Origin of the sequence: Nicoletella semolina (genome assembly GCF_004345745.1) — a bacterium.
Taxonomy (GTDB): Bacteria; Pseudomonadota; Gammaproteobacteria; order Enterobacterales; family Pasteurellaceae; genus Nicoletella; species Nicoletella semolina.
Map to the genome: position 1 here is coordinate 57,672 of NZ_SLXJ01000001.1, position 226,564 is coordinate 284,235.

Annotated in this window: 208 protein-coding genes, 1 tRNA gene and 1 pseudogene (1 of these 210 running past the window's edge); 113 read left to right on the forward strand and 97 right to left on the reverse strand. The window is 38.7% G+C overall.

All coding sequences use genetic code 11. The annotated features are described in order from the left end of the window. Positions 1 to 464 carry the end of a cysteine synthase A gene (cysK, locus tag EV693_RS00255; RefSeq protein ID WP_132500401.1) on the forward strand. It extends 487 nt beyond the left edge of the window, so only the last 464 of its 951 coding nucleotides appear in the window; its start codon lies beyond the left edge, outside the window; it ends in the stop codon at positions 462 to 464. A gap of 47 nt (positions 465 to 511) precedes the next feature. On the opposite strand, the gene EV693_RS00260 is transcribed toward cysK, so the two are convergent. From EV693_RS00260 to proQ, 6 genes are all read right to left on the reverse strand, one after another. Further along, positions 512 to 1,252, reverse strand: a complete 741-nt coding sequence (locus EV693_RS00260; RefSeq protein ID WP_132500591.1) for an MlaA family lipoprotein — start codon at positions 1,250 to 1,252, stop codon at positions 512 to 514. A gap of 13 nt (positions 1,253 to 1,265) precedes the next feature. Then, positions 1,266 to 1,895, reverse strand: a complete 630-nt coding sequence (locus EV693_RS00265) for an MBL fold metallo-hydrolase (RefSeq protein WP_132500402.1) — start codon at positions 1,893 to 1,895, stop codon at positions 1,266 to 1,268. A gap of 19 nt (positions 1,896 to 1,914) precedes the next feature. Further along, positions 1,915 to 2,469 carry a peptidoglycan L,D-endopeptidase MepK gene (mepK, locus tag EV693_RS00270; RefSeq protein WP_132500403.1) on the reverse strand — a complete coding sequence of 185 codons (555 nt, stop codon included), beginning with the start codon at positions 2,467 to 2,469 and terminating at the stop codon, positions 1,915 to 1,917. Between the two features lie 109 nt (positions 2,470 to 2,578). Beyond that, entirely contained in the window at positions 2,579 to 4,084 is a 1,506-nt protein-coding gene (locus EV693_RS00275) for a L,D-transpeptidase family protein (protein ID WP_132500592.1), read from the reverse strand. Positions 4,085 to 4,202: 118 nt separating this feature from the next. Continuing rightward, entirely contained in the window at positions 4,203 to 6,203 is a 2,001-nt protein-coding gene (gene prc / locus EV693_RS00280; RefSeq protein WP_132500404.1) for a carboxy terminal-processing peptidase, read from the reverse strand. A gap of 61 nt (positions 6,204 to 6,264) precedes the next feature. Then, positions 6,265 to 6,807 (reverse strand): RNA chaperone ProQ, encoded by a 543-nt coding sequence (gene proQ, locus EV693_RS00285; RefSeq protein WP_132500405.1) that lies wholly within the window; start codon positions 6,805 to 6,807, stop codon positions 6,265 to 6,267. A gap of 228 nt (positions 6,808 to 7,035) precedes the next feature. On the opposite strand from proQ, the gene EV693_RS00290 reads away from it, so the two are divergent. The 12 genes from EV693_RS00290 to pyrE all read left to right on the forward strand — a co-directional run bounded on the left by EV693_RS00290 (position 7,036) and on the right by pyrE (position 18,874). Next, positions 7,036 to 7,248 (forward strand): cold-shock protein, encoded by a 213-nt coding sequence (locus tag EV693_RS00290; protein ID WP_132500406.1) that lies wholly within the window; start codon positions 7,036 to 7,038, stop codon positions 7,246 to 7,248. A gap of 514 nt (positions 7,249 to 7,762) precedes the next feature. After that, positions 7,763 to 8,431, forward strand: coding sequence for a bifunctional tRNA pseudouridine(32) synthase/23S rRNA pseudouridine(746) synthase RluA (rluA, locus tag EV693_RS00295; protein WP_132500407.1), 669 nt, complete (start codon positions 7,763 to 7,765; stop codon positions 8,429 to 8,431). 204 nt (positions 8,432 to 8,635) lie between these two features. Beyond that, positions 8,636 to 10,567, forward strand: coding sequence for a threonine--tRNA ligase (gene thrS, locus EV693_RS00300; protein ID WP_132500408.1), 1,932 nt, complete (start codon positions 8,636 to 8,638; stop codon positions 10,565 to 10,567). A gap of 142 nt (positions 10,568 to 10,709) precedes the next feature. Further along, the gene (locus EV693_RS00305; RefSeq protein ID WP_132500409.1) at positions 10,710 to 11,276 is read left to right on the forward strand and encodes a biotin transporter BioY; all 567 of its coding nucleotides are present in this window, start codon (positions 10,710 to 10,712) and stop codon (positions 11,274 to 11,276) included. A 169-nt stretch (positions 11,277 to 11,445) separates the two neighbouring features. After that, the gene (infC, locus tag EV693_RS00310) at positions 11,446 to 11,985 is read left to right on the forward strand and encodes a translation initiation factor IF-3 (RefSeq protein ID WP_132500410.1); all 540 of its coding nucleotides are present in this window, start codon (positions 11,446 to 11,448) and stop codon (positions 11,983 to 11,985) included. A gap of 223 nt (positions 11,986 to 12,208) precedes the next feature. Continuing rightward, complete coding sequence (gene rpmI, locus EV693_RS00315) at positions 12,209 to 12,406, forward strand: 50S ribosomal protein L35 (RefSeq protein WP_005596065.1); 198 nt, start codon at positions 12,209 to 12,211, stop codon at positions 12,404 to 12,406. A 65-nt stretch (positions 12,407 to 12,471) separates the two neighbouring features. Next, complete coding sequence (gene rplT, locus EV693_RS00320; RefSeq protein WP_132500411.1) at positions 12,472 to 12,825, forward strand: 50S ribosomal protein L20; 354 nt, start codon at positions 12,472 to 12,474, stop codon at positions 12,823 to 12,825. Between the two features lie 278 nt (positions 12,826 to 13,103). Then, positions 13,104 to 14,081, forward strand: a complete 978-nt coding sequence (locus tag EV693_RS00325) for a ribonucleotide-diphosphate reductase subunit beta (RefSeq protein WP_132500412.1) — start codon at positions 13,104 to 13,106, stop codon at positions 14,079 to 14,081. Continuing rightward, on the forward strand, positions 14,068 to 15,735 hold the full coding sequence (locus EV693_RS00330) for a ribonucleoside-diphosphate reductase subunit alpha (RefSeq protein WP_132500413.1): 1,668 nt from the start codon (positions 14,068 to 14,070) through the stop codon (positions 15,733 to 15,735). The genes EV693_RS00325 and EV693_RS00330 overlap by 14 nt, the downstream gene beginning before the upstream one ends. Before the next feature lie 216 nt (positions 15,736 to 15,951). Then, positions 15,952 to 17,250 carry a phosphoribosylamine--glycine ligase gene (purD, locus tag EV693_RS00335; protein ID WP_132500414.1) on the forward strand — a complete coding sequence of 433 codons (1,299 nt, stop codon included), beginning with the start codon at positions 15,952 to 15,954 and terminating at the stop codon, positions 17,248 to 17,250. Between the two features lie 91 nt (positions 17,251 to 17,341). After that, positions 17,342 to 18,181 carry a 23S rRNA (adenine(2030)-N(6))-methyltransferase RlmJ gene (locus EV693_RS00340; RefSeq protein ID WP_132500415.1) on the forward strand — a complete coding sequence of 280 codons (840 nt, stop codon included), beginning with the start codon at positions 17,342 to 17,344 and terminating at the stop codon, positions 18,179 to 18,181. A 51-nt stretch (positions 18,182 to 18,232) separates the two neighbouring features. Further along, the gene (gene pyrE, locus EV693_RS00345) at positions 18,233 to 18,874 is read left to right on the forward strand and encodes an orotate phosphoribosyltransferase (protein WP_132500416.1); all 642 of its coding nucleotides are present in this window, start codon (positions 18,233 to 18,235) and stop codon (positions 18,872 to 18,874) included. A 32-nt stretch (positions 18,875 to 18,906) separates the two neighbouring features. Here pyrE and msrB read toward each other — a convergent pair whose 3' ends face one another. Continuing rightward, a complete protein-coding gene (msrB, locus tag EV693_RS00350) occupies positions 18,907 to 19,302 on the reverse strand; it encodes a peptide-methionine (R)-S-oxide reductase MsrB (RefSeq protein ID WP_132500417.1) in 396 nt (131 codons plus the stop codon). A 217-nt stretch (positions 19,303 to 19,519) separates the two neighbouring features. On the opposite strand from msrB, the gene EV693_RS00355 reads away from it, so the two are divergent. Together EV693_RS00355 and greB are read left to right on the forward strand one after the other, a co-directional pair. Then, a complete protein-coding gene (locus EV693_RS00355) occupies positions 19,520 to 20,455 on the forward strand; it encodes a KpsF/GutQ family sugar-phosphate isomerase (RefSeq protein WP_132500418.1) in 936 nt (311 codons plus the stop codon). Continuing rightward, entirely contained in the window at positions 20,455 to 20,934 is a 480-nt protein-coding gene (greB, locus tag EV693_RS00360) for a transcription elongation factor GreB (protein ID WP_132500419.1), read from the forward strand. The genes EV693_RS00355 and greB overlap by 1 nt, the downstream gene beginning before the upstream one ends. A 53-nt stretch (positions 20,935 to 20,987) precedes the next feature. On the opposite strand, the gene EV693_RS00365 is transcribed toward greB, so the two are convergent. After that, complete coding sequence (locus EV693_RS00365) at positions 20,988 to 22,283, reverse strand: NCS2 family permease (RefSeq protein WP_132500420.1); 1,296 nt, start codon at positions 22,281 to 22,283, stop codon at positions 20,988 to 20,990. A gap of 32 nt (positions 22,284 to 22,315) precedes the next feature. Next, complete coding sequence (locus EV693_RS00370) at positions 22,316 to 23,299, reverse strand: oxidoreductase (RefSeq protein WP_132500421.1); 984 nt, start codon at positions 23,297 to 23,299, stop codon at positions 22,316 to 22,318. Positions 23,300 to 23,601: 302 nt separating this feature from the next. Here EV693_RS00370 and ybfE point away from each other — a divergent pair, with 302 nt between their 5' ends. From ybfE to luxS, 5 genes are all read left to right on the forward strand, one after another. Beyond that, a complete protein-coding gene (gene ybfE / locus EV693_RS00375) occupies positions 23,602 to 23,874 on the forward strand; it encodes a LexA regulated protein (RefSeq protein WP_132500422.1) in 273 nt (90 codons plus the stop codon). 31 nt (positions 23,875 to 23,905) lie between these two features. Next, the gene (gene fldA, locus EV693_RS00380) at positions 23,906 to 24,430 is read left to right on the forward strand and encodes a flavodoxin FldA (protein ID WP_132500423.1); all 525 of its coding nucleotides are present in this window, start codon (positions 23,906 to 23,908) and stop codon (positions 24,428 to 24,430) included. A gap of 11 nt (positions 24,431 to 24,441) precedes the next feature. Further along, positions 24,442 to 24,882, forward strand: coding sequence for a ferric iron uptake transcriptional regulator (gene fur / locus EV693_RS00385; RefSeq protein WP_132500424.1), 441 nt, complete (start codon positions 24,442 to 24,444; stop codon positions 24,880 to 24,882). 97 nt (positions 24,883 to 24,979) lie between these two features. Then, positions 24,980 to 27,643: a PqiB family protein gene (locus EV693_RS00390; protein ID WP_132500425.1), complete on the forward strand. Its 2,664-nt coding sequence runs from the start codon at positions 24,980 to 24,982 to the stop codon at positions 27,641 to 27,643. A gap of 85 nt (positions 27,644 to 27,728) precedes the next feature. Continuing rightward, complete coding sequence (luxS, locus tag EV693_RS00395; RefSeq protein WP_132500426.1) at positions 27,729 to 28,238, forward strand: S-ribosylhomocysteine lyase; 510 nt, start codon at positions 27,729 to 27,731, stop codon at positions 28,236 to 28,238. A 187-nt stretch (positions 28,239 to 28,425) separates the two neighbouring features. Here the strand turns inward: luxS and EV693_RS00400 are convergent, their stop codons facing one another. The 7 genes from EV693_RS00400 to EV693_RS00425 all read right to left on the reverse strand — a co-directional run bounded on the left by EV693_RS00400 (position 28,426) and on the right by EV693_RS00425 (position 35,336). Then, the gene (locus EV693_RS00400; RefSeq protein ID WP_132500427.1) at positions 28,426 to 28,938 is read right to left on the reverse strand and encodes a hypothetical protein; all 513 of its coding nucleotides are present in this window, start codon (positions 28,936 to 28,938) and stop codon (positions 28,426 to 28,428) included. A gap of 24 nt (positions 28,939 to 28,962) precedes the next feature. After that, positions 28,963 to 30,036: an IS1595 family transposase gene (locus tag EV693_RS00405; protein ID WP_132500428.1), complete on the reverse strand. Its 1,074-nt coding sequence runs from the start codon at positions 30,034 to 30,036 to the stop codon at positions 28,963 to 28,965. 507 nt (positions 30,037 to 30,543) lie between these two features. Continuing rightward, positions 30,544 to 31,017 (reverse strand): hypothetical protein, encoded by a 474-nt coding sequence (locus EV693_RS00410; RefSeq protein WP_132500429.1) that lies wholly within the window; start codon positions 31,015 to 31,017, stop codon positions 30,544 to 30,546. Positions 31,018 to 31,319: 302 nt separating this feature from the next. Then, positions 31,320 to 32,717, reverse strand: a complete 1,398-nt coding sequence (locus tag EV693_RS00415; protein WP_207906459.1) for a restriction endonuclease subunit S — start codon at positions 32,715 to 32,717, stop codon at positions 31,320 to 31,322. Positions 32,718 to 32,791: 74 nt separating this feature from the next. Further along, positions 32,792 to 34,813 (reverse strand): type I restriction-modification system subunit M, encoded by a 2,022-nt coding sequence (locus EV693_RS00420; RefSeq protein ID WP_132500430.1) that lies wholly within the window; start codon positions 34,811 to 34,813, stop codon positions 32,792 to 32,794. After that, complete coding sequence (locus tag EV693_RS09440; protein WP_165904855.1) at positions 34,813 to 34,965, reverse strand: hypothetical protein; 153 nt, start codon at positions 34,963 to 34,965, stop codon at positions 34,813 to 34,815. The genes EV693_RS00420 and EV693_RS09440 overlap by 1 nt, the downstream gene beginning before the upstream one ends. Before the next feature lie 35 nt (positions 34,966 to 35,000). Then, complete coding sequence (locus EV693_RS00425) at positions 35,001 to 35,336, reverse strand: helix-turn-helix domain-containing protein (protein WP_132500431.1); 336 nt, start codon at positions 35,334 to 35,336, stop codon at positions 35,001 to 35,003. 106 nt (positions 35,337 to 35,442) lie between these two features. On the opposite strand from EV693_RS00425, the gene EV693_RS00430 reads away from it, so the two are divergent. Together EV693_RS00430 and EV693_RS00435 are read left to right on the forward strand one after the other, a co-directional pair. After that, on the forward strand, positions 35,443 to 36,435 hold the full coding sequence (locus tag EV693_RS00430) for an IS1595 family transposase (protein ID WP_132500432.1): 993 nt from the start codon (positions 35,443 to 35,445) through the stop codon (positions 36,433 to 36,435). A gap of 1 nt (position 36,436) precedes the next feature. Continuing rightward, positions 36,437 to 36,883 (forward strand): hypothetical protein, encoded by a 447-nt coding sequence (locus tag EV693_RS00435; RefSeq protein WP_132500433.1) that lies wholly within the window; start codon positions 36,437 to 36,439, stop codon positions 36,881 to 36,883. A 13-nt stretch (positions 36,884 to 36,896) separates the two neighbouring features. On the opposite strand, the gene EV693_RS00440 is transcribed toward EV693_RS00435, so the two are convergent. Further along, a complete protein-coding gene (locus tag EV693_RS00440) occupies positions 36,897 to 37,274 on the reverse strand; it encodes a hypothetical protein (protein ID WP_132500434.1) in 378 nt (125 codons plus the stop codon). A 158-nt stretch (positions 37,275 to 37,432) separates the two neighbouring features. Here EV693_RS00440 and EV693_RS09730 point away from each other — a divergent pair, with 158 nt between their 5' ends. Then, on the forward strand, positions 37,433 to 37,645 hold the full coding sequence (locus EV693_RS09730; protein WP_424991499.1) for a hypothetical protein: 213 nt from the start codon (positions 37,433 to 37,435) through the stop codon (positions 37,643 to 37,645). 316 nt (positions 37,646 to 37,961) lie between these two features. Here the strand turns inward: EV693_RS09730 and EV693_RS00445 are convergent, their stop codons facing one another. After that, positions 37,962 to 41,675, reverse strand: a complete 3,714-nt coding sequence (locus EV693_RS00445; RefSeq protein ID WP_132500435.1) for a S6 family peptidase — start codon at positions 41,673 to 41,675, stop codon at positions 37,962 to 37,964. 163 nt (positions 41,676 to 41,838) lie between these two features. Here EV693_RS00445 and EV693_RS00450 point away from each other — a divergent pair, with 163 nt between their 5' ends. Next, on the forward strand, positions 41,839 to 43,083 hold the full coding sequence (locus tag EV693_RS00450) for a DUF2254 domain-containing protein (RefSeq protein WP_132500436.1): 1,245 nt from the start codon (positions 41,839 to 41,841) through the stop codon (positions 43,081 to 43,083). Positions 43,084 to 43,166: 83 nt separating this feature from the next. Here EV693_RS00450 and EV693_RS00455 read toward each other — a convergent pair whose 3' ends face one another. Beyond that, on the reverse strand, positions 43,167 to 43,424 hold the full coding sequence (locus tag EV693_RS00455) for a DUF1637 domain-containing protein (protein ID WP_132500437.1): 258 nt from the start codon (positions 43,422 to 43,424) through the stop codon (positions 43,167 to 43,169). A gap of 676 nt (positions 43,425 to 44,100) precedes the next feature. Here EV693_RS00455 and EV693_RS00460 point away from each other — a divergent pair. Next, the gene (locus tag EV693_RS00460) at positions 44,101 to 44,463 is read left to right on the forward strand and encodes a glycerophosphodiester phosphodiesterase family protein (RefSeq protein WP_243694543.1); all 363 of its coding nucleotides are present in this window, start codon (positions 44,101 to 44,103) and stop codon (positions 44,461 to 44,463) included. A gap of 438 nt (positions 44,464 to 44,901) precedes the next feature. On the opposite strand, the gene EV693_RS00470 is transcribed toward EV693_RS00460, so the two are convergent. From EV693_RS00470 to EV693_RS00480, 3 genes are all read right to left on the reverse strand, one after another. Continuing rightward, positions 44,902 to 46,323 (reverse strand): sucrose-specific PTS transporter subunit IIBC, encoded by a 1,422-nt coding sequence (locus EV693_RS00470; RefSeq protein WP_132500438.1) that lies wholly within the window; start codon positions 46,321 to 46,323, stop codon positions 44,902 to 44,904. Positions 46,324 to 46,514: 191 nt separating this feature from the next. Then, complete coding sequence (locus EV693_RS00475; protein ID WP_132500439.1) at positions 46,515 to 47,336, reverse strand: SDR family NAD(P)-dependent oxidoreductase; 822 nt, start codon at positions 47,334 to 47,336, stop codon at positions 46,515 to 46,517. A gap of 46 nt (positions 47,337 to 47,382) precedes the next feature. Further along, positions 47,383 to 49,170: a protein-disulfide reductase DsbD gene (locus EV693_RS00480; protein WP_132500440.1), complete on the reverse strand. Its 1,788-nt coding sequence runs from the start codon at positions 49,168 to 49,170 to the stop codon at positions 47,383 to 47,385. A 241-nt stretch (positions 49,171 to 49,411) separates the two neighbouring features. Between EV693_RS00480 and artP the strand changes: the two genes are divergently transcribed. The 4 genes from artP to artM are packed head-to-tail and all read left to right on the forward strand — an operon-like array spanning position 49,412 to position 52,274. Beyond that, positions 49,412 to 50,146 carry an arginine ABC transporter ATP-binding protein ArtP gene (gene artP, locus EV693_RS00485; RefSeq protein WP_132500441.1) on the forward strand — a complete coding sequence of 245 codons (735 nt, stop codon included), beginning with the start codon at positions 49,412 to 49,414 and terminating at the stop codon, positions 50,144 to 50,146. 25 nt (positions 50,147 to 50,171) lie between these two features. After that, positions 50,172 to 50,894: a transporter substrate-binding domain-containing protein gene (locus EV693_RS00490; protein ID WP_132500442.1), complete on the forward strand. Its 723-nt coding sequence runs from the start codon at positions 50,172 to 50,174 to the stop codon at positions 50,892 to 50,894. Positions 50,895 to 50,928: 34 nt separating this feature from the next. Further along, positions 50,929 to 51,600, forward strand: a complete 672-nt coding sequence (artQ, locus tag EV693_RS00495; protein WP_132500443.1) for an arginine ABC transporter permease ArtQ — start codon at positions 50,929 to 50,931, stop codon at positions 51,598 to 51,600. Continuing rightward, positions 51,600 to 52,274 carry an arginine ABC transporter permease ArtM gene (gene artM / locus EV693_RS00500; protein ID WP_132500444.1) on the forward strand — a complete coding sequence of 225 codons (675 nt, stop codon included), beginning with the start codon at positions 51,600 to 51,602 and terminating at the stop codon, positions 52,272 to 52,274. The genes artQ and artM overlap by 1 nt, the downstream gene beginning before the upstream one ends. 52 nt (positions 52,275 to 52,326) lie before the next feature. Here artM and gorA read toward each other — a convergent pair whose 3' ends face one another. Further along, positions 52,327 to 53,697 carry a glutathione-disulfide reductase gene (gene gorA, locus EV693_RS00505; RefSeq protein WP_132500445.1) on the reverse strand — a complete coding sequence of 457 codons (1,371 nt, stop codon included), beginning with the start codon at positions 53,695 to 53,697 and terminating at the stop codon, positions 52,327 to 52,329. A gap of 89 nt (positions 53,698 to 53,786) precedes the next feature. After that, positions 53,787 to 54,440, reverse strand: coding sequence for a nitroreductase family protein (locus tag EV693_RS00510; RefSeq protein WP_132500446.1), 654 nt, complete (start codon positions 54,438 to 54,440; stop codon positions 53,787 to 53,789). 175 nt (positions 54,441 to 54,615) lie between these two features. On the opposite strand from EV693_RS00510, the gene EV693_RS00515 reads away from it, so the two are divergent. Together EV693_RS00515 and pepT are read left to right on the forward strand one after the other, a co-directional pair. Next, on the forward strand, positions 54,616 to 55,395 hold the full coding sequence (locus tag EV693_RS00515) for a Rossmann-fold NAD(P)-binding domain-containing protein (protein ID WP_132500447.1): 780 nt from the start codon (positions 54,616 to 54,618) through the stop codon (positions 55,393 to 55,395). A gap of 204 nt (positions 55,396 to 55,599) precedes the next feature. Further along, positions 55,600 to 56,853, forward strand: coding sequence for a peptidase T (pepT, locus tag EV693_RS00520; protein WP_243694541.1), 1,254 nt, complete (start codon positions 55,600 to 55,602; stop codon positions 56,851 to 56,853). Positions 56,854 to 57,027: 174 nt separating this feature from the next. Here the strand turns inward: pepT and EV693_RS00525 are convergent, their stop codons facing one another. The 3 genes from EV693_RS00525 to EV693_RS00535 all read right to left on the reverse strand — a co-directional run bounded on the left by EV693_RS00525 (position 57,028) and on the right by EV693_RS00535 (position 60,573). Continuing rightward, a complete protein-coding gene (locus EV693_RS00525) occupies positions 57,028 to 58,014 on the reverse strand; it encodes an amidohydrolase family protein (RefSeq protein ID WP_132500448.1) in 987 nt (328 codons plus the stop codon). 257 nt (positions 58,015 to 58,271) lie between these two features. After that, the gene (tcdA, locus tag EV693_RS00530) at positions 58,272 to 59,045 is read right to left on the reverse strand and encodes a tRNA cyclic N6-threonylcarbamoyladenosine(37) synthase TcdA (protein ID WP_132500449.1); all 774 of its coding nucleotides are present in this window, start codon (positions 59,043 to 59,045) and stop codon (positions 58,272 to 58,274) included. A gap of 73 nt (positions 59,046 to 59,118) precedes the next feature. Beyond that, entirely contained in the window at positions 59,119 to 60,573 is a 1,455-nt protein-coding gene (locus tag EV693_RS00535; protein WP_132500450.1) for an aminoacyl-histidine dipeptidase, read from the reverse strand. A gap of 180 nt (positions 60,574 to 60,753) precedes the next feature. Here EV693_RS00535 and gpt point away from each other — a divergent pair, with 180 nt between their 5' ends. The 6 genes and pseudogenes from gpt to EV693_RS00565 all read left to right on the forward strand — a co-directional run bounded on the left by gpt (position 60,754) and on the right by EV693_RS00565 (position 64,354). Continuing rightward, positions 60,754 to 61,233, forward strand: a complete 480-nt coding sequence (gene gpt, locus EV693_RS00540) for a xanthine phosphoribosyltransferase (RefSeq protein WP_132500451.1) — start codon at positions 60,754 to 60,756, stop codon at positions 61,231 to 61,233. 55 nt (positions 61,234 to 61,288) lie between these two features. Further along, positions 61,289 to 61,918, forward strand: a complete 630-nt coding sequence (gene gmk / locus EV693_RS00545; RefSeq protein ID WP_132500452.1) for a guanylate kinase — start codon at positions 61,289 to 61,291, stop codon at positions 61,916 to 61,918. A 30-nt stretch (positions 61,919 to 61,948) separates the two neighbouring features. Further along, entirely contained in the window at positions 61,949 to 62,608 is a 660-nt protein-coding gene (locus EV693_RS00550; protein WP_132500453.1) for a CsgG/HfaB family protein, read from the forward strand. Positions 62,609 to 62,623: 15 nt separating this feature from the next. After that, positions 62,624 to 62,983, forward strand: a complete 360-nt coding sequence (locus tag EV693_RS00555; RefSeq protein WP_132500454.1) for a DUF4810 domain-containing protein — start codon at positions 62,624 to 62,626, stop codon at positions 62,981 to 62,983. Beyond that, a complete protein-coding gene (locus EV693_RS00560) occupies positions 62,983 to 63,636 on the forward strand; it encodes a DUF799 domain-containing protein (protein WP_132500455.1) in 654 nt (217 codons plus the stop codon). The genes EV693_RS00555 and EV693_RS00560 overlap by 1 nt, the downstream gene beginning before the upstream one ends. A 66-nt stretch (positions 63,637 to 63,702) precedes the next feature. Continuing rightward, a pseudogene (locus tag EV693_RS00565) lies at positions 63,703 to 64,354 on the forward strand (IS1595 family transposase). Positions 64,355 to 64,747: 393 nt separating this feature from the next. Here the strand turns inward: EV693_RS00565 and EV693_RS00570 are convergent. The 3 genes from EV693_RS00570 to prfC all read right to left on the reverse strand — a co-directional run bounded on the left by EV693_RS00570 (position 64,748) and on the right by prfC (position 67,429). Further along, entirely contained in the window at positions 64,748 to 65,011 is a 264-nt protein-coding gene (locus tag EV693_RS00570) for a GrxA family glutaredoxin (RefSeq protein ID WP_132500456.1), read from the reverse strand. A gap of 86 nt (positions 65,012 to 65,097) precedes the next feature. Further along, complete coding sequence (gene rlmB, locus EV693_RS00575) at positions 65,098 to 65,841, reverse strand: 23S rRNA (guanosine(2251)-2'-O)-methyltransferase RlmB (RefSeq protein WP_132500457.1); 744 nt, start codon at positions 65,839 to 65,841, stop codon at positions 65,098 to 65,100. 4 nt (positions 65,842 to 65,845) lie between these two features. Then, positions 65,846 to 67,429 (reverse strand): peptide chain release factor 3, encoded by a 1,584-nt coding sequence (gene prfC / locus EV693_RS00580; protein ID WP_132500458.1) that lies wholly within the window; start codon positions 67,427 to 67,429, stop codon positions 65,846 to 65,848. A gap of 122 nt (positions 67,430 to 67,551) precedes the next feature. Between prfC and EV693_RS00585 the strand changes: the two genes are divergently transcribed. The 4 genes from EV693_RS00585 (at position 67,552) to corA (ending at position 71,131) form a co-directional block, all read left to right on the forward strand. Further along, a complete protein-coding gene (locus EV693_RS00585) occupies positions 67,552 to 68,058 on the forward strand; it encodes a DUF805 domain-containing protein (protein ID WP_132500459.1) in 507 nt (168 codons plus the stop codon). A 112-nt stretch (positions 68,059 to 68,170) separates the two neighbouring features. After that, positions 68,171 to 69,076, forward strand: a complete 906-nt coding sequence (gene cdd / locus EV693_RS00590; protein WP_132500460.1) for a cytidine deaminase — start codon at positions 68,171 to 68,173, stop codon at positions 69,074 to 69,076. Between the two features lie 145 nt (positions 69,077 to 69,221). Next, entirely contained in the window at positions 69,222 to 69,938 is a 717-nt protein-coding gene (gene arcA / locus EV693_RS00595; RefSeq protein WP_132500461.1) for a two-component system response regulator ArcA, read from the forward strand. A 227-nt stretch (positions 69,939 to 70,165) separates the two neighbouring features. Continuing rightward, positions 70,166 to 71,131, forward strand: a complete 966-nt coding sequence (gene corA, locus EV693_RS00600) for a magnesium/cobalt transporter CorA (protein WP_132500462.1) — start codon at positions 70,166 to 70,168, stop codon at positions 71,129 to 71,131. 129 nt (positions 71,132 to 71,260) lie between these two features. Here corA and tsaA read toward each other — a convergent pair whose 3' ends face one another. After that, entirely contained in the window at positions 71,261 to 71,995 is a 735-nt protein-coding gene (tsaA, locus tag EV693_RS00605) for a tRNA (N6-threonylcarbamoyladenosine(37)-N6)-methyltransferase TrmO (protein ID WP_132500595.1), read from the reverse strand. A 93-nt stretch (positions 71,996 to 72,088) separates the two neighbouring features. Between tsaA and EV693_RS00610 the strand changes: the two genes are divergently transcribed. After that, positions 72,089 to 72,994, forward strand: coding sequence for a 1,4-dihydroxy-2-naphthoate polyprenyltransferase (locus EV693_RS00610; RefSeq protein WP_132500463.1), 906 nt, complete (start codon positions 72,089 to 72,091; stop codon positions 72,992 to 72,994). On the opposite strand, the gene EV693_RS09505 is transcribed toward EV693_RS00610, so the two are convergent. Beyond that, positions 72,984 to 73,154, reverse strand: a complete 171-nt coding sequence (locus EV693_RS09505; RefSeq protein ID WP_207906460.1) for a hypothetical protein — start codon at positions 73,152 to 73,154, stop codon at positions 72,984 to 72,986. The two genes, EV693_RS00610 and EV693_RS09505, sit on opposite strands and share 11 nt — an antisense overlap. 346 nt (positions 73,155 to 73,500) lie before the next feature. On the opposite strand from EV693_RS09505, the gene uvrC reads away from it, so the two are divergent. After that, positions 73,501 to 75,330, forward strand: a complete 1,830-nt coding sequence (gene uvrC, locus EV693_RS00620; RefSeq protein WP_132500464.1) for an excinuclease ABC subunit UvrC — start codon at positions 73,501 to 73,503, stop codon at positions 75,328 to 75,330. A 24-nt stretch (positions 75,331 to 75,354) separates the two neighbouring features. On the opposite strand, the gene tsaD is transcribed toward uvrC, so the two are convergent. Together tsaD and EV693_RS00630 are read right to left on the reverse strand one after the other, a co-directional pair. Further along, positions 75,355 to 76,383, reverse strand: coding sequence for a tRNA (adenosine(37)-N6)-threonylcarbamoyltransferase complex transferase subunit TsaD (gene tsaD, locus EV693_RS00625; RefSeq protein WP_132500465.1), 1,029 nt, complete (start codon positions 76,381 to 76,383; stop codon positions 75,355 to 75,357). Between the two features lie 97 nt (positions 76,384 to 76,480). Next, positions 76,481 to 77,257, reverse strand: coding sequence for an outer membrane protein assembly factor BamD (locus EV693_RS00630; protein ID WP_132500466.1), 777 nt, complete (start codon positions 77,255 to 77,257; stop codon positions 76,481 to 76,483). A gap of 149 nt (positions 77,258 to 77,406) precedes the next feature. Between EV693_RS00630 and rluD the strand changes: the two genes are divergently transcribed. Then, complete coding sequence (gene rluD / locus EV693_RS00635) at positions 77,407 to 78,384, forward strand: 23S rRNA pseudouridine(1911/1915/1917) synthase RluD (protein ID WP_132500467.1); 978 nt, start codon at positions 77,407 to 77,409, stop codon at positions 78,382 to 78,384. Between the two features lie 61 nt (positions 78,385 to 78,445). Here the strand turns inward: rluD and EV693_RS00640 are convergent, their stop codons facing one another. Beyond that, complete coding sequence (locus tag EV693_RS00640; protein ID WP_132500468.1) at positions 78,446 to 79,189, reverse strand: YdcF family protein; 744 nt, start codon at positions 79,187 to 79,189, stop codon at positions 78,446 to 78,448. A 136-nt stretch (positions 79,190 to 79,325) separates the two neighbouring features. Between EV693_RS00640 and EV693_RS00645 the strand changes: the two genes are divergently transcribed. Genes EV693_RS00645 through EV693_RS00675 form a run of 7 tightly spaced genes read left to right on the forward strand, consistent with a single transcriptional unit; the run spans position 79,326 to position 85,779 of the window. Beyond that, a complete protein-coding gene (locus tag EV693_RS00645) occupies positions 79,326 to 80,000 on the forward strand; it encodes an acylneuraminate cytidylyltransferase family protein (protein ID WP_132500596.1) in 675 nt (224 codons plus the stop codon). Further along, positions 80,000 to 81,205: an oligosaccharide flippase family protein gene (locus EV693_RS00650; RefSeq protein ID WP_132500469.1), complete on the forward strand. Its 1,206-nt coding sequence runs from the start codon at positions 80,000 to 80,002 to the stop codon at positions 81,203 to 81,205. Before EV693_RS00645 ends, EV693_RS00650 begins: the two co-directional genes overlap by 1 nt. Continuing rightward, positions 81,202 to 82,122: a glycosyltransferase family 52 gene (locus EV693_RS00655; RefSeq protein WP_132500470.1), complete on the forward strand. Its 921-nt coding sequence runs from the start codon at positions 81,202 to 81,204 to the stop codon at positions 82,120 to 82,122. The genes EV693_RS00650 and EV693_RS00655 overlap by 4 nt, the downstream gene beginning before the upstream one ends. A gap of 1 nt (position 82,123) precedes the next feature. Then, positions 82,124 to 82,900: a glycosyltransferase family 25 protein gene (locus EV693_RS00660; RefSeq protein ID WP_132500471.1), complete on the forward strand. Its 777-nt coding sequence runs from the start codon at positions 82,124 to 82,126 to the stop codon at positions 82,898 to 82,900. 32 nt (positions 82,901 to 82,932) lie between these two features. Next, positions 82,933 to 84,105, forward strand: a complete 1,173-nt coding sequence (locus tag EV693_RS00665; protein ID WP_132500472.1) for a hypothetical protein — start codon at positions 82,933 to 82,935, stop codon at positions 84,103 to 84,105. Continuing rightward, positions 84,098 to 84,979, forward strand: coding sequence for a glycosyltransferase family 2 protein (locus tag EV693_RS00670; RefSeq protein WP_132500473.1), 882 nt, complete (start codon positions 84,098 to 84,100; stop codon positions 84,977 to 84,979). Before EV693_RS00665 ends, EV693_RS00670 begins: the two co-directional genes overlap by 8 nt. Continuing rightward, complete coding sequence (locus EV693_RS00675) at positions 84,979 to 85,779, forward strand: glycosyltransferase family 2 protein (RefSeq protein WP_132500474.1); 801 nt, start codon at positions 84,979 to 84,981, stop codon at positions 85,777 to 85,779. Before EV693_RS00670 ends, EV693_RS00675 begins: the two co-directional genes overlap by 1 nt. Before the next feature lie 83 nt (positions 85,780 to 85,862). Here the strand turns inward: EV693_RS00675 and pepA are convergent, their stop codons facing one another. Beyond that, positions 85,863 to 87,371 carry a leucyl aminopeptidase gene (gene pepA, locus EV693_RS00680; RefSeq protein WP_132500475.1) on the reverse strand — a complete coding sequence of 503 codons (1,509 nt, stop codon included), beginning with the start codon at positions 87,369 to 87,371 and terminating at the stop codon, positions 85,863 to 85,865. Positions 87,372 to 87,544: 173 nt separating this feature from the next. Here pepA and lptF point away from each other — a divergent pair, with 173 nt between their 5' ends. The 5 genes from lptF to coaD all read left to right on the forward strand — a co-directional run bounded on the left by lptF (position 87,545) and on the right by coaD (position 95,183). Beyond that, positions 87,545 to 88,642: an LPS export ABC transporter permease LptF gene (gene lptF / locus EV693_RS00685; protein WP_132500476.1), complete on the forward strand. Its 1,098-nt coding sequence runs from the start codon at positions 87,545 to 87,547 to the stop codon at positions 88,640 to 88,642. Then, positions 88,642 to 89,712 carry an LPS export ABC transporter permease LptG gene (gene lptG / locus EV693_RS00690; protein WP_132500477.1) on the forward strand — a complete coding sequence of 357 codons (1,071 nt, stop codon included), beginning with the start codon at positions 88,642 to 88,644 and terminating at the stop codon, positions 89,710 to 89,712. The genes lptF and lptG overlap by 1 nt, the downstream gene beginning before the upstream one ends. 37 nt (positions 89,713 to 89,749) lie before the next feature. After that, positions 89,750 to 93,226 (forward strand): DNA polymerase III subunit alpha, encoded by a 3,477-nt coding sequence (gene dnaE / locus EV693_RS00695; protein ID WP_132500478.1) that lies wholly within the window; start codon positions 89,750 to 89,752, stop codon positions 93,224 to 93,226. Positions 93,227 to 93,331: 105 nt separating this feature from the next. After that, on the forward strand, positions 93,332 to 94,621 hold the full coding sequence (gene waaA, locus EV693_RS00700) for a lipid IV(A) 3-deoxy-D-manno-octulosonic acid transferase (protein ID WP_132500479.1): 1,290 nt from the start codon (positions 93,332 to 93,334) through the stop codon (positions 94,619 to 94,621). Positions 94,622 to 94,685: 64 nt separating this feature from the next. After that, entirely contained in the window at positions 94,686 to 95,183 is a 498-nt protein-coding gene (gene coaD, locus EV693_RS00705) for a pantetheine-phosphate adenylyltransferase (RefSeq protein ID WP_132500597.1), read from the forward strand. Positions 95,184 to 95,190: 7 nt separating this feature from the next. On the opposite strand, the gene ung is transcribed toward coaD, so the two are convergent. After that, positions 95,191 to 95,859, reverse strand: coding sequence for a uracil-DNA glycosylase (gene ung, locus EV693_RS00710; protein WP_132500480.1), 669 nt, complete (start codon positions 95,857 to 95,859; stop codon positions 95,191 to 95,193). Positions 95,860 to 96,078: 219 nt separating this feature from the next. On the opposite strand from ung, the gene grcA reads away from it, so the two are divergent. Then, positions 96,079 to 96,462: an autonomous glycyl radical cofactor GrcA gene (gene grcA, locus EV693_RS00715; protein ID WP_132500481.1), complete on the forward strand. Its 384-nt coding sequence runs from the start codon at positions 96,079 to 96,081 to the stop codon at positions 96,460 to 96,462. A gap of 125 nt (positions 96,463 to 96,587) precedes the next feature. Here the strand turns inward: grcA and trxB are convergent, their stop codons facing one another. The 5 genes from trxB to ccmE all read right to left on the reverse strand — a co-directional run bounded on the left by trxB (position 96,588) and on the right by ccmE (position 103,103). After that, entirely contained in the window at positions 96,588 to 97,538 is a 951-nt protein-coding gene (gene trxB / locus EV693_RS00720; RefSeq protein ID WP_132500482.1) for a thioredoxin-disulfide reductase, read from the reverse strand. Between the two features lie 236 nt (positions 97,539 to 97,774). After that, entirely contained in the window at positions 97,775 to 100,171 is a 2,397-nt protein-coding gene (gene glgP, locus EV693_RS00725; protein WP_132500483.1) for a glycogen/starch/alpha-glucan family phosphorylase, read from the reverse strand. 189 nt (positions 100,172 to 100,360) lie between these two features. Beyond that, positions 100,361 to 100,534 (reverse strand): DUF5363 family protein, encoded by a 174-nt coding sequence (locus tag EV693_RS09445; RefSeq protein ID WP_165904856.1) that lies wholly within the window; start codon positions 100,532 to 100,534, stop codon positions 100,361 to 100,363. A 110-nt stretch (positions 100,535 to 100,644) separates the two neighbouring features. Beyond that, positions 100,645 to 102,585 carry a heme lyase CcmF/NrfE family subunit gene (locus EV693_RS00730; protein ID WP_132500484.1) on the reverse strand — a complete coding sequence of 647 codons (1,941 nt, stop codon included), beginning with the start codon at positions 102,583 to 102,585 and terminating at the stop codon, positions 100,645 to 100,647. Beyond that, positions 102,582 to 103,103, reverse strand: coding sequence for a cytochrome c maturation protein CcmE (gene ccmE / locus EV693_RS00735; protein WP_132500485.1), 522 nt, complete (start codon positions 103,101 to 103,103; stop codon positions 102,582 to 102,584). Before ccmE ends, EV693_RS00730 begins: the two co-directional genes overlap by 4 nt. A 257-nt stretch (positions 103,104 to 103,360) precedes the next feature. Between ccmE and EV693_RS00740 the strand changes: the two genes are divergently transcribed. Next, positions 103,361 to 104,644: an NAD(P)/FAD-dependent oxidoreductase gene (locus EV693_RS00740; protein WP_132500486.1), complete on the forward strand. Its 1,284-nt coding sequence runs from the start codon at positions 103,361 to 103,363 to the stop codon at positions 104,642 to 104,644. 127 nt (positions 104,645 to 104,771) lie between these two features. Here EV693_RS00740 and EV693_RS00745 read toward each other — a convergent pair whose 3' ends face one another. Beyond that, on the reverse strand, positions 104,772 to 105,677 hold the full coding sequence (locus EV693_RS00745; protein WP_132500487.1) for a LysO family transporter: 906 nt from the start codon (positions 105,675 to 105,677) through the stop codon (positions 104,772 to 104,774). 189 nt (positions 105,678 to 105,866) lie between these two features. Here EV693_RS00745 and htpX point away from each other — a divergent pair, with 189 nt between their 5' ends. Beyond that, positions 105,867 to 106,718, forward strand: coding sequence for a protease HtpX (gene htpX / locus EV693_RS00750; protein ID WP_132500488.1), 852 nt, complete (start codon positions 105,867 to 105,869; stop codon positions 106,716 to 106,718). Between the two features lie 74 nt (positions 106,719 to 106,792). Here the strand turns inward: htpX and EV693_RS00755 are convergent, their stop codons facing one another. From EV693_RS00755 to EV693_RS00785, 7 genes are all read right to left on the reverse strand, one after another. Beyond that, a complete protein-coding gene (locus tag EV693_RS00755; protein WP_132500489.1) occupies positions 106,793 to 107,809 on the reverse strand; it encodes a DNA adenine methylase in 1,017 nt (338 codons plus the stop codon). Beyond that, positions 107,806 to 108,492: a restriction endonuclease gene (locus EV693_RS00760; RefSeq protein WP_132500490.1), complete on the reverse strand. Its 687-nt coding sequence runs from the start codon at positions 108,490 to 108,492 to the stop codon at positions 107,806 to 107,808. Before EV693_RS00760 ends, EV693_RS00755 begins: the two co-directional genes overlap by 4 nt. A 2-nt stretch (positions 108,493 to 108,494) precedes the next feature. After that, entirely contained in the window at positions 108,495 to 109,298 is an 804-nt protein-coding gene (locus EV693_RS00765) for a DNA methyltransferase (RefSeq protein WP_243694542.1), read from the reverse strand. A gap of 75 nt (positions 109,299 to 109,373) precedes the next feature. Next, positions 109,374 to 109,787 (reverse strand): Holliday junction resolvase RuvX, encoded by a 414-nt coding sequence (gene ruvX, locus EV693_RS00770; protein WP_132500491.1) that lies wholly within the window; start codon positions 109,785 to 109,787, stop codon positions 109,374 to 109,376. Continuing rightward, positions 109,787 to 110,344: a YqgE/AlgH family protein gene (locus tag EV693_RS00775; RefSeq protein WP_132500492.1), complete on the reverse strand. Its 558-nt coding sequence runs from the start codon at positions 110,342 to 110,344 to the stop codon at positions 109,787 to 109,789. Before EV693_RS00775 ends, ruvX begins: the two co-directional genes overlap by 1 nt. Further along, positions 110,341 to 111,078 (reverse strand): 16S rRNA (uracil(1498)-N(3))-methyltransferase, encoded by a 738-nt coding sequence (gene rsmE, locus EV693_RS00780; RefSeq protein WP_132500493.1) that lies wholly within the window; start codon positions 111,076 to 111,078, stop codon positions 110,341 to 110,343. The genes EV693_RS00775 and rsmE overlap by 4 nt, the downstream gene beginning before the upstream one ends. A gap of 93 nt (positions 111,079 to 111,171) precedes the next feature. Continuing rightward, complete coding sequence (locus EV693_RS00785) at positions 111,172 to 111,759, reverse strand: YajG family lipoprotein (protein WP_132500494.1); 588 nt, start codon at positions 111,757 to 111,759, stop codon at positions 111,172 to 111,174. Positions 111,760 to 111,852: 93 nt separating this feature from the next. Here EV693_RS00785 and EV693_RS00790 point away from each other — a divergent pair, with 93 nt between their 5' ends. Together EV693_RS00790 and EV693_RS00795 are read left to right on the forward strand one after the other, a co-directional pair. Then, positions 111,853 to 112,164 (forward strand): BolA family protein, encoded by a 312-nt coding sequence (locus tag EV693_RS00790; protein WP_132500495.1) that lies wholly within the window; start codon positions 111,853 to 111,855, stop codon positions 112,162 to 112,164. Positions 112,165 to 112,292: 128 nt separating this feature from the next. Beyond that, positions 112,293 to 112,382: transfer RNA gene (locus EV693_RS00795), tRNA-Ser, on the forward strand. A 99-nt stretch (positions 112,383 to 112,481) separates the two neighbouring features. On the opposite strand, the gene EV693_RS00800 is transcribed toward EV693_RS00795, so the two are convergent. Beyond that, positions 112,482 to 112,859, reverse strand: a complete 378-nt coding sequence (locus tag EV693_RS00800) for a copper resistance protein NlpE (RefSeq protein ID WP_132500496.1) — start codon at positions 112,857 to 112,859, stop codon at positions 112,482 to 112,484. Positions 112,860 to 112,916: 57 nt separating this feature from the next. After that, entirely contained in the window at positions 112,917 to 113,228 is a 312-nt protein-coding gene (locus tag EV693_RS00805; protein ID WP_132500497.1) for a DciA family protein, read from the reverse strand. A 105-nt stretch (positions 113,229 to 113,333) separates the two neighbouring features. On the opposite strand from EV693_RS00805, the gene secM reads away from it, so the two are divergent. The 7 genes from secM (at position 113,334) to EV693_RS00840 (ending at position 121,712) form a co-directional block, all read left to right on the forward strand. Then, on the forward strand, positions 113,334 to 113,666 hold the full coding sequence (gene secM, locus EV693_RS00810; protein WP_132500498.1) for a secA translation cis-regulator SecM: 333 nt from the start codon (positions 113,334 to 113,336) through the stop codon (positions 113,664 to 113,666). A gap of 126 nt (positions 113,667 to 113,792) precedes the next feature. Then, positions 113,793 to 116,495: a preprotein translocase subunit SecA gene (secA, locus tag EV693_RS00815; RefSeq protein ID WP_132500499.1), complete on the forward strand. Its 2,703-nt coding sequence runs from the start codon at positions 113,793 to 113,795 to the stop codon at positions 116,493 to 116,495. Positions 116,496 to 116,535: 40 nt separating this feature from the next. Beyond that, a complete protein-coding gene (gene mutT / locus EV693_RS00820; protein WP_132500500.1) occupies positions 116,536 to 116,937 on the forward strand; it encodes an 8-oxo-dGTP diphosphatase MutT in 402 nt (133 codons plus the stop codon). A 105-nt stretch (positions 116,938 to 117,042) separates the two neighbouring features. After that, a complete protein-coding gene (gene hemC, locus EV693_RS00825) occupies positions 117,043 to 117,969 on the forward strand; it encodes a hydroxymethylbilane synthase (RefSeq protein WP_132500501.1) in 927 nt (308 codons plus the stop codon). Between the two features lie 3 nt (positions 117,970 to 117,972). After that, positions 117,973 to 118,731 carry a uroporphyrinogen-III synthase gene (locus EV693_RS00830; protein ID WP_132500502.1) on the forward strand — a complete coding sequence of 253 codons (759 nt, stop codon included), beginning with the start codon at positions 117,973 to 117,975 and terminating at the stop codon, positions 118,729 to 118,731. A gap of 61 nt (positions 118,732 to 118,792) precedes the next feature. Further along, positions 118,793 to 120,448 (forward strand): uroporphyrinogen-III C-methyltransferase, encoded by a 1,656-nt coding sequence (locus tag EV693_RS00835; RefSeq protein ID WP_132500503.1) that lies wholly within the window; start codon positions 118,793 to 118,795, stop codon positions 120,446 to 120,448. Between the two features lie 13 nt (positions 120,449 to 120,461). Next, on the forward strand, positions 120,462 to 121,712 hold the full coding sequence (locus EV693_RS00840) for a heme biosynthesis HemY N-terminal domain-containing protein (RefSeq protein ID WP_132500504.1): 1,251 nt from the start codon (positions 120,462 to 120,464) through the stop codon (positions 121,710 to 121,712). A 115-nt stretch (positions 121,713 to 121,827) separates the two neighbouring features. Here EV693_RS00840 and EV693_RS00845 read toward each other — a convergent pair whose 3' ends face one another. After that, the gene (locus EV693_RS00845; protein ID WP_132500505.1) at positions 121,828 to 122,163 is read right to left on the reverse strand and encodes a DUF5339 domain-containing protein; all 336 of its coding nucleotides are present in this window, start codon (positions 122,161 to 122,163) and stop codon (positions 121,828 to 121,830) included. A gap of 392 nt (positions 122,164 to 122,555) precedes the next feature. Between EV693_RS00845 and EV693_RS00850 the strand changes: the two genes are divergently transcribed. The 13 genes from EV693_RS00850 to EV693_RS00910 all read left to right on the forward strand — a co-directional run bounded on the left by EV693_RS00850 (position 122,556) and on the right by EV693_RS00910 (position 133,641). Then, positions 122,556 to 124,109, forward strand: coding sequence for a cytochrome ubiquinol oxidase subunit I (locus EV693_RS00850; protein WP_132500506.1), 1,554 nt, complete (start codon positions 122,556 to 122,558; stop codon positions 124,107 to 124,109). Between the two features lie 9 nt (positions 124,110 to 124,118). After that, entirely contained in the window at positions 124,119 to 125,255 is a 1,137-nt protein-coding gene (gene cydB / locus EV693_RS00855) for a cytochrome d ubiquinol oxidase subunit II (RefSeq protein WP_132500507.1), read from the forward strand. Between the two features lie 14 nt (positions 125,256 to 125,269). Continuing rightward, complete coding sequence (locus tag EV693_RS00860) at positions 125,270 to 125,368, forward strand: cytochrome bd oxidase small subunit, CydX/CbdX family (RefSeq protein WP_132500508.1); 99 nt, start codon at positions 125,270 to 125,272, stop codon at positions 125,366 to 125,368. After that, positions 125,368 to 125,643, forward strand: coding sequence for a cyd operon YbgE family protein (locus tag EV693_RS00865; RefSeq protein WP_132500509.1), 276 nt, complete (start codon positions 125,368 to 125,370; stop codon positions 125,641 to 125,643). The genes EV693_RS00860 and EV693_RS00865 overlap by 1 nt, the downstream gene beginning before the upstream one ends. Before the next feature lie 204 nt (positions 125,644 to 125,847). Further along, on the forward strand, positions 125,848 to 126,243 hold the full coding sequence (gene ybgC / locus EV693_RS00870) for a tol-pal system-associated acyl-CoA thioesterase (RefSeq protein ID WP_132500510.1): 396 nt from the start codon (positions 125,848 to 125,850) through the stop codon (positions 126,241 to 126,243). Positions 126,244 to 126,267: 24 nt separating this feature from the next. Continuing rightward, complete coding sequence (tolQ, locus tag EV693_RS00875; protein ID WP_132500511.1) at positions 126,268 to 126,948, forward strand: protein TolQ; 681 nt, start codon at positions 126,268 to 126,270, stop codon at positions 126,946 to 126,948. 116 nt (positions 126,949 to 127,064) lie between these two features. Beyond that, positions 127,065 to 127,505 (forward strand): colicin uptake protein TolR, encoded by a 441-nt coding sequence (gene tolR / locus EV693_RS00880; RefSeq protein WP_132500512.1) that lies wholly within the window; start codon positions 127,065 to 127,067, stop codon positions 127,503 to 127,505. 30 nt (positions 127,506 to 127,535) lie between these two features. Next, positions 127,536 to 128,723 (forward strand): cell envelope integrity protein TolA, encoded by a 1,188-nt coding sequence (gene tolA, locus EV693_RS00885; RefSeq protein WP_132500513.1) that lies wholly within the window; start codon positions 127,536 to 127,538, stop codon positions 128,721 to 128,723. A 30-nt stretch (positions 128,724 to 128,753) separates the two neighbouring features. Further along, positions 128,754 to 130,028, forward strand: coding sequence for a Tol-Pal system beta propeller repeat protein TolB (gene tolB / locus EV693_RS00890; RefSeq protein WP_132500514.1), 1,275 nt, complete (start codon positions 128,754 to 128,756; stop codon positions 130,026 to 130,028). A gap of 18 nt (positions 130,029 to 130,046) precedes the next feature. After that, entirely contained in the window at positions 130,047 to 130,508 is a 462-nt protein-coding gene (locus EV693_RS00895) for an OmpA family protein (RefSeq protein ID WP_132500515.1), read from the forward strand. Between the two features lie 140 nt (positions 130,509 to 130,648). Then, positions 130,649 to 131,521 (forward strand): co-chaperone DjlA, encoded by an 873-nt coding sequence (gene djlA / locus EV693_RS00900; RefSeq protein WP_132500516.1) that lies wholly within the window; start codon positions 130,649 to 130,651, stop codon positions 131,519 to 131,521. 62 nt (positions 131,522 to 131,583) lie between these two features. Next, on the forward strand, positions 131,584 to 132,540 hold the full coding sequence (dusC, locus tag EV693_RS00905; protein ID WP_279432606.1) for a tRNA dihydrouridine(16) synthase DusC: 957 nt from the start codon (positions 131,584 to 131,586) through the stop codon (positions 132,538 to 132,540). Between the two features lie 39 nt (positions 132,541 to 132,579). After that, positions 132,580 to 133,641 carry a YcjF family protein gene (locus tag EV693_RS00910; RefSeq protein ID WP_132500517.1) on the forward strand — a complete coding sequence of 354 codons (1,062 nt, stop codon included), beginning with the start codon at positions 132,580 to 132,582 and terminating at the stop codon, positions 133,639 to 133,641. Between the two features lie 176 nt (positions 133,642 to 133,817). On the opposite strand, the gene EV693_RS00915 is transcribed toward EV693_RS00910, so the two are convergent. Then, a complete protein-coding gene (locus tag EV693_RS00915) occupies positions 133,818 to 135,011 on the reverse strand; it encodes a BaiN/RdsA family NAD(P)/FAD-dependent oxidoreductase (RefSeq protein WP_132500518.1) in 1,194 nt (397 codons plus the stop codon). Between the two features lie 137 nt (positions 135,012 to 135,148). Between EV693_RS00915 and EV693_RS00920 the strand changes: the two genes are divergently transcribed. Together EV693_RS00920 and EV693_RS00925 are read left to right on the forward strand one after the other, a co-directional pair. Then, the gene (locus EV693_RS00920) at positions 135,149 to 137,494 is read left to right on the forward strand and encodes a Tex family protein (protein WP_132500519.1); all 2,346 of its coding nucleotides are present in this window, start codon (positions 135,149 to 135,151) and stop codon (positions 137,492 to 137,494) included. Between the two features lie 320 nt (positions 137,495 to 137,814). Then, entirely contained in the window at positions 137,815 to 142,239 is a 4,425-nt protein-coding gene (locus EV693_RS00925) for an exo-alpha-sialidase (RefSeq protein WP_165904857.1), read from the forward strand. A gap of 91 nt (positions 142,240 to 142,330) precedes the next feature. On the opposite strand, the gene murA is transcribed toward EV693_RS00925, so the two are convergent. The 11 genes from murA to EV693_RS00980 form a co-directional block, all read right to left on the reverse strand. Continuing rightward, positions 142,331 to 143,605, reverse strand: a complete 1,275-nt coding sequence (gene murA / locus EV693_RS00930) for a UDP-N-acetylglucosamine 1-carboxyvinyltransferase (RefSeq protein ID WP_132500521.1) — start codon at positions 143,603 to 143,605, stop codon at positions 142,331 to 142,333. A gap of 62 nt (positions 143,606 to 143,667) precedes the next feature. Further along, positions 143,668 to 143,925, reverse strand: a complete 258-nt coding sequence (locus EV693_RS00935; protein ID WP_132500600.1) for a BolA family protein — start codon at positions 143,923 to 143,925, stop codon at positions 143,668 to 143,670. After that, a complete protein-coding gene (locus EV693_RS00940) occupies positions 143,906 to 144,262 on the reverse strand; it encodes an STAS domain-containing protein (RefSeq protein WP_132500522.1) in 357 nt (118 codons plus the stop codon). The genes EV693_RS00935 and EV693_RS00940 overlap by 20 nt, the downstream gene beginning before the upstream one ends. A 6-nt stretch (positions 144,263 to 144,268) precedes the next feature. Further along, positions 144,269 to 144,907 (reverse strand): phospholipid-binding protein MlaC, encoded by a 639-nt coding sequence (mlaC, locus tag EV693_RS00945; protein WP_132500523.1) that lies wholly within the window; start codon positions 144,905 to 144,907, stop codon positions 144,269 to 144,271. 27 nt (positions 144,908 to 144,934) lie between these two features. Next, positions 144,935 to 145,444 carry an outer membrane lipid asymmetry maintenance protein MlaD gene (gene mlaD, locus EV693_RS00950; RefSeq protein ID WP_132500524.1) on the reverse strand — a complete coding sequence of 170 codons (510 nt, stop codon included), beginning with the start codon at positions 145,442 to 145,444 and terminating at the stop codon, positions 144,935 to 144,937. A gap of 128 nt (positions 145,445 to 145,572) precedes the next feature. Then, the gene (gene mlaE, locus EV693_RS00955; RefSeq protein ID WP_132500525.1) at positions 145,573 to 146,349 is read right to left on the reverse strand and encodes a lipid asymmetry maintenance ABC transporter permease subunit MlaE; all 777 of its coding nucleotides are present in this window, start codon (positions 146,347 to 146,349) and stop codon (positions 145,573 to 145,575) included. Next, positions 146,346 to 147,149, reverse strand: a complete 804-nt coding sequence (gene mlaF, locus EV693_RS00960; protein ID WP_132500601.1) for a phospholipid ABC transporter ATP-binding protein MlaF — start codon at positions 147,147 to 147,149, stop codon at positions 146,346 to 146,348. The genes mlaE and mlaF overlap by 4 nt, the downstream gene beginning before the upstream one ends. A 152-nt stretch (positions 147,150 to 147,301) precedes the next feature. Beyond that, positions 147,302 to 147,892, reverse strand: coding sequence for a division/outer membrane stress-associated lipid-binding lipoprotein (gene dolP / locus EV693_RS00965; protein WP_132500526.1), 591 nt, complete (start codon positions 147,890 to 147,892; stop codon positions 147,302 to 147,304). Positions 147,893 to 147,909: 17 nt separating this feature from the next. Further along, the gene (locus EV693_RS00970) at positions 147,910 to 148,494 is read right to left on the reverse strand and encodes a D-sedoheptulose-7-phosphate isomerase (protein WP_132500527.1); all 585 of its coding nucleotides are present in this window, start codon (positions 148,492 to 148,494) and stop codon (positions 147,910 to 147,912) included. A 19-nt stretch (positions 148,495 to 148,513) separates the two neighbouring features. Continuing rightward, positions 148,514 to 148,888 (reverse strand): YraN family protein, encoded by a 375-nt coding sequence (locus EV693_RS00975; protein WP_132500528.1) that lies wholly within the window; start codon positions 148,886 to 148,888, stop codon positions 148,514 to 148,516. Beyond that, positions 148,888 to 150,642, reverse strand: a complete 1,755-nt coding sequence (locus tag EV693_RS00980; protein WP_132500529.1) for a penicillin-binding protein activator — start codon at positions 150,640 to 150,642, stop codon at positions 148,888 to 148,890. The genes EV693_RS00975 and EV693_RS00980 overlap by 1 nt, the downstream gene beginning before the upstream one ends. A 132-nt stretch (positions 150,643 to 150,774) precedes the next feature. Here EV693_RS00980 and rsmI point away from each other — a divergent pair, with 132 nt between their 5' ends. Both rsmI and EV693_RS00990 read left to right on the forward strand, forming a co-directional pair. Beyond that, complete coding sequence (gene rsmI / locus EV693_RS00985; RefSeq protein WP_132500602.1) at positions 150,775 to 151,647, forward strand: 16S rRNA (cytidine(1402)-2'-O)-methyltransferase; 873 nt, start codon at positions 150,775 to 150,777, stop codon at positions 151,645 to 151,647. Positions 151,648 to 151,714: 67 nt separating this feature from the next. Further along, positions 151,715 to 152,878, forward strand: coding sequence for a cytochrome-c peroxidase (locus EV693_RS00990; protein WP_132500530.1), 1,164 nt, complete (start codon positions 151,715 to 151,717; stop codon positions 152,876 to 152,878). Here the strand turns inward: EV693_RS00990 and EV693_RS00995 are convergent. Together EV693_RS00995 and EV693_RS01000 are read right to left on the reverse strand one after the other, a co-directional pair. After that, complete coding sequence (locus EV693_RS00995) at positions 152,864 to 153,523, reverse strand: pseudouridine synthase (RefSeq protein ID WP_132500531.1); 660 nt, start codon at positions 153,521 to 153,523, stop codon at positions 152,864 to 152,866. The genes EV693_RS00990 and EV693_RS00995 overlap by 15 nt on opposite strands. Positions 153,524 to 153,547: 24 nt before the next feature. After that, entirely contained in the window at positions 153,548 to 154,702 is a 1,155-nt protein-coding gene (locus tag EV693_RS01000) for a chorismate mutase (RefSeq protein WP_132500532.1), read from the reverse strand. 227 nt (positions 154,703 to 154,929) lie between these two features. Here EV693_RS01000 and EV693_RS01005 point away from each other — a divergent pair, with 227 nt between their 5' ends. From EV693_RS01005 to hutZ, 5 genes are all read left to right on the forward strand, one after another. Further along, a complete protein-coding gene (locus tag EV693_RS01005) occupies positions 154,930 to 155,826 on the forward strand; it encodes a heme/hemin ABC transporter substrate-binding protein (RefSeq protein WP_132500533.1) in 897 nt (298 codons plus the stop codon). Next, positions 155,823 to 156,809: a FecCD family ABC transporter permease gene (locus tag EV693_RS01010; protein WP_132500534.1), complete on the forward strand. Its 987-nt coding sequence runs from the start codon at positions 155,823 to 155,825 to the stop codon at positions 156,807 to 156,809. The genes EV693_RS01005 and EV693_RS01010 overlap by 4 nt, the downstream gene beginning before the upstream one ends. Further along, on the forward strand, positions 156,810 to 157,610 hold the full coding sequence (locus EV693_RS01015) for a heme ABC transporter ATP-binding protein (RefSeq protein WP_132500535.1): 801 nt from the start codon (positions 156,810 to 156,812) through the stop codon (positions 157,608 to 157,610). Between the two features lie 87 nt (positions 157,611 to 157,697). Further along, a complete protein-coding gene (gene hutX, locus EV693_RS01020) occupies positions 157,698 to 158,192 on the forward strand; it encodes a heme utilization cystosolic carrier protein HutX (protein WP_132500536.1) in 495 nt (164 codons plus the stop codon). Between the two features lie 25 nt (positions 158,193 to 158,217). Then, positions 158,218 to 158,742, forward strand: coding sequence for a heme utilization protein HutZ (hutZ, locus tag EV693_RS01025; RefSeq protein ID WP_132500537.1), 525 nt, complete (start codon positions 158,218 to 158,220; stop codon positions 158,740 to 158,742). 88 nt (positions 158,743 to 158,830) lie between these two features. Here hutZ and tehB read toward each other — a convergent pair whose 3' ends face one another. The 7 genes from tehB to EV693_RS01060 form a co-directional block, all read right to left on the reverse strand. Continuing rightward, the gene (gene tehB, locus EV693_RS01030; RefSeq protein ID WP_132500538.1) at positions 158,831 to 159,694 is read right to left on the reverse strand and encodes an SAM-dependent methyltransferase TehB; all 864 of its coding nucleotides are present in this window, start codon (positions 159,692 to 159,694) and stop codon (positions 158,831 to 158,833) included. 143 nt (positions 159,695 to 159,837) lie between these two features. Next, positions 159,838 to 160,290 (reverse strand): 4-hydroxyphenylacetate 3-monooxygenase, reductase component, encoded by a 453-nt coding sequence (hpaC, locus tag EV693_RS01035; protein ID WP_132500603.1) that lies wholly within the window; start codon positions 160,288 to 160,290, stop codon positions 159,838 to 159,840. A gap of 121 nt (positions 160,291 to 160,411) precedes the next feature. Further along, positions 160,412 to 160,726: an HI1450 family dsDNA-mimic protein gene (locus EV693_RS01040; RefSeq protein ID WP_132500539.1), complete on the reverse strand. Its 315-nt coding sequence runs from the start codon at positions 160,724 to 160,726 to the stop codon at positions 160,412 to 160,414. A gap of 83 nt (positions 160,727 to 160,809) precedes the next feature. After that, the gene (gene purT / locus EV693_RS01045; RefSeq protein ID WP_132500540.1) at positions 160,810 to 161,994 is read right to left on the reverse strand and encodes a formate-dependent phosphoribosylglycinamide formyltransferase; all 1,185 of its coding nucleotides are present in this window, start codon (positions 161,992 to 161,994) and stop codon (positions 160,810 to 160,812) included. Positions 161,995 to 162,062: 68 nt separating this feature from the next. After that, positions 162,063 to 163,388, reverse strand: a complete 1,326-nt coding sequence (srmB, locus tag EV693_RS01050; protein ID WP_132500541.1) for an ATP-dependent RNA helicase SrmB — start codon at positions 163,386 to 163,388, stop codon at positions 162,063 to 162,065. 27 nt (positions 163,389 to 163,415) lie between these two features. After that, entirely contained in the window at positions 163,416 to 163,865 is a 450-nt protein-coding gene (gene rimI / locus EV693_RS01055) for a ribosomal protein S18-alanine N-acetyltransferase (protein ID WP_132500542.1), read from the reverse strand. Then, positions 163,858 to 164,346, reverse strand: coding sequence for a DNA polymerase III subunit psi (locus EV693_RS01060; RefSeq protein ID WP_132500543.1), 489 nt, complete (start codon positions 164,344 to 164,346; stop codon positions 163,858 to 163,860). The genes rimI and EV693_RS01060 overlap by 8 nt, the downstream gene beginning before the upstream one ends. Positions 164,347 to 164,430: 84 nt before the next feature. Here EV693_RS01060 and rsmC point away from each other — a divergent pair, with 84 nt between their 5' ends. Next, entirely contained in the window at positions 164,431 to 165,417 is a 987-nt protein-coding gene (gene rsmC / locus EV693_RS01065; protein WP_132500544.1) for a 16S rRNA (guanine(1207)-N(2))-methyltransferase RsmC, read from the forward strand. Positions 165,418 to 165,480: 63 nt separating this feature from the next. On the opposite strand, the gene radA is transcribed toward rsmC, so the two are convergent. After that, on the reverse strand, positions 165,481 to 166,860 hold the full coding sequence (gene radA / locus EV693_RS01070) for a DNA repair protein RadA (RefSeq protein ID WP_132500545.1): 1,380 nt from the start codon (positions 166,858 to 166,860) through the stop codon (positions 165,481 to 165,483). A 185-nt stretch (positions 166,861 to 167,045) separates the two neighbouring features. On the opposite strand from radA, the gene EV693_RS01075 reads away from it, so the two are divergent. The 4 genes from EV693_RS01075 to EV693_RS01090 are packed head-to-tail and all read left to right on the forward strand — an operon-like array spanning position 167,046 to position 170,807. Next, the gene (locus EV693_RS01075; protein ID WP_132500546.1) at positions 167,046 to 167,495 is read left to right on the forward strand and encodes a pilin; all 450 of its coding nucleotides are present in this window, start codon (positions 167,046 to 167,048) and stop codon (positions 167,493 to 167,495) included. A gap of 51 nt (positions 167,496 to 167,546) precedes the next feature. After that, a complete protein-coding gene (locus EV693_RS01080) occupies positions 167,547 to 168,962 on the forward strand; it encodes a GspE/PulE family protein (protein WP_132500547.1) in 1,416 nt (471 codons plus the stop codon). Continuing rightward, entirely contained in the window at positions 168,946 to 170,139 is a 1,194-nt protein-coding gene (locus EV693_RS01085) for a type II secretion system F family protein (RefSeq protein WP_132500548.1), read from the forward strand. Before EV693_RS01080 ends, EV693_RS01085 begins: the two co-directional genes overlap by 17 nt. Beyond that, positions 170,139 to 170,807: a prepilin peptidase gene (locus EV693_RS01090; RefSeq protein WP_132500549.1), complete on the forward strand. Its 669-nt coding sequence runs from the start codon at positions 170,139 to 170,141 to the stop codon at positions 170,805 to 170,807. Before EV693_RS01085 ends, EV693_RS01090 begins: the two co-directional genes overlap by 1 nt. Before the next feature lie 4 nt (positions 170,808 to 170,811). Here EV693_RS01090 and sixA read toward each other — a convergent pair whose 3' ends face one another. Next, positions 170,812 to 171,300: a phosphohistidine phosphatase SixA gene (gene sixA, locus EV693_RS01095; protein ID WP_132500550.1), complete on the reverse strand. Its 489-nt coding sequence runs from the start codon at positions 171,298 to 171,300 to the stop codon at positions 170,812 to 170,814. Positions 171,301 to 171,450: 150 nt separating this feature from the next. On the opposite strand from sixA, the gene pyk reads away from it, so the two are divergent. Together pyk and recD are read left to right on the forward strand one after the other, a co-directional pair. Further along, positions 171,451 to 172,890 carry a pyruvate kinase gene (pyk, locus tag EV693_RS01100; protein ID WP_132500551.1) on the forward strand — a complete coding sequence of 480 codons (1,440 nt, stop codon included), beginning with the start codon at positions 171,451 to 171,453 and terminating at the stop codon, positions 172,888 to 172,890. Between the two features lie 58 nt (positions 172,891 to 172,948). Continuing rightward, positions 172,949 to 174,922: an exodeoxyribonuclease V subunit alpha gene (gene recD, locus EV693_RS01105; RefSeq protein ID WP_132500552.1), complete on the forward strand. Its 1,974-nt coding sequence runs from the start codon at positions 172,949 to 172,951 to the stop codon at positions 174,920 to 174,922. A 64-nt stretch (positions 174,923 to 174,986) separates the two neighbouring features. Here recD and EV693_RS01110 read toward each other — a convergent pair whose 3' ends face one another. Further along, positions 174,987 to 176,402 carry a Do family serine endopeptidase gene (locus EV693_RS01110; protein WP_132500553.1) on the reverse strand — a complete coding sequence of 472 codons (1,416 nt, stop codon included), beginning with the start codon at positions 176,400 to 176,402 and terminating at the stop codon, positions 174,987 to 174,989. A gap of 348 nt (positions 176,403 to 176,750) precedes the next feature. On the opposite strand from EV693_RS01110, the gene EV693_RS01115 reads away from it, so the two are divergent. Together EV693_RS01115 and EV693_RS01120 are read left to right on the forward strand one after the other, a co-directional pair. Beyond that, on the forward strand, positions 176,751 to 178,367 hold the full coding sequence (locus EV693_RS01115) for a carbon starvation CstA family protein (protein ID WP_132500554.1): 1,617 nt from the start codon (positions 176,751 to 176,753) through the stop codon (positions 178,365 to 178,367). A gap of 171 nt (positions 178,368 to 178,538) precedes the next feature. Next, positions 178,539 to 179,336 carry a TatD family hydrolase gene (locus EV693_RS01120; RefSeq protein WP_132500555.1) on the forward strand — a complete coding sequence of 266 codons (798 nt, stop codon included), beginning with the start codon at positions 178,539 to 178,541 and terminating at the stop codon, positions 179,334 to 179,336. Between the two features lie 37 nt (positions 179,337 to 179,373). Here the strand turns inward: EV693_RS01120 and EV693_RS01125 are convergent, their stop codons facing one another. Next, the gene (locus tag EV693_RS01125) at positions 179,374 to 180,051 is read right to left on the reverse strand and encodes an amidophosphoribosyltransferase (RefSeq protein ID WP_132500556.1); all 678 of its coding nucleotides are present in this window, start codon (positions 180,049 to 180,051) and stop codon (positions 179,374 to 179,376) included. A 110-nt stretch (positions 180,052 to 180,161) separates the two neighbouring features. Here EV693_RS01125 and EV693_RS01130 point away from each other — a divergent pair, with 110 nt between their 5' ends. The 3 genes from EV693_RS01130 to EV693_RS01140 all read left to right on the forward strand — a co-directional run bounded on the left by EV693_RS01130 (position 180,162) and on the right by EV693_RS01140 (position 186,380). Then, complete coding sequence (locus tag EV693_RS01130; RefSeq protein WP_132500557.1) at positions 180,162 to 180,989, forward strand: Cof-type HAD-IIB family hydrolase; 828 nt, start codon at positions 180,162 to 180,164, stop codon at positions 180,987 to 180,989. 82 nt (positions 180,990 to 181,071) lie between these two features. Next, on the forward strand, positions 181,072 to 182,559 hold the full coding sequence (locus tag EV693_RS01135; RefSeq protein ID WP_132500558.1) for a surface lipoprotein assembly modifier: 1,488 nt from the start codon (positions 181,072 to 181,074) through the stop codon (positions 182,557 to 182,559). Positions 182,560 to 182,714: 155 nt separating this feature from the next. Next, positions 182,715 to 186,380, forward strand: a complete 3,666-nt coding sequence (locus EV693_RS01140) for a S6 family peptidase (protein WP_132500559.1) — start codon at positions 182,715 to 182,717, stop codon at positions 186,378 to 186,380. A gap of 126 nt (positions 186,381 to 186,506) precedes the next feature. Here EV693_RS01140 and polA read toward each other — a convergent pair whose 3' ends face one another. Beyond that, on the reverse strand, positions 186,507 to 189,374 hold the full coding sequence (polA, locus tag EV693_RS01145; protein ID WP_132500560.1) for a DNA polymerase I: 2,868 nt from the start codon (positions 189,372 to 189,374) through the stop codon (positions 186,507 to 186,509). 139 nt (positions 189,375 to 189,513) lie between these two features. Between polA and cmoA the strand changes: the two genes are divergently transcribed. From cmoA to groL, 5 genes are all read left to right on the forward strand, one after another. Further along, on the forward strand, positions 189,514 to 190,254 hold the full coding sequence (gene cmoA, locus EV693_RS01150; protein ID WP_132500561.1) for a carboxy-S-adenosyl-L-methionine synthase CmoA: 741 nt from the start codon (positions 189,514 to 189,516) through the stop codon (positions 190,252 to 190,254). A 151-nt stretch (positions 190,255 to 190,405) separates the two neighbouring features. After that, entirely contained in the window at positions 190,406 to 190,627 is a 222-nt protein-coding gene (locus tag EV693_RS01155) for a YejL family protein (protein ID WP_132500562.1), read from the forward strand. A 21-nt stretch (positions 190,628 to 190,648) separates the two neighbouring features. Next, a complete protein-coding gene (locus tag EV693_RS01160; RefSeq protein ID WP_132500563.1) occupies positions 190,649 to 192,379 on the forward strand; it encodes a DUF3413 domain-containing protein in 1,731 nt (576 codons plus the stop codon). 122 nt (positions 192,380 to 192,501) lie between these two features. Continuing rightward, a complete protein-coding gene (locus EV693_RS01165) occupies positions 192,502 to 192,792 on the forward strand; it encodes a co-chaperone GroES (RefSeq protein ID WP_132500564.1) in 291 nt (96 codons plus the stop codon). A gap of 68 nt (positions 192,793 to 192,860) precedes the next feature. Continuing rightward, positions 192,861 to 194,501: a chaperonin GroEL gene (gene groL / locus EV693_RS01170; protein WP_132500565.1), complete on the forward strand. Its 1,641-nt coding sequence runs from the start codon at positions 192,861 to 192,863 to the stop codon at positions 194,499 to 194,501. A gap of 141 nt (positions 194,502 to 194,642) precedes the next feature. Here groL and ligA read toward each other — a convergent pair whose 3' ends face one another. Beyond that, positions 194,643 to 196,676: an NAD-dependent DNA ligase LigA gene (ligA, locus tag EV693_RS01175; RefSeq protein WP_132500566.1), complete on the reverse strand. Its 2,034-nt coding sequence runs from the start codon at positions 196,674 to 196,676 to the stop codon at positions 194,643 to 194,645. A 60-nt stretch (positions 196,677 to 196,736) separates the two neighbouring features. Next, a complete protein-coding gene (zipA, locus tag EV693_RS01180; protein ID WP_132500567.1) occupies positions 196,737 to 197,612 on the reverse strand; it encodes a cell division protein ZipA in 876 nt (291 codons plus the stop codon). Between the two features lie 121 nt (positions 197,613 to 197,733). Between zipA and cysZ the strand changes: the two genes are divergently transcribed. The 3 genes from cysZ (at position 197,734) to thiI (ending at position 203,318) form a co-directional block, all read left to right on the forward strand. Beyond that, positions 197,734 to 198,552: a sulfate transporter CysZ gene (cysZ, locus tag EV693_RS01185; RefSeq protein WP_132500568.1), complete on the forward strand. Its 819-nt coding sequence runs from the start codon at positions 197,734 to 197,736 to the stop codon at positions 198,550 to 198,552. A 313-nt stretch (positions 198,553 to 198,865) separates the two neighbouring features. Next, positions 198,866 to 201,781, forward strand: a complete 2,916-nt coding sequence (gene rapA / locus EV693_RS01190) for an RNA polymerase-associated protein RapA (protein ID WP_132500569.1) — start codon at positions 198,866 to 198,868, stop codon at positions 201,779 to 201,781. A gap of 82 nt (positions 201,782 to 201,863) precedes the next feature. Next, on the forward strand, positions 201,864 to 203,318 hold the full coding sequence (gene thiI / locus EV693_RS01195) for a tRNA uracil 4-sulfurtransferase ThiI (RefSeq protein ID WP_132500570.1): 1,455 nt from the start codon (positions 201,864 to 201,866) through the stop codon (positions 203,316 to 203,318). Between the two features lie 101 nt (positions 203,319 to 203,419). Here the strand turns inward: thiI and thrB are convergent, their stop codons facing one another. Next, entirely contained in the window at positions 203,420 to 204,370 is a 951-nt protein-coding gene (thrB, locus tag EV693_RS01200) for a homoserine kinase (RefSeq protein WP_132500571.1), read from the reverse strand. Beyond that, on the reverse strand, positions 204,370 to 206,826 hold the full coding sequence (thrA, locus tag EV693_RS01205; RefSeq protein ID WP_132500572.1) for a bifunctional aspartate kinase/homoserine dehydrogenase I: 2,457 nt from the start codon (positions 206,824 to 206,826) through the stop codon (positions 204,370 to 204,372). Before thrA ends, thrB begins: the two co-directional genes overlap by 1 nt. 442 nt (positions 206,827 to 207,268) lie before the next feature. Here thrA and sodA point away from each other — a divergent pair, with 442 nt between their 5' ends. Further along, entirely contained in the window at positions 207,269 to 207,895 is a 627-nt protein-coding gene (gene sodA / locus EV693_RS01210) for a superoxide dismutase [Mn] (protein ID WP_132500573.1), read from the forward strand. A gap of 138 nt (positions 207,896 to 208,033) precedes the next feature. On the opposite strand, the gene EV693_RS01215 is transcribed toward sodA, so the two are convergent. Genes EV693_RS01215 through yjjG form a run of 3 tightly spaced genes read right to left on the reverse strand, consistent with a single transcriptional unit; the run spans position 208,034 to position 210,374 of the window. Continuing rightward, on the reverse strand, positions 208,034 to 208,663 hold the full coding sequence (locus EV693_RS01215) for a hypothetical protein (protein WP_132500604.1): 630 nt from the start codon (positions 208,661 to 208,663) through the stop codon (positions 208,034 to 208,036). 18 nt (positions 208,664 to 208,681) lie between these two features. Beyond that, on the reverse strand, positions 208,682 to 209,665 hold the full coding sequence (cysB, locus tag EV693_RS01220; RefSeq protein WP_132500574.1) for an HTH-type transcriptional regulator CysB: 984 nt from the start codon (positions 209,663 to 209,665) through the stop codon (positions 208,682 to 208,684). A 28-nt stretch (positions 209,666 to 209,693) separates the two neighbouring features. Further along, positions 209,694 to 210,374 (reverse strand): pyrimidine 5'-nucleotidase, encoded by a 681-nt coding sequence (gene yjjG, locus EV693_RS01225; RefSeq protein WP_132500575.1) that lies wholly within the window; start codon positions 210,372 to 210,374, stop codon positions 209,694 to 209,696. 222 nt (positions 210,375 to 210,596) lie between these two features. Here yjjG and EV693_RS01230 point away from each other — a divergent pair, with 222 nt between their 5' ends. Further along, on the forward strand, positions 210,597 to 211,961 hold the full coding sequence (locus EV693_RS01230; RefSeq protein ID WP_132500576.1) for a hypothetical protein: 1,365 nt from the start codon (positions 210,597 to 210,599) through the stop codon (positions 211,959 to 211,961). A 98-nt stretch (positions 211,962 to 212,059) separates the two neighbouring features. On the opposite strand, the gene dxs is transcribed toward EV693_RS01230, so the two are convergent. The 11 genes from dxs to EV693_RS01285 form a co-directional block, all read right to left on the reverse strand. Then, positions 212,060 to 213,934, reverse strand: coding sequence for a 1-deoxy-D-xylulose-5-phosphate synthase (gene dxs, locus EV693_RS01235; protein WP_132500577.1), 1,875 nt, complete (start codon positions 213,932 to 213,934; stop codon positions 212,060 to 212,062). Between the two features lie 136 nt (positions 213,935 to 214,070). Beyond that, positions 214,071 to 214,883, reverse strand: a complete 813-nt coding sequence (gene suhB, locus EV693_RS01240; protein ID WP_132500578.1) for an inositol-1-monophosphatase — start codon at positions 214,881 to 214,883, stop codon at positions 214,071 to 214,073. 706 nt (positions 214,884 to 215,589) lie between these two features. Continuing rightward, on the reverse strand, positions 215,590 to 216,795 hold the full coding sequence (manA, locus tag EV693_RS01245) for a mannose-6-phosphate isomerase, class I (protein WP_132500579.1): 1,206 nt from the start codon (positions 216,793 to 216,795) through the stop codon (positions 215,590 to 215,592). Position 216,796: 1 nt separating this feature from the next. After that, on the reverse strand, positions 216,797 to 217,303 hold the full coding sequence (locus EV693_RS01250) for a DUF986 family protein (protein ID WP_132500580.1): 507 nt from the start codon (positions 217,301 to 217,303) through the stop codon (positions 216,797 to 216,799). 113 nt (positions 217,304 to 217,416) lie between these two features. After that, on the reverse strand, positions 217,417 to 218,253 hold the full coding sequence (locus tag EV693_RS01255) for a PTS mannose transporter subunit IID (protein ID WP_132500581.1): 837 nt from the start codon (positions 218,251 to 218,253) through the stop codon (positions 217,417 to 217,419). An 11-nt stretch (positions 218,254 to 218,264) separates the two neighbouring features. Further along, on the reverse strand, positions 218,265 to 219,065 hold the full coding sequence (locus tag EV693_RS01260) for a PTS mannose/fructose/sorbose transporter subunit IIC (protein WP_132500582.1): 801 nt from the start codon (positions 219,063 to 219,065) through the stop codon (positions 218,265 to 218,267). Positions 219,066 to 219,075: 10 nt separating this feature from the next. Continuing rightward, entirely contained in the window at positions 219,076 to 220,074 is a 999-nt protein-coding gene (manX, locus tag EV693_RS01265) for a PTS mannose transporter subunit IIAB (protein WP_132500583.1), read from the reverse strand. 390 nt (positions 220,075 to 220,464) lie between these two features. Beyond that, entirely contained in the window at positions 220,465 to 222,060 is a 1,596-nt protein-coding gene (locus EV693_RS01270) for an ABC transporter ATP-binding protein (protein ID WP_132500584.1), read from the reverse strand. A gap of 12 nt (positions 222,061 to 222,072) precedes the next feature. Further along, positions 222,073 to 222,990 carry an oligopeptide ABC transporter permease OppC gene (oppC, locus tag EV693_RS01275; RefSeq protein ID WP_132500585.1) on the reverse strand — a complete coding sequence of 306 codons (918 nt, stop codon included), beginning with the start codon at positions 222,988 to 222,990 and terminating at the stop codon, positions 222,073 to 222,075. 10 nt (positions 222,991 to 223,000) lie between these two features. Beyond that, the gene (gene oppB, locus EV693_RS01280) at positions 223,001 to 223,924 is read right to left on the reverse strand and encodes an oligopeptide ABC transporter permease OppB (RefSeq protein ID WP_132500586.1); all 924 of its coding nucleotides are present in this window, start codon (positions 223,922 to 223,924) and stop codon (positions 223,001 to 223,003) included. 93 nt (positions 223,925 to 224,017) lie between these two features. Continuing rightward, entirely contained in the window at positions 224,018 to 225,655 is a 1,638-nt protein-coding gene (locus EV693_RS01285) for an ABC transporter substrate-binding protein (RefSeq protein WP_132500587.1), read from the reverse strand. 309 nt (positions 225,656 to 225,964) lie between these two features. Between EV693_RS01285 and EV693_RS01290 the strand changes: the two genes are divergently transcribed. Continuing rightward, positions 225,965 to 226,564 (forward strand): hypothetical protein (locus EV693_RS01290; RefSeq protein ID WP_132500588.1); only part of this gene is annotated, 600 nt, incomplete at its 3' end.

The following is a 226,564-nucleotide window of genomic DNA, read 5'->3' on the forward strand; positions in this document are numbered from 1 at the left end:
AGGCAACTAATGGTAATATTGATGTATTTGTAGCAGGTGTTGGAACTGGCGGCACTATTACAGGGGTGAGTCGTTATATTAAGCAAAATCAAGGAAAACAAATTATCAGTGTCGCTGTTGAGCCACAAGAGTCACCTGTGATTACACAAACGCTTAATGGGGAAGATATTCAACTTGCACCGCATAAAATTCAGGGTATTGGTGCGGGTTTTATTCCGAAAAATTTAGATCTTTCTCTTATCGATCGGGTTGAATTAGTCGATAGCCAAACTGCCATTGAGACCGCACAACGACTAATGGCAGAGGAAGGTATCCTCGCAGGTATTTCATCAGGAGCAGCAGTAGCAGCAGCGGATCGCCTTGCTAAATTACCTGAGTTCGCCGATAAACTGATTGTTACAATTTTACCATCTGCTTCAGAGCGTTACCTTAGTACGCTGTTGTTTGAGCATATTGAAGCTTAAAACAAGAGGTAAATATTGAGGATAAATTTGCAACTTGGAAAGAGATTTTAGTCAATATTTTTCAATTCTTCTTCGGAGAGAATTTCTTGATTATGCTCAACTTTACCATCTTTGACTTTAAATTCAAGGTGTTGAAAATAGGCTTCACGGAAAGTAATATAAGGGTCTTGAGACTGTTTCAATAAGGCATCTTGATCGAGTAAATTCGCTCGAGAATTTATTCCTTGAACAGTAAATTTAGCGATTGACCACGGAGTAGCTAAGAGCGAAAGCACTGGGTAGGTGGCATCTACGATGCCACCTAAATCTTGGCGAGGGGTTGCAGGACCATAAGCAGGTAGCATTACATAAGGACCTGTGGGTATACCGTAAGCTCCTAATGTATCTCCAAATGTACGTTTATCATTATCTAGCTGTAGGTGAGGATCAAGGCTTGCAAAATCAATTAGTCCACCAAGACCAAAAATAGAGTTCACCCAAAAGCGTGTGAAATGAACCATTGCTTTTTCACCTTCGCCTTCAATTAAACGATTAACAAAACTTGCAGGCTCATCAAGGTTGCCTGCAACATTTACCAACCCTGTTTTAACAGGTGATGGTACATAATCACGCCAACCTTTTGCAACAGGTTCAAGTAAATATGGATCGAGATATTCATAATTTACTTTCCACATCGCCCGATTAAAGTTTTCCAAAGGATCGCTTCGCTCACCAGTTGAGTTATGTTGTGATGAGCAAGCACTCAATAAAAAAGCAATGATAAATAGGCTATAAAATTTTGTTTTCATCATATCAATGATCCTATCTTAAAAAGGGATTATGCTGCTTTTCATAACCAATAGTCGTGTGTGATCCGTGTCCAGCTATGATGATAAAATCATTCTCAAGATCAAATAATTTTGTTTGGATTGTGTGTAGCAATTGTTCAAAATTGCCCATATAGAGATCGGTTCTACCAATACTTTTTTTAAATAATACATCGCCAGTAAAAGCAATTTTATTTTGAAAATCAAAAAAACCGATATGTCCAGGGGCGTGTCCTGGTAGATGGCGTACACTAAATTGCAATTGCCCAATTTCTATAATATCCCCTTCGCTAAGCCACTGATCGGGCCGAAAAGCGGAAACAGCGGGAATGCCATAGCTTTCACAGATAGTCGGTAGTGCGTCAAAAAGTGGAGAGTCTGCGATATGTGAGCCAAGTACTTCAACACCAAAATATTTTTTTAGCGATTCGACAGCCATAATATGATCCAAATGACCATGCGTTATCAATAATGTTTTAACTTTTAGTTGTTGTGATTCAACAAATGCTATGATTTTCTTTACATCACCACCAGCATCAATAATTGCCGCATTTTTTTGATTATCCCAAATAATAGAGCAATTTTGTTGAAAGGCAGTAACAGGGATAATGTGTAGATTGAACATTCTAAATTATCATTTCCGATTAACCATGCCAAGTGCGTACAGGACCAGTATCCACATGAACAAAATTACTACGAGGATAATAGCCTACCCCTCCGTTTCTAAGGCTTTCTGAAACTTCCTTTATTCTTCTAAGAGGTACGCCTGAAATATTGAAATCAACAGCTTGTCCACGAGTATGATAGCTATTACGAGCAACACCACGACTGTAGCGGTGCATTTTTGCATTCGTTTTTGGAGAGCGGTAGCCACTAATAATATTTACCTCAGCATTGCGTACGCCTAAACGAGTTTGGATTTGAGTGAGTTTTAAAAAAAGATTTGGATCAATGGGGTGAGTTTGATTGGTACGGCGATCACGCATGATGTGATTTAGCCTATTTAGCGTTAGACTTGAAAAACCTTTGTGAGAATAAGAGGCTGTTAAAACCTCATCTGTATTAATATTACGCAGACGTAACAAAAGTGGCTTTGGAGTAGAAACTAACGCTAAAACTGAATTTGGGAGTAAACTTGTACCGAGAATTATTCCCCCTAGTGATAACCAGCGACGGCGCTGTAAATTTGTTTGTTCCATTATTTGCCTCATTGCATCTTATTTGTACAGCAATTTAGTGAGTTTATTTCAAGAAAAGTTCCAAATAAAAACTAATTTGTAAATTCACTGAAAAACTCACGGCTAAATCCTATATTTGGTTTTTTACTTGTTCCCAGTTTATTTCTACGTTAGGTAATTTCACATCATAGTTATAGATGTCTGGTAATGTATGAATTTTGCCATTTTCTACCCAAGCAGTCACATAATAGAGATAAACAGGATTATCCGAGCGAATATGTGCAGATGTTGTTTTTTTACTTTCTAGTATACTTTGTTTGCGTTTATCATTCCAACCAGCTTCTTTTAGCAATAATGTTGCTAACTCATCTGATTTTGCCACACGAACACAGCCTGAACTTAATGCTCGTTTTTTATTACTAAATAATTCTCTTTTGGGCGTGTCGTGCAGATAAATGGCATCGGTACTTGGCATATTAAATTTGTAACGTCCTAACGCACTATCATCGCCTGCTTTTTGACGGATATGATAAGGGAAATTAGTATTTGGATCATAGGATTCCCAGACAATGCTATGCGGATTAATACGGTTCCCTTTATGGTCGAAAATTTCATAACCATTGCGTTCAGCATAGCTAGGATCTTTACGTATTTTTGGCACGAGATCTTTATTCTTAATAGTAATCGGTACATTCCAAGGCGGATTTACCACCACATTACTCAACTTACTATACATCACAGGTGTGCGACGATCATTTCGACCAACAATAACTTTTGATTGTAAAGCAAGCTGCCCATCTCGGAAATAATAAAGTTGATAACTTGGAATATTGACAAAAATACCATTATTAAAACTCGGAATTAAACGTAAACGCAGTGCATTTAATGCTAAATTTTGAGAAGAAATAGAACTCGCTTTTTTAGTCTTCCCTTTCTTACTTGTAGCAATTTTGGACGAACTAGAATTCAACTCAAACAAGTTACTCACAGTTTCCTGATAAATATGATTTTTTGGAATTAAGTTTTGAACGAATTCAAGACTTGTTTGATTTCTAGTTGCATTTACCCACAACAAAATTTGCACTTCATCAGGGGCTTTTGAGCGATACGAACCCAGTTCATACAACCATTGATTTGCATTATTCAGTGCGTTTTGGTTGTAATATAAATAATCTAAAAAGCTATCTGTTAAAAGAATATCACGAGTAAGACCTGGTGAAGTATTCAGGATTTGCACTAATGCTTGAGCCGCTTTTGTAGAGATACCACTAGCGGCAAACACTGCATATTCCTTTAAAAATAGACGTTCTGCGTCTTTGTTTTCCCATAAAGGATTAAAATCGGATTCAAGATAGGCGATTGCTGTTGGTGTCAATAGTTGTAATGAATATTGCCCAGCTTCTTGTTGAATACGATGCTCAGTTTGTTGCAATTTTTCTAAGCGAATACGCTTGACCTCTTCCTGCCGAATTGTATATTCAGATTGTTTAACTAATTCAGAAACCCGTTTTTGCTGTGCTTCGAAACTTATGATTGGTAGAATTGGTGTTGGACTAACTTCTGCTTGCACAGGTGTAGCCTCTGCGAAAACAGAACTAGAAAGAAAGGTAAGTAATATAAATTTCGCTGATTTCATTATTGGGTAGCAATCCACTGTGTAAATTTTAGGATAAAACAGACCGCTTAGTACTAGACGGACTACCAACTAACTACCTTGCGGTCATTATAAGATGAGATGATTATAAATGGTACTTCTATGGTTTGCTAATGTTAAGCCAATCGTTCATCATATATTGCACCTCTTTTTGGAAAAAATCTGGAGCCTCATAATCTTTAGGTAATTCATCAAGATTCTTAAGCGTTTTTTTCCTTTCTCGTTTAAAGCGATCATTTAGATTTTTTAAACGTCTTGCCTCATTTTCGGCATTTTCTTTCTGGCGTTCTATTAAATTGAGTGATATGAATTTCTGATTATCCTGCTTTCTATTTTGCTCAATATCCTCATTTAAGGCGATAAATTCAGGATCTTTTGCAATTCTATTCAAATGTTTCTGCTCCAATTCTTTAACCACTGTGCGAGACGTGCCAATTTCCGAATAATTTGCTGCAGGTATTTTATCCCACGGTAGGGCATTATCTTCGAAACTTTCACCTACTTTTTCAGCATTGATGATTTCAGGGAAACGGATATCGGGGTCAACGCCTTTCAATTGAGTACTCCCGCCATTAATTCGATAAAATTTCTGAATCGTATATTGAATAAAACCCAGTGGATCTTGATCAAGATCGTAGATGAAATTTAAAGAACGACTTTGTTGTACAGTACCTTTACCGAAAGTAGTTTGTCCAATAATGATTGCTCGATTGTAATCTTGCATCGCAGCAGAAAAAATTTCTGATGCTGAGGCACTATGACGATTAATCATTACCATAATTTTTCCGTCATAACTCACATTGCTATTGCTATTTTCGTGGATTTTAATCCGATTAAAAGTATCTCTAACTTGTACAACAGGCCCTGCCTTGATAAACAATCCAGTTAGTTCAACTACTTCAGATAAAGAACCGCCGCCATTATCACGTAAATCAATAATCAGTCCTTGTGCATTTTTACTTTTCATTTCTGTAAGTAACTTACTAACATCTTCAGTCAGTCCAATGTAGAAACTTGGAATTTTGATAACAGCAATATTTGTATTGTTAATTTTTTCAACGGTCAGTTTTGCTGCGCTGTCTTCTAAACGAATTTTATCCCGTACAATTGGAACAATTTTCGCTTTTCCGCCCTTAGCTGGCTCAATTTGTAAATAGACTGTTGTACCTTTTTTACCTTTAATCTTATCGACCACGTCATCTAAACGCCAGCCAACAACATCTTCAATTTTCTCTTTAACTTGTCCTACACCGATAATTTTATCACCTACGCCAATTTTTTTACTGCGTGCAGCAGGTGCACCAGGGACAAGCGATTTAATTTTGGTAATTTCATCTTCCATTTCAAGTGTCGCACCAATGCCTTCTAAGGAGAGGTTCATACTTTCTTGAAAGTTTTTAGCAGCACGAGGGGAAAGATAACTCGTATGAGGATCAATTTCTCTCGAAAATGCATTAAGAAACGTTTGTAACACATCATCGGCTTTATTTTGTGTCAAGCGGCGAATCGCCAAGTTGTAACGCTTGCTCAATGTTTTCTTGATTTCAGGCCATTTCTTGTCTTGCAAGTAAAGATAAATAATATCGTTTTTAACTCGCTGTTCCCACAACGTTTCTGCTTCCTGCGTATTTTTAGGAAAGTCAGCCTTTTCACGATCGCTTTCAACTTGGTCATTACCAGTAAGATCAGGCTTCTTATCTAACAACGATAAGGCATATCTATACCGCTCGTAGCGGCGTTTCATCATCAATTCATACATCTGAAAGGCAGAATCCACTTTGCCTTCGTAAAGCTCATTATCTAGTTTACTAGCATATTCTTGACGCATTTTGTCAATATCGGACTGTAAAAATGTATTGTGCGAGGTATCTAGAAAGTTAATGTAACGCTCAAAAATTTTCTCAGCAAATTGATCATCTAAGGTAAATTTACGATAGTGCGATTGCGTTAAGCGTGCTGTAACACGTTTTGTAGATAAATAATGCTGTTCTGTTGGTATTGGCAAAATAAGGTCGCTTTCTTTGATTGTTGGTTTAACAGCGATACTTATCCCAGCCCAGACACAAAATAACAGACCCAATATGTATTTATGAATATGCATAATAATCCTATAGCAATAGAGAAAAAATAGCGGTAGAAAAGCGTTCAATCTCTTCTATTTTTTAGCCTCTTTTATCCTTACCTTTGCCAAATTTATTTTCTAACTCAGCAAGGCTTTCTAAAGATGCTTGTACAGATCTATCTTGTTTTTTCTGCTTCGCTTCTAGCCGTTTTTTCATATTTTGCTCTTTAGCTTGCTGTTTAAAAAACGCCTTTCTTTCTTCCTTGCGTTGCTGAGCTCTTTTTTCTACATAAGCCGCCTTCGCATCAGCAAGTGTTTGTGCTGCGTGTGCAGCTTGAGTTGCATCAACTACGCCAGCCTCTTCCCCTTGCAACCCAACACGAATAGCACCTTCTTTACAGCCGTGCAGATAACGCCAATTCATTGTATAAGTGCGTAATGCTTGACGAAGTGAAGTTTTACTGATATTTCCATCACTGGCTAATGCCTCAGAAAGCTCTTGAAATAGTCCTATTTTAAGTGGTTTTGCTTCACCTTCCAGTGAGAAACAGTTAGGAAATTTTTCTGCTAAAAAGGTGATGACTTCTTTTGTGCTTGGGGCTTTTTCCACGTTTTCTTGTGTTTCGATATGTTGCTCAGACATAGTACATTCCAAAATAATAAATAGATAAAGGTATAAAATGTGACTACTATATTTTATTTGTTAAATCTCGTCCATAGACTTATCGTAAACTTTGAGATCGACGGAGTTAAAATTTAAATTTATGTAAAAAAATTCAAATTTAGTTTGCTATTATGATTAATAAATGTTCTAATTTGCCCGCAACGTGATAGTGTTGCGTATTTATGTTATTTATTTAAGGTTCTATTTATGTCAAAAATTACTGGTACAGTTAAATGGTTTAACTCTGTTAAAGGCTTTGGTTTCATCGCTCCAGATCAAGGCGGTAATGATATTTTTGTGCATTTTTCTGCGATTATTAGTGAAAATTCTTATCGTAACTTAAAAGATGGCGACAAAGTGGAATTTACTGTTGAAGATTCCCATCGTGGTTCATCTGCTGCAAACGTCAAAGTAATTTAATTCTTCTTACAATCAATAACTGATGCTATACAAGTGGTGGAATTTTATTTTCTCTAAGTATTCATTAGTGCCGTTTGATTGTCGTTACAATTTAATTTTGATATTATAGGACTGAAACCCAAGTAAAATAAGGTTCAGTCCTTTTGTATTTATTGTACAAAAACTTACTGCTTGTCTCTTTTACTTCTTGTTATCTCTTGCAACCAGAGAGAGCTTTTAATTTTTATCTAATCCTCTATCTACCGACGCTGCTGTGATTATTGTGTGTAAAATAACAATGATTCTTTACCTGTCTGTGCAAAAACGGTATTTAAAGTTTGATTAAAATTCATTGCATTTCCTCATCTTTACAATACGATAATCTAATGGACAATCAATTTTTACAGAAATTCAATTTTTCTTACTCTTTGATAAATGATGCTCTTCTGATGAAAAGGATATTGGGAAAAAAATACGGCTCTGTTAAACTGCAAATCTCATTCTATTATTCTACTTTTATTGGTAAGTTAGTCATATGGCATTAATCGAATATTGTCCACCAACAACACCTTGGCTTAATGAAGTCTATCGTGATAACCATATTGTCGTCATCAATAAACCAAGTGGGCTGCTCTCTGTATCTGGAAACCGTCCCGAATACTACGATAGTGCAATGACACGAGTGCAACAGGAATATGGCTTCACCGAACCAGCTCATCGTTTAGATATGGCAACCAGCGGTATTTTACTCTTTGCTCTAAGCAAGGCAGCAGAAAAAGAATTAAAACGCCAATTCCGAGAGCGTGAGCCTAAAAAACACTATATCGCAACGTTGTGGGGAAAGTTAGGGAAGCAAGTAGGTGAAACAGGTAAAATTGATTTGCCGCTCATTTGTGATTGGGAAAACCGCCCTCGTCAGAAAATTTGTTTTGAGAGGGGTAAGCAAGCGGTTACTTTTTATGAAATTCTTGCACACAACGCTGACAATACCACTCGAGTGAAATTGACCCCCCACACAGGACGTTCTCACCAATTGCGTGTTCATAGCCTTGCACTTGGGCACCCAATTGTAGGCGATAAATTCTATGCCAATCCGCTCGCTCGCCAGCTTGCACCGAGATTATACCTGCACGCAGAATCGCTGACGATAACTCACCCAATAACAGGCGAACTGATGACATTTTTTGCAGCTGCAGATTTTTAGACGTAACTTACAGTTTGTGGTAGACTTATCTACCTTATTACTTGCCCTATTCTAGCGGCGAGTCAAATTTTTCATTTGCAAAATTTTTGAGAAAATTGACCGCTTGCAAGCGGTCTTTTTATGAAAACTTTTTGCAAAGTTAGATTAAATTGTGTTAAATCAACAAGTAGCCTCTCGTATGGGTTACCACTGTAAGGAAATTTTATGCCAATTATTACTTTACCTGATGGCTCACAACGCCAATTCGATGACCCTGTTTCTATATTAGAAGTTGCACAATCAATAGGTGCAGGTTTAGCCAAAGCAACGATTGCAGGACGTGTCAATGGAGAACGCCGCGACGCTTGCGATATGATTAGCGAAGACAGCTCACTTGAAATCATTACAGCCAAAGATGAAGACGGCTTAGAAATTATTCGCCATTCCACTGCTCACTTATTAGGGCACGCAATTAAACAGCTGTTTCCTGATGTCAAAATGGCAATCGGTCCAACAATTGATAACGGCTTCTACTACGATATTGATTTAGATCGTTCACTGACACAAGATGACATTGAAGCTTTAGAAAAACGAATGTTAGCCTTAGCAAAAACCAACTATGACGTGGTGAAAAAACGAGTGACTTGGCAAGAGGCTCGTGATACCTTTGAAGCTCGTGGCGAAAGCTACAAAATGGCAATCTTAGATGAAAATATCGCTAAGACGGATAGTCCTGCACTTTATCATCACGAAGAATATATTGATATGTGCCGTGGACCTCACGTCCCAAATATGCGTTTTTGCCATCATTTTAAGTTGCAAAAACTCGCAGGGGCATATTGGCGTGGCGACAGTAAAAATAAAATGTTGCAACGCATTTATGGCACAGCATGGGCGGATAAAAAGCAGCTCGCTGATTATCTTCATCGCTTAGAAGAAGCAGCTAAACGTGATCACCGTAAAATTGGTAAAGCCCTAGATCTATTCCATATGCAAGAAGAAGCACCAGGAATGGTCTTTTGGCATAATGATGGTTGGACAATTTTCCGTGAGTTGGAAACGTTCGTCCGTACAAAACTCAAAGAATATGATTACCAAGAGGTTAAAGGTCCATTTATGATGGACAGAGTGTTATGGGAAAAAACAGGGCATTGGCAAAATTACGGAGCGATGATGTTCACTACCTCATCAGAAAACCGTGAATATGCGATTAAACCGATGAATTGCCCAGGGCATGTACAGATTTTCAACCAAGGCTTAAAATCGTATCGTGATCTTCCGTTGCGTATGGCAGAATTCGGCTCTTGCCATCGTAACGAGCCATCAGGTTCGCTGCACGGCATTATGCGAGTTCGAGGGTTTACGCAAGATGATGCACATATTTTCTGTATGCCTGATCAAGTTGAAGCAGAAGTGATGGCTTGTATTAAGATGGTCTATGATATTTATAGCACCTTTGGGTTTGAGAATATCAAAGTTAAACTCTCCACTCGACCAGAGAATCGGATTGGTTCAGATGAAATGTGGGAAAAAGCAGAGGCCGATCTCGCAGCAGCATTAAAAGCAAATAGTTTAGAGTTTGAATTGCAAGAAGGGGAAGGTGCATTTTATGGACCGAAAATTGAATTTACCCTCCACGACTGCTTAGACCGTGCGTGGCAATGTGGGACAGTGCAGCTTGATTTCTTCTTACCAGAGCGTTTAAGTGCCTCTTATGTAGCGGAAGATAATGATCGTAAAACACCAGTAATGATTCACCGTGCTATTTTAGGCTCGCTTGAACGTTTTATTGGGATTATTACCGAAGAATATGCAGGCTTCTTCCCAGCGTGGTTAGCCCCTGTTCAAGCCGTGGTAATGAATATTACTGATAGCCAAGCAGAGTATGTTCAACACGTTACCAAAGCACTGTCTGACGCAGGTCTTCGAGCAAAATCAGATTTGCGTAACGAAAAAGTAGGATTTAAAGTGCGTGAGCATACCCTACGCCGTGTACCATATATGCTTGTTTGTGGTGATAAGGAAATTGAGGCTGGTAAAGTCTCTGTCCGTACCCGTAAAGGTGCCGATTTAGGTACATTTACGATTGATGAATTTGTCGATATACTCAAAAAGCAAATTAAGGCAAGGGAGCTTAAATTACTCGGTGAAGCATAACTCTCACTAATAACAACTTTAAGTGTTTTTCGCAAGATAAAGGCGGTCTGTTCAGAGACCGCCTTGTTGCATTCTAAAAAACTACTGATATAATTCGAACGATTTTTATTAACAAACGTTATTTATACTTAGCGGAGACACTATGATTTCTCAACTTTCTCAAGCAAAACAATGGTTTGCAGCCAATGAAAAATTAGGTTTTTGGATTAAAGCTTTTGTTGGTGCGAATTTAATTGCCTTATTTGCACAAATAAGTATCCCTTTACCCTATGTACCTATCACAGGTCAAACCCTTGCGGTATTAGTCGTTGGTCTAGCACTAGGCAGTAAAGCGGGAGCAACGGCTGCAGCTATTTATTTGCTTGAAGGTGCAATGGGACTACCTGTTTTTGCAGGTGGAGCGGGTGGTTTTGCCAGAATTTTAGGTGCTTCAGGTGGCTACTTATTAAGTTATGTACCTGCTATGTTCTTACTTGGCTACTTTAGCGATAAAGGTGCATTAGAATCACTATGGAAGACAGCTCTTGCAGCATTACTTGCAAGTGTCGTCATTTACGCTTTTGGCTTGATCCAGCTTTCTTTCTTCTTACCTGCTGGGAAAAGTGTACTTGCTGTTGGGTTATACCCATTTATCGCAGGCGATCTTCTCAAAGCAGCGTTGGCGAGCGTATTGGTTGTGCCAACACACCGTTTATTTTCAAAATTATAAAATAGACTATAAGATAAAAATGTTCAATTGTCTAAATTATCAAGCAATTGCACTTTGTTTAAAAGTTCGGTAGAATTCATGCCGTTTGGGTTTAGTACCCAGAGAGAAATTATGCCGTGAAATGATGAGCGGTGTAATTTTAGTTTAAATTTGCAAGAGGATTAATATTATTAAACCTGTAAAACGTGTTCAGACAAACCGAGCTCATCGCCTGAATGATGAGATTCGTGTAAAAGAAGTTCGTTTAACTGATGAAAATGGCGAACAAGTTGGTATCGTTTCTATTCAAGACGCTTTAACTCGTGCAGAGAAAGTCGATCTTGATTTAGTTGAGATTAGCCCAAACGCAGAGCCACCAGTCTGCCGTATTATGAACTATGGTAAGTTTATTTACGAGAAAGAAAAGGCTGCAAAGGAACAAAAGAAAAACCAAAAAATTGTTCAAGTAAAAGAGATTAAATTTCGTCCAGGTACCGATGAAGGAGATTACCAGGTGAAATTGCGTAATGTCATTCGTTTCTTAGAAGATGGTAACAAGGTGAAGCTTACAGTACGTTTCCGTGGACGTGAAATGGCTCACCAAGGTATCGGTTTAGAAGTGCTTGAACGAGTAAAACAGGATACCTCAGAAATTTCAATGGTAGAATCTGCACCAGGCAAATTAGAGGGACGTCAAGCAGTAATGATTATTGCACCGAAGAAAAAATAATATATTTCTTGCATAAAATGGACGGTTCTTATAGAATCCGTCCGTTTTTCTTTGAGAAAAACTAGAATAGCACTAGGCACACTACGCAGCCTAATTTGCTTTCTGCTGTATGATATAGATTATATCTTTTAAAAAGTAATTAGTGCTCTTTACAAGTAATTTTGGTAACAAAATTCGCCTAATTGCAGTCGTTTCATTTAAACAATGCGGGGTTTGTAAAACAATGCCTAAAATTAAAACCGTACGCGGTGCTGCGAAGCGTTTTAAAAAAACAGCTTCAGGCGGCTTTAAGCGTAAACAATCTCACTTACGTCATATTTTGACTAAGAAAACCACTAAACGTAAACGCCATTTACGCCACAAATCAATGGTAGCGAAAGCAGACCAAGTATTAGTTGTTGCGTGTTTACCGTATGCGTAAGCGTTTGAGTAAAATGCGTACTTTAGTGAATTTTAGTATTTAAATAGACATTAGGAGATTAAATAATGGCTCGTGTAAAACGTGGTGTTATTGCAAGAGCACGCCATAAGAAAATTCTTAAGGCTGCTAAAGGTTATTATGGAGCACGTTCACGCGTTTATCGTGTTGCGTTCCAAGCTGTAATTAAAGCTGGTCAATATGCCTACCGTGACCGCCGTCAGCGTAAACGTCAATTCCGTCAATTATGGATTGTTCGTATTAATGCGGCCGCACGTCAAAACGGTTTATCTTATAGTAAATTTATCAATGGCTTGAGAAAGGCATCTGTTGAGATCGATCGTAAGATTTTAGCTGATATAGCAGTATTCGACAAAGTAGCCTTTACTGCTTTAGTTGAAAAAGCAAAATTTGTGCTCTAGTTTAGCTTATACGAGACAGCTCTTAATTTATTGAGGGCTGTTTTTTAATTTAGTACCCTCTCCAATATGATGATAGGTATCATTGGGATTTATGTTTTCATATGATTAACATCTTTATATAGAAGTACCTTGTTCTTGCGTAATCTACAAAATTTTTTCCCCTTGTAAAATCAGCAGTTCTCACGAGGCAATCAGCATTGCCTATTTGTCAAGTGCTTGCTGAACTAGAAAATATAGATAGAATAGTAGCTACTGAATCACCTAGCCTATGTCTGCTTATGCCTCGCAATATTTTTGAAAAACGTATTCAAATTAAACCATATGAATACCCAGAATTACTTGAATTTAAAGATGCCATTCGTCACTCTTATTGGTTACACACTGAATTTAATTTTACAGGAGATATCCAAGATTATCGGACGAATATCAATGATCACGAACGCCGCGTGCTTACTCGAACAATGTTGGCAATTTCACAAATTGAAGTAAATGTAAAACGTTTTTGGGGTGATTTATATCGTTATTTCCCAAAACCAGAAATTGATGATGTTGGCGGTACTTTTGCTGAGAGCGAGGTGCGTCACAAAGATGCTTACTCTTTCCTGCTTGAAAAGCTGGGTTTAAATGATATGTTTTCTGAAATTAACCATATTGAACCATTGATGGCTCGTATTCGTTATATGGAAGATTTTATGCGTGAAAAAGACGATGGTCAAGATCGTTTCGTGCTTTCTCTTGTCTTATTCTCATTGTTTGTAGAACACATATCATTATTTGGACAATTCCTTGTCATTATGTCGTTTAATAAACATCGTAACTTATTTAAAGGTATTTCTAATGCTGTAGAAGCAACATCTAAGGAAGAAGAAATCCACGGGCGTTTTGGGATTGCCTTGTATGAAATTCTGCGTGATGAGCATTCTGAGCTTTTCACAACTAGATTTTATGAAGAATTAAAAACACTTGCTTATCAAGCTCTTGAGGCGGAAAAGGGTATTTTAGATTGGATTTTTGAAGAGGGAGATTTGAGCTTTATTTCACGCCAAACTGTCGAAAATTACATTATGAGCCGTTATAATAATTCTCTAATGGCATTAGGTCTAGAGCCACCTTATGATATTAACCCAGATATGTTAAAAGAAACCGAATGGTTTGATATTGAAATTCTTTCTACGAAAGAGACGGATTTCTTTAACAAACGTAGTACAGATTACAGTAAAAAAATGAAACAGATTACAGCCGATGACTTATTCTAATACACAGCGCCCTGATTTTGCGTGGCTAAATGATGATAGCCGCCTATTTTTACAACGTGGATATTTGCTGGAAGGCACAACTGCGTTAGAGAGAATCCGTTTTATTGCCGATCACGCAGAAAATAAGCTTGGCATTAAAGGCTATGCGGATAAATTTTATCACTATATGGCAAGAGGTTATTTCTCTCTTTCTTCACCAATTTGGTCTAACTTTGGCTTAGACCGTGGTTTACCGATTTCTTGCTTTGGTAGCTATATCGGTGATTCAATCCACGAAATTATGGTTACGACAGCCGAAGTGGGAATGATGAGTAAAATTGGTGGAGGTACGTCTGCCTATTTTGGAGATATTCGCCCACGCGGTAGTTTAATCAAAAATAATGGTAAATCTGACGGTTCGTTTAACTTTAGTAAGTTGTTTGATACGGTAATTGATGTTATATCGCAAGGTACGTCTCGTAAAGGACAATTTGCAGGTTATATTGACATCGAACATGGTGATATTGATGAATGGCTTGATATCCATACTGAAGGTAATCCTATCCAGCTGATGTACTATGGCGTGTGTGTAGGACGTGATTGGATTGAGTCAATGAAAGCAGGCGATCCTTATAAGCGGCAACTTTGGGCAAAATTATTGCAACGAAAAACAGAAACAGGTATTCCGTATTTATTTTTTAAAGATAACGCCAATGCAGGTCGTCCTGATGTTTATAAAGACAAAAATATGACTGTACATGCGTCAAATTTGTGTACAGAAATTATGTTGCCATCAAGTAACGAAGAGAGTTTTGTATGTTGTTTATCTTCGATGAATTTACTCTATTTTGATGAGTGGAAAGACACTGATGCACCAGAAGTGCTCACTTATTTCCTTGATGTAGTGATGAGTGAATTTATTGAAAAAAGTAAAGATATGCCATTCTTACACCGAGCGAACCGCTTTGCAGAGCGTCATCGTGCTCTAGGGTTAGGGGTACTAGGTTGGCATAGCTACCTACAAGCAAACCATATTCCGTTCGATAGTTTTGAAGCTATGCAGAAAAACAGTGAAATATTCAAAGTGCTACAAGAAAAGACATTAAATGCTTCTAAAGAACTGGCACAACGCTTTGGCGAGCCAAAAATTTTAGCAGGCTATGGTCGTCGTAACACTACATTAATGAGTATTGCTCCAACTAAATCAAGCAGTTTTATTTTAGGTAGTGTTTCTCCATCTGTTGAACCATTTAAATCTAACTACTACGTTAAAGATTTAGCCAAAATCAAAACAGTATATAAGAATCCATTCTTAGAGAAATTATTGCAAGAAAAGGGGCTAGATACGGATGAAACGTGGGAAAGCATTCTTCTAAATGATGGCTCGGTGCAACATTTAGAGCAGCTGTCTGAACACGAAAAAGAAGTCTTCAAAACCTTTTCTGAAATTAGCCAGTTAAGCGTAATTCAACAAGCAGCACAGCGTCAAAAATACATTGATCAAGGGCAAAGCATCAACATTATGGTTCACCCTGCAACGCCAGCTCGTGACCTTAATCAGCTTTATCTCACCGCCGAAGAACTTGGCTTAAAATCAATTTATTACCAGTACTCAATGAGTGCAGCACAAGTATTCAACCGCAATCTACTCAGCTGTAGTAGCTGCGAAGGATAATAATCTTTACCCAAAGCCAGACTGAAAAGTTTGGCTTTATTTTTTAGGTATTGCTGGGCGTTTTCCAAAATACAAAGAATCGCTGATTCATTTTCTAAACGCTATAAATAACCTTTAGTGTTCAACAAAAATAAAGTAGAATTGGGCAATCGTTTGCTTTGCTATTACAATGGTATTTCAAAGCAAGAGTAATAACTTTTTTATTAAGGGTATTAAATGAATGTTTTAATTATTGGTAATGGTGGGCGTGAACACGCTCTTGCTTGGAAAGTCCGCCAATCCCCTCTTGCTACCCAAGTTTTTGTTGCACCAGGTAATGCGGGGACAGCCTTGGAAGAAGGGATTCTAAATGTTGCAATTTCAAGTACAGATTTAGAAGGTTTAGTCGCATTTGCAAAAGAAAATGAAATTGGCTTAACTATTGTTGGACCTGAAGCTCCGTTGGTGGTGGGTGTGGTTGATACATTTCGAGCAAATGGACTCAAAATTTTTGGTCCAACTCAAGCTGCCGCACAGTTGGAAGGCTCTAAAGCATTTACTAAAGATTTCTTAGCTCGTCATCAGATTCCAACCGCAAAATATCAAACTTTCACAGATGTTGAACCAGCAATTGTTTATCTGCACCAACAGGGGGTCCCAATAGTGATAAAAGCTGATGGCTTGGCTGCTGGGAAAGGAGTAATTGTAGCAATGACAATGGCAGAAGCAGAAGCAGCTGTTAAAGATATGCTATCTGGCAATGCTTTTGGCGAGGCTGGCAGTCGTGTGGTGATTGAGGAATTTTTAGATGGCGAGGAAGCCAGCTTTATTGTGATGGTTGATGGCAAGAATGTAGAGCCAATGGCAACAAGTCAGGATCACAAACGTGTTGGAGAAGGAGATAAAGGTTTAAATACTGGTGGAATGGGGGCATACTCTCCTGCACCTGTGATAACTAATGAAATTCACCAACGAGTAATGAATGAGATAATTTATCCTACTGTACAAGGTATGGCAGCAGAGGGAAATCCTTATACAGGTTTTCTCTATGCAGGATTGATGGTTATGTCCGATGGACAACCAAAAGTGATTGAATTTAATTGCCGTTTTGGCGATCCCGAAACTCAGCCGATTATGATGCGGTTAGAATCTGATTTGGTTGAGCTTTGTTTAGCTGCTTGCGATGAAAGGCTTGATAGCGTGCAGTCAAAATGGTGTGAACAGGCTGCACTTGGGATTGTCCTAGCAGCCGAAGGTTATCCTGCAGATTATCGCAAAGGTGATGAAGTTACAGGAATTCCAATTGAGTATTCAGCTAGTCAAAAAGTATTTTTGGCAGGGGTTGAGCAAAAAATGGGTAAGTTATTCACAAATGGTGGACGAGTACTGTGTGCGACAGCACTAGGTAACAGCGTATTTGAAGCTCAGCAACAAGCTCTAAAACTAGCTCAGCAAATTATGTGGCAAGGACGTTTTTTCCGCAGTGATATTGGCTATCGAGCTGTTGCTAGAGAGCAGACATTAATAAACTATTAGGCTCAATCTAGCCTTGGTGTTTTTTGAGGAGTTAATTCACTTCACTCGTAAATTTAGGCTACAATAAGCGTTTTAGTTCAAAGAGAAAATTATGCTAAGTTATCGCCACAGTTTCCACGCAGGTAATCACGCTGATGTGTTAAAACATCTTGTGTTGACCTTGATTTTAGAGACCTTAAAACAGAAAGAAAAAGGTTTTTTCTATCTTGATACTCACTCTGGTGTTGGACGGTATAGCCTTTCCAGTGCTGAAGCGGAAAAGACAGGGGAGTATGTTGAAGGGATTGCTCGGTTATGGGATCGCTGCGATCTTCCTGAAGAAGTTGCCCTTTATGTGCAAGAGATTAAGAAAATCAATCGTGGAAAACTACGTTATTATGCTGGTTCTCCTTTGTTAGCAGTTAATCAGCTCCGCCCACAAGACAGGGCTTTACTCACTGAGTTGCACCCTGCTGACTACCCATTATTACGCCAAGAATTTGCCAAAATTCAAAATGTTACAACTAAACGGGAAAATGGCTTTCAGCAGCTGAAATCTGCTCTGCCACCGAAAGAGAAGCGTGGTTTAGTGTTAATCGATCCGCCTTATGAGCTGAAAGAAGATTATGAGTTAGTCGTTAAGGCAATTATTGAAGGTTATAAGCGTTTTGCAACGGGTATCTATGCAATTTGGTATCCTGTTGTGCTTCGCCAGCATACCAAACGTATTATTCGAGGGTTGCAAGAAACAGGCATTCGTAAAATACTGCAAATTGAATTGTCTGTCCGCCCTGATTCTGATCAACGAGGAATGACTGCTAGTGGAATGATTGTTATCAATCCACCGTGGCAGCTTGAAGCACAAATGAAGAAAGTGCTACCTTATTTAACGAGTGTACTAACCCCTGAAAAAACAGGCTCTTGGACGGTTGAATGGATTACGCCTGAATAAACCTGATGATTGAAAAATTTACAGTGATATAACATTTTGATGAGAATAAATATGCAACAATATAAACACGACTTTATTGAATTTGCGTTAAGTCGCAATGTACTCAAATTTGGTGAATTTATCCTCAAATCTGGACGGGTAAGTCCTTATTTTTTTAATGCAGGATTATTTAATACTGGACGAGATTTGGCAAGGTTGGGTGAATTTTATGCTCAAGCAATTCAATCAAATGGACTGGATTTTGATGTATTATTTGGGCCAGCCTATAAAGGCATTCCAATAGCGACAACTGTTGCGATTGCCTTAGAAAATCAACATAATATAGATAAGCCGTGTTGCTTTAACCGCAAAGAAGCCAAAGATCACGGTGAAGGTGGCAATCTTATTGGTGCAACTCTACAAGGTAATATCTTATTAGTTGATGACGTCATTACCGCAGGGACTGCTATTCGAGAATCTGTGTCTCTTATCAATGCTCATCACGCTACGCTGACAGGTGTGTTAATTGCACTTAATCGAAAAGAAAAAGGCAGAGGGGAACTTTCCGCCATTCAAGAAGTGGAGCGTGATTATCATTGCCGAGTCTTTTCTATCATTGACTTTGATGACTTGATATATTTTATTGAACAATCACCCCACTATGCTCCATTTCTGCCCAAAATGTACGAATATCGAGATAAATATGGTATATAAAAACACCGTTGAGTGAATATATTACATTCAATTTATCCATCTATCTCTTCGCCATTTTCGTCCCATTTAAAGTTGAGTGCGACAGAATTTAAGCAAAAACGTAGCCCCGTTGGCGGTGGACCATCGTGGAAAACGTGTCCCATATGTGAATCACAATTGCCACAACGAATTTCTATTCGATGTCGTCCGAGGCTGTAATCATCAAGATAACGAAGCGAGTCTTCAGAGATAGTTTCATAAAAACTTGGCCAGCCACAACCTGCATCAAACTTGGTATCTGAACGAAATAGAGCATTGTGGCAGCGTACACAGCGATATGTTCCTACTCTCTCCTCATCTAGAAATTTTCCAGTAAACGGTTTTTCTGTACCGCTGTTTAAGCAAATTTCTACTTGTTCTTCGGTTAGCTCGTCAATCGTTTTAATCATTATTTACCTCATATATTCGTCTTATTCCACGATTAAATTTTAGCTGCTACAATTTCAGCGATAACAGCGAGATTATAGCTTGAACTTTTTACATTAGCGTATAATTGACATATATTTTTCGAGTGATTAATGTTTTTTCACATCTTGCGAAATTTGCCTATTAAGTTACCGCTTGCATTCGTATAATACCATCTTTTTTCTACCGTAAGGAATCATTATGGCTCATTTAACCAGTGCAAATGACACATTACATCTTTATGCACAAGCTATTACAGACCTAAAACATCGCCTTACAGATAATTTTAACCGTGCTGTCGATTTGATTTTGCAGTGCGAAGGACGCATTGTCGTATCAGGCGTTGGAAAATCAGGATTGATTGGCAAAAAAATAGTTGCGACCCTAGCCTCAACGGGAACACCCAGTTTTTTTCTACACCCAACGGAGGCGTTTCACGGTGATCTGGGTATGCTTAAACCCATTGATGTGGTGATTTTAATCTCCTATAGCGGAGAAACAGATGATATTAATAAACTCATTCCAAGCCTAAAAAATTTTGGCAACTGCATCATCGCAATGACGAGCAACCCTTGTTCGACACTTGGTCGCTACGCTGATCTTGTACTGGACATTCGTGTTGAGCGAGAAGCCTGTCCTAATAACCTTGCTCCGACAACATCAAGCCTTGTTACAATGGCATTAGGTGATGCTTTAGCAATTGCCTTAATTAAGGCTCGAAATTTTAAATCTGAAGATTTTGCACGTTTTCACCCAGGGGGAAGTTTAGGGCGTAAGTTGCTTTGCCGTGTGCGTGATGTAATGCAAACCAAATTACCCATTGTATCGCCAGATCAAAACTTTACCGAATGTCTATCGATTATGAATGAGGGGAGAATGGGGGTTGCAATTGTGATGGAAGAAGACAGTCTGCAAGGTATTATTACAGATGGTGATATTCGCCGTTCACTCAGCAAATTCGGAGCAGAAAGTTTAACTAAAATAGCAGCACAATTAATGACTAATCACCCTAAAACGATTTCTGAAAATGCGTTTCTTTCACAAGCAGAACAATTGATGAAAACCCATCATATTCATAGTCTCATTGCAGTAACCGAAACAGGGAAAGTATCAGGTATCGTGGAGTTTGCAAGCTAATGGCAAAATCAAATCATATTACACGAGCAGGCTGGCAGCAGCTTGATCAAGAGCTAAAATTTCTATGGAAGGAAGAGCGACCTAAAGTGACGCAAGCTGTCTCTGACGCTGCGGCACTGGGCGATCGTAGTGAAAATGCCGAGTACATTTATGGTAAAAAACGGCTACGAGAGATAGATAGGCGAGTACGTTTTCTCAGTAAGCGGTTAGAAACACTAAAAATTGTGGATTATCACCCAAATCAAGAGGGAAAGGTGTTCTTTGGTGCATGGGTTGAATTGGAAAATGAAAACAATGAAATTAAACAGTATCGAATTGTCGGTTGCGATGAATTCTCGCCCAGCAAAAACTGGATTTCAATTGATTCTCCTGTTGCACGAGCGTTGATTGGCAAGCAAGTTGATGATGAAGTTCGAGTGGAAACTCCATCAGGTATGGCGATATTTTATATTAACCGTATTTGGTATGAAAAAGAATAGGGACACACTGAGTGTGTCCGCTAAAGAAAACAAAGTGCGTAATAAAAGCAGGATTATCCTACCCAAATAAATTTAATAATAAACAATAAAGAAACAATCGCCACAGACGGATTGACTTCTTTGATTCTACCTGTACAAGCTTTCATCACACAATAGCTGATAAAACCAAACGCAATCCCTTCTGTAATTGAGTAAGTAAATGGCATCATTGCGGTGGTAATGAATGCTGGCGTTGCTTCCGTTAAATCGTCCCACTTGACTTCAATTAAACTTGATGCCATTAAAATACCCACAAAGACCAATGCTCCTGCAGTAGCATAAGGGGGAACAACGCTTGCCAACGGCGAAAAGAAGATCGTCAGTAAAAATAGAATGCCAACCACAAGGGCGGTTAATCCAGTTCGTCCACCTACAGATACACCTGAACCACTCTCAATATAAGTGCTGATCGCCGATGTACCCATATAAGAACCTGCCATTGCACTCACACTATCCACATAGAGTGCTTGTTTCATTTTTGGAAAGCGACCTTGCTTATCTGCAATTCCAGCTTTGTCTGTTACCGCAATTAATGTGCCTGAGGAGTCGAATAAATTGACCAGCATAAATGAGAAAATAATCCCAAGCAGAGCAGTATCAAACGCCCCTGCAATATCCACTTGCCCTACAACAGCATCAAGGCTTGGTGGCGTAGAAATAATGCCGTTAAATTTCACTGCTGGATCGAAAATCAGAGCTAATGCGGTAATCACAACGATAGAAACCAACACGCCAGAATGAATGCCACGAGCCGCTAAGATAACAATAATAAAAAAGCCCAAAATACCCATTAAGACTTTTGGATCGTGCAATTCGCCTAATGCGACTAGCGTATCAGGGTTGGCAACGACAAGCCCCATATTTTTAAAGCCAATCAAGGCAATAAATAGCCCAATGCCTGCAGCAATACCCACTCGCAAACCAAGCGGAATGGAGGACATAAACCAATAACGCACTTGTAATAGCGTTAAAATGAATAAGCCAACAGAACCGAGAAAGATTGCCCCCATACCTGTTTGCCACGAATAGCCGAGCTTTTGCACCACAACAAACGCAAAAAACGCATTCAGCCCCATTGCAGGTGCAAGAGCAATTGGCAAATTGCTAAATAATCCCATCGCAATAGTACCAAATGCGGCAATTAAACAAGTGGTAACAAACACCACTTGCGTATCCATTCCTGCAACACCAAGAATAGACGGATTGACAAAGACGATATACACCATCGTAAAGAAGGTCGTAATACCTGCAACAATTTCAGTTTTGACATTACTGCCTTTTTGTTTGAGTTGAAAAAGCTTCTCCAACATAGTTACCTCAATAAAAATTGTTCTTCAAAAAATTAATATGCCAGTACTTCACGCAGTAATTCCACTGCCAAGAAAGCCAAGCTAAAACGCTGTTCATCAGCGACAGACCAAAATTGCAGACTATTTTCATCTTTGATGAGTAGCTGGCTAATTTGTAAATGATAGTCTTCCTGCTCACCATTTTTTACCGCTGTCATCACTTGTTCTTCATTGAATACGGTCCAAGATTGTTGCCTCCAATGTTCAGCTAACATTGCTGTATCTAGAGCGTAGTCAGATTGCACACTGACCATCTGCGATACCCCATAAAAAACAGGTATTTGCACCGAATGAAACAGTACACTAGCGGTCAAATTAGGTAAAACTTTTGCAAGCTGAAGAGTAAATACTCGAGAAAAGGGTAGATGTTTTTCATCACCTTGCACATTCGCTGGTACGGCATCAAACGCTAGACGTTCTTTGTCATCATCTAACGGAATACCATTTAGTAATTGTGCAGTTTGTCCAGCCAGCTCACGCACTTTTTCATCGCCAAAATAAGCAGCGGGCAATAAAGAGGTAATAAAAATGTGGCTTAATGGCATTTCTAGTAGTGGCTTTAATGCTAAAGCGATCTGGCTAATTTGAGGATTGGCTAGTGCCACAATATTGCGTTCACGCAAATTGATCAGCATTTCGTTATTCACACTGGGGACAACCACAGGTACGCCGTCAATTAATGCGGTAATACCATACAGATCCAATAGAATACAGCCTGCCTGCACCGCTTTTGCTAACACCTCAGCGTGTACCATTGAGCCTGCGAATAGAACGTGGCTAAATTGCGACCAATCTGCCTCATCTAAAGCAAACTGTGGCACCGCTTTTGCCCCGAAACGCAAGTTTTGTTCTTCGCCAAATGGCGTGAGTTCGACCGCTGAAATTGCGGCAATATCAAGACCGCTTTCCGTTAAAGTATCAAGCAATTTTTCAGCAAGAGAAAAATCCGCTGCAATTGCTAAATGAGTGATTGCCATTTGCAGTTCCTATTAAAAAGGAGAAAATAATCTTCAATTCTACCTCTTATTTCCTCAAATAGCGATAATCAAACCACTATGCGGACAGCAAAATCCTTCCATCACAAAATTCTGCAATTGCAAAGAAAGTATGCAATAACAAAAAAGAGAGCCATTCCCAATTTAAAGAGACTATGCTATAGTTCGTAATCAAAATAATCAGTATTTTTACACATTCTTGTGCGGTGCATTCATACTATTTGATTTGCACAGTGTTATTTGCATGGAGTGTGTTTATATAGGGTAATTAAGCCTCAAATAATATGGCAAAACAAGATTCTGACTGTATTACGCTTGATCTATTCTCAACACTACCGAGAGTAGGACGACCAAGAACGAATCCACTAAGTCGAGAACAGCAAGTTCGAATCAATAAACGTAATCAGCTCAAGCGAGATCGCTCCTCTGGCTTAAAGCGTGTTGAATTGAAACTACACAGCGACTTAGTGGAAGCATTGGAGCAGGAAGCCAATTTGAAAGGTTTATCTCGTGGGCAATTAATTGAATCCATATTGCATCAATACATCAACCCATAACAGATTGATTTTTAAGGAATAGGTAATTTAAATGGCAGTTGTTGGTTTATTTTATGGTTCCGATACAGGGAACACAGAAAATATTTCTAAGATGATTCAAAAGCAACTGGGTGAAAACCTTGTTGATATTCGTGATATTGCGAAAAGCACCAAGGAAGATATTGAAGCATACGACTTCTTACTCATTGGTATTCCAACTTGGTATTATGGTGAATCTCAAGCTGACTGGGACGACTTTATGCCAACGCTAAAAGAAATTGATTTTACAGGAAAGATTGTCGGTATTTTTGGTTGTGGTGATCAAGAAGATTATGCTGAATATTTCTGCGATGCAATGGGTACTGTTCGTGATATTATTGAACCTAATGGCGGTACTCTAGTGGGGCTTTGGCCAACAGAAGGCTACAGCTTCGAGGTTTCACAAGCTTTGGTTGATGAAAATACATTTGTTGGATTATGTATTGATGAAGACAGGCAACATGAGCTTACTGAAGATCGTGTAAATCGTTGGTGTAAACAGTTATTTGATGAAATGTATTTGGCTGAACTGGCTTAATTGAGGTGAATATGTCTGAAGAAAATATACAATTGTTAAAGAAAGTCGGTTTAAAAGTAACCGAACCCCGCTTAACTATTTTAGAGTTGATGCAAACTACCCGTGAAGGATTGCAACATTTTTCCGCAGAGGATATTTACAAATTGCTGCTTGAGCGTAAGTCTGAAATTGGTCTAGCGACGGTTTATCGTGTATTAAACCAGTTTGAGGAAGTGGGGATTTTAACTCGCCATAATTTTGACTCAAGTAAAGCTGTCTATGAATTGAATTTTAATCACGAACACGATCATATAATCTGTATGGATTGCGGTAAGGTATTTGAATTTAAAGACACAGAGATTGAACGTCGCCAACGTGAGATTAGCCAGCAACACGGCATAGAGCTTTCTAATCACAGCCTCTATCTCTATGGAAAATGTAGTAATGTTCATCAATGTGATGAGAAAAAATAAACTTCGTTCCAGATGATAAATTAATTCGCAAGCGGTGCGATTTTGTAAAAATTTTGCAAAATCTCGCCGCTTGCGTATATGAATAACAGAAAATCTTATGACCGAAAATACTCCGTCTGTATTACCAGCCAAGATTCACCGATCTCGTAAAATTTCTCCATTTTGGCTACTTCCGATTATTGCATTTGTGATTGGTGCGATACTTTTCTTTCAAATTCTAAAACAGCAAGGGCAAACGATCACTATTCGCTTTAATAAAGGTGATGGTATTACCGCAGGTAAAACGGCTATTCGCTATCAAGGGTTACAAATTGGACAGGTGAAAAAAGTTTATTTTGTGGATAACCTAAAACAAGTTGAAGTAGAAGCGGAAATTCATTCTGAGGCAAAATCCATCTTAAGAGAAGGGACTAAGTTTTGGTTGGTAAAACCTAGTGCATCACTAGCAGGCGTATCAGGTTTAGATGCTTTAGTGTCAGGCAACTATATTACGTTGCTTCCTGCTGATATTGAAAACTCTAGTCAGTATGAGTTTATTGCTGAAGATGAGCTGCCTGCGATTAGTGTTGCTGATGGTGATTTATTGGTCAAATTAATAACTAATGATCTTGGCTCAATCACGGTCGGTGCAAATGTTTATTACCGCAAAGTGCCTGTTGGTAGCATTGCCGACTACCGTTTCACTGCTGATCAGAAAAAAATTGAAATTGATCTCATCATTGAAAAAAAATACGCTAATCTAGTCAAAAAAGAAAGTCATTTTTGGAATATCAGTGGTATTAATGTCGAGGCTAGCCTTGCTTCTGGCGTAACTATTTCAGTCAATAGCCTCGCTTCCATCGTACAAGGTGCGATTGCTTTTGATTCACCTAATAATGGAGCAGTCGCTGAACAAGGCGATAAATTCCAGCTATATGATAATGTTAAATCAGCACAAAGAGGAAAAGAAGTACAAATTACTTTACCTGCGGTTGAAAATTTGAAGGTAAACGAAACTCCCGTTTTCTACCAAAATGTGCAAATTGGTATCCTTTCGCATTTAGAAGAATTTGACATACAACAGACTCAAAATGAGATACATAAATTATCCGAAACAATCAAAGGCACGCTGCTAATTGATCCTAATCACACACATCTTTTACGCAGCCATTCTCAAATTTTGTTGAAAGAACCTCGTTTTCAGTTGAACAAAGAACAAATCAGTAAAATGAGCGAGTTACTTAGAGGGGTTTATTTTGAAATAGAGGGTGGCGATGGCGATCCAAAGTTTGAGTTCGCTGTCCAAAAAGAGTCAGATTACTTACTTAGTCGCCCTAACACACTAGCATTTACGCTTAAGGCTGAACAATCTTACGGCGTCGATCAAGGGCAAGGGGTATATTATAATGACATTAAAATTGGTGAGGTACTCGAACGTAATGTGAGCCTTGATGAAGTTAGCTTCCAAGTCGTTATTTTTCCACAATATCGCCATCTTATCAGTGGAGAAAGCCAATTTGTGGCGATTTCTAATCTTGATGTTTCAGTGGGAATTGATGGTCTGCGTGTACACGCAGGTTCGCCAGCAGATTGGCTAAAAGGCGGTGTGCAAGTTTTACCTCACAAAAAGAAAACACCTATAAAAAACTATTACCCTCTGTATAAAAATAACGATTATGCCAAAGCAGGTATTGTCTCCAGTGAAAAAACAACCACATTGACACTCACTGCAACAGAATTATCAGGCATTGATAAAGGGGCTGTAATTCTTTATCAAGATTTTCCTATCGGTGAAGTTATTGAGGTTCAACCTCGCAAAAATACCTTTTTGGTGTCTATCTTTATTGAGCCTAAATATCGGCAGCTGCTTAGTGAAACAAGTCGTTTTTGGATAGAGCCTGCACTTAAAGCTACACTTTCGGCGCAAGGTCTAGATCTGAAAGCTTCGCCAATAATGCGAACTTTGAAAGGTGCAATTAGTGTAGATAATCAAGGTGTGAAAGGTAATAAAACACTCTATTCAAGTTTTGAGAAAGCAAATTCAAGCAATACTTACATCACCTTAATTGCAAAAGATGCTTCAAAGCTCAGCCGAGGAATGCCAATTAAATATATGGGATTGACTATCGGTAGCGTGGAGTCGCTTCAGCTTGATATTGCAAAAAAACAGGTAAAATTGACCGCTTATATTGACGGAAAATATCACGCTTTATTGGCTAAATCTGGCAGTAAATTCAGTGCAATTTCCCCTACTCTTGATACGACGGGGTTTAAAAATCTTGATGCAGCATTACAAAATTACATTAATGTGGAATTAGGGTATGGCGAATACACGACTCAATTCTCACTCTCCGATACAGAAACAGTGGCTAGCGAATATGCTAATGGCTTTCCAATTATTATCGAAACAAGTAACGCAAATGGCATTACGCCACAAGCCCCTGTATTGTATCGAGGAATGCAAGTCGGTATTGTACAACAGCTTGATTTAAGTGAGTTGGGCGATCGTATCCTGATTTACTTAAGGATTAATCCAAAATATAAACACCTTGTGCGTAAAAATACTCAGTTCTGGCAAGCTTCAGGCTACACACTTGATATTGGGCTAAGCGGTGCGAGTATTAGTTCAGGCACAATGTCGCAACTGCTAAATGGCGGAATTAGCTTTGCCACGCCATCTGGCGAAATTATTCAGCCTCAAGCGGAAGCCAATCGCCGATTTGTTTTACAACGCAATATGCCAGCGGGTGCTCAAACGTGGCACCAAGGTGCAGCAGAATAAGTTACACAGTATGAAAGCGGTCTATTTTGCAAAAAAATTTGCACTTTAGACCGCTTGTATTTATTAAAATGATAGGAGAATCACAATGCCATTATTAGATAGCTTTAAAGTAGATCATACCAAAATGAACGCTCCAGCGGTACGAGTGGCGAAAACTATGCAAACCCCAAAGGGCGATGATATTACGGTATTTGATCTTCGCTTCGTACGTCCAAATATTGAGATTTTACCTGTGCGTGGTATCCACACGATGGAACATCTATTTGCAGGTTTTATGCGTGATCACCTAAATAGTGAAAATGTCGAAATTATTGATATTTCACCAATGGGCTGCCGCACAGGTTTTTATATGTCATTAATTGGCACGCCAAGTGCAGAATCTGTCGCCAAAGCGTGGAAAAACGCAATGCAAGATGCACTTAATAAAGTACCTGATGTGAGCAAAATCCCAGAACTCAACGAGTATCAATGTGGCTCTTACAAAGAACATTCTCTAGAAGAAGCACATCAAATTGCTCGTAACGTGTTGGAAAAAGGGATCGGAATCAACTATAACGCAGATCTTGCATTAGATGAAAAATTACTGAATCTGTAAATTCAATATTGGGGTATAGTAGACAAAATGGTTGCTAGAAAGTGGGATAAAGCGTTATAGTATACGGTATTATGTAGCAGTTGCACAAAACCAAAACTTGAATAATTAACCGTTGAAAAGAAAGCCTTTAGCTTAATGATAAGTTAAAGGCTTTCTGATTTAAAGGATATTGAAAAATATAACTCACTTAAAAAGAAACATCGTCATTGAAATCCCAAACAGGATTTTCCATTTCAGTAGAAGATGTCTTTTTAGATGTTTTTTTACTGACAGAATCTTTTTCCCATAACAAATCTTCCATTACTGGTGGATAGGCAACATTTGCCCTTGCTACAAAATCCGATTGGGTCAGATATTTTCTGATTCGAACCGAGCATCGTAGATTACGTTCATCTTCTGCAAAACTCACTTCAATATCTGAGATATTTGGACTTTCATCGCTCTCTGATTCAGAGAGGTTAATTCTAAACACAGCAAGCACAACTTGATTATCCGCAATTTCATACGCCCCATAAAAAGTAAAAAAATCCGAAGGTAGTCGTTCAACACGTTTCGCCATTGAGCTTAAGTCACTAAATAAAGACATGTAATTACGCTCAAAGCTCACGTTAGAATAAAGCAAAGCAATCCCTTGCATAAATGCTTGAAAATGCTCGTAAGACCTTTTAGTAAGGTTTGTATTGATTCTTTTTTCAGTCATTTTGTATTCCTCTTTGTTGCAATGTTACGCTGCATTTAGGTAGTGTGAATCGTTTGAAGCAGTCAGGCTTGCTAAACCAAACAAGGCTTCGGCTTTTTTATTACCTTGCCAGTACCCTATAAAATCTCGTGATGGCAAGGTGTTTAAGCAACATTTTAGTAATTGCTCAAATTTCTCTTTTACACTTTTTCGGCGATTATCTTCTCGCCACGCTATTTCATTGGCATAGAACATCAGATATTTATTGTTCATTTTGTGGTAGATACCTGTAATTGCGCGCCGTAACCGTGCAAAAAAGGATTCGGCAAGGTTATTCGTGATACCGTCAATCGAGCAGTATTCCAGTGAATGGTTTACTCGCCATAAATCATAATGAAAGGCGAGGCTGTCATAAGCAGGGTTTTCGTCAGCATGAATGGTGCTGTTCGGCTTGACTAAGCGTTGCGTTAAATCAAGTATATCTTGCGTATTTTCTTCTTTTACTACGGCGACAATACTTCTATCAGCTCCCTTCATCACTGCTTGACTCGCCGCTCGTTGGCGGAATACCAATACACAAGACTTATCCGCACGCTGATAGCGTTTCTTCCGTCTATCAATACGTTTATGACGGAAATTTTTAGGGCGAATGTAGCAATTCACATAAGCACCGTCGATATGTACTTCACCATTTAACGGTGTTAAATCTTTGGCTTTTTCTAAACTTTCCCTGAATTTATGCAACAGTACCCACGCTGTTTTATATTGCACGTTGAGCTTATGTGATAACGTAATGGCAGATAATCCTTTACTTTCAGTTGCAAAATAGAAAATTGCCAATACAATTTTACGCAAAGAAAGCTTTGCACCTTGAAAAATCGTGCCTGCTGTAATAGAAAAACGATGTTGGCAATATTTACACTGCCATTGTTTACGAGTAGAAATGAAATAGGCTTGGTGATGAGTATGGCAATGCGGACAAATAACATCATTCATATCCTCTACATTACCCCAACGAGATTGTTTTAATAGCTGAAAAATCTCGGCATCAGACAAACTCGCCAAGCCATCTAAAGATAGCTGGCGTGCTGCCGCTGATAACCGAAAATGTTGTGCCATAGAAACAAAAATCCCTTCATTAAAACTCTGAAATTTCTAAACCTTTTTAGGCTTAAAAACAAAGTCATAATGAAGGGACTATTCTCTGTGGGCAAAAAGGTATTATTTTATAGGATGCTTGTCAAGCATTTTTTAAAAATCTCGGTGTTTATGAGTCTAGCTAGTTAGAGAAAGGGCTGAGCTCTGTCAAGTGAAATTTTTTGATGTGTTTGATTGCTTATATTTTAAACTTTTCTAAGCCCGTTAGAAAAGTAGATAGCATCACATCAAAAGTTTAGACTTTTTCAAATAACCTCTAAGGATAACAATAACAATCTGCCCATAAAACGGGCGGTTTTTAGGCTACTCTATAAGGGGCTAGGACTTCACAAGCCCCTCAAGGGGATGTGAAAGGCTGACAACTGCACAATAACACTATTACTTATCCCTTAGCGTGTGGTTTTATAGCTAGACTTTGTCTAGCTATAATAAAAAAACATCCACCGAAGTGGTCGTTTAACAATTAAGCTATAGTTCCATCACTAATTGTCTCATAAGCCTATAAGCAGCTTCATAAACTTTATTAGTATCCTTATTTGGAACGATTTCACCATGGAATAAGGCGTTTCTTAAATTATAAAGCATTTCTACTGTAGCTTTATAAATTAATTCAGCATTATCAATAAACTTATATTCTCCTATTTTTAAGTGCTGTTCTGATGTTGTTAATAGAGAGATCTTTTTCTTAGGGTTGGCTTCTTTAAGCAAACCCTCAATCTTTCGTTTTCTTGGTTCAGTTAAATCTTTAAATTCCCTCTTGCTCTTTAAATGTTCTAAGTCATACTCGTTATGAGAATAATTCAATATTGTGTTATTTTTTGAATCTTTTATTGTTGCTGTAACACTCTTTACATCAATTCGATCTAATTCAATCTTAATGTAATATGAGCTTCTTTGGTAGTTTTCTTGTTGAATTAAATTGCTTTTATCTAGTTCAACCATGAAATCAACAAAATGTAATTTTTGCTCATTATATTCTATCTGGTTATTGAGCAAACAATAATGAAAGTTCGCAAGGTTATTTTTGAAATATGAGCTATCTTCATTATTACCATCAATTAAACTTAGAAACTTTTTTCTAAATGAACATTTACGAGATGACTTTATTTCATTAATCGCTTCTCTATCTGTTTTTAAGTTTGGATAAGAATTTTTATACTAAGCATTGAATGAAATCCAAGATTTTACAAAAAAAATAAGTAAAATAATCTATATCAGATAATGCTCTCCATTTATCTATATTATCAGTGTGCATTGTACTCATTGCTTATTTCCCTTGTGAAATCTAAAGCGGATTTTTCATCTTTTTCGATTGCTAATTCTATAGCTATTTTTGCTTTTTCTAACAATGTTTTACTTTCTAAACGTAAGCAGTTAGATTGTTGAATTAAACTGGCAATTTTAGTTTGTATATGCATTGGGATTATTGGAATAACGAGCTGTGAAATTTCTTCTACTCGCCAATGCCGAATAATTGATCCACCGATATCTCTCTCAGCTTGCATTTGTACAACACTAGAATTTAACACCATATTTAAATATTCAGGTAATACACATTTATCTTTAACGGTCAGATGTAAAATTGCACCTGATGTAATAGCATCTAAATCTTCTGTTAATAAATGAGCAATGCCCACCGTACCATCTTTAGAAAATAAAATAGTACCTTTTTTAGGCTTTAAAGCATTTATTAATTTTGAATTATTACTACAAAAAGCATGAGCTAAATATTTAGCTGGTGCATTAATTTGAAATTTATCGTAATCTGATACTCGGATAAATGGCAATCCTGATGTATCATAAGTTTCTGATCCTGGTTCAATAGACTTTTTAATCTCAGCCAAATTACATAAGTATTTATGTGGTTTACTGATAAGTTGTTGCATTAATTTGTCATATTTTTCTTGATAATATTCCGCATCCAATCGCCCTGAAAGTCTGAAGGTCTCAGAAAAAGATTTAATATTCACCGCTTGTTCTTTGGCTTGGAAATCTTGTAAGCCTAAGGTTTCTAATAATAGCGTTTCGGCGGCTGAATAGGTGGCTTTGGCTTGGCTTAATTTTTCAAATGATTGTAATACATCGGTTTCAATTTTAGTTTGAAACTCAGATGAAAGAATAGGTATTTTAATTTTTCTAATTCGTTCTATTGATAATTTAGGTTGTGCTGTCCCCACTTTATTCCGTTCAATATAATGCTGCCCAAATTTACTTAGTAAAAAAATAAAGACGTATTCAGGTTTAATTCCATTAGTTACTAAGCGAACAGCATTTTCTGTTAAATTGCAAATGTCCAAATTAAATTTAACAATGCCAATATCTCCAACAGAATTCCCAACAATAGTCATTAAAACGTCATTATATTTCGTTTGATAATTATGAATTTCTTTGTGAGTATGTAATGAAATTCTTGGTGAATTTGTATAATCAACAAAACCATTTTTTATATCTTCTGCACGGATATAAGGAATACCATTTTTTTTATTTAAGAAATCGTGCCCCTCTGGTAATCTTTTTCCACCTTTCACTATGATGCTATTTTTACTTTCTACAAAGCCAAATTTATCAATAATCCTTTCCTCTTCTAAATAAATTTTCTTAAAAAATTCAGCATCAATTCGATAGGTGAAATTATCTTCCAATACCTCCGAGTAATTTAAAATTGTTACCTCTAACCCCTCTAACAACTTTTGGTACTTTAAGTTATTAAAGGGGCTTAACTCTTTCCCACAAAAGAGAGTTTTTCTTTTTTGGCAAATTCCAAAAAGGCTTCGGCAATGCCATCTTGGGTTAAACCGTCGTGATTGAACAAATCGTGTTTAACAATTAGATGTCCGTGCGTGTCTAAAACTGGTGTGCCATCGGCATTACGAACGAAAATTTTATCACCACTGTTGTCTTTGCTCGGTTCTCGCATTGTGGCAAAGAAAATCGGGTAGTCTTCCACTTTCGGGCAAAGTTCATCGTGCCATTTTTGCACAAATAGCACGCTTGTTTTGGTACCAGTATGCGGTTTAAATACATTTCCGTGCAAGCCAACCACTGCCAAAATACGGCAACGCTTGGCAATGAATTCACGGATTGCTTTATCAGAGCTATTATTAAATCGACCTTGTGGCAATACAATAGCCATTCGTCCACCGTCTTTTAGAAAATCCAAGTTACGTTCAATAAAGAGAATATCACGCCCAACTTTTGTCTGAGCTTTCCCATTAGATTTTTTTCCTAGTTCATACTTAGCTAAAATTCGGCTTTCTTTAATATCACCAGCAAATGGTGGATTCGCCATCAATACATCAAATTTAAAATCTCTATTACTATCTTTACTTGCTCGAAGTTTTCTGATTTTTTTCCAACCCTCGCCATAGGTATCCAGCCATTCAGTATCGCCGACAATTTCTTTTTTTGTATTACCTGTTTTTTCGTCCCAACGCTCCCAATCTAAAGTATTTAAATGCAGAACATTAGTTTGCCCATCACCTGCAATAAGATTTAAGGTTCTTGCTACACGAACAGCTTTTTCATCAAAGTCTATCGCAAATACTTTGCTAGTTACATAGTCTGTACATTCGGCAGGTTTTTCTTCGCTAGTAAATAAATTGCTTTTATGTAATCCTTTCTCTTTCAGAATTTGTTCCCACACATGAAAAATGGTATGTACAGGGAAACCACAACTACCTGATGCAGTATCAATTATGCTTTCATCTTTTGTCGGGTTAAGCATTTTTACACACATATCAATAACATAACGTGGGGTAAAATATTGCCCTTTCTCGCCCTTGCTTGATTTGCTTATTAGATACTCGAAAGCTTCATCAACTACATCTAAGTTAGAATTAAATAATTTCACATCTTGAAGAGATGACACACAAACAGATAAATGTGATGGCGTAAGTTGAATTTTTGCATCTTCAGAGAATACGCCTTCCCATTTTTCATTCGCTTTTTCAAATAAAGATTGAATTTTATTTTTTAATTCAATTTCTGTATTACCATTATTTCTGAACTCTAAATATCGATCTTTATTTCTTCCACTTTGCATTTCATCATAAAGTTTTGTGAAGATGAGCTTAAATACCTCTTCAAATACATCTATTCCAGCATTTGCTAGCACTTCATCTTCCATTTCTAAAATAAGATCTTTTAAAGATTTTCTTTCATTTACCAATTTATCATGTTTAATTAAATCATCAATGGTATATTTTTCATTCAATATATCGGATAGTTTTTCATTCACGTTAGGAATGTTAGATATATCTTCAAAATAGTTTGGATCCTTACGATGATAGAATGAAATAGATTCTCCATTAGTCCAAACCCCTATAGGTGAACCTGTCGCATTACAATAAGATTTTAGTTGTTCTTTACCATCTTTTAGTTTTGGTTTTTTAAGCTCAACAATAATATAAGCTGAATTAATATTATCTTTATCTCGAACAATAATATCTGCACGTTTTTCTTCTCGACCAAAATTTACAGTACTTTCTACATTAATTCTATCTATTGGGTATTGGTATTTATTGATAAGTGTAGATAAGTAGAGTTGTCTAATGATTTCTTCAGGTGTGAGCTTAATTTCTTTTTTTCGAATAAGACAAGGAACGAAATAGGTTATTTTACCTTTTTGTTCTTTAGAGATGATTCTAGTTTCTAATTCTTCAATTTGCTCTTTTGTAAATTGACTTAATTTATATTGACTATCTTTAAGAATAGTTTCTAATTTAATTGAATTAATCATTAGCAACCTCCCAAAATAAATTTGCAAGGTTGATATTTAGGGAATAAGCTATTTGTAGGCTTGTAGGCTTGTAGGCTTGTAGGCTTGTAGGCTTGTAGGCTTGTAGGCTTGTAGGCTTGTAGGCTTGTAGGCTTGTAGGCTTGTAGGGACATTTTTTGTTCCTTATTTAATTGATGTCAAGTGATAATTATTGTTTTTCTGAGATTTCTTTAAAAGAAATTGCAAAGGCTTCTTTGAGATTTTCAGGCATTAAACGGTAATCAGCGATCAATTTTTCTTCTTGATTAGACATATCACTTTCTTTCGTAGCTGATTGGAACATTGCCCCATTACCTGTTAATAGCCAAGTGATACTAATTCCTAACGCTTCGTGAATTTTTACCAATCCGTCCACATTCGGATCTCGCCCTTCATTAAGATAATTCATTGCTGAACGATAAGAGATTCCAGCCAGTTCTGAGAATTCTCTAATACTCATGCCTTTTACTTCTAAAATTTGTTTCAATCTGTCTGATATGCACATTGTTTCACATTTCTCTTGCTTAAAGTGAATGATTGTGATATATTATGCACAATCAATATGAATTATGTTTCATATTTTAATTTAACTTAGGTATGACTGCAACGTTATGGCACAACATTTTCTTCTTTCCAGCAGAGCCCGAACACTTTCGATGCTGTGTACTTTGCGTTGGGGAAGTGAAAAACATGTCGTATGTCCGAAATGTGGTGTACCGCACCACGCCTATTTCATCTCCACGCGTAAACAATGGCGATGCAAATTTTGCAAGCATACGTTTAGTGTCACTTCAGGCACGATTTTTGCGAATCACAAGTTACCGCTTCAAACCTATCTATTTGCTATTGCATTATTTGTAAATGCGGTAAAAGGGATTTCCGCTTGCCAACTCTCTCGTGATTTGAACGTACAGTACAAAACGGCTTTTACCCTTGCGCATAAGATTCGTGAAAGCCTGATTATTCAACGTGAGCTATTCCCCCTAGTAGGCGAAATCCATATAGATGGAACTTATGTACATTCTGCGCCACGCCCAAAGAATAAGAAAGCAGAGCGTGTAGATAGACGATTAAAAGAAAATACCAATCCAAACAAGCGTGCGGTATTAGTGATGCGTGAGCGTTATTCAGAACAGGAAACTTATTCTAATCCGCAATTAGTGGGAGCAAAGAAAACCATCACGTTTCCTATTTTGTCAGAAAATACAGAAACGGTGAAGAAATTAGCCACAGCGTACATTGAGCCAAACAGCCGTATTCATGCGGACGAAAACTCAGCCTACGATGAATTGATGGTGAATTACGACCTACAACGAGTAAATCATCAACATGAATATCGTAGCGATGAAGGCGTTACTAATAACCTTGCGGAAAGTTACTTTGCACGTTTCAAACGTATGTACTATGGACAAGTTCACAAAATGAGCAACGTGTATCTTGATAACTATGCCAACGAAGTCGCCTATCGTGAAGATACTCGTAAACTGGATAATTTAACGATTTTCAACGATATCACCAGCAAATGCCCTTCTACACCATCAGAAAACGCTTGGAAAGGCTATTGGCAAGGGCATCATAGACAAGTAGAAAGGCTAATAATGTAATATGGCAGACCCAATTTACTATACGCAAATTAAACAAAAAATCGCTCAGTTTGAACGAGAAAAAGAGCAAGTATTAGCCCATCTCGACCTCGTTGAACGCCGTATTAAGTGGTTAGAACGAGCTTTAGAAGTAATGGAAGTTGATAGCAAAGAGATTCAACAATTCGATACCGAGCATTTTCAATATCGAGTTTATCGCAAACAATTTAACGGCAAAATAACTCAATTGATTCAAAAAGTAATGAAAGCCGAACCTGAACGATATTGGCGTGCGTTAGAATTAGCAGAAGCGGTTTTAATTGCAGATAAACAACCGAATACCCCTATATCAAAATACCATACGAATAATATTAGTAATGCAATGACTCGATTAGTAAATAAAGGTGTCGTAGAAAGAATTGTAGTGAAAGAACATAAGATTATTCAATGGAAGTGGATACAAAAATAGCGGCAAAATATCGCTATTTTAGCAATTTCAACCGCCAATGAATCCCATTACGCTCAACCAATCCCTTTTTCGCTAACCGCAACAACATTCTTTTGACTGCTTTATAATGGTTATCGCCAACATCAATAAATTGTAGCTGCCCCACTAATCGTAATGCCTGTTCTGCTATATCTCCACATACCAACCACGTACCCTGATTTTCCTTTAATACTTGTGCGATTAAACGAGTAGTAATCACAGACTGGCTTTTAGGCGTTTTCGGCATAAATGGATCTGCCAACTCGCTAATCTCTTGCGTTAAAAGTTGCATTTGCACCGTTAATAAATCTTGTTTTTCTTTCAATTGAAGTAACCGTTCGACTAATTCGTGTTTGAGTAACTTTTGTGTCATAATAAAAATCCCTATTGAGTGAAAATTTCAATAGGGATGTTAATGTTTTCAAGCGGTTAAATCTTTGTGCAACTGCTACATAATACCGATAGTATAAGGATTTAACCCACTTTTTTGAAATATGAACAAAAAATTGTCCTTTTTGCCATTATTCTAATATCAAAAAACATAGTGTTCGAAATAATATCCAACGTTATAAATGTAATTTTTATCATAAAATATTTACCTACCAACAAAAATTAAATCCTGCTGATACTTGGTTCGGTTATTCACAAGGAAAACAAACCTATAGATCACTCGCTATTAAATATCAATGTCAGCGAGAACTATTAAAAAATATATTGAAAAAAAACCTCCTAAAGCAGAATTAAAACCACCAGCTTCCCCTTATTTAAATATCGTTATGGATACCACGTTTTTTGGTCGAGAATTTGGTGTATTAGTTTTAATGGATTAAGTAAATCACATAAGATTTTGTTTATAAAGGATTTTTTAAATAAAAAGAGTGGCTAAATAATACTAAAGCGAATATTTAGCCACCATTTTGTCTACTATACCTGAATATTACTAGTTGCAAGTTAGTTTATAAAAAGCATTCTTAATAAGGGGTAGCTAAATATTATCAAGCATAATATTTAGCTACTATTTTATCTACTAACTAGCACCCACTAATACATAATAGGATAATCACCACATGTAAGAGATTTTTACCTGAGCATTAAGATTGTCTTTTACATCGTCACCCAAATTTTTTCCTAGTGTTGCTGAAGCACTGACCGCCCCTGTTTTTGCTGCCAATCCTAATCGGTAGTAGTAATCATCTGATAACTTTTGTTTCCAATGATGATCATTAACCGATACCGCCATTGTACTATGAGTTTTGCTATATCCCATCTCAATGCTCGGTATAACATTAAACTCGCTTATCTGTATTGATTTTGACAGCTTTATCTGTGCATTAGTATTGATCACGCTGGCTTTATCAACCACAATTTGAGCCTCATCAATGTTATGATCTTTAGGTGATATCGTGGCATAACGAAGCCCAATTGTTGGTGTAATATCCAACACCTTGGTGTTAAATGCCTTGCCTGCTTTGAATGATGAATCAAATAACTTGGTATCAATATGAGTGAGATCTTCTTTTTTAATCTCACTTTTGGTTATACCAGCTCCAAGCGTTGCAAGAGCAAAAATACCTTGTTGATTTTGAATCTTGGTATAAAGATGTAATGTGGTGCTTTTATCTTGACCAGTCACATCATCGTCAAAGCGATTAGCACTCTTTCCATCGGTGAATGTGCCGCCAATAGTTGCTGTACCAAACTCTGTGGGAAATGTATTATCAAGCCCAATTAAGGTAGCTGCATACTTTGTATCATAAGCACGGTGATAATTATTCTCAAAATTGCCATTAAGTCGTAACCTAGACGCATAAATTCTGGTACCCAATGCTTTTGGCTGAGCGATCTCATCATCAAGAGACTGTCCAAGAGCCAAGGTGGTACGAGCTTGAGAAGATAGCCAAGAGATTGCGGTATTGGCATAAGCACTGGTAATTTGAGATTGGGTAAATAAATCTCCTGCCTCAATATTCTCTGCTGTCGCAGCACGTGTTGCTGGAGTTCCCCAGCGTCGAACCAAAAGGAGAAGTTGTCTTTGAACCTCTTGTTTGAGGTGTTCTGCTTCGGCTCGTCTTTTTGCCTCTTCTGCTAAGCGCTGCTTTTCAGCTTCTCGCTGTTTTTTAGCTTTTTCAGCCTCTTCTTGCTGTTTTCTGCGTCTAGCATCCTCAGCTTCTTTATCAATAAGCTGTTCCATTGTGGGGTTATATAGGCGATAATCATTACCCTCTTTTACTAAATAATAACGCAATGACCCCACATCAACCGTTCCATTCTTTAACCGAAAAGTTGCCGTATTGTGATTCGATCCATTTAGATGTACCAAAGTTAATCTGTCTTTAGATTTATGAGGCTCTCTACCTGTATTTTTTACGTTGAGCCAATGTCCACCAGTTGCCCTACCCCTAACAACCAGTTTATCCGACTTCAATTCGGCAATATTGGACAAATAATTAAATTGACCAGCACCGCTTAAATCCCCATTCACAGTCAGCGTATAGTAGTTAATCGGACTATAGGGTGCATTATTTAAGTCTATCTCGGAGCCATTAGACATGTTTAAATTACCCACCTGACTGTTGGCGGTCAATGTCAAGCGAGCATCTCTGCTTAGATTCAGAGTCGTACCTTGATATGCTTGCACCCTACCTGTTAGATGTGCTTTATTGATGTTGGCTTTTGCTGAGTTTTGCAAGGTTAAATTACCTACAATCGCTGTTTTTGGCGATGCATTAAATCCTTGAGTGCCGATCCTATGATCACATCCAACCACCCCCGTCAGATCCGAACGAATACAGCTAAGGCTATTTTCTGCAATACCAAGATTTAAGGTTGAGTTGCCATCTCCCCATAAATCACCAGCAACACGAGTGACATTTCGACCAATTGTCAATGTACTTTGGTTATTTGCTACAAATGCATTGGCAGTGAATTCTCTGTTTATCCAATCACCATCGAAAACATTCTCTGCTTGCGGATTATAATTGATTTTTTTGTTCCCACGATTATCTTTGGTAACTGTCATTTTACCTGGTGCATACTGCGTTGGTCTACCTGATAAGATCGCCTCACCGTTATGAACCATGAAATTACCTTTTAACTTAGCACCACCTGATAACAACATTTTTGAATCGCGGGTATGAAGATCAATATTAACATTTAACACACCATTGTTTTTGCGAGTATCAGTTTCGCCTAGCACACCGTTAAAAGCGGTCAGTTTCTCATTATTATTTCTAGGGTTTAGCCCCCTGATCGTCAGATTAGCTGGTCTGTTTGAGTGATTGACAATCATTGCGCCAGCATCAACATTTTGTATGCGATTAAAGAGTATACTGTTGCCATTTAAATCCAAGCGACCGCCACGAAATCCAAAATAGATCTTATCTGGATTGACCTGCTTATTATCTGATAGGACGACCGTTCCTCGACCGCTAACAATCCCCACTTCATTAAATGCCTGCTGCTTGTTTCTGCTATCTCTTCTTTGTGCCAATATCACAGTACCGTCGCCAACGCTGATATCACCTAGGTTTTCACCTTCGCCATTGACATAAAGTGTCCCCTCACCAATTTTAGATAACCGATCTCCTTTAGGATTTTTTACCTGCCAAGTGACCTGCTTGCCCTTATCGATACGCACGCCAGAGCCACGGTGTGTAAAATCCCTCGACGCTTTGACGGTAAAATTATCTTTAAATAACAGTCCGCCAGCACCTTGATCGATATTATTAGTTAAAGTCAGCGTTCCTGTTCCAGTAAATTCAACCGTTTTACCATGATTGCTGTCATTGCCATTTTTTAAATCAACAGTGAGCGTTTTTGGTGAGCCTGATATTGTGCTTGTTTTGTTGCTAGTCGTTTTCCACTGATAATCACCTCTAGGCAAGGATCCTGCAAATACTTTGTCAGATACTTCCTTGTGAAAGTAAGGACGGACCATAATCCACGTATTAGATGAACCATGATCGCCTGCATAATAATTTAATGCGCCAACAACCACCCATTTACCCAATTGCTTATCGTAACCAAACAGCCCAGAGCCACTATCCCCTGGCGTGCCATACGTGACCATACCACCGTAAATATTATCAAATAATGAGCCGCTACCGTCCAGCCAATTTTGCCGATTGCCATTAATATTTAATGAGGTTCCCCCTGTCAAAAAATTATAAGCATCTACAATAGTCGTAATCTTATTATCTCTGCTTCGTACTGATTGCACACCAGAACCAGCTCTGACAAACATAGGAAAACGATTTTTATTAGTATAAGTCGGTGCTTGATTGCCCGCTTCACTCATTGCGGTAGGTGCAACCTCTGTTACCATTTTATCTAAGCGAGGGGCGTGGTAGTCTGTGTGCACTCCTCTGCCACCCGGGAAATTATTTCTATCTACCAAGCTATAAGTATAATAGTGAGCATCAGGGTTGCTGCCAGCTTCACCGAAACTAACGGATCGATAGCCACTATTGTGTGCAACACTTAAAAGATGTTGTTCGCCAACCAGTGTAGCAAATCCGCCGTTTCGATTGACTGCACTTAAATCTGGCATCGGCACATCTTGCATCATAATAGAAACCAGCTCACCTGCTGGATTTCTGACCTCGATGTTTTGAGCACCTGGTGTAAATTTGCCCAAGTTTAGAGCAAAATCTCTAAAATATTGATAGTCGATATCGTCTCGTACCATTGATGCTTGTGCGTAAGACACAAAGATAAGTGACAAGAATGACACGAGAGTTGTCTTTTTTAGATTTAAAGGATTAATATTTGACATAGCTTTTTATTTACCTAGAATTCTTTCCGCTAATTATAGTGTTATCATCAGCTTGATTCAATTTATTAAAGTTCTATTAAATTAATGGAAGCAATCAAATAATAGCTGTGCATTGTGAAATAAATCATATGTTACTTTACACACCAGTTTTTAAGGAAACACAATGACAAACACGCTCTATCGCTGGCTACTCTTTATGAAAAAGCCCAGTAATAAAATTTGGTTTGTACCAGCTTATTGGGCAATTTTTGCCGCTATTTTTGCATTTATCTCCCGTTTTCTAGGGCAAATCTTAAATTACGGCGTCTTCCCTGATATCAGCCGAGATACCCTTGAAGGACTACTCACTGTCATCGCTTCCAGTATGCTCTCAGTCAGCATATTCTCACTTTCCATTATGGTTTCTGCATTCTCTTCTGTTTCCAGTGGTGCAACACCGAGAGCCACCGAATTAATTATGGGCGATGATCGCACTCGCACTGCAATTTCAAGTTTTATCTCTGCTTTTATCTTTGCTGTTATAGCCAAAACTGCATTAGGTATGGAATATTATGGGCAGAATGGACGATTTCTACTGTTTATTGGCACAATCGCTGTACTGTGTTACTTAATTATCACGCTTATCCGTTGGGTTTTCACCCTCTCCCATCTTGGCGGTTTAGCGAATACCTTAAATAAGATTAAACAGAAAACAGAGCAAGCCTTAGAAAATCATTATAAACAGCCCTACTTTGGAGCAACTTGGCAAGGCTCACTTAAACCAACAATGCAAGTGTTATATGCTGAAAAATCTGGCTACCTAACCCATATTAATATGCTTTCGTTACAACATCTTGCTGAGGAAAACAACACACATATTCACGTAGCCGTTCGCCCTGGGAAGTTGCTCTTTCCTAACACCCCGATCGCCTACATCAATGATCCGCAGCAAGATGCTAATGCTTTTAGAAGCTGTTTTTTCATTGCAGTACAAAGAGATTATGAACAAGATCCTGAATGGGGGTTTATCGTACTAAGAGAAATTGCCCAACGAGCGTTACCTCCCACCACGAATGATCCAGATACAGCGATTAGCGTGATGGTTACGATGCTCAATTTATTAACGAAAGTGCCACCAACTAAAGATACCGAAACCAATTATGATCGATTATCCATTATTAAAGCAGATAAATACGATTGGATTAGCCAAAGCTTTTTACCGATCGCTCGAGACGGCTCAGAATTAGTGGAAATAGGATTTGTTATGCAAAAAATATTGGCAGGTATTTCTCAAAATACAACAGATCCCGAAATTGCCGATGCAGCCCAAAGAGTCGCCAAAATTTCGCTTTCTCGTTTCCAACAACAGCTTGCCTTTAAAGATGACATAGAAGCGGTAGAGCAAGAATATCATCAGCACTTTGAATAACATCTTTATCTAAAAGACGCACCGACAGTGCGTCTTTTTTATGAATATTGCATTCACACTTAAAAATAATATCGCTACTGCGATTAATGCTTGTGTTTATGTGAGGCTTCATCAGTGTGGGAATGATCCTGATGATACACTAACGTAGCCATAATTTCGGTATTTTCTGACACTTTTTCACTTTCGATAAGGTGATCCCCACTAAATTGAAGTATATTGCCTGACTCAAGCGTATGTTTCTTTGAACCATCTAACTTAACCGTAATTCTCTCTTGTAGTACAGTAAAAATAATTTCTGATCCTTCGTGATGATGACGTGGGATCGCCTCATCTTTTTTCAATGCTTTTTAACAACAGTAAAAGCAGATCGATCAAAAAGTTTCTCCCGCTGTTTTAACCTGATCGATGTATTGTGCATTAGAAAATATTGCAAAGCTAATCTCTAGTCAAAGCAATAGCATATTGTTTCATCTGTAAACTCTTAAACAAAAGACAACAAATGAACGTTACGCATATTAATATGTGACTTAGTTATAATATAAAATAGCCTCTATTTGCTTTTTAGACTGTCTCTATTTTCTCTAGTTTTTTAACAGTAAAGAGGAAGTGTTACTATCAAATTGCCCTTATAATCTAAAAATCACTTATATATTTCCTAGTTGCATTGGCTAGGTTGCGTACTCTATTCTTATATCATTACCTTTTATTATGTATTTTTGTAAAGTAGATCACAATTTTAATAATTTATTATCGACTGGCTGAGATTAATGTTGGAAAGTAGCGAAGATCTTCTCTTCTCTAGCAATAGTTTAGCTGAAACATCAGCGGTTACTAATATTCAAAAAAATTTTCATCTTATCCTTTCTCTCTCATTACAGTAGCTTATCAAGCACAAGCTGGTGTTGAAAGTCGTATTTTCCCTAAAACTCAATTGCGGCGATCAAGTTGGGTATTAATTGAGGCGTTGGGGACATTGAGGTTGATCCTTGTTTAATAGCAGATGGGCATTACATTTTACTGCACGATGAAACCTTAGATCGCACAACCAATGTGCAAGAGATTTTTCCTGATCTAAAAGAAAAATCAGGCAAATTTGCAGGTAAGATGTTGGCATCTAAACTGACGTTATCTCAAATCCAACAACTTAAATTAATTGATGGTTTTGATGGGCAGATTCATCGTGTTCCAACTTTACGAGAAGCCTTGGAGGTTGCTAAGGGGAAGGTTTGGATCGATTTGGATTTGAAAGAGATGGACTTGAATAAACTTGTGGAATTAACTCAAGAATTTGGAACAGACAATCTCTTAGCTTATAACCGCAATGCCGATAAACTCAAGGAAGTAAACGATAAAACTGGCATTCTTTCAGACAGTTTTTGAAAGCCTTTTTGGTTGTATTTTTGTCTTATATGGCGATGTATTTAATTCGTAATAATTTTAATAGCCTTTTAGAGGAGTAGTATGGCATTTTTACGCTTGAATTAGGCTGGAATCAGTAGCGAAGAAATTTTTGAAGAACCAATTGAAGAAGAAAATACGGTTGCTGAGACAATGAGTAAATGGCAAATTTTCAAGACGTATTTGCTGTCAAACCCTTGGGTATGGGTGCTTTATTGTGCTAATACATTTGGCTATATTTTGCGAATTGGGATTGATAACTGAGCACCGTTGTATGTGCGTGAAACATTACATTTTGATAAGAGAGGTGCATTATAAAATTCGAAGGGAATAAATTGCAGTAAGACAATGGGTTAAATCCTCTTGTACAACCCAACCAGTTTAAATGATGTTGGGTTGTAGCCTAGGCGTAGGAAAAGATTACATTTTATGTTTTACTCGAGAGCCAAGGAGAAGGGTTAGAACAAATGCAATTAATGCAGAGAGGATCATACCGACAGAGTACATTGCGAGGCTATCTGGTTTGATTGATGGAATTCCAGGCAGACCTGCCGCACCTAAAGCAATGGCTTTCACGTTAAAAAATGCGATAAATGCACTGGCTGTACCTGCTCCAATCATTGCAGCTATGAAGGGGAAGCGAAAGCGTAAATTTACACCGAACATCGCAGGCTCTGTGATCCCAAGTAATGCTGAAATGCCTGATGGAATTGCAATACCACGCACTTTTGCATCTTTCATTACCACGGCTGTACCTAAGCACGCTGCACCTTGTGCGATATTTGACATTGCGGCAATTGGGAAGATAAATGTGCCACCTGTTTTCACAACGTCTGCCAATAGTTGAGTTTCAACAGCGAGGAATGTTTGGTGCATTCCTGTGATGACGATAGGAGCATAAAATGTACCAAAAATTGCTCCACCTACAAAACCTAAGCTGCCATATAACCACGTTAGTCCTGCACTGATTAAGGTGCCTGCTTCACGGCCTAGTGGACCAATTAATGTGAAAGCAAGGAAGCCTGCGATAAAAAGTGCAAATAATGGCGTAATTAAGTTATCTAAAAATGATGGCACAATTTTTCGTAACCCTTTTTCAAGTGTGGCGAGTATCCAAGCCGAAATGAGCGTTGGGATAACCGTTCCCTGATAGCCAACTTTTTCGATTTCCAGACCTAAAACATTCCAATATTGAATATTTCCTTTTGCGAGTGTTAAAGCATAGTTCCAGCCATCAGCTAATGCAGGGTGTACCAATAACATACCTAAGGCAGCCCCCAGAAATGGGTTACCTCCAAATTTACGAGTAGCGGAAAAGCCTAGCAGCACGGGCAGAAATACAAAGGGAGCGTTTGCGAAGGTATTCATTAAATCGACTAAATCTGCGATATTTGGGTACATATCCACCACATTCACGCCGTCTGTGAAGAATCCTTTCACTGTCAGCATACTGTGAAGTCCCATCAATAGACCGCCTGCCACGATAGCAGGAATGATTGGCACAAAAATATCCGCCAATCCTTTTACCGCTCGTTGTAACACATTCTGTTTTTCTGCACTCGCACTGGCGAGTTCTGCTGTGGTAAGTTCATCTATACCCAGTAAAAGTGTTAATTCATCGTACACTTTATTGACTGTGCCTGATCCAAAAATGATTTGATATTGACCTGCAACAGAGAATTGCCCTTTAACGCCCTCAATATTTTCAACAGCCGTTTTATCAATCAGATTTTCATCTTTGATTACTAAACGTAACCGAGTTGCACAGTGTGCCGCTGCTGATATATTTTCTTTACCGCCAAGTTTTTCAATCACTTGTTGCGCAATATTAGAAAAGTTCATAATGACCGCCTATAGATGTGTTGGTTGCTAAAAATTTAAACAGCATTATTGTAACTAAAACGATTTAGCTAAATCTACTATTTTTACTAAAACGTTTTAGTTTTGTTACCTAGATCACATTTTTAGCAAGTTTAGCAGAATTTTGATTAAAATTTAGACATATAACTACTATTTAATCATTATTAAGTGGATTATCCGCCTGCTTTGCGACAGAAAAAATCAAATATTGTGGTGGGTAATAGTCGCCGTAACCACCAAAATAGTGAGGTTGGGAAGGTTACCAGATAGCGAGCTTTAGGTTTTTTAGCCTTTAGTGCATTTAGGCAGGCTTTCGCACAAGCTAGAGCAGGTAAAGTAAAGGGGTTGGCATTGCCTTGTTTGGTGAGGCGAGAGAGTTGTTGTTGGTAAAAAATAGGGTTATTAACCTGTTTTAGATCAATGTATTGATGAAGTTTAGCTAATGAATTGGGACGGAATTGACTTTCAATTGGACCAGGTTCTAGCAGGCTGACATAAATATTTGAGCCATATAACTCGTGGCGTAATGTATCTGCCATACCTTCTAATGCGAATTTTGTGCTGTTATAGGCACCACGAAAATGCATTGCCGCAAAACCCAAAATGCTGCTATTAATGATAATTCGCCCATTGTTTTGCTGACGAAAAATAGTCAGTGCGTGATTGATCACTTCCCACGCACCGAACACATTGGTTTCAAAAATTTCTCGTAACGCTTCACGAGAAATATCCTCCACTAGCCCTGGTTGTCCATAGCCTGCGTTGCAAAAAATGGCGTCTAATCGACCGCTTGCAAGATAGGCAAAAACCTGTTGAATTTGTTCGGAGCAGGTTACATCAAGTTGTAGGCACTCCAAGCCTTCCGACTGCAAACGTTGAACATCATCTAAATGGCGGCAGCTGGCAATAACGTGCCAGCCTTGTTGTTGCAAGTAGTGTGCAGTGGCGTAACCAATGCCAGATGAACAACCTGTGATAAAAATAGTGGGCTTCATTTTAGATATTTCGTTTCTCTGTAAAATAGGTTATAGCCAAAACAGATCATAGCTGTTCAAGCCAAGCCAGAAAAGGTTTAGCAGGCATAAAACCTGTTACACGCTTGTTGTTTAATTCTTGCCCTTGTTCATCAAAGAATAAGATAGTTGGCAATCCTAACACTTGAAAATGACGTAATAATGCCTCGTTTTCAGGCGAGTTCTTGGTCATATCCACTTGTAATATCAATATTTCGTTCAATTTTGCTTGCACTTTAGGATCGTGGAACGTGTATTTTTCAAACTCTTTACAAGCAACACACCAGTCAGCATAAAGATCAAACATCACTTTTTTACCTGAATTTGCTTGCAACTGCTGTTCCAATTCGGCAAGCGAATGCACTTTTACGAAATGGTTCGTTGTTTGTTGGGCAGTCGATTGCGTTGAGGAAAGATGAGGCTGCCAAATTAAATCTGCCCACGGCTTGCCTGTTAAAATCACGCAGATGAGTATGATAAGTCGCACAATGCTTGACACGATGCTCTTGCCTGCAAATTGCTCGTTTAACCAGAATAAGAATGCAATGGCTAATGCTGACCACATAAAGGGTTCAAATTCAGCAGGTAAAATGCGTGAAAGTAAAAAGACAGGCAGAGCCAACATCACAAAACCAAACATTGTTTTGACTTTTAAAAGCCAATCGCCTGATTTAGGTAAAACTTTGTTACCAAATAAAGTAATGAGTACTAAAGGAATACCCATTCCTAACGCCAATAGGTAGAGTGCTAAACCGCCTGTAAACAGATCGCCACTTTGTGCAACATAAAGTAATGCACCAGAAAGCGGAGCCGAGGTACACGGAGAGGCGACCAAACCTGCGACCATACCCATAATAAACACGCTGGTAAATGAGCCGCCTTTTTGCTGTTGGCTAATCGTATTGAGTTTTTGCTGCCAGCTATGTGGTAGCTGAATGGTGAATAAGCCGAACATTGATAATGCGAGTAAGATAAACACAATCGTTAGTGTGATTAACACTGGCGGGCTTTGTAGTGCTTGTTGGAATGGTAGTCCAATTGCTGCAACGATTAAACCGAGTAAAGTATAGGTCAATGCCATACCTTGCACATAAGTGATACTCAATAGAAACGCACGCACGCTATTTGGGCGTTTCTGGTTACCAATCACAATTGCAGACAGCAGCGGCAGCATCGGTAACACACAAGGCGTGAATGCGAGACCTAACCCTAAGACAAAAAACCAAAAAATGGAAAAACGATTGGCTGAAAGCTGCTCAGCAAGGCGATCTTGTTCTGCTTGTACAACTTCTGTTTGTTCGGCTGTGTGAGCGGTGCGTTCTGCGGTATTTTTTGCAAATTTTTCTTCTGTTTCAACCGCTTGTTGTTCAGAAGATGGAAGACTGGATAGAGGAGATTGTGCTGCTGTACCATCTAGTGAAACCGTTACTACTTCTGGCGGATAACAAAATCCTTCGGTACAACCTTGATAATGGATTTCAAGTTGTGCGTTATTTTCTCGTGATAAAATTGGGACATCAATAGCTAATTCATCACGATAAATTTCGACTTCGCCAAAAAATTCATCATTATGGCGTTCTGAGGCAGGAAATTGCCATTTGCCAAGCGTGCTATTCACAGGCTTTATCTCAACCGCTTTCTTATAAAGGTAATACCCTGAAGCAATTTGCCAATTAAGTTCAATCCCTTTCGAAGTAGGCTGGGAGGAAAAGATAAACGCCTGCTCACTACTTAAAAATTTGGGTTTGCTTTTAAACAAATCTGAATGGGCAAATAAACTGAGTCCCAATGTCAGCAATAAAATCCATAAACGCATAAAATGTATAGTTCCTTTAAGTTTTATTTTATCAGAGATAAAAAAGAGATGTTAAATACCTAGATAGAAATGTCATGCCTAAAAAGCGTATCGTTCGACATAGCAAAGGTTGAAAAGTTTATACCAAAAACAAGAAAATTGCCCAGCAGATAAAAAACTTTGACAATTTTTACAAAAACAATTGAATAACTATGCATATAATATTAATATTAATTCAGTTAAAGTCGTAAGGGTTTTATAAATGGCAATTAAGATAAGTAATCTCAATTTCTTCTATGGTGCTAATCAGGTGTTATTCGATATTAATCTTGATATTGAAAAAGGCGATACGGTTGTGCTGTTAGGGCCAAGTGGTGCAGGGAAAAGTACGCTGATACGCACATTAAACCTGATTGAAGTACCGCAATCTGGCACGTTAGAAATTGCAAATTTACGCTTTGATTTGACCGCTCGTACAGATAGTAAGCAAGTTGGGAGGCTTCGTCGTGAGGTAGGAATGGTATTCCAACAATATCATCTATGGCCACATCTCACCGTCTTGCAAAATTTAATTGAAGCACCGATGAAAGTTCTTGGCTTAGAAAAATCAAATGCGATTGAGCGTGCTAAGGGTTTGCTTGAACGCTTGCAATTGAGGAATTTTGCTGAACGTTTTCCACTACAGCTTTCAGGTGGTCAGCAGCAAAGAGTAGCAATTGCAAGGGCATTGATGATGCAGCCACAAGTGTTGCTATTTGATGAACCCACCGCTGCATTAGATCCTGAAATAACCTCACAGGTTGTGGAGATTATTAAAGAATTACAGCATACCGAAATTACGCAAGTTATTGTTACTCACGAGGTTTCTGTTGCTCGTAAAACTGCAAGCAAAGTGGTTTATATGGAAAAGGGAAAAATTATCGAATTTGGTGATGCTCGCTGTTTTGAACAGCCGAAAACTGCAGAATTTGCTCATTATCTTTCACACTCACATTAACCCATATTTAAAATAAGGACTTACTATGAAAAAACTACTTCTCGCTACTTTAATTTCAACAGCCAGTTTTGGCTATGCTCAAGACATTACTTTTGCAATGGAGCCAAGCTATCCGCCTTTTGAGCTCACTAACGAAAAAGGTGAAATCATTGGTTTTGATGTTGATATTGCTAATGCCATTTGCCAAGAAATTAATGCGACTTGCCACTTTAAGAGTCAATCTTTTGATTCATTAATTCCAAGTTTAATTAAAGGAAGAGGGGGATTTGATGCTGCTATTTCCGCAATGGATATCACCGAAGCTCGTGCAAAACAAGTGGCTTTCACTGCTCCTTACTACGAAAGCTCTGCCAGCTTTATTTCGCTAAAAGGTAAAACAGATTTAGCCAGTGCAAAAAATATTGGCGTCCAAAACGGTACAACTTACCAACAATATATTAATGCAGAAGCGAAGCAATATTCGCCAAAATCTTATCCTAGCTTACAAGATGCTATTTTAGATCTTAAAAATGGGCGGATAGATATTCTGTTTGGTGATACGGACGTGTTAAGAGATATCTTGTCTAAAAATCCTGAACTGGATTTTGTTGGAGAACGTGTCAGTGATAAACGCTATTTCAATAATGGCTTGGGTATTGCGGTCAATAAATCTAATAGAGAGCTGGTTGAAAGCCTCAATAAAGGGATTACGGCGATTAAAGCAAATGGTGAATACCAAAAAATTTATGATAAATGGCTGGCGAAGTAATGGCTGACCTAAAAAAAATTGGATAAACAGCACTATGTTTGTAGATTATCTCCCTTTAATATATACCGCAACCCTAATGACACTTGGGTTAGCGGTCTGCTCGTTGATTCTCGGATTGCTGCTATCGATGATTTTTGTCGTATTAGAAAGTCATAAATGGACAATGATTAGCCGTCCTGCCGCTGTAGGTATTGCATTGTTGCGTGGGTTGCCTGAAATTTTGGTCGTTTTTCTGATCTATTTTGGTGCACCTGAAATACTTGAGTTGCTGACAGGTGAATTTATTGAGCTTGGTGCTTTTGGGGCTGGTGTTGTTGCATTAGCTTTAATCTTTGCAGCTTACGCTTCTCAATCTTTACGAGGAGCGATTCAAGCGATTGCGATAGGGCAGTGGGAAAGTGCGATGGCTTTGGGATTGAGCCGAGGACAAACGTTTTTGCGTATCATAATGCCTCAAGTATGGCGACACGCCCTCCCAGGGCTAAGTAATCAATGGCTTGTTTTGCTAAAAGATACCGCATTAGTTTCATTAATTGGTGTCCACGATTTAATGCGTCAGACAGAATTAATTAATACCAATACGCACCAGCCTTTTACTTGGTATGGTTTTGCTGCTCTGATCTATCTTGCGATTACCTTGATAAGTCAAGTCATTATTCGGAAACTAGAAAATCGCTTTACTCGTTTTGAACGGGGAGAAAAGTAATGTTACAAGAATATTTTAACGTTATCGCTCAAGGCATTCCAACCAGCTTGTTACTGACTGTTGTTGCACTTTCTATTTCGTTTGTGCTTGCGGTATGCTTTACTTTTTTACTTTCAATGAATAATGGTGTTATTAAAGGCGGAATTAATGTTTTTCTTACGCTATTTACAGGCACGCCACTTCTAGTTCAATTTTTCTTAATTTATGCAGGTCCTGGGCAATTTTCGTGGATTGTTCAAAGTCCGATGTGGTCATTACTTTCCAATGCGTGGTTTTGTGCAATGCTCGCACTTGGATTAAACAGTGCTGCTTACACTACTTTGTTATTCCACGGTGCGGTAAAAGCGATTCCCAAAGGACAATGGGAGAGCTGCCAATCCTTAGGGCTGAATCGCCTACAAACACTTAAAATCCTTGTACCTTATGCCATTAAACGTGCATTACCCTCTTACAGTAATGAGATTATCTTGGTATTTAAAGGGACTTCGTTGGCCTCTACGATCACCATTATGGATATTATGGGCTACGCTCGCCAGCTTTATGGCACAGAATATGATGCACTGCCTATCTATGGAATGGCTGGTATGATTTATCTGGCGATAACAGGTGTAATGACGCTTGTTCTTCGCAAACTTGAACACTATTTATTAGCTTTTGAAAAAAGAGATGCTTAGAAAAGAGGAAGTGGAAACGAAGCCACTTTCTCTTTTAGCTAATGCTTGTGACCTAACGCATCGTTACAAACTCTTCTGAGCCTGTTGGGTGAATTGCAACGGTATTATCAAAATCCGCTTTTGTTGCACCCATTTTAATCGCGACCGCAAAGCCTTGAATCATTTCGTCTACCCCAAAGCCAATGCCGTGTAGCCCAACTACTTTTTGGTTATCGCCTGCACAGACTAATTTCATTCGACAAGGCTGTCTATGTTGCGTTACGGCACTATACATCGGTGTAAATGACGAGGTATAAACTTTCACATTTTCAGCTCCAAACTGTTCAATTGCTTGTGGTTCAGTTAATCCCACAGTGCCGATTGGTGGGTGGCTAAATACCACGGTTGGCACAAGGCTATAATCTAGATGGGCATCAGGTTTATTGTTGAATAAACGTTCTGCTAAATGGCGACCAGCCGCCACCGCTACAGGCGTTAATTCAATTCCGCCTTCAATAATATCCCCTACTGCATAAATATGAGCAGCACTGGTATTTTGGAATTTATCGACTTTAATTTGTCCCTTTGTATTTGTCGCAACCCCTACTGCATCAAGATTAATTTTATCTGTCGCAGGTTCACGACCAATTGCCCAAATCAAGCAATCAGTTTCCACTTCACGTCCATCTTCAAGTTTGAGCGTAAGAGAACCGTCTGTATTTTTTATAACTTCTTGCGGAGTAGCTTGAGTATGCAATGAAATGCCGTCTTGTTTCAGCACTTCCAACAATGTTTCAACAATCAACGGATCTTGGTTACGCATAGGGGCGTGTTGGCGAACAAATAAATCTGTTTTTGACCCAAGGCTATTGAAAACCCCTGCAATTTCAACCGCAATATAGCCTGCTCCAACGACTGCGGTACGTTTTGGTAATGCAGTTAAGGCAAACACACCGTCTGAATCAATACCGTACTCTGCCCCTTTGATGTTCGGACGTGATGGTCTTCCTCCTGTTGCAATCACAATATGATCGGCACTAACTTGTTCGGTAGAACCATCAGAAAAACTCACTTCAAGTGTGTTAGCATCAATAAATTTTGCAAACCCGTTAATCACATCAACGTTATTTTTGCTTAACATATTATTGTAGGAAGTGTGAATACGACTAATATATGCCTGACGGCTCTCAACCAATTTTGCATAGTCAAAATGTTTAACAGACAAATCGAAACCGTAATCAGGTGCGTAATGATGAATAGCTTCAGCGATTTGTGCCCCATAAAACATCACTTTCTTAGGCACACACCCTACATTAACACAAGTACCGCCAAGATGTTTTGCTTCAATAATCGCACATTTTTTGCCATAACTTGCTGCACGATTAATCGAAGCAATACCGCCGCTGCCACCACCAATCGCAATATAATCATAATGTTTAGTCATCGTTTTTCCTTATAAAATGAGTGAATGAGCGGTAGGATTCTATCAATTTTTTGCAGAAAAACGAGAAATATCTACCGCTTGACAATAACTTACTTATAGAGAGTGCATTTCCCTAAATCATTACCGCTATTCCAAACAGTCGTACAATCTAATGGTAAGCGAGTACTCGGCAAAGCAGGAACGGCTGCCTTGCCAATGGCAATCAGCATTACTGACACATAGCGTGCTGAATCAATTTGCAGGATATTGAACACGGCTTCACGATCAAAAACCCCTATGGCGTGAGTATCATAACCTTGCTGTTTAGCGGCTAACATTAATTGCATAGCGGCAAGGCTGGCATCAATTAAGATCTGATCTCGGCGTGCTTGATCATTTAATCCTTTATCAAGGTGGGTTAAAAAGTCAATGGTACGATCCTTAAACTCAGGCTGTAAACAGTCGTGAGAAATAGAATATTCCACAATCTGCTCAATCAATTCGCTATACTGTAAATCAGCTAATACAAGTACTAATGCAGAAGCGGTTTCACAAGGCGGGCGATTAAATGCAACGTGATCTAATAAAGCGGTTTTGGATTGTGGCTCATCGATTACAACAAAACGCCACGGTTGTAGATTGGCTTTAGAAGGTGCAAGTTGAGCAATATTGAGCATTTCTTCTAAAATACTTCGAGGAATAAGGTGGTTTTGCTGAAATAACTTAATCGTTTTTCGTTGTTTAATCGCATCAAGTAGTTGCATATTGCCTCCGATAATTGGATAGATTAGTCATAAATTAGATACAATAAATTGAAAAATTGGAGGACAGTCTAAACAAAAAACTCTGTTAAGCGGGCAATTTTTCGCTTTTATTTGAATTATGTCAAAATAGGACGGACTTAATTTTGGAACTATAAAAGTAAAAGGCATACAGAAAATGAAAAAAATTACTATCGTTGGACTAGGTTGGCTTGGATTACCATTGGCGGAATATTTAAGCGATAAAGGCTATCAGGTCGTGGGGACGAAACGCCAAGCAATTTGGCACGCCCATATCAATTGCTATCCATTTTCACTAGACAGCCCTGTTTATCACGAAGAATGGTTAAATAGCGACTGTTTGGTCATTAATATTCCACCCAATACCGTTGAGCCTACTACCTATGTTGAGGCGATCAAGGCACTTATTCTGCAAGCTATATCACAAGGCGTGAAACATTGTATTTTTATCAGCTCCACTTCTGTTTTCCCACAACAGTCAGCCACTTTCGATGAATCTTCGCTAACTTTTGCCGAAAACGAACGAACCGAAGCATTAATCACACTAGAACAATGGTTCTCTACATTAACAATAGAAAGCGATATTTTACGTCTTGCAGGATTAGTGGGAAAACAACGCCACCCAGTGCATTACTTGGCTGGAAAAAATGCACTGAAAGGGGTAAATCAGCCTGTCAATTTAGTCCATTTAAATGATTGCCTTCGAGCCATTGAAACATTAATTAAACGCCCTAACGGTAAGCGAATCTATCACCTATGTTCACCAGAACACCCAACAAAGTCGGAATTTTACTCCTATGCAGCCAAAAAACGAGGGCTTCCCCCCTTGCATTTTTTAGCCGATAACTCACCGCTTAACCGCAAAATCCTTGCAACAAAAATCTGCCAAGAGTTGAATTTTCATTATCAGTACGCTTCGCCATTTGATTTTGATTGATTGCCTTTCCATTTCCCGAAAGTAGATAAAAATGAAATGAGGACTTTTTTACAAGATAATTTTTATCTAAAATAGACCTCCATTGCTGATGTAGTGCTGTAACTGGAATGTATAAGATGGTAGAAAAGTAAAATATTACTTACCTGTTTATGCAGGTTAGCAGTACAATAAAATCTCTTATTTTTCATTTTCAGGAATGGCAGAATGACAATGACCGCAACTCAATTTAAGCAACAAAACCTCGAACGCCTACTGCGTTATGTAAAAATTTACACAACCTCTGATCCGAATAGCCAAACTGTTCCTAGCTCTCCACAGCAATTTGATTTGTTACATCTCTTGCGTGATGAAGTAAGTGAAATGGGGTTGACTGATATTCATCTTGATGAACGAGGTTTTCTATTCGCTACTTTGCCTGCTACAACAGATAAGCCATTGCCAGTATTAGGCTTATTAGCACACGTCGATACCTCGCCTGATTTCAATGGTAAAAATGTCAAACCGCAAATTATTGACTTTTACAATGGTGAAGATATTTTGCTCAAAGGTAGCGGACATACCCTCTCACCACGCCAATTTTCCTCACTTGAAGGCTTAATTGGTCATACCTTAGTTACTACTGATGGGACATCATTACTGGGTTCAGATGATAAATCAGGTATTGCTATTATTCTCTCTGCAGTTGAATATTTACTTGCTAACCCACAGATTCCGCACGGAAAAATCCGAATTGGATTTACCACTGACGAAGAAATTGGCTGTGGCACAGATAATTTCGATGTTCAATTATTTGGTGCAGATGTTGCATATACTTTAGATGGCGGGCCACTTGGCGAAGTACAATGTGAAAGTTTCAATGCAGATAGTGCAACTGTTACGCTGATCGGACGGAGTGTTCACCCTGGTTATGCAAAAGGCAAGATGATTAATGCTTTTGAACGAGCTTGTGAGTTTCAGCAATCCTTACCGCCTCACTTAACACCAGCAACAAGTAGCGATCGTCAAGGCTATCTTATGCTACACGACATCAAAGGGGAAATTGAGCAATGCCAACTGCATTATATCTTGCGTAGTTTCGACCGCCAAGAATTGGCACAACTCGGTGAATATTTGATGCAAACAATGGCAAAAATGCAGGAAAAATACGGAGAAAACTGCGGTTCGGTAGAAATTCACGAACAATATCGTAATATGAATGAAATCATTCAATCTCACCCATATTTAATGGACATTCCACAAAAAGCGATGATTAAACAAGGTATCACGCCGAAATTAGAACCTATCCGTGGTGGCACGGACGGATCACGCCTCTCATTTATGGGGCTACCGACGCCAAATTTATTTACTGGTGGTGAAAACTTCCACGGACGCTTTGAGTTTGTGTCTGTCGATACTATGAGTCAAGCTACAGCAGTACTCATTCACATCGCTGAAATGTTCACAGAGTTTGCAGAATAACAGATTAATTAAATAATGTGTTAATCACGGTAAATGTTCTATCTCAATGATAAGAGGTATTCTGTTAGAACGAAGAAAGTAATTACTAGCATTTTTCGCATACAATGCTCTAAATGCTATTGGTTACTTTCTCTTAATAGTTTTAAATAGATGCAACAGATATATTACCGAACATTAAATCAACCCAAGTACTTTACGTCCATTAATGCTAGCAATGTTTGCCATTTCATCTAAGTTTGTAAAGCGACAGCCTGCGGATAGGAGGCTGAGTTCTTGCCACATATCGCCTTCACAAAGAGGTACCATATAATCACAAATATTATCTGTGCCAAGAGCAAGGGTGATACCTTCTGGGATAATTTCGTCGGCGGGTGTAAGTGCATTATGGAAGGGTAAAAATTCGTCTTTGCGTGGGCTGTCAATCCACGCCATTGGGCAGGCAATGACCATCATTTCACAGGCTTTCATTTTTTTATATAACATTTGTCGGTAGTCTTTGGGGTGTGCACCAATTGAGATCCCGTGAATCGCTACCACTCTTCCTTGCATTCCGTGTTCGACCGATTTATCACACAATTGCTCGGTCTCTTTTTCTGTGGGAGTATTAAATTGATCAACGTGGACGTGTAACATTTTGCCTTGCGATTTGGCGGTTTCCATTAAAATATCCATTGCTTCTAGCCCTTTGCCATAATCTCGTTCATCACGATAGGGTAAGCCACCAATAATGTCTACCATTTGTGAGCCGATATCAAACCATTTACGAGCATTCGGCTCAATCACGCCTTTTAATGTTTGGTTAGCAAATTTTAGGATAATATCATTTTTATAGACCTCTCTCGCTTTATGGGCTGCGATGATAGCTCGGTCTTCACAAACCTGATCGATATCAACAAAAGTGCCAAATGCAGTTACGCCTTGAGAAATCATTAATTCGATGGCTTGACTGAAGCGGCGGTAATAATCCTCCACGCTAGAGTTGCGTTTGACTTCATCAACCAAATCCCATTTTTGTTGTAAATCCGCTTCTTGATAAATTTGCATTTTTTCTGGTGTCATCGTAAACGCTCGATCAGCGTGAGCGTGGGCATTCACCCAACCTCCTTTTTTAATGACTTCATCACGAATATGGGTTTTTAAAGTACGAATTAATTGGCTCATTGATTTCCTCTAATCACAGATTTTGGACAAAAAAAAGATCTCAATAGAGATCTGATTATAATAAAAAAGCAACACCGCCTGATTTTTGCTTAAGGCGATGTTGCGTAAATAGGATTAAAAAAACGGTGTTTATTCGGCTTTGTATCTTTTTTTGCATATCTAGTTCCTGTCTCCTGACTTTCTGTGCAGGCACTAGATGTGTAGTATAAGTCTTGCTAAATAAAAAAGCAAACGGTTGCTTTGAATTAATGATATCGTTAAGCGGTCTTATTTTTTAACAATTTTGCAATCACACGGCTGACAGCAAAGAAACCAAATGTGGCGGTTACGACAGTGGAAGCGCCAAAACCGTTAGCACAGCTCATTGTGGCGGAAACTTCACACTCGTTATCTGTTTTAGGGAAAATAAGCGGTTGAGTGGAAAAGACGCATTCAATACCAAATTTGCGTTTGGGGTTTTGACTGAAACGATATTCACGGCGTAGGAGTGAACGCACTTTCGCAGCAAGAGGATCTTGAATGGTTCTACTAAGATCGGCAATCTGAATTTGAGTTGGATCGGTTTGTCCGCCTGCTCCCCCTGTGGTAATAATATTAATTTTATTTCGTTTACAAAATGCAATCAGAGCAGCTTTTACCTTCACGCTATCAATGGCATCAATCACATAGTCGTAATCATGCAACAAATAATCCTGTAAATTATCAAGTGTGAGAAAATCATCAATCAGCGTTACTTGGCAGTCGGGGTTAATTTTGTGTATACGCTCTTTCATCACCTCAATTTTAAGCTTGCCGATTTCCCCTGATAGGGCGTGGATTTGACGGTTGATATTGGTGATGCAAATATCGTCCATATCAATCAAGGTGAGTTGACCAATGCCTGATCGAGCGAGTGCCTCCACAGCCCAAGATCCTACGCCGCCAATACCGATGACACAAATGTGTGATGTGCGTAGCTGTTGTAAGCCTTGCGGACTATAAAGCCGCCCAATTCCACCGAAACGTTGTTCATAATGATCTATGTGTGCCATAACATTCCTTCATTTCTTTTTAGTAAGCGGTCAATATTGCAATAATTTTTGCAAAACTGACCGCTTGCGGTATTTATTTTAATGGAGCTTGTGCTAAAAGTTGTGTGAGTAATGTCCAGTAAATTTCAACAGCTGGAATATGCACTTTTTCATCAGGTGAATGTGCATTGCGAATAGTCGGTCCGATTGAAACGAGATCCATTGATGGATACGCTTTTTTAATTAAACCACACTCTAAACCTGCGTGAATGACTTTAACTTTTGCTTCGTAGCCTAAAATTTGATCATAGATTTGTTTTGTGATCGGGGTGATTGCTGAAGTAGGATCAGGCTCCCAACCTGGGTAGCTGCCAGAAAAGTGAGTGCTTGCTCCAGCCAGTTTAGCGAGTGAATTCAAGCGGCTACGAACGTCCGCTTTACCATTTTCAATCAAAGAACGAATTAGCATATTGGCACGCACTTTACCCTCTTCGGTGGTTAAAATACCAATGCTTAATGAGGTTTCAACCACGTTTTTTAACACATCACTGTTGCGGATAACACCATTTGGCAATGCATTGAGCAGATGAATAGTGCGATTGCTAGCACTTGCACTGAAACTTTTTTCTGGCGGTACGATAGTTTCAATCACAAAATATAAATTAGGCTCAGCAAGTGAAAGTTCTGATTTTAAATTTTGTTCAAACTGATTGAGATAAGCGGTTACTTTTGATTGATTGTTTGCAGCAAAAACCAGTGTCGCATTGGCTTCACGGGGGATCGCATTACGCACACTGCCGCCTTGAATATCAGCAAGTTGAACTTCGTTTTCTTGTTGCAAATCAGCTAATGTACGGGCCAGTAATTTAATTGCATTCGCACGAGTGGTGTGAATATCACAGCCTGAATGACCGCCTTGTAGTCCCTTTAATTGAAGTCTAATTGCCCCATCAAATGGATTATCGATATAGTCGATCGGTAGTTCCACATTGCCATCTTCTCCACCTGCACAACCAATGTAAATTTCGCCATTGTCTTCGGTATCAGTGTTAATCATAATATTTGCGTTGAGCCAATTTGGACGTAACCCGATAGCCCCTTCCATTCCAGCTTCTTCTGTCATTGTCAGTAGAGCTTCAATTTCTGGGTGAGCAATATCATCGGCGTCTAATACCGCTAAGCACGATGCCAAGCCAATACCGTTGTCTGCTCCTAAGGTTGTGCCTTTAGCTTTGACCCATTCACCATCAATATAAGGTTGGATTGGATCTTTTTTGAAATCGTGAACGGTACCTTCATTAGCTTGCGGCACCATATCAAGGTGAGCTTGTAGGGCAATCGTTTGGCGGTTTTCCATTCCTTTTGTTGCAGGTTTACGAATTAAAAGGTTGCCAGCTTCGTCTCGCTCCACAAAAAACTGCTTGCTTTTTGCCCAATTTATAATGAACTGAGCAATTTCTTCTTCGTGGTAAGAGGGGTGGGGGATTGCACAAATTTGATCGAACCATTTCCATAATAGGGACGGTTGTAGTATTTGAATTTCGGACATTCTTCTCTCCATAAATCTTGTGAGCGGTTAAATTGTTTCAAAAATTTGCAAAAGTTCATTTTTCTCTGAATTTTTCTGCAAATTTTGCGGTGAAATGATAGCACGAAAGCCCTTTTCAGGTTATCCTTAGACGATTTTTTTATTCGGTGGCACAGCCACCGCTTTTTTTAGGTGATGTTTATGAGTGAAAAATACACAAATGAGAAATATATCGTTACTTGGGATATGTTTCATATGCACGCACGCAAGTTAGCAGAACGTCTGTTGCCAGCAAATCAATGGAAAGGCATTGTTGCTGTAAGCCGTGGTGGATTGTTTCCTGCTGCAGTGCTTGCTCGTGAGCTAGGTATTCGACACGTTGAAACCGTGTGCATTGCCAGTTACGACCACGATTCTCAAGGAACATTAAAAGTATTACAGGCTGCACAGCTTGAGAATGGAGGCGAAGGTTTTATCATCGCTGACGACTTAGTAGATACAGGGAACACCGCCCGTGAAATTCGTAGAATGTATCCGAATGCACGCTTTGTAACTGTGTTTGCTAAGCCACAGGGGGCAGAGCTGGTTGATGATTATATTGTTGATATTCCACAAGAAACTTGGATTGAACAGCCTTGGGATTTGGGATTAACCTTTGTTCCACCGCTTACTAAAAAATAGTCAGAAATAAGATGTCTTCATATCTTATCGTCCATTGTTCAAAAGAATTGATAAAATGACAGCCAATTTAGGGAATTTATATATTGTTTCTGCACCAAGCGGTGCAGGCAAATCTTCGCTAATTAACGCATTATTAGCTGATTTACCTCGTACACAAGTGCAGCTTTCTATTTCGCACACCACCCGCCTGCCTCGACCTGGGGAAAAAGAGGGCGAACATTATTATTTTACTGATCACGCAAACTTTGAGGCACTCATTGAACAAGGGCATTTTCTTGAATGGGCGAAAGTGTTTGGCGACAATTATTACGGCACGTCTCTGCCAATGATTGAGCAAAGTCTTGCTCAAGGAATTGATGTTTTTCTTGATATTGATTGGCAGGGAACTCGTCAGATTCGAGAAAAATTGGCAAATGTTAAAACCATTTTTATTTTGCCGCCATCAAAAGCGGAACTCGAAAGGCGGTTGATTGGGAGAGGGCAAGATTCAGCGGAAGTGATTGCTGGGCGTATGGCAGAAGCGGTGTCAGAGATGAGTCATTATGATGAATTTGACTATGTGATCGTTAATGATGATTTTCAAACAGCACTGAGCGATCTCAAAAGTATTTTAACTGCGGAGCGATTGAAAAAAGATCGGCAAGCGGTGTGTTACCAACATTTGATTGCAACATTACTTTCTTAAACAACAAACATTACTTTTTAGGAGTAAATGATGAAAAAAGCACTTATCATTTTAGCTACAATCGTTGCATTATCAGGTTGTGCAACGGAAGGCTCTCGTGTAATTAACACCCCAAAAGTGAGCAGCTACCAATCCGCTTATCAAGGACAAAAATCTTCGATTGCAATAGGGCGATTTGAAAATAAATCAAGCTATCAAAATGGAGCGTTTTCTGAAGGCGATCAATTAGGCAGTCAATCAAAAACGATCCTCGTTGCTCATTTGCAGCAAACAGGACGTTTTAGTGTTCTAGACCGTGCTAATATGGGAGAAACAGCGAAAGAATCGCAGTTTCAGGGTCAAAAACAAACTATTAAAGGGGCAACCTATGTAATTACTGGCGATGTAACTGAATTTGGGCGAAAAACCGTTGGTGATCACCAATTATTTGGTATTTTAGGTCGTGGTAAAGAGCAGATTGCTTATGCAAAAGTAACGCTTAATGTAGTAGATGTGAACACAACAGAAGTTGTATATTCTGCACAAGGTGCAGGTGAATATAGTTTGTCTAATCGTGAGCTGTTAGGTTTTGGTGGTTCTGCAGGCTATGACAGCACTTTAAATGGCAAAGTGCTAGATTTGGCTATTCGTGAAGCAGTGAATAAGCTTGTTTCAGGCATTGAAACGGGACATTGGCAGCCAAACAAATAACCATAAGGATAAGCAATGAAAGGACGTCTTTTAAAAAAATTGATCGCTTGCACTAGCTTAGTATTACTTGCGGCTTGTGGTAGCAGGCAAGATAATAGCCTTTATTATTGGGGCAACTATAACGATATTGTGTATAGCTATTATGAGGATAAGAATGATTTGAGCGAGCAAGAGCAAAACTTACGTAAAATTATTGAGAAGGCTCAGGAAAAGAATAAGCTGCTAGCTCCTGGTATTTATGGGCATCTAGGTTTATTGCTTGCCAAACAAGGTAGACAAAGTGAGGCACAACTTGCTTTTGAACAGGAGAATACACATTTTCCTGAAGCTCGCCAATTCATTCAATTTTTGCAAAAGGTAAAAGGAAAGAAATAATGAAAAAACTGACTTTACTCTTACTTTCAGTTGCAACACTCGCTCTAACAGGCTGTCATTCAAAGCCAAAAGAGCCGTATGATTATACTGAGTTTAAAAAAAGTAACCCAAAATCTATTTTGTTAGTCATGCCGACAAATGATTCACTTGACGTTAAAGCACCAACTAGTGTATTAGCACAAGCTTCTATACCTTTAGCCGAAAAAGGCTATTATGTATTCCCTGTTACATTAGTTGATGAAGTCTTCAAACAAAATGGGTTGCCTGATGGAAACAGTATTCGTAGTGCTAGCATTAAGAAAATTCAAGAAATCTTTGGGGCTGATGCGATTATGTATCTCAATGTGAAAGAATATGGCACGGAGTATAAAGTAATTGATAGCATCACCTCTGTTGTTGTAGCAGGTAAGTTAGTTGATTTACGTACAGGTAAAATCCTTTGGGAAGGTGAGCAGGTTACTCGTGAAGGCAGCGGTAGTGGCAACAATGGAATACTGGTACAGCTAGTTGTCTCTGCTATAAACCAAATTACTAACACAATGAAAGATAGAGGCTATGATGTAGCAAAAACAGCGACTAGCCATTTATTTCATTTAGGTACGAATGGCGGTATTCTAAATGGTCCACGCCTTCTGTTGCAGCCCAAAAAATAAATCCGCAAGTTAAACGGTAATTTATTTGGGGCTGTATTAGATCAGCAAGTATGCTAGTCTATGAAAATGAAGATAACTCATTGTAAATTAAAGAAATCTATACAGAAAAAGCTCCTTGAATTTTTTGTGTTAGAAGTAACGGCTCGTTCTGCAGCTGATATTTTGGGGATAAACCCTAATTCCAGCGCATTATTTTACCGAAAACTTCGTGAAGTCATTACTTACCATTTAGCTCTTGAAGCTGATGAAGTATTTGATGGTCAAATTGAGCTTGATGAAAGTTATTTTGGTGGTCATCGCAAAGGAAAGCGAGGACGAGGAGCTGGGAAAAGTGGCGGTTTTTGGTTTGTTAAAGCGGCAAGGAAAGGTGTTTACTGTTGTAGTGGGAAATACTAAAACAGAGACGTTAATGCCTGTTATTACAAGGAAAATTAAGCCTGACAGCTGGGTTTACACGGATACTTATCGGAGTTATGACGCACTTGATGTGAGCCAATTTCATCACGAAAGAATCAATCATTCCGAACTGTTTGCAGTGAAACAAAATCATATCAATGGGATTGAAAATTTTTGGAGTCAGGCTAAGCGAATACTTCGAAAATATAATGGAATCGACCGAAAAAATTTCCCTTTATTCTTGAAGGAATGTGAATTTCGGTTTAACCTTGGGACGCCAAAAGAACAGCTTAAAACGTTGAGAAAATGGTGTGAAATTTAGGGCTGATCTAATACAGCCCCATTTATTTTATAAAAAAGGGGTGTATTGAGATAGAATGCACCTCTTTTTTGTGTGAAGAATTAGTATGGAAGTGCTAAAAATAGCGATTGGGATGGTGTTTATATTGAGCCTAGTCAGCTTTATGTGTTTAAGTGATGGCGGTTCACTGGAAATAACATAGCAATTATCGACAATACCAAGCTATCACCAAGCAGTACCATCAAGAACGTTACCAGCAAGGCATCGCCGAATTGCGTAATTGGTATTAGCAGTCAATAGCGGGAAAATCCCCTTTAAGCACTCAATAAAGGTGCAGCAAACGTGTACACACTATGCTTCTAAAATTAATTAGTTCAACAAATCCTGTAAAAATTACACGTCTGCAGTATTAAATTAAATCTCTATCCCAAAGTGTTTTTTTACTAAAGGTTGAAAATCAGAATAACCACCGATATGAACATTATCTAAAAAGATTTGTGGTACGGTAGCAACAGGCTTTCCAACACGAGGCTCAAGATCTTGTTTGGAGATATTTTTCTCGATCATATCAATGAATTCGAAATCGAAATCTGCCAATTCAAGTTTCATTTTCTCCGCTAGTGCTTTGGCACGAGCACAATAAGGACAGGTTAAACGACCATAAATTTCAACAAACATAAAAGCTCCTTGTATAAAAAATATAATAAAATGATAAAGTAAGCAATGCAGCTTTGCAAAATATCTATTCAAAATAACCGCTTACGTTATTTGATCTCTAGCTGCTGACGGACGATTTCAAATAAGCAAATGCCCGTTGCGACAGAGACGTTTAATGAGGAGACAGATCCTGCCATTGGAAGGTGAACGAGTTGATCACAATGTTCTCGTGTTAAACGTCGCATTCCATCTCCCTCAGCCCCCATTACGAGGGCAATCGAACCAGTAAGTTTAGCGGTATAAATGCTATCTGTTGCTTCACCTGCAGTACCAACAATCCAAATATTGTGCTTTTCCTGTAATTCACGCATTGTACGAGCGAGATTTGTTACTCGAATGAGTGGTACAGTTTCAGCGGCACCAGAGGCAACCTTGCGGGCGGTGGCTGTTAGTTGTGCAGATTTATCCTTTGGCACAATCACTGCATCAACCCCTGCTGCATCAGCACTGCGTAAGCAAGCACCAAGGTTATGCGGATCGGTTACGCCGTCTAGAATTAATAGCAGTGGTGTGTTTGTACGAGCCAAAATTGTATCAAGATCGCTTTCATTCAACTCTTTTTGAGGAACAACTTTTGCGATAATCCCTTGATGTACCTCGCCTTGTGCTTTGTTATCTAGCGTTTGGCGATTGACTTGTTGGACAGAAATGCCTAAGCGTTGTAATTCTTTCAACAGTGGAGCGAGACGTTTATCTTCTCGTCCTTTAAGCACCATTACTTCTATCAATCTTTCAGGAGCATTATCTAGAAAGGACTTGATGGCGTGAATGCCATAAATTTGTTCACTCATTGTCTTAATGCTCCCGAGTTTTAAAGAATTGAACGTCTGGATAACGTTCAATAGAAAGATTGAGATTGACCATTGTTGGAGCGATGTAGGTTAAATTATCTCCGCCATCTAACGCAAGATTTTGCTCATTTTTACGCTTAAATTCTTCAAATTTCTTCACGTCATCACATTCGACCCAGCGAGCAGTAGCGACATTGACTGTTTCATAAATCGCCTCAACGTTGTATTCTGTTTTAAGACGTGATACTACCACATCAAATTGCAACACGCCAACCGCTCCCACGATCAAATCATTGTTGATCAGCGGTCTAAAAACTTGCACTGCCCCTTCTTCAGAGAGCTGTACTAAGCCTTTAAGTAACTGTTTCTGTTTGAGTGGATCTTTTAAGCGGATACGACGGAACAGTTCTGGGGCAAAGTTAGGAATACCAGTAAACTTGATATTTTCTCCTTGCGTAAAGGTATCGCCAATTTGAATTGTGCCGTGATTATGTAGCCCAATAATATCACCCGCATAAGCCTCTTCTGCGTGAGTTCGATCGCCTGCCATAAAGGTGAGAGCATCTGAAATCACGACATCTTTGCCGATACGAACGTGTTTGAGTTTCATACCTTTTTCATATTTACCCGACACGACTCGCATAAAAGCAACCCGATCTCGATGTTTCGGATCCATATTGGCTTGGATTTTGAATACAAAACCAGTGAATTTTTCTTCTGAACTGTCCACTTTGCGTATATCTGCTTCACGAGCTTGTGGAGACGGCGCCCATTCGGTTAGACCATCAAGGAAATGGTTTACCCCAAAATTCCCCAATGCTGTACCGAAAAAAACAGGCGTGAGTTCACCCTTAATAAAAGCATCGTGATCAAATTCATTCGATGCCCCTTGCACCAATTCTAATTCATCACGAAGCTGCTGAGCAAGATCTTCTCCCACCGCCGCATCAAGCTCTGGGTTATTTAGCCCTTTAATGGCACGCAATGCTTGAATGGTATGCCCTTGACCTGTTTGGTAAAGATAGGTTTCATCTTTAGCGATATGATATACCCCTTTAAATAATTTACCGCAGCCAATTGGCCAAGTAATGGGTGCACAGCGGATTTTCAACACATTCTCTACTTCGTCTAATAATTCCATCGGATCACGAATATCACGGTCGAGTTTATTCATAAAGGTAAGGATTGGTGTATCACGCAGGCGAGTCACTTCCATTAATTTAATTGTTCGCTCCTCTACCCCTTTAGCACTATCAATCACCATCAAGCAACTATCCACTGCCGTCAGTGTGCGGTAAGTATCTTCCGAAAAATCTTCGTGTCCAGGGGTATCTAGCAAATTGACTAAACAGTCATTATAAGGAAACTGCATTACCGAGGTAGTAATTGAGATACCACGCTGTTTTTCCATTTCCATCCAGTCCGATTTTGCGTGTGCGGTAGACCCTTTACCTTTAACCGAACCCGCCGTTTGAATGGCATTACCGTAAAGCAACACTTTTTCAGTGATTGTCGTTTTACCTGCATCAGGGTGCGAAATAATCGCAAAAGTACGGCGTTTGTTTACTTGTTCTTGAGGATATAACATTTTCTTCTCTTATTTGATGATATTAATACACTATTTTCGCTGATTTAACCATATAGAACAATCGAAACTTGTGCTATTATTTGCAAAAATGTTCCCAAAAATAACCGCTTGGAGATATAAATATGAATTGGTTTATTCTAGGATTAAAACGTAGTTTTGATTTCAAAGGACGTTCTCGCCGCCGTGAATTTGGCTGGTTTATCCTGATCAGTTTCTTGATTACCTTGATGTTTAGAGTTCTATCTAATTTAATTGGTTTCTTTGATTTGCCAGCATTAAAAGGTTTATTGGTAGTTATATCCTTTACTTACTCATTAATTTTTTTTATTGCGACAGTGAGTGTGATTACACGCCGATTACACGATCTTGGATACTCTGGTTGGTTGCAAGCTGCTTTTCTTGTGATGTATTTTGTCCTCTTTTTGGCAACAATATTTGCCCTTGATCAAGAGATGGGTGGAATCCAAATAGGCGAATACTTACTCTACGGTTTATTTATTTTTTTCAATATTGCAATACTTATTATTTTTTTAGTCTTGACATTTAAAGATGGACAACGGTTTGCTAATAAATATGGTGAAGATCCGAAAGCAATGACTGCAACACAAGCTCAAGTTGTAGTAGTGTAGTGCAATATACTCTAACACCTTCACAAGCGGTTAATACTTACAGAAATTTTGCAAAAAATTACCGCTTGTGCGTTCGGTTTAGTCAAATAGTACACACTAATTAGGAGAGGTTATGCCAACTTTATCTGACATCAAAACACGCCTAGACAACCTTACTGAATTGGGTAATCCTGCTGTGCAAACAGTAATTGAACAACTCGTTGCACAGCGATATCACGCACATTTCTCTGCAGAAATCATTAAAAAACTCACCGCACAATTTCAACTTTCAGTCGTTGAACTTGCACTTGCTTGCCTGCCTGTTGCAGCCAGTTACGCACTTACCCCTGTATCAAATTTCAATGTGGGAGCAATTGCCATTGGACAATCTGGCGATTTTTATTTTGGTGCAAATCAAGAATATGCTGGCAACGCAATTCAACAGAGTATTCACGCAGAGCAGAGTGCAATTTCTCACGCTTGGTTAGCTGGGGAAAAAGCAATTACTGATGTGATTGTTAATTACACACCTTGCGGGCATTGTCGCCAGTTTATGAATGAGTTAAATAGTGCAGCAACACTAAAAATTCACCTTCCACACAGCCAAAATAATTTATTGCACAACTATTTACCTGATGCATTTGGTCCTAAAGATTTACAAATTAGTCACGTTCTGTTTGATGAGCCAGCTCAAGATGACTTAGCCTGCACTCATTCTACTGGAGATAAGCTCATACAAGCGGCAATCACTGCCTGTTTGAAATCTTACGCCCCCTATAGCCAAGCTAGAAGTGGCGTTGCTTTACAAGTGGTCGAGCAGGTTGTTACAGGGCGTTATGCAGAAAATGCGGCTTTTAATCCGAGTTTCTTGCCATTGCAAAGTGCATTAAATTATCGCCGTTTATGTGGCTTAGCAGATATAGAAATTAGCCGAGTAGTTATGGTAGAAATGCAAGGCAGCCTAAGCCACCGTCATATTGTTGAATCCTTGGTCAAAACGCATTTAGAATTACCAATTGAGTATCTCAACATTGACTAAAACGCAGTGATTTTTAGTTAAAATGCGTTGTTTTTGGCAAAAATTTGATTGTAAATAATTAAATTAAAAATAAGACTTTCCGATAACGTCTTATGAACAGTACAATGCGATGATAACAATAATATACATAAATTAAGGCAAATATATGAAAAACCCACAAATTCTTATTGTTGAAGACGAAGCTGTAACACGGCAGACATTAAAAAGCGTATTTGAAGCCGAAGGATATGATATCGTTGAGGCATCTGATGGGATTGAAATGCATCAAATACTGGAACAAAAAGAGATTAATTTGGTGATTATGGATATTAATCTACCAGGTAAAAACGGTTTAATGCTTGCTCGTGAATTGCGTGAAAATACCAATATTCCTCTTATGTTTCTGACAGGACGTGATAATGAGGTTGATAAAATCCTAGGGCTAGAAATTGGAGCAGATGACTATATTACTAAGCCATTTAACCCTCGTGAACTAACTATTAGAGCCCGTAATTTGTTGCAAAGAACAATGCAGGAAAAAAGCAAATTATTCCCTGAAGTAAGCCAAGTGGAAAGCTATCGCTTCAATGGTTGGGTGTTAGATGTTAATAGTAGAAGTTTAATCAGTCCTGAAGGAGATATTACCAAACTGCCTCGCAGCGAATTTAGAGCGTTACAGCATTTTTGTGAAAACCCTGGAAAAATCCAAACTCGAGAAGATTTGCTAAAACGAATGACAGGACGAAGTCTGCGAGCACACGATAGAACAGTAGATGTAACAATCCGCCGTATTCGTAAGCATTTTGAAGAACACGCAAATACACCAGAAATTATCGTTACTATTCATGGAGAAGGTTATCGTTTCTGTGGTGAATTAGAATAACTAGATATAGCGGTTAATATATTGAAAAAGATTGCAATTCTGTACGGTTATTTTGTAGAATTCGCCGCTGTTTTGTAAGAGTTTAACTAAAATTTTTCGCTTATACTCACTTTGGGTTTAAATTTAAACTAGGCGAAATTTTTAGTCATTTTTCGCCTTTGTTGTTTATATCCTTTTTCTTATTTATACATCTATGCCGAGGGGGATACGATGATTAGGGGAATTATATGATTCGAGCTTTTTCATTAGAGAATGATCGTCTGATTGATGTTGATGAAACAGTACAAGATCAGCTAAATCGTGCAATTTGGATAGATCTTGTTGATCCTAGCGATGAAGAACGAAGTGTATTAGAAAATCGCCTAGATCAAACCCTTGCAGAGGAACACGAGTTAGATGATTTAGAAGCTTCTGCACGCTTCTTTGAAGATGAAGATGGATTGCATTTACATTCTTTTTTCTATTGCGTTGATGACGATGATTATGCTGATATTGCCACTGTTGGTTTTACCGTGCGTGATGGACGCTTATTTACCTTGCGTGATCGTGATTTGCCTGCTTTTCGACTATATCGAATGCGTTCACGTCGTGCTAAATTAATTGACGGCAATGCTTATGAACTATTACTTGACCTCTTTGAAACAAAAATTGAGCAACTCGCTGATGTGATTGAAACTGTCTATTCAGATTTAGAAAGATTAAGTCGGGTAATCTTAAAAAATCAAGAGCAACAAGAAGCAGAAACCAATCATTTTAGAGAAGCTCTCTCTGATCTCACGGAGCTAGAAGATGCCAGCTCAAAAGTACGCCTCTGTCTGATGGATACACAGCGAGCATTGAGTTTCCTACTACGAAAAACTCGACTGCCCAATAACCAACTAGAACAAGCACGAGATATTATGCGAGATATAGAATCCCTACAACCGCACAACGAATCACTCTTCCAAAAAGTTAACTTTCTAATGCAAGCGGCAATGGGCTTTATTAACATTGAACAAAACCGTATTATGAAATTCTTCTCGCTTGTATCCGTTATGTTCTTACCTGCTACATTGGTCGCATCCACATACGGTATGAATTTTAGCTGGATGCCAGAATTACAATTTAAATATGGCTACCCGATGGCACTCTGCCTAATGGCTTTGGCAGCTGCTATCCCTTATATCTATTTCAAACGTAAAGGTTGGTTGTAACTGATATTCCTATTTCTATGCGATAGGCAAAATGGTAGCTAAATGTTATTTCTATCATATTTAGCTACTTTTGTGTCTGTTAAATTAATACAGACTTTGAGGTATGTAAATAAGATATCACTTCCTATCTCACTCCAATCCCAAAACTACCGCTTTATGTGGAGTTTCGTTATCTATCTTCCAAAGTATATTATGATAAGCGAGCTTGATGCCATAAACTCTTTCGTTTGTTACTTTTCCTTGGTGATAAGCAGGGCGTGGATCTTGTGCGATGACATCGGTAATAAACTGTTGTGGGTTTTGAATATTAAATTTTGCAAAATTTTTACTTTTTCTAACCGCTTGTAATGCCTTTAGTTGCCACTCTACTTCTAAAGATGGGCTTGGAGGAGTTTGTGCGAAGCTGGAATAAGCGGTGGGCTCATTGTCAGCGTAAGCTAAATAGGGCTTTATATCAAAAATTGGTGTGCCATCGACAAGATCAATACTTCCTAGATGCAAAATGACTTTTCCATTGATCACTTCTATTTTTTCTAATGCGACTTTAGATAGCCCGATTGGATTTGGGCGGTGAGTTGCTCGTGTCGCAAATACGCCTATCCGAGTATTTCCACCTAGGCGAGGGGGGCGTACCGTTGCGTGCCATGGTCTCTCTGGAATATGATGAAATTGGAAAATCAGCCATAGGTGGCTAAATTCTTCTAAACCACGAACAGCATCTGGGTTGCAATAAGGTGGTGTAAGGTATAAAACGCCTTTTCCTTCTTGAATGAGGTTTGGTTGTCTAGGTACTGCAAATTTTTCACCATAAGGACTTTTAATTATGCCAATAGGTTTTAAAATCAGATTGTTAGGTAAATTCATCATCTTTATTTTTTGTTATAAATCAAATTTATCATTATACTTTTATAATATAATACTCTTTTTTAACACATAAATATTAAGAATAATGTTGGTATGATAAAGTCGTCTTCTTTTTTTATTTGGTTCTCTACTGCCAGACCAAAAACCTTGCCATTGGCTCTTGCTTCTATTCTTGTGGGATCATCGTTGTCACATTGGTTGGGAAAGTTTGATGGAATAACAACTTTCCTTGCGTTTTTGACAACATTATTACTTCAAATATTGTCCAATTTTGCGAATGATTATGGTGATCATATTAAAGGTTCTGATACGGAAGCTAGAATAGGTCCACTTCGTGCAATTCAAAAGGGCAAAATATCTGCCTTACAGTTAAAACAAGGATTATTTATCGTTGCAGGCTTGTCAATGTTATCGGGGGTAACTCTCGTATTATATGCTTACCAAGAGTTATATGATCTGGTGATATTCTTAGCATTGGGGGGAATTGCAATTTTTGCAGCTATAACTTACACAATAGGGAAAAAACCTTACGGTTATTTGGGACTTGGTGATTTATCAGTACTGATTTTTTTTGGTTTTTTAGGCGTGTTTGGTACTTTTTATTTACAAACTCACAGCCTTTTGTGGCAGGTTTTTTTACCTGCGTTAGGCTGTGGATTACTTGCTGTTGCTGTACTTAATATCAACAATTTACGAGATGTAGAACAAGATCGCAAGGCGGGGAAAAATACCTTAATTGTTCGTATTGGCAGCCAAAGAGGACGGATTTATCATCTACTGCTGCTTGTAGCCGCAATGATCTCTTACTTGATTTTTGCATTAAATACATTTGACCACTGGTATCAATTCCTTTTCTTGCTTTCTATTCCGATTCTGATAAAGCATGGATTGTTTGTTCTTCGTCATCAAGCCCCAGTAGAACTGCGTGCTTCCCTAGGGCAAATGGCAGGTCTTGCATTGCTGACTAATTTACTTTTTAGTATAGGGGTTATTTTGTGATATTTTGTTTATTCGGTGCGTGTAGCAAATTATGCATCGCCTCACAGCTTGCCACGTTTGGTAAATACCAAAACGAATGGCGTAAACTCTGCAATAAATTGACATCAGAAAACGGCATTAGCGGTTTGACATTGCCTTGTTTGAGATGGATGATAATCATCTCATCAAGCTTGTCACGGAGTAAATCCAGCCATTTTTACACTTCATTGGGGTGCTTGAATATGGCGGTTTCGCCCCTGCCGTCGGCACGAAAAAATGCATTTAAATCAAACTCGTTAAACTCACCTTGGGTGGCGATGGCTCGGATATACTCGGGCAACTGGTAGGTCAAAAGCATCATCTGCGGCAGGCTGGCGTAAGGGTTGTTGTCGCCTTGCCAATTTTCTTTTTCTCGTTGTTCGTCTGAAGAGCGAAGCTCGACATTTCACTCTAAACTTATCATAGAACAAGACTTTGTTTATGATTTTGCATAAAATAGCGGTTAGATTTTTCTTATTTTTTGCAATATGTTTGACGCTAAAACTTTTCTTGCTAATGTGCCGCATAGCCCTGGGGTGTATCGTATGTACGATTCCAAGGGAACCATTATCTATGTAGGGAAGGCGAAAGATTTAAAAAAACGTTTGTCGAGCTATTTCCGTAGCCAACTTTCCAGTAAAAAAACGGAAGCGTTGGTGGCGAATATTGCATACATTGACACGACTATCACGCATTCAGAAACCGAAGCGTTATTGTTGGAACATAATTATATTAAGGAAAATCAGCCTAAATATAATGTGTTGCTGCGAGATGATAAATCTTATCCTTATATTTTACTGACTCAGCATCGCCACCCTCGGATCACCAGTTTTCGAGGCTCGAAAAAGGTAGCAGGAGAATATTTTGGACCCTATCCTAATGCGAATGCCGTGCGTGAAACGCTCAATTTGCTACAAAAATTGTTTCCGATTCGTCAATGTGAAGATAACTATTATAAAAACCGCTCTCGACCTTGCTTGCAATATCAGATAGGTCGTTGTCTTGCTCCTTGTGTTGAAGGCTATTATTCGCAAGAAGAATATGATCAACAGGTGAATTTTGTGCGATTATTTTTACAAGGCAAAGATAATCAAGTGGTAGAGCATTTGGTACAGAAAATGGAATATGCTGCAGAAGCATTGGATTTTGAAGCAGCGGCTCGTTTTCGAGATAAGATACAATCCGTGCGAGCGGTGCAAGAGAAACAATTTGTTGCGAATGATCGCTTAGACGATCTTGATATTATTGCTATTGCGTATAAGCACGGCATCGCTTGTGTGCATATTTTGTTTGTGCGACAAGGTAAGGTGATTGGCAGTCGTAGTTATTTTCCAAAAGTACCCAGCGATACTGCATTGGGTGAGCTTGCTGATACATTTGTTGGGCAATTTTATTTGCAGATGAATCAACATCGCACTATTCCAAACCAAATTATTCTCGATCAGTCATTGTCAGAAGCTGCAATCTTATCGCATATTTTAACAGAACAGGCAGGGCATAAGGTAGAGATTGTCGATAAAGTGCGTGGTGAAAAAAGTCGCTATTTAGCCCTTGCTAAAACCAATGCTCTTGCTGCACTGAGCTTGCAACTAAAGCAAGATACATTAATTTCAGCACGCTATACCGCTCTACAGGAATTATTAGACTTGCCAGAGATCAAACGAATGGAATGTTTCGATATTTCTCACACGATGGGAAATCAGACGGTTGCGTCCTGTGTAGTTTTTGACCAAAATGGGATACTAAAATCAGATTATCGCCGTTTTAATATTACAGGCATTACCGCAGGCGATGATTATGCAGCAATGGAACAAGCACTAGTCAAACGTTATAACAAGCCGTTACCGCTAGAAAAAATTCCTGATATTATTTTTATTGATGGAGGAAAGGGGCAGTTAAATCGTGCCTTAGCAACATTTGATGCATTGCAAGTGGACTGGGATAAAACTAAGCCATTATTCATCGGCGTAGCAAAAGGGGTAGAGCGAAAAGCAGGATTAGAAACATTGATCATCAGCAAGTGGAATAAGGAAATCCATTTACCTTCTGATAGCCCTGCTTTGCATTTAATTCAGCATATTCGTGATGAATCACACCGCCACGCCATCACAGGACATCGTAAAAAACGCCAAAAAGCATTTACCGAAAGCGGTCTAGAATCTATCACAGGTGTTGGTGCTAAACGTCGTCAAGCATTACTAAAATACCTTGGCGGTATGCAAGGGGTGAAATCAGCTACATTAGCAGAAATTCAATCTGTCCCAGGTATTTCCAAAGGATTAGCCGAAGTGATCTTTGATACATTACATAGTGGTTGATTTTTGTACATAATAATTTCAATATCAAACTGCCTTGAGCTCAGTCATTGACCATCTCGGTTTTACGTTTATGGCTAAGCTGCTAGATTCGCCTTTTTTCAAGCGTAAAAAGCCTGCATAGGCGATCATCGCTCCATTATCCGTGCAAAAAGCAGGACGAGGGTAGAATACTTCGCCGCCGATTTGTTTCATTAAGGCTGCTAGTTGGGTGCGTAGTTGTTGATTGGCACTCACTCCTCCTGCAATGACTAGACGCTGATAGCCTGTTTCTTGTAATGCACGGCGACATTTTATCATTAAAGTATCAATTACGGCTTGCTGAAAGGCGTGGGCGATATCATTGCGTATTTGCTGATCGAGTTGTCCTTGTTCATTTAAGTTAGCTTGAATAGTATTGGCAGCAAAGGTTTTTAAGCCAGAAAAGCTAAAATCTAACCCTGGTCGGTCCGTCATTGGGCGAGGGAAAATAAAGCGTTCGGCCACACCTTGTTCAGCTAATTTTGCTAAAGCAGCTCCCCCAGGATAATCCAAGCCAAGTAATTTTGCTGTTTTGTCAAAGGCTTCGCCTGCAGCATCGTCAATGGATTCACCTAGTAGTTCATATTGTCCAACTCCATCAACTTTGACTAATTGAGTATGTCCACCAGATACGAGTAATGCAATAAAGGGAAATGCTGGCGGATTATCTTCTAGCATTGGTGCAAGTAGATGTCCCTCCATATGATGAATGCCAAGAGCTGGCACATTCCAAGCGTAGGCTAATGAGCGAGCGATCGTCGATCCGACTAGCAATGCACCTACTAGCCCAGGACCTGATGTATAAGCAATGCCGTCGATTTGATCCGCATTCAAATTCGCTTCTTTTAGAGCTTGCTGAATTAATGGCAGTGTTTTACGAATGTGATCACGAGAGGCCAATTCGGGTACAACTCCGCCATAATCAGCGTGAATATCAATTTGGCTATAAAGTTGATTGGCAATTAGACCTTCTTGTTCATCAAAAATGGCAACGCCTGTTTCATCACAAGATGTTTCAATTCCTAAAATTCGCATAATAATCTTTAAAATACAATGAACGAAAGGGGCAATTGCCCCTTTGCAAAATTTGAGTTGATATTGACCGCTAGTGAGTTGAGATCAATAGAGAAAATTAAAATTTTTCACCGTACTCGGGCTTTTTAATATTTTTAAACTGTTTAGCACGACCAGCTTCAATTAATACTGTGATCTTTTGTGCTGAATCGTGAATGCCCATTTTTTCAAACGATTCTTGCAATAACGGTAGCGCTTCGTAGGTTGCTTTGCTATTTGGGTAAAGTTGCATCATATTTTGAATACGGTTGCTAACTGCCACATACGCATCACGTTTCATATAGAATTTAGCAATGGCAAGCTCGTGTTCAGCTAATCGATTTAGTAAATAGGCTGACCACTGCTCTGCTTCTTGGCGATATTGACTTTGAGGGAAATGTTGAATTAATGTTTGGAAACTACCGTAAGCATTGCGGACAGCATCGACTGCACGCTGAGCATTACTGACTTTAAAGAAATCTTGAACGAAATTATCACTTAAACGTGCATTAGATAATGCTGCCAAATAGTAGACATAATCCATACTCGCACTATTTGGGTAGACACGAACGAAACGCTCAGCATCAATGAGAGCCTTGTGATATTCACCTAATTTATAGTTGGCATAGATTAAACTTAACTCAATTTGTTCACCGAGCATACTGTGAGATTGTGTACTTAAAGCCTCTAAATGACGAATTGCACTATTATAATTACCATCTTGTAAATAGGCTTGTCCTTTGTTATATAATTCTTGTTCGGGTATGCCTTCAAATTCATTTTTATCTGAACTTGAGCAGCTAGCCAAGACAAGACTTGCAAAAATAATTGAAATAAATGAGCTCAGTTTATTCATAATGGTTACCTATAAAAAGTGTTTGCAATGAAAAGTTAATGTACAATGCAAATTCGACCAAACGTTGTCAAGAAAGTTCAGCCTGCAATTGCTGCTATTCTATAGGACATCGCTCAATAAGAAAATCATAAATTTGGAATTTTATTTTAATGACGCAACAAATCACCTTACAGGCTGAGATAACGCCTGATTTACTCGGAGTACGTTTAGATCAAGCACTCGCACAATTGTTCCCAGATTATTCTCGTTCACGCATTAAAGTTTGGATCGAAAACGATCAGGTGTGCGTAAACGGAAAAGTTATTAACAAGGCAAGAGAGAAAGTTTTCGGTGGAGAATATATTGAAATTCAAGCGGAAATTGAAGAAGAAACTCGTTTTGAGCCACAAGAAATACCGCTCAATATTGTGTATGAGGACGATGAAATTTTAGTCATTAATAAACCGAAAGATCTAGTTGTTCACCCAGGTGCAGGCAATCCTGATGGCACAATACTTAATGCATTACTTCATTACTTTCCCCAAATTTCGGAAGTACCTCGTGCGGGAATTGTACACCGCTTAGATAAAGATACCACAGGGTTAATGGTTGTTGCCAAGACGATTCCTGCTCAAACACATTTAGTTAATGCATTACAGAAACGCCAGATTACTCGTGAATATGAAGCTATTGCCACTGGAATTATGACGCAAGGTGGAAAAGTGGATCAGTCAATGGCACGCCACCCAACAAAACGCACAGCAATGGCGGTACACCCAATGGGAAAACCTGCGGTAACACATTATCGAATTATGGAACGGTTTCGCAATTATACTCGCCTACGCCTACGCTTAGAAACGGGAAGAACGCACCAAATTCGAGTGCATATGGCTCATATTGCACACCCACTGTTAGGCGACCAGCTATATGGTGGTCGTCCACGTCCACCGAAAGGGGCAAATGCAGAATTTTTAGCTTTGCTGAGAAACTTCAAACGCCAAGCATTGCACGCTACAATGCTACGCCTTAACCACCCAATAACGGGGGAATTAATGGAATGGCACGCCCCATTACCTAATGATTTTATTGAACTGATTGACGCATTAAAAGCAGATTATCAGGTTTACAAAGATGAGTTGGATTATTAAAAGATAACGAATAGATAGTGTAATTTTGTAAGGCTTTACAAGCTTACATTTTTTAACTCATTTACCTTTCTTTCCAATATCCTAGCCATTCCTTTAATGCAAGGGTATTGCTATGCAATGCACCAGATTGTGGTATAAAGTACATTGCATTTAATCCATAAACTTCAGGGGTTCTTCCTGAGCCGACACTCGCTGGGAGAACTTCAAACCCTTGTTGTTCAAATAGTAATTTTGCTCTTTGCATATGCCATTGGTTGGTGATGAGGATAATTTTGGAAATATGTTCTTTTTCTAGAATTTCACGGCTAAATTGGGCATTTTGCTTGGTTGTTTTGGCTTTCTCTTCTAGCCATTGGGTTGGGACATTAAAGAAAAATTCGAGTTCTCTTGCCATTACGCTCGCTTCGGATTTTGTGTTTGGGCTATTGCCTGTGATTAATAGCGGTAATTGCGTTTTTCGTTGCAAATAGGCAGCATAACGTACTCGTTCAACGGCAATTTGGTTGGTTGCTAATGAAGCGAATAATTCTTTGCTGTCTCTCAACCCTCCACCTAATAGTACGATAGCTTGTGCAGATTGATAATCTTGCAAGGAGAGATTGTCTTCTTTAATGAGAGAGTCGTGCAGTTTTTGCGAAGTGTAGGGGATACTAAAAATGTATAAAATAAATACGCCAAGTAAGGCAGAAAGATAACCTAATTTATGGTATTTAAAATAGAATAAAATAAACGCAATAACCCACAATATGATTAGGTTGAAGGGCGGTAATATGATTGCGGTGAGGTATTTTGTTAAAGCAAACATAATATAATTATTTGTTGAATAATGGAGATTTCTCAAGGCTTGCATTATTCATTATTCGGTATGAATTGTCTATTGTTTAGCATCAGTTTTAAACTTAGAATGAGTGGCTAAGTCAGTATTGAAAGCGGTCAAAATGATGAAAAAAATTGCAATTATCCCTGCAAGAGCAGGTTCTAAGGGAATTAAAGATAAGAATTTACAGTTGGTGGGCGGCATTTCTCTTGTTGGGCGTGCGATACTGGCTGCAAAAGAATCAGGAATGTTTAATCAGATAGTTGTTAGCTCAGATGGTGAGAGAATTCTTGAAGAAGCGGAAAAGTATGGTGCAGCTGCTTTAAAACGCCCAATTGAGCTTGCACAAAGTGAGACTAAAACGATTGATGTGGTGTTGCATAGTCTTTGCTCATTGAATATTGAGCAAGGTATTGCAGGGTTATTTCAGCCTACCAGTCCTTTGCGTAGTGCATTAGATATTCGTAATGCGATGCAATTATTTGTTTCTAGCAATTGTAATTCAGTTATTTCAGCTTGTGAATGTGAGCATCACCCTTATAAGTCATTCTCACTGGAAGATGAGAAGGTTATCCCTGTTCGTGAGTTGCTTGATTTTGAAGCCCCTCGTCAGCAACTACCTAAAATGTATCGTGCAAATGGGGCAATTTATCTCAATAACATTAAGAGTTTATTCGAAGAAAAAAATTTCTTTATTCCTCAAGTTAAATTTTATCTAATGCCAACTTATCGTTCGGTAGATATAGATGCGACACACGATTTGCAGCTTGCGGAAAGTCTAATTGAGAAAGAGTGCTAATGAAAGCGATAAGAGATAGTGCCATTTATCTTATTGGGGAATTTATTTCTCGTGCAATGCCATTGCTGATGTTGCCTTATTTATCACATAAGTTAGGTGTAGAGGGTTTTGGTGAACTTGCTTATTATCAAACATTTCTTGCACTTTGTTTTATTATTGTGAGCCTTAGTCAAGAAGGGGCGGTTGCTCGTTATTTTTATTTTTATGGTAAGAGGGCGGTAAATCTCATTGTTGCTACAGGTTATATTTATACCTTGGTTTTAGGTAGCGTCATTTTATTGATATGTTGGTTGGTGCAATCTGAAATTATGGCATATATTGCACTTTGTGCCATTTTTCAATCTTTGTTAAGTGTGCAATTAAGTATAAAACAATCTCAAAAGCAGCCTGTGTCGTATGCAAAAATTCAATTTTTGCTGAGTTTATGTTCTGTATTTTTTACTGTCCTGCTGTTAGAAATTTTTAGTGAGGAATTAGTAACTAAGCGTATTTTAGCAATGATGGTAAGTAATGCGTTTGTTTTTTGTCTCGTCTTTTTGTTTTATATCAGAAAAATAAAATTTAAACAGTTTAATCTAATAAAATATAAGCAAGCCAGCAGATATTTATTTGGTTTTGGAATGCCACTTATTTTACATAATTTAAGTTTATTTTTAAAAGGGCAATTAGATAAAATTTTTATTTATCATCAATTTAGTCAAGCCGATTTAGGACTATATGCGATGGGTATTCAGATCTCCACAATATTGATGATCTTTTTACAAGCGATAAATAAGGCGATTATTCCCTATTTCTTTGAGGGTTTGAAGCAGAATAAATTCACATTATCACAAATTCATCAATGGGCATTATGCTCATTTATTATTGTGCCAATACCTGCTTTAGTCCTTTCTATTGTCCCTGAAGATATTATTATCGGGGTAATTGGTAAGAGTTTTTTAGGGGTGAAATATTATATTGTGTTATTTTTAATATCTACAACGTTAACCATTCCCTATTTTATTTTGACTAATTATCTTTTTTATCAAGGGAAGAATAAACTTATTGCGTTTTGCTCCATAATCTCTACGCTAATTTATGTACTCAGCTTATTTGGACTAATTTTTACTAAAATTGAATATGTTCCTTACGCTGGAATTGTTTCCTCATTAGCTATTATTCCAATGTTATATGCGATAACTAAAAAAGTTGAGGTAATAAAATGAACTTAATTATATGTTATACGCCATTACAGGTATTAATTGCAGAAAAGATTATCGAGCGTTTTCCGAATGAGCACTTTTATGGAGTAATGATTTATACTGTTGAAAATAAAAAATTCAGATATTATGCAGCAAGATTGGAGAGAAAATGCAATAGCTTTTTATCAATGTATCAATCTACTAATAGACTTGACTTATTAAATGGTATTTTTTACTTGAAACGTAAATTTAATAATAGGCTATTTGATAAGGTTTTTATAGCCAGTATAAATGAGATTTATATACAGTTTATTTTAAGTGTAATTGGTTTTAATCATTTAAATACATTTGATGATGGTACGGCAAACATTGTATCATCAAGTTTTTTCTATACGCCAGAATCAAAAACAATCATCAGAAGTTTAGTGAATACGTTATTAGGTAATCAGTATAGTGTAGAAAAAATAAAAGTGATATCGGAAATACATTATACAATTTATAAAGGTTTGCCAAATATTAATTGTAATACAGAATTTATTCGTTTATTTGATCACAATCATCAAGATGTGGATCTTGATGATTGTGTCAATATTTTACTCGGACAGCCGATTTATTTAGATGAGCAAGAAAATATTAAGTTAGCAGAAAGAGTGGTTAGGAATTTTAATATTCATTATTATCTTCCACACCCAAGAGAGACTTATCTGGTCAAAAATGTGGAATACATTGATACACCATTAATTTTTGAAGACTATCTTGCACAAGAATACTCAAATAGATCTTGTCGTATATATACTTATTTTAGTAGTGCAGTATTAAATATATCGAGTAAACAAATTGAAATAGTTTCATTGAGAGTAGATACTAAAGAACCTGCTTTTATTGAATGCTATGACTTACTTGATAAATTAGGTGTAAACATTATTGATATTCGAGAATAAGATGAAAAAATATTTAATTTCGTTAGAAAAAGATCAACAACGTAGGGAATTATTTTTTAGGCAGTCAAATAATGATGACTTCATTATTTTTCAAGCTGTCAATACAATGAATGAGGCGTTATCAGATCTACATAAGCGGTTTGATTTATCAAAATTTCTGCAACATTATGGACGTAATGTAACCAAGGGAGAAGTTGGTTGTACATTAAGTCATTTAGGTGTTTATCGAATGATAATAGAGGATAGGGATATTAGAGATGATGAATATAGTCTAATTTGTGAAGATGATGCTCTATTTACGAAAGGATTTTATTCTTATTTAGGTCATATTTTATTATCTTCTTTCTCAGGCGATATTGTTATACTTGGACAATCTAAAATTAATCACTTTAATGATATCGAACTGGAGATTAATTATCCAATAACCTTTAATTTTTTACAGAAAGAGATTAAAAATACTCCCTTTAGGCTGGCGTATCCTTATAAAAATTATTTTGCTGGTACAGTTTGTTATCTTATTAAAAAGTCATCAGCAGCTAAAATATTAGGTCAATGTGAATTATATTTACCCTATTGGTTGGCTGATGACTTTGTTTTATTTGGTAATACGTTTAATTTGGACACTAAAGTTATTCGTCCTTTAATGGCAATTGAAAATCCTATTTTAAATAGCAATTTATCTCAAGCTAGAGGAGAGATAAAGCAGAATACGATAAAAAAATGGTTAAAATACCCAGTGAAGAAATTATTAGCTATAATAAAAAACTTGAAGAAATAATCATAAAATAATTATCTAAAGGAAAGTAATCGATGTCTTCATTTCTTAGTTTTTTTTATATTTACGATCCGTGGCTATTCCATTTTATTAGAATGGCATTTATTATGGGAGCTATTGCAATCGGAGTGTTATGCTATAAAGGAATAAATAATAAGCTACCTCAAGGCATTCAGCTACCTGTAGATAGCTTAGTAGTCAGTCTGTTACTTATTGTAATTTCGCTATTTCCAATTATTATTCACAGCTCTACAGATTTTTCTGTAATAAAAATGTATTTTAAAGGCTTTCTGCTATTTATTTGTGGGATCGCTGTGTATAATCTAGTTTATCTGAATAAAGATAAATCAGCGTTGATTAAAGATCTAAAATTAGGTATTTCCGTTCAAGCTGTGATTGGTTTTCTTGCATTGCTAGGACTGCCTATAATAATTGATTTGGCATTATCAACAAATGCAGTTTACCCTAGATTTTACGGCTCTGAGCAGGAATATCGACTGTATAATTTAACATCATCAGGGTTCTTTCAACTAAGTATTTTTTATTTAATGCTCTTAAATTTTATTCTTGCCTATGATAGAAAGTACAACACTATCCATGGTATTTATATTCTTATGATTTTATTTATTGGGTTAATTTCTGGGAGAACATTTCTTGCCTTGTCTGTGTTAAGTATTTTATTTTATTTCAGATTTAAATACTTACCTTATTTAATTTTATTTTTAGCTATTTGTTTGTTATTTACTTTTTTCTTTAATGAACATAAGTATGTACGCCACGCTTTAGAACCGCTAATTAACTTTTTTTATGGTTATGGAAATATAAGTTCATCGACGGATACTTTAGTTGAGAAACATCTTTTCAAACCTGAATTAAGACAGATTCTTATTGGAGATGGATATTATTATGGTTATTATGGCAGTACGGATTCAGGATTTTTACGCCAATTTCTCTATGGCGGCATTTTGTATATGTTAAGTTGCTTTTTATTTATGTTTTATTTTATTCGAAAAATTGCATTAAATTGGTTTGATGGAAGTTGGAGATTTATGCTCTCATCATTAGTTATACTTAGCGTATTAAATATAAAGGCAGATGCTTATGCTTTTCCAGGAATAATGACGCTATTTTTAATGTTTCTATCATTATTTGGACGTTCTGGAAAGCGAATCACGTTGTTTAAACCACAAAGGGGCAGTAATGTTTAGTATTATTATTCCTTCTTATAATCGTGTTAATGAAATTCCTGCTTTGCTGAACAGTTTAATGCTTCAAAAAAGGCAGAATTTTGAAGTGATTATTATTGATGATTGCTCAAATGAAGCGGTTAAATTGAGTCAAGAATATCCTTTTTCTGTAAATGTTATTCGTAATCAACAGAACCTCGGAGCGGCTCAAAGTCGTAATGTAGGTGTGTATTATGCACGGTATGATTGGTTATTGTTTTTAGATGATGATGATCGTTTTAGAAGTGATAAAACCGCAGTTTTAGCCACTGTGATTGAAAATAACCCTAATGCAAATTTTATTTACCACAAGGCAGAGTGTGTAATGGTCAATGAAAATTTCCATTATTTAACTCGTCCATTAGCTGAAAATGAAATTAGTTTAAATACGATGTTGCAGGCCAATAAAATTGGTGGGATACCAATGATTGCGATTAGAAAATCATTTTTTATAGAAGTGGAGGGATTTTCCAAGAATTTATTATCACTAGAGGATTATGAGTTTATTTTAAAACTCATTGCGTCTAATAAATTAAATGCAAAATATATTGATGAAGCATTGACAATTTGTACTTTCCATACAAAACGAGCAAGTGTTTCAACCAATACGATGCAAACAAACAATGCAATAGAATATATTCGGAAAAAATATGTAAAAAATATTGAGCAAGCTAAGTGTTTTAAAATAAATGCTCTTTATATGCTTGCTTATCCACATATAATGAATTTATCTAGAAAAGCAGCAAAATATTATTTTTTAATATTTAAAGAGAGTACAAAGTTAAAATATTTACTTATCGCAATAATAGTCTTTATTTCGCCTAAATTAGCAATTCATTTGAAAAGGTTTATTTAATGAAATTCTCGGTATTAATGTCTTTATATATTAAAGAAAGCCCACAATATTTAACAGAATGTTTTGAAAGTTTAGCACGACAAACACACCTTGCAGATGAGATTGTGTTGGTATTCGATGGGGCAATTACGCCTGAATTAGAAAATGTTGTGCAAAATTTTTCGAAAATCTTACCGCTCAAAGAGGTACGCTTGCCACAAAATCGGGGATTGGGAAAAGCATTGAATGCAGGTTTATTACATTGCTCTTATGATTGGGTTTTTCGTATGGACACTGATGATATTTGTGTATCAGATCGCTTTGAGAAACAGCTTAATTTTATTCGAGAAAATCCAGATGTAACTATTTTGGGGGGGCAAATTGCGGAATTTGGCAACCATTTAAGTGAGGTTATTAGTTATCGCCGAGTGCCAACTAGTCAAGCTGAGATTATTAAATTTGCTCAAAAACGTTGTCCATTTAACCATATGACTGTAGCTTATCAAAAACAAGCTGTTATTGAGCTTGGAGGGTATGAAGATCTTCAAGAAGACTATTATCTGTGGATTAAATTGATGAGTGCGGGCAAAAAAATGGCTAATTTGGCAGATATATTGGTTTATGCGAGGGTTGGTAATGGTATGGTTGGGCGTCGTCGTGGAATGGCACAAGCTAAAGCTGAATGGCGATTATTTAGGCTTAAACACCGTCTTGGCGTGCAGAATCAAGTGAATGGCTTTACTGTTTTTACAATGCGATCAATTCCTCGATTGCTGCCTACCTCTATTTTGCGGCACCTTTATAAATGGACTCGCAGATAGAGTATGCTGTTCAAATAATAACGATGACGATCAGTATGAATGAGAGACAAACTGCCTCTCATTTTTTTCATTAATTTTGGCGTTTATTCAGCCAATTGTGAGTTGCTTTTATTAATTAAGAATTGGCTTAACAGCGGTACAGGGCGACCTGTTGCCCCTTTCATTATCCCTGATTTCCAAGCTGTTCCTGCAATATCCAAATGTGCCCAAGGGTATTTTTTCGCAAAATTAGATAAAAATACACCTGCAGTAATGGCTCCGCCTAAGCGTCCGCCAATGTTGGCGAGATCAGCAAAGTTGGATTTTAATTGCTCTTGGTATTCTTCACCCATTGGTAAACGCCAAGCCTTATCATCAGATTGTTCTGCAGCTTGTAGTAAATCGCTAGCCAAAGTATCGTGGGTCGAGATTAAACCGCTATTGTGTGTGCCAAGTGCAACCATACAAGCTCCTGTTAGGGTGGCAACATCAATGACTAATGCTGGATTAAAACGCTCAGCATAAGTTAGGGCATCGCATAGCACAAGGCGACCTTCTGCGTCCGTATTTAATACTTCTACTGTGAGACCTGACATTGTTGTAACAATATCACCTGGACGGTAGGCGTTACCATCAACCATATTTTCACAGCCTGCAAGTATGCCGATAACATTAAGTGGAAGCTGCATTTGGGCAATAGCTTTCATTGTACCATATACGCCAGCAGCACCGCCCATATCATATTTCATCTCGTCCATTGCCTCTGAAGGCTTAATCGAAATACCGCCTGAGTCAAATGTCATTCCTTTTCCAATCAGTACAATCGGCTTTGTATCAGGAACAGTCGCATTGTTATAATGGATAATTGACATAAATGCACGATTTTCCGAACCTCGAGAGACAGCTAGATAAGCGTTCATACCTAGCTGTTCCATTTCTTGTTCATCAACAATCGTTGTCGTGATATGTTCATATTGTGAGTCAAGGGATTGTGCCATCTTAGCCAAGTATTTAGGTGTGCAGACGTTAGGTGGGCAATTGGCAAGATCTTTGGCAAAATTTGCACCGATTGCAATACTTGTGCCGTGATTGACCGCTTGTTCTGCGAGTGCAAATGCTTTGGGGTCATCGACATTAAAAATGACTTCACGCAGTGTATGCTTGGTCTCTGGTTTAATGCTTTTAAAATCGGTATAAGCGTAGCGATGATTATAAATGGTTTCAATAGCAAAGCGGATATTCCAGTAAGTTGAACGTGTTTTGGTTGTTAAATCGCTCAGATAACATACCGCATCAGTAGAGCCAGTACCGTCAAGGGTTTCTATCATTTTTGTGATGATTTGCTTATACTGACGTTCGTTAAGTTCTCCTTCTTTGCCACAGCCAAGCAGCAAAACACGATCTGCTAACACGTTGGGAAGATGGTGTAGCAACAACGCTTGCCCAACTTTCCCCTCCAAGTCGCCTTTTTTCAATAAGGTCGTGATGTAACCATTGCTTAATTTATCAAGCTGTGCTGCACTACTTGATAAACGTTGTTCTTCATATATGCCTATAATCAGGCAAGCAGTGCGTTGCTGTTCAATCGCACTCTGTTTTACGCTAAATTCCATCGAATACTCCAATGCTTTTTTCTGTTTAAAAGGGTATAATTCTATGCAAGTTAATGGCTATTTTGCAAAAAAATGAGCAAACTAGACCGCTTGAGCTTGCAGGAAAATACATAAGCAAACTACTAATTTTCATAAAAATTGCAAGTATAAATTGATCAAATGAGAAGACTATCGTGATTTTAAGTCGATATTTAACAAAGGAAATTTTTAAAAGCCAGCTAGCAATTTTGTTTATTTTGCTAGTGATTTTTTTCTTTCAGCAATTAGTGAGAGTATTAAGTTCAGCGGTCAGTGGGCGTGTGCCGACAGATCTTGTGTTGAATTTGCTTGGGTTGGGTATGCCGACTATGGCACAGTTGATGTTGCCGCTATCGCTTTTCATCGCAATTTTACTGACATTAGGGCGTTTTTATGCAGAAAGTGAAATCACCGTGATGCGAGCTTGTGGTGTTGGACAGAGCTTATTGGTTAAATCAACGTTGTTGCTCTCTGTTATTACCACTGTGGTTGCGACTTATAATGTTTTTTGGTTAGCACCTTGGGCAATGAATAAGCAGAGTGAAATGTTAGCTGAAGCGAAAGCTAACCCTCGTTTTGCCGCATTATCCGCAGGGCAATTTATGTCAGCTGGGGGCTATGTTTTATTTATTGATAATATTCAAGATAATAAAATCAATCATATTTATGTTTTTCAACCTGAGCAGCAAAAAGGAAACAAACCGTCTGTTGTTGTCGCAGAGTTGGCACAATTACAGGGGCTGCCAAATGGCGACCAGATGCTGACGATGAAAAATAGTACAAGGTATGAAGGCACGCCACATTCTGCAGAATTTAATCTCGCTCACTTTGATAACTACACTGCCTATCTAGGTTATCAAGAAGTGGAGACTGATGAAAAATTGGTGCAGCGAGCGAGTTTGGGTCAATTACTCAATAACGATTCAGCAGAAGCAAAAGCAGAGCTGCAATGGCGTTTTGCGTTAATTTTTTCTGTACCTTTGATGGCGTTGCTTGCTGTGCCGATGAGTAGCGTTAATCCACGGCAAGGGCGTTTTGCAAAATTATTGCCAGCGTTATTGCTCTATTTAATCTATTTCCTATTGCAAAGTTCGCTAAAATCTGCTGGTGGTGCTGGGAAATTAAATGTATCTGGTTTAATGCCGCTTGTTTCTGTGGGTTTTTTAGTATTGGGTGTTATCCTAAATAGTTGGAACAGTAAATGGTTATCCGTATTACGTTATCGATTAACCTCTAAAAAGGTGATTATTTAATGAATATATTAGAACGCTATATTGGCAAAACCATTCTTAGTGCCATCTTACTCACCTTATTTTTATTAGTTGGGTTGGGAGCAATTATTAAATTTGTAGAGGAATTTCGTTCCGTTGGTAAAGGAAGCTATGATGGATTGCACGCAGCATACTATACTTTTTTAACCATACCTCGAGATGTGGAAACATTTTTCCCCATTGCAGCTTTGCTTGGATCATTAATGGGGCTAGGAGGGCTTGCAAGCCGTAGCGAGCTAGTTGTGATGCAATCTGCGGGATTTTCTCGTTTTCGCATTGGGGTAGCTGTGATGAAAACTGCCATTCCATTGGTATTATTCACGATGATTATGGGGGAATGGGGCGTACCTCAAACGGAACAATTTGCTCGAAATATGCGTTCTATGGCACAAAGTGGCGGATCAATGTTAGCTACCCAAGGTGGATTTTGGGCAAAAGATGGGCAAGATTTCATTTATATCCGCCAAATTCAAGATGAACAACATTTAAACGATCTACTTATTTACCAATTTAATGAACAAAGGGAGTTGAATGCGATCATCAGTGCCAAAAAGGCGGAATATGTAGGTAAAGATTGGGTGTTGAAGCAGGTTGAACGTTCCAATTTGACCGAAAACCGAATTACCCAAATTCAAGGTGCTGATCAAATTTGGAAAACTAGTATCACACCAAGTAAATTAGGTGTGGTTTCTCTTAAACCAGAATCACTTTCTATTTCAGGGCTTGCGGATTATGTCGGGTTTTTAAAAGAAACTGGGCAAGATCCGAAACGTTTTGAGATTACATTTTGGCGAAAAATATTTCAGCCTGTTTCAATGGCTGTAATGATGTTATTGGCGATTTCATTTATCTTCGGACCATTGCGTAGTAGCACGATGGGGGCAAAGATTGTCATTGGTATTTTGGCAGGCTTTGTATTTTATGTCTCAAATATTGTCTTTGGCAATTTGAGCCTCGTTTTTTCTTGGCTTCCCGTTGCCTTTGGTAGTCTTTTACCAAGTCTAATCTGCTTATCTGTAGTTTGGTGGCTCTTGGTCAGAAAAAGAGGCTGATAGAGAGATTAAGAGATAAGAAATATATAGGAAAATTATGTCGGCCCCTCGTTTTGTTCATCTTAAAGTTCATTCTGATTTCTCAATGGTCAATGGTTTGGCAAAAATCAAACCATTGCTGAAAACTGTTGCCTCCAATAATATGGTGGCAATGGCATTAACCGATTTTTCTAATTTTTGTGGTTTGGTTCGGTTTTATGGTGAGGCATTAAGTTCAGGGATTAAGCCGATTATCGGTGCAGATATTCTATTTCGAGCAGAAACAGGTAAAGATGAGTTTTTTGAGCTGACGTTATTGGCAAAAAATAATCAAGGGTATCAAAATATTACACTGTTGCTCTCTAGGGCATACCAGCAAGGTTATATGGATTTTCCCATTGTGGAGAAAGCGTGGTTGGCAGAACTGAATGAGGGCATAATCTTGTTATCTGGCGGTCGCAATGGTGATGTTGGTAAGGCGTTATTGAAAGAGAATGTAGCAGAGGCGGAGACACTGCTGGGCTTCTACCAACATTATTTTCCTAATCATTATTACCTTTCTCTTTGCCGAACAGGGCGAGCTGATGAAGAGCGTTATATTCAACAAGCGGTTAATTTAGCAAAAAAATTTGCAGTGCCTATTGTGGCAGTCAATGATGTACTTTTTCTTCAGCAAGAGGACTTTGAAGCTCACGAAATTCGAGTGGCTATTCACGATAGTTACACACTAGACGATCCGAAAAGACCGAAAAAATATTCGCCGCAGCAATATTTCCGCAGCGAAGCGGAGATGGTAAAGCTGTTTGCAGATTTGCCTCAAGCGATTGAAAATACACTTCATATTGCTCAACGCTGTAATGTGAATTTGCGTTTAGGCGAGTATTTTTTGCCTAATTTTCCAACGGGTGAGCTTTCTACGGAAGATTTTTTAGTGAAAAAATCTCGTGAAGGTTTAGAAGAGCGTCTAGAATTTTTATTTCCAGATCCTGTTGAGCGTGCGAGTAAGCGGTCAGTTTATGATGAAAGATTGCAAATAGAGCTTGATGTGATTAACCAAATGGGGTTCCCTGGTTATTTCTTGATCGTGATGGAGTTTATTCAGTGGTCGAAAGATAATGACATTCCTGTTGGACCAGGACGAGGATCGGGGGCAGGTTCTCTCGTGGCTTATGCCTTGAAAATTACGGATCTCGACCCATTGGAATTCGATCTACTTTTTGAACGATTTTTAAATCCAGAGCGTGTTTCTATGCCTGACTTTGATGTTGATTTTTGTATGGACGGGCGAGATCGAGTGATTGAGCACGTTGCAGAGATTTATGGGCGTCAAGCGGTCTCGCAGATCATTACATTTGGTACGATGGCAGCAAAAGCGGTGATTCGAGATGTGGGGCGAGTTTTAGGACACCCTTACAGCTTTGTCGATAGGATTTCAAAATTAATTCCACCAGACCCTGGTATGACGTTGGCAAAAGCCTTTGATGTTGAACCCAAATTACAAGAGCTGTATGACACTGATGAGGAAGTTGAAGCTCTCATTGATATGGCACGCAAGCTAGAAGGGGTTACTCGCAATGCAGGTAAGCACGCAGGTGGCGTAGTGATTGCACCGACGGCGATTACAGATTTTTCTGCGATTTATTGTGATTCAGAAGGGGAAAACCCAGTTACGCATTTTGACAAAAATGATGTGGAATATGCAGGCTTAGTTAAATTTGACTTTTTGGGACTGCGGACATTAACCATCATAAAATGGGCGTTAGAGATGATCAACCAGCGTCTTGCTCGTGAGGGCAGACCTGCAGTGCGGATTGAGAGTATTCCGCTTGATGATCAAAAAGCGTTTGATCTCCTGTTGAAAGCAAAAACAACAGCGGTATTTCAGTTGGAATCAAGGGGAATGAAAGATCTGATTTCACGCTTAAAACCTGACTGTTTTGAAGATATTATCGCTTTAGTGGCACTGTTTCGCCCAGGTCCATTAGAGTCAGGAATGGTTCAGAACTTTATTGATCGTAAGCACGGTAAAGAGGAAGTGGCTTACCCTGATCCACAATATCAGCACGAATCACTCAAACCTATTTTAGATCCAACCTATGGTGTGATTGTTTATCAAGAACAAGTGATGCAAATCGCACAAGTATTGGCAGGCTATACCTTGGGAGGTGCGGATTTATTACGCCGTGCAATGGGTAAGAAAAAACCAGAGGAAATGGCGGCACAGCGTGCCACTTTTGAGGAGGGGGCGATTAAAAACGGCATTGATGGGAGCTTGGCAGTTAAGATCTTTGATTTGGTGGAAAAATTCGCAGGCTATGGATTTAACAAATCGCATTCGGCCGCTTATGCTTTGGTTTCCTATCAAACCTTGTGGCTAAAAGCCCATTACCCTGCCGAATTTATGGCTGCGGTGATGACTTCTGAAATGGATAATACCGATAAAATTGTTGGCTTGTATGATGAAGCGATTAATATGGGATTGACGGTTGTGCCACCAGATATTAACAGCGGTAGACATCGTTTTAGTGTGAATGAGAAAGGCGAAATTGTGTATGGCTTGGGGGCGATTAAAGGGGTAGGAGAAGGACCGATTGATGCAATGTTGGAGACTCGAGAAAAAGAAGGGATTTTTAAGGATCTCTTTGATTTAACTGCTCGAGTTGATTTAAGAAAAGTCAATCGTCGTACCTTTGAAGGATTAATTATGGCAGGGGCATTCGATAAACTAGGTCCACATCGTGCCGCCTTGATGAAAAATTTAGAAGATGCACTTAAAGCTGCGGATCAACACAGTAAAATGGAAGAGCTTGGGCAAAGTGATATGTTTGGTGTGCTGACGGAAACACCAGAGGAAGTTCAAAATGCGTACGCTAATACGCCGAAATGGACAGAACAAGTGTTGCTTGATGGCGAAAAATCAACATTAGGGCTTTATTTGAGTGGGCACCCTGTTGGACGTTTTTTAAAAGAGCTGTCTCATTATGCTCCAATTCGTTTGAATGAATTGCAAGCTACTCCAAGAGGACAGGTTGTGACTGTGGCAGGGTTGGTGATGAATTCACGCATTGCGGTAACGAAAAGAGGTAGCCGCATTGGGATTGCAACCATTGAGGATCGCTCTGGCAAGTTAGATATTACTCTTTTTTCAGAAGCGTTGGAGAAATTTGGTCATTTGTTAGAGAAAGATCAGATTATTGTGGCAACAGGTGCTGTTCAGATGGACGATTTTAGTGGTGGTCTAAAAATGTCAGCTCGTGAATTAATCTCGCTTGATGAGGCAAGAACTCGTTATGCCCAGAGCCTTGCTTTGGTTGTTAATCACGAGCAGCTATCTCCAAGTTTTATTAAAATATTGAAAGAAATTTTAACGCCATACAAAGAAGGTATATTACCGTTACACTTCTACTATCAAAGCCCTGATGCGAGAGCGTTGTTAAAAAGTGGTGTCGAATGGTACGTTACACCACAAGAAGCTCTGTTAAATCAGTTACGCAATTTATTAGGGGAAAATGCTGTTGAGGTAGAATTTAGATAAGGATTGAGTTGATAGCTTTTTACTTTTATTCTTTTTCTACTTTATTTGACTATATGTGCTAATTTTGCAAAGAAATGACCGATTTTGACCGCTTAAAGGGGTGATATGTTACGTTTTTTTTATACTTTATTGTTTTATCTATTCTCTCCAATATTGTTGCTAATGATGTGGAGAAAAGCACGACAGATCCCAAAATGCTGCCAAAGTGTGATGCAGCGTTATGGCATTTATCATCAACATTCTCAACCGAAAGCTGATGGTATAGTGATTCACGCTGCGTCTGTCGGCGAGGTTATCGCAGCCACGCCAATGGTTAAGGCTATTCAAGCACGCTATCCTGATTTACCAATCACGGTTACGACAATGACGGCAACAGGATCAGCAAGAGTACAGGCTAACTTTGGATCAACGGTCTCACATTTTTATTTGCCTTTTGATTTGCCAGATAGTATTAAACGTTTTTTGCGGTTTGTTCGCCCTCGTTTACTGCTTGTCGTGGAAACGGAGTTGTGGCCAAATTTAATCACCCAATTGCATCAACATAATATTCCTTTTGGGATTGTGAATGCTCGTTTATCTGCTCGCTCTGTTAGGCGTTATCGTTGGGTAGCCAAGCATTTACCGACTCTCGTCGAGAGTATTGATTTTGTGCTTGCTCAAGATTCTGTTAGTGCCGAGCGTTATGCACAGATTGGTGTGCCATCAGAAAAATTACTGACCGTAGGTAATTTGAAATTTGATTTGTCGATCACACCTGAATTATATCGGCAGGCAAAGCAGACGGCTGAATTGCTAAACATTGCAAATCGCCAAATTTGGATTGCAGGTAGTACGCACGAAGGAGAAGAAAAAATCCTATTGGCGGCACATCAGACATTGCTTGAAAAATACCCTAATTTATTGCTAATCCTTGTACCACGCCACCCTGAGCGGTTTGTTTCTGTCGAACATTTGCTGAAACAGATGGCGATAACCTATCAAAAACGGTCTGAAAATAGTGTAATTCTGCCAGAGAGTAATGTATTGTTAGGCGATACGATGGGGGAGATGCTGTTGCTGTATGGTTTGTCCCAAATTGCTTTTGTGGGGGGGAGTTTAGTTGAAATTGGGGGGCATAATCCGTTAGAACCACTCGCTTTTAACCTTCCAGTGATTTCAGGTAAGCACACATTTAATTTCCCAGAGATTTTCACAAAGTTGCGTGAGGTCAATGGGGTAATTGAAGTGGAAAGCCGCTCTGAAGAGCTTGTTTTGGCAGTGAACAGATGTTTAGCGGAGCCTGAATTTGTGAAGCAACTTAGCCAAAAAGGTATGACTGTTTTAGCGGAAAATAAAGGTTCTGTTCAACGACATTTAAATTTTCTTGACGCCTATTTAGCAATGGCTATTGAGTAGGCAAGCGGTCAATTTCTTTGAAATAAATGCAATCAATAGGGCTAACTGAGTGATTATGCAAATGATGAAAAAAAAGCACGATAATTATAACGTGATTTATGCAGGAACTTTTGATCCGATTACGAATGGACATATTGATATTATTCAGCGAGCGGCGAGATTGTTTCCGCACATCATTGTTGCAATTGCGGCGAATCCGAGTAAAAACCCCTTGTTTTCACTTGAACAGCGTGTGGCACTAGTTGAACAAAGTATCGGAACGATGGGAAATGTTACTGTTGTTGGGTTTAGTGGTTTACTGGCTGATTTAGCGAAGCAATATGGGGCAAAATGTTTATTGCGAGGAATACGCAGCAGCGATGATGTTGAGTATGAAATCCAGCTTTCTCAGTTAAATCAACGTTTATCTCATCAATTAGAGACGATCTTTTTGCCCCCTGCGGTTGAATGGCGTTATTTGTCTTCGACAATGGTACGAGAAATTTATCGACATCAAGGAGACATTTCGCCATTTGTTCCTAAACCTGTTTATCTTGCCTTGCGTAATTTGAGTTCGTTGTAAAAGGGTTTTATAGCGTTAGCGGTAGTTGCCATTCGATTTCTACGATGCCTTGTTTTTTAAGGTAAGCGTTGGTTTGCGAAAAATGTCGGCAGCCTAAAAATCCTCGGTGAGCTGAAAGAGGGGAGGGGTGCGGTGCTTTTAATATGCAATGACGAGTGCCATCAATAACTTGTCCTTTCTTTTGTGCGTGGCTTCCCCAAAGTAGAAAAACCAATTTTTCTCGATGGCGATTAAGTTGGTGAATGACTTTATCTGTAAAGGTTTCCCAACCGATATTGGCGTGAGAATGTGCTTTTCCTTGTTCTACAGTTAAGACCGTGTTGAGTAATAATACGCCTTGTTTTGCCCAATTGACTAAATAGCCGTGCTGAGGAATTTGAAAACCGACATCTTGAGCTAATTCCTTATAAATATTAATTAAAGAAGGAGGTGGGGCAATATTGGGTTTTACGGAGAAAGATAAGCCGTGAGCTTGGTTTGGACCGTGGTAAGGGTCTTGTCCAATAATCACCACCTTCACATCACAAAATTCAGTTAATGCAAATGCACTAAATACTTCTTGCTTGGGCGGATAAATTATTTTTCCGTTTACTCGTTCTTGGCTGACATAGCTTAAAATATGTTGAAAATAAGGCTTCTGTTTTTCCTCGCCAATTGCATCTTTCCAGCTCTTCATTCTCTATCCTGTTAATCTGATGTTAATCTTTAAAACGATCGGTTAAAAATAAATGAAATTTGAATTTTCATTTGTAAAATATCAAAAAATAAGCAGAGTTTTCTTGTTTTTTCTCCGATTTTTCTCGCTTTTTCTCAAATAATGGTTAAAATTACTATAATTTTTTAAAATATCAAATTTTTTTATAATTTTACTTTCCCTCTAAATTAAGGAGTTTTTATGATTAAAGGTGTTCAAATTACTAAATCTGCTAATAATAACTTGATTAACTCTTTTTGGTTACTTGATGAAACCAAAAATGAAGCTCGTTGTTTATGTGCCAAAGGCGAATATCAAGAAGATCAAGTCGTTGAGCTTAGCCAATTGGGGCAAATTACTTACCGTGAAGTGCCTGTAAACATTGCCCCAACAATCAAAGTTGAAGGCGGTCAGCATCTAAATGTCAATGTGCTACGCCGTGAAACATTAGAAGATGCAGTGAAAAATCCTGAAAAATATCCACAGCTCACTATTCGTGTTTCAGGTTATGCCGTGCGTTTCAACTCATTAACGCCAGAACAACAACGTGATGTCATTACCAGAACATTTACTGAAAGTTTATAATCCATCGTTTATTCTTCGTTGATAACAAATTCAAGGACTTGGCTTATTGGGCTAAGTCCTTTTTGTTACCATTTCTACGGGCTTTTTGTATCTACTGGTTTTTTATTACTGTTTCATTATTAGCTTTATTGTTGTGCTTCTAAAAATCTTTCTGCATCGAGTGCGGCCATACAGCCTGTGCCTGCTGACGTGATCGCTTGGCGATAGTTATGATCCATTACATCACCTGCTGCAAATACACCAGCGACACTTGTTGCAGTGGCATTCCCTTCAAGTCCTGATTTCACAACAATATAGCCGTTGTTGAGTTCAAGTTGATCTTGGAAAATCACCGTATTTGGAGAATGACCGATGGCAACAAATACCCCTTCAAGTGCTAACTCTTGAGATTGCTCAGTTTGTGTGGATTGAATTCGAATGCCAGTCACACCATTATCATCGCCTAATACTTCGTCCAATACATAATGGGTATGTAGAATAACTTTGCCTTCTGCTACTTTTCTCATCAAGCGGTCGAGTAATATTTTCTCGCTACGGAATGTCTCACGGCGATGAATTAAGTGAACTTCAGAGGCAACATTTGACAGGTAAAGTGCTTCTTCGACAGCGGTATTTCCACCGCCAATTACGGCAACAGGTTTATTGCGATAGAAGAAGCCATCACAGGTCGCACAAGCTGACACACCTTTACCTTTATATTTTTCTTCTGAGGTTAGACCTAAATATTTTGCAGACGCTCCTGTTGCAATAATTAGTGCATCGCAAGTGAACGTATTAAAATCGCCATTGAGAGTAAAAGGGCGTTTAGAGAAATCGACAGAATGAATATGATCAAAGATAATTTCAGTATTAAATTTCTCAGCGTGCTGCTGCATTTTATTCATTAATTCAGAGCCTGTGATCTCACCAAATTCACCTGGCCAGTTTTCAATTTCTGTGGTTGTCGTAAGCTGTCCGCCCTGTTGCATACCTGTTACCAACATGGGTTTTAAATTTGCTCGAGCAGCGTATACCGCAGCAGTATAGCCAGCAGGACCTGATCCTAGAATTAATAATTTTGCGTGTTTCGTTGCCATATATTTTTAATCTCCGATGGACAAATAGAGTGTAAATATAGCATATAACTGGATTTGAATGTTAGTCGTGAAATTACCAAAGGAATAAATGACAATGACAAAGGGGAAAAATACAAAAATATTGAGCAAAGCAGGCATAAACGAAAAACTAACAAGCGGTCAATTTTTGCAAAATTATTGCAATTGATGACCGCTTGTCTGATTTTTATCTACGATTTTTTGTTTTTGTCCTCTCGTTATTTTTTCCAAATGCGTGTTTGGTAGTCTCTGATTGAACGATCGGAACTGAATTTGCCCAGTCGAGCTGTGTTAAGAATGGTTGATTCCAGCCAAGTGGTTTTATTTTGATAACGTGCCGCAATTTGTGCTTGAGCTTGGCGGTAAGCTGCAAAATCGGCTAAGACGCAGAAGTAATCGTGGTTGAGCATATCATTGACCAATGAGGCAAAACGAGTTGTATCACCGTTTGAGAATGTACCATTTGCCAATGCGTCAATGGCGTGCTTTAGCTCTAGATTGTTTTCGTAGTACTGCTTGGAGATATAGCCGTTTGCTCGCAATTGTTTGATGGATTCGACGGTATGTCCAAAAATGACTACGTTTTCTTGACCTGCGTAGTCAGCAATTTCGACATTTGCACCATCAAGCGTGCCAAGGGTAATGGCTCCATTCAGTGCCAGTTTCATATTGCCTGTTCCAGAGGCTTCTTTTCCTGCAAGCGAGATCTGCTCTGAAACGTCTGCTGCAGGAATAATTTTCTCTGCTAAGCTCACTCGATAGTCAGGTAAAAAGATGACTTGCAATCTATTTTTCATTGTAGGATCGTGGTTAATCACGTTTGCGACACCATTAATCGCTTGAATAATTTGCTTTGCCATAAAATACCCAGGGGCAGCTTTTCCAGAGAAAATAAAGACTCGAGGGACGAAATTTTGCGCTGGATTTGCCTTGAGTGATTGGTAGCTGGCGATAATATTCAATAAATTGAGGTGCTGGCGTTTGTATTCGTGAAAACGCTTAATTTGCACATCAAAGATGGCGTTGCAGTTTACTTCTATGCCTAATTCAGCTTGGATTAGTTGTGCCAATGCCTGTTTATTTTTCTGTTTGACATTGTCATAAGCGGTCTGAAATTCACTATTTTTTGCAAGCGGTTCAATTTGTGCTAAGCGATCAAGGTCTTGCGTCCAATCCCCTTGAATATGCTTGTCTAATAATTGACTGAGAGCAGGGTTAGCTTGGCGAATCCAGCGACGAGGCGTCACGCCATTGGTGACATTGTGGAATTTTCCTTTAAATAACCGTGCGTAGGCTGGAAACAGATCATTAGCAACTAAGTCAGAATGAATTTGAGCCACACCATTGACAGCAAACGCCCCCACAACGCATAGGTTAGCCATTCTTACACGGCTGTGCATAATCAGTGCAGTTTCTTGCCAAACTTGAGCAAATTCCTGTGGGCTGAATTCTGCCTTCACTTGCTGGTATAGCTCGTGGTTGAGTTGCTCAATGATGAGTATATGGCGTGGTAATAGTTTGGCGATGAGATGTTGATCCCATTGTTCAAGGGCTTCAGGTAGCAGAGTGTGGTTTGTATAGGCAAAAGTATGGCGACAAATATCCCAAGCCTGTTCCCAACTTAGATGGTGCTGATCGAGCAGTAATCGCATTAGCTCAGGAATCGCAATGGCTGGGTGAGTGTCGTTGAGCTGAATGACTTCAAATTCAGGTAATTGCTCAAGGGTTCTACCCTGTGCAAGATGTTGGCGAACAATATCCGCCACTGAACAGGCACAGTGGAAATATTGTTGCATTAGACGTAACGCTTTACCGTGTTGGTGGTTATCATTCGGGTATAAGACTTTAGTGAGCTTGGTGGCATTTATGGTATTTTGTTCTGCTTGAAGGTAGTTACCATCATTAAATTTTTCTAGATGAAAGGCCGTTTCACTGTAGCCTTGCCAAAGACGCAGAGGCTGTTGTATTCCTTTATAGCCGACTACAGGGAGATCAAAGGCTTTTCCAGAAATTGTCCATTCAGGCTGCCAATCATAATGGTCGCCTTCACGATGCTGCACTTCGCCACCAAAACCGACTGTTTGAGCCAAATCTGCACGATGGTGTTGTTGCGGATAAAAATCACGCTGCCAGTAATCCCCTTCTTCACGCTGCTCGCCAGACCAGCCAATGCTCTGTCTAAATAAACCGTATTGATAGTGTAAACCGTAGCCAATAGCAGGCTGGGATAAAGTTGCCATTGAATCTAAATAGCAAGCTGCTAGTCTGCCTAGGCCGCCATTTCCCAAAGCAGGATCACGTTCTTGTTCTAAAATATCCATCAAACACTTGCCATATTTTGCCACAATCTGTTCGACAGAATCATATAGTTCAAGGTTCATTAAGTTATTGCCAAGCAAGCGTCCAATGAGAAATTCCATTGATAAATAATTGACCTTGCGTGTGTAAGCAAGCGGTGGGTTTTTGGGAAAATTTTGCAAAATATATTGTTGGCTTGTTTGGGCAATGAGTTGATACCATTGCAAATCGGATAGCTGTTCCGGTGTGATAAAACGCTCTTCGCAGAATTGTTGGAGGGTGAGGGCAAAATGTGTTTGGAAATCGGCACTAGACATAGAATTCTCCCATACAAATAAATTAGCTCATTATTTCCTACTATCAGCGAGTTGAAATCCTCTCTTGTTTTTTTGTAGCGGTATGAGCTTTAGGGGGGAAATTGGTTGATACGAATGAGTGCATTCCAGTTAATTGAACTCACGCTAAGCTAGCTAAATAAATAAGCTCCTCAAGCGAGGAGCATTCTTTTATTTTTTCTCTTCTTGTTTTTCTGCTGCTTTTTTTGAATCAGGATCAAATTTAACAACAGGAACACAGCCACGACAAGCACCTTGTTCTACGCCTAAATCTTTGCAGAAGTCATTATATTTATCAAGCCATTTTCGCAATAGACTTTTTTGAGAATGTGTATTTTCTGACATCTTTTCTCCTCAATTTTTTGCTTTTTATTTGTCCTTGCCTGACCACCAAGCGGTCAGTTTTAAACGATTTTTTGCACAGCCAGAATAATTGTAGCATAACTGATCAGAGATTATTTTGAAATTTTTAGGCGGTAACGCCGATCAAACATACAAAGCAGACCACCGATTGCCATAAATACGCCACCCAGCCAAATCCAGCGGATAAACGGTTTATAGTAGAGGCGTAGTCCCCAAGAACCATCTTCAAGGCGTTCGCCTAATGCGGCGTAAAGATCTCGTGTAAAGCCCCAATCAATAGCGGCTTCTGTCATACCCATTTTACTGACAGTATAAAAGCGTTTTTCAGCGTGAAGGGTCGTCTCATACTTACCATTTTTTTTAATTTCAATGTCGGCTGTTCCGCCAATATAGTTTGCTCCATTGCTATCACGAATGCCCTTGAAGGTGAAGGTGTAATCTAAAATGTTTGTGCTATCGCCTACGTTCATTCGCACATCACGCTCAATACTAAAATTTTGGCTAAATGCAATACCGAATACCGTCATTGCAACGCCCAAATGTGCTGCGACCATTCCCCAATGTGAGCGAGATAATTTGAATATCCCTATGAGGAAAGAATGGCGGTGTGTTGCCCGCTGGTGCAGTTCGTATAGGCTTAATATAACAATGATAGCTGACATCATTGTACCGAGTACCACGCTGATCGTAATGCGGTTATCAAACAAGTAAGGTAACCCAAAGCCAAGTAGGATCATTGCAAATAATGATAGAAAAACAGGGTTGCGAATTGCTGAAAACTGGTCTCTACGCCATTTTACAAGCGGTCCAATACCGAGTAAAAACGCAAAGGGAACCATTAAGATCATAAACATTTGATCAAAAAAGGGGGCACCAATGGAAATTGTACCTAGCCCAATTTGCTTATGAATCAGTGGCAAAATCGTGCCTAAAAGGACCACAGATAGAAATGCCATTAGAAGTACATTGTTAAGAAATAACATTGACTCACGAGAGTAGCGTTCAGCGTTATCAATACTCTTAATTTTGCTGCCTTGATAAGCATACATCAATAACGATCCACCAATCACAATCACGAGATAAGCTAGAATATATAAACCCCGAGTGGGATCAGAGGCAAAGGCGTGTACAGAGACGAGAATCCCTGAGCGGACAAGGAATGTGCCAAGTAGGCAGAGTGAAAAGGCTAAGATGGCAAGTAAGACCGTCCACGCCTTGAAGCTTCCTCGTTTTTCAGTAACTGCAAGAGAGTGAATGAGTGCTGTGCCAGCAATCCACGGCATTAGTGAGGCATTCTCAACAGGATCCCAAAACCACCAACCGCCCCAACCTAGTTCGTAATATGCCCACCAAGAACCGAGTACAATGCCAAGCGTTAAGAAAACCCACGCAGCCATTGTCCAAGGACGAGACCAGCGAGCCCAAGCGGTATCTAATTTACCTGTCATTAGCGAAGCGATGGCAAATGCAAAGGCGACAGAAAACCCTACATAGCCCATATAGAGCAATGGCGGGTGAAAAATCAATCCTACATCTTGCAACATCGGATTGAGCTCTCGTCCATCAACAGGAAAGTCGGGAAAAGTTCGATCAAATGGGTTAGACGTAAATAAGATAAAGATTAAAAAACCAATGCTGACCAGTCCCATTATTGCTAATACTCGAGCAACAGATTCATCAGGCATTTGGCGGCTGAAAAGCGAGACAGCAACACTCCAAAGTGAAAGAAGCCAAATCCATAGTAACAGTGAGCCTTCGTGCGATCCCCAAACGGCAGATAAGCGATACTCTAATGGCAAGTTGCTATTGGAATTATTGACCACATATTGCACAGTAAAATCATTAACGGCAAATAAATAGAACAGCGTCCCAAATGAAACTGTCAGAGATAAAAATAAGCCCCACGTCATTGGGCGAGCTAATGCGATTAAACGTGGATCATTTTTTTCTGTTCCAACAAGCGGTAGGATTGCAAGTAAAATTGACAAAATAAGGCTGAGTGCAAGAGTAAAATTACCGAGTTCCGCAATCATTTGTCGGCTCCTAATTGTTGGCGATCACGTGCTGATTCCCCTTTTAAATCTGCCTCCGAAACGCCCATTGGTTGGTGTTGTTTTTTCATTTGATCGTTTAATTCTGGTGGCATATAGTTTTCATCGTGTTTTGCCAGCACTTCTGTTGCTCGTAATTTAGTCGGCTCAACTAACGTACCTTGTGCAACAATACCCTGCCCTTCACGAAATAAATCGGGCAAAATGCCTTCATATTCCACTTCAATAGCAGGTCCAATGTCATTCAGGCCAAAGCTGACTTTGAGACTTTTGTTATCACGAACGACTGAACCTTCAACGACCATACCGCCAACACGAATACGTTGTCCTACTTTAGGCTTTGTATTCGGATCATCATTTTTTCCATAAACTATTTCTGATGGTGTATAAAACAGATCGATGTTTTGGCTCAATGCATAAAGCATAAGCCCCACTGCAACAGCAATACCAAGGAAAATACTGATGATGATATTTAATCTCGATTTGCGTCTCGGATTCATTTTCACTCCTCCCCACTTCGTGAACAATACAAAGACTTTGTAAATAATAAAAAGTAAAAAAAGTTAAAAAATTGTATAATGGCAACACGCTATTCGTTACTATTACCCTCTGTGATTTTGTCATTGTAATGATTATTTTAAAAATAACCTTGATTTATCTCATTAAAATGCACTTTTTAACAAAAAAATGGACGGTAACCTTTTAGGTAGAATATTCTAGAATTGCAAACAATTTTTATTTATATAGGAGTAATAAGATGGAAACTATCGTCATTGTTGGTGGAGGAGCTGGCGGACTGGAGCTTGCGACTTTTTTAGGTAATAAATTAGGTAAAAAGAAGAGGGCAAATGTAGTGCTGGTCGATAAAAATAGCACGCATTTATGGAAACCGTTATTGCACGAAGTTGCTACTGGTGCATTGGACGACGGTATTGATGCGTTAAGTTATCGAGCTCACGCTAAAAATCATCACTTTGCTTTCCAACAAGGCACCTTAACAAATGTGAATGCACAGGAAAAAACGATTACACTGGATCCCATTTATAACCATAAGGATCAACTGTTAGTACCTGAGCGTAAAATTAATTATGATAAATTGGTTTTAGCTATCGGCAGTCGTTCAAATGACTTTGGTACGCAAGGTGTTGCACAGCATTGTATTTTTCTAGATAGCTCTGAGCAGGCGAAATTGTTTCATCAGCAGATGATGGAATTAATGATGAAATTTGCAAATAATAGTGAAAAAGAGCTACATATTGCAGTTGTGGGCGGTGGGGCAACAGGCATAGAGCTTTCAGCAGAGCTTTATAATGCCGTTAAGCATCTTAATGCTTATGGTTTTGGCAAACTAAATAATACAAGTTTAAAAGTAACATTATTAGAAGCTGGCGATCGTTTACTTCCAGCGTTATCAGAGCGTGTTTCTGCTGCGGCACAAAAGGAATTAAAAGCGTTAGGCGTGAATGTGCTGACCAATACAGCCGTTATTGAGGCAAAACCAGAGGGACTGGTTACTCGAGATGGTGAGTTGTTTCGAGCTGATTTGATGGTTTGGGCAGCTGGGGTTAAAGCTCCTGAAATCACTGCTCGTTTTGGGTTTGAAACAAATCGCCTCAATCAAATTGCTGTGAAAGATACCTTACAAACAACGACTGATGATAATGTGTATGTGATCGGTGATTGTGCTTTTTTACTGCAAGAAAATGGAAAACCTGTTCCACCTCGTGCACAAGCTGCACACCAGATGGCAACGGTGTGTGGGAAAAATATACTTGCTCAACTTGATGGAAAAGCCTTAAACCCGTTTGTGTTTAACGATAAAGGGTCGTTAGTCTCTTTTTCACGTTTTGGCACTATAGGTAGCCTTATGGGCAATTTAGCTAGAGGAACAATGTTTATTGAAGGGAAAATTGCTCGTGTGGCTTATCTTTCCTTGTACCGTATGCACCAAGTTGCTTTGCACGGCTATATCAAAACAGGGTTAATGATGCTGGTTGGGCGAATTAATCGTTTTCTTCGACCAACAATGAAATTGCATTGATTTGAAAATAATTAGGATAAGCGGTCAATTTTGGGGTAATTTTTGCAAAATTTCTTCTCAAGCTGACCGCTTTATTTTCTTACTCAACGTATTTTTATCTAATCTTTCTATGAGTTGCAGTTGAAATTTAGCCTAATCCTAAAAAGAAGGGGAGCAATAGCGGTACAGCAAGGTTAATAATAAAACCAAAGCTAATTGCCAATGGGACAACTTGAATGCCGCCTGATTTTTGAATGATTGGGAGCGTTGCGTCCAGTGATGTTGCTCCACCTAAACCTACTGCGGTAGAAGGAAAATTTCGCATAAAAAATGGAATAGCAAAGAGGCAGAAAATTTCACGAGAGAGATCGTTAAAAAATGCAATGCTGCCGTAGGCTGCTCCCCAAGCATCATTAATTAATACGCTAGAAAGAGAGTACCAACCAAAGCCAGAGGCGAAAGCAAGTCCTTGTACAATGGATAAATTTAGGAAATAAGCAGCAATAACCCCGCCTAGTAAGCCACTGAGAATAAAGATAATTGAGGTATAAATACCTTGACGATTGAGAAATACTTGTCTAAGAGGAATGTTGCTGTTACGCAATTGAATGCCTACGCAGAAAATCATCACGACTAGCACATAGGTGCTTGCATTTAAAGGGAAATGAAAGCGAGTTTTGGCAATAAAACCGATAACACCACCAATTAACACCATTGAGCAGAGTAGCAGAGAATCAATTAGTAGATGTTTTCGGGAGGGGCGTTCATCGGTCGCTAGTGTTTGATATCGGCTAGGAAAAAATTTATCAAACAGTATTAAAGCGAGAATATTGCAGCTATGTATAATGACACTCAATCCTAAGGCAATTGTTCCAATTTTAGGCAATATCGTTTCAAGTTCATCAAGCTGCCCTAGCGAGATCCCCATTGTGAGTAGAATTAAGTATAGACAAGAAATTGCAATACGATTTACCCACAGCATAGTTGTTTGTTTTACTTGAAAGATATAGCCAAGAAAAAGTGGGACAAAAGCAATGAGTAAACCGTATAACATAGATATCCTTGATTGGTAAAATGGGGTAACTAAGCATAACCATTAAGTCGTGTGAACCTAATGTAAACCAAGCATAGCATAACTTTTAAATTTCCTCTTGAATTTTATTAAATAAATCATTATGTTGAGAACTTAATATATTATCGTGGTGTCGAATTTTTTATTTTACTTAATGGAGAATGATTAAATATGATGCGAATTGCATTATTCCTTGCAACCAACTTTGCTGTAATGATTGTATTGGGAATTATTTTAAGTGTAACAGGCATTGCAGGGCATAGCACAGGTGGCATTTTAATTATGGCACTTCTGTTTGGTTTTGCAGGATCTTTGATCTCGTTATTTTTGTCAAAAACAATGGCGTTGCGTTCCGTTGGGGCGGAAGTGATTAAAGAACCACGCACGAACGCAGAACGTTGGTTGGTGGAAACGGTAAAACGCCAAACTCAACAAGTTGGCATTCCAATGCCTGATGTAGCAATTTATCATTCAAATGATGTGAATGCGTTTGCAACAGGAGCGACCAAGAATAATTCGTTAGTTGCGGTCAGTACAGGTTTGTTAGCCACAATGACGCAAGATGAGGCAGAAGCGGTCATTGCACACGAAGTAGCACATATTGCCAATGGCGATATGGTAACTATGAGCTTATTACAAGGGGTCTTAAATACCTTTGTGATTTTCCTTTCTAGAATGGTGGCGACAGTCGTGTCAAATTCTCGTAACAGCGATGGTGAGGAGAGCCACAGCTCAGGGATCTATTTTCTAGTATCTATGGTTCTGGAAATTGTTTTTGGTATATTGGCAACAATGATTGCGATGTGGTTTTCTCGTTACCGTGAATTTAAAGCAGACGCAGGTTCAGCTAGTCTTGTTGGAAAACAGAAAATGATTGCTGCTTTACAACGTTTACAACAAATACACGAACCCCAAGAGCTACAAGGTTCATTAAGTGCATTTATGATCAATGGCAAACGCAGCCAATTATTTATGAGCCACCCGCCGCTAGAAAAACGGATTGAAGCGTTAAGAAATCTTTAATATTTTTAGTTTTCAAATTACAAAAACACTCAGGATGAGGTTGGGTGTTTTTTAATTACGTTATATCTAATTGGTCAGGCTATTGATACATCATATTTTTCTAAAATATGTAAATATTCAAAAGTAGATTGAGTTCTATGGTTTCGACTTTCTGTTTTGTCAGCCTTGAAGCGTTGATATTGTTTTTGAGCTAAATCATATTTACCATATTTGGATAAAATCTGTTGAATTTCGTGAGTTGTCATTAAGCCTTCGTTGTTATAGCTAACAAAGATGTATTTAAAATCTGCCTTACTAATTAATTCATCAAAACTTCTTGCAACCTCTGATTTTGAACAATATTGAGAACGTTGATATTCTCTTAAGCCTGTTTTTCCTTTTGGAATAAAATTATCGTAAAGGCAAATGGTATTCAGTAGATGGTAATTAGCACCATATTGGCGTGCATTATAGGGGGGATCTAAATACAAAATATCGCCTGATATTTGAGTAATTAAAGCGTTAGCGTCTTGCTGGTATACTTCATGTTCTTGATGGTTGATTTCAAAGTAAGCAGGTTTAATTGTTAAAGGCTTGAGTGCAGTTGATTTTAATTTTTTCAAAAATGCACCATAAACAGAAGCTGTATTTGCAACAGCATCAGCACTTTCAAGTAACGAGGCTAACAAAAAGTAGTAAATATCTTCTGAGATGTGATTTTTTTCTCTCCAAGCCGATATTTTTATTCTTATTGCATCAATTTTCTGACCGTTTTCGTCGCTAAAATATAACCTTCCTGAACCACCACCAAGGCAATAGTTTTGATAAATAAACCCATTTCTCGGCTTCACATTATTGAGTTCTTCAATTAAAGTAGTGAGTCCATCTATGTTTAAATGATTGCCAATATAATTTCTATTTAATACATAGCTGTAACTTTCAATATCATTTGCAATGACCTTTTTTACATCTGCTTTGAATGTTCTACCGATAATACCTGTGCCAGCAAAAAGATCGCAAAATACTTTATCGGATAAATTTCTACCTACAGTATCCATAATTTCATCTTTTATCCAAGAGGATAACTTTAATTTAGAGCCAATATAATTCATAAATCATCTTCTGCATATAACTTGTTAAAAATAAATTCCACTGTATTTTGGGAGGCTTCTTCTGTAATACGCCTGACGATAACTTTTCGATATTCAACAGGATCATATTGATAACAACCTAAACAGCCTAATTGTTCAGAGTAATTCTCATCGCCTAAATAAAAGGCATAGGGATTGCCCAATATGTTCTTGGCATTCCAGCGTTTACCCGTCTCTTTGCATTTTTTACAAATCTGTCTTTTGACATCATTGGCGGCTTTAGATAGCGGTTGAAAATCTTCTAATTTCTGCGTTTGAATATTACTGATTCTTTGATTATTTTTTCTACCATCTTTATGATCAATCTCAATCTTGGTATTTTCAGATTTGCCATTAACGCCTAGCATTACACAATTTTTGTTTTTATAATATTCCCTGATATCTTGTCTGATATTTTGACTAAATGAGGGTTGTTGATTAAATCCGTTTAATCGAACAGCATCAATGGCATTGCTTTTAGTTCGAGATTTATCAAATTCAATAATATATTTTTTGGCTAAAGATGAGCTTGCTCTACACCAGCTACCACCGTTACCTAACTTCAATCCTTCGTATTCACCGATAAATTCATCTACACTTACCCAGCGAGATACTCCATTGTTATCAGGGCTACATAGCTTTAAGAATAATTTCATTTTAGACATAATTAAAACTCTTTTTTAAATACAAAAATATATTCGTGCTTAAAAATATAGTAATCACTACTTAAAGCTCTATATCGCCAAATACCATGAGTGTTTATTTTTCCTTTATTCCCTTCAATATTTTTCACAATAATACCTTTTAATTTTACTTTAAAATTTCTTTTTATCATATCCATACAATAAAAACTTAATGGAATAACTTCCTTATTTCTGTAAATATCCCCAATAACAAGTGCAAAATAGCGATCCTTATCTAAGTTTGCTAAACTATTTTTGCAAACAGTCTTAAATGCTCTAACAAAATCATTAATTTGACTGTACTGTGATAAATCCTCAGGTTTATTTGTAAATTTTATTATATCCATATAAGGAGGATGCATAATAATAAACTGTGCTGTCTTATTATATGCTTGAAAATTTAAATTCACCCCTTGGCTGTCAAGAGAATTGCAATTTGCAATATAGAAATTCTCTTGATTGGAATTCATCATTTTTTGTTTTACGAAGTGAATTATCTTTTCGTTTATATCAAACCCAATATATTTCCGTTCTAAATTTTCGCATTCAAATAAAGTTGTGCCACTTCCCATAAAAGGTTCAAAAACAGTTTCACCCACTTTGGTATATCTTCTAATTAGCTGATTAGGAATTTGCGGAATAAAGTTACCATGGTATATATTTTGGTGCTTTCCGCTTTTTCCCCTTTCATTTATCAGCCAAAGACTGTCTGTGTTAATATCACTATCTTTCCATTGGGATAGCTCTAGGTCATTAAATTTCATAAATATATGTGGATTAATATTCAATTGTTGTATGATCTTATTATCAACCAAGATTCCATTTGTTCTTTTATAACACTTGCTTGTTATTTATTACCCATATTATTGATTTTCAAACCAGCTTTCTAAAATTAAACAGGCTGAAATTGAGTCAATTTTATCTTTTTTGAGTGCTTTATATCCGCCTCGTGAGAAAATTTCAGCACGAGCTTCTACTGTTGTTAGACGTTCATCTTGCAATATAACGGGCAAATTAAACCGCCCATTTAAGCGATTAGCAAACTTTTTGACTCTTTGTGTCAGTGGTTGCTCTGTACCGTCCATATTGAGTGGAAGTCCAACGACTAAAAGGTTAGGTTTCCATTCATTCAACGTCTTGGCAATGGCTTCCCAATTCGGAATACCATCTTGTGCTTTGAATGCAGGTAGCCCTTGAGCGGTGCCTGTAATACTTTGCCCAACTGCACAGCCGATGCTATTCGTGCCAAAATCAAAAGCAATAACGGTTTGTGTCATTAGGCTCTCCCAGCTTTAGCCAACACGCCCTCAATACCTAATAATTCATTCGCCTTTACCCAGCGATCGAGGTAGCCTGTTTCAAATATAGTTTGTAAATCGTAAGGGACAACTAGCCAATCATTTTGCCCAATTTCTTGTTCTAGTTGTTGAGGTCGCCAAGTACAACAGCCTAGGCAGACCACAAAATGTTTGGGGCTATCTGATCGACCTAAGGTTTCTAGAATATCGCCTGAAGTAGTTAGCCAAAGGTTATTTTCTGTCGGATAGCTGTGTGCTAAAGGGGTTGTTGTAGAGGTGTGTAAGATAAATCCTCGATCTTGATTGACAGGACCGCCACTTAACACGAGCTGATCCTCAATATAATTGCGTGAATTTGCCATTAAAAAATCCATTTTGGCGAGTAATTCCATTACAGAAAGATCTGTTGGAGAATTAAGCATTAATCCCATGGTGCCTTGTTCAGTATGTTCACAAATATAAATGACCGCACGATCGAAGTAATCATCGTTGATTTCAGGTGTGGCAACGAGTAATTTCCCCACTAAATCCATCATAAGCTCAGATCTCCATAAAGTGTTTGTAAGGCGGTTATTGTGGCGAGGGCAGCGGTTTCAGTACGCAAAATACGCTTACCCAATAAAATTTCAGTAAAGCCTGCCTGTTCTGTCATTGCTATTTCTTCAGGTGATAAGCCCCCCTCTGATCCAATCAGTAAACGCACGCCTTCTTTAGGAACATCGGGAAGTGATTTTAGCGTGTATTTGGCTTGTGGGTGTAAATTTAATTTCAGCATTGAATCTTGCTCGTTACACCAATCGCTTAATTTCATTATTGGGCGAATAGTCGCAATGGTATTGCGTCCGCATTGTTCACACGCTGCAATTGCAATTTTCTGCCACTGCTGTAGCTTTTTATCTTGACGTTCGCCATCAAGTTTGACACCGCAGCGTTCAGACCAAAGTGGTGTAATTGTATTGACACCCAGTTCAACCGATTTTTGAATAGTAAATTCCATACGATCACCACGAGAAATCACTTGCCCCAAATGGATAGGTAGGGGGGATTCTCGATCATCAAGTTCAGTGTGATGAATAGTTGCTTCAATCTGTTTTTTTTCAAGGCGAGAAATGGTTGCGTGAAAAATATGGTTTGATCCATCAAATAAAATGAGATCAGCCCCTACGGACATTCTAAGCACTCGACCAACGTGGTTGGCGGCGTCTTCGCTTAAAATACAATGAGACTTTCCCTCAAGGCGTTCAGGGTGATAAATTCTAGGTATTCGCATAATCTATGATGATGTTGATAAATCAAGCGGTCAGATAAACGTGTTTTTTTGCAAAAATTTTCACTAATCTCACCGCTCGTTTGGTTATTTCTACTATTTGAATTGGTGAATGGCTTGCGCAATTTCATTATCGTTATAGATGCTTTTAATTGCGTCTGTGTAAGCTTGCTCCAAGACTTTTTGAATTTCTTGATTGCTCGCATTAAATGCCCCTTCGTAACTGCGTTCTGTCGCAAAGTTTTTATTGAAGTATCCGCCTTTGCCCTGTACCGCAATTTCAAGTTCTACATTCGCATTGATTTTATAACGTAGATTGCCTTGATTTACATCGGCAAAAAATCGTTTGATTTTTAACGTAACGTGGGCATTAGCAGCCCCTTGTATAAGGCTAAATCCTTTACTATTTAGGTTTTGTAACATTGCTTGCTGGAACAACTGTGCGACTTCTGGTGTTGATGTGAGGCGGTGAGTTTCGCCATTTCGCACATAGTTTGCAATTTCATTAGTGCTTCTTAAATCCTGTGTAACGACATTGACATAAGCACTTTGGTTTTGAGTGTTAAATACAGCAGTGGGTGATGGCGTGCTAAAGGTTAAAGTATTTGACGGAGCTTGGCAGCCTGCAATGAAAGCAGTACTTAAAAATAAGGCAAGTAGGGTGATTTTTTTTATTTTTTTCATAGATGCTCCTTGTAAAATAGGGGATTAATCAAGTACAGTTCCAATTAAGTATAGTCTTATTCTTACAAAATTTCCAAATGGAGAAATAAAAAAATGTCTATTGAGCAAACAATAACAGATAAATTAACTCAACAATTTACCCCTGAATGGCTAGAGATTGAAAATGAAAGCCATAAACATAGCTCAGGCAGAGGGAGCGAATCACATTTTAAGGTTACGCTGGTTTCTGCTTTTTTTGAAGAAAGTCGGTTGGTTGCTCGACATCGTGCTATTTATCAATGTTTAGCTGATGAGCTAGCTAACGGTGTTCACGCCCTTGCATTGCATATTTACACGCCAGCAGAATGGCAAGAATGTAATGAAACTGTGCCACCATCGCCTAATTGTTTGGGACACGGTAAGTAGCCAACGTTAAATAATTAGGATAAGTCGGCATAAATATCTTGATTGGTTTAGCAAAAATCAGTAGAATCACGCCCCACTTACTAGCTGTAGTTGAAAATCAATTATGGTCTAAGGGCAGGTCTAGTTTCGGTGAGATGTCCGAGTGGTTGAAGGAGCACGCCTGGAAAGCGTGTATACGGGAAACTGTATCGAGGGTTCGAATCCCTCTCTCACCGCCAGTTTTTATTATGGGTAGCTAATAAGTTTCACAGCTCAAGCTCAAATAATTCCAAATGAATATATCCCCACATATCGCTATTTGGGGATTTTTTTATCGACTATTTTGCTCGTTTGTGCAGTTTGTAATTATTGGTATTATCTATTTTGTTGCCGTTTTGATCCGCAAATTCCAAATAATCCTCCGTAACAATAAGCGCTGTGTTATCTGTCTCTTTTAAACGGATAACGTTATTTTTCTCGCTATCTCGATAAAATATGCCTTGTTCACTAAAAGACTGTTTTTTGTTATTTTTAAGGAAATAGACCGTGTTGTATTGATAAGAATTGTCTTTATTTAAGACGAGTTCTGCTTGGATATGCTCACAATCTGCACAAGGTAAAAAACCTTGATATACGCCCGAAATCGTTTTCGAAGGCATTATAGTAGCACACCCTGTGATTAAGGTAATGCCAGTAAGTAGTGCAAATTTTTTCATTTTCATAGCCTCTTTGGTTTATAAAATCTACTTTTTAGTCAGATTTTGGAATTTAAGTTAGTAAATAGGTTTAAAGTCAGGGTTAATGACAAAACGTAATGTTTGAATTTGGGGTAATGTTTGTTGAATAAGCCGTAACAATTGATGCTGTTCTAACCATAACCCTTGTCTCACAGTTGCATTCGGCACTTCTATTGTGAGTGTATCATCATTGGCGTTGATAATGCGATAAAATTGTTGATAGGTCTTTGGAAGTAATGGCTTAAGGGTAAAATTGATTGTCTGTAACTGGTTATTGCGTTCAACAATATGTGCAAATGCAGACTGCTGTAGTACCTCAGAGATATTTTTAATTGCCTGCTTTTTCATCTTTATTTTCCTTTTTAGCTTGTTTTTTACAACAGTTGCCTCAATAGACTGCCCTATTCTACAAAATTGTCGTATAATCGGCACAATTTTTTATTGAAATAGCCTATGATTTTACTCCGTTCGCTACATAAGTCTGCATTTTTGTCGCAATTTGTTCTTAGTATTGTGGCAGTGTTCGCTATGTCTCCAATTTTTTCTGCCTCAAGTGCAGCGGTTCAAGATCGAGACAGTAAAACAGTGGCGAATCAGCGGATTTTATCTGCATTTAACGAATTTTCAACGGTGCAAAAAACAGAATGTAGCCAATCTGTTTTTCTCCAATTTACCCTCTCTTTTCAAGTTATTTTGCCTCAACAAATGGGTATTTTTTGCAATTTTTTTGCAGTGACTAACCGCTTGTATTTCGTTAATCCGCCTATTCGAGCAGGACCTGTTTAGCACACGATATCATTTAAATTTATTGGGCGTCATTGAGATATTTATCAAGGCACAATTTGGGAACAGTCCTTTTAATTTCCATAAGGAATGTTCTGTTTTATTGAATTTATTATTGGAAGAAACAAGATGTTAACAAAAATTATTACAGCCATTTTCGGTAGCAGCAACGATCGGACTTTACGCCGCTTAAATAAGCGTGTTGCTCAAATTAATAAATTAGAAGCCGAATTTGAGCAGCTAAGCGATGAACAGCTTAAAGCAAAAACGGTCGAGTTTAAGCAGCGAATAGCAAATGGGGAGACGCTAGATAGTTTGTTGCACGAAGCCTTTGCAACGGTGCGTGAAGCAAGTAAGCGAGTGCTAGGTATGCGTCATTTTGATGTGCAACTTATTGGTGGAATGGTTCTAACAGAGCGGAACATTGCTGAAATGCGTACGGGCGAGGGGAAAACTTTAACTGCGACGCTTTCTTGCTACTTAAATGCGTTAATGGGTAAAGGGGTACACGTTGTTACGGTAAATGATTATTTGGCTCGTCGTGATGCACAAACCAATCGCCCATTGTTTGAATTTTTAGGTATGACGGTTGCGGTGAATATCCCAGGGTTATCTTCAGAAGAAAAACAGGTCGCTTATGCAGCGGATATTACTTATGCAACAAACAGTGAGCTTGGTTTTGATTATTTGCGTGATAATTTGGCTCATAGCAAGGAAGAACGATTCCAGCGTCCACTTTATTATGCATTGATTGATGAAGTCGATTCCATTTTAATTGATGAAGCACGGACGCCTCTGATTATTTCAGGACCTGCAGAAGATGTAACACAAATCTATCAAGCCATTGATAAAGTTATTCCACATCTAATTGTACAAGATAAAGAGGACACAGAAGAGTATATTGGTGAGGGCGATTTTACGCTTGACCTTAAAAGTAAGCAGGCTCATTTGACTGAGCGTGGTCAAGTGAAGGTTGAGCAAATTTTGACAGAAATGGGATTAATGCAAGAAGGCGAAAGTCTTTACTCACCTGCGAGAATTAATTTATTGCACCACGTTTATGCGGCACTCAGAGCCCATAAATTATTTGAAGTGAACGTGGATTATATTGTCAAAGACGGCGAAATCGTAATTATTGATGAGCATACAGGGCGAACAATGGCTGGAAGACGCTGGTCTGATGGTTTACATCAAGCGATTGAAGCCAAAGAAGGGGTAAATATTCAAGGTGAAAACCAAACCGTAGCCTCCATTACTTACCAAAACTATTTCCGTTTATATGAGAAATTAGCAGGTATGACAGGAACGGCGGATACCGAGGCTTTTGAATTTCAACAAATTTATGGGTTAGATACCGTTGTTATTCCAACTAACCGACCAATGATTCGTGATGATAAAACGGATTTGATGTTTAAAAGTGAGCCTGAAAAATATCAAGCGGTGATTAAAGATATTCAAGACTGTATTGCTCGCAACCAGCCTGTTTTAGTCGGTACAATTTCAATTGAGAAATCCGAAGTGCTGTCAAAAGCGTTGCAACAAGCAGGCATTAAACATAAGGTGCTCAATGCGAAATTCCACGCACAAGAAGCGGAAATTGTTGCTGATGCAGGTTATCCAGCAGCTGTTACGATTGCGACCAATATGGCAGGGCGAGGTACGGATATTGTGTTGGGTGGCAACTGGAAAGCGGAAATTGCGAAATTAGATAATCCAACCCAAGAACAAATTGAACAAATTAAGTCTGCTTGGAAAGCACGCCACGAAATTGTGATGCAGGCAGGTGGTTTACATATTATTGGTACTGAACGCCACGAATCACGCCGCATTGATAACCAATTACGAGGGCGTTCTGGTCGTCAAGGCGATCCTGGCTCGTCTCGTTTCTATTTATCACTTGATGATGCCTTAATGCGAATTTATCTGAATGAAGGCAAGTTAAATATGATGCGTAAAGCCTTTACAGAGGAAGGCGAGGCAATGGAATCTAAGCTGCTGACTAAAGTGATTGCTTCTGCACAAGCTAAGGTTGAGGCTTATAATTTCGATGGGCGTAAGCAATTGCTACAGTATGATGATGTGGCAAATGAGCAGCGTAAAGCGATTTATGAACAACGCAATTATTTGCTGGATACCGATGATATTTCAGCAATGATCAGCACTATTCGTCAAGACGTAATGAATGCAACGATTGACCAGCATATCCCACCGCAATCAATTGAAGAGATGTGGGACGTTGAAGGGCTGACATTGCATTTAAAACAAGAATTTGATTTAGATCTTCCGATTGCAAAATGGCTTGATGAAGAGAAGGATCTTGATGAAGATAAATTGCGTGAGCGTATTATTGGCATTGCCGTTGAGCAATATCAAGCGAAAGAGGCGAGTGTCGGTGTAGAAATAATGCGAAGTTTTGAGAAAGGCGTAATGTTGCAAAATCTTGATGAACTTTGGAAAGAGCATCTTTCTTCAATGGATTATTTACGCAAAGGCATTCATCTACGAGGCTATGCTCAAAAAGATCCAAAACAAGAATATAAGAAAGAATCATTTGCAATGTTTACTTATATGTTAGAAACATTGAAATCTAATGTGATTAGCATATTAAGCCGTGTGCAAATTCGCAGCCCAGAAGAAGTTGAGCAAGCAAGACGTGAACAGCAGCAACAAGCCAGTCAAGAAGCCGCTCACTATCAATCAACGGAAGGTGAAACGAATGATCGAAATGAGCAAGACTTTGTTAATTTAAATATTGGACGTAATGAATCTTGCCCGTGCGGTTCAGGGAAAAAATATAAGCATTGCCACGGTAATAAAGCAAAATATGCTTAATTTCACAAATATTGCTTGTCTTTGTTATTAGGAATTTATGATGGTTAAACCGAGGATTCAAGTTGCAGCAGCGATTATTCGCAATGAATTTCGACAGATTTATCTAACTCAACGTCTTGAAGGGCAGGATTTTGCACAATCATTGGAATTCCCTGGAGGAAAAGTTGATGTAGGAGAAACACCTGAAGAGGCGTTAGCACGAGAATTAGAAGAAGAAATTGGTATTCATATTTTGAGTGCTTTTCCTTATGAACATTTCTCGTTTGAATATCCGAATAGAACCATTGAATTTTTCTTTTATCTAGTGGAAGAATGGGTTGGCGAACCCTTTGGGCGAGAGGGACAAGAGGGATTTTGGATAGAGCAATCGGAACTTGAAGAGGGTAAATTCCCTCCAGCCAATTTGGAGTTGATTCGTAAGCTAAAAATGGAGCTTGAATAATTTAAGCACATCATTTTTTGGTCGTATCGCTAAATAGTAATAGGATCAAGTAGATTTATAAAACGAATAACATAGCGAAATAAAAAAGCAGACAAGCGGTTAATTATGAAAGAAATTTTACGCATTGCCACACGCCGAAGCCCATTAGCACTGTGGCAGGCCAGTTTTGTTAAAGCAGAATTAGAGGGACGTTTTCCTCATATTTCTGTTGAATTAGTGCCGATAGTTACAAAGGGCGATGTGATTTTAGATACACCTTTAGCAAAAATTGGTGGCAAAGGGTTATTTGTAAAGGAGTTAGAACAAGCCTTATTTGACAATAAAGCGGATCTAGCTGTGCATTCAATGAAAGATGTGCCGATGGTGTTACCAGAGGGATTGACATTAGCGGTAATTTGTCAGCGAGAAGATCCTCGAGATGCGTTTGTATCCAATCGCTATGCTACGTTAGATGAACTTCCTGAGGGGGCGATTGTTGGAACATCAAGCTTACGCCGCCAATGTCAGATTATGGCAAATTACCCTCATTTACGGATTGAATCCTTGCGAGGTAATGTAGGTACACGTTTAAATAAACTTGATAATGGTGAGTATGACGCAATTATTTTAGCTTCTGCTGGACTTATTCGGTTAGGATTACAAGAACGTATTCGTGAGTTTATTGCGACTGAGAAATTATTACCAGCAGCAGGGCAAGGGGCTGTGGGTATTGAAACTCGTTTAAATGATGAGCGAGTATTGAAATATGTGAATGCATTAAATCACGCTAATACTGCAAGCTGTGTAATCGCAGAGCGTGCAATGAATACCCGTTTACAGGGGGGCTGTCAAGTGCCAATTGGTGGTTTTGCCACATTAGATAATGGTCATATTTACTTAAGAGCATTGGTTGGAGAACTTGATGGATCTGCCATTATCCGAGCTAGTGGTGTGGCATCTGTTGCTCAAGCAGAACAATTAGGGATAAAAATAGCCGAACAACTTTTATCCCAAGGCGCAGATAAAATTTTGCAAGCGATTTACTCAGAATAGAGAATGAATATTTTAGTTACTCGCCCTGATGAGAGGGGGGCAGAGCTGGTTAAGATGCTAGCACAACAACAAATATTGGCTATTCACCAACCTCTTTTTACCATCGTAGCAGGCAGAGAATTAGCACGTCTAATCCCTATGCTAGCGGAATTGAAGAGTGGAGATTATGTTTTTGCTGTCTCAAAAAATGCGGTAGATTTTTCTTCGGAGGCACTAAGAGAAACAGGTTTTGGCTGGCGAGATGATTTGATTTATTTAGCCGTTGGGCAGAAAACAGCAAGTTATTTTTCACTAAAAAGTGGACAAGCGACGCATTACCCAATTGTTTCAGAGGACAGTGAAGGGCTACTAGCTTTAGCTATGTTGCAGGATTTATGCGGTAAAAAAGTATTGATATTACGAGCTGAAACAGGGCGAGATTTTTTTGCTAAATCGGTACTTTCCCGAGGGGCAGAAATACAAACATTAGAGTGCTATCAAAGGATAAGTAATGTGAACCAGCTAGGCGAAAAATTGAACCTAGCGAAGCGAGTAGGTATTAATGCGATTATTGTAAGTAGTAATGAAATTTTATCAATTTTACTAGAAAATACCCAAGTTTCAGAGCAAGAATGGCTATTTTCGTGTAAACTGATCGTGGTGAGTGAACGCATTGCAAACTATGCCGAACAACTTGGGTGGCATAAAGAAAAAATAATACTTTCACCGAAAGCAACCAATACAGCCTTATTGGAAACCATATTAAAAATAAGTAGTCAATAATAGGTAATCAGAGACAGCTAAGAGAGCAAATAAGCTTACGAGCAGATTAGGAGGAACCCCAATGACCAAAGGAAAGCAAAGCAATAAAGATCATACCAAGCAGACAAAGCTTGAAAAGCATGTTTTGCAAACAGAACAAGCTCTCAATAATAAGCTAGTCTCAGAAACAGCAATGCAAGCTGAACAGATAGAAAAAACAGAACAATCGGTAAGTGCTTCTGAAAATTTTGTAGAATCGAATTCAGCGGATAGGATCTTAATCAATACAGCTAAATCAGAAGAAAATTCTCAATTTTCCAATATAAAACACGAGGCGAACTCAGTGGAAAGTAATCTAGAAGTCGTTACAGAAAAAGCGGAGACTCCTCTTGAAAAACAAAAATCGGGCGGTAAAGCAATTGCAATCTTGGCACTATTAGTGGCATTTGCTGGTGGCGGTGCTGGGCATTTTTTAGTAAATAAAAAATTTGAACAGGTTGAAAAAGAGATTGCTCGTTTGTCAAGCGATGTAGAGCAAGGGGGAGTATTAAAGCCTGAGATTGATCTGCCAAATTTTGATAAAGAAAAAGCGTTGTTAGACAATTTGGATAAAGCTTATCAAGTCGCTGTAAAGCGTGTTGAACAGCTTGAGAAACAGCAGCAAGACTATCAAGAACAAATTCAGCAGCTACATTCGCAAGTAAAAAAATTAGCAGGTAAACTTTCGAATGAGTCAAGCCAGTGGTTATTGTTAGATTCGGAATTTTTGCTCAAGAATGCATTGCGAAAATTAGTCTTAGATAGCGATACAGAGACGGCGAAAAGTTTATTGATTGAAGCGGACAACGTGTTAAATCAAGTTGGAGATGTGGAGATTGTTAAGGTGCGAGATGCAATAAAAGCGGATCTTCATACGCTTACCCATTTAAATGAGGTTGATCAAAATGACCTAATGCAGCGGTTATCACAATTAGCAAATGCAGTTGATGATATGCCGTTGATGGATAGTACAGACAATATGGATGATCTAGAGTCGGAGTTAAGTGGATCAATTGCGGATTGGGAGAAAAATATTACAAAAAGTGCGAACTCTTTCTTGAATAGTTTCATTCGAATAAGTGATAAAAATAATCTGACAGATAAGGTATTTATCGCACCAAATCAAGAAATTTATCTGCGTGAGAATATTCGCTTACGCTTACAAATTGCAATTTTAACAATTAGTCGCCAGCAAAATGATCTGTATAAAGGATCACTTGAGGCAGTGAGTGCTTGGGTAAGAAGTTATTTTGATACTCAAAATGAGAATGTAAAATCTTTTATTGCTGAACTAGATTCACTTTTGGAGCAGTCAATTTATATTGACGCACCAAATCAATTACAAAGTTTAGCGGTATTAGCAGAGATACAGAATAAGCCTTTAATAGAGGTTGAAAAAATTCAGCTAGAAAGCAATAAATCCTTGGAACATTTAAAACTCGATGAGAAAGTTTTTCAGAAAAAAGCAGATGTTATGACTGAACCAGAAGTAAAAACTGGAACAAAAGTAGATGTTGAAGCAGAGCCAAAACAGGCTGGAATGAGTAAAGAAGTGGAGGTTAAGGTTAATAGCGAGGAAGTAAATAGTTCAAAAGTGTTGGAGGTAAATTCTCCAGAGGATTCTACAACCTCTGCCACAGAGCCAGCATTAATGGGGAGTGAAGCAGAGTCAAAGTCCCAGCCAGCTAAAACAGAATAGGAGCTAAAAGATTATGTTTCGTGTTCTTTTTTTAATGATCTTAGCGTTAGTTGGTCTAATTTTAGGGCCGAATATCGCAGGTAACCAAGGCTATGTGCGTATTGAGACAGACACAAAAGTTATAGAAATGAGCTTGGTTGTATTAGTTTTCTTTTTTGTTGCTGCATTGGCAGTAGTTTATCTGCTTGAATGGCTATTTTCTCGTTTGTTCCGCTTAAGTCGTGGTGCATACCAGTGGGTTGGGAAGCGTAAACGTAAAAAAGCTCAGCAGCAAACACTTGAAGGTCTGATGAAAATGACCGAAGGGGATTACTCCAAAGCTGAAAAATTGATTAGTAAAAATGCTAAACACGCTGATGAGCCGATTTTAAATTTTATTAAGGCCGCAGAGGCTGCTCAGCAACGAGGTGATGATTTAAATGCAAATCACTATTTACTTGAAGCGGCGAAAATAGCAGGTCCAAATAATATTGCTGTCGAAATTGCAAGAACTCAAGTATTATTACAACAGAATAAACTGCCCGCTGCACGTAGTTCTGTGGATAGTTTATTAGAACTTGCACCAAATAATATAGAAGCGTTGCGTTTAGGTATTGAAATTTATCAACGTTCAGGTGCTTATAAAGCTCTTGATAACGTGCTGGAAAATGCGAAGCAAGTTAGCTTCCTTTCAGCGACAGAATATGAATCATTGATGCAGCAAGTTGAAGATGGTCTATTAGATGAAGTAATGAACGAAGAAGGGCAGGAGGGGTTACTTCGTTGGTGGGAGCATCAACCAAGTCGTCGCCGTCGTTCTGTTTATGTTAGAGCTGGTCTAGTTAAACGTCTTATTGAAAGTGGGGATCACCTGTCAGCAGAGAAGATTGCATTAGAGACAGTGAAAAAATTTAATGATGATCAATTAGCAGATCTTTTTGGTGTATTAGTCGATCTTCAGGCTGAACCAGAAGGTAAACTAGTACAAATGCTTCAAAAACGTGCACAAAAAGCGGAAAATCTCTACTCTGATGACTATGCTCGAGTATTGGGCTATCTTTTCACAAGAGCAGGTTTATTTGAGCAGGCAAAACCTTACTTTGTGCAGTTGCTAGATCACCAAGAGTGTGTTTCTAATGATCGTATTATGGCACTTTATATGGCAGAAAAAACAGGCGATATAGTATTGGTAGATCGCCTGAAACAGGAAAATCTAAAAGACATTAATATGAATGAAGATGAAGTGTTAGCTTTACCTGTTGCTGAAAGTAGAAATAATATCTAAAGTTTTTACTATCTCTCTGTGTTAGCGGTGAGATTAGTATAAAGAAGTGCAAAACGCCAAATATTAATTATATTTGGCGTTTTTTATAAATTTATATGTTCTAGTTTGACTGGTTTTAGTATTTTTGTCTTAGATTATTTAATGCAATTAAGCCTTTATTACAACTTTTTTCTTGTAATGTAGAATCCATTTTTGCAATTTTTTGCTTTGATTCAAGGAGTTTATTTTTCATATTTTTGACTTTAGGGTGAGTCCCAGGTTGTTTTTCTGCATCTCTAATTAACTTCTCAGCTTCTTTAAACATCAACAGACATTGATGAGTAAATTTATTTGCTGGCTGTTTAGAGACTTTGCTGGGTAGAGATGAACTGGTAGACGCACTAGCAAAACTCGCAATAAACAAGGCTAATCCTGTCGTGATCAGCAAATTTAATACGTTATTTTTTTTCATTATTATTTACCGTAAAGCCTGATAGGACAGACATTGTACTAAAATTATTGAATAAAGTCATGGTCAATCTGGATTTTTTATGGTTTGAGGTAAAAATCTGTGATCTGTAGAAAATTAATGGTGATTTACTCGTTTTTATTAATTGATTTATATCAATGATAAGATCAATTTATGCTATTTTTAGAGGAACTTTTGCCTAGAAAGTTGATGAATGTCAGTTTTTGCTATTTTTTAAAGAGAAGATTGAGAGTAAAATAGTAAAGCAAGACCAAGTATATTTTTCTTTCGGATTTCAATAAAAAGTAGGAAGTGGATTATAAGGTCAAATTCAAAGGGGTGGTTGCATAATATGTAATCAAATATTTCTAGTTATATAACTAAAGAGGTTTAAGATGTTAGATGTTGTTGAACTCTCACGTTTACAATTTGCTTTAACGGCACTCTACCACTTCTTGTTTGTTCCTCTTACATTAGGTCTTTCCTTCGTACTTGTGGTGATGGAAACCCTATATGTAACAACTGGCAAAGAAGTTTATAAAGATATGACTAAGTTCTGGGGTAAATTGTTTGGGATAAACTTCGCTCTAGGGGTAACAACTGGTATTACAATGGAATTTCAGTTCGGGACAAACTGGTCTTATTATTCTCACTATGTGGGAGATATTTTTGGTGCACCGCTGGCAATTGAAGGGCTAATGGCGTTTTTCTTAGAATCAACTTTTATTGGTTTATTCTTTTTTGGTTGGGATCGTTTATCAAAAGGTAAGCATTTAATTGCGACTTATGCTGTTGCATTTGGTTCAAACTTATCTGCACTATGGATTTTAGTTGCCAACGGTTGGATGCAAAATCCTGTTGGTTCAGAGTTTAATTTTGAAACGATGCGTATGGAAATGAGTAGTTTCTCAGAGCTTGTCTTCAATCCAGTTACACAGTCTAAATTTGTGCATACTGTTACAGCAGGTTATACCTGTGGAGCGGTATTTGTATTGGGAATCAGTGCATATTACCTTTTAAAAGGCAGAGACTTAGGTTTTGCTAAGCGTTCTTTCTCTGTTGGGGCAAGTTTTGGTTTAATGGCGATCATCTCTGTGTTAATTATGGGTGATGAGTCAGGCTATGAAATTGGTAAAGCTCAGCCAACGAAGTTAGCAGCAATGGAAGGTGAGTTTGAGACGCAGCCAGCTCCAGCTGCTTGGAATGCTTTTGTAATTCCAAATACCAAAGAAATGAGAAATGAGTCTTCTATTCATATCCCTTATATGGCAGGGATCATTGCAACTCGTTCTTTTGATACCGAAATTAAAGGTTTGAAAGATATTCGTGTTATAAATGAGCAACGTGTTCGTAATGGTATCGTGGCTTACGCCTTATTAGAAAAACTTCGTTCAGGAGACTACACAGCTGAAGATAAAGTGGCATTTGAGGCTGTCCAAAAAGATCTTGGTTTTGGTTTATTATTAAAGGCCTATACTGACAATGTGGTTGATGCAACAGAAGCACAAATCCAGCAAGCTGCCGATGATACTATTCCAAATGTTGGACCGACTTTCTGGGCGTTCCGTAGTATGATGATTTCAGGCGGATTAATGTTACTTTTAATTGGATTTGGTTTTATACAAAATCTGCGTGGTACCGTAGGTAAAAACCGCCTATATTTGAAAGCTATGTTGTGGGGAATTCCACTTCCTTGGATTGCTATTGAATCTGGTTGGTTCTTGGCTGAATATGGTCGTCAGCCTTGGGCAATTTATGAAGTGTTGCCGACGGGTGTTTCTAATTCAGCATTGACAACAACCGATCTTTGGATTGCCATTGGTTTGCTGTGCGGACTTTATACGTTATTCCTTGTGGTAGAAATGTACTTAATGTTTAAATATGGTCGTCTAGGACCAAGTGCATTAAAAACAGGTCGCTACTATTTTGAACGTCTGCAAAATAATTAGGAGTTAAAAATGTTAGATTATGAAGTTCTCCGCTTTATTTGGTGGATTTTAATTGGGGTATTGCTGATTGGATTTGCGATCACCGATGGTTTTGATATGGGGGTACTCACATTATTACCTGTTATTGGTAAAAGTAATGTTGAACGCCGTGTAATGATCAATACCATTGCGCCACATTGGGACGGAAACCAAGTGTGGTTATTAACAGGAGGTGGGGCAATTTTTGCTGCGTGGCCGACTGTTTATGCAACCTCATTTTCAGGTTTCTTCCTTGCGATGATTTTAGTGCTTGCAGCATTATTCTTTCGTCCTGTTGGTTTTGAATATCGTGCAAAAATTGATGATCCAAAATGGCGTAGTGCATGGGATTGGGGATTATTTATTGGTGGTTTTGTGCCATCTTTGATCTTCGGCGTGGCATTTGGTAATTTATTACAAGGTGTACCGTTTGAATTTAATAACCTTAATCAAGTGCAATATACGGGGTCATTCTTTGGTTTATTGAATCCGTATGCACTATTGTGTGGGGTGATTAGTTTGATGATGCTCACTACACAAGGTGCGACTTGGTTACAAATGAAGACGACATCGGAATTACGTTCTCGTGCAGAAAATATCGCTCAAATCACCGCTTCTGTTACGCTTGTAACCTTTGTTATTGCTGGGATATGGCTATATTTCAAAAATGGCTTTGTTATCACAAGTGAGTTAGATCATAAGGCACTGTCTTTATTGAAAGATAAAACTGTAGCATTAGAAAGTAGTGCTTGGTTTAAAAATTTCTTTGAAATGCCAGTGCTTTGGGTTATTCCTGCTTTAGCTGTTTTAGGGGCATTAGTTACTATTGCAAGTTCTAAAGCAGGTCGTTCTGGCTGGGCATTTTTTGGTTCATCAATTATGCTAGTTGGTATTATTTTAACTGCTGGCGTATCAATGTTCCCATTCGTGATGCCATCTATTTCTCACCCAGAAATGAGTTTAACTGCTTGGGATTCGACTGCAAGCCATAAAACATTAATGATAATGTTTGTTGTTGCCTGTATTTTTGTCCCACTTGTTTTGAGTTATACAATTTGGTCATATATCAAAATGTACGGTCGTATTGATGCAAAATTTATTGAAAACAATAAGGCAAGTGCTTACTAAGAAGGAGAATAAAAATGCTATATGTAACTTGGGTATTAGGAATTTTCCTTGCAATCTTATTTGCGACAGTTATTACTGTTAGTCTTGAGAAAACGGGTAAATTTGACGAATAATGATCACGTTGATTTATAATCTTACTCAAAAGGGCTTGTTAAAAGCCCTTTCTTTTCTACTTGCAAGCGGTCTATTTATTGTTATTTTTTGCAAATCAATGTTGTTTGCTTCTAAATTTGGCATATTTTCTTTAGTTGTTTTTTATGGTACTGTCATTTTGTGGATTCACGGAATTGGGTTTGAGATAAGATTGTCATTTTGGCGACTAGTTTTTTTACCACTTGTAGGTTATCTTATTGTTATTCCTGCATTTATTTACATCGTTTTAATCTAAGTAATTTGTCAATTTCAAGTCTTTTCTTATCTTTACATATAAACGCTGGAAAAGACTTGCATAATAAATCGACTCTCTCTAAAATGCCGAGCAATTTTCGCCTAGGTTCTAGGCTTTTTTCTTTTTTATGAATAATGTATTGCTATAAAAAACGTTTCATTATGAGAGCAATGGCTACATAGTTAGGGAGTTAATAAAAGTAGAATGACGTATTTAGTTCGAGTCTATTATGAAGATACCGATGCAGGTGGCGTAGTTTATCACGCTCGTTATTTGCACTTTTTTGAGCGTGCGAGGACAGAATTTTTACGCCAGCTTGGGTTTTCTCAACAATTATTGTTGGCAGAGAATATTGCTTTTGTCGTAAAAAAGATGGAAATTGACTATAAAATTGCAGCAAAATTAGATGATTTACTGCACGTTGAAACGACTATTAGTCAGATAAAAGGGGCTAGTATTGTCTTCATTCAGCGTTTATTTCGTCAAACAGAATGTTTGAGCGAAGCGACTATTCGTGTTGCAAGTGTTGATTTAGCCAAAATGAAGCCCATTGCGGTGCCTAAAGCTATTTCTATGCGGTTGCAGCAGTGCATTAACTAGAATTAACAACCTCGGAGTTTAATAATGCCAACAGAGTTTAACTTAGTTTCATTATTTCTTGAAGCAAGTATTGTCGTGAAACTTGTTATTTTAACCTTGATTATATTTTCTTTAGTTTCTTGGGCGGTGATTATTCAGCGTAGTCGTTTATTAGCGAATGCCAAGAAAGAATCGCTAGCGTTTGAAGACCGTTTTTGGTCTGGTGAAGATCTTCATCGTTTGCACGAAGGATTAGAACATCGTCGTGAAGGATTAAATGGGGCAGAGCAGATTTTCTATATCGGTTTCAAAGAGTTTAATCGTTTAAGTCAGGCAAATTCCGATTTGCCAGATTCGATTATTCAAGGATCTAGCCGTGCTATGAATCTTGCACTAAATCGTGAGATGGAAAACATTGAGAATCATATCCCATTTTTAGGAACGGTGGGATCGATCAGTCCTTATATTGGTTTATTTGGTACTGTATGGGGGATTATGCACTCGTTTATGGGATTAAGTGCAGTAAAACAGGCCACACTACAATCTGTTGCACCAGGTATTGCGGAGGCACTAATTGCGACTGCGATAGGGTTATTTGCTGCTATTCCTGCCGTGATTGCTTATAATCGTTTGAATTTACAGGTGAGTAAATTAGAGCAAAATTATATCAATTTTATTGATGAATTTACCACGATTTTGCATCGTCAAGTATTTAGCAAAAAATAGTATTATTTATAAATTGCAGAATTTTTATTTGAATTAACCGCTTGTTTTTGTTAGGCAAGCGTTAATAAAATGAGAGAAAGCGTAAATCGTGTAGAATAAGAAAGGATAGAGTAAATATGCGTTACCGTCGCCGTCATCGTGAGGTGAAATCGGAGATTAATGTTGTACCATTTTTAGATGTGTTATTAGTATTATTACTCATTTTTATGGCAACTGCTCCAATTATTAGTCAAAGTGTTGAAGTGAATTTACCAAAGGATAGCCATAGCCAATCAGTTTCTAATGAAGATAAAAAGCCTGTTATTTTAGAAGTTTCAGGTGTAGATCTTTATAAATTGAAAATTGATGGAAGTTATATGCAAGGCAGAACAGGGGTAGAGAATCTTAGTGGTGAGGAAGTTGTTGCTTATGCTGGTGATGCTCTTCAAAAAGATAATAGCACTTTGTTTTTAGTCGCTGGCGAGGCGAGTGTGCCTTATGAAGAAGTGATCAAAGGGATTGTGTTATTGAAAAATGCAGGCATTCAAAATGCAGGATTAATGACGGAAAGTAGATAAATCAAAATATTGAATAGGTCAGGATATATAGTGAAACATAATCGTACAGGGTTAACGAAAGCACTGATTATTTCTGTTATTTTACACAGTTTGTTAATTGGTTTGCTGCTGGTCGGTTCCCTTTTGCCTTCTTCACACTTGTCAGCTGGCGGTAGCGGAGGAGAGCTTGAGCAATTTGAGGCTGTAATGGTTGATACTAGACAGGTTGCAGCAGAATATGGTCGTCTGCGTGAGCAAAAACAAGGTTCGATCAAACCGATTTCTCAAGAGCAAGAAACAGAGAATGAGGAACAGAAGGTGTCAAAGGAAACGGTAGAAAAAACACTTTTGGTAAAACAAAAAATAGAGCAACAGCAAAAATCAGAACAAGAAAAAGCAGAACAGCAGAAAGCATTGCAAAAGCAGCGTCAAGAGCAAGAGCGTAAAAAAGAAGAATTAAGGTTACAAGAAATTGCTAAACAGGAAAAATTAAAAAAGCAGCAAGAAGTAGAACGTAAAAAACAAGAAGAAGCAGATCGTAAAAAATTGGAAGAAACTGCCCGCTTAAAAGCACAAGCGGAGGCTAAAAAGGTTGAAGCTGCCAAAAAAGAAGCTGAGCAAGAAAAAAAATTGGCACAAGAAATCCAGCTAGAACAGGAAAAATTAGCGAAGCTACAAGCTGAGAAAGAGGCGAAGGAAAAAGCTGAAAGAGAAATAAAAGAAAAAGCTGATCAAGAAGCGAGGGCGAAAGCCGAAAGAACAGCAAAGGAGAAGGCTGAAAAAGCAGCAAAAGCCAAGGCGGCAGAAGCTGCTGCGAAAGAGGCTACTGCAAGAGAAAGGGCTGAAGCCTTGCGTCAATTCCAAGAAATCGGCGATGTAGGAGGCGGTACAAGTCGAGGTGGTAATCAAAAAGTGGCTGGTTCTCAAGGAAGTGGTGGCACAAAAGGGATTGGAGCAGGACAGGGAAACGCAAATATTTATGCTAGTCAAGTGCGTGCTGTACTAAGACCGAAATTTAACTACCAAAATTTAGGTACAAAACATTGTAAAATTCGAGTAAATATTGCACCCGATGGCAATGTGTTAAAGTATGATAAGGTGTCAGGTGATGTTGATGTATGTGCAGTTGCAATGGGGGCTATTGCTCAGACCCCTAAATTACCTAAGCCAGCTGATAATGTTTATGAACAAGTAAAAGTATCCATTATTACTTTTGATGCTTCATTTAGGCGACAATAAAATTCGGATAGAGGATTATAGGGGAAAAAAATGAAAAAAATTTTAATATTGATAGGTTTTTTCTTTAGTTGTCATATTGCAAGTGCCAATACGGAATTTGAGATTGTCGTAGATAGTAGTGGACTAAGCCTTGCTCAACCGATTGCGGTTGTGCCATTTAAAACAGTTGGTGTTGTCCCTGAAGATGTGGCAAAAATTGTGTCTGACGATTTACGAAATAGTGGTAAGTTTGCACCGATTAATCCGAATAATATGCCATCTCACCCTGTTTCAGCTGCGGAAATTATACCTGATCAGTGGTCAGTGTTAGGCGTGCAAGCGGTCGTTGTTGGGCAAGTAAATACAATTAATAACGGTTATCATATCGCTTATCAGTTAGTTGATGTGATTGGTGCATCGGGCGTGGCTGGTAATGTGATTTTACAAGGAGCGTTTAATGTGCCTGCAAGCAAGATTCGTTTGGGAGCTCATACTGTAAGCGATCAGATTTTTGAAAAATTAACGGATATTCGAGGGGCATTTAGAACGAAAATTGCTTATGTAGTACAGAGAGGGGTATCTGCTTATGAGTTAAAAGTTGCAGATTATGACGGTTTTAATGTTTTCACGGTTGTGAAAAGTAAAGAGCCATTGATGTCGCCAGAGTGGTCGCCAGATGGTTCACGTTTAGCTTATGTTACTTTTGAGAATAAAAAAGCTCAAATTGTGATTCATGAATTAAGCTCTGGTAAACGTAAAGTCATTGCTGCTTTAAAAGGACATAATGGTGCCCCTGCATTTTCTCCAGATGGCTCACGCATCGCTTTTGCTTCAAGTAAAGAGGGTGTGTTAAATATTTATCTAGTTGGAGTGAATGGCGGTAATTTAGTGCAACTAACGAGTGGTTCTGGAAATAATACCGAGCCGAGCTGGTCTCCTGATGGCAATATGATATTATTTACCTCAGATCGTGCGGGTAGTCCACAAGTGTATCAGATGAATATATCAGGCGGTAGTGTGAACCTAGTTGGGGGTAACGGTAGCGGTAAGATATCTTCAGATGGAAAGAATTTAATTATGGTTGCTGGTGATAAAATTGTAAAACGAGATCTCGTTTCGGGTAGCACAGAGGTGTTAAGTTCTACGTTTTTAGACGAAAGTCCAAGTATTTCACCAAATGGCACTATGGTTATTTATAGCTCTACCAAAGGTGTGAGCAAAGTGCTACAATTGGTGTCCGCAGATGGCCGTTTTAAAGCTAACCTGCCGGGAGCGGGGGGACAATATAAATTTCCTGCTTGGTCACCGTATCTGACTAAACAATAATTCTTTTTGGAGAAAAAAATGAAAAAACTAGCTAAAGTATTAATGATTGCGGCACCCGCTTTTATTTTAGCAGCATGTAGCAGCTCGAATGATAACGCAAGTGCAAATGCAAATCTAAATGCAGGTCAAACTTTTGGTGGTATGTCTGTGCAAGATTTACAAACTCGTTACAACACCGTGTACTTCGGTTTTGATAGCTATGTAGTTGAAGGTGAAAATCGTACTTTATTAGATGCCCACGCAGCTTACTTAACTTCAGTAAATGGTAAAGTAACCGTATCTGGACACGCTGATGAGCGTGGTACGCCAGAGTATAATATCGCATTAGGTCAACGTCGTGCCGATGCAGTTCAAAGCTACTTAGCATCTAAAGGTGCAAACCAAGTATCTACGGTGTCTTACGGTGAAGAAAAACCTGCAGTATTGGGGCATTCTGAAGCAGATTATCAGAAAAACCGTCGTGCAGTTTTAGAATACTAGTTTCTAGTTATTGAGTGATAAAGCCTCGAGAAATCGAGGCTTTATTTTTATCTGAGATTATTTTTATTTGTATCGCTTAATTTTTTGTTGGTTTTTTCGTTAAAATAGTGTTGGTTTATCGGTAAATATAAGGAAGAAATATGCAATTTATAGGGAAAATTTTAGGGTTTATATTAGGATATAAATTTTTTGGTGGTTTTTTTGGAGCTGTTTTAGGTGTAATGATAGGACATTGGGCTGATAAGAAACTTTATGAATTGGGATCGGTTAGCTCAAGCGTTTTTAAGAAGCCACTGACTCGTCAATCTCTATTTATGCAGACGACTTTTGCTGTGCTTGGTCATATTGCAAAATCAAAAGGTAGAGTAACTAAACACGACATTGAGCTTGCTCGTCAAATAATGGCAAATCTGAAATTAGATGAGGAAAATCAAAAACAGGCTCAACAGGCGTTTAATTTAGGTAAAGAAAGTGATTTTCCTTTAGGTCATGTAATCCGAGAATTTCGCGAGGCGTGTGGGCAGCGTGGTGATTTATTACGTTTTTTTATTGAGGTTCAGATGGTTGCTGCACTTCAAGATGGTCATTTAGATGAGAAAGAACAACAGATTTTATTTACTATCGCTGATCATTTAGGAATGTCTCGTTTCCAATTCCAGCAAATGTTGGCTATGGTAGCAGCGGCTCAGCGTTTTCGTTCTGGGCGTTACCAGCAAGGATATGGTTATCAGCACGATCATCAACAATACCATCAGCAGGAACAATATCAAGGTTATTCAGGTAGTCATCAATCAAGTGGACCTACTTTGGCGGACGCTTATAACGTGTTAGGCGTGAGTGAAGCTGATGATCAAAACACGGTTAAACGTGCTTATCGTAAATTAATGAATGAGCATCACCCTGATAAGCTTGTTGCAAAGGGGTTGCCACCAGAAATGATGGACGTGGCAAAAGAAAAAGCACAGCAAATCCAAGCGGCTTACGATTTAGTTTGTAAATCAAAAGGCTGGTAACGAGCGATAAGCGGTCAATAAATGTGAAAAATTTACCAAAACAGGCAGCTTCTGAACAATCTGTGTGTCAGGGAGTTATTCTTGCTCCAATGCAGGGAGTGCTTGATCCTTTTGTTCGCCAATTGCTCACGGCCGTCAATGAATATGATCTTTGCATTTCTGAGTTTGTTCGGGTTGTTGATCAAAAATTACCGAAAAAGGTGTTTTATCGCCTTTCTCCTGAATTGCAGAATGGGGGGGTTACCGCTTCAGGCACACCTGTTAGAGTACAACTATTGGGACAGCACCCAGAATGGCTTGCAGAAAATGCAGTATTGGCAGTAGAGCTAGGTTCACACGGCGTTGATCTAAACTGCGGCTGTCCTTCGAAAACAGTTAATGGTAGCCACGGTGGAGCTGCTTTACTAAAGCAGCCTGAATTAATTTATCGTGCGACACAGGCTATTCGTCAAGCTGTGCCGTCTGATCAGATTGTGTCAGTAAAAGTGCGATTAGGTTGGGATTCCAGCGATTATGCCTTTGATATTGCTGATGCTGTGCAGCAAGGCGGAGCGAATGAAATCACCGTACATGGTAGAACAAAAATGGACGGTTATCGTGCAGAGCGGATTAATTGGCAAATGATTGGTGAAATAAGTCGTAGGCTTGATATTCCTGTTATCGCAAATGGCGAAATTTGGGATTTTGCAAGTGCAAAAAAATGTATGGAAATCACCGCTTGTCATCGTGTGATGATTGGGCGTGGAGCATTGAATGTGCCAAATTTAAGTAAAGTGATCAAGTATAATCAACCTAAAATGCCGTGGAATGAGGTGCTATGGCTGCTTTATCAATATGTACATTTAGAAAATCAGCAAGATACAGGTTTTTACCACATTGCTCGAATTAAACAGTGGTTACGGTATTTGGATAAAGAATATCCTCAAGCAATAAAATTGTTTGAGCTTTTAAAAGCTGAACACGGCTACGAGGGATTAAAAAGGCACATTGTTGCACAAGTCGCACTCAATAACCGCTAGTATCTAGCTCGTAGTATCAGATCAGTGTGAGGAACAGAAATGGAAAAACGTATTTTTAGTGAACAGCAAGACACCAGTAGCTTACCAGCATATCAAGCGAAGCGAGAATTTTCCACTGAAGATGTAATTATTGAGGATAATAAGGAGCTAGAGGAGATAAAAGATATTGCCTTGTCTGTTGAGCCTCGTTCTCGTTTTTGGATTCGATTATTTCTTGCGGGAGTCGGACTTTTTGTGGTCGCTGTATTCGCCCAATCTGTGCAATGGATAATAGAGACTTGGCGTGCAAATGAATGGATTTATTTGGTATTTTCACTGGCATTTTTTGCGATAAGTTTAGTGGGGGTCAGTACACTAATCAGAGAGTGGCGTAAATTAGTTTGGTTAGGTAAATATCGTCAATTTCAACAAACCAGTGAGCAGCTTCGACAAGGTATTTCGCAAGCAAGCGGTGAACAAGCTGTCGATTTTTGCAAAAAAGTCTTCTCGAATGCAACAAGTTCGGCTTTTGTGAAAAAGCCTCTGCTCCAACAAGGCAAGCAGCGTTTTTTTGAACAGCTTGATGAGGCATATAATAGTCAGGAAGTACTCTATTTATTTAGCGAAAATGTACTGGTGCCAATTGATAAGCAGATGAAAAAGCTGATTAGTAAAAGTGCTTCCGAAAATGCACTCATTGTCGCACTTAGTCCGCTAGCTTTGGTTGATGTGTTATTTATCGCTTGGCGTAATATTCGTTTGGTAAATCAAATTACCCAAGCCTATGGAATGGAGCTAGGTTACTTTAGTCGTTTGGCACTATTTAAAATGGTGTTAAAAAATATGGCATTTGCAGGCGTGGCAGAATTGGCAACTGACATTGGTGGAGAAGTGTTTTCCCAAAGTTTAACGGCGAGATTTTCAGCAAGAGCCGCACAAGGTATTGGTGTAGGCTTACTGACAGCGAGACTAGGCATTAAGGCAATGGAATTTTGTCGCCCGATTGCTTTCCAAGCGAACGAACGTCCAAAATTATCTGTTGTAAGACAAGAGCTGTTGGGGGTACTGAAAGAGAGACTGTTTCGGAAAAACACCGAGAAAGCGGTAGAAAAAGAGAGATGATAAAAAATTTCTGCTGTATATTGAGAAAGGGGTAGCAACAATATAAAAAACGTCCTAAAATAAAATGTAACCATTTGATAAACAGAGCTATTTTTTGCTAGGGATAACCATTTTTTCAGAACGTCTTGTTGATTTTGTGCTGGAATATTATTATTTCATCAAGTCTTACTTGAAAGTTACCGCTTGTTATTCAAAATACTTGAAGCACAAGCAAAAGCTGACGACCACGCCCACTGAAAATTATAGCCCCCTAGCCAACCAGTAACATCTAACACCTCACCAATGAAATAAAGTCCTTCAACTGCTTTGGTCTGCATTGTTTTAGACGAAATAAAATCGGTATCCACGCCACCCTTCGTTACCTCCGCAGTACGGTATCCCTCCGTACCATTTGGTAAAAACTGCCAGTCGTGAATAAAATGCGTCAAAAAGCTGAGATCAGCTTTACTCAACTGAGCAATCATTTTGTCGTGTAGCATTTTTTGTGCTAACCACAATTCCACTAATTTAGTTGGCAAATAACGTGATAATACGGTTTTTAGCTGCAATTTCGGCGAAGATTGACGTAAATCTTGCAAAATTTGCGTAATGGACTCACTCGGCAGCAAATCAATTTTTAAGGTTTCGCCCATTTCCCAATAATTGGAAATTTGCAACATTGCAGGGCCTGATAACCCTCGATGGGTAAATAACATTTGATTGTTAAAAGTTTTAGCTGCACAGCTTACCGTAACGGGTAACGCAATCCCTGACAAAGTAGAAAATAACTTATCACTTTCCCGCCAAGTAAAAGGTACAAGGCTGGCACGAGGGGAGATGATAGGAATGCCAAATTGCTCGGCAATTTTGTAGCCAAAAGGAGAAGCACCGAGAGCGGGCATTGATAATCCGCCTGTGGCGATCACCAAATTTGACGCTTGCCACCGACTCGAAGCTGTCTCAATCTGAAAATTATTTGCAATTTTTACAACAGAACTCACCGCTTGTCGTAAAAGAATATCAACCTGCCCTTTGACACACTCTGCCTGTAGTAGATTAACGATCTCCTCTGCTCCATTATCACAAAAAAGCTGTCCCAGTTCCTTTTCGTGATAGGCGATATTGTAGCTGGCAACCAGCGAGATAAAATCCCATTGGGTATAGCGTGCCAATGCTGATTTCACAAAATGGGGGTTTTGACTGAGATAATGATGAGGCGTTACCTCCAAATTGGTGAAATTACAAAATCCGCCGCCAGACATCAAAATCTTTCTGCCAATCTTTTTACCGTTATCTAATACCAACACCGATTTTCCTGCTTGCCCTAACTGTGCCGCACAAAACAGCCCCGCTGCCCCTGCTCCGATAATAATGACATCATATTGTTTCATATATTTTTGTTAAAATAATTCGTTTTAAACTATTTTAACGTATCTTGGTGAAAAACGTTGAATAGATTTCGTGATAATATTAGCAACAAGTATTAGCAACATTCGTTTTTAATTTACAAAAATAAAGTGGAACAACAATGACCGAACTTAACTCTCAAGTCAATTTAAACGCTCAAATTAGTCATCTCATTGCTACGGAACTGACGGTTAAACCTGAACAAATATTAGCTGCTATTCATCTATTAGATGAAGGCAACACCATTCCTTTTATCGCCCGTTACCGTAAAGAGGTAACAGGCGGTTTAGATGATACGCAACTCCGCCATTTTGAAAGCCGCTTATGCTATCTGCGAGAACTGAATGACCGCCGTCAAACTATTTTGAAATCCATTGAAGAACAAGGTAGACTCAGTGATGTACTACGCACTCAAATTGAGCAAACCCAAAGTAAAACCGAATTAGAAGATCTCTATTTGCCCTATAAACCTAAACGCCGTACTCGTGGACAAATTGCCATTGAGGCGGGGCTTGAGCCTCTGGCAGACAGTTTGTGGCAAGACCCAAGCCAAATTCCTGAAGTCGCTGCCGAAAGCTATGTTGATCCAGCGAAAGGGATTGCTGATAGTAAAGTGGCACTTGACGGAGCTCGCTATATTTTGATGGAACGTTTTGCCGAAGATGCAACCTTACTTGCAAAATTACGCCAACATCTGACCGCTTATGCCACTATAGAAGCGAAAGTGATTGAAGGAAAAGAAAACGAAGGAGAAAAATTCCGTGATTACTTTGCCCACAGTGAATTATTTAAAACTGTTCCTTCACACCGTGCATTGGCGATGTTTCGTGGGCGAAATGAAGGCATTTTAAGCCTGAGTTTAAATGCTGATCCTGAAGCAGAAGAAAATGCTCGTCATAGTTATTGTGAAGAGATTATCCGTGAGCATTTAGGTGTTTTTCTGAACAATCAACCTGCCGACAAATGGCGAGAACAAGTGATTGCGTGGACGTGGAAAATCAAGGTTGCGTTGCATTTAGAAACCGAATTGATGGCAACTTTGCGTGAGAAAGCAGAAGACGAAGCCATCGAAGTCTTTGCTCGCAATCTATCTGCACTCCTTATGGCTGCTCCAGCGGGAGCTTACAACACAATTGGTCTAGACCCTGGCTTACGCACTGGTGTAAAAGTTGCTGTTGTCGATAACACGGGTAAATTATTGGATACCGCTACCATTTATCCACATACAGGACAGCAAGAATTGGCTGCCAAAACACTCTATGCGTTAGGGAAAAAATACAATGTGAATTTAATTGCCATCGGCAATGGCACCGCTTCACGAGAAACAGAACGCTTTGCCAAAGAGGTGATTCGACAAGCCAATGATTGGCAGGCACAAACTGTTGTGGTAAGTGAGGCAGGGGCATCAGTTTATTCTGCTTCAGAGCTTGCTGCAAAGGAATTCCCAGCACTTGACGTCTCACTACGAGGAGCTGTATCGATTGCTCGTCGCTTGCAAGATCCACTGGCTGAACTGGTTAAAATTGACCCTAAAGCGATTGGCGTAGGACAGTATCAGCACGATGTGAATCAATCACTCCTTGCCCGTAAGCTCGATGCCGTGGTAGAAGATTGTGTGAATGCGGTTGGCGTGGATTTAAATACCGCCTCAGCACCTTTACTGGCTCGTGTAGCAGGTATGAGCAAAACACTCGCTCAAAATATCGTGGCATACCGAGATGAAAACGGACGTTTCCAGTCTCGTTCAGAGCTGAAAAAAGTGCCTCGTCTTGGACCAAAAGCCTTTGAGCAATGTGCAGGATTTATGCGAATTTTAGATGGAAAATCACCGCTTGACGCCTCGAGTGTTCACCCAGAGTCTTATGCTGTAGTGGAAAAAATCCTCCAAGCCACGCAATCTACCCTACAAGAGCTGATGGGGAATACCAATAAAATTCGCCACTTACATGCCAAAGATTTTATTGATGAACAGTTCGGTTTACCGACCATTAACGATATTTTTAAAGAATTGGAAAAACCAGGGCGAGATCCTCGAGGCGAATTTAAAACCGCTACCTTTTTAGATGGCGTAGAGAATGTTTCTGATCTTCAAATAGGTATGATTTTGGAAGGTACGATCACTAATGTCACCAATTTCGGAGCATTTGTTGATATTGGGGTACACCAAGATGGATTAGTCCATATCTCAATGCTTGCCGACCGCTTTGTTGATGACCCACACCAAGTGGTCAAAACAGGCGACATTGTTAAAGTCAAAGTGTTAGAGGTTGATGAGCCACGCAAACGCATCGCACTCACTATGCGTCTTGACGACAAACCTGTTGAAAAATCTGACACAAATAAACAAAACAACAAAAAATTTAACAAAAACGACCGCTCATGCTCCTCAAAAAATCACCATTCTGGGAGAAATCGCCCTGTCAGCAACAACGCATTCGTCGATGCATTAAAAGGCTGGAAGAAATAACTCTAAATTTACCTTCCCCTAGAAGAGGGATCATTGACCTTCCGTTTGCGAGCCTAACCCCAGCCCAAGGGTGAATAGGCTCACTATTTAGATAGCTGATTATCAGACTGATTTTAGTCTTGCAACTAAATATCGACTTATATTTTTGCCCCTCTATCACAATACAATATCAATGATAAAAAGTTGTGATCTACTTCTCAAAATTTCACTCCACTATTTTACTCCATTTTGAAGCAGTACTATCATTTACAATAGTTGTACAATAGTTGATTTGTTTTTGTACAATATTTTCCTTTTTCCTTTCCATCAAGGAGTAAATGATGAAAAAAACATCTCTTGCATTATTGGTTTCCTCTGTTATTGGTATAGCTTATGCTGCTTCTGATCCTATGGTTTTTAAATACCAGACTACTCGTGATTTAGTTAAACCTGTCAGTTTTACTGAACAATTTAAGCAAGCTGACGCATTCAACGCTAACAGTGGCTCTTTTACCTTCCGAGTAAAAAATTTATCCGCAACAGGCAGAAAAGCAAAAGAATGGGGCTATAGCTCTTTGTTTGGAATTGCCAATCCTGCATTTTCAAGCAAATATGTTAATTTTTATATGGATCGTGTATTAAGTGATTCATTTGGAATAGAGTTTCTTGATACGACCCAAAGTGCAACCCCATTAATTCCTACTCGCAATTTATCTCTTTACCTTCCCAAGAACAATCGTGATTTCCGAACCATTACCTATGTATTTGACAAAAAAGGAAACAAAATTGAGTTGTATGCCAACGGAGAATTAAAAAAGACTCATAACAATGTAAAATTCCTTGAAGACATAGAAGGACTAGCAAAGGCACATTTAGGCGAAAATCCTCATTATGGCAAAAACAAAATTAAATCTAGAATCACTGGCGATGTCTATTATGCCGACTTTACCAAAGAGGTTTTAACTGCCGAGCAAGTTCAGCAAAAACACCAAGAAATTGAAAATGCACACCGTGCCGATCTTGCCAAAGATAGTGCGAAGCGTGAAGCATTTGGTGCATTTATGACAGAAAAAATACCATTGTTTCAATCCGAGCAACACGGCTCTAAAAATTATCGTATTCCTGCATTGATTAAAACAAAAAATGATGTCGTTATTGCAGCCATTGATAAGCGTAACGATCACGGTGGTGACTGGGGGAATATTGATATTGCGATTCGTCGTAGTGTTGATGGAGGTAAAACGTGGCAAGATGATCAAGTCGTCTTAGACCTAGCTGCTCAGCCAAAAAATGACGCCTATCCGATCACAGGCGATATGCACAAGGATACTTGGGCATCTTTTCTGATTGATCCACAAATGACCGTTGATCGCAATACAGGGCGTGTCTTTATGTTGGTGGATATGTTCCCTGAGGGTAAGGGGCTGCACAACCCAACAAGAGATATGTTAAGAAAAGGACTCAAGCCTGTTGGCGATGGCACTGGCTATAAAACTATTGATGGAAAATCTTATCGACTATTATTAGATAAAAATAAAAATCCATATACCGTGCGTGAAGGTGGTATTGTCTACGATCATTTAAATCAAGCAACCAATTACCGTGTGGTTGTAGAAGGCGATCCCAATATTGCTAGACGAGATTTAGGCGATCTTTATCAAGGTGATAAACGTTTAGGTAATATTTTCTTACAAACTTTAGAAACAGGAAATGATACGGCTCCGCTTACCATTTATCAAACTAGCTACTTATGGCTTACCTACAGTGATGATGATGGTAAAACGTGGTCTAACCCTATTGATTTAACCCCACAAATTAAAGAAGATTGGATGCAATTCGTGGGAACAGGTCCAGGGAATGGTCTCCAATTAAAAAATGGTAATTTAGTGCTACCTATTTACTACACAAATGCCAACAGAAGACAATCCTCTGCTCTGATTATTAGCAGCGATGGGGGTAAAACGTGGACAAGAGGAGAATCTCCAAATGATAGCTATTTAGATCAACGAGGAGGTTCTCGCTTATTAACAGAAACCGATCCAGAAATTACAGAATCACAAGTCATCGAACTGAATAATGGCGATTTAAAAATGTTTTCTCGTAACCAAGTTGGACTTGTTCGTGTTTCGACCAGTAAAGATGGCGGCTACACTTGGCAAAAAGAGGCTGATTTCCCTGAAGAGTTAGTCGATTCTTATTCACAATTGTCTATCATTAAATATTCTAAATTGATTAATAATAAAGAATATGTCGTCTTTGCAAATGCACATTCAACAAGTCGAGGGCGTGTAAACGGCAAGGTATGGCTAGGTGAAGTACAAGATAATGGCTCAATTGCTTGGAAATACACCACCACCATCGATCCGAATTCATACTGGTACAACAGTTTGACAGAATTACCAAACGGCGATATTGGCATACTCTACGAAGAAGATGACAAGACAATGCAATATGTCTCTTTCAACCTACAAGAACTCCTCTGGAAAGATAATATAATTCATCGTGATGTTCGTTCTTCGCCAAAAGATAATCCTATCCCATTTAGTCACGAAAGTGGCCAAGCAGAAACCTATTATAAAATTGGTGACGGTGAAATGGTCAAAGTGGGAACGGGAGTTAATACCGATAAGTTAGTGATTGACGAAGGCGGTGTACTGCTTAATCAAACTACTGATACATCAGGCAAAAAACAAGCCTTTGCAGAAGTTCAAGTCAATGCAGGCGGAATAGTCCGTTTAGGTACCGCTGATCAAATCGGTTATCATCAAATTAAGCTTAACCAAGGGGCATTAGATTTAAATGGGCATTCACTCACTCTTGATGGCGATCAGAGTGAAAAATCAGGCTTATACTCAGAAACCCTTGTAGGACAAATCGTCAATGAATCAGCTACCCCTGCCACACTCACTTATACCGCAGGCGGAAAAAGAACCTTGCAAGGTAAATTGGGTAATCATCGAGGTAAACTAGATTTTACCTACAAACCACACTCTACTGGTCATTTTACCGTGAAAGGCGACAGCCATTTAAACAAACTGAATCTTGCTGACAACGCTCTATTCACTTTAGAAGATGGTCACCACACTGCCTCTCAAACCACATTAGGCACTGGTGCAGTATTGTCTGTTAATGCAGACACTCGGTTCACCAGTATAAATACCAACACAATTGGTCGTGGTAGTCTAACCAAAACAGGTAAACAAGCGGTCAGTTTAACAGGAAAATTTGCACATTCTGGTCATACTCACTTTAATGAGGGTATCACTGAATTTAATGGTGTACTTGAAAATGGCACCCTGACTGTAGCAAATGGTGCAACACTCGCAGGAAATGGTGACATTCGTACCAAAACTACTTTGGAGAGAGGAAGTTCTGTCGAACCGAGTGCCTTAGTCGGTGAAACATTTGAAGCAAACACGCTTCGCCTTAATGATGTGGATAATAAAGGGGCAACAGTACGCTTAAAAGTAGAAAATAACAGTACCGAAATGGCAAATTGGCAATACGATCAACTGCTTATTCAAGGCAAATTAGACAGCGAACAGTCGATCCCTGTTGATATTGAGTTACTCGGCACGCAAATTGGGGTATCCGACAAAAACCATAATGGGCAATACGATGCGAATGAGGGAATTTCGCTAATCCAAGTCAAACAAGGGAAAGCCAATCAGTTCCATTTACGCAATACAAAAGCGAAAGAAGCAAGCTTCATTTACCCACTCGCTCTCATTGCTGTTGAAAAAGGGCTGAGTGTAACACCGAATAATGCTTGGGATTACCGTCTACAAAACCAAATTATTGACGTTAATGGCAAGCCAATTCCTGCGGTTGCAAACAGCAATCTCAATGTATTGACTCGTCTCGCTGTCCAATCACGGATTCCATCATACTTAGTTGCAAATAACGCAATGTTTGCACAAGGCGATACATTACGTCATCAATTTATGGATAATATTGGGGAGGAAGACAGAAAAGGATTCTATGTAAAACAACAACATGGCAATAGCCAATACCGATCTAACCTCAGCTTCCAAGATTATGGTTACAGCTATCAAGCCAAACAAAATAGCACATTATTTGGTGGCTATTTGCCGTTTTCAGAAAGCCTAACACTACACGCAGGTATCGGATTCAGCAAGCAAAAAGTAACCCCAAATGCAGTAGATGGCACCAGCCATGCGAACTACCACACAACTTCATTCCTAGTTGGTTTACAGCAAGATTGGGATAAACTACAGTTCACTCACCACCTTGGCTACCACTCGCATAGAGGCTCAATGAACTTGTCTGATCGAGATAACATTGCAACTGTGAGAGGCAAGCAGTTGCACCTATCAGGTCAGCTAGGCTATCGCACCACGATGGATAAAGTAACCATCACACCAACATTCGGTTTAAGTTACGATCGCCTTAACACCAAAGCCATCGATCATTTAAGCCAATGGCAAGTGGCAGTTGAACCAAAAACGGTATTCAGCCAATACATTGGCTCACAGCTCAGCGTTAAACTAGACAAGATTCGCCTAAAGACAGGTGTATTCTATGAAAATCGTTTAGAACGAGAAGGCAAGGTGGCAATTACGGCTCAACAAAGCGGGGACTTCCGCACAGGCAAATTGGGTAACGCATTGCTGGTAAATACCGTAGTAGATTTTTCCCTTACATCGCGCTTTAGCCTTGGACTACAAGCTAGCTACAGACACGCATTGGGGCAAGCAAAATTGCAACAAACCCAAATTAGTGGCAAATTGGAGTATCGCTTCTAACGCCTAAATTGCAAAAAAATATCAATAATTAACCGCTTATTCCCTAAAGAATAAGCGGTTTATCTATACATTATCAGCTAGACACGAAAAATTACTCTTCAAATGGCGTACTAAAACGCTCAATTCTTGCCCCTAACTTTTGTAATTTTGCTTCAATATTTTCATAGCCACGATCAATATGATAAATACGATCTACGATGGTTTCACCGTTGGCAATACAACCTGCAAGCACTAGACTGATTGACGCACGCAGATCAGTTGCCATTACTTCTGTACCAGAGAGTGTTTCAACACCATAGCAAATTGCGGTATTACCTTCAATTTCTGCTTTCGCTCCCATACGAATCAGCTCAGGAATGTGCATAAAACGATTTTCAAAGATAGTCTCTGTGATCTTGCTTGTGCCATTGGCTACCGCATTCAGTAATGTGAATTGTGCTTGCATATCGGTTGGAAATCCTGGGTGTGGCATTGTGCGGATATTCACTGCTTTAGATCTCATTCCCAACGAATCAAGAGTAATACTGTCATCTTTAACATCAACTTGCATACCCGCTTCACGTAGTTTTTCAATCACTGCGTCAAGTGTATCAGCTTTGGTGCCACGGCAAGTAATGCGTCCGCCAGAAATGGCTGCTGCAACCAAGAATGTCCCAGTTTCAATTCGATCAGGTACAATGTGGTGTTCGCAACCGCCTAAACGCTCAACACCTTCGATAGTAATATTGTCCGAGCCTGCCCCTGAAATTTTTGCCCCCATTTTATTGAGGAACATCGCAGTATCAACCACTTCTGGCTCTCGTGCTGCATTTTCAATCACGGTCGTGCCTTTTGCAAGAGTGGCTGCCATCATCACTGATAAAGTCGCACCAACACTCACTTTATCCATTAAAACACGTGCCCCTTTTAATCGCCCTTGCACTTCCGCCTTCACATAGCCTTCTTCCAAAACAATATCCGTTCCCATTTTCTCAAGCCCTGCAATATGCATATCTACAGGTCTTGCACCAATGGTACAACCACCAGGGAGAGAAACTTGTCCTTGATGAAAGCGAGCAACCAAAGGAGCAAGTGCCCAAATTGACGCTCGCATTGTTTTTACTAATTCATAAGGGGTAACATATTGATTAATATGACGAGCATCTATTTGCACAGACCCATTCTCATCTCGCTCAATCACAACGCCTAATTTTCTTAAAATTTTAAATGTGGTTTCCACATCTTTTAAATCTGGCACATTGGTTAAAGTAACAGGCTCTTCTGCAAGAATTGAAGCAAAAAGAATAGGTAACGCTGCGTTTTTCGCCCCTGAAATATCCACTACGCCACTTAATGTAAAAGGCCCGTGTACACGAAATTTTTCCATTATTATTCCTTAAAAATAGAAAGCCTTCATTCAAAAGTAAATGTTGAATGAAGGCAATTTAATTAACCTACGATATTCAGTAAACGTTCTCTCTTCCACTGCTCAGTCGTAAATGTTTTAATCGTCAGTGCGTGGATTGCATTCGTTGCAAATAAATCGGCAAGTGGGGCATAAACCATCTGCTGCTGTTTCACTTTCGATAAAGAAGCAAAAGCATCGCTCACCGCAATAACACCATAATGCGAATTTTCACCTTGCACATAAACCTCATCAAGGTCCAAACTATTTCTTAATATGTCTTCAATTGTTTTCAATTCCATCATTTTTTTTACGCTCACAGTAGATAAATTGACTAAACCAATCCGACAGATCAAACAGATCTGCCAGTGCTTTTAATTTTTCTGGGGCATTAATTACGCAATTTGAATGTCTTTTTTGGTAATGATGTAACAATTCAGTCAACAGAGTAAACCCTGCCGAATCGATTTTGACTAAATGTTTCAAATCCCAATAAATATGTTGATTTGCTTCTGGGTGCAAAAAAGAATCACGTTGATTCCATAATGGAAGCAACGTGTCTCGTGTAAATTCACCCATCAATTCAACAATCAGACTTTCATTATTTTGCTGAGTACGCCATTGTAATTGATTTTTCATAAATAATCATTTATTTAAAGTGATTGCTTGTCTTGCTGATTTTTCAACTTGTTGAGTAAGAACATCAATGCCTTGCTGACGTAAGATACCGCTCCACTCATTTTGCTTAGTAGCAACCATACTAATTCCTTCAGCTGCCATATCATAAGCTTGCCATTCACCAGTACGGGTATTTTTACGCCATTTAAAATCAAGTTTGATCGGCTGAGCATGACCAGATTGTAAAATATTTACACGAATACTCACGATTGACTTACCATCAAGTGGTTTTTCACTTTCGATTTGTACCTGCTGATCCGTGTATTGTGTTAAAATTTGAGCATAAGATTGTTCAATAAATTTATCGAATGCACTGAAAAATGCGTCTCTTTGTGCATTTGTTGCTGAAGATAAATTCTGACCCAATACAAGCTGACCTGCATACTTAACGTGAATATGTGGCATTAAATCATTACGTACGATAGTACGCAAATAATTCGGATCACGTTTAATTTTGGCTTGGTTAGTTTTAATATCGCTAAATAATTTATCTGCAGTTTGCTGCATCAAAGTATAAGGACTTGTATTAGCTAACGCTGTTCCAGAAATAAATAAAGTACAACTTAAGAAGGCATTCACAAACCATTTTTGAACACGTTTAATCATAAAAAACTCCACGTTATTAATAAAAAATTACTCTGTACTTGGTGCATTCTCACTCATTTGAGCTTCTTTCGTTTGTTGATTTCCATAGAGAAATTGTCCAATTAAATCCTCCAATACCAATGCAGAATTGGTATCAACTATACTGTCGCCTTCTTTTAGGTATTGCGTTTCACCCTCAATCATAAATCCGATATTCACTGCAATATATTGCTCCCCCAACAAGCCAGCTGTTTTAATCGAAAGTGAACTTGTTTCGGGTAATTGACTAAATTCCTCATTGATTGCTAGCGTTACCCTAGGACTATAGCCTGCATCTAACTTGATTTCGTCAACACGACCAATTACCACGCCGCCAACTTTAACTGGCGAACGGACCTTTAGTCCGCCAATATTGTCAAAAGTTGCATAAATATTATAGGTTTTTTCCGAAACAAAACCTTGCACATTTGCTACACGCAACCCCAAAAATATTAACGCACCAAGCCCCAATAAGATAAAAAAACCTACCCAAAATTCATATTTAATTAACTGACGCATACCATTTCCTTTACTTCTTAAAAATCACTTTGCTTTTCTTATCATTTACATTATAAGCGGTCAAATATTGTCTATTTTTTACAAAATTTTCACGCCTATTGACCGCTTATCTGCATAAATCAACGCAATCAACCGCCAAACATCATTGCAGTTAAAATAAAATCTAACCCCAATACTGCTAATGAGCTATGTACCACAGTGCGAGTTGTTGCTTGGCTTATGCCCTCCGAAGTTGGCATTGCATCATATCCATTAAACAACGCAATCCATACCACGGCAAACGCAAATACCGTACTTTTAATGAAGCCATTTAGCAAATCACTTATTCCGACAGAATTTTGCATTACCGACCAAAAACTGCCCCAATCAACGCCTTTCCAATCAACCCCCACTAGAGAGCCTCCCCAAATACCAATTGCTGTAAAAATAACGGCTAATATTGGCATTGCGATAACTCCAGCCCAAAAACGTGGAGCAATTACTCGGCGTAGTGGATCAATTGCCATCATTTCAAGGCTTGAAAGCTGTTCAGTAGCTTTCATTAAGCCAATTTCAGCAGTTAAAGCTGACCCTGCTCGTCCAGCAAAAAGTAACGCAGTAACGACAGGACCTAATTCACGTAATAATGAAAGTGAAACTAATTGCCCTAAACTGGTTTCTGCTGAAAACTCAACCAATACCACATAGCCTTGTAAGCCCAGCACCATACCAATGAACAATCCAGACAAGGTAATAATCAGCAGCGATTGAACGCCCAACACATAAAGCTGCTTTAACAATAGTGGGCTGTGTTTACGAAATTGAGGTTTACCCACTAAAGCTCCCCATAACATAAAACTAGCCCGACCAAAGGCTCGAATGAAATGAATAAGCGATCGTCCAAGGGAAGAAATGAAATCAGTCATTGAAACAGTTCCTCCGTATAATTTTGAGCTGGATAATGAAAATGTACAGGACCATCGGCCTTACCTGAGAGGAATTGCAAGACTTGCGGATCTTGACTAGAAATAAGAGATTCTGGGCTACCTTCAGCAATAATACGTTTGTTCGCCACAATATAAGCATAATCGGCAATACTAAGTACCTCTGTTACATCGTGTGAAACCACAATTGAGGTTAAATTCAGCACTTGATTTAACTTTTTGATCAATTCAACGATCACCCCCATACTGATTGGATCTTGTCCTGCAAACGGTTCATCATACATAATGAGATCAGGATCAAGTGCAATCGCTCTTGCTAATGCTGCTCGGCGAGCCATTCCACCAGATAATTCCGATGGCATTAACTCAGACGCACCACGCAAACCCACGGCTTCAAGTTTCATTAATACTAGCTTACGGATAAGTGCTTCAGGTAACCTCGTATGTTCACGCAGAGGAAAAGCTACATTATCAAAGGTAGATAAATCAGTAAAAAGTGCCCCTGACTGAAATAACATTCCCATACGCTTACGCAGTTGGTAAAGTGTGCTATTCGAAGCTTGGCAAACATCTTGACCATTAAATAAAATCTGACCTGAATCGGGGATAATTTGCCCACCAATTAAACGTAGCAATGTTGTCTTACCGATACCAGAAGGCCCCATAATCGCTGTGATTTTTCCTTTTTGAACTCTTAAATTTAAGTTATCGTAAATCACCCTTTCTCCTCTTTTGAAGGTGAGTGATTTCACTTCAACTAAATTCTCCGCTTCAGACTTCATCTTATGCATTAATGTCGTTCTCTTCACAAAAATTGTTTGGGATCATCTATGAACACCATTTTAAAGTCAATCAACTTTACTCACTTTGACAAACGAGCCAAAAAATAAGACAAAGCAGAAACACTCTGCCCTTTAAGGACTATGACAGATGATTAATTGACATAGCTAAATACCTTAATCACTTTATTCACGCCACGCACATTACGAGCTACATCACTAGCTGCATTCGCTTGTGCTAGAGAAAGTTTCCCCATCAAAAATGCTTCGCCATTTTCTGTAATGACCTTAACATCAGTTACTTTTACTTCCGAATTCACTAGTAGTTTAGATTTGATTTGAGTCGTAATCCAGCTATCTTGAGTGATTTGTGTAATACCAATTTTTCCACCCACTCGAATTTCGTTATATACTTCTTCAACTCCCTCTATCCCCATTGCCACATTTTTTGCAGTGTCAATAGCAACTTGGCTCGGTGCTTGACCAATTAATAGCACTTTACCATTGTAGGCAACCACATTAATACGTGCCTCTTGTTGTAGCTGTGCATCTTTGTTGAGGTTATAGGCTATTTTCTCTTCTAATGTTTCATCATCAATTTGACGACCAGTAGTGCGAGGGTCAGTTGCTACTTTTGTTACAACAGCCGTTGTCCCTACAACTGCTGCAGTAACGCAGCCTTGTAAAGCAACAAAACTCGCAGAGATAAAAAACAATACCGCAATACGTTTATAGAGGTTTAACATAAAAACTCCTAATTCGTTTAATTTGAATAAAAAAGTAAGTGATCAACCAGTTCACATAGCAAATTGATACAAAAATGATGTCCCTCAATAATTCTAGATTCATTGATAGAAGGCATTGAAATTTCTAAATCTTGCTCGCTCAGCAATCCTTGAGTATGGTCATTGCGGCTACTCGTGAACGCACAAATATCTAAGTTCCGATCTTTTGCAGAATTAATCACATTTAAGACCGCTTGTTCATTGCCAAATGGCGAAAAAACAATGAATAAATCGCCTTCTTTCGCCACTGCATTCAACTGCTTACAATAACGCCGTGCAGTTTGTTCATCTTGTGCTAGATAACTTGAAAACAGCCCATCAAAATGAAGTAGGCAAGCTGCAAGGCTTGGGCGTTCAAAATCATATCGATGTAATAAATTCCCCACCAATAGCTGTGCATTCGCATAAGATCGCCCATCACCGCAAACAATAACCTTATTTCCACCTAACAAGCAAGTCACAATACGATTAGCCACTTTTTCTAATCCATTGGGTAACATTTCGGCAGCCGCAATTTGGGTTTGAATGCTTTGTGAAAAAATATCTTGGATTTTACCTAACATTGTCTAACCTAAAACACACTCAATCCAAAAAGTTTTGTATCCAAATTGGAGATTTATCCTCTTCAGAACTATACATTTCAGAATTATGCCCTTCAAAAGCAACCACATCAAAGCGACAATCTGCGGTATCTAAGCTCTTATTCTGTTTTGCAAGCCATAAATTTGCCGCTTTCAGCCATTTTTGTTGCTTACTATAAGAGATACTTTCTACCGCTGAACCATAATGTGCATTTTTGCGTTGCCTGACTTCCACAAAAACAATGGTTTTACCATGCTGCATAATCAAATCTAATTCACCACAGCGAAATGTTTGATTTTGTGCTATCCATTTTAATCCCTGTCGCTCCAAGAATTTTCGAGCCATTGCCTCAAAATATTGCCCTTGAGCACGCATTAATTAACACTCACAATTGAACCATTTTGATACTGTAACCAAACCATTTCACGAGCGATGTTACAATTTGCCCCTGCAGTCAATCCCCCTGTTAGACCTGAGACTTTATAACCTGGAATTTGACGAAATTCATTGAATTGATTCGCAACAGACCACGCATCAGATCCCATTGCATATAAACGCATCATAGAAAAGTCGCTTTCTGAAACCTGCTTAGCTGCTTTATATTCTTGTGATTGTCTATTTGCTAATAATGGAATCTCGCTAAATTTCACGCCCTCCATTGCCAAACGGAAATCAGGTCCATTGTTTGGCGAGTTACTGCGTGAGTTACTATAAATTGCAATCTGCCCTGCAAGCGGTGAACCATCAATACTGTGTTTAAATTCAAGTAACTGTTCTGCATCTGCTAACACATACACACCTGTGCCTTGACCATAACCACCATTTTGCAAAATAGTCGCCCCATCTGAAGGAACACTATAAAAGCGTATATCAGCATCTTTATTCGTCAATTGTCGCCAGCGTTTGGCAAATGCCTCCGATGAACGCTGTCCAAATTCACCTTGTGGTGCAATTACTACAGCATTTAATATATTATCACGCATAAACTGTTCTGCTGCGGAGTGTGCTTCTGATTCTAAGGACAAACCGTAGTAACATACTCTTGCCATTGCAGGTGCATTAAGTGTTGAATTAAAAGCAAGTACGTTAAAGTGATTAACTTCTGGACTTGCTAACAATGAATCCACTCGAGGTTTTAATAAAGGTCCAATGATCATCTGTATACCTTGCTGTTTTGCTTGAGCTAATAAATGCTCAATCGGTGCGGCGTCTGTATCAAATACGGTAACAGAGATAGGGCTTGAACCCTTGGCATCATCAAACCCTTTTTTAATCGTTTCGCCTAAATATTTTGCCTGACCGCTTAAAGGCAACAACAAAGCGATATTATTCAACTGAGTTTGCTGGAAATTCAGCACATTTTGCAATTCAACAGGTAAAAGCAACGTCGCACTGTGATTTGGATATTGTGCTTTCCACGCATTCAATAATTGTGGCAAATGTTCTGGTGTTGTTACATTTTGGTTGTAAGTTAAAATTAACGAAATCCAGCCAGCTAGCTCAATTTCTCCTGGTGAAACGACCACATTTTCTAACATTCCACGATTCGCATTACGCAATATTGCCCAAATACGATTGCTATTCTCTTGACGGTCTTTCGTATCGCTTAAATAACTTGCTAGCATTATTCTTGCACGCACAGCTGTAACAATATCATTTTGATTTTCCGCCACACGAGATTGGGCAGTATACACACGCAACCATTGTGAATGGCTCAGTTGAGCTTGAGACAATTTTGCTAAATAGCCTGTGGCTTTAACATTTTCACCCTGCACAGCAGCTAATTGTGCCATCAAAAGCGTATGTTCTATACGCTGAATATCATTTAGCTGTACAATATTGATCAGCGATAATGTATTTTGTGCCTCAACAATTTTATTTTCATCAATTAGCTGACGAATGGCTAATAAGAAATAACTCTGCCGTTCTTCTAATTGTGTCGATTGGTCGGCTTTTTTAATATAAAACTCTGACGTGGCGTAAGCTTCATTTTTAAGTGATTCGGTAATTGAATTAGTGAAAATTCCCGTATTGGTACAGGCAGAAAGAAATAATGCAACCGCCGTTGGTGCAAATATGGTCTTCATTTTTTGGCGAAATGCTCTAGATTGTACTAGAATGGTGGACATTTTATTAAGTCTCCTACACGAAAAATATATTCATCGTAACACGCTATTTTTAGCTCATTGACGATACTTAGATGAAATCTTACTGACCAAACTCACGAAAATCAAATGAAAAACGAATATTCCCCTTTTAAAATGGATAGATTACCTCAAGCAAAAACCTCACAATTAACAGGCACGCTCTATATTATCGCAACACCTATCGGCAATTTAGGCGATATTACCCAGCGGGCACTTGACACCTTTAAACAAGTCGATTTGATCGCCGCAGAAGATACTCGGCACAGTGGTTTATTGCTAAGCCATTATGCGATTAAAAAACCCTTCTTCGCACTACACGACCATAACGAACAACAACGAGCAAAAATATTAGTTGAAAAATTGCAGCAAGGTATTGATATTGCTTTAGTCTCTGATGCAGGTACACCACTGATTAGTGATCCTGGTTTTCATCTTGTGCGAGCCTGTCGCCAAGCAAACATAAAAGTTGTGCCAATCCCAGGGGCTTGTGCTGCAATTACCGCACTATGCAGTGCAGGTATCGCCTCTGATCGCTTTTGCTTTGAGGGATTTTTGCCCGCAAAAAGTAAAGGGCGGCGAGATAAGCTCACCCAGCTTAAGAACGAAACTCGCACGCTCATTTTTTATGAATCCACCCACCGCATTCTAGATACCCTCGAAGATATGCGAGTGGTTTTTGGCACGGATCGCTATGTTGTTATCGCTCGTGAACTCACCAAAACGTGGGAAACTATTCAAGGATCGACTTTAAATGAGCTACTTGATTGGCTTAAACAAGATGGTAATCGCATTAAGGGCGAAATTGTTTTAGTGGTAGAGGGAAAAAAAGAAAGCGAAAGTGAAGAAATTTCGCCTCAAGCCTTAAAATTACTCCGTTTGCTAAATGATGAGCTACCGCTAAAAAAAGCGGCAAGTATTACTGCTGACTGTTTTGGTTACAAGAAAAATGCGTTATATCAATATGGACTTGATCATTTTGATGCATAATTCAAATCATCAATATTCAAGCGGTCAATATTAAATAGAATTTTGCAAAAGAAGACGAGAGGAAACGATGAAAAAATTAGTTATTTTGCTTATCAATATACTCTCTTTTTCCACTCACGCACTGGAAAAGGAACCTCGTACAATGCCGCCCAAAGGCATTGATAAAGCCTTGCTTGGGCAGATTCTATTTTTTGATAACCAACTCTCTTTTCACGGTACACAAAACTGTGCAAGTTGCCATAGTCCTGATCACGCCTTTATTGATATACGGGAAAATAGTGCAAACAAAATGGTCTCACAGGGCGATGATCCACACTTATTCGGCAATCGTAATTCACCTACGATGTTGTATGCCAAGTTTTCACCTGACTTCCATTTTGATCCCAAAAGCCAGCAATATATCGGTGGGCAATTTTGGGACGGCAGAGCAAAAAATTTGCAAGAACAAGCAGGAAAACCACCGCTTGATCCACTAGAAATGGGTATGCCTGACAAATTAACCCTCGCTAAACGGCTTTGGCAAACACCAATGTACGCGAGTTTATTCACGCAGCATTACGGCAAATCAGTTTGGCAAGATGTTGAGTCTGTTTATACCGCAATGGAGGACGCTCTTGCTGTTTTCCAGCAACAAAAACGCTTACTTTCCCCTTTTGATTCTAACTATGATAAAGCCCTCAAAGGCGAATACACTTTCACACCGTTAGAGGCACAAGGTAAAGCTCTGTTTTTTGATCGTAACAAAACCAATTGTACCACTTGCCACCAACTTCATTCCGACGACAATAATCACCCACAAGAAACATTCAGTAATTATCATTACTACAATATTGGCACGCCGAAAAATATGGCATTAATCGCACATAACCAGTTAGCAGACGATTTTGTCGATTTAGGCTTATTTCATAACCCTGTGGTAAACCACGATGTTGCTCAAAAAGGGAAATTTAAAGTGCCAACGTTACGCAACGTGGCAGTTACAGCACCTTATATGCACAACGGTGTATTTAAAGAATTGCGTACTGTTTTATTGTATTTAGATAGCTTCAACAATCCGCAACGCAACTACAACCCAGAAACAAATCAACCTTGGATTGCACCAGAATATACAGCGACGATTGCTCACGACAAATTGACTGGCAATCCATTGTCTGATCAGGAAATTGACGCACTGGAAGCCTTTTTGAAGACGCTAACCGATAAACGCTACCAGCCGCTACTTAAACCGTAAATACCGCTGCTTCTCTGCCTCACTGAGAATACGGTACTCGCCTGCCTGAAGCGATTCAAGCGAAAAACCGCCAATAGACAAGCGGATAAGACGCAATGTTGGAAAGCCTATGTGGGCAGTCATTCGACGAACTTGGCGATTTCTCCCTTCCCGAATGGTCAGCTCAATCCAGCTGGTCGGAATCGTTTTTCGCTCACGAATTTTAGGTGCACTAGACCAGTTAAAATCAGGCGGCGGAATCATTTTCACCTTAGCAGGTTTAGTTAAACCATCTTTAAGCACAACCCCCTGACGCAATTTATCCAAGTCTGCTTCTTGTGGCTCACCCTCCATTTGTACCCAATAGGTTTTTTCCTTTTCAAATTTAGGGTGGGCAAGCCTATGCTGTAACCTGCCGTTATTCGTAAGCAGTAATAAGCCTTCACTATCTCGATCTAATCGCCCAACAGGGTAAACGTTCGGAATTGGAATAAATGCCTTTAATGTTTGCCGACCTTGTCCATCACTGAATTGTGTTAAAACATCAAACGGCTTATTAAATAGTACAACGATTGTCTCTGCCAAACTCATCACTGGTTTAGATTGTACTTTCAATCTTGACTGAGACTTGGTTTTAAATGGCTTAAGTTTGGTTTCAACGGGCATATTTTCTAGCACTTATCGCTTTGTTTATAACTTAACTGGCTCAATAATTTCACTTGGGTAGCAGCCTAGCACTTTAAGGTAACTAGTTACTCCCGTTAAAGCATTCAGTGCATTTTGCGTATTTTCAGCGTGAATATTCGCGTCTAATTCAAGATAGAACATCTCTTCCCAAGGCTTGCCATAAATCGGACGAGACTCTAGTTTTAACATACGAATATTATGTTGCTTAAAGACCATTAACGCATCAACCAATGCTCCTGCTTGTTGAGAGGTTGTCATCAACAATAAAGTTTTTGTTTGTACTTGAGGGGAAACCTTTACAGGCTCTCTTGCGACAACGATAAAGCGTGTAATATTGTGAGTCTGATTAGCAATATCTGTCTGACTCACACTTAATCCGTACAACTTCCCACCTTCTTCATTGCCCAATGCCGCAATATTCGGTTTATTTAAGCGTGCAACAAGTTGCATTGCGTGGGAGCTACTCTCGCAATATTTGATATGTACTTTATCTAACCCTTGAATAAATTGACTACATTGTTGTGCGGGCTGTGGGTGAGTGTAGATGGTATCAATCTGACTTAAGTCCGCCACACCACTCGTCAGCACACAATGTTTAATCGGGTAAGCCAGCTCGCCCACCAACGCTAAGTCCGTATGTTGTAACAGATCATAGACTTCATTGATTGATCCTGACGTGGTATTTTCAAGCGGTAAAACACCGTAATCCGCCCCGCCTGTTTGCACCTCATTAAATACCGCCTCAAATGAATCACAACTCTGCTCAAGTAATGACGCACAATTTTTAGCAAATTGGCGTGAAGCAAGGTGCGAGTACGACCCTCGCATACCTAAAAAAGCCACCGTTATACTCTGCTCTTTAAGCTCATTAAGTTTATTTTGTAGATAATTTTGCTGGGTTAAAACCGAATCCTCAATTATTCGCTGGAAAATCTGCGTAATATAAGAAGGATCAAGCTGATAATTCTCTATTTGTGCATAATTTACTAACTCTTGTAACAGCACTTTTTCACGCTCAATATCACGCAATGGCTTTTGAGTAATTTCTTTACTCCTTACCACATCAAAAGCAAGGCGATGTCGTTCGGATAAAAGTTTTAATAAATTACGATCGATTTGAGTAATTTGTTGGCGAATTTTTGATAAATCTAAGGACATAAAATTTCCTAAAAAAACAAATATAACGAGGGTTTAGAGTGAAAAAAGGTTTTGGTGAAAAACGGGTTTTGGAAAATAAAATTGTTCCATATTCTAGCAACTTGAAACCAAAATAACAAATGACACTAAAAACACTTACTTATTATTGATAATTGTTATCAATAAGGTAAAATACATCTTTGAAATATAAACTTATTACGCTAACTGCAGCCCTAAGGAAAACCATCATGAAAATTGCAAAATTTTTGCGTTATCTAACCGCTTGCTGTGCAATTGCGGCGATGTCTAGCTCGATTTACGCTCAAGATTCCCAAAAACAAAATTCTGACCAAGCACAAGAACAGAAAAGCCAACCAGAAAGAATAGTCAGTCTTGGCGGAGATGTAACTGAAATTATTTATGCTCTCAATGCAGAGCAAAATTTAGTTGGTCGAGATTCAACCAGCCTTCACCCCAAAGCAAAATCACTGCCAGATGTTGGCTATATGCGTCAATTAAATGTTGAAGGCATTCTCGCTTTAAAACCAACCCGAATCATCACGACAGAAGTTGCACAGCCTACCGTTGTCCTTAAACAATTAGAGGCAACGGGTGTAAAAGTGGATACGGTACCATTAAAATACAGTCCTGAAAGCGTGGTGGAAAAAATTAAGCAAATTGGTGAACTCCTTGGAAAAGAGGATCAAGCGGTCAAATTAGCCGAAAATTTTGCAGCACAAATCAAAGCGATTCCCTCCTCACCACTTGATGTCAAAATACTCTTTATCTTAAACCGTGCAGGTGCGAATAATATGGTTGCAGGAACAGACACAGTTGCTGATTCCGCTATTCGTTTAGTAGGGGCAAAAAATGCGATGGGGAATTTGGCTCGCTTTACTCCAATTTCTCAAGAAGGCATTATTGCCGCAAATCCTGATGTTGTAGTTTTAACCCATCTCGGCTTAAAACAGCTCGGGTCATTGGATAAATTATGGACATTAGCGGGTATGCAGCATACAAACGCTGCTAAACATCAAAATGTTGTCATCGTTGATGATATTGCCTTTTTAGCCTTTGGATTAACGATCCCAGCAGAATTACAAAAAATCCGTCAAGCAGCAGAAAAGGCATTAGCAACAAGATGAGTAAAATAGCGTGGCTCGCCAACCTGTTATTTTTGCTCATCATTACCATTTTGATTAGCTCAAATATTGGGGCTTTGTCGCTAACGTGGCAGGACTTATGGCATACGCCTTTCGAGCATAGCCAGTGGCAGATTTGGCTAAATATTCGCTTACCTCGAATTTTATTAGCTGTTATCGTTGGGCTTGCTCTTGCAGTGGCTGGCACATTGTTTCAAGGGCTTTTTCATAACCCAATGGCTGATCCAGCATTAATCGGCGTAAACAGCGGTGCGGCACTTGCAGTCGGCTTGTCTATTTTACTGCCGAGCTTAATACCTAAAGAATTTGCACTTTATGGCTCAATGGTCGCCGCCTTCATTGGCAGTGTTATTGTCTCCAGTCTGATCTATTTTCTAAGCTACCGTTCACAGGCATCAATGAATAAATTACTGTTAGCTGGTATTGCAGTCAATGCTCTCTGTTTTGCTGCCATTGGCGTACTCACCTATATCAGTAATGATCAGCAACTACGCCAATTTAGCCTCTGGACAATGGGCAGTCTTGGACAAGCACAATGGAAGCCTTTTCTCGTAGCAGCAGGTGTGATCTTACCCACTGTCTTTTACTCTCTCACCCTTGCCAATAAACTCAACTTACTGCAATTAGGCGATGAAGAAGCACATTATCTAGGCGTAAATGTCCCTCGTCTGAAAAAACAGTTAATTTTGCTAGGTGCATTGCTCGTTGGTGTGGCGGTCGCAGTCAGTGGAGCAATTGGCTTTATTGGATTGGTGGTTCCCCATCTTGTCCGTTTTCAATTAGGGGCAGATCATCGTTGGGTACTACCAGCCTCGGCATTATGCGGTGCGATTTTATTACTGATTGCAGATACCATTGCTCGCACGCTCATCGCTCCAGCTGAATTACCCGTTGGAATGCTCACTAGCTTTATTGGAGCCCCTTATTTCCTATGGCTTGTCATTCGTTATCGGGAGAACAGATAAATGTGCAAAAATTTCACGCATTTAGACCGCTTGTTGGAAAGTCAAAACCTTTGCTTTAGCTTAAACGATCGCTCCATTTTACATAACGTATCCATTAAACTATTTAAAGGACAATTCACTACATTAATTGGACCTAATGGTGCAGGAAAATCCACATTATTACGGCTACTTTCAGGCTACCTACGACCTCAAACAGGACGCTGCCTATTCAACGGCAAAGATATTCAGCAATATGATGCTCATACACTTGCAAAACAACGTGCTGTAATGCGTCAGCATAGCCAGCTCAACTTTCCTTTTTCCGTTGAGGAAGTCATCAAAATGGGCGGTTATCACCGCCGTAAGCAGGAAATTGCTGCACATTGGCAAACCATCATTAAGGCAACAGATTGTACTTCTTTACTGAATAAAGCCTATCGCCAACTATCAGGTGGCGAACAACAACGAGTGCAATTAGCAAGAGCGTTATTACAAATTTGGTCTGAAGATATGTCAGGCAAATTACTTTTCTTAGATGAACCCACCTCTGCCTTCGACTTATATCACCAACAGCACTGCTTACGCTTAATGGCAACACTTTGCCAAGAAAGAGGACTGAGCGTTTGTTGTGTGCTACACGATCTTAATCTTGCTGCATTATACAGCCAACAAATTGTGTTACTTGCCGATCAGCAAGTTCAAGAACAGGGTATGGTTTCAGAAGTACTCACCGAGCCAAATATTCAAGGTTGGTATAAAGCGGATCTTCATTTGGTTGCACATCAAACGGTAAATAGACCACAAGTCCAGTTACAGCAATAAATAATTACATCAATGTGATAAGGAATTATCTTGCGAATTTTAATCGTAAAAATATAATTAATAGCTATTATCAAATAAGGAAATCAAATGTTATCACTTCAACAACGAGTTGCCACTTATCTAACAGAACACCCAAATGCAATCACTTTAGAGATCGCCGAACAACTGAATATGCCAGAGGGCGATATTTTATGTGCTTTACCTGCACAATTTGTGCGTCTTTTCCCTGCAACACGAGCAAAAGATATTCTGACTGAAATCACAACGTGGGGGACATTTACCACCATCATTGAGAAAGAAGGCTCTATTTTTGAAATCAAAGATCGCTTTCCAACGGGTATTGTTGGTCGTGGTTATTACAACCTCAATATGAAAGGCGAGGAAGGTACATTGCATGGGCATCTCAAGCTAGACAATATCGCTCAGATTGCCTTTGTCAGCCTGCCTTTCCGTGGTAAAGAAAGTTACAATATTGCTTTTATCGCCCCAAATGGACAGACAATTTTTAAAGTTTATTTAGGTCGTGATGAACAACACCAACTGTTCTCCGATCAAGTTAAAAAGTTTAATGCATTCAATTAAATCATTCGCCATAAGGAAAACATCTATGTCAGACAGCCGCCAAGAAGTATTACAAAACCGTTTAGGTCCTGAACTCCAAGAATTAAAACAGCAAGTTAAAACCATTGTACTTGCCACAGTCGATCCAGAAGGAACACCGAACGTCAGCTATGCTCCTTTCATCATCAAAAATGGGGAATATCAGATTCTGATTTCTACCATTGCTCGCCACGCTCGTAATCTACAAGCCATACCAAGAGTATCATTGATGTTAATTGAAGATGAGAATAAAAGCCGTGAATTGTTTGCTCGCCGTCGCCTTACCTTTGATGCCACTGCACGAATAATTGAACGAGGTAGTCAAGAATGGCAAGAGGGCATAAAAGCCCTACAAGCTCGCCACGGTGATTTAGTCGCAGATTTATCTAACCTAGAAGATTTTAAGCTATTTGGCCTTAAACCTGAACAAGGACTTTTTGTAAAAGGGTTTGGCAAGGCTTTTCAAGTCAGTACAGATGATCTTGTGAGCTTTGTTCACCTAGACGAAGGACACAGAAAAGCTGAAGACTAGCCTTTGCATTTCTTCGCTCTCTATGGAAAAGAGAGAACGAAGAAATAAAGGCAAAACAGAGGCACTTTTTAGGCTGTTTTAAAGCTAATTACACGACTTTGCGAGCTAGGATTGTGGCAAATTTAAGTTGAATACGGTTACCGTTTTCGTCTGTTTTGTGTAAATGCCCAAGATCTTCGTTGTATTTAATCAGCTCCCAACCTTCGTAGTAGTTTCTCAATTCACCTTCAGAAAATGTGAAAGAAAAGGGCATTGGGCAAGGATATTCATCAGTACTCATTGCCCCTACGATTAAATTATAACCGCCAACTTTAGTATTTTTTTGCATATTCGCAATAATAGTAGGAATGCGTTCTCTTTTTAAAAACATCATAACGACAGTAGAAATAATGAGATCAAATTCTCCCTCAATCGTTGCGTGGTTAATATCATAAATACCTGTTTGAATGCCGTTTAATCCTTCTTTCTCAACCATGTGATTGAGAAAATGGATACTCTCTTGGTTGCAATCGACAGCAGTAACGTCAAAGCCGAGTAACTTCAGATAGAGTGCGTTGCGTCCTCGCCCACAACCTAAATCTAATGCCCTACCAGATTGAATATAATGAATAGCATTTAAGACTTCTGAATGAGTTGTTGTGAGGTTATATTTTTTCGCAAAATAATCTTCAGGTTTGCAATAAAAGGCGAGTTGGCACTCTAGATCATCGGTTAAGGCCTCTACTTTATGCCATACCTGAGGTTCTACGAAAGGTCGTTGGTTATTGGCATCGAAAATATTTTCGCTGATTACTTCGCCATCTTCAGTTAATTCGTAATATTTAATTGCCCCTTTTAAAATCGTGAGCTTTGCCCAAGTACCTACTTTTGTATTATGTTTTTCTTGGAACATTTGTGGCAAGTTAGCTTTTGTCCAGACTGGCATTTGCTTATAGCAGAGTAAATTTTGCATAAGTTTTCCTTATTAAATTTCAATTAATAGATACGAATTTTATAGGCTATTTTTTTAGGTGCAACAAAAAGACCGACTATTTTAGTCGGTCTTTTGCAAGTGGTTGATTTATATCAAAATTTTTCAAATTTTACATAAGGATATCAAATTGCAACAGATTTAAACTGCCGTCCAAAATAAACAAGACTGTGATTCGGCTGGACCTGGATATCATTCAATTTCACCACAAAAATTGTGTGTGTTCCCACTGCGTGAGTATCAATAATATCGCCAGTTAAAGAAGAGATAGCATCACGCAAAATCCATTGATTATCTACGCTAATATCCCAAAAATCCCACTCAAAGCGTTCTTCCATTGAGCTACAAAGCATACAGGCAAAATGTTTGGCGAGTTCTTCTTGTTCGTGATTTAGCACATTAATACAAACTTTACCATTTTGCTTGATAACATTGTGTAAATTGCTACTTTGATTCACGCAAAATAATAAAGTAGGCGGGCTGTCTGTCACAGAACAAACGGAGGAGACGGTAATCCCAACCTTACCTGCCTCACCATTGCTGGTTACAATACTCACTGCTGATGACAGATGAGCCATTGCGTGACGAAAAATTTGAGAAAATTCAGAAATTGACTCAGGCTTTGGAATGCAAGGTTTTGGCTCTGTTGTTTTTGTTACATTCGGTATGGCTTCTTTCAAGTGTCATTCTCCCTTAAAGCTATTCTTTCCAAATAATATGATATTCTCGATCCTCAACTCGATGTGAAATTAAAAATCGTGCGAAAACATCGTCCATTTCATCTTGCTCATTTATCAAGCCAACCCAAACTTCCGCATATTCATTAGGATCAATCAATACGCCAATTTCTTCTGCCCAGTTATCGCTTGTCTCAACCATCTCAACCGCCCCTCGTACTTCAAATTGCAGATTAAAGAGTAATATATCGGCAGGATCAAGATTTTCACCAGCCATCTCTAAAAAAATATCATAGGCAATATCAATAGCTTCATCGGGCGTTAATTTTGTGGTCATTTCATTTTCCTTGGCGTTAACATTGCTGTTTTAACCGATTAGCAAGCGGTTAAATTCGGCAAAAATTTTACAATTTAGCTTAATTATTTCAGTGTAACTTCCAGTTGATTATATGCTCGATTGGCTTTTTCTCGTGCCTTTTCAACCGTTTCATCACGAGCCAGAATTACCCCTAAACGACGGTGTCCATTTACTTCACCTTTACCAAATAGACGTAAATTGGTATTAGCTTCAGATAACACTCGCTCTAAACCACTGAAGGAGATCTGTTTGGACTGTCCTTCTACAACAATAGCTTTAGATGCTGAGGGGCTAATTAATGAGATAGGTGGCACAGGCAAACCTAATATCGCACGGGCATGTAAAGCAAATTCGGACAGTTCCTGCGAAATAAGTGTTACCATACCTGTATCGTGTGGGCGAGGGGAGACTTCGTTAAAAATAACCTCATCGCCACAAACAAATAGCTCAACGCCAAAGATACCTCGCCCGCCCAGTGCGGAGGTAATCTTTTCTGCGATATCTTCTGCTTTTTGGCGAGCAATATCAGACATTGCTTGTGGCTGCCACGACTCTCGATAGTCGCCATCAATTTGGATATGCCCTATTGGAGGTAAAAAAGACGTACCTTGAATATGGCGAACAGTGAGTAATGATATTTCGTAGTCAAACTGAATAAAGCCTTCAACAATTACTCGCCCTTTACCTGCACGCCCCCCTTGTTGAGCATAGTCCCACGCTGGTTGAATATCCTCATTGGATTTAACAATGCTTTGTCCGTGCCCTGATGATGACATCACAGGTTTAACGACTGCAGGCAGACCGATTTCAGCGATAGCCTGAGTAAACTGCTCGAAACTATCGACAAAGCGGTAAGGCGATGTTGGGATTGCCAGTTCTTCTGCCGCTAAACGTCGAATGCCCTCTCTATCCATCGTTAATTTTGTCGCTTTTGCACTTGGAATAACCTGATAGCCTTCCTGCTCAAGATCCACGAGTGTATCAGTGTCAATTGCCTCTACTTCTGGAATGATAAAATCTGGTTTTTCCTGTTCAACTAACGTTCGTAACGATTGCCCATCAAGCATATTAATTGTGTATGCTCGATGGGCAACTTGTTGTGCTGGTGCATTTTCGTAGCGATCGACAGCAATAACTTCAACGCCCAAACGTTGTAATTCAATCACAACTTCTTTCCCCAGTTCCCCAGCTCCGAGCATCATGACTTTCGTTGCGTTTGTTGTAAGAGGTGTGCCAATTGTGGTCATATATTATCCTTTTGTATCCAAAATAAATCTTATTTGCAAAATAATTTCGATATTGAACCGCTTGTGTATTATTCTGTGGTAGCACTACTTGCAGGCTTACGACGTTTACCAATATTTTTAGTCTCTTTGTGACGGATTTTTGCTTTTTTCTTCGCGGATTCTTTTTTCTCTTCTCGTTTTTTCTTTAGACGTGCTTTTTGTTTTTTACTGACACTATTTATTTCATCTTCTTTCGGAGCCTTTGTGCGAGGTTCTAGACCTTCGATGGTTCTAGGCTTTAAGATTTCTTCAGTATAACGTTGAATTTTACCAAGTAATGAGTAATCGTGAGCTTCGACCAAAGATACCGCTGAGCCTTTTTTGCCAGCTCGAGCGGTACGCCCAATACGGTGCAAGTAAGTATCAGCACTATAAGGCAAATCATAGTTGATTACAAAATCTACATCATCAATATCAATACCACGAGCGGCAACATCGGTTGCCACTAACAAATTTACCACCCCCTCTTTCAAGCGGTTAATTGTCTGTATTCGCTGTGTTTGAGCCATTTTGCCCTCTAAGTGAGTGGTTCGAATTCCTCGTTTACGCAAGATTTCGCTTAATTCCCGAACGATTTCACGACGGCGAACAAACACAATGGCTCTTTCAATTTCAAATTCACTCACTAAACGAGCCAATAATTTCGTTTTATGCTCAACATTATCTGCGTGATAATACCATTGATGAATTTTCTTACGCTCACGGCGACTAGGTTGTGCATCTACTTTCAATGGATTATTCAGCATTCTGTCAGCAAAATTAACTAATAGCTCGCCTTCCAAGGTGGCTGAAAATAACCAAGTAAATTGCCGCCAACGAGTCTCTGCAGCGATTTTTTCTGCATCTTGCCCAAACCCCATTTGTAACATACGATCAGCTTCATCGAAAATTAAAATCTCAACGGCACGACAGTCAAAGTTTTCTTCCTTAATATACTGTAATAAACGCCCAGGAGTGGCGACAACAAGATCCTGATTGCTATTAAAGACCTCGCCGTGATTTTGATAAGCAACGCCACCTGTAATCGTAGCAACCTTGAGAGAAGTAAAGTGAGCGAGCTCTTGTGCCTGCTGAGCCACTTGCATTGCCAACTCACGAGTAGGGGTCAGCACTAATATGCGTGGAGCACCTGGTTTACGACGAGGATTATCCAATAGATGTTGCAAGGCAGGTAATAAAAATGCGGCAGTTTTGCCAGTACCTGTTGGGGCAGATCCCAACACATCACGTCCTTGCATTGCCGCAGGAATAACGGCTTGCTGAATTGCCATTGGGCGTTGAAAGCCTTTCTTTGTTAAGGCTTTTAACAACAGTGGGTTTAAATCAAAATCTTCAAAAGTTAAAAAAGTATTCATAGGATCCTGTTAAATTAGAGTGTTCTGTCAGAGATAAAGTGCCATTACCAGTGCGTTCTCACGTTTGCCATCAGGCGTTGGGTAATAATTCTTACGCAGTGTAACTTCATTAAAATTCATTTTTCGATATAGTTGCTGTGCAGCTTGATTCGATTCACGCACCTCAAGCCAAAGTGTTAATACGCCTTTTGTTCGCAATTGCAAAATTAATGCCTCAAGTAACCGCTTACCATACCCCTTTCCTTGCCATTTTGGGCTAACGGCAACGTTAAATAAGGTAGCTTCATCAAGAATTACTTGGCAAACGGCAAACGCAACGATCTGATTTCCAAGGCTTAATTTTAAATTGAGATAACGCTCGCCTTGATTATTTAATAGTGTTCCTTTTGACCAAGGCACAAGATGAGCCTGCTGCTCAATGTCAAATAAATGCTCAAAATCCTGCTCTGTTACATTTTCAATGAAAGGTTCAATCATATTTTTCCTCAGGCATTCTTCCCTCAATAAGCATTTTTTCCTTAAAATGTTGGCAAAATGGTTCTATCTGTTGCCAAAATTGGCGTTTTTTATCTGATTGGTGTAGTTCTACCCAGCGTTCATTTTTCCATATAATGACCTGTTTTTCTTTGATGAGACGGTCTTTTACAAATTTCTCTTCCCAAGTTACCGCTTGTTCTGACGACTGAATAAGCCAAAAAATAGGTTGACTTTGCCGATGCGATAATGAAATCCGCAAACTTTGCTCAACATTGACCCATTGATAGCTATATTTGTCCAACCCAAGAGTATATAAAATGTCTTGGAATAGCTGGCTATGTTGATGATTTTCATCACATACGACAACCAATTTGATCAAATGCCCCAAATGAATGAGTGCCTCACCTTGCAATGCGTGCGGTTTGGTTAATACCCATTGTGGGATATTCATCTCATTTAATAATAAATCACGCCGATTCATTGCATTTCCTCACAAAAGTGTAGGGAATGGTAGCAAAAATCGGTAGAATGCAGAAATGATTTTGTAATATTAAAGTGGAAATTTATGTTATCTCTCGAAAGTGAAGTATTAATGCGTCATTTAGATAAATTTAACGGCAAAAATGTTCTGTTATTTGGCTATGTTCGGGATCAGTTTTGTCAGCAGATTCAATATAATGCAAATAATGTTACACTATTTAGTAGTTATTTTGATTATACACGTCATCACCACAACGTCCTCTTTGGATTAGAGTGTCAAGTTAATGCGGATTTAGGAGTCTACTATTGGGCTAAAAACAAGCAAGAGTGTAAATTTCAATTAATGCAATGGCTTTCGATCTGCTCTGTTGGTCAAGAATTGATGATTATTGGAGAAAACCGCTCAGGCGTACGCTCTACAGAAACGATGCTTGACCATTTTGGCAAGATTCATAAAGTTGATTCTGCACGCCGTTGCAGCCTCTATCATTTCACATTAACACAACCGCCTATTTTTAATTGCAAAGATTTTTGGAAATCTTACCGCTTAAACGATCTTGAAATATTCGCATTACCAGCTGTTTTTAGCTCAAACGAGCTTGATAATGGTTCAAGATTGTTACTTTCTACTTTTGAACAGAATACACTATTAAAAGGTAATGTGCTGGATTTAGGCTGTGGTGCAGGTGTTCTAGGGCTTTGTCTAAAACAACAATTTCCACATATTCAGCTAACAATGTCAGATATTCACGCAATGGCAATCGCCTCCAGTCAGCGTTCATTAACCGAAAATCAACTCGACGGCACTGTAATAGCCAGTGATGTGTTTTCAGATATCCAAGGAAAATTTGATTTGATTGTTTCTAATCCGCCTTTCCATGATGGTATAGACACAAGTTATCAAGCGGTAAAGTTGTTAATTGAGCAGGCTAAAAAATATTTGAATAAAGGTGGTGAATTACGCCTTGTTGCGAATAGCTTTCTGCCTTATCCAGAATTGCTTGACAAGGCGTTTGGCTCACATAAAGTACTGGCAAAATCCACTAAATTTAAAGTATATTCAGCGAAATAATGGCTTTCGATGATTGTGTCGAACACTGTAAATTTTGCCTAGTGCGACTAACGGTGTTTGGCGTTACAAATTACCAATAATATCTAGTGCATCACTCAATTTTTTGACTGTATGCACGTCCATTCCTTTAATCGGCTTTTTAGGGGCGTTACCTGCTGGCACAATAGCACGCTTAAAGCCGTGTTTGGCAGCTTCACTAATCCGTTCTTGCCCACTAGGCACAGGACGAATTTCGCCTGCCAGTCCCACTTCTCCAAATACAACTAAATCTTGAGGTAGAGGGCGATTGCGGAAACTAGAAATTAGTGCCAGCAATAGAGCTAAATCTGCACTTGTCTCTGTTACTTTTACTCCTCCCACCACGTTCACAAAAACATCTTGATCAGACATTTGTAATCCACCGTGGCGATGTAACACAGCAAGCAAAAGCGATAGTCTATTTTGCTCTAGCCCCACAGCCACACGACGAGGATTCGCTAACATTGAGTGATCGACTAATGCTTGAATTTCTACCAATAATGGACGAGTCCCCTCCCAAAGTACCATCACTGAACTACCAGCGGTTTGCTCATCACTGCGACTAAGGAATATTGCAGATGGGTTCTTAACTTCTTTAAGTCCTTGTTCTGTCATTGCAAATACCCCTAACTCATTGACCGCACCAAAACGGTTTTTATGGCTGCGTAATGTGCGATAACGAGAATCGGATTCACCTTCTAGTAAAATTGAACAATCAATACAATGCTCTAACACTTTTGGACCTGCTAATGTCCCATCTTTGGTAACGTGTCCGACCATCACAATAGCAACTTGGTGTGTCTTTGCATAACGAGTCAAAAAAGAGGCACATTCACGCACCTGTGCAACACTACCTGGAGAGGATTGAATATCTGCAAGATGCATTACTTGAATAGAGTCAATGACGATTAATTTAGGCTTTTCTTGATCAGCAATATTACAAATATACTCAACTGAAGTTTCGGACAGCATTTTTAGATGTTCAGTTGGCAGCCCAAGTCGATGAGCTCGCATTGCCACTTGTTGTAGAGATTCCTCTCCTGTAACATAGAGTGTCGGAATTGTCGCTGACAGCCCACACATTACTTGCAGAAGCAGAGTACTCTTACCCGCACCAGGGTGTCCACCAATTAAAATCGCACTACCAGGAACAATGCCGCCACCTAACACTCGATCTAATTCATAAAAGCCACTGCTAAAACGAGGTACTTCTTGTAAATCAATTTCGGATAATGTTTGTACTTTGCCAGATACTTCGCCTGCATAACCACTGAAACGAGCATTTTTACTTTCCTGCTTGACCGAAATAAGGCGAACTTCACTGATCGTATTCCACGCTAGACAAGCCTTACATTGACCTAGCCAGCGAGCATATTCTGCACCACAATCATTACACACATAAGCCGTTTTTGGTGCTTTTGCCATAGTTACCTCATAAACTCACCAATTAGAATGTGTTACATAATAGCAAAAAATACTGTTCAAATAAACAGTTGTTATTTATTTTTGCGATCTACATCGAAAAAATAAATTTTCTAACTCGCCTTTTTTGCTAAAAGCCGAGACTATACGGAAAATTTTTTTTCCTCACCTAATTATTGGGAGTATCTATGAAAATTACATTAATTAGCCCTATTCAAAAAGCCTTTACCTTAATTGAATTAATGATCGTGATTGCAATTATTGCCATTCTCGCCACAATTGCTATTCCCTCCTATAACAATTACACCAAAAAAGCTGCCTTATCTGAGCTTTTACAAGCCTCAGCTTCGTATAAATCTGATGTAGAAATCTGTATTTATAATTTAGGTAACCTAACTGAATGCAGCTCAGGGAAAAACGGCATTCAAGCAGCTAAAAATAATCTTAATGAAACACAATATTTAAAAAGCGTTTCTGCTAATGCTGGTGTAATCACGGTTGAAGGTAAAGGGAGCATTGATGGCTATAGCTATACTTTAACACCAAAATTTTCTAATAATCATATTACTTGGACAACAGGTTGTTTGGGAAATGATACAGCTATTTTTCCTGCTGGATTTTGTGGCAAAAATCCATAAATTGAAATAAGTCAAAAAACTAAAACGCCCAAAAATGAAAGAGCGTACTGTATGAAAGAAAAAGAACACCACCAATACGCAATTTGTGAACGTAATAGTAAACGTGTATTTCATATCTGCGAAAAATTATGGCAGAAGAATATTGAGCAGAAAATGACTTTATTACGTTATTTAGCTTTGCCTATTCAGGAAACGGAAGATAAGCTCTATTTAGCAATTGATGATGAAAAAAATCTTAATGCCTGTGAAACATTCGCTTTTTTGTGGCATAAAAAAATAGAGCCAATTTTGGTTTCATCTGATGAGTTAAAATATCTATTAAATGCACTTTCTCCAGAGAATAATTATTCTGATGAGCTACTCAACGTTGATTACGCTACTCAGCAGAGCATAAATAAACAAGTAAACTTTACTGATCCAATTATTCAAATCTTAGATAGCTTATTTAAATTTTGTATTATTGAGAATGCCTCGGATATTCATATTGAGCCTCGCAAGATGCATTTAGTTATCCGATTGCGTATTGATGGCGTTTTGCATCTTTATAAAACCTTTTCTCATAGTTTAACTAGCCGAATAACTTCACGGCTTAAATTATTAGCTAAACTGGATATTAGTGAATCTCGCCTCCCTCAAGATGGACAATTTAGTTTTACGACTTTGCTTGGCGATACACTGGATTTTCGAGTCTCAACATTACCCTGTCATTATGGTGAAAAATTAGTGTTACGTTTACAAAAGAACAAACCAACCCATTTTGATTTTATCACATTGGGATTTACGACTAAACAGCAGAAATTATTCCTCAATATGCTTAAACAACCGCAAGGGCTAATTCTCGTAACAGGTCCAACAGGAAGTGGAAAAAGTATTACGCTCTATAGTGCATTAAATTATCTCAATCAAACAGATAAACATATTTTAACAGCTGAAGATCCGATCGAAATTGAAATTGATGGATTAGTTCAAACACAGGTTAATCCAGCATTACAATTAGATTTTAGTTATTTGTTAAGAACGTTCTTACGACAAGATCCTGATATTATTATGTTGGGTGAAATTCGAGATAAGGAAAGTGCTAAAATTGCGTTGCAAGCTGCACAAACGGGGCATCTAGTGCTTTCCACATTGCATACTAACGATGCACTGTCGGCAATAGAAAGATTATATCAATTGGGTATTCAAGAGTATGAAATCCACAACGCATTATTGCTCGTAGTTGCACAACGTCTTGTCCGTAAAATTTGCTTAAAATGTGAAGGAATAGGGTGTGGTAATTGCTATCAAGGCTATAAAGGACGAATTGGAATTTACCAACTACTTAGTCGTACTACAAAATATTTTGATAAACAGACCGCTTACCTAGATTATGCTACGTTATTACAAAGTGCAAAACAAAAGATAAATGATAAACAAACTAATTTAGCGGAAGTTGAAAGAGTGTTAGGTGATGTTGAAAATATATGAATACCGCTGGAAAGCCATAAACCGTTTTGGTCAAAGACGTTATGGTAAAAGCCTTTCTATTACTCAAGAAAACCTAGAGCAACAACTAATTGCCAAGGGATACCAGCAAATTAAATTAATCCGAAATTTTACCTTAACAAAAAGAGTAAAACCTACCGAAATAACACAATTACTCACCCAGCTCGCATTACTATTAGATGCGGCTATTCCACTGAAACAAGCATTAGCAATGTTGTTAGAAAACTGTGATCGTTTACCTTTATATCAATGGTTATATATGATTATTGAAAATATAGAAAAAGGATTTTCATTTTCAACCTCTCTAGAAAAATCAGGTAAATATTTGCAATTACAAGAAATACAATTAATTAAAATGGGGGAAATCAGCGGTAACTTACCAGTATTACTGTCTAATCTTGCTCAAGCAAGAAATAAATCAGAAAAGCTGACAAAAAAAATCAAGAAGATTATGTTTTATCCTGCGATTGTCTTAGCTATTTCTATGACCTTAGCTATTCTTTTGCTGCTATTTATTGTCCCTCAGTTTGTGGCTTTATACGGAGATAATGACTCATTACCGATAATGACAAAAATTTTATTTTATCTTTCACAATTTTTACAACATTCAATTATATACCTTATTATAGCTTTATCTTTTACCTATTTAATTGCATATTTTATTAATAAAAAGACCGCTTATATACAGAAAATTATCTTTAAACTATTAAGTGTAATGCCTCTTTTCAAGAATATTATTAATCAATCTCGCATAATCTATTTTTGCCAAAATTGTGCGTTGATGTTAAATGCTCATATTAGACTAGATAAAGCTTTAACCTCTTTTCTATCTGAAAAAACTAAAGATCCAATATTACAACAAGAAGTACAATTTTCCCTGCAGCTACTAGAAAAAGGCTTTCAGCTATCTGATGGTTTAAATCCACATCATTTTAATGCCGAAGTTATTCAAATGATAAGGATAGGCGAGAAAAGCAGCCAATTAGTAAAAATGTTTGAAAGCATTACTACGATTTATCAACAAAAATTAGATCATCAAATTGATTTACTTTCACAACTTTTAGAACCAATGTTAATGCTAATTTTAGGTATCATCGTGGGAAGCATTATTATTGGGTTGTATTTACCTATTTTTGATATGGGAACAATGGTAAAATAATGCTGTTATTTATCTTAAGTATTTTATTCGCATATTGGTTTAATATGGAATTTTCTCTATTTCCTAAAAAGATTAATCAGCAAGTTTATAACGATTATGCTTCGTTAAATGTGGATCATATTAGTAAAGAAAAATTTCTAGTACAGTCTAACTTAAAAAATAAAAATATTTATCAGTCTTTATGCTTAATCATTCTATTTCCTTCGATAGCATTTATATCTAACGATCATTCTACTCTCGTTATTTGTATTTTATGGATTATTATCTATCTTTCATTATTAGACATTGCTTATTATCTTACGGATAGTAAATATATTGCAGTGATTTTCTTTCTTAGTATCTGTGAGCTTGTTGAACAATCAAATTTTGTTTTAAGAGAAAATCTACTAAATTTTTTATTTACCTCTCTTTTCTTTTTTATTCTACACTTTATCAGTAATTTTTTATTCAAAAAAGAAGGGTTGGGGCTGGGGGATATTTTACTTTTTATCGGTATTGCACCACTATTTAATCTTCATCAAATGCTAGGCGTAATACTTTCCGCTTGCTTTTTAGGCATTTGCTTCTTTATTGGTTATTTCTTTATAACTCAAATAAAATTATCCAAACTACCTTTCATTCCATTTATTGCTTTTGGTGTACTATTAATTAAGGTGGTTATTAAATAATTTATTAATGAGGAACTTGGCTTATAATTAATTTTCCCTGCTGGTCTTGATAATTAATTTCAGCAATGACAGCAGGATAAAAATGCACACTATATTGAAACTGAGTTAAGTGTTGAACCAAATCAAAAACAAGCGGAAGGTGAGAAATTAGGAACACATTTTGCTTTTCTGCCGCTATCGTCTCTAAATAATCAACGACGAGTTGTGCATTGCTAGATGGAGTAATTCCTTGCCAATTTTCAGTAATCTTTGCAAAATTTTGTTCAAATTTGGCCGCTTGCATTCCTTTAATGACATTAAACCACGTTTGTTGAGCTCTAATATAAGGACTAACGAATACCGCATCTAAATTCACCTTTTGCTCAATGAGACGTTTAGCAAGCCACTTTCCTTGTTCAAATGCCATCATATTCCCTCGCTCAGTAAGTGTTCTTTGGCTATCTGTAAAAGTATTCAAACCTGCTTCACCGTGTCTCATTATCCAGATATTCATCTCGCATTTCAACTTTAAACTAAATCAAATTGAGCGTATAATGCACGGAGTTTTTCGTGGTTGCAACTTTTTCTTTAATTGAACGCTTTCTTTGAGTGTGGCGACCTGCTAAAAAATTTTACTATTCTCAACTATTTATGGAGTAATCTAATGTCTCGTAAACTCAGAAGAACCAAAATTGTTTGTACAATGGGACCTGCAACTGACCGTGGTAATAATCTTGAAAAAATTATTGCTGCTGGAGCAAATATGGTTCGTATGAACTTCTCTCACGGTATCCCTGAAGATCATATTATTCGTGCAGAAAAAGTGCGTGAAATTGCTAAACGTTTGGGGAAGCACGTCGCTATTTTGGGCGATTTACAAGGACCTAAAATCCGAGTTTCAACCTTTAAAGAAGGCAAGATTTTCTTAAATATTGGCGATAAATTTACATTAGATGCAGATTTGCCAAGAGGTGAAGGCACACAAGAGTCTGTTGGTCTAGACTATAAAAACCTACCTAATGATGTTGTGCCTGGTGACATTTTGCTATTAGATGATGGCAATGTGCAATTAAAGGTGCTATCCATTGGTGGGGCAAAAGTATTTACTGAAGTTACAGTCGGTGGACCTTTATCAAACAATAAAGGAATTAACAAACTAGGCGGTGGTTTATCCGCTCCAGCATTGACAGAAAAAGACAAAGAGGATATTAAGCTTGCAGCAAAAATTGGTGTAGATTATCTTGCTGTGTCTTTCCCGCAATCTAGTGCGGATTTACACTATGCACGTCAATTAGCAGAAGAAGCGGGTTTAGATACTAAAATTGTTGCAAAAGTAGAGCGTGCAGAAACGGTAGCAACTGAAGAAGCAATGGACGACATCATTTTAGGTGCAGATGTGATTATGGTGGCTCGTGGTGACTTAGGTGTTGAAATTGGTGATGCTGAACTTGTTGGCGTACAGAAGAAATTGATTAGCCGTTCACGTCGTCTAAATCGTGTCGTGATCACTGCGACACAAATGATGGAATCCATGATCAAAAAACCAATGCCGACTCGTGCCGAGGTTATGGACGTTGCAAATGCAGTTTTAGATGGCACAGATGCAGTAATGCTTTCGGGTGAAACCGCAAATGGTGATTATCCAGTTGAAACGGTAAGATCAATGGCTGAAGTCTGTTTAGGAGCAGAAAAAATGCCAAGTATTAATATTTCCCGTCATCGTATGGATAGTACTTTTGAAACAGTTGAAGAAGCTGTAGCAATGTCAGCAATGTATACCGCAAACCATATGGAAGGGGTGAGTGCAATTATTGCCTTAACACATTCAGGTGAAACGGCTAAATTAATGAGCCGAATTAGCTCTGGATTACCAATTTATGCACTTTCTCGTAATGAGAAATCGTTGAACCGTTGTGCATTATATCGTGGCGTAACACCCGTTTTTTACGATCAAGATAGCCGTACCATTGACGGAGCAAAAAAAGCACTTGCAATGTTAAAAGAGCAGGGCTACCTAACAACGGGCGATTTGGTACTTTTAACTCATGGTAATGAGTTTAAAGAAAGCGGTACTAATACGACGCGTATGTTATTAGTTGAATAAACGACTACCCAACAATGAGAAATCCACGCTAAGCGTGGATTTTTTAATAAACTCCATTATGTTACAGCTCATTTCTGAATTAAGAAACAAACAGCTCATTCCTGAGTTAAGCTATCAATTTGCTCGGTTGATCGACAATAAACAAAAATCTTATCACTATTCAGCATTAGAACAAAATCTTGCCATTTTACTTGCCGCATTATGTTCATTTAATGTTTTACAAGGTAATGTTTGCTTGCGTTTAGATTCAGCTTTAATCAAGCACTTATTTCATTTACAAAACGTATCTTCTGAAGATACATTATTGAAAGCTCTGTTACAAAAAATTGAGTATAGCTCACCGCTTGAGTGGGCTACGATACTAAATAATCATATCGCTTTTAGTCATACACCAGAGCGAATTGCCCCAATGTTGTTCCAACATAATAGTGTGTATTTTTATCGCTATTGGAAAGCAGAATATCAGATTGCCAGTTATCTACAACAAGCGGTGAGTTTTTCATCAGAATATGCAAATTTAGCTGTGGATAAAGCAGTACTCTCTACTTTTTTCCCTACTGCTACAAATTCAATTGACTGGCAACATATTGCCGTCGCAACCGCATTGACAAAACCTTTTAGCTTTATTTCGGGTGGACCTGGGACAGGGAAAACTCGCACGGTAACCATTTTATTAGCAGCATTGCAATTAAAACAACTGAAACTAAATCAAGCACCTCTTAAAATTGCTTTAGCCGCCCCGACAGGTAAGGCCGCTGCACGTTTAAAAGAGTCAGTTAACAATAATCTTCAGCAGCTTAATTTAGCCGAAGAATTGAAACAACTTGTGCCAGTCCAAGCCACGACGTTACATAGCTTGTTAGGGATTAAACCCTATAGCGATACGCCTCACTATACAGCGAAAAATCCACTACTGATTGATCTTTTAGTGCTTGATGAAGCCTCAATGGTTGATCTATTTCTGTTTGATAAAATGCTTGCCGCACTGAAGCCTCAAACAAGATTAATTATGCTAGGTGATAAAGATCAGCTTGCCTCTGTAGAAGCAGGTAATATCATTGGAGAGCTAGGCGAGTTAATTTCATTAGGCTATAGCCAATCACACGGCGATTATTTATTCCAGACAACGAGTTACCAGATTCTCTCGCCTAATCATAATGTACCTGCAATTTGCGATGCTTTGTGCCATTTACGACACAGCTATCGTTTTAATCAACACGCAGGCATTGGGCAACTTGCGACACTCATTAACCATAAACAAGCGGTCAAATCTTGGCAAATTTTTGCAAATCCCGATTACCGTGATTTAGCCCTTGAGCTTTACCCATCAACAACGTCATTTAATGACAAAAAAGCGTGGCTAGAGCATTGTGTACAGCTTGTAGTACAAAAGGCTGTCAGCCTTTACCAACACTACTTAATACTCGTTAAGCAACAGCAGAAAATGCCTCAAGAGACAACTATCGATCAAATCTTTTCTGTATTTCAGCAATTTCGTTTTTTATCTGCTTTGCGAGTAAGCGAATTAGGGGTAGAACAACTAAACGAGAAGATTGCACAAGCGTTAAAACAAGCTCAGTTAGTATATTTCCAACATAGTCGTGATAGCTATGCAGGTAAGCCTATACTGATCACCGAAAATGCCCCACAACTTCAGGTGTTTAGTGGTGATATTGCACTTTTATTGCCAGATGAAGATGGTAGATTACGAGCTTATTTTGAAACAATCAATAATGGTTGCCGTCTCAATATCTTACCTAGTCGGCTGCCAAGTTATGAGCCAGCTTATGTAATGACTGTGCATAAATCACAGGGTTCAGAGTTTGCACATACGCTATTGGTGATGCCGCTTACCCCCTCTCCAATTTTAACTAAGGAACTGCTTTATACTGCAGTAACTCGAGCAAAAAAACAGTTTACGCTTTTTAGTCAAGAACGTATTTGGCAACAAGCTGTAAAACAAGACATTCAGCGTCAAAGTAATTTGAATACACAAATTTTTGTTCTTGAAAAGAAACGACAGCATAACTAATAATAAGCTACAGGGGCATAACAATATGTTAGCCCCTATATTGAAATGATTGGATTATGATCAATTATTGAATAATCACGAAGAAGTTTGAGCCATCTCGTAAAATGTTTAATGCGACGGCAGCAGGTTTTCCATCTAGAATTTTTCTTAGCTCTCCAATATTTTCAACTTCTTTGCGGTTTACACCAACAATAACATCACCTTTTCTAAAGCCTCTCGCCTCAGCAATTGAGCCTTTTTCAACTTTAGAAATCTCAACGCCTTTAACCCCTTTTTCGTTGTAGTTATTAAATTCTGCACCATTAAGAGCGGGTAGTAATGCTTTAGCACTGGTGCGAGTTTGCTCATCAGATTGTAAAACAACTTTCATTTTGCTTTCTTTTCCGTCTCTTAGATAAGTCAGCTCAATTTCTTTGCCTGCGCCAGTAGTAGCTACTTTCGCTCGTAATTCCGCAAAACTACGAATTTTTTGCCCATTTAAACCGATGATCACATCGCCTGCTTTAAGTCCTGCTTTTGCCGCAGCAGAATCAGCAATCACTTCACTCACAAAAGCCCCTTGTTGTGCATTGACATTAAATGCCTTCGCTAAATCAGCATTTAATTCGCCTCCTTTAATACCAAGTAACCCTCGTTTAACTTCGCCAAAATCAATAATTTGCTGTACAAGATTGTTTGCCATATTACTTGGGATCGCAAAAGCGATGCCCGCATTCGTGCCACTCGGTGAAATGATAGCGGTATTTATCCCAATTAACTCTCCCTGTAAATTAATGAGCGGTCCACCAGAATTACCTCGATTGACGGCAGCATCAGTCTGAATGTAGCTTTCGTAACTTTCATCGCTATAGCCTGTTGAGCGACCCAACGCAGAAATAATACCTGAAGTAACCGTTTGTCCCAATCCAAATGGATTGCCGATTGCAACAGTAAAATCGCCGACTCGTAGCTTATCAGAATCAGCCATCTTTATCTCAGTCAGATCTTTAGGATCGTCTAATTGAATTAAAGCCACATCAGATAACGGATCAGCACCCACTAATTTTGCTTTAAACTCACGCCCATCTTCGAGTTTTACTGTGATTTTATCTGCATTATCAATAACGTGATTATTAGTGATTACATAGCCTTTTTTTGCATCAATAATCACACCAGAGCCTTCTCCCCTAAATTGACGAGGTGCAGAACGTCCACCAAAATCTCGATTCCCAAATCCTCTCTCTCCAAAGAGATCTGGGCCAAAGAAAAATTCAAATTCATCAGGAACAGGAGAGCGTCTTTGCTTAACATTACCTTCAACAGCAATACTTACCACTGCAGGGCGAACTTTTTCTAGCATTGGTGCAAGACTTGGTACTGCTTGCCCCTCTACTATTGCAGGAAAAGAAGCGTGTGAAATTGTTGGAAACACAGCAGGAAATGCGATTAAGCTGCTGGCAAAAAGTATAGACGCTAAGCGTGATTTTTTGTTTATTTTCATAGCATTATCCCTTTTAGGTTAAAGACAATTGTAGTTATTTAAAAGTTTAAATATCATTAATAAATGATGATAAATTCTTCAAAATGAGACAAAGGAAATATTTATTGGTTCTTTGAAATGAAAAGTTGATTATATTTTTACATTACTATAAATAATTTACGTTTAATCTAAAAGCGATTCGCCTTGAAAAATTAGGTATTTTTTTATTAATATCTATCACGCATTCAGATTAAAAGACAGCACTTAATTTACTTTATTTACATAACTCTATAAAATGTAGCGGTTTTGTCAGTAATTATTTTTACAAATGGTTACTGGATAAATATTTCTCATATAGGAACATTGATTATGTTGTGGTTTTTATTCTGTATAGCTCTTCTGATTTTGGGCTACTTTACTTATGGAAAGGTCGTTGAACGCGTCTTTGTGATTAACCCTAAAAAGGCAACACCTGCCTATGCAATGCAAGATGGCGTGGATTATATACCAATGTCGAAAACCAAAATTTGGTTGATTCAACTACTTAACATTGCGGGTACAGGACCTATTTTTGGACCGATCTTAGGGGCATTATATGGACCTGTGGCAATGCTTTGGATTGTGCTAGGTTGTATTTTTGCAGGTGCTGTACACGACTACTTTTGTGGTATGTTAAGTGTGCGTAATGGCGGTGCATCAATGCCAAATCTTGCAGGTCGTTATCTTGGTCGCCCTGTCAAATATTTTATTAATTTACTGGCTGTGGTTTTATTACTACTTGTGGGCGTTGTATTCGTCGCCAGTCCAGCCGCATTACTCAGTACGCTAACTATTGACGCATTCAGTGCATCATCAGGGGCAATTTCACTGAATAACGCAGAAGAAATTGCACAAGCTAGTGTACAAGCTGCGACGGAGCTAACTGTCTGGGGAATGGATAAACCGACCATTATTGCAGTGTGGACGGCGATTATTTTTGCTTATTACATCTTAGCAACTTTATTGCCAATTGATAAAATCATTGGACGCATCTACCCACTCTTTGGGGCATTATTGCTCTTTATGTCGGTTGGAATGGTTTATGGTTTAGTTTCTTCGCATTTAAGTGTAACGGATCCTATTGAGTTTTTCCGCACAGTAAATACTGACGGGCAAGGCTTGACGTGGGAAAAATTCACACAAAATTTCCAAGTAAAAGACAATGTACCGATTTGGCCACTTCTTTTCCTGACAATTTCTTGTGGAGCGTTGTCTGGCTTCCACGCAACCCAAACACCTCTAATGGCTCGTTGTGCAGAAAATGAGAAAGAGGGACGTTTCATTTTCTATGGTGCAATGATTGCAGAAGGCGTTATTGCCCTGATTTGGTGTGCCGTTGGATTAAGTTTTTACGAAAATCCACAAGCGTTACAAAATGCCATTGATGCAGGTTCACCATCAAAAGTAGTCTATGACAGTTCAATTCACTTCTTAGGTTTTGTTGGCGGATTGTTTGCTGTGTTGGGTGTTGTTGTTTTACCTATCACTTCTGGCGATACGGCATTCCGTGCGGCTCGATTGATTATTGCAGAATTCTTCAAAATTAATCAAAGTAGCTTAATCAAACGCTTAGTCATTGCTGTACCGTTATTTGCTGTTGGTTTTATCGTCTCAAAAATTGATTTTAGTATCTTGTGGCGTTATTTCACTTGGGCAAATCAAACCACAGCAATGGTAATGCTTTGGACAGCGGCTGCTTATCTTTATCGCTATAATAAATTCCACTGGATTTGTTCCATTCCTGCGTGGTTTATTAGTACAGTTTGTTTCACCTATTTAGCATACAACAAAATCGGCTTTGGTTTAGACTACCAACTTTCTGTCTACATCGGTTTTGGTTTAACTCTGCTTTGTATCGGACTATTCTTCACGAAACTTAAACCATTGGGTAAGATTGATGAAGACGCTTATGTTGATGATACACTCGGTTCACACCATAGAATGTAACAACACAAAACGTAACAAAATAGAATGTAGCTTCTATCTTGCTCTCCCTCTGCTTTTCGACTTTTCTTTGCTAGCAGAGGGAGAATTTTAACATTCCAACTTGCTGCACGTTATTTCACAGCTCTCATTGACGAAGAAGCGATTTGCAGGACTGAGGAAGATAAAACCACTATGCGATTTTTTGATACACACACTCACCTTGATTTTCTATCACAAGCCTTGAATTGTCCTATTGGAGAACTCACTAAAAATGCCCAACAACAAGGAATTGAACGTCTACTTATCGTAGCCATCAGTGCAAAAAATTTTGAAAAAGTAACCGCTTGTGCCAAGCAATTCCCCTTGCAATTACGCTACGGTTTAGGATTACACCCACTTTACATCGAACAGCATCAAGAACGAGACCTTGCTATTCTTGAACAACTACTGGCACAACAAGATCCATTATGTACTGCCGTAGCCGAAATTGGGCTAGAACGTGCAGTAGAATCCCTTCGTTGTAACGAAATGTGGAAAAAACAATGTATGTTTTTGGAGAGACAATTGCTGCTCGCTAAGCGGTACGATTTGCCCATTAATTTACATTCTCGCCAAAGCCATGATCAGCTTTTTCCTTTCTTAAAAAAAGCACAATTAGCCCGAACAGGGGTCGTACACGGTTTTGCAGGCAGCTATGAGCAAGCAAAACGTTTTGTTGATTTAGGTTATAAAATTGGGGTGGGCGGAACAATTACTTATCAGCGAGCCAATAAAACTCGTGAAACTATCCGAAAATTACCGCTTGATGCCCTTCTCCTTGAAACCGATTGCCCTGATATGCCTGTTTTTGGATTCCAAGGGCAACCAAACCGCCCAGAATATATGAAAGTTACTTTTCAGACCTTATGCGAATTACGCACTGAAACCGCAGAGCAGGTTGCAAAGACCATCTGGCATACCAGCGAGCAATTATTTTGGTCATCACTTTAATTATTCGCCATATTCTTGATTTAACTCGTTTTTAAGTTTAGGTTTTAGCTAATGCCCAAACCTGAATTTCACTCACATTTTGCTTGAGCAGTTCCAAAGCAATCGCATTTAGCGTAGAGCCTGTTGTAATCACATCATCAAGTATCGCAACATGCTGGTACGGCAGTCGTGGTTGATAGAAAAATGCCCCTTTAAGATTTTTTTGTCGTTGGCTAGACGATAAATTTCTTTGCGGTGTTGTTTTACGAACCCGAACCAAGCTGTCAGTATCTAAAGGTATATTTAGCCATTTTGCCAGCGGACGAGCTAATAATTCAGCTTGATTATAACCACGCTGCCAATGTCTTTGCCAAAAAAGAGGGACAGGTAAAATCACTTCTGGCAATGTTAAGTGATGCTCTCGTCTGGCTTGACGTACAGCGAGGTAAAGTAATCTCGCAAGTGCTTCATCTAAATAATAATGCTGCTGAAATTTAAAACGATGAACCCATTCGACAAGCGGTGGTTTATAGTGAGAAATTTGTACAAGACGCTGCCATTTCGGCTCATCACGCAAACAGTTACCACAATGACGCTGAGCTTCCAATAAAGTTGCACCACACCGTCCACAGTATGGTGTTTTCTGAACCTGCTTGATACAGAGGGAACAAAATCCGTGTTCCGCAAGGGCTAATTTTTGCAAACAGTGAAAACAACGAAAATTCCAGTCATTCATTTTTGCTCCTAGGTTTGCTACACTGTAGCAAGTTTTTAACCTAATATTTCAGCTATTTTTGCGATACTGATCGAAAAAATATAATAAATTATCATTTTCTGGAGAACATTATGGAAACATTACAAGCCACTCAACCCCCAAAAGCCCCAATAAAAATTGTTTTTTTCGATATTGATGATACCTTGTATATGAAAAAAACAGAGACCATTCCCTCTTCAATTTTTCAGCAAGTAATTCCTCGTTTAAAGCTCAACAATATTATCCCAGCTATAGCAACAGGTCGAACCTACAGTGCTTTCCCTGAAGCACTTAAACCTCTGATTAATTCAGGGGCATTCGAATTATTTGTAACAACAAACGGACAATATAATTTGTATAAAGGCAAGGTAATTAGTCAGTACCCACTCTCGACAGAACGTGTAGAACGTATCATTCAGAAGTTTCAAGCTCTGAATATTGAATATGCGTTTGTTTGTCCCGAACAAGTGGCTGTATCAAAAGATAGTCCTGAAATACAAGAAGCATTGCTACCAATTAAATCGGATTATTTGGTTGATCCCGATTATTATTTAAACCACACCGTATTACAAATGCTAGCGTTTTTCCCTGAAGAGCGTTTACAAGAAGTCATCGATGCCGATGTGTTAGAAGATGATTTGAAAGAAGTTCGCTGGCATTCTTATTCCGTTGATATCCTTGCGAAGGAAAACTCTAAAGCTCGAGGTATCAAAGATGTATTACAGTACCTTGAGCTAGACATTGAAAATGCAATGGCATTTGGTGATGGATTAAATGATCTCGAAATGCTAAGTTCGGTTGGTTATGGTGTTGCAATGGGTAATGCGGAAAATGAACTAAAGGCGGTTGCTAATTTCGTTACCCTACCGATTGATGATGAGGGTATTTTATACGCTCTAGAGAAACTTGAAGTCATATAACTTGTTATGTTTCTCTAATATCATTATTGTTACGCCATTTAATTTACTGGCTCATTATATTACTTCATTCTTAAATACATTTATGAAAAATAAACATATTCTCTTTCTTAGTACAGTTTTGGTAACTGGGGCAAGCCTAGCGAATGCCCAGCAGCAAAGTAGCCAACAACAGCTATCCGAACGCTTAAATGATCTACGTGTGCAATCAGAAATACAATCTCATCACACAAAACCTAATTTACCTGAAAAAACCGAGCAAATCTCTAATCATCAGCGTGACTCATCTATCTCAATGTCAAAAGCAGAGCTGAGAAACTATCCAGATTTAGTCATGCGAGCATTGGTGCCTGCGATATTACAGGGGAACATTGAAAATGTTGAATTACTTTATCCAATATATCAACAGATTCCTGAACAATATCACGATCCAATTATCACTCATTGGTCAGAGGCAATTTTAGCTAAGCAGAAACAAGACTACCCAAAATCTATTCGATTATATCGACAAATTATTGCAGAAAATAAAGAGATTCTGCCCGCTCGTTTGCAGCTTGCGATTACGTTGTTTGAAGACAATCAGCTTGAGGCAGCCGAAGATCAATTAACTAAACTGCGTACTGAACCATTAGCAACAGAAATTCACATCCTCATTGAACGATATCTAGCAGCGATTAACCAACGTGATCGTTGGAATTTCAACGGTGGCGTAACCTATTTACGTGATCCTAATATTAATAATGCCCCTAAAAATAATATAATTCGAACAAACAATAACCAAGGAAGACTGACAGGTTCGACGCCTGAAAGTGCTGAAGGGGTTGGATTTAATGCAGATATTGGTAAAAAATGGTCTTGGGGAAATGGCTTTTTTAATGAATTACGTTTAAATAGTAACGGAAAATATCTCTGGGATAACAAAAAATATAACGAGGCAAATTTGCGTGGCAGCATTGGTTTAGGATTTCAAAATGCCAAATATAACATTGCCGCACTACCATTTGTTGCTCAATACCTATACGCAGGCGGATCAAATCAAAGTGAAACCTTAAAGCGATTCTCTACGACTTACGGCGTAACAACTGAAATGAATTACTGGCTGCAACCAAAATGGCGCTGGAATATAAATTATGAATATGGCGAACAACGCTACCGTAGCCGTTTACATCTCAATGGCAACTACCATTTTATCTCTACGGGACTACTCTATTTTGCAAATGCCAAACAGTATTGGGCACTTAATTTGAACTATAACCGTACATCAACCCGAGATAAAGATGACAGTTTTTTCCGCCGTGGAGCAGGGTTAGGTTGGGGACAAGAATGGGGCTATGGTTTCTCCACACATCTTTCATTCAATATCGCCCAAAAAGTGCATAAAGCTCCAACATTAATTTTAGGTTTACAGCGTAATAAAGAATACAGTGTCCAAGTATCAACGTGGAATAGAGCTATCCATTTTGGGGGAATTACACCACGTCTAACTTATTCTTATAACAAGGTAAAAAGCAACCACCAATTCACCACTTATGATAAACATCGTGTCTTTGTCGAGTTTAGTAAGCAGTTTTAATTGATTCCCTCCGTGCATGGAGGAATGGAATATTAAGGCAAAGAAAAGGTCTAAAAATTGCAAAATTTAAAAACTACCATTTTTTTCGATTTTAGGTACAATAGTCGTATTATCTGAGATAACTAAAGCAATTTTTTACTTCTTTGGAGCTACCTATGCATTTACCAAACACTTTATTCAACAAAAATACCATATCCCTTGCTATTTTAGCCGCGTGGGGAGTTGGAGTTCATTTGCCTGCTTATGCTTCTGTTATTCGTAGCGATGTGCCATACTCTGATTTTAGAGATTTTGCTGAAAACCGAGGACGCTTTACAGTAGGAGCGAGCAATATTCCTGTCTATAATAAAGATGGGCAAAAAATCGGTGAGGTAATGCAAGACGTGCCAATGCCCGATTTTGCCCCTGTTCGTGCACAAAATGCGGTAGCGACCTTGGTTAGATCCCAATATGGTGAGAGTGTTCAGCATAATACTGGTTATGGTAACATGATTTTTGGGCATGCTGAGGAGCATGAGGATCTTGGCAATCCTTATTCATATGATATTGTGGCAGTCAGTGAGTATCGTAATGTAGATTATCATGTAACAAGATTGAAAAAATTGGTTACCGAAACAGGACCAGCAAATATTGAACGCATACGCCCACAGTATTCCAGTGCTTATTTAGATAAAGAACGCTACCCTGTATTTGCTCGGTTAGGTAGCGGCACACAGGTAGTGCGAGATGAAAATGGTAACAGTACCAAACTGCATGGCGGATACCATTCTACTTTAGGAGGTACGCCATTGCTACTACGTGGCAATAAGGACAAAAGAGGACGTAATTGGCTAGATAATATCGGCAGTTCTGATGTGCGTGATAGCCCAATGATGACTTTCTCTCAAGCTGGGGACAGTGGCTCTCCTTGGTTTGTCTATGACAAGCAGGAGAAAAAATGGGTATTAATTGGGGCGATGTCTGCGATTGGTGGAAAAAATAAGCATGTTTACACCAGTGTCACTAGAACTGATCCAAGTAAAATTCGTGATGTAGAAAGTGATAATCAAGTATTTGCTCTTGAAACAGGCGATTTTCAGTGGGCTGTGGCAGATCAAAGTAATCAGAGCCAACTGATTCATCTTACTGATAATCAAACGGATAAAACCTACTCTGTTGATGTCGCTGATTTGAGTAAAAAAAGCAAAGATAAAAATCGTAATCGCCCATCTTTGCATCACGGTAAGGCAGTGGAATTTTATGACGGTAGAAATCCAATTAATTTGACACTGACCAGTGCGATTAATCAAGGGGCTGGGGCGTTGATTTTTAATGGCGATGCTAATGTTCGTGCTAAAGATGACAACAGCAGCTTCACCCATCAAGGGGCGGGTGTTGTAGTGAACAATGGTACGGTACATTGGGGCGTGCATAACCCTAAAGGCGATCGACTCTCCAAGATCGGTAATGGTACACTGATTGTTGATGGTACTGGCGAGAACTTAGGTAGTATCAGCGTCGGCGAAGGAACGGTAGAATTACGCCAGAAAGCCGATTCACAAGGTAAGCAGCAGGCGTTTGCTGAAGTGGGAATTGTCAGTGGGCGATCTAAAGTGGTGTTAGCCGATGCTAAGCAGGTACCAACCAGCGGCATTGTGTTTGGTTTTCGTGGCGGTAATCTAGATGTTGCGGGTAACAATCTTGAATTTACGCACATTCGTCACCTTGATGAAGGGGCGGTCATAAGTAATTCATCGACCAATACAGCTACTCTTACATTTAAACAAAAAGCACAGTTGCGTACTTTTAATGGTTTTATCGGACAAATTGCCGATGAAAAAGTCGGTTATAAAACTACTGTCAAACAAGAAAACATAAACATTAACTTTAGTCCTGACAATAAAGATGCACGTCTTGTATTCAATGGTGGTTTAAATATTAAACAGCTATCAGTGAAAAAAGGCAGCGTGGTTTTTGCTGGTACGCCAGTTTCTCATGCCAAAGTCAATGGTGTAGAAGAATTTCGTGAGTCAGACTGGATTGACCGCAGTTTTGCTGTTGATCAGATTGAGCTGGCACAAGGTACAAAATTTGAAACCATTCGTAATGTTGCAAAATTAGATGCAAATATTACCGCTGGTGCGGATACTCAAATCCGTATAGGACACCAGCAGGGTGAAAGTGTTAATTGTGCACGCTCTTATTTTAGCGGGCTAACTCATTGTACTGCAAACAGCACTTTACAAACTAGCAATTATCAAGCACTTCCAACAACCCAATTAACAGGTAATTTGACACTTAATGGCAATGCCCAAGCACATTTTGGCAAAAGCCGTTTTGATGGCAAAATACAGGGCGAACAGACAAGCCAAGTGGCATTTCATCAAGATAGCTCATGGCATTTAACAGAAGATAGCCAAGTGGGGCAGTTGTCGCTAACTGATACCAATATTTATCTTAATGATGCAACCTCCAAAAATAAAGCCTATACTTTACAGGTGCTGGGTGATTTGTTAGGCAGTGGACGTTTTCATTTGCGGTTTGACACCCAAACAGGGGCGTACGATCGTGTTGAGGTGAAAGGTAAGGTAGAAAATGCTCAAACAGTTGTTATTTACCCAACAGGCATAGAGCCAAAATTGATCAATGATCGCTTAACGTTTGTTAATGCACCAAATGGATCAGGTAAATTTAACCTGAAAAATGGCGAGCAAACAGTCAATCAGATTGACTTAGGTGCATACCGCTATCAAGTGGATACTCAAGGGGGGTTAAGTTTAGTTTCTCCTGTTGCAGCACCGAATCCAGTACAGCCTGCGGCTATGCAGGTCTCAGCTGTATCAGAAGTTGCACCACAAGCATTGTCTACAAGTTCAAATAATAGCAATACTGAACAGGTCCAAGCCTTAGAAGCTCAAGTTGCAGATAGACGAGAGATGCCTTCTGAAATCACCTTACCAAAAATGCAAAAGGCTTCTTATAATGACAGTCAATCAATGGTTCAAAATGAGATCATCAGCCGCTATAGTAATGCTGCATTGTCAGAATTTACTGCCCTTGGCAATGCACTGCAGGCTTATACGCCAAACTCCAGCCAAGCGGGTGTGTGGGCAAGTTTTGATAGTGCCTCACAACGCCATAAATCTGATCAATATCGCCCATTCGAACAGCGGTTGAAAACCCTGCAGGTAGGTGTTGCGGGTGATCACGCAGGTGTGCAATTAAGCCACACCCGTTCTAACCAAGCCTTTGCAGATGGCTTCTCGGGTAAGCAGACCGTCAATCTTGCGACTATTTACGCCAAGCATAACTTTGGTCACAACAGCGTACTAGGGCATTTGGGTGTTGGACAGGCAAACAGTGAAATCAGCGACAGCCTAGTAGCAGATAGCTCTAATCGTGTCAGTCGTAAGCTAGTAAACGCAGGTATCAGTTTGGCACACCGCTTTGATGTGTCAGGCGTAGCCGTTACACCAAGCGTAGGTGTTCAGTATGTACATATTGGCAAAGCAGATTATTCGCTTAGTGGTTCAAAAGTTGAACAAAAAGCATTTGGTAGCGTCCAGTACCGTGCGGCTTTGGCGATAGAAAAAGACTACCAGCTGGGGCAAAGCCAAGTTCGTCCATACCTTAAAGCCGCTTATCAAAGTGGACTTGCGGCTAACACCGTTAAAATTAACCAACACGGCTTTGGACAAAGTGTGGCAGCTCAAGCTAAAATTGGTGTAGGTGTTACCGTGCAGCACAATAATCTCACTGCCAGCGTATATACCGATTATGTGACAGGCAAAACTCTAAAAAGCCAGCAAAACATTGGCGTGAAGTTGGGATATTTGTGGTAGTAAAACGACTGAATTAGGTCGTCAATAAAATTCAAAAGACGACCGATAAAATAGACTGGCGGTAGATTGGGTTGCAAAATTGCAAAAAATCTACCGCTATTGTTTTATACCTATTTTACAGAAGATTTAATGAGCTTCGTCCCAATTGCTACCAACGCCCACTTCTGCAATCAGAGGAACACGCAACGTAATTGCACTTTCCATTTTCGTTTTGATCAATTGACTATAATATTCAATTCTGTCCGCTTTGACTTCAAAGACTAATTCATCGTGGACTTGCATAATCATTTGAATATCATCTGCTTGAGCGATTGTTTGATGAATATTAATCATCGCCACTTTGATAATATCCGCTGCTGTACCTTGCATTGGAGCATTAATCGCTACTCGTTCTGCCGCTTTACGACGCATTGGGCTACTGGATTGAATATCTGGTAGATAAAGTCGGCGAGCAAAAAGTGTTTCGACATAGCCTTTTTCTGCGGCTTTTTCTCGAATATCAAGCATAAATTGCTGCACGGCAGGATAGCGTTGAAAATAACGTTCCATATATTGTTGTGCTTCATTGCGAGAAATGCCAAGTTGATTTGACAATCCAAATGCAGACATACCATAAATTAAACCAAAGTTAATCGCTTTTGCACTGCGGCGTTGTTCATTCGTAACTTCTTCCAGTGAAACGCCAAAAATTTCAGCCGCCGTTGAGCGGTGAATATCTTGTCCTGTGGCAAAGGCATTAATCATTGTTTCATCATTTGCAAGATGTGCCATAATTCGCAATTCTATTTGGGAATAATCAGCAGCTAAGATCACATAACCTTCAGGAGCAACAAAAGCTTTGCGAATACGTCTGCCCTGTTCATTGCGAATTGGAATATTTTGTAAATTCGGATCGCTTGATGACAATCGCCCTGTCGTTGTAACGGCTTGATGGTAAGAAGTATGTACGCGACCTGTATGCGGATTGATCATTTGTGGCAGCTTATCAGTGTAGGTTGATTTGAGCTTGCTTAACCCTCGATGTTCAATCAACAACTCTGGTACTTTATGTCCCATTTGAGCGAGTTCTTCTAATACTTCTTCATTCGTAGAAGGTGCACCTTTCGGTGTTTTTTTCAAAATGGGGAGCTGTAATTTATCGAATAAAATTTCTTGTAATTGTTTAGTTGAAGCAAGGTTGAAGAGCTGTCCTGCTTCTTTGTGAACCGTTTTTTCCAGTTCAACCAAACGTTGTTCAATTTCAGCAGATTGTTGTAATAATAACGTTGGATCAATTAATACACCATTGCGTTCTACTCGAGACAGCACACTGACAAGCGGCATTTCAATTTGTGTAAATAATTTATTTAATTCTGGTTTTTTTGCTAATTCTTGAGCAAGCACTTGATGTAATTTCATTGTAACATCAGCGTCTTCAGCGGCATATTCCGTTGCTTTTGCTAACTCAATTTGATCAAATGTTTTTTGTTGTTTCCCTTTGCCAGCCAACGCTTCGAAGGGGATTGTTTCGTGTCCTAAATAACGTTTGGCCAATTCGTCCATATTATGTCGCCCCGTGCTGTTGAGTGTGTAGGACTCGAGCATCGTATCAAATACTACCCCTTGAGCCTCAATGCCATTGCGAGCTAGCAGCGTTAAGTCATATTTAATATTTTGCCCAATTTTTAGAATCGCAGGGTTTTCTAAAATAGGACGTAGTCTAGTTAAACAATCCATTTTATTTAATTGATTCAGCAACAAATCCAATCCGTTTTCTGATTTGCTTTCTGTAAATAAATCCTCCTGTTGAGGAACATCTCCCCCCCGATGAGCAAGAGGAATATAACACGCCTCACCTTGTTCTAGAGCAAATGAAATCCCAACTAAATTCGCTTTCATCACATCAATATTATCCGTTTCCGTATCAACGGCAATCAGTTTCGCTTGTTGCAGTTTGGTCAGCCAAATTTGAAAATTTGCTTCATTATTGACACATTCATAAGCGGCTCGATCGAGCGAAATTTTTGCAAAATTTTCTACGGAATTAACCGCTTGTGATGGTGTGGCTTGATAAGCATTTAGTGATACTTTGTAAGCGTGGGCAATCGGATTACTCTGGGTAACAGGATTAGTGTCTGTGATAACTTCATTTAACCAACGTTTAAATTCATAACGCCCAAACAATTCAACTAGCTCATCTCGTTGTTGAGGTTGCATTTCCAACTGATCGTGGCTCATTGGTAACGGCACATCGGTTTTAATCGTAGCCAACAAATAGGAAAGATCCGCCATCTCTTTATCCGCTTCCAATTTTGAAGCAAAGGTTTTTGCCCCACGGAAAGACAATTGGGCTATTTTATCTAGATTAGTATAAATTTTCTGCATCGAACCAATACCTTGCAATAATGCAAGTGCTGTTTTCTCGCCTACCCCTTTTACCCCTGGAATATTATCTGAACTATCGCCAAGTAAAGCCAAGTAGTCGATGATCAGCTCGGGAGGGATACCGTATTTTTCGATAACTCCTTCTCTATCAAGCAAGCTATTATTCATCGTATTAATCAGCATAATTCGATCATTGACAAGCTGTGCCATATCCTTATCGCCTGTGCTAATTAGCACATTTTTGCCTGCATCTGATGCTTGTTTCGCTAAGGTGCCAATCACGTCATCAGCCTCCACTCCTTCAATAGAAAGCAGCGGAATACCGAGTGCTTTGATCATTGTATGCAGTGGTTGAATTTGTTTTCGCAAATCATCAGGCATTGGCGGGCGATGTGATTTATATTGTTCAAATAAATGATCTCGAAACGTTTTTCCTTTGGCATCAAATACCACAGCAATATGTGTGGGTTGTACTTGTGCAATTAAACTTTTCAGCATATTTAATACGCCATACATTGCCCCTGTTGGTTCACCCTGCCTATTTGTCAGTGGTGGGAAAGCGTGGAACGCACGATAAAGATATGATGAACCATCAACTAAAACGAGTGGGTTAGGTGCGATTGTTGCCATAATAACTCTCTAAAAGAATAATAATTCTCGCCATTATAAGCGAATAAGCGGTCAATTTTCGGGAATTTTTGTCAATTTTATGGTTTTCCGAGTACAATGCTGACCTCTTTAATGATTTAATTCACAACGATTCACTCAAATGAAAGACACATTATTTTCAGCCCCTATAGAAAAACTGGGGGATTTTACCTTTGATGAAAGCGTGGCAGAAGTCTTCCCTGATATGATTCAACGCTCTGTGCCTGGGTATTCCAACATTATTACCGCAATTGGTATGCTAGCAGCTCGGTTTGTGACCCCTCATTCGAATGTGTATGATCTTGGCTGCTCTCGAGGTGCTGGTATTTTGTCTATGCGGCGTCATATTCAGGTTGAAGGCGTACAGATTATCGGTGTAGACAACTCCGCCCCAATGGTAGAACGCTGCCGTCATCATTTAAGCGCATTTCATTCAACAACACCTGTTGAGATTTTGTGTGATGATATTCGCTGTATTGAAATTAAAAATGCGTCAATGGTGGTACTTAATTTCACGCTGCAATTTTTACCCCCAGATGACAGGCTGGCACTATTGCAAAAAATCTATCAAGGGTTAGAGCCTAATGGAGTATTAGTGTTGTCTGAAAAATTTACCTTTACTGATGAACATATCAATACTCTGCTTATTGATTTACATCATACCTTTAAACGAGCTAATGGTTACAGTGAATTAGAAGTGAGCCAAAAACGCACTGCTTTAGAAAATGTAATGCGTACCGATTCCATTGCCACACACAAACAGCGACTAGAGCAGGCAGGTTTTTCTCAGGTTGAGCTATGGTTTCAATGCTTTAACTTTGGCTCAATGGTTGCCATAAAATCAAATAATTCGCCATTGTAGTGATAGGCGATGTGCAGCGACAGACTATGCAAAATTTTCGGCAAAATGCACCGCTTATCGATCCTTTATGCTACTATTTGTCTGTTATTATATTTATCTGTTATTCGCTCTGCGATTGTCCCACATATAACTATTTTTAAGGGTAATTTTTATGGCAACCAAATCGAAATATCAAAATGAACGAATTGACGCATTATTAGGTGATCTGATTACGACACTAGAGAAGCATAAAGCCCCTGTTGATTTATCTTTGATGGCACTAGGCAATATGGTCAGCAATATTTTAGTTAGTAATTTTAATGATCCCAAGCAGCGTGAATTGTTAGCAGACACATTCAGTGATGCACTGAAACATTCTCTAAAATCTGACTAATTATCTTTGTAAACGATTGCTATGCTAAACCGTATCCGCCGTTTTTTGCCTCAAAATTTGCTTCGACATTATTCTTCACTCCACTACAGCGAAGCCCTCTCCCAACGTATTACTTGGGGGCACTGGTTTACCCTATTTAATATCGTAATGGCACTGCTGATTGCTTCTCGTTATGCGTTTAATGCAGACTGGCCTGATACGCTGCTTGGTAAGCTCTATTTTTTTGTGAGTTTATTGGGACATTTTGGTTTTATTGTGTTTGCGGTATATCTGCTGTTGCTCTTTCCTTTGAGTTTTTTGATAAAAAATGAACGTACCTTTCGAGGCATTTCGGTCATTATTGCAACCATTGGAATGACGTTACTGCTCGTTGATACCGAAGTATTTAAACAATTCTATTTACATCTCTCACCACTGGTTTGGGATTTACTGGTTGATCCTGATGAAGGTGAGCTAAGCCGCCAGTGGCAATTATTATTTGTGCCAATGCCGTTGATCTTACTGGTACAAATGATTTATTCACGTTGGTGTTGGCATAAATTGCGTAGCTTTAGTCGCCAAAAATGGGGAAAATATGTAGCATTTTTCTTCTTGAGCTGCTTTAGTGCAACCCATTTATTCTATGCATTGGCAGATATGACACTTTACCGTCCTATTACAGCACAAAAAGCCAACTACCCTCTATCTTATCCAATGACCGCCCGCACTTTTTTAGAGAAACATCGCCTCATTGATCGAGATAGTTATCAACAAACATTAAATGAAACTGGACGATTGGATACCTTCTTCTTAAATTACCCAAAGAATCCGCTTAAGTTTTCTCTAATGAAAAAGAAAATAAATTTCCTCTTTATCAACTTATCTGGCTTATCGACTAGCACCAGTCAAAAAATGCCGACATTTCGCTACATTGCAGAGCATTCATATCAACTAACACAACATCACATCAGCGGCGACAGTACAACCGCAGGCATTGTTGGGCTGTTTTATAGCCTGAGTGGACGCTATACCGATGCCATTTTAAATGAACGCAAGCGGTCCGTATTTATCGAAAATTTGCAGCATTTGGAGTATCAATTTGGGCTATTTTCTCATAATAGTTTTCACAATCCGCTTTATCGCCGAGCATTATTTGCAGACTTTACACTCCCTAAACATAACAGCAATATTGAGGCAATCACGGATTGGAAACTGTGGCTAGACAAGCAACATCAGCCATTTTTTAGTTATTTGGATTTAAGCATTGAAAGCCTACAAAACACTGATTTACAATTGGCGGATATTTGGCAGACATTGCAAGCACAAAATTTATTGCATAATACGTTGGTGCTCATTACCGCTGACATTGCACAGCCACCACTAAATACCGAAAATCAAAATCGCTTTGCAAAACAATATACACAAGTGCCGATGCTGATTTATTGGCAAGGAAAACAACACATTCATACCCAGCTTTCTAGTCATCTTGATATTATCCCAACCCTAATGGTGCAATTTCTAGGGTTAAACTCGCCGCTTACAGATTTTTCACAAGGGACGGATTTAAGCAAAGAAAATAACCGAAAATGGCTGATTGCCTCGAATTACAGAACGACAGTTGCCATCTTGCCAAACGGCGAGCAGTACCACATTGATCGCAAAGGCGAAGTAAATTATTTCAATTTAGAAGGCAAACAGCAGAAAAAAAACCGTCCACCACTGGCATTATTTCTACAACTTATTCAACAAAGTAATCAATTTATAGAGAACTAGGGTAGCTTTAGATAAAATTTTGTAAAAATTTTTCTTTTGCTCTTGAAACTGTTCAACTTACCCTTATATTACGCAGCGTTGTGCGTTTTGCACGGGTTTTTAATTTAACTTAGGAGAAAACAATGAGCATTCGTCCATTACACGATAAAGTCATTCTTAAACGTGAAGACATTGAAACAAAATCCGCTGGCGGTATCGTTTTAACAGGTTCTGCAGCAACCAAATCTACTCGTGGTACTGTGATTGCGGTAGGTAACGGTCGTATTTTAGAGAACGGTAGTTTATTACCGTTAGCTGTCAAAGCTGGCGATGTTGTTATCTTTAACGAAGGTTATGGCGTAAAAACAGAAAAAATTGACGGTGAAGAGGTATTAATTCTTTCTGAAAGCGATATTTTGGCAATTGTAGAGTAGTGTTTTTTATTTACTCACAAGCGGTGATTTTTCACTAATTTTTTACAATGATAGAATAGGAAATAAAAATGGCAGCAAAAGACGTAAAATTTGGTAATGATGCACGCAGTAAAATGCTTAATGGTGTGAATGTGCTAGCTGATGCAGTAAAAGTAACTTTAGGTCCAAAAGGACGTAATGTAATTTTAGATAAAGCCTTTGGTGCGCCGACAATCACTAAAGACGGCGTATCAGTTGCTCGTGAAATCGAACTTGAAGATAAATTTGAGAATATGGGTGCTCAAATGGTAAAAGAAGTTGCCTCTAAAGCAAATGATGCGGCGGGTGACGGCACTACTACTGCAACAGTACTTGCACAAGCAATTGTGAATGAAGGCTTAAAAGCGGTTGCGGCAGGTATGAACCCAATGGATTTAAAACGCGGTATTGATAAAGCTGTCGCTGCGGTAGTAGATGAGTTAAAAGCGATTTCTAAACCGTGCGAAACATCAAGAGAAATTGAACAAGTAGGCACAATTTCTGCAAACTCGGATGAGACCGTCGGTAAACTGATTGCGCAGGCAATGGAAAAAGTCGGCAAAGAAGGCGTCATCACCGTTGAAGATGGCACTGGATTAGAAGACGCTTTAGACGTTGTAGAAGGTATGCAATTTGACCGTGGTTACCTCTCACCATACTTCATCAATAAACCAGAAGCTGGCACAGTAGAGCTAGATAACCCATACATTTTATTGGTGGATAAAAAGATCAGCAATATCCGCGAAATTTTACCAGTACTTGAAGCCGTAGCAAAAGCAGGCAAGCCGTTATTAATTATTGCAGAAGACCTAGAAGGCGAAGCACTTGCAACCTTAGTGGTGAATACAATGCGTGGTATTGTGAAAGTTGCTGCGGTTAAAGCACCAGGGTTTGGTGATCGTCGCAAAGCAATGTTACAAGATATTGCCATTTTAACCGCGGGTACAGTGATTTCAGAAGAAATCGGTATGGAGCTCGAAAAAGCGACATTAGAAGATCTTGGTCAAGCAAAACGTGTTGTCATTTCAAAAGACAACACAACCATTATTGACGGCATTGGTGATGAAGCTCAAATTAAAGGTCGTGTCGCACAAATCCGTCAGCAAATCGAAGAGTCTACTTCGGATTATGACAAAGAAAAATTGCAAGAGCGTGTTGCAAAATTAGCAGGTGGCGTTGCAGTCATCAAAGTCGGTGCAGCAACTGAAGTTGAAATGAAAGAGAAGAAAGATCGTGTTGATGATGCACTTCACGCTACTCGTGCAGCCGTGGAAGAAGGTATTGTCCCAGGGGGTGGTGTCGCCTTAGTGCGTGCAGCAACAAAAGTGTCAGCAACCCTTAAAGGTGATAACGAAGAGCAAAATGTCGGTATCAAACTTGCACTGCGTGCAATGGAAGCACCATTACGTCAAATTGTAACTAATGCGGGTGAAGAAGCTTCTGTGGTGGCTCGCAATGTGAAAGAAGGCAATGGGAACTATGGTTATAATGCAGGTACCGATCAGTACGGCGATATGCTTGAGATGGGGATCTTAGACCCAACCAAAGTAACTCGTTCTGCACTCCAATTTGCGGCATCTATCGCAGGTTTAATGATCACAACTGAATGTATGATTACCGATCTGCCTAAAGAAGAAAAACTTGATCCAGCGGCAATGGGCGGTATGGGAGGAATGGGCGGAATGATGTAGTTTTGCTCAAATAATTAGCTAAATAAGCCTACTAATTAGTAGGCTTATTTTTTACGGGCAATAAATTCTTCACTAAAAATAGAGACAAACTATAAATAGTTTGAGAATTTGCGAAAGTATCAAAACTGCTTAGGTTAAAGTTTACATCTCAAGAAATTGACTGCTAGCTAATACCATTAAATCTTGTTCCGAAAGGATTTTGATGCCGAGTTCTTGGGCTTTGGTTAATTTTGAGCCTGCTTTTTCACCTGCGATCAGGTAGTCTGTTTTACTGGATACGCTTCCTGATACTTTGCCGCCTAATTGTTGTAAAAGTGCTTTGGCTTCATCACGACTAAGCTGGGTGAGTGTACCAGTGAGTACAACCGTTTTGTCTTTTAATGGGTTATCCATAATCTCTTGTTTGATAACATCTTGCCATTGTATGCCTTGAGCAAGTAGATCTTCAACCACGGAAACATTGTGTGGTTCTTGCCAAAAGTTGAAAATCCGATTTGCAACGACATCGCCTACGTCTTGTACCTGTTGTAGTTGTTCAATCGTTGCTTCACGAATAGCGGTTAAATTCCCAAAATAATTTGCAAGATTTTGTGCGGTTGTTTCACCAACATCACGAATACCAAGTGCAAATATAAAACGAGCCAAGGTAGTATTTTTAGCTTTTTGAATGCTATTTAATACATTTTGGGCGGATTTATCTCCCATTCTCTCTAAACGAATTAAATGAGTGTGTTCTAATTTAAATAAATCGGCAGGTGTATGGATAAGTTCTTTTGCCATTAATTGTTCTATTAATTTTTCACCGACACCATCGATATCCATCGCCTTACGAGAAACAAAATGTTTTAAGGCTTCTTTACGTTGTGCTGAACAAAACAATCCTCCAGTACAACGTGCAATCGCCTCATCTTCAGCACGAATGATTGCCGATCCACATTCAGGACAAGCGGTCGGAAATTGGATTTTTTCTGCATTTTCAGGACGGCGATCGGAGACAATGCCGACAATTTGTGGGATTACATCACCTGCACGACGAATAATCACGGTGTCGCCAATGACAATACCAAGGCGTGCGATTTCATCGCCATTATGCAACGTAGCATTGCTTACTGTTACCCCTGCGACGAACACAGGTTCTAATTTTGCAACAGGGGTAATTGCCCCTGTTCTGCCCACTTGAAATTCAACGCTTTTAAGTATGGTCATTTCCTCTTGAGCAGGAAATTTATACGCAATCGCCCAACGAGGTGCGCGTGAAACAAAGCCAAGTTGCTCTTGCAAAGCGATATCATTGATTTTTAACACTGTACCATCAATGTCATAGCCTAAAGTTGCACGCTTAGCTTGAACTTTTTGATAGAAATGACGCAGGTTTTCAATGCCTTTTACGGACTCAATTTCTTGATTAATAGGTAATCCTAACTGCTTAAGCCATTGTAAACGCTCATAATGCGTAGCTGGCAATTCATCATCACTCTCATAAACCCCAATACTGTATGTATTAAGCACTAGAGGACGTTGGCGTGTAATTTGAGGGTCAAGCTGGCGTAACGATCCTGCTGCTGCATTGCGTGGATTGACAAAAGTCTTCTCGCCTTTTTCGAGAGCTTTTTGGTTTAATGCATTAAAGCCATCTTGTGGCATAAAAACTTCGCCTCGAATTTCTAAGCGGTGTGGAAAATATTCCCCTCTTAATTTTAGTGGCACATTACGAATGGTACGAATATTCGCCGTAATATCTTCTCCAATACTGCCATCACCACGGGTTGCGGCTTGGGTCAATAAGCCATCAATGTATAAAATGCTGACTGCAAGCCCATCTAATTTTGGCTCACAGCAAAATTCTAGTTCGTTACTCTGAATATTGAGGCGATCTTCAATGCGTTTTAAGAAATCCGTTAAATCCTCATCTGAAAACGCATTATCAAGTGATAACATTGGCAATTCGTGTTTAATCTGTGTAAATCCTGCCAGCGGTTTTGCTCCCACTCGCTGAGTTGGTGAATCAGCAGTAATTAAATCGGGATACTGCCATTCTAAATTCTTTAATTCATTCATTAAACGATCATACTCTGCATCAGGTACAAGCGGCTCATCAAGCACATAGTAGTAATATTCATATTGCTGCAACAGCTGTTTGATTTCGGTCAATCGATCTAAATTTTTATCTATCATTGTTAATTTCTCGATAAAAAAGACCGCTTGTGAGCGGTCAGATTTGTTAATTACTTTGCATTAATGCGATTGTCCAACCTTGAGCAGATAGGCTTGTCTAGAATATTCATCAAAAATCTGCTGCTGATCATTCATCATAAAGCCGCCAATAGAATGTGCAAAATTTTCTACGGTTTTTAACATCAGGCGTAAATTCACTAAATCATTGCCTGCAGAAGGTAGCGTCATAAAGAAAACTAGCCCAGCAGTGCTAAAATGCATGATGTTGGCTAAATCAAACTCACCAGGCTGCACCATATTTGCTACGCTAAATAAGATTGGGCTGGTATTACTGCTGTCTAAATGGCGGTGGAAAATATTATGTTCGCCAAATTGGAAGCCTAAATTATCTAAATGCTGAACGATGTCATTGCCTTGGAATTGCTGCCCCTCGGGAGCAACCACATAAAGGATAATCGGTTCCATTGCCTCACAAGCCTGTGCTTGTGGTTCAGTTGTTACTTGCCCAAATGTCGAATTTAATTCTGCTTGAATTTGATCATTTCTAACTGATGAAAATTGTGTAGCAAAGCTATCTGTCCTATCAGGTTGCACAACTGGAGTGGTTATTGATAACGGCTGATCAGGCAGGCTAATTTTAATACCTTTTACTGAATGTTCAATTTCCTGTGAGATTGAGATATTGCTATTTGCCCCTTCCTGTAAATGTTCAGGCTTTTTTCCTAGCGAATTGGACATTGTACTAAATCCATTCGGCACTAATGTTGGCGGAACGCTAAGGTTTGTACCATTATTTACTGGCGTGGCAGGAGGGCGAGTTGAAAAAGTATTTGAAAAAATACGTGATTTTTCACGGCGAGCTGACCATAGACTATAACCTACTAAAATAGCGATAAGTACGCCTGCGAGAATAAAGAAAATAATATGTGTTTCCATAGTGGTTCCCATTTCTGTTACTTGATTAAATAAACAGCAAAATAACAAATTCCAACTTTGCGAAAATAGGTGCATAGCTTACCATATTTCTTCCTAAAATTTTAATCATTCAGGAGCAATTATGTCCTCATTATTTTCTTCCCCACAAAATCAAATCAGTGCGGGATTTCATTATTTCATTTATGGCTGGCAGCTCTTAATGCAACGCCAGTTGCTGCCATTTGTTATTTTGCCAATTGTGATTAATGCTTTATTGATGATCGGTGCTATCTGGCTTTTCTTCGCCAATATTAATACCTTAATGAATACCATGCTACCAACGTGGTTAGAATGGCTGAGCGTGATCCTAATCCCACTCATATTTATTCTTATTTTGGTTTTTTTCTATTTTGCCTTTACTACCCTTGCCAATTTTATTGCTGCACCTTTTAATGCGATTTTGGCAGAAAAAGTTGAACAACAACTGACAGGGCAAGGACTAGCTGAAGCAGGCTTTGTTGGAATGCTCAAAGATGTGCCACGAATGCTAAAACGAGAATGGCAAAAAATTTGCTATAGCATTCCTCGTTTAGTTGCATTGTTTGTATTAGGTTTTGTACCTGCGTTAGGGCAAACCGTTATTCCTGCCGTTACCTTTATTTTTGGTGCTTGGTTATTAGCAATTCAATATTGCGATTACCCTTTTGACAATCATAAAATTAATTTTAAACGTATGCGTAATGCACTTGAACAACAGCGTGTGATGAACTTCACTTTTGGCACACTAGTGAGTTTATTTACAATGATTCCTTTCTTAAATTTAGTCATTATGCCTGTTGCAGTTTGTGGAGCATCAGCAATGTGGGTCAATGAATATCGTAGGTTGTTTTTAGATAGAAATCTAAATGAACTTGAAAGTCTAAATTTTAATAGTGATAACAAATTGATAGAAAAACAATAATATGGTGAGCAGTACAATAAATAGTCAGATAGCGATATTATAAAATTCAAGTAGCAATATTTTCAATGATCTAATACTCAAACTATTAATCTTTGCAATTAATTTACTATAGTGTCTATTACTTTCTTTAGTAAGTCTTACTGGTGTTTGGGATTTCTGTGGGGAGTTTGCAGAAAATTGACAGTAATAGACCGCTTATTTCTTGGCATTTTAATGGCGTATTTCTGTATATCTACTGAAGAACCCTACCGCTTGTAGGACAAAATCAGGTAAAATATGACGATGATTGATTGAGTTAAAAAGAGAATTGAATATGAATTTTGTTGTTGGGCAGCGTTGGATCAGTGAGTCAGAGAATAATCTCGGATTAGGGATTGTAACGGCAGTTGATATGCGTACAGTTACGTTAAATTTTCCAGCGGCTGACGAGCAACGGGTCTATGCGATTGCGGTTGCACCACTCGCTCGAGTGCAATTTCAGCAAGGAGATTATGTTTACAGTGCGGAAGGTTGGCAGCTTGAAGTACAAGAAGTGGTTGAAAATCAAGGTGTGTTGATTTATCTCGGTAAGCGACTTGACACTGATGAAGAGAGTGTGCTGCCAGAAGTGTTTCTTGATCATAAAGTGAGTTTTAGTCGACCACAAGACAGGCTTTTTTCTGCTCAAATTGACCGCAGTGATCGGTTTGCATTGCGTTATCGATCTTTAGTACATCAACAAGCACAATTTCAATCGCCATTTCGTGGTTTGCGTGGCACTCGTGCGAGTTTAATTCCGCATCAGTTGCACATAGCACAAGAAGTCGGGCAGCGTCTTGCTCCACGAGTATTACTGGCTGATGAAGTCGGGTTAGGAAAAACAATTGAAGCGGGAATGATTTTACAGCAGCAGTTGTTTTCTGGGCGAGTTGAGCGAGTGCTTGTGCTTGTGCCTGAGAGCCTACAACACCAATGGCTAGTGGAAATGCTACGTCGTTTTAATCTGAATTTTTCCCTATTTGATGAAGAGCGTTGTGCAGATTTTAGTCAAAAAGATGATGAAGGAAACGATGTTAGTCAGAATCCATTTGACTCAGAAACGTTGGTGATTTGTTCGATTGATTGGTTGATAAAGCAGCCTCAACGTGCCAAGCAAATTCTGGCGACAGAGTGGGATATGTTGATTATTGATGAAGCACATCATTTAGAATGGCGAGAAGATTGTCCAAGCCTTGAATATCAATTTGTTGCACAATTGGCAAGCAAGATTGCTGCGGTGTTGTTGCTAACAGCAACACCAGAACAGTTAGGGCAAGAAAGCCACTTTGCACGTTTAGCCTTGCTCGATCCTGACCGTTTTTATGATTATCAAGCCTTTTTAGCGGAACAAAAATCTTATCAGCCTGTCGCTCAAGCGATTAATTCATTGTTAAGTGATCATCTATTGAGTGTTGATGAACAAAATAGTATTAGCGATTTGTTGTTTGAAGAAGATGTTGAACCAATGCTGAAAATCATCAATGACAAAAAAATAGCAGAATCTGACCGCTTGCAGGTGCGTCAAGAGTTGATCAGCGAGTTAATTGATCGCCACGGCACAAGCCGAATATTATTTCGCAATACTCGCCAAGCGATTAAAGGATTTCCACATCGGCATTTTCACCAAATTATCTTAGAAATGCCTAATCAATATGCCAATGCGTTGAAAGTGGTTGGGCTAATGAGTGGCAATAAATTAGAGAATTTGCTTTATCCTGAACAGCTATTTCAGCGAATGAACCCAAATGCAAAATGGTTTGATTTTGATCCACGAATTGAATGGCTGATGACATTTCTGAAAAATCATCGTGATGAAAAAATTTTGGTGATTTGTAAACAAGCAGATACTGCTATTCAACTAGAACAAATATTGCGTGAAAAAGAAGCGATTCGTTCTGCGGTATTTCACGAAAAGATGTCGATTGTGGAGCGAGATAAAGCGTCAGCTTATTTTGCTCAACAAGAAGAGGGGGCACAGGTTTTAATCAGTTCGGGAATTGGAACAGAGGGGCGGAATTTTCAATTTGCTCGTCATCTTGTGCTATTTAATTTACCTGATCACCCAGACTTATTGGAGCAGAGCATTGGGCGATTAGACCGAATAGGACAAAAACACGATGTTCAAATTTATGTACCTTGTTTTTCTCAATCGGCTCAGCAATTGTTGGCACAATGGTATCATCTTGGGCTAAATGCGTTTGAAGAAACTTGTCCAATGGGAGCAGCCTTGTTTCAGGAAGCGAAAGACAAGTTGATGGCATTTTTGTTGAATGCAACATTAACAGATGAATTTGAGCTGTTTATTCGGCAAACTCGGACACGTCAGCAGCAACTAAAACAAGCGTTAGAGCAAGGGCGAGATCGGCTATTGGAACTCAATTCTAATGGTGGTGAAGCGGCACAACAACTTGCTCAAGCGATTGCAGAACAGGATAATAGTGCGGAATTGGTGAATTTTTCGTTAAATCTCTTTGATATTATTGGGTTAGAGCAAGAAGATATTGGTGAAAAAAGTATCGTGATTAGCCCAACTGGGCATATGCTTGTGCCTGATTTCCCTGGTTTGTCTGAAGAGGGGAATACGGTTACTTTTGATCGAGAATTAGCATTAATGCGAGAAGAGGTGTTATTGCTGACGTGGGATCACCCAATGATTCGCCACGGTATTGATCTTGTCGCTGCTGGTGATATTGGCAAAAGTGCTATTTCAATTTTAGTGAATAAAAATTTACCTGCTGGAACGTTGTTGTTGGAAGCCATTTACCTTGTGGAAGCACAAGCACCTAAAGGGCTGCAATTGTCTCGTTTCTTGCCGCCAACACCTATTCGTTTGTTGCTAGATAGTAAGGGCAATGATATTGCACAACAGGTGTCATTTAACGCTTTAGAAAAGCAGTTGAAACCTGTGAATAAACAGATGGCAAATCGTATTGCGAAAATGGCAAGAGCAGAGATTGAAAAATTAATTGCGATCAGCGAACAGAAAGTGATTGTGCCAGCACAGTCGTTAATTTCACAAGCGAAGCAAGCTGCAGACCAGCAATTAAGTGGCGAATTACATCGTTTAACCTCATTGCGAGCGGTAAATAAAAATATTCGTTTAGATGAAATTGCGGCGTTAGAATCGTTAAAAATGGAATCATTAAAGCATCTTGAACAAGCCAATTGGCGATTGGATAGCTTACGAGTGATTGTAACGAACAAAGAATAATACTAAATCATACAAGCGGTTGGAAAAGCAGAAAATATTGCAAATATTTATGTGTTTTTGACCGCTTGTTCTAGGGAATTTTATGAAATTTATTGTTAAACTTTTTCCTGAAATTATGATTAAAAGCGATTCGGTGCGTAAACGCTTTATCAAAATTTTAACCTCTAATATTCGTAATGTATTAATGCGTGAGACAGACGAAATTGCGATTGTCCGCCATTGGGATTTTATTGAGGTTCGAGTGAAAAATGCCAATATGGCTGATGCTGTTTTGGCATTATTACAACGCACTCCTGGGATTCACCATATTTTGGCGGTAGAGGAACTGCCTTTTGTTACAATGCACGATATTTTTGAGCAAACTTATGCAGCAGTGAAAGACGAATTAAAGGGGAAGAGTTTCTGTGTGCGTGTAAAGCGTAAAGGCAAGCACAATTTCCGTTCGCTTGATGTGGAGCGTTATGTTGGGGGCGGCTTGAACCAGCAAATTGAAACGGCAAGGGTTAAATTAACTCACCCTGATGTTACCGTGCGGATTGATATTGATGGCGATAAAATGTTGTTGATTAAAGCACGTTATCAAGGGTTGGGAGGCTATCCAATTGGGACTCAAGAAGATGTGTTGTCGCTGATTTCAGGTGGCTTTGATTCTGGCGTGTCAAGTTATATGTTGATTCGTCGTGGATCACGAGTGCATTACTGTTTTTTCAATTTAGGTGGTGCAACACACGAGATTGGAGTGAAGCAGATGGCTTATCATATTTGGAGTCGTTATAGCACCTCTCATAAAGTCCGTTTTATTGCGATTAATTTTGAAAATGTGGTGGGCGAGATTCTTGAGAAAGTAGATAATGGGCAGATGGGCGTGGTACTAAAACGTATGATGGTGCGTGCTGCGAGCAAAATTGCTGATCGTTTTGCGATTCAAGCGATTGTAACTGGCGAGGCGTTAGGTCAGGTATCAAGCCAAACATTAACGAATTTACGCTTGATTGATAAAGCTTCAGATATTTTAGTGTTACGTCCTTTAATTACGCATGATAAAGAACATATCATTGCAATAGCAAAAGAGATTGGCACTGATGATATTGCTAAGTCTATGCCAGAATTTTGCGGCGTTATTTCTAAAAATCCAACAGTCAAAGCGATTGAAAGTAAAATTTTGGAAGAAGAAGGGCATTTTGATTTTACGATATTAGAAAATGCTGTGAATTCGGCTCAATTTTTAGATATTCGTGAAATTGCTCAGCAAACGGAAAAAGAGGTTGTCTCTGTTGAAACGACTTCTGAATTGACAGAGAATGATGTGATTTTAGATATTCGCAGCCCTGAAGAGACGGAGGGTAAGCCTTTTTGGATTGATGGAGTAGTGGTGAAATTGCTGCCATTTTATAAATTGTCCAGCCAATTTAGTACATTAGATCAGTCTAAAAATTATCTGCTCTATTGTGAGCGTGGTGTGATGAGTAAATTGCAGGCACTTTATTTAAAAGAGAATGGCTTTCAAAATGTGAAGGTCTTTCGTGTAAGCCATTAGCTTATTGTGAATAAAAAATCGGCTAATAGTTGTTTATTAGCCGATTTTTTATTTATTTGCTACAAAATTGTATTTTGAGAAAAGGGTATTTTTGCTCAATTTTACTTGAGTTCTCTCGCACCTTGGTTATCGACTTTGCAAATATGGATAAAACCATCGCTATTTTGTAGATACTGCTGCTCTAAATAAGTTGAGAGTTTTTGGGCGTGTTCTAAGTCAGGTGCGATGGCAAACATTGTGGGACCTGAGCCTGAAATCCCCACTGCTAATGCACCAAGATCCTTGCAACCTTGACGAACATTTGGGAAATTAGGTAATAAAGCCTCTCGATACGGTTCTGCAACTAAATCTTTCATCATCAATGCAGCGAGGATATCTTGTTGCGTATAGCAAGCGTGTACAAAGCTGCCTAAATAGCGAGCTTGAGCAATGACATCTTGCCTTGTATAGCTTTTGGGTAATATGGCTCGAGCTTCAGCTGTTGAAACTTCAATACCAGGGTAAGCGAGCACCCAATACCATTGATTAAAAAATGGCAGAGGTTGGCAAATGTTGCCAAGTGATTGTGTCATTAGTTGTAAGCCGCCTAAGTAGCACGGTGCAACGTTATCATAGTGGATTGAGCCAGAAATACGCCCTTCTAATTCTCCCATCATTTCCAATAATTCCATTTTAGAAAAAGGTTCATTGTGGAAGCGATTTAATGCAACTAAGGCGGCAACAATAGAGCAAGCACTCGAACCTAATCCTGACCCAATAGGCATATTTTTTTCTAGCGTTAAGCGTAGGTTTTTGACAGCTTGTCCTCGTAATTTTAAACGCTCGCTAAATAGAACATAGGCTTGATAGACAATGTTTTTTTGTGGCTCTTTCGGTAATTTTTGTACGAAATGCCCAACACTTTCCAGCTCAAATTGCCGTTCACTGTCTTCAATTTGTACAACATCGCCGAGCAATGAGCCATCAATTGGCGAAATAGCAGCGCCGAGTGAGTCAAAGCCCACGCTTAAGTTGGCACTGGAGGCAGGGGCATAGATACGCAAAATGCTCATTAGTTCGCTCCTCCATGTAATGTGCGTAAAATATCAGCGAAAATACCCGCAGCGGTTACATCATTGCCAGCACCGTATCCTCGAAGCAGTAGGGGGATTGGACTGTAATAGCGTGTATAGAATGCGAGTGCATTTTCACCATTTTTCACTTTATAGAGTGGATCATCACTATCAACGGCTTTAATAGCAACTTTACATTTACCGTTCTCAATTGATCCGACATAGCGTAATACCTTTCCACAAGCGGTCGCTTGTTCTACTTTTTTTACAAATTCGGCATCTGCTTGTGGTAATGTAGCTAGAAAATCAGTAGTGTCTAAATTTTCAGCAAACCCAACAGGTAAGACACCTTCCACCTCAATATCTTCTAATTCTAGCGGTATTCCAGTCTCTCGAGCTAAGATAAGCAATTTGCGTGCCACATCTTGACCTGATAAATCATCACGAGGGTCAGGTTCGGTAAAACCTTTATCTTTGGCAATGAGTGTTGCTTCAGATAGACTCATTCCTTCTTCAAGTTTTCCAAAGATAAAGGAAAGAGAGCCTGATAAAATCCCCTCAAATTTTTCAACTTCATCACCTGCTGCCAGTAAATTTTGTAGGTTTTCAATGACAGGTAACCCCGCTCCTACATTAGTTTCATATAAGAATTTATGTTGGCTTTGGCGTGCATTTTTACGCATTTGCTGATAATAGTCATAGCTTGATGTATTGGCTTTTTTGTTTGGGGTAACAACGTGGAAGCCTTCTTTTAAAGCTCGAGCATAGAGATTAGCAACAGATTGTGCGGTGGTGCAATCCACAAAGACAGGATTGACAACGTGGTGCAATTTGATGAAGGAAAGCAGCACATCAAAATCGGAAGGCTGGGTTGCTTGCTCAAGATCGGATTTCCAATTATCTAGATTTAATCCATTTTCGTTCAATAGCATACGGTTAGAATTAGCTAATGCACATACACGGATTTCAATATCCTTTTTTGCAAGAAACGCCTTTTGTTGTTTAATTTGTTCAATTAACTCGCCCCCAACACCACCAACACCAACAAGAAACACATCAACAACTCGTTTGTTATTAAACAAGGTTTGGTGAGTCGCTTTGACAGCTTCAATTGCTTTATTCATTGGCACAACCGCTGAGATTGAACGTTCTGATGAACCTTGGGCGATAGCGACAATACTGATGTTTGCTTGAGCTAATGCAGAAAAGAAGCGAGCCGCAATGCCTTTGGCGGTACGCATACCGTCTCCGACAACTGACACAATTGAGAGATCTTTAATGACCTCAATGGGATCTAGTGAGTTATCTTTTAATTCGACTGCAAATTCACTATTGAGAACTTGCAATGCCTTGCTGGCCAGTTTTATGGGCAAGCAGAAGCTGATGCTGTATTCTGATGATGATTGTGTAATTAAAATAACGGAGATACCAGCATTTGATATTGTTGAGAAAATTCTAGCTGCCATACCAACCATACCTTGCATTCCAGAGCCAGATACGTTAAACATTGCTACATTATCAAGGTTGGTAATTCCTTTCACTTTTAAACCATTTTTTGCTGCTCTGCCATCAATGAGTGTGCCTAAAGCTTCTGGGTTACCCGTATTTTTAATTAGGCAGGGAATATTTAATGAAACTAATGGACCAATAGTGCGAGGGTGAATAACTTTTGCACCAAAGTAAGAAAGTTCCATCGCTTCTTGATAGCTCATTGATTCTAAACAGATTGCATCAGGGACTAAACGTGGATCACAAGTATAAACGCCATCAACATCAGTCCAAATCTCGCAGCATTCTGCGTTTAAGCAAGCAGCTAAGCAAGCAGCAGAATAATCTGATCCGTTTCGCCCAAGTAAGACTAATTCGCCCTGCTCATTACCTGCAGTAAAACCAGCCATTAACACAATGTTATCTTTTGGAATTGCATTAGCATTAATTCTGCGAGTAGATTCAGTAATATCCACGGAAGATTCTAAATAATTTCCGTGTGCTAATAATTTCTCAACAGGATCGATACGAGTTACTGTATAGCCTTTAGCTTCAAACCACGCTTGCATCATTGCAATAGAGAGTTTTTCACCTCGGCAGTGAATGGTTGCTGCAATATTATCAGGCAATAATTTGCTGCTAGCACTTTGGGTGGCGACAGTTTGAATCTGTGTCAGCTCGGATTCGACTAATGCTCGTAGCCCATCACGATCAACTTTAGGATTGGCCTGATATAAACCATTGATAATGGTTTGGAAAATACCCATTGCTTCTGAAAGGTGTGCTTCAAATGGTTCATCAGCAATCGCCTTATCCACGATAGCAACGAGGTGGTTGGTAATTTTAGCGGGGGCAGAAAGAACGCCTGCAGCTTGACTTTTTAGATGCGCTTTCTCTATCAGATCTGCTGCCTGTATAAAGCGTTCGGGGTTGGCAAGGGACGTTCCTCCAAATTTTAGCACTCGCATAATGTCTCCTGTATATGTATATTTGCAAAAATAGATACAAAAAAACCCGCTTGTAGGCGGGTTTTTGATTTTTATGTTTTTTTAACGATAATCACCCGCACTATGTTTGAGCATAATGGTAATCATCATTGTCATAGTCGCACTAGCACGTTTCATAATATGAGAGATAGTGTAAAGGGTTGAGTAAAATTCTTGGCAGAAGAATGGATTACTTTGACCGATTTGTCAATTGTTTTAACAGAAGATATAGATAAATTTACGTTTACTGTCCTAAGGAATATTTAAAAATTTAATATTTTTTGATTTAGATTAAACAATGAGTGATTATTCGGTGATTTTTTGCTAGCATAATGCTCGGTTACTTAGGCAAGCACTGAATATCTGTAAAAATTTTGCAGATAAGATGTTGCTTGTAATTTTAACTTTAAAGAAGGACAAAAAAATGGCATACACACTTCCAGAACTTGGTTATAGCTATGATGCTTTAGAGCCACATTTTGATAAAGTAACAATGGAAATTCACCATTCTAAGCACCATCAAGCTTACATAAACAATGCAAACGCAGCATTAGAAGCTCACCCAGAATTACTCGAAAAATGTCCAAGCTGCTTGATTAAAGACTTAAATCAAGTACCTGCTGAAAAACGTGCTGCAGTTCGCAACAATGTGGGTGGGCATGTGAATCATACTCTTTTTTGGAAAGGATTGAAAACAGGTACAACGCTACAAGGTACACTAAAAGAAGCGATTATTCGTGATTTTGGTTCGGTTGAAAATTTTCAAGCAGAATTTGAAAAAACAGCGATTGGTCGATTTGGCTCTGGTTGGGCTTGGTTGGTTGTTAATCAAGGGAAATTATCGGTCGTTTCAACGGCAAATCAAGATTCTCCATTGATGGGCGAAGAAATTGCAGGTGTGTCTGGTTATCCAATTTTAGGTCTAGATGTGTGGGAACACGCTTACTATTTGAACTATCAAAATCGTCGCCCTGATTTTATTAAAGCATTCTGGAATATCGTAAACTGGGACGAGGCAGCACGCCGATTTGAGGAGCATCTCGCAAGTTAATCATTTTATTTCCTTCTCCTTGTCTTTTGTTTCTGATAGATAGGGGGAGGGAAAATTTTTTTAGTCGGTGTATGCGGTATGCTTCTTGACACTTAACATTAGTATCGTATAGGTGCTGCTTTTTCCCTTACTTTGAAGCTATTTGATAAAACGATCGAATTTTAGTTCGTAATGATCACCATCTCGATTGTAGCTGATATAGCGTGGAAATTTTTCACTTAACCATTTTTTTATCACTATCTCTTTATCATCGCCTGTTTTAAACTGATAGGTAATTTCTTCAATATTTTTTCCTTTGATACTTTTTGATTTTTGACTTTTATTTAGAACCACATTTTTAGCAGGGTACAATTTTTTACCATTTGTCGTTTGAAAATTATCAGGTAATTTATCGTAATAACTTAACTGAAATGCTAGGCTAAATAAGTCAAATGTAGGCAGCATTAAATGTTCTTTTTTTAGTGGCCCTTTTGTTTTCCCATATTGAATAGCATTTGCATCAAGTTCTGCCATTGCATAATTTTTACCATTGCGTGTATCACGATAACTTAATAGATGAAATTGCTGATTTTTTTCATAGCCCGTTGCAGAAAAAGTAATATTGTAAAGTGGCACATTCATCTTGGCTTGAATTTGATAATGTTCACCATCGTTTTTGAAGTGAATATAAGCAGGCATTAAGTAATTGGAGCTATATTTTATATTGAATTCTTCTGCGATGGCATTCTTAAAAAATAAGGTAAGCATTAATGCAATAGAGTATCTCATTAATTTTACTGGTTTCATTTATCGCGCCTCTAATTTTGTCTGTTCAAACAAGCGTAAAATCGCATTATTATCACGCAATTGTTCTGCTTCCTCCACTCGCATTTTCGTTAAATGTGGTGAAAAATAGTGAATAAAATCGTACATATAGTTTCGCAAAAACGTTCCTCGTTTAAAGGCAATTTGCGTCATACTGGATTGGAAGATATGACTTGCATCTATTGCAACGAGATCTTTATCGCTAGATGTGTATGCCATTGTCGCCATAATACCAATACCTAATCCAAGACGAACGTAGGTTTTTATCACATCGGCGTCCGTGGCGGTAAAAACGATATTAGGCAAAATGCCTACTTTATTAAAGGCGTGATCGAGATCAGAGCGCCCTGTAAAACCAAAGGTATAGGTAATTAAGTCATATTTGCCAAGTTCTTCGATAGTGAGTGGCTTATTTTGTTCCGCTTGTTTTGCAAGAGGGTGATCAGCTTGAACAATAACCGAGCGATTCCAGATATAGCAAGGAAGTAAAATGGCATTTTCAAATAGATATTGTGCTTCGGTAGTAATGGCTAAATCAACTTCTCCTGCCATTAATGCATCATAGATTTGAATGGGTGAACCTTGATGAAGATGTAGGCTGACATCAGGGTATCTAGTTTTAAACTTATCAATAATGGGGGGTAGCACATAACGAGCTTGAGTGTTTGTTGTTGCAATGCGTAATGTACCTCGATTCGGGCTGGTTTGTTCTTCTGCAACGGATTTAATGCTTTGTGCTTTAACGAGTAATTCTCGAGCAATAGCAACAATTTTTTCTCCAGATGGTGTAAGCCCTTTGATATGCTTTCCACTGCGTTCAAAAATATTAGTACCGAGTTCTTCTTCTAGTAAACGTACCTGTTTGCTGATTCCTGGTTGAGAAGTATAAAGGCTTTCTGCGGCTTCGGTGATATTTAAATTTTGATTAACGATCTCAACGATATAGCGAAGCTGTTGTAGTTTCATAAATCCTCTATTGTTTGCAAAATTTCAGCTAAATTCGACCGCTTACTAGATAAACTAGCTCAGACATTGAGTGAATTTCATAGTGTGGGGCGATTTCCGTTGTATTTTCTTGTTTCGTTGGGTTAAACCAGCAGGTATCAATACCCATATTCCTTCCCCCTTGGATATCAGAGGTAAGTGTATCACCAACCATTAATACGTTATTACGATCAAATTCTCCCATTTTAGAAAACGCAGCTTCAAAAATTTGGGGTGAAGGTTTCGCCACGCCTATTTCTTCTGATGTTATAACGAATTCAAAGAACTTTTCTGTATTTGTATTTGTCAGTCGTTTATGTTGTAAATATGTGAACCCATTGGTGATGATACCCATCTTAACCTTGCCGTGTAGGCTTTCAAGCATTCTATACACACCGTCTAAAGGCTGGCTAATTTGTGCCATCTCATTCATCAATTCTAAATTTAATTCAAGTGGTGTGCGTCCTGTTAATGTTGAAAAATGAGCGAAACGTATTGAGCGAAGCTCTTCGGCGGAAATTTCAGCATTTTGATAAGCTACCCATAATGGTTTATTTATTGCCTGAAATTGAGCATAGTCTTCTTTAGAATGCGAAATACCATAGCGTGAGAGTACATTTTTTAACCCTAAGTAAGAATGAAACGAAAATAGCGTTTCATCTGCATCAAATAAAATCCATTGATATTTCATATTTCCCAGATTAGGTCTCCAAATTAAATTGTATCTACCACAAAATGATATGGTCGATTTAAACGGAGTCATTCTAACTTATTTTTAAACTTATGATAATTGGCAAAGTACTTTAATTAGAGATATTTTACGTCTCAGGTGAAAATAGTATAATTTGTTATACAAGTTTGTTTTTCAGGCTTGGTTGTTGTTTTATTTACTGTTGTTATGGAGTTATATTTAATGAAGAAATATTCTAAACTTGCTACGATCACACTACTTTCCTTAATTTCAAGTGCTTGTGGCAGTGGAGGAAAATCAAATTATCGTAACGAAACCGCCACTTTCTCTATGAAAGAGCGTCAAAATATGGAGGAAGATGAACACAAAAAGCAAGAAGCTGAAGCTATAAGACGTAAAGAACAGGCTGAACGTGAACGTTTAGAAAAGGAACGTCAGCTTCAAGCTGAAAGAGCCCAAAAAGAGGAAGAGGAACGTAAAAAGCAAGAAGCTGAAGCTATGAGGCGTAAAGAGCAGGCTGAGCGTGAACGTTTAGAAAAGGAACGCCAGCTTCAAGCTGAAAGAGCTCAAAAAGAGGAAGAGGAACGTAAAAGGCAAGAAGCTGAAGCTATAAGACGTAAAGAACAAGCTGAACGTGAACGTTTAGAAAAGGAACGTCAGCTTCAAGCTGAAAGAGCCCAAAAAGAGGAAGAGGAACGTAAAAAGCAAGAAGCTATAAGGCGTAAAGAACAAGCTGAACGTGAACGTTTAGAAAAGGAACGTCAGCTTCAAGCTGAAAGAGTCCAAAAAGAGGAAGAGCAACGTAAAAAAGTTGAAAAAGAACGATTGGCTGCTGAACAAGAACGTCAAAAGGTGGAGGAAGAGAAAAATCGCTATGAGTATGAAGTGGTGGGTAAAAACCCTCCAACATTAAATAGCCAAGCGAATACAATCACGGTTTACGAATTTAGTCAGCCTAAAGATCCGCAACATTCTAGATATAATGGGCAGGAAATCATTTTAACACGTACGGAAAAACACTTGCCACTTGCAGAAATTTCCTCAAATAACAATGAATTAGGTAAAGATTATGAACTGCATAAAATTGGAAAAGCACTCTATTATGGCTATTATGCTCATTCTTTATCGGACAACCTTACTTCTGCAGATGGACGTTATCACGCTTATTTTGCGGTTTTAAATAGTGCATATAAAACAGAGATTCCGACTGAATTAAATGCAACATATAAAAAAACAGATGGCGTACTTTATGGTGCAAAAGAGCATAGTGGTAATGCAATTCCTGCCCGTATTACTTATAAAGGTGATCTTGAATTAAAATTTGAGAATAATAATGCCTATGGTGGTATATATGACACTGTTAATGGCAGTAATGAAAAAGTATTCAATCTTTCTGGAAATGTTTATGGAATTATTATTGATCCCCTAGCAACAAATCCCTTGAATATTCGAGATAAAGCTATTGTTCAATACAGTGATTTATATTTTATTGATTCTGAACCAGACAAAAAAGATCATAAGTATATTACAGGAGTAGCAGACGCCGATAGTTGGAAAGTAATGTTTGTTGGAGAGAAAACAGACTAAGCAGATCTAAGAGATAATTAGATAGAACACTCCCTTAAACTTGCCAAAACTTTCAAAAAGTTAAGGGAGTAAAAATAAAAAGATAATATATAGAAACATCAACTTAATTGTTTCAAATGCTGTGCAATCTTTTCTCTTATTCCTGCTGAATCAATGCCTAAATCGGCATAGGCTTCTGATTGTGTTGCTTGAGGTATGAAAAAATCAGGAATACCTAACATAACAAGCGGTTTGGTTATATGTGAGTTTTGCAAAAACTCGTTTACCGCACTGCCTACACCGCCCTGAATAGCATTTTCTTCTAAAGTCACCAGCAAATCGTGAGTATTTGCCAATTCAAGAATCAAATCAGTATCAAGTGGTTTAGCAAAACGCATATCAGCTAACGTATATCCTTGCTGTTCGGCAACAGTTTTTGCTTCATTAAGTAAAGTGCCAAAGTTGAGTATTGCCACTTTTTTTCCTTGTTGCTGACTCGCTTCAAAAATAACACTTCCCTTTCCAATTTCAAGCGGCTGCATCGGCTCAAGGGTTACACCTTGCGCATTCCCACGAGGATAACGCACTGCGACAGGAGAATTCATGGTATAGGCCGTGTAGAGCATTTGACGCATTTCGTTTTCATTGCTAGGACACATAATTGTCATATTTGGAATACAACGCATAAAACTCAAGTCAAATGCCCCTTGGTGCGTTTGTCCATCAGCCCCCACAATACCTGCACGATCGATAGCAAAAATCACAGGTAGGTTTTGGATTGCGACATCGTGAATTAATTGATCATAAGCACGCTGTAAGAACGTGGAGTAAATTGCTACAACAGGCTTATAGCCTGCAATGGCTAGTCCTGCCGCAAAGGTAACAGCGTGTTGTTCTGCAATAGCCACATCAAAGTACTGTTCTGGAAAGCGACGTGAAAATTCAACCATTCCTGATCCTTCACGCATTGCAGGTGTGATACCAATAATCTTTGGATCTTGTGCTGCCATATCGCATAACCAGTCGCCAAAAATGGTGGAGTAAGTGGGTACAGATTTGGTTTGAGGTAGCTTTCCACTGAGGTGATTGAATTGTGGTACGCCGTGAAAACCGATCGGATCTTCTTCCGCTGGGCTATAGCCTTTTCCCTTTTTAGTTTTAATATGCAGGAATTGTGGGCCTGACATATTTCGCATATTTTTTAACGTACTGATTAATTCCTCAATATCGTGTCCGTCAATTGGACCAATATAATTAAATCCTAGCGTCTCAAACATTGTACCGACTGGCGAGACAAAGCCTTTGACTTGTTCTTCAGTACGCCGAACAAATTCTTTGATTGGAGGCAGTCCAGAGAGTAATTTTTTACCGCCTTCACGCAAGGTACTGTAAAACGACCCTGTAAATAGGCGAGCAAGATGGTTATTTAACGCCCCCACATTTTCTGAAATTGACATTTCATTGTCGTTTAAAATTACTAGCATATCGGTATGGATTGAACCTGCGTGATTAATCGCTTCAAATGCCATTCCAGCGGTAATTGCTCCATCACCAATTACACAAACCGTTTTACGCCCTGCATTTTCTTTCTCAGCAGCAACGGCAATGCCAAGCCCTGCACTGATTGAGGTAGAGGAATGTCCGACACTTAACACATCATAAGGGCTTTCTTCACGCCAAGGGAAAGGGTGCAAACCATTTTTTTTACGAATCGTACACATTAAATCACGGCGACCAGTGAGGATTTTGTGCGGATAGGCTTGATGTCCTACGTCCCAAATGAGTTGATCGAAAGGTGTTTGATAAACATAATGTAAGGCAACAGTTAGTTCAACAGTCCCTAGTCCAGAAGCTAAATGCCCACTTGTTTGACTAACCGATTCAAGTAAATAGGCACGCAATTCATCGCAAAGAGGTTGGAGTTTTTCTTTGGGTAATAAGCGTAAATCATCTGGTGAATTAATTTGACTTAACAATGGATAGGTTTTTTGCATAATATTCCATCTTTAAATTTCGCAGAAACTTGCTGAAACAAGTGGTGTATAATCAGGAAATTCTTGCAAATGTTACAAATTTTGCAGATATTACATTTGCAATATTTTCTCAAAAAATGATCGCTTATCATATCAATCAGTTTTTCAAGTCTTCGGTAAGTACAGGTTGAATGTGAGTTAAAATTGCCTTGACTACACGTCCTTGCCCTACAACCAAATTACCTGATTTTAAATAGTCTGACCCACCAACAAAATTACTCACTAATGCACCTGCTTCTCGAGCAATTAATTCACCAGCGGCACAATCCCACGGTTTTAAGCCAATTTCAAAATAGCCGTCAAGACGGTTAGCGGCAACGTAAGCTAAGTCTAAGGCAGCCGATCCAGTACGACGGAAATCTGCAACACCATTTTTTAACAATACCTCAATCATATTCAAATGGGCATTTTGATGTTTAGTTACTTTGAATGGAAAACCTGTTGCAATAATTGAACCTGTCAAGTCTCTGAGTTCACCATTCACTCGAAGACGAAACTCGTTTAATTTTGCACCTTTTCCACGCACGGCAGTAAAGAGCTCGTTGCGAATCGGATCGTAAACTACGCCAACTTCTGTTCTACCAGCTACTCTAATTGCAATTGAAACGGCAAAATGCGGAAAACGTTTGATAAAATTTGTTGTACCGTCAAGCGGATCAATTATCCACTGTACATCGTTATTTTTGCCCTTAATAACCCCCGATTCTTCGCCCACAATGCTATGTTCAGGATAAGATTTGCGTATTACTTCTATAATTGCTTCTTCTGCGGCTTTATCCACAGCGGTAGCGTAGTCATTTATGCCTTTTGCTGAAATTTGTGTGTCAGAGACAGATTGCTCATAACCTTTGGTAATAATATTGCCTGCTTTTCTTGCTGCACGAATAGCGATGTTTAACATTGGATTCATAATTGCACCTGATTTTAAAGAACGTATTTGAATAATATATGCGAGAAACAAAAAGACTTTGGATTATAACAGATAAGGAAAGCAGAGCAATGAAAATGAAAGCATAATTGGAAACAGGGTTTACGTTATGCGTTAGTTTCTGATTCTCATTTAGAGGAAACTTAGCAGCACATAGTCAAACTAAAATTTCGGAAGCAAGGCATTATTGAATTATCTCTTTAAGTACTACGAGTATGGTGGTACAAAAGCGTAAACATCATAGCGATTGCCGTTCTGAATCTATGGTAAATGGTCACTTGAATTTATATGCTTGGGGAGAGAGAGGTAGAAATTCAACGAGATAGAAGTAAAGCGGGGTTTTTCAATACAAGTTAGATGAGACACGAGAAGTCGTTAGAGAGTATTGTGCGGCTATATTTGAGTGTGCCACGAGGAAAGAAAAATATTTTTTATCTATAAAAGTGATAGTGTGTTAGATATTACTCTAAGTATGACCGTTGTAGTAGATATAAAAATGGGAGAAAAGATATTTCCAATATTTAATCAAAACCGATTACTCGTATGAAGCAAGCATTACAAGAGAGATAATAGCGAATCTTAGTTTTATCCATTATTTACCTTTATTTACTACAAAAAGCTAACTTTTGGGGAAAGTTAGCTTTTTATCCAAATAGTCCCATTTAATATAAGTTAATTGTATACTTATTTATGGCACTGTAGCGATAACTGCATAGCCATCTGTTTCTGCGATAATATCAATCTTTTCTTGTGCAGGAATAAAAATGGCTTCACCTTGTGATAGATAGAGATTGTCATCGCCTAGGTCAATAAATAGATTGCCTTGCATAATAAGTAGAATACTGGCGCTGGTTGTGCTAAAAATTTTCTCATCAAATGGTTTAAATTGCAGATGAGTTAGGGCAAAATCCTCGGCTTCTGGCGTTGGATACAGATGAATATCGTGTTCTTCATTTTCGAATGCTGGAATAATTTTAGGCGTAATAGGCTGGTAATTGATAGTATGTAACAGTGCTGGAATATCAATATATTTAGGCGTTAGTCCACCACGAATGACATTATCAGATGCTGCCATTAATTCAATATTTTGTCCTCGTAAATAGGCGTGTGGTAAGCCTGCCCCTTGATAAATTCCTTCACCTTTTTTGAGATGAACAATGTTAAAAAAATAGAAACAGAGTAAACCTGCATCAAGTTTATCAAGTGATATATTCATTGCATCAAGGCAATAAAATACCCAATATTCTGGCTCCGTGAGTTTAATTTTGTTTTGTTGGTAGGGGGTTCTTTGTTGTTCAATAATTGGCAGCAGCCAACTGGAAAGTTGGGATTGGTTTGCTTGCATAATTTCGGAGTAGACAGTAGCCAAACCTCTTTCTTCCAACGCTTGTACAAGCGGTGCTAAAGATGGGAATTTTTGCAAACTGTCTTTGATGTCATTAACAGGCTTGAAACCGTGCAATAGCCAAAAATCAGACAAAGCAATCATCATTTCAGGCTTGTGATTGGTATCCTTGTAGGTTCGATTTTGTGCATTTAATGGAATGCCAGCTTCATTTTCTTTTAAAAAACCTTGTTCAGCCTCTTTCTTCGAGGGGTGAAGCTGTATAGAAAGTGGTTTTTTTACATCAAGAATTTTTAGTAGGAAAGGTAATTCATCGCCAAATTTTGCACGACTTGCCTCACCTAATAAAGTAGGATCATTATCGATAAGTTTATCTAGAGGGAGGGAGTGTTCTTGAAATTCGATTGATGAGGGAGAAGAACGATGAGCACCTAGCCAGTATTCAGCGTAGGGCTGAGAACTTGGGTTATTCAGTTTCAGCCAATGCGGAATAAAATTTTCTCCGCCCCAATCATAATGTTGAAAAGTACCTTTGAGTTTGAAAACCATTTTATTTCCTTATTGAATGATTAGATGATTTATAGCCACCGAAAAATGCAACAACTTGCTCTGCATCTTGTAAATTTGGAATATTCGCTACTAGCCGTTTCCCATTTTTAAGATCGATAACAAAAAGATGTTCTGTTAGCTTCTTTTTATTTTGCGTATGGGATAGATTCAGTTGAGCAATTTTATCATATTCAACGTAGAGATTATGAATAAAAAAGCCTCTTTCCTTCAAAATTAACCGAGGTTTGCGAATAAATGCGATGTAGACCGTAAGCAGAATACTGATTGAAAATAAAAATATACTGAATGCAGATAAAGAATGATGAATGAATCCTTGATAAATGAGAATAATGATTAAGCCAATGATGATAACTGCTTCAAAGCTGGATTGGCGTTGTAGTAAGATATTCAGTTTTACATTGCCTTTTAGACGAATAATGATGAATTGTTCATAAAATATATACGAAAAGGTCAGTAAAATAGCGACAAGTAGCAGAGTATTGATCATAGACGAGTATAAATGATGGAAAGACCGCCTATTAAACAAGCGGTCATTTTATCTAAAATAAATGCAATATGTTACTCAATATTACTTAGGCAAATATTGCAGGTAAAGGCGGCTTAGGCAAGTAATCCTGTCCACGCACCAAAGATACCGATTGCAAAGAAGCCAACGATAATCCATAAAGCGTTCACACGATTACGCAATAACCACATACAAGCAAAAGTGAGTAGTAGTGGTAATAGACCTGGCATTAAGCTGTCTAGGATATTTTGTACGGTTGTAACTTCAAGTGTACCATCTTGTTTTTGGATTTCTGAGACAATAAACGGAACATTAATACTTGTCCATTTTTGTACCAATGCCCCCATAATAAAGAGGCCAAGAATAGATGCACCTTCCGTGAGTTTTTGCAGTAAGCCCCCGCTCATATCTTGTACAACATCTAAGCCTTTTTTATAGCCGTAAGTCACGCCAAAATAGCGAGTCGCTAAACGTACGATGTTAAATAAGACAAAGAATAAAATTGGACCTAAGATATTGCCTTGTACTGCTAAGCCTGCACCTAATGCAGCAAATACAGGACGTGCGGTTCCCCAATAAATTGGATCACCCACGCCTGCCAAAGGACCCATTAAACCGACTTTGATACCATTAATTGCCGCATCATCAATTGGTTTACCGTTTGCACGCTCTTCTTCCATCGCAATGGTTACACCTAAAACTGGTGCTGCAACGAATGGTTGAGTATTGAAGAATTCAAGATGGCGTTTAATCGCATCTTTACGTTCTTGAGAATTTGGATCTGGGTATAAACGTTTGATCACAGGAGCGATAGAGTAAGCAAAGCCTAAAGCCTGCATACGCTCAAAGTTCCACGAACCTTGGAAAAGATTTGAACGGCGAACAACCGCATTTAAATCGCTTTGTGTTACTTTTCTGATTTCAGTTGTCATTTTTTTGCCTCTTAGTCAAGTCTGTTGTCTAAATCATTACCACTGCTTACAACCTGTACAACTTGTTTACTTTGGTTGTATTTCGGGTGTAATTGAATGTAGAGAATAGCCGTTACTGTACCAAGTACACCAAGTGCAACAAGGTTAAAATCTGTGAAGGCTGCGATGACGAAGCCTGCATAGAAGAATGGCATTAAATGACCTGCACGCATCATATTGATAACCATTGCATACCCCACTACAGCAATGAAGCCACCTGCAATCTTCAAGCCTAATGTAACAACTGCTGGAATAGCCTGTAACATTGTTTGGACGCTATCTGTTCCTGCTGTTACCGCAACAATCAATGACGGAATCGCAATACGCATCGCTTGGAGCAACAAGGCAGTAAGGTGAATCCAGTCGAGTTTATTTAAATCGCCAGTCTCAATCACTTTATCTGCTGCATGTTGGAAACCCACTGTAATTGCACGCACAACATAGGTTAATACTTGACCTGCCGCTGCTAATGGAATCGCCAATGCGATTGCAGTTGGAATATCTTGACGACCAACGATAACCAAGATAGTTGAAACAACAGAAGCGAGTGCTGCATCAGGTGCGAGTGCTGCACCGATATTCATCCAGCCAAGTGCAAGTAGTTCTAATGAACCGCCTACAATCACGCCCGTTTTCATATCACCTAAAACTAGACCAATTAAGGTACAAGCAACGAGTGGACGGTGAGTTTGCCATTCATCAAGTATTGAACCCATACCACAGATACAAGACACGAGGAAGACAAGTACAATTTGGAGAGTTGAAATTTCCATAATAGTTTCCTTAGAGTAGGTTATTTTTCTTGAGTAAATCCATCATATATTGACGAGAATCATTCGACACTTTACGCACATCTAACTCAATGCCTTTTTCGTGTAAGGCTTTGAATGCAGTAATATCTTTCTCATCAACGGCAACCGCAGAGGTAATCATTTTTTTACCATCTTTATAAGCAATGCCACCAATATTGATAGATTTAAATTCTACGCCAGCTTCCATTAAACGTACAACGTCTGTTGGATTGGTGAAAAGTAACATCATACGCTCGTCAGCATATTCAGCATTGTTGTAAACACGAATCATTTTTTCGATACCAACAACGTGTGCGGTAACCCCTGGAGGTGCAACGCTTTTTAACATACTAGAACGAACTTGGTCTTTCGCCACATCATCATTGACAACAACAATGCGACTAACACGGCTTTCTTTTGTCCAACGTGTTGCCACTTGACCGTGAATTAAGCGGTCATCAATACGAGCAAGACCAATGACTAAGTGTCCTACACCATTGCTTTGTACTTTAGCAGGCTCCGCAGGGGCTGAAGTTTGAGTAGTAGCGGTCGATTTTGGCTCAGATTTTGCAGCAGGTTCAGCGGCTTGTTCTTGATATCGTAATGCACGCACACCGCCACGTCCTGTTTCTAATGCTACTTCAACGAGTTCGTTTAAAGATGGATTATCATCTCTTGCCATAAAGGTTTCGACTAACATTGGCACGTTTACACCCGTTACAATATCCATATTGTTTTTGCCTTCAGCAACACGGTTTGCTGCATTAAATGGACTTCCTCCCCAAGTATCAACTAAGAACAGCACTTGATCACAGTGTGCTAATTCATTAGCGAGCTTGGCTTGGTATTTTCCCATAATGGTTTCAGCATTTTCACCAGGAACAAAATCAATGTATGCCACATCATTTTGTTCACCGATCAACATCTCGGTTGTTCTGAGAAGTTGCTCTGCTGCTACTCCGTGGGTTGCTATAATAATAGCAATGGTCATTAGAGCCTCCTTGTTGGTTTGTTTTCTAATTTTGATTTAAGTTGTAATTCAAGTTGCGAATTCTAATCCACTGCAACAAAATTTAAAATACATTTATTTAGATTAATTTACATTTTTTATAAAAAACGTGATTTCAGCGAAAAAATAGATAAGAATTATGGCAAAGTTGGCAATTTTTGAGCGGAAATTGAATAAAATAAAGGAAGTAAGTGGTCGTTTTTTAGCATCTTTCTGCAAAATATTTGTTGATATAAAATGTTTTGTCAATAATGATGAGGAAAATATGGCGTTTATTTTGTGGATAAGGAAATAAGAACGGAGGACAAAAAAGAGATGCAGATGATTTAATCATACTGCTATCTCTTTGTTGATATTATTTAAAAATAAGTTTTAAAGATTTGATGCTTTAATCAAGCGTTGAGTGTAAGTCTCTTTCGGATTGTCAAAAATTTGCTGTACTGTTCCGCTTTCAACTACCTCACCTTTACTCATAACGATGACACGATCACTTAACGCTCGTACAACAGAGAGATCGTGGCTAATAAAGATGTAGCTTAAACCGTATTTTTTCTGTAATTGGTTGAGTAATTCAACAACGGTAATTTGCGTTGAACGGTCAAGTGCAGAAGTGGGTTCGTCAAGCAACACAAATCTTGGCTCAAGAATAATCGCTCGTGCAATCGCAATACGTTGTCGCTGTCCGCCCGAAAATTCATGTGGGTATCTGTTTATCATTGCAGGTGAGAGATTCACTTCCTCAAGCGTTTTCATCACTTTTTCACGGCGTTCATTTTTACTCATATTTGGATAATGTACCGCTAAGCCTTCACCGATAATTTCACCCACTGTTAATCGAGGTGAGAGAGAATTAAACGGATCTTGGAATACCATTTGCATATCTTTTTTGAGAGTTTTTCTATCTGCTTTGGATAAATTAGCAATGGATTTATCTGCAAATTCAATATTGCCCCGATATTCAAGGATCTGCATAATGGCTCGTCCAAGCGTGGATTTACCTGAGCCTGATTCTCCCACAATACCTAATGTTTCTCCCACTTTTAATGCCAGTGAAATATTTTTTACGGCACGGAAGACTTTTTTCGGTTTACCAAATAGTGAACGTTTTAAAATGTAATCCACATCAACATTATTCGCTTGAACGAGTGTTGAAACACTCTCTGGTAGCGGTTGTTTGAGATTTGCTGGAATTGGTGTTAGTAATTCAATGGTATAAGGGTGCTGTGGATTATTAAACACGGCTTGTGTTTCGCCACGTTCGATAATTTGCCCATTTTGCATTACACAAACCATATCGCTGTATTTCTGCACAAGACGTAGGTCGTGAGAAATTAAGATGATTGCCATACCCATTTCACGTTGCAGTTCAAGCATTAAATCAAGGATCTCCGCTTGAGTAGTTACGTCTAATGCCGTTGTGGGTTCATCAGCAATTAATAAATCGGGTTTATTAATAATTGCCATTGCGATCATAATACGTTGTAATTGTCCGCCTGAAAATTCGTGCGGATAGCAATTTAATTTTTTGGCAGCATCAGGGATTTTTACTTTTTCTAACATTGCCAGTGTTAATTTGGTGGCTTCAGTTTGACTAATATTTGGGTTATGCGTGCTAACCGCCTCTGCAACCTGTTCGCCAATTGGCATAAATGGATTGAGCGATGTCATTGGTTCTTGAAAGATCATTCCGATTCTATCGCCTCGAATTTCACGCATTTCATTTTCATTCAGACTTAAAATCTCACGTTCTTCAAATACAATGGAAGAATCGTTGCTATAGCTAACGATATTTTTAGGCAGTAATTGCATAATTGCCATTGAGGTAACTGATTTTCCAGAACCTGATTCCCCTACGATGGCTAATGTTTGTCCTTTTTCAATATCAAAAGAGACAGAACGCACGGCGTGTACAATTTCTTCATCGGTTTTAAGGTAAACGTTTAAGTTTTTTACATCTAACATTTTCATTTCGTTATATCCTTATTTGTCTTTAGGATCGAGTGCATCACGCAGACCATCACCGATAAAATTAAAGCAAAAGAGTGTTAAGCATAAGAAAAAGGCAGGAAAACCTAGTAACCAAGGAGAGGTTTCCATCTGAGCTGCACCATCGCTTAACAACGCTCCCCAGCTACTCATAGGCTCTTGTGTTCCTAAGCCTAAGAAACTTAAGAAAGATTCAAACAGAATCAATGCAGGAACCTCTAAAGAAGCGTAGACCGCTACAATACCTAATACATTTGGGATAATATGTTTCCAAATAATTTGACGGCGTGGCACGCCACACACAATCGCAGCCTCAACAAATTCTTTATTTTTGAGACTTAACGTTTGTCCTCGTACGATACGAGCTAAGCCGAGCCAAGCTATCATACCAATCGCAACAAAGATTAAGAGGATATTTTGCCCAAAGAAGGTCACGAGCAAAATGATAAAGAACATAAATGGGAAAGAGCCAAGAATCTCAATTAAACGCATCATCACCATATCAGTTTTACCGCCGACATAGCCAGAAATCGCTCCATAGAGTGTACCAATAATTACAGCAATGATCGCACCAAGCACACCAACCATTAAAGAAATTCGCCCACCCACAGCAATTCTTACTAGCAGATCACGCCCAGAAGCATCTGTACCTAAATAATGTCCTGATTCAAAATCAGGCGCCGCACTCATCATATTCCAATCGGTGTTATCGTAAGTAAACGGCATCAACATTGGGGCAAAAATAACAAAAAGCACCACGAAAAAAAGAATAATTAAGCTGGCAACCGCAGCTTTATTACGAAAGAAACGGCGGCGAGCATCTTGCCAAAGGCTACGTCCTTCAAGAATAGCTTCGTTTGATTGTTCAACTAATTTATCAGCAAATTCTTGCTTATTTTTATTCGCTAACATTTCACACTCCCTATGAATAACGAATTTTTGGATCAATAACTGCATAGAGAATATCTACGATAGCATTGAATAAAATTGTTAATGAACCAACAAGAATGGTTAAAGTTAAGACCAATGAGTAATCACGGTTTAATGCACCATTTACAAAAAGCTGCCCTAAACCAGGTAAGCCAAATACGCTTTCAATCACCATTGACCCTGTAATAATACCGACAAAAGCAGGACCTAAGTAGGTGATAACAGGCAACAGTGCAGGGCGTAATGCGTGTTTAAAAATAATTTTACGCATTGGCAAGCCTTTGGCTTTGGCGGTACGAATAAAATTGGAATGTAATACTTCGATCATTGAGCCTCGAGTAATACGGGCAATACCCGCCACATAGCTAATGGTTAAAGAAAGTACAGGCAATACCATATAGTAAACTTGCCCACCATTCCAGCCACCAGCAGGTAGCCATTTTAAATAGATAGCAAAAAATAGCACAAGTAACGGAGCAAAAACAAAACTTGGCACAATCACGCCAGTCATTGCAAATCCCATCACAATATAATCCCATCGACTATTTTGTTTAAGAGCGGCAATCGTACCTGAGAGTAACCCAATGGTTACTGCAAAAATAAATGCCACAATACCTAATTTCAATGAAACAGGAAAAGCAGAAGCCACAAGATCGTTCACCGTTTGATCTTTATATTTAAACGAAGGGCCAAAATCACCTTGAGCAAGATCGGTCAAATAAATGAAATATTGTTTATAGAGGGGTTCATTTAAATGGTATTTCGCTTCAATATTTGCCATCACTTCGGGTGGATAGGCTCTTTCTGAGGTAAATGGACTGCCTGGAGCTAGACGCATTAAAAAGAAAGAAAAAGTAATCAGAATAAAAAGCGTTGGCAGAGCTTCCAATAGCCTTTTGACAATAAATTTCAACATTCGTGTATCTCCGTCCGTGTTGAACAGTGGTGAATATAAGTAAAGCGGTGAGATCTTTGCAAAATTTTGCAAAAAAGCCACCGCTTTAATTAACTATTGTTTAATCAAGTAAAGATTTCTTAGGTAAACATTATCTTGAGGATCTTTACCTGTATAACCTTTTACATAAGGTTTAACTAAACGGGTATTCACATAATTATACACTGGAACGACAGCATAGTCTTTCGCTAAAATGGCTTCCGCTTTCGCATAAGCAGCTTCACGTCCAGCGACATCTGTTGCTAGATAAGATTCTGCTACTGCATCGTCATACTCTTTGCTCTTATAAAAAGCAGTGTTATTAGTTGAATTTGAAAGGAAATAATTTACAAACGATGTTGCGTGATTGTAATCTGCCGACCAGCCAGCACGAGCTGCATCGGATTTACCGCTTTTGCGAGTTTCCAAATAAGTTTTCCACTCTTGGTTTTCTAATTTAACTTCAATTAAACCTTTTGTATTGGCTTTCCACAATGAAGCTGCTGCGATCGCCACTTTTTTATGGTTTTCATTGGTATTATAAAGTATCGTAAATTTAAGCGGATTAGACTTACTGTATCCTAATTCTTCCAATAATTTAATTGCTTTTTCGCTACGTTTAGACATTGGCAAAGAAGCGTACTCAGCTTGCTGAATCGCACCGCCCTCAGCGGCATAGGTTGGTGTGAATACATAAGTGGGTGTTTGACCTTGTGCTAATACTTTATCAGTAATCACATTACGATCTAACGCAAGATTTACTGCTTCTCGCACTTTAATATTATCAAATGGAGCTTTACTGTGATTTAGTTCATACATATAAGTTGAAAGCGTTCTGACCACAAACACTTCATTTGGAATTTCCGCTTTTAACTTAGGAAATAATTCTGGTGGTAAGCCGTAGTTAGTGATATCAATTTCGCCTGCACGGTAGCGTTGCACATCAGTATTTGGCGAAGGAATGCTAAGGAAAGTTGCTTTATTAATCACTGTTTCTTTATCATTCCAATAATGAGGATTACGTTCAAACACAATTTTCTCATTAATGACGTGATCAACTAATTTATAAGCGCCATTACCGACATAGTTTTCTTTTTTCACCCATTCATCACCAAATTTTTCTACCACTTTTTGGGGGACAGGCAATACAGATTGGTGAGTCGTCATACCTGCTAGATAAGGGACAGGATTACTTAAGGTTAGCTGAAAAGTATAATCATCAACTGCTTTTAAACCTAACTCTTCAGGTTTTTTCCTACCATCAATCACATCTTGAGCATTCTCAATTTGTAAATAATTTAAATAACTTGCATAAGGGGAACCTGTTTTAGGATCGGCTAAACGTCTCCAAGAAAAGACAAAATCGTGAGCCGTAACAGGATCGCCATTGGACCATTTAGCTTCAGGGCGTAATTTAAATGTCCATTGTTTAAAATCAGGTGTACTTTCCCAAGAAATTGCCGCTGCTGGAATTAAATTCCCATCACTGTCTTTACTGATCAATCCTTCAAGTAACTGGTATGAAATTTGGGACTCAGGCACTCCTTCGGTTTTGTGAGGGTCAAAACTTTGCGGCTCAGAGCCGTTATTAATCACAATCTCTTGTTTTTCTGCCAACACAGTGCCAGCAGGCACATTTGCCGCCATCGCACCTACCGATAAACCAAGTGCAATCGTAGAGGCTAAAAGTGAACGAATAAATGTTGTTTGCATAGAAATTCTCCCAAAGTGTATAAATTATCGTAATTTGTAGCTTAAAAACGATGATTTGTAAAGTTTTCGTTAATCTTAAAGTGATTTTAACTTATCTAGATTCATTCATTGCTTTCGCTCTCTCGCTCATCGGAAAGGACTGTTCGCAAGAGTGAAGGAGGGATAAATTTAAAAATTTTTTTTGCAAATTTTCTGATTTTTTTGACCGCTCATCGCTTGACAAAATATGCGGGGGGGGGGGGATAATCCGTGGTTAAGTCGCTGTCTGTATTAGACAGTGTAATATTACTTAACTTGGAGAATAATATTATGCAAAAATCTGTGTTTAGCTTAAAGAAGTCTGTTGTGGCCTTGGCTGTGTTGAGTGTGAGTAGTGTGGGGGCGGCTCAGAATTCTAGCAATAATAATCCAGAACTTAGTCAGAAGATTGTAGAGAATTCAAAAATAGAAACTGAACTCTCTGCACTAAATGATATTGCAGATTTGGCTTACAATGCTGTTTATATTAATAACGTTTATAAACGGCTACAGGCTTCTGTTGCTCGGAATGGAAATAGTGTGTTGGGAGCTTGGTCTATAGCCACGGATGCATTGACTAAACAGTTAGGACTAATGGAGAATATAAGAAGAGGGAATGTTGATATTTCTTCATTGAAGAATGATATAATCAAAATAAAGTCAGAAAAGCAAAATTCCTTAAAAGCATTAGAGCAGATTGGAAATCAATCTCCCACAGACAGCAGTTTGATTACAGCACTTGCTAATCAGGTAGTTATTAATCAGAAGTTACGAGAATTAGTTGTGGGGTCTCGTGAACAATTAAAGCTAGACATTGACCGTTTGGACGATGTGGTGAAGGGACATAGGGAGGAGATTAATTGGTTGAAATCTGACCTAGAAGATGCGGTA

Excerpts from the sequence above, each read along its gene's own strand:
- secM (WP_132500498.1), top strand. The coding sequence starts at position 113,334 with ATGATTTTACTCCGTTCGCTACATAAGTCTGCATTTTTGTCGCAATTT.
- thrA (WP_132500572.1), bottom strand. The coding sequence starts at position 206,826 with ATGCGAGTGCTAAAATTTGGAGGAACGTCCCTTGCCAACCCCGAACGC.
- arcA (WP_132500461.1), top strand. The coding sequence starts at position 69,222 with ATGAAAAACCCACAAATTCTTATTGTTGAAGACGAAGCTGTAACACGG.
- EV693_RS01215 (WP_132500604.1), bottom strand. The coding sequence starts at position 208,663 with ATGAGATACTCTATTGCATTAATGCTTACCTTATTTTTTAAGAATGCC.
- ruvX (WP_132500491.1), bottom strand. The coding sequence starts at position 109,787 with ATGACACAAACCGTTATTGCTTTTGATTTTGGCACGAATAGCATCGGC.
- EV693_RS00860 (WP_132500508.1), top strand. The coding sequence starts at position 125,270 with ATGCTATATGTAACTTGGGTATTAGGAATTTTCCTTGCAATCTTATTT.
- EV693_RS00440 (WP_132500434.1), bottom strand. The coding sequence starts at position 37,274 with ATGACACAAAAGTTACTCAAACACGAATTAGTCGAACGGTTACTTCAA.
- EV693_RS01125 (WP_132500556.1), bottom strand. The coding sequence starts at position 180,051 with ATGAATGACTGGAATTTTCGTTGTTTTCACTGTTTGCAAAAATTAGCC.
- manA (WP_132500579.1), bottom strand. The coding sequence starts at position 216,795 with ATGGTTTTCAAACTCAAAGGTACTTTTCAACATTATGATTGGGGCGGA.
- EV693_RS00910 (WP_132500517.1), top strand. The coding sequence starts at position 132,580 with ATGGAAAAACGTATTTTTAGTGAACAGCAAGACACCAGTAGCTTACCA.
- dnaE (WP_132500478.1), top strand. The coding sequence starts at position 89,750 with ATGTCGGCCCCTCGTTTTGTTCATCTTAAAGTTCATTCTGATTTCTCA.
- EV693_RS00845 (WP_132500505.1), bottom strand. The coding sequence starts at position 122,163 with ATGAAAAAAAATAACGTATTAAATTTGCTGATCACGACAGGATTAGCC.
- rapA (WP_132500569.1), top strand. The coding sequence starts at position 198,866 with ATGAATTTTGTTGTTGGGCAGCGTTGGATCAGTGAGTCAGAGAATAAT.
- rsmC (WP_132500544.1), top strand. The coding sequence starts at position 164,431 with ATGTTATCTCTCGAAAGTGAAGTATTAATGCGTCATTTAGATAAATTT.
- EV693_RS00435 (WP_132500433.1), top strand. The coding sequence starts at position 36,437 with ATGGCAGACCCAATTTACTATACGCAAATTAAACAAAAAATCGCTCAG.
- polA (WP_132500560.1), bottom strand. The coding sequence starts at position 189,374 with ATGGCAACAATCGCACCTAACCCACTCGTTTTAGTTGATGGTTCATCA.
- mlaD (WP_132500524.1), bottom strand. The coding sequence starts at position 145,444 with ATGCGTCAGTTAATTAAATATGAATTTTGGGTAGGTTTTTTTATCTTA.
- EV693_RS00830 (WP_132500502.1), top strand. The coding sequence starts at position 117,973 with ATGAATATTTTAGTTACTCGCCCTGATGAGAGGGGGGCAGAGCTGGTT.
- EV693_RS00740 (WP_132500486.1), top strand. The coding sequence starts at position 103,361 with ATGGAAACTATCGTCATTGTTGGTGGAGGAGCTGGCGGACTGGAGCTT.
- rluA (WP_132500407.1), top strand. The coding sequence starts at position 7,763 with ATGGCATTAATCGAATATTGTCCACCAACAACACCTTGGCTTAATGAA.
- EV693_RS00550 (WP_132500453.1), top strand. The coding sequence starts at position 61,949 with ATGAAAAAAGCACTTATCATTTTAGCTACAATCGTTGCATTATCAGGT.
- pyrE (WP_132500416.1), top strand. The coding sequence starts at position 18,233 with ATGCAACAATATAAACACGACTTTATTGAATTTGCGTTAAGTCGCAAT.
- EV693_RS00990 (WP_132500530.1), top strand. The coding sequence starts at position 151,715 with ATGAAAAAATTAGTTATTTTGCTTATCAATATACTCTCTTTTTCCACT.
- EV693_RS00630 (WP_132500466.1), bottom strand. The coding sequence starts at position 77,257 with ATGAATAAACTGAGCTCATTTATTTCAATTATTTTTGCAAGTCTTGTC.
- EV693_RS01090 (WP_132500549.1), top strand. The coding sequence starts at position 170,139 with ATGCTGTTATTTATCTTAAGTATTTTATTCGCATATTGGTTTAATATG.
- EV693_RS00560 (WP_132500455.1), top strand. The coding sequence starts at position 62,983 with ATGAAAAAACTGACTTTACTCTTACTTTCAGTTGCAACACTCGCTCTA.
- EV693_RS00535 (WP_132500450.1), bottom strand. The coding sequence starts at position 60,573 with ATGTCCGAAATTCAAATACTACAACCGTCCCTATTATGGAAATGGTTC.
- tolQ (WP_132500511.1), top strand. The coding sequence starts at position 126,268 with ATGCCAACAGAGTTTAACTTAGTTTCATTATTTCTTGAAGCAAGTATT.
- EV693_RS00555 (WP_132500454.1), top strand. The coding sequence starts at position 62,624 with ATGAAAGGACGTCTTTTAAAAAAATTGATCGCTTGCACTAGCTTAGTA.
- EV693_RS00290 (WP_132500406.1), top strand. The coding sequence starts at position 7,036 with ATGTCAAAAATTACTGGTACAGTTAAATGGTTTAACTCTGTTAAAGGC.
- rsmI (WP_132500602.1), top strand. The coding sequence starts at position 150,775 with ATGGATAGATTACCTCAAGCAAAAACCTCACAATTAACAGGCACGCTC.
- srmB (WP_132500541.1), bottom strand. The coding sequence starts at position 163,388 with ATGAATACTTTTTTAACTTTTGAAGATTTTGATTTAAACCCACTGTTG.
- hpaC (WP_132500603.1), bottom strand. The coding sequence starts at position 160,290 with ATGGCTCATCTGTCATCAGCAGTGAGTATTGTAACCAGCAATGGTGAG.
- pepA (WP_132500475.1), bottom strand. The coding sequence starts at position 87,371 with ATGGAATTTAGCGTAAAACAGAGTGCGATTGAACAGCAACGCACTGCT.
- artP (WP_132500441.1), top strand. The coding sequence starts at position 49,412 with ATGGCAATTAAGATAAGTAATCTCAATTTCTTCTATGGTGCTAATCAG.
- glgP (WP_132500483.1), bottom strand. The coding sequence starts at position 100,171 with ATGTCTAGTGCCGATTTCCAAACACATTTTGCCCTCACCCTCCAACAA.
- greB (WP_132500419.1), top strand. The coding sequence starts at position 20,455 with ATGGCAAAATCAAATCATATTACACGAGCAGGCTGGCAGCAGCTTGAT.
- EV693_RS00510 (WP_132500446.1), bottom strand. The coding sequence starts at position 54,440 with ATGCAACTACTTGATGCGATTAAACAACGAAAAACGATTAAGTTATTT.
- EV693_RS00785 (WP_132500494.1), bottom strand. The coding sequence starts at position 111,759 with ATGAAAAAAATAAAAAAAATCACCCTACTTGCCTTATTTTTAAGTACT.
- suhB (WP_132500578.1), bottom strand. The coding sequence starts at position 214,883 with ATGAATCCAATGTTAAACATCGCTATTCGTGCAGCAAGAAAAGCAGGC.
- dolP (WP_132500526.1), bottom strand. The coding sequence starts at position 147,892 with ATGTTAAACCTCTATAAACGTATTGCGGTATTGTTTTTTATCTCTGCG.
- cmoA (WP_132500561.1), top strand. The coding sequence starts at position 189,514 with ATGAAAGACACATTATTTTCAGCCCCTATAGAAAAACTGGGGGATTTT.
- EV693_RS01160 (WP_132500563.1), top strand. The coding sequence starts at position 190,649 with ATGCTAAACCGTATCCGCCGTTTTTTGCCTCAAAATTTGCTTCGACAT.
- mepK (WP_132500403.1), bottom strand. The coding sequence starts at position 2,469 with ATGGAACAAACAAATTTACAGCGCCGTCGCTGGTTATCACTAGGGGGA.
- rpmI (WP_005596065.1), top strand. The coding sequence starts at position 12,209 with ATGCCTAAAATTAAAACCGTACGCGGTGCTGCGAAGCGTTTTAAAAAA.
- EV693_RS00655 (WP_132500470.1), top strand. The coding sequence starts at position 81,202 with ATGAACTTAATTATATGTTATACGCCATTACAGGTATTAATTGCAGAA.
- hutX (WP_132500536.1), top strand. The coding sequence starts at position 157,698 with ATGTTATCACTTCAACAACGAGTTGCCACTTATCTAACAGAACACCCA.
- secA (WP_132500499.1), top strand. The coding sequence starts at position 113,793 with ATGTTAACAAAAATTATTACAGCCATTTTCGGTAGCAGCAACGATCGG.
- EV693_RS00895 (WP_132500515.1), top strand. The coding sequence starts at position 130,047 with ATGAAAAAACTAGCTAAAGTATTAATGATTGCGGCACCCGCTTTTATT.
- manX (WP_132500583.1), bottom strand. The coding sequence starts at position 220,074 with ATGACCATTGCTATTATTATAGCAACCCACGGAGTAGCAGCAGAGCAA.
- EV693_RS00800 (WP_132500496.1), bottom strand. The coding sequence starts at position 112,859 with ATGAAAAAATTTGCACTACTTACTGGCATTACCTTAATCACAGGGTGT.
- EV693_RS00355 (WP_132500418.1), top strand. The coding sequence starts at position 19,520 with ATGGCTCATTTAACCAGTGCAAATGACACATTACATCTTTATGCACAA.
- EV693_RS00410 (WP_132500429.1), bottom strand. The coding sequence starts at position 31,017 with ATGGTTGAACTAGATAAAAGCAATTTAATTCAACAAGAAAACTACCAA.
- hemC (WP_132500501.1), top strand. The coding sequence starts at position 117,043 with ATGAAAGAAATTTTACGCATTGCCACACGCCGAAGCCCATTAGCACTG.
- EV693_RS00425 (WP_132500431.1), bottom strand. The coding sequence starts at position 35,336 with ATGTGCATATCAGACAGATTGAAACAAATTTTAGAAGTAAAAGGCATG.
- EV693_RS00275 (WP_132500592.1), bottom strand. The coding sequence starts at position 4,084 with ATGAAATCAGCGAAATTTATATTACTTACCTTTCTTTCTAGTTCTGTT.
- sodA (WP_132500573.1), top strand. The coding sequence starts at position 207,269 with ATGGCATACACACTTCCAGAACTTGGTTATAGCTATGATGCTTTAGAG.
- EV693_RS00645 (WP_132500596.1), top strand. The coding sequence starts at position 79,326 with ATGAAAAAAATTGCAATTATCCCTGCAAGAGCAGGTTCTAAGGGAATT.
- djlA (WP_132500516.1), top strand. The coding sequence starts at position 130,649 with ATGCAATTTATAGGGAAAATTTTAGGGTTTATATTAGGATATAAATTT.
- gpt (WP_132500451.1), top strand. The coding sequence starts at position 60,754 with ATGAGTGAAAAATACACAAATGAGAAATATATCGTTACTTGGGATATG.
- rlmB (WP_132500457.1), bottom strand. The coding sequence starts at position 65,841 with ATGAGTGAACAAATTTATGGCATTCACGCCATCAAGTCCTTTCTAGAT.
- EV693_RS01130 (WP_132500557.1), top strand. The coding sequence starts at position 180,162 with ATGGAAACATTACAAGCCACTCAACCCCCAAAAGCCCCAATAAAAATT.
- EV693_RS00665 (WP_132500472.1), top strand. The coding sequence starts at position 82,933 with ATGTCTTCATTTCTTAGTTTTTTTTATATTTACGATCCGTGGCTATTC.
- rluD (WP_132500467.1), top strand. The coding sequence starts at position 77,407 with ATGACGCAACAAATCACCTTACAGGCTGAGATAACGCCTGATTTACTC.
- EV693_RS00975 (WP_132500528.1), bottom strand. The coding sequence starts at position 148,888 with ATGCGTGCTCAAGGGCAATATTTTGAGGCAATGGCTCGAAAATTCTTG.
- EV693_RS00650 (WP_132500469.1), top strand. The coding sequence starts at position 80,000 with ATGAAAGCGATAAGAGATAGTGCCATTTATCTTATTGGGGAATTTATT.
- mlaC (WP_132500523.1), bottom strand. The coding sequence starts at position 144,907 with ATGATTAAACGTGTTCAAAAATGGTTTGTGAATGCCTTCTTAAGTTGT.
- EV693_RS00260 (WP_132500591.1), bottom strand. The coding sequence starts at position 1,252 with ATGAAAACAAAATTTTATAGCCTATTTATCATTGCTTTTTTATTGAGT.
- EV693_RS01115 (WP_132500554.1), top strand. The coding sequence starts at position 176,751 with ATGTTGTGGTTTTTATTCTGTATAGCTCTTCTGATTTTGGGCTACTTT.
- EV693_RS01260 (WP_132500582.1), bottom strand. The coding sequence starts at position 219,065 with ATGGAAATTTCAACTCTCCAAATTGTACTTGTCTTCCTCGTGTCTTGT.
- EV693_RS01155 (WP_132500562.1), top strand. The coding sequence starts at position 190,406 with ATGGCAACCAAATCGAAATATCAAAATGAACGAATTGACGCATTATTA.
- EV693_RS01250 (WP_132500580.1), bottom strand. The coding sequence starts at position 217,303 with ATGATCAATACTCTGCTACTTGTCGCTATTTTACTGACCTTTTCGTAT.
- ccmE (WP_132500485.1), bottom strand. The coding sequence starts at position 103,103 with ATGAATCCGAGACGCAAATCGAGATTAAATATCATCATCAGTATTTTC.
- EV693_RS00490 (WP_132500442.1), top strand. The coding sequence starts at position 50,172 with ATGAAAAAACTACTTCTCGCTACTTTAATTTCAACAGCCAGTTTTGGC.
- cydB (WP_132500507.1), top strand. The coding sequence starts at position 124,119 with ATGTTAGATTATGAAGTTCTCCGCTTTATTTGGTGGATTTTAATTGGG.
- EV693_RS01015 (WP_132500535.1), top strand. The coding sequence starts at position 156,810 with ATGTGCAAAAATTTCACGCATTTAGACCGCTTGTTGGAAAGTCAAAAC.
- EV693_RS01060 (WP_132500543.1), bottom strand. The coding sequence starts at position 164,346 with ATGAATCGGCGTGATTTATTATTAAATGAGATGAATATCCCACAATGG.
- lptG (WP_132500477.1), top strand. The coding sequence starts at position 88,642 with ATGAATATATTAGAACGCTATATTGGCAAAACCATTCTTAGTGCCATC.
- zipA (WP_132500567.1), bottom strand. The coding sequence starts at position 197,612 with ATGGAAACACATATTATTTTCTTTATTCTCGCAGGCGTACTTATCGCT.
- groL (WP_132500565.1), top strand. The coding sequence starts at position 192,861 with ATGGCAGCAAAAGACGTAAAATTTGGTAATGATGCACGCAGTAAAATG.
- EV693_RS00445 (WP_132500435.1), bottom strand. The coding sequence starts at position 41,675 with ATGTCAAATATTAATCCTTTAAATCTAAAAAAGACAACTCTCGTGTCA.
- radA (WP_132500545.1), bottom strand. The coding sequence starts at position 166,860 with ATGGCAAAAGCACCAAAAACGGCTTATGTGTGTAATGATTGTGGTGCA.
- EV693_RS00670 (WP_132500473.1), top strand. The coding sequence starts at position 84,098 with ATGTTTAGTATTATTATTCCTTCTTATAATCGTGTTAATGAAATTCCT.
- tolR (WP_132500512.1), top strand. The coding sequence starts at position 127,065 with ATGCGTTACCGTCGCCGTCATCGTGAGGTGAAATCGGAGATTAATGTT.
- EV693_RS01075 (WP_132500546.1), top strand. The coding sequence starts at position 167,046 with ATGAAAATTACATTAATTAGCCCTATTCAAAAAGCCTTTACCTTAATT.
- EV693_RS00840 (WP_132500504.1), top strand. The coding sequence starts at position 120,462 with ATGTTTCGTGTTCTTTTTTTAATGATCTTAGCGTTAGTTGGTCTAATT.
- EV693_RS01085 (WP_132500548.1), top strand. The coding sequence starts at position 168,946 with ATGTTGAAAATATATGAATACCGCTGGAAAGCCATAAACCGTTTTGGT.
- EV693_RS00470 (WP_132500438.1), bottom strand. The coding sequence starts at position 46,323 with ATGAACTTTTCTAATATTGCGCAACAAGTGATTGAAAAACTTGGCGGT.
- EV693_RS00365 (WP_132500420.1), bottom strand. The coding sequence starts at position 22,283 with ATGTTGGAGAAGCTTTTTCAACTCAAACAAAAAGGCAGTAATGTCAAA.
- EV693_RS00475 (WP_132500439.1), bottom strand. The coding sequence starts at position 47,336 with ATGAAGCCCACTATTTTTATCACAGGTTGTTCATCTGGCATTGGTTAC.
- murA (WP_132500521.1), bottom strand. The coding sequence starts at position 143,605 with ATGGAAAAATTTCGTGTACACGGGCCTTTTACATTAAGTGGCGTAGTG.
- EV693_RS00585 (WP_132500459.1), top strand. The coding sequence starts at position 67,552 with ATGAATTGGTTTATTCTAGGATTAAAACGTAGTTTTGATTTCAAAGGA.
- thrB (WP_132500571.1), bottom strand. The coding sequence starts at position 204,370 with ATGAGCATTTTGCGTATCTATGCCCCTGCCTCCAGTGCCAACTTAAGC.
- sixA (WP_132500550.1), bottom strand. The coding sequence starts at position 171,300 with ATGAATATCTGGATAATGAGACACGGTGAAGCAGGTTTGAATACTTTT.
- EV693_RS01120 (WP_132500555.1), top strand. The coding sequence starts at position 178,539 with ATGCGATTTTTTGATACACACACTCACCTTGATTTTCTATCACAAGCC.
- cysZ (WP_132500568.1), top strand. The coding sequence starts at position 197,734 with ATGTCCTCATTATTTTCTTCCCCACAAAATCAAATCAGTGCGGGATTT.
- tsaD (WP_132500465.1), bottom strand. The coding sequence starts at position 76,383 with ATGCGAATTTTAGGAATTGAAACATCTTGTGATGAAACAGGCGTTGCC.
- EV693_RS00420 (WP_132500430.1), bottom strand. The coding sequence starts at position 34,813 with ATGATTAATTCAATTAAATTAGAAACTATTCTTAAAGATAGTCAATAT.
- EV693_RS01270 (WP_132500584.1), bottom strand. The coding sequence starts at position 222,060 with ATGAAAATGTTAGATGTAAAAAACTTAAACGTTTACCTTAAAACCGAT.
- oppC (WP_132500585.1), bottom strand. The coding sequence starts at position 222,990 with ATGTTAGCGAATAAAAATAAGCAAGAATTTGCTGATAAATTAGTTGAA.
- EV693_RS00330 (WP_132500413.1), top strand. The coding sequence starts at position 14,068 with ATGACTTATTCTAATACACAGCGCCCTGATTTTGCGTGGCTAAATGAT.
- coaD (WP_132500597.1), top strand. The coding sequence starts at position 94,686 with ATGAAAAAAAAGCACGATAATTATAACGTGATTTATGCAGGAACTTTT.
- EV693_RS00940 (WP_132500522.1), bottom strand. The coding sequence starts at position 144,262 with ATGAAAAATCAATTACAATGGCGTACTCAGCAAAATAATGAAAGTCTG.
- EV693_RS00570 (WP_132500456.1), bottom strand. The coding sequence starts at position 65,011 with ATGTTTGTTGAAATTTATGGTCGTTTAACCTGTCCTTATTGTGCTCGT.
- purT (WP_132500540.1), bottom strand. The coding sequence starts at position 161,994 with ATGACCACAATTGGCACACCTCTTACAACAAACGCAACGAAAGTCATG.
- EV693_RS00660 (WP_132500471.1), top strand. The coding sequence starts at position 82,124 with ATGAAAAAATATTTAATTTCGTTAGAAAAAGATCAACAACGTAGGGAA.
- htpX (WP_132500488.1), top strand. The coding sequence starts at position 105,867 with ATGATGCGAATTGCATTATTCCTTGCAACCAACTTTGCTGTAATGATT.
- waaA (WP_132500479.1), top strand. The coding sequence starts at position 93,332 with ATGTTACGTTTTTTTTATACTTTATTGTTTTATCTATTCTCTCCAATA.
- EV693_RS00515 (WP_132500447.1), top strand. The coding sequence starts at position 54,616 with ATGAAAAAAATTACTATCGTTGGACTAGGTTGGCTTGGATTACCATTG.
- EV693_RS01080 (WP_132500547.1), top strand. The coding sequence starts at position 167,547 with ATGAAAGAAAAAGAACACCACCAATACGCAATTTGTGAACGTAATAGT.
- EV693_RS01135 (WP_132500558.1), top strand. The coding sequence starts at position 181,072 with ATGAAAAATAAACATATTCTCTTTCTTAGTACAGTTTTGGTAACTGGG.
- EV693_RS00865 (WP_132500509.1), top strand. The coding sequence starts at position 125,368 with ATGATCACGTTGATTTATAATCTTACTCAAAAGGGCTTGTTAAAAGCC.
- EV693_RS00370 (WP_132500421.1), bottom strand. The coding sequence starts at position 23,299 with ATGGCAATCACTCATTTAGCAATTGCAGCGGATTTTTCTCTTGCTGAA.
- EV693_RS00730 (WP_132500484.1), bottom strand. The coding sequence starts at position 102,585 with ATGATTGCGGAACTCGGTAATTTTACTCTTGCACTCAGCCTTATTTTG.
- oppB (WP_132500586.1), bottom strand. The coding sequence starts at position 223,924 with ATGTTGAAATTTATTGTCAAAAGGCTATTGGAAGCTCTGCCAACGCTT.
- EV693_RS00610 (WP_132500463.1), top strand. The coding sequence starts at position 72,089 with ATGATAAAGTCGTCTTCTTTTTTTATTTGGTTCTCTACTGCCAGACCA.
- EV693_RS00970 (WP_132500527.1), bottom strand. The coding sequence starts at position 148,494 with ATGTTAGGTAAAATCCAAGATATTTTTTCACAAAGCATTCAAACCCAA.
- EV693_RS00340 (WP_132500415.1), top strand. The coding sequence starts at position 17,342 with ATGCTAAGTTATCGCCACAGTTTCCACGCAGGTAATCACGCTGATGTG.
- uvrC (WP_132500464.1), top strand. The coding sequence starts at position 73,501 with ATGTTTGACGCTAAAACTTTTCTTGCTAATGTGCCGCATAGCCCTGGG.
- prfC (WP_132500458.1), bottom strand. The coding sequence starts at position 67,429 with ATGTTATATCCTCAAGAACAAGTAAACAAACGCCGTACTTTTGCGATT.
- yjjG (WP_132500575.1), bottom strand. The coding sequence starts at position 210,374 with ATGAAATATCAATGGATTTTATTTGATGCAGATGAAACGCTATTTTCG.
- EV693_RS00525 (WP_132500448.1), bottom strand. The coding sequence starts at position 58,014 with ATGAGCCAATTAATTCGTACTTTAAAAACCCATATTCGTGATGAAGTC.
- corA (WP_132500462.1), top strand. The coding sequence starts at position 70,166 with ATGATTCGAGCTTTTTCATTAGAGAATGATCGTCTGATTGATGTTGAT.
- EV693_RS00995 (WP_132500531.1), bottom strand. The coding sequence starts at position 153,523 with ATGCCCGTTGAAACCAAACTTAAGCCATTTAAAACCAAGTCTCAGTCA.
- cysB (WP_132500574.1), bottom strand. The coding sequence starts at position 209,665 with ATGAAACTACAACAGCTTCGCTATATCGTTGAGATCGTTAATCAAAAT.
- EV693_RS09440 (WP_165904855.1), bottom strand. The coding sequence starts at position 34,965 with ATGTCCCTACAAGCCTACAAGCCTACAAGCCTACAAGCCTACAAGCCT.
- EV693_RS01005 (WP_132500533.1), top strand. The coding sequence starts at position 154,930 with ATGAAAATTGCAAAATTTTTGCGTTATCTAACCGCTTGCTGTGCAATT.
- ung (WP_132500480.1), bottom strand. The coding sequence starts at position 95,859 with ATGAAGAGCTGGAAAGATGCAATTGGCGAGGAAAAACAGAAGCCTTAT.
- ybfE (WP_132500422.1), top strand. The coding sequence starts at position 23,602 with ATGGCAAAACAAGATTCTGACTGTATTACGCTTGATCTATTCTCAACA.
- EV693_RS01230 (WP_132500576.1), top strand. The coding sequence starts at position 210,597 with ATGAAGAAATATTCTAAACTTGCTACGATCACACTACTTTCCTTAATT.
- tsaA (WP_132500595.1), bottom strand. The coding sequence starts at position 71,995 with ATGAATTTACCTAACAATCTGATTTTAAAACCTATTGGCATAATTAAA.
- EV693_RS00405 (WP_132500428.1), bottom strand. The coding sequence starts at position 30,036 with ATGGCACAACATTTTCGGTTATCAGCGGCAGCACGCCAGCTATCTTTA.
- EV693_RS00305 (WP_132500409.1), top strand. The coding sequence starts at position 10,710 with ATGATTTCTCAACTTTCTCAAGCAAAACAATGGTTTGCAGCCAATGAA.
- fldA (WP_132500423.1), top strand. The coding sequence starts at position 23,906 with ATGGCAGTTGTTGGTTTATTTTATGGTTCCGATACAGGGAACACAGAA.
- gorA (WP_132500445.1), bottom strand. The coding sequence starts at position 53,697 with ATGACTAAACATTATGATTATATTGCGATTGGTGGTGGCAGCGGCGGT.
- thiI (WP_132500570.1), top strand. The coding sequence starts at position 201,864 with ATGAAATTTATTGTTAAACTTTTTCCTGAAATTATGATTAAAAGCGAT.
- EV693_RS00850 (WP_132500506.1), top strand. The coding sequence starts at position 122,556 with ATGTTAGATGTTGTTGAACTCTCACGTTTACAATTTGCTTTAACGGCA.
- EV693_RS01255 (WP_132500581.1), bottom strand. The coding sequence starts at position 218,253 with ATGACAACTGAAATCAGAAAAGTAACACAAAGCGATTTAAATGCGGTT.
- proQ (WP_132500405.1), bottom strand. The coding sequence starts at position 6,807 with ATGTCTGAGCAACATATCGAAACACAAGAAAACGTGGAAAAAGCCCCA.
- gmk (WP_132500452.1), top strand. The coding sequence starts at position 61,289 with ATGACAGCCAATTTAGGGAATTTATATATTGTTTCTGCACCAAGCGGT.
- artM (WP_132500444.1), top strand. The coding sequence starts at position 51,600 with ATGTTACAAGAATATTTTAACGTTATCGCTCAAGGCATTCCAACCAGC.
- EV693_RS00745 (WP_132500487.1), bottom strand. The coding sequence starts at position 105,677 with ATGTTATACGGTTTACTCATTGCTTTTGTCCCACTTTTTCTTGGCTAT.
- EV693_RS00400 (WP_132500427.1), bottom strand. The coding sequence starts at position 28,938 with ATGACTGAAAAAAGAATCAATACAAACCTTACTAAAAGGTCTTACGAG.
- EV693_RS00935 (WP_132500600.1), bottom strand. The coding sequence starts at position 143,925 with ATGGAATTGAAAACAATTGAAGACATATTAAGAAATAGTTTGGACCTT.
- EV693_RS00450 (WP_132500436.1), top strand. The coding sequence starts at position 41,839 with ATGACAAACACGCTCTATCGCTGGCTACTCTTTATGAAAAAGCCCAGT.
- pyk (WP_132500551.1), top strand. The coding sequence starts at position 171,451 with ATGTCTCGTAAACTCAGAAGAACCAAAATTGTTTGTACAATGGGACCT.
- mlaF (WP_132500601.1), bottom strand. The coding sequence starts at position 147,149 with ATGAAGTCTGAAGCGGAGAATTTAGTTGAAGTGAAATCACTCACCTTC.
- cdd (WP_132500460.1), top strand. The coding sequence starts at position 68,171 with ATGCCAACTTTATCTGACATCAAAACACGCCTAGACAACCTTACTGAA.
- rimI (WP_132500542.1), bottom strand. The coding sequence starts at position 163,865 with ATGATTGAACCTTTCATTGAAAATGTAACAGAGCAGGATTTTGAGCAT.
- EV693_RS00325 (WP_132500412.1), top strand. The coding sequence starts at position 13,104 with ATGCCTCGCAATATTTTTGAAAAACGTATTCAAATTAAACCATATGAA.
- EV693_RS00640 (WP_132500468.1), bottom strand. The coding sequence starts at position 79,189 with ATGTTTGCTTTAACAAAATACCTCACCGCAATCATATTACCGCCCTTC.
- EV693_RS00775 (WP_132500492.1), bottom strand. The coding sequence starts at position 110,344 with ATGATGGATTTAGTGGGGAAATTACTCGTTGCCACACCTGAAATCAAC.
- EV693_RS01040 (WP_132500539.1), bottom strand. The coding sequence starts at position 160,726 with ATGACCACAAAATTAACGCCCGATGAAGCTATTGATATTGCCTATGAT.
- dxs (WP_132500577.1), bottom strand. The coding sequence starts at position 213,934 with ATGCAAAAAACCTATCCATTGTTAAGTCAAATTAATTCACCAGATGAT.
- grcA (WP_132500481.1), top strand. The coding sequence starts at position 96,079 with ATGATTAAAGGTGTTCAAATTACTAAATCTGCTAATAATAACTTGATT.
- rsmE (WP_132500493.1), bottom strand. The coding sequence starts at position 111,078 with ATGCGAATACCTAGAATTTATCACCCTGAACGCCTTGAGGGAAAGTCT.
- tehB (WP_132500538.1), bottom strand. The coding sequence starts at position 159,694 with ATGCAAAATTTACTCTGCTATAAGCAAATGCCAGTCTGGACAAAAGCT.
- EV693_RS00390 (WP_132500425.1), top strand. The coding sequence starts at position 24,980 with ATGACCGAAAATACTCCGTCTGTATTACCAGCCAAGATTCACCGATCT.
- artQ (WP_132500443.1), top strand. The coding sequence starts at position 50,929 with ATGTTTGTAGATTATCTCCCTTTAATATATACCGCAACCCTAATGACA.
- thrS (WP_132500408.1), top strand. The coding sequence starts at position 8,636 with ATGCCAATTATTACTTTACCTGATGGCTCACAACGCCAATTCGATGAC.
- luxS (WP_132500426.1), top strand. The coding sequence starts at position 27,729 with ATGCCATTATTAGATAGCTTTAAAGTAGATCATACCAAAATGAACGCT.
- EV693_RS00430 (WP_132500432.1), top strand. The coding sequence starts at position 35,443 with ATGGCACAACATTTTCTTCTTTCCAGCAGAGCCCGAACACTTTCGATG.
- trxB (WP_132500482.1), bottom strand. The coding sequence starts at position 97,538 with ATGGCAACGAAACACGCAAAATTATTAATTCTAGGATCAGGTCCTGCT.
- rplT (WP_132500411.1), top strand. The coding sequence starts at position 12,472 with ATGGCTCGTGTAAAACGTGGTGTTATTGCAAGAGCACGCCATAAGAAA.
- EV693_RS00925 (WP_165904857.1), top strand. The coding sequence starts at position 137,815 with ATGAAAAAAACATCTCTTGCATTATTGGTTTCCTCTGTTATTGGTATA.
- EV693_RS00480 (WP_132500440.1), bottom strand. The coding sequence starts at position 49,170 with ATGCGTTTATGGATTTTATTGCTGACATTGGGACTCAGTTTATTTGCC.
- EV693_RS00805 (WP_132500497.1), bottom strand. The coding sequence starts at position 113,228 with ATGAAAAAGCAGGCAATTAAAAATATCTCTGAGGTACTACAGCAGTCT.
- mlaE (WP_132500525.1), bottom strand. The coding sequence starts at position 146,349 with ATGACTGATTTCATTTCTTCCCTTGGACGATCGCTTATTCATTTCATT.
- ligA (WP_132500566.1), bottom strand. The coding sequence starts at position 196,676 with ATGATAGATAAAAATTTAGATCGATTGACCGAAATCAAACAGCTGTTG.
- ybgC (WP_132500510.1), top strand. The coding sequence starts at position 125,848 with ATGACGTATTTAGTTCGAGTCTATTATGAAGATACCGATGCAGGTGGC.
- EV693_RS00790 (WP_132500495.1), top strand. The coding sequence starts at position 111,853 with ATGTCTATTGAGCAAACAATAACAGATAAATTAACTCAACAATTTACC.
- purD (WP_132500414.1), top strand. The coding sequence starts at position 15,952 with ATGAATGTTTTAATTATTGGTAATGGTGGGCGTGAACACGCTCTTGCT.
- EV693_RS09445 (WP_165904856.1), bottom strand. The coding sequence starts at position 100,534 with ATGTCAGAAAATACACATTCTCAAAAAAGTCTATTGCGAAAATGGCTT.
- EV693_RS01010 (WP_132500534.1), top strand. The coding sequence starts at position 155,823 with ATGAGTAAAATAGCGTGGCTCGCCAACCTGTTATTTTTGCTCATCATT.
- hutZ (WP_132500537.1), top strand. The coding sequence starts at position 158,218 with ATGTCAGACAGCCGCCAAGAAGTATTACAAAACCGTTTAGGTCCTGAA.
- EV693_RS01285 (WP_132500587.1), bottom strand. The coding sequence starts at position 225,655 with ATGCAAACAACATTTATTCGTTCACTTTTAGCCTCTACGATTGCACTT.
- EV693_RS00915 (WP_132500518.1), bottom strand. The coding sequence starts at position 135,011 with ATGAAACAATATGATGTCATTATTATCGGAGCAGGGGCAGCGGGGCTG.
- EV693_RS00920 (WP_132500519.1), top strand. The coding sequence starts at position 135,149 with ATGACCGAACTTAACTCTCAAGTCAATTTAAACGCTCAAATTAGTCAT.
- EV693_RS00265 (WP_132500402.1), bottom strand. The coding sequence starts at position 1,895 with ATGTTCAATCTACACATTATCCCTGTTACTGCCTTTCAACAAAATTGC.
- tcdA (WP_132500449.1), bottom strand. The coding sequence starts at position 59,045 with ATGGCACACATAGATCATTATGAACAACGTTTCGGTGGAATTGGGCGG.
- tolB (WP_132500514.1), top strand. The coding sequence starts at position 128,754 with ATGAAAAAAATTTTAATATTGATAGGTTTTTTCTTTAGTTGTCATATT.
- EV693_RS00835 (WP_132500503.1), top strand. The coding sequence starts at position 118,793 with ATGACCAAAGGAAAGCAAAGCAATAAAGATCATACCAAGCAGACAAAG.
- recD (WP_132500552.1), top strand. The coding sequence starts at position 172,949 with ATGTTACAGCTCATTTCTGAATTAAGAAACAAACAGCTCATTCCTGAG.
- EV693_RS00980 (WP_132500529.1), bottom strand. The coding sequence starts at position 150,642 with ATGTCCACCATTCTAGTACAATCTAGAGCATTTCGCCAAAAAATGAAG.
- prc (WP_132500404.1), bottom strand. The coding sequence starts at position 6,203 with ATGCATATTCATAAATACATATTGGGTCTGTTATTTTGTGTCTGGGCT.
- EV693_RS01140 (WP_132500559.1), top strand. The coding sequence starts at position 182,715 with ATGCATTTACCAAACACTTTATTCAACAAAAATACCATATCCCTTGCT.
- EV693_RS00675 (WP_132500474.1), top strand. The coding sequence starts at position 84,979 with ATGAAATTCTCGGTATTAATGTCTTTATATATTAAAGAAAGCCCACAA.
- fur (WP_132500424.1), top strand. The coding sequence starts at position 24,442 with ATGTCTGAAGAAAATATACAATTGTTAAAGAAAGTCGGTTTAAAAGTA.
- EV693_RS01165 (WP_132500564.1), top strand. The coding sequence starts at position 192,502 with ATGAGCATTCGTCCATTACACGATAAAGTCATTCTTAAACGTGAAGAC.
- EV693_RS01000 (WP_132500532.1), bottom strand. The coding sequence starts at position 154,702 with ATGTCCTTAGATTTATCAAAAATTCGCCAACAAATTACTCAAATCGAT.
- msrB (WP_132500417.1), bottom strand. The coding sequence starts at position 19,302 with ATGATTAAAACGATTGACGAGCTAACCGAAGAACAAGTAGAAATTTGC.
- EV693_RS00755 (WP_132500489.1), bottom strand. The coding sequence starts at position 107,809 with ATGAATTATATTGGCTCTAAATTAAAGTTATCCTCTTGGATAAAAGAT.
- EV693_RS01110 (WP_132500553.1), bottom strand. The coding sequence starts at position 176,402 with ATGAAAATAAACAAAAAATCACGCTTAGCGTCTATACTTTTTGCCAGC.
- EV693_RS09505 (WP_207906460.1), bottom strand. The coding sequence starts at position 73,154 with ATGATTATCATCCATCTCAAACAAGGCAATGTCAAACCGCTAATGCCG.
- mutT (WP_132500500.1), top strand. The coding sequence starts at position 116,536 with ATGGTTAAACCGAGGATTCAAGTTGCAGCAGCGATTATTCGCAATGAA.
- EV693_RS00760 (WP_132500490.1), bottom strand. The coding sequence starts at position 108,492 with ATGTCTAAAATGAAATTATTCTTAAAGCTATGTAGCCCTGATAACAAT.
- pepT (WP_243694541.1), top strand. The coding sequence starts at position 55,600 with ATGACAATGACCGCAACTCAATTTAAGCAACAAAACCTCGAACGCCTA.